Origin of the sequence: Enterobacter sp. J49, from assembly GCF_002148625.1 — a bacterium.
In the GTDB taxonomy this organism is placed as follows: domain Bacteria; phylum Pseudomonadota; class Gammaproteobacteria; order Enterobacterales; family Enterobacteriaceae; genus Enterobacter; species Enterobacter ludwigii.
The window spans coordinates 1-230,686 of sequence record NZ_MWPY01000035.1; the positions used below are offsets into that span (position 1 = coordinate 1).

Below are 230,686 nucleotides of genomic sequence, written 5' to 3' on the forward strand. Positions count from 1 at the left end.
GTCTCCTGAAGGAACGTTGAAGACTACGACGTTGATAGGTCGGGTGTGTAAGCGCAGCGATGCGTTGAGCTAACCGATACTAATGAACCGTGAGGCTTAACCTTACAACGCCGAAGGTGTTTTGGCGATGAGAGACGATTTTCAGCTGATACAGATTACAGAATTTGCCTGGCGGCTTTAGCGCGGTGGTCCCACCTGACCCCATGCCGAACTCAGAAGTGAAACGCCGTAGCGCCGATGGTAGTGTGGGGTCTCCCCATGCGAGAGTAGGGAACTGCCAGGCATCAAATTTAGCGTGCTGATATGGCTCAGTTGGTAGAGCGCACCCTTGGTAAGGGTGAGGTCCCCAGTTCGACTCTGGGTATCAGCACCACTTTATACTTAGGTTAAAGTTCGGCAAGAAGTAAAAGAATTTGTCTGGCGGCTTTAGCGCGGTGGTCCCACCTGACCCCATGCCGAACTCAGAAGTGAAACGCCGTAGCGCCGATGGTAGTGTGGGGTCTCCCCATGTGAGAGTAGGGAACTGCCAGACATCAAACAAGTGAAGAGGCCATCCGAAAGGATGGCCTTTTTGCGTTATGTTTCCCGGAAAAAGTCAGACCCGGTAAGCGAAACGCCACCGGGCTAAGACACGCTTAATGGATCACTTGTGACAGGAAAGCCCGCGTACGTTCAGATTTAGGTTGTGCGAAGAACTCATCCGGCGGTGCCTGCTCAACGATTTCCCCACGATCCATAAAGATCACCCGATCGGCCACGGTTCTGGCAAACCCCATTTCGTGCGTCACACACAGCATGGTCATCCCGGACTGCGCCAGTCCAATCATGGTATCCAGTACCTCTTTCACCATTTCCGGATCCAGGGCGGATGTCGGTTCATCAAAAAGCATAATTTTCGGTTTCATACAGAGCGAACGGGCGATAGCCACGCGCTGCTGCTGACCGCCTGATATCTGGCCGGGAAATTTATTGGCGTGCTCTGCGATTCGTACCCGTTCCAGGTAGTGCATCGCCAGTGCTTCAGCCTCCTTTTTAGGCATCTTTCGTACCCAAATTGGCGCAAGCGTACAGTTCTGCAGAACGGTCAGATGGGGAAACAGGTTAAAGTGCTGGAACACCATTCCCACTTCCTGGCGCACCCGTTCGATGTTACGAATATCTTCATTCAGCTCGATGCCATCAACAACAATACGCCCCTGCTGATGTTCTTCAAGGTGGTTAATACAGCGAATGGTCGTGGATTTTCCGGACCCGGAAGGGCCACAAAGAACGATCCGTTCTCCCTGCTTAACCTTGAGGTTAATGTCTTTCAAAACATGAAACTGCCCGTACCATTTATTCACGTTTTCCAGCGTAATCATCGCGTCGGCAGGTGTCATAGTAATCTGGCTCATAATTTCCTCAGTGCGGTGTACGCCCGGTGTTAAAGCGCTTTTCCAGATGCTGGCTATAGCGCGACATGCTAAAACAAAAGATCCAGTAGATCAGAGCAGCAAAGACATATCCCTCGGTGGACATACCCAGCCAGGCAGGGTCAACGGTCGCCTGTTGCACGCTGCTAAAGAGATCGAACAGCCCGATGATGATCACCAGGCTGGTATCTTTGAAGAGGGCAATGATGGTATTGACCAGGCCCGGGATAACCAGCTTGAGTGCTTGTGGCAATATCACCAGTCCCTGCGTTTTCCAGTAGCCAAGCGCCAGTGATTCCGCCGCTTCGTACTGACCTTTAGGCAGAGCCTGCAGGCCCCCACGCACCACTTCCGCAACGTAAGCGGACTGGAAAAGGATGACCCCGACCAGGGCACGGATCAGTTTGTCTATCGTTGTCCCTTCTGCCATAAACAGCGGCAACATGACCGAAGACATAAACAGAACGGTGATAAGCGGTACGCCACGCCAGAATTCAATGAAAATAACGGAAAGCACACGTACGACAGGCATTTTTGAGCGCCGCCCAAGCGCGAGCAAAATACCCCATGGCAGTGCGCCGGCTATCCCAACGGACGCGATAATCAGCGTCAGCGTTAACCCACCCCACTGACGTGTTTCAACACGTTCCAGCCCCAGGAAGCCGCCATACAACAGCACCCAAACAATAATGGGATACACCACTGCCCAACAGGCAATATAACGCCCCCGATGAGGCAGTTTTTTCCAGAACATTACGGCGATGGAGAGCAGCCCGATGGCCAGTGCCAGATTAATCCGCCAGCGCTGTTCATGCGGATACAATCCATACATGAACTGGCCAAAACGCTCATGGATAAACACCCAGCAGGCCCCTGCTTTTGTACAGTCTGCGCGAGTGGATCCCGACCAGTTAGCCTGTAAAAAAGCCCAGTTCAGCAGCGGTGGAATTAATTCCCACATAAGCCACAAACATACAATTGTCAGCAGGCTGTTACTCCAGCTGGAGAACAGATTCTTACGCGCCCAGAGAATAAAACGGCCGCCTGTCGAACTGGCAGGGCGCGAGGAGTGCGACAGTATCGCTTTTGTCATCATAGATCCTTAGCGCTCGACCAGTGCTATACGACGGTTATAAAGGTTCATCAGCAACGAAATCACCAGGCTGATGATCAGATAAACAGACATTGTGATGGCAATAGTTTCAATGGCCTGTCCGGTCTGGTTAAGCACGGTTCCGGCAAACAGCGACACCATATCGGGGTAACCAATGGCGGCCGCCAGCGATGAGTTTTTGACAATATTGAGGTATTGACTGGTCAGCGGCGGAATGATGACCCGTAACGCTTGCGGAATAATGACCTGACGAAGCGTCACCGTATGGGGTAATCCCAGCGAGCGTGCCGCCTCGTGTTGTCCGTAAGGAACGGCCTGGATCCCCGCACGAATAATCTCGGCGATAAATGCAGAGGTATAAATCGAAAGCGCCAGCGTCAGTGCTGCCAGCTCAGGAATTAAAACCATTCCGCCCTGGAAGTTAAAGCCACGCAGCTGCGGAATATCCCAGTGAAGGGCGGCCCCAAACAGCCAGTGTGTCAGAAGTGGCAGGCCAATGATAAGGATGGCGGCGGTTGGCCAGGTTTTACGAAGCTGCCCGGTTTTGAACTGATGCTTGCGGTTATAGCGGAACATGGCGGCTGAGAGAGCAAGCGCTATTACAAGGGCGGCAATGAAGGCATACAACCCTTCACCCGACTGCGGAGAAGGAATATACAACCCGCGATTACTCAGGAAAAACAGATCAAGAGCATCAATAGCCTGACGTGGCCCCGGCAGGTTGCGCAGCACGGCAAAATACCAGAAAAAGATCTGCAGCAGCGGCGGGATATTACGGAACGTCTCAATATAAAAAGTAGACAGTTTGCGCAGCAGCCAGTTTTCGGACAAACGTGCCAGACCAATAAATAAGCCCAGTATGGAGGCAAAAACAATACAAAGTGCAGAGACCAGCAGCGTATTCAGTAAACCGACCACGAACACGCGTCCATACGTGTCGCCTTCCTGATAATCAATAAGGTGTTGAACAATGCCAAACCCCGCGCTGCGATCCAGAAAAGCAAAGCCGGAGGTAATACCGCGATTATTCAGGTTGGTTATAGTGTTATGGATGAGATACACGGCGATAAGAACAACCGCAATAATCGCAATAACCTGGAATAGCCAGGCGCGGACCGCGGGATGAGAAAAGGATAGCGATCCTTTTACGGCTGAGCGGCGATGGGACATAAAGAAACCTCGGTAACCATGACTCTGGGGCGGGCACTGCCTTAACAGTGCCCGTTACAGCAATGACTTAACGTACTGGTGGCGCGTACTGAATACCGCCGTTGTTCCAGAGATTGTTCTGGCCGCGTTTGATCTTCAGAGGGCTTTCCGATCCCACGTTGCGCTCAAAGATCTCAGCGTAGTTACCCACCTGTTTGATGATGTTGTAAGCCCACTTGTTATCCAGCTTCAGATCCTTCCCGAAATCGCCCTCTGTTCCCAGCAGATGAGCCATATCCGGCGTGGACGGTTTAGCGGCTTTCTCGTCGACGTTTTTCGAGTTGATGCCCATCTCTTCAGCATTCAGCATGGCAAACAGCGTCCAGCGAACAATGGAGAACCAGTCTTCATCGCCACGACGCACAACCGGTCCAAGAGGCTCCTTGGAGATCACTTCAGGCAGGACAATCCACTCCGCCGGGTTGCTCAGCTTAATACGCAAGGCGTACAGCTGTGACTGGTCAGAAGCCAGCGTGTCGCAACGACCGGATTCCAGCGCTTTGGCCGATTCATCGGAGCGATCGAATGTCACAGGGGTATATTTCATGTTATTTGCTTTGAAATAATCCGCGACGTTCAGCTCGGTATCGGTACCGGCCTGGATACAAACGGTCGCGCCATCCAGCTCTTTGGCGCTTTTCAGGCCCGCTTTATTGTGGGTCAGGAAACCGATACCGTCATAATAGGTCACGCCAGTAAATGCCATTCCCATGCCTGCATCACGGGAGGAGGTCCAGGTGGTATTACGGGAAAGCATGTCAACTTCGCCAGACTGTAATGCAGTAAAACGTTCTTTCGCCGTCAGCGGGGTATATTTTACTTTACTGTCGTCACCGAAAACGGCGGCGGCAACACCGCGGCAGACATCAACATCAATACCGGTAAATTTGCCGTTTGCATCGGCATAAGAGAAGCCAGGTAAACCGTCACTGATCCCACATTGAACAAACCCTTTCTTTTTAACGGCATCCAGTGTCGTACCCGCATGGGCCTGACCGGCTACAGCAAACAACATGCCCGCGGCGGCCAGGCTGGCTATCATCGTCTTTTTCATAATGCATCCTGTGTGGCGAAATTTATCGTTATAGAGGCGTTTTAAACGCTTTACCTGTCTGTGGCTTTGGCCAACGTTTATAAAGCAAACGTAATGCCAGGTTTTGCGCTCAACAAAATAAGTGACCAGTGAACGCATAATGCTGAGTGTAGACAGGGTTAAATAAAGAGAGCGCCCCGAAACGGTGCGAAATTACAACCTGTGCCACAAATCGGAGCAAAACTTTCAGCGGCTATACCTTAAAAAGAAGAGATAGTTTCTGGGGTGAATATTGGCAGGGTATTAAATATAATTAATATGTGAAAATCATCACGATAGAATATGTAATTTAACGTTGTGCATTAAAAATATGTGACTGTCCGCAGGATGAAATAAACAAGGTGGGTAAAGACAGGGCTATTTTTTTACTTATCTGAAAACGCTGCACTCTTTAAAAGCAAAAGCGCGGACAGAGCCGCGCTTTCTACACACATGATACGTTCTGATGTTACTTCGTCAGAGCAACGATACCCAGCGTCAAACCTGCCACTGCGGCAGCACCACCGGCGATAGCACCTGCTGTTTCCCAGTTGTCCTGAGTGGTGCCTTTCATACAGGTATTGGTATGAACCAGTCGGCCTTGATCGTCGTATACCGGTACACATGGAGAGTCGTGCGCGCATCCAGCAAGCAGCGCAGCGAGTAGTGCAACGGAAATGAATCTTTTCATGATGTTACCTCAGTATTATTTCTCATTCGCTATACAGCCAGGAGGGCTATTAACGAACTGGAGACTATTTTACCACCGGGATAAGGCAACGTTGCACGGGGAATAATCTCAAATTATGTTGTTTGTAAAAATCGTGGAGAAAAGTCGCTGTCAGGATGAATTAATGGAGAAAATATGAAGACGTAACGCGGCGTTTTTACTTAATGCAAATGGTTAACTATTAATGCTGTGAGTATGACATATCTAATTCATTGTTTATGCTAAAAATAAAAAAGGCACCTGAGGTGCCTTTTTTGAGAAACATTATTCTTTATGTTTCGTAAACCGGCGCCGGACAACCACAAAGAAGACGGGCACGAAGAAAATGGCCAGAAGCGTTGCGGAAAGCATCCCTCCCATAACACCTGTCCCGACAGCATTTTGCGCGCCGCTCCCGGCTCCTCTGCTGATGACCAGTGGCATCACGCCAAGGATAAAGGCCAGCGACGTCATCAGGATCGGTCGAAGGCGCATTCTGGATGCTTCCAGTGTGGCTTCAATGATCCCTTTACCTTCTTTATCCATCAGGTCCTTAGCAAACTCGACGATCAGGATGGCGTTTTTCGCCGACAGACCAATCGTTGTCAGCAGGCCGACCTGGAAATAGACATCATTATTTAACCCGCGAATCGATGCGGCGAGAAGCGCGCCCGTGACACCCAGCGGCACAACCAGCATGACCGAGAAGGGAATAGACCAGCTTTCATAAAGCGCAGCCAGGCACAGGAACACCACTATCAATGAAATGGCGTACAGGGCAGGTGCCTGGTTACCAGACAGTCGTTCCTGATAAGACATTCCCGTCCAGTCATGGCCGATACCGGAAGGCAGTTTTGCGGCGAGGTTCTCCATCAAGGCCATCGCCTCACCGGTACTTTTACCCGGCGCGGACTCACCGAGGATCTCCATCGAAGGCATTCCGTTGTAGCGCTCCAGGCGAGGCGAGCCATACACCCAGTGCGAGCTGCTAAAGGAGGAGAACGGCACCATTTCTCCGTTCGCGCTGCGCACGTAGAGGTTGTTGATGTCCCCTGGCAACATACGGAAGTGAGCGTCGGCCTGGACGTACACTTTTTTCACGCGTCCATGATCGATAAAGTCGTTCACATAGGTTCCCCCCAATGCCGTCGAGATCGTCTGGTTGACGTCAGAGAGGCTGACGCCCAGCGCCTGTGCCTTCTCCTGGTCGACATCCAGTTTGAACTGTGGGGTATCTTCCAGACCGTTAGGACGAACGCGAACCAGCAGATCGGGGTGCGCTTTCACCATGCCGAGCAGTTGATTACGCGCCTGGGTCAGTTGGGTATGCCCCAGGTTAGCTTGATCAATCAACTCAAAGTCAAAGCCCGTTGCGGTACCCAGCTCGATAATCGCAGGCAGGTTAAACGGGAACACGAGACCATCTTTAATCTGACTGAAGGCCTTTGTCGCACGCCTTACGATCGCCTCAACGCTATTTTCTGCTCCGGGACGCGCTTCCCAGGGCTTCAGGCTAACAAATGCAATACCGGAGTTCTGACCCTGACCACTAAAGCTAAAGCCGTTCACGGTAAACACCGATTCAACGTTAGCCTTCTCGTTGTTGAGATAATAATTTTGAACCTGGTCAAGCACCTGCTGGGTACGCATCTGGGTGGCTCCGGCGGGGAGCTGGACCATAGTCATAAATACCCCCTGATCCTCTTCGGGCAGGAAGGAGGTGGGTAAGCGCAGGAACAGTACAGCCATACCACCGACGATGATGACGTATACCACCAGATAGCGCCCGGTCTTACGCAAAATGCCGCTTACGCTGTTGCTGTAATGCTCCACGCTCCGGTCAAAGAGCGCATTAAACCAGCCGAAGAAGCCACCTTTCTTTTCGTGGTGATCGCTGGAAACGGGCTTAAGCAAGGTGGCGCACAGTGCCGGTGTCAGAATCAGAGCGACCAGCACTGACAGCGCCATAGCCGAGACAATGGTCAGCGAGAACTGACGATAGATGGCTCCCGTTGAACCGCCAAAAAAGGCCATGGGGATAAAGACCGCCGAGAGCACCATGGCGATACCCACCAGTGCGCCCTGTATCTGCCCCATCGACTTCTGCGTCGCCTCTTTTGGCGGCAGCTTGTCCTCAACCATGACGCGTTCGACGTTCTCAACCACCACGATGGCGTCATCAACCAGCAGGCCAATCGCCAGCACCATACCGAACATGGTCAGGGTGTTGATGGAGAAACCGAACGCCGCCAGAATCGCAAACGTACCCAACAGCACGACCGGCACCGCAATTGTCGGGATAAGCGTCGCCCGCAGGTTTTGCAGGAAAAGATACATCACCAGGAAGACGAGAATGATCGCTTCGAACAGCGTTTTCACCACTTCGTGGATAGAGATCTTCACAAAAGGCGTGGTGTCATAGGGGTAGACAACCTTCAGCCCCTGCGGGAAGAACTGCTGGAGCTGGGCCAGTTTGCTCTTGATGGCGGCGGCCGTGTCCAGTGCGTTTGCACCGGTAGCCAGCTTAATCCCCAGGCCGGTTGCCGCTTGCCCGTTGATTTTGGTGACCATATTGTAGTTTTCGCCACCCAGCTCAATGCGGGCCACATCTTTCAGATGAACCATGGATCCGTCCTGGTTCACCTTGAGCGTCACGCGGCCAAACTCTTCCGGAGATTTCAGACGCGTTTGTGCAATGATCGAGGCGTTCAACTGCTGCCCCGGTACTGACGGCGTTCCGCCTAACTGGCCGGCCGCTATCTGGTCGTTCTGCGTTTTCAGCTGATTAATCACATCCAGTGGCGTCAGCTGGTATTTGTTCATCGCGTTGCTGTCGAGCCAGATGCGCATCGCATACTGGGCACCAAACAGCTGCACATCACCAACTCCCGTGGTGCGGCTAATGGCATCTTTCACGTTAGACGCGACATAGTCAGAGATGTCATCCTGCGTGAGGTCTTTGTTATCGGAGACAAAGCCTGCGACCAGCAGGAAGCTGCTGCTGGACTTCTCAACACCGATCCCTTGCTGCTGGACCTCTTGGGGGAGCAGCGGCATGGCGAGCTGCAGTTTGTTCTGCACCTGTACCTGCGCAATGTCCGGGTCTGTTCCAGATTGGAAGGTCAGCGTGATGGTGACATTACCTGCGGAATCGCTGGTGGATGACATATACATCAGGTTATCGATACCGTTCATGTTCTGTTCGATAACCTGCGTTACGGTATCCTGCACCGTTTGCGCATCAGCACCCGGATACGTTGCGGTGATAGCCACGGCGGGAGGGGCAATGGTCGGATACTGCGCGATGGGCAGTTTGAGAATGGCCAGCCCGCCTGCAATCATCAAAATGATGGCAAGCACCCAGGCGAAAACCGGCCGTTGGATAAAGAAATTAGCCATGTCGTCGTCCCTTAACCGGCTGGAGTCGTGGTGGTATCAGGCGTCGCGACGACGGTAGCGCCCGGTCTGACTTTTTGTAAGCCGCTGACAATGACGCGGTCGCCATTTTTCAGCCCTTCCGTCACCAGCCAGCGATCGCCAATCGCCTGAGGGGCAACGACGGTACGTGACTCAACCTGGTTTTTATCGTTAACCACCAGAACGGATGCATCACCGCGCGGCGTGCGGGTCACGCCTTGTTGTGGGACCAGAATCGCATCAGGCTGTGTACCTTCATCAATGCGGGCCCGGACAAACATGCCAGGCAACAGCAGGTGCTGTGGGTTTGGGAAAATCGCGCGCAAGGTGATAGAGCCGGTACTTTCGTCGACCGTGACATCCGAGAACTGCAGCGTACCTTTCAACGGGTAGGGCTGACCATTCTCCATCACCAGCTCAACGGTGCTGGTGGCCTCTCCTTTTTGCAGGCTCGTCTGCTTCAGACGCATAAAATCACTGCTGGACTGGGTGACGTCGACATACATCGGATCAAGCTGCTGAACCGTTGCCAGGGCTGCGGCTTGCCCGTTGGTCACCAGCGCGCCTTCGGTGACGCTGGATTTACCGATGCGACCCTCGACGGGAGACGTCACTTTGGTATAGGCAAGATTAATGCGCGCGCTTTCAACGCCTGCCTGTGCGGCAACGACGCTGGCATCTGCTTGCTGCGCTGTCGCCACGGCCTGGTCGTATTCCTGCTTGCTGACATACTGCGTGCCAACCAGCGTGAGATAGCGTTTTACCGTCAGGTGCGCAATGTTAGCCGCCGCCTGGGCCTTCGCGAGTTCACCTTTCGCGTTGTCATACGCGGCCTGATAGGTGGCAGGATCGATCTGATAAAGTGACTCGCCGGCTTTTACATCACTTCCCTCTGTGAAGTTACGACGCAATATGATGCCGCTCACCTGAGGACGAACCTCCGCAACGCGAAAGGCATCTGTTCTGCCCGGGAGTTCGGTGGTGACAGCCAGAGGGGCGCTTTTCACTATATGCACGCTGACCTGAGGCGCCTGCGGATGTGGTGGTTGGTTTTCCTGACCATCGCATCCAGTGAGCAGTACCGCGCAGACAATAAAACCGGATAAGGGCAAACGTCTGAAATAATTCGTCATTACTGTTCCTTTAAAAACCCATGAACCGATATTTGCCGTGAATCGGTAGCAGGGCAGAGGGATAAAAATAAAATGTAGGGCGTATAATAATGAGGGTAATTAATGTTTTTTAATTTATAAGTGCGAATGAACAGGCCTTAAGCCAAAAATCAGAATCAACCCTGGTGTTAGCGGGGATATACTTCTGGCTGGTTAATCAGATAAATGGCATTTAACGTGGTTGAATTATTCATCTCATGAATTTAATTATATCTATGCATTTGTCTGAATTATTAATTAAGCGATTTGACTTTTTTTGTGCAAAATTAAAACGCAAAGTAGTGAATACTTTCGTGTACCTGACCCGTGTAAATATAAACCTTGTGAGTAACGAGTAGTCGTCTATGGCGCGTAAAAAGAAAGAAGAGGCTCAACAAACCCGTCAGCAGCTGATTGAAGCGGCTATCGGGCAGTTTGCGACGCGGGGCGTGGCGAACACGACGCTGACGGATATCGCGGATGCAGCAAATGTTACACGGGGTGCCATCTATTGGCATTTTACCAGTAAATCAGAAATATTTAATGCCATCTGGGAACAGCAATTACCGTTTCGTGACATCATTCGTGACAGACTTTCTCTTTCTGCGGGCAGCGATCCCTTGTTAATGCTTCGTGAGCAATTTATTGCTGCGTTGCAATATATTGCACATGAGCCTCGGCAATGCGCTCTTTTGCAAATTTTGTATCATAAGTGTGAATTTAATAGCGATATGATTTCAGAGTGTGAAATCAGAAAACGTATTGGTTTTAATTATGAGTCTTTACGTGCCACGTTGCAGGACTGTATTTCGCGGAACCTCATTTCGTCACAGGTAAATGTTGATCTGACCCTGATTGTTTTCCACGGTTTTTTCAGCGGAATCATCAAAAACTGGTTAATGAATAACAGCAGTTTTAATCTTTACCAGCAGGCTCCTGCGCTGGTCGATAGCATTCTGGCGACACTTCCTGTCGTGCGGGTGTCGCCTCATGAGGATGATTTTAGCTCAGCGCCAGGTAACATTTCCCCTTGCGCGCAGAGCGTTTCGATGGTCTGTGCACTGACCGGTTTGCCCAACAGATAGCCCTGAAGCGTGTTGCAGCCCAGCGCCGTCAAAAAGGTTTGCTGTGCTTCGGTTTCCACCCCTTCCGCCACGACTTTCAGATTTAGCGTTTTTGCCAGGGCCACAATCGCTGAGACAATGGTGGCGTCTTCGCTTTCACCGCTTAACTCTTTCACGAACGCTCTGTCGATTTTCAACTCACAGGCCGGCAGGCGCTTGAGATAAAGCAGGCTGGAATAACCGGTACCAAAATCATCAATGGACGCTTTCACGCCCGCGTCCGTCAGCTCTGTCAGCACGCGCACACTCTCATCCGGGTTGCTCATCGCCGTGGTTTCCGTCACTTCAAGGATCAGCATCTCCGGCGGTACGTTGTGACGCGTCAGGCAGTCGAGCACCGTTTTAACCAGTGAAGGTTGCTCAAACTGCAGTGTCGACAGGTTCACCGCCATCGACCAGTTTTGATGCCCCTGAAGGTGCCACTCCCGCAACTGACGGCAGGCCTCATTAAGCACCCAGTTGCCAATCGGGATGATCAGCCCCGTTTTTTCCGCCAGCGGCAGGAACAGGTCTGGCGTCAGCAATCCCTGCTTCGGGTGTTGCCAGCGCAATAGCGCCTCGAACCCAAGGACAGGACCCGCCGGTGCGTGGAATTTTGGCTGATAAAGCAGGCGCAGTTCATTACGATCGATAGCCAGCCACAGATCGTTCATCAACTGGAGATGGGTCTGCGCCAGGGTGTTCATGGAGGGCTGGAAAAAGTGATAACCGTTTCGTCCCATGTGCTTCGTGTGGTACATCGCCGCATCGGCGTTAAACATCAGCTCACGTTCGGTTTTACCGTCGTGGGGATAGAGCGCGATACCAATGCTAAGGGTTACCACCAGTTCATAGGGATCCAGATTGAATGGGCTATCGATAGCGCGAACCAGCGAGTTGGCCAGCGAGGCCGCATCATCCGGACCTTCTCCTTCAGCCAGCAGAACAAACTCATCACCACCGATACGGGCAAGGGTGAACTGACCCTTCAGGGGCGTGAGCAGGCGCTGCGTCACGGCGACAAGCAGTCTGTCACCGACATCATGGCCGTACGCATCGTTGATGGTTTTAAACCCGTCGAGATCCATGAACATCAGTGCAAAATGGGTGCCTTCACGGTCAGCTTTGCTGATGGCCTGATCGAGTCGGTCCTCCAGCAAAACACGGTTCGGCAGACGCGTAAGCGTATCCTGCAAAGCCAGTTGAGCGAGTTCGCGGTTCGCTTCTGCAAGGGATGAGGCCAGAAGAGAGGTCCGTGCCTGAAGGCGGGCATCCAGCATCGAGACCAGCAGCGTGATCCCCAGTATGGCGAGTGCGACGACGCTGACCAGTACTGCCAGCCAGCTGCCGTTAATACCTTCATGGTGTGTCATGGTCGACATGGGGAACTGAGCGGCTTTCATCCCGGCATAGTGCATACCGGCAATGGCGATCCCCATCGTAACGGCGGCGGCAAGACGCATCAGCGACACCTGAGATGCTTCATGCCGCAAGCGGAACGTCAGCCATAATGCGGCGAGCGAAGCCGCAAGCGCAATGACAACCGAAATGGCCACCCATGTTTTGTCCCAGATAATACCGGGAGAGACTTCCAGCGCCGCCATGCCGGTGTAATGCATCGCCACAATGCCACAGCCCATCACTAACGCACCGGGCAGCAGACGGCGCAAACGTAACTGCTCACAGCTAACGAGCCACAGCGCAAACAGTGACGAGCCCACGGCGATAACCATGGATAGCACCGTCAGGGTCGCGTTGTAGCGCATGCTCATGGAGAGGTCCATCGCCAGCATGCCGATAAAATGCATGGCCCACACGCCAATCCCCATGGCAATACCGCCGCCGGCCAGCCAGACGCGCGCAGCCACGCCCTGACTCCCGGCAACACGTGCAGCCATATTCAGCGCGGTATAGGCAGCAAGGATAGCAACAACAAAGGAGAGGACGACGAGGATATGGTTGTATTGGCTAACCAGCATGATCGGTTCTACTCGAGTGTGAAGTTACGCAGGCGCGGTTGAGAAGGGCGAGACATTATCATCGTAAGGTAACGGCTCAAAGGGATTTAAATCCCCGTTTTTAGTGGGTCTTAACAGTGAGTTTAGCGACGTCAGGCGGTTAGTCGAGTTCTGAGCAGTTCACTAATTTTAGCGGATTTACGGAATTCATATTGCGACACTTATCGGCTTCAGTGCTCATCAGTTCAATCCACTGCATCAGGAGCGCGTCGAAGAGGAAAACCGAGACAGCAAATACAACCAGCCACCAGTATTTACGAATCATACGTATCGTTCCGGGCGAAGAGGTTCAGTGAGGTGGTGGAAATATACACGAAAAGTTGCGGTTTAAAAGGGGGATAAACGAAGGTTTACACAGCCTTGACGGTGACAGGCGCGGGCAATAAAAAAGGCGCATCCCCATGCCAGGTAGCGCCTTTTTAAACAAGCATTTCGCTAACCGAAATTAGTTCATGCCGTATTTTTTCAGTTTCTTACGCAGTGTACCACGGTTGATACCCATCATCAGGGCAGCGCGGGTTTGGTTACCGCGGGTGTATTGCATCACCATGTCCAACAGTGGCTGTTCAACTTCAGCCAGTACCAGCTCATACAGGTCATTAACATCCTGACCGTTCAGTTGAGCAAAATAGTTCTTCAGTGCCTGTTTAACCGAGTCACGCAGGGGCTTTTGAGTTACCTGATCCTGAGAGTTAACGGTAGAAACGGTCAGTACGTCAGAATTTACGCGTTGTTCGAACATAGTTCTGTCAGCTCTTTATTTCATTACGCAAGATTTTCGAAGTATGCCTCCAACGCCTCCAGCTGTACGCTGGCATCCTCTATGGCGTTGAATGTGCGCCGAAACTGGTCATTTGGAGCGTGCTCCTGGAGATACCAGGATACGTGTTTACGCGCAATTCGGTACCCTTTTGCCTGACCATAAAAGTCATGCAATTCCCGAACATGCGAACAAAGCAAGCGCTTTACCTCTGCCAGTGGCAGTGGGGCAAGCAACTCCCCAGTGTCCAGATAATGCTGGATTTCCCGAAAGATCCAGGGTCTTCCCTGAGCGGCACGTCCTATCATCAGAGCATCAGCTCCCGTATAGTCGAGCACAGCTCTGGCTTTAAGCGGGTCAGTAATGTCACCATTCGCGATAACCGGAATGGAAACTTTCTGCTTAACTGCCCGAATGCTGTCGTATTCAGCTTCACCATTGAACAAACAGGCGCGAGTGCGTCCATGGATGGTCAGGGCCTGAATGCCACAGTCTTCGGCCAGTTGGGCAATCTCTACACAGTTACGGTGTTCCGGCGACCAACCCGTGCGAATCTTCAACGTAACAGGAACGTCCACTGCGCTGACAACCGCGGTCAGGATAGACTTCACCTGGTCGGGGTATTGCAGAAGGGCTGAACCTGCAAGCTTGCGATTCACTTTCTTGGCCGGGCAACCCATATTGATATCAATAATCTGGGCGCCACTTTCCACGTTAATCCGCGCGGCATCTGCCATCTCTTCAGGCACGCTTCCGGCAATTTGCACGGTGCGAATACCTGGTTCATCAACGTGCACCATCCGAAGGCGGGACTTATCGCTTTCCCACACTTGTGGGTTAGACGACATCATCTCGGAAACGGTTAAACCTGCCCCCATCTCATAGCACAGCGTCCTGAACGGCCGGTCGGTAATACCTGCCATTGGGGCTGCGATCAGGCGATTTCTGAGCTGGTAGTGTCCGATGCGCATGAGTTAAGAAATGACCATACTGTGACTGCAAGGCGGCGTATATTACGCATTTTTTGCACGAGATGAAAGGCCAAACTTTGAACAATCCACTGTTGTAGATCAAGGAATCGCAGCTCTGTCCTTCAGGTGAAAATTATAAACCTGTTAAATCATAAAGTTATGATGGAATGATTATTTTATAGCCGCTTACAATTTCCCGTAACTTCTCATCATTTCTGAATAAATGCATCACTTGAGCGGGATAATCTGCTGTTTTTAGCAGCAGATTATCCCGCTTGTTTGCGATCTGAGTCGCATTTTAGAACATGATCTGCATGCGAAAAATGCGCATTATTCGACGACTACGCGACCATGAAGGGGTTGTACCGGGCGGTTATTTTCGTGGTGCATCGTATGGGAGAATTTCTCAAGCTGCTCTGCAGAGACGGTCAGCGGGTGCTTCAGTACAATCCAGGTTACCCCCTCTGAGCACGGCGGCGTGGTCAGCGAGCCGCTAAAGCGCCAGTATGTTTTATCTTTTGGAATCAGCTTGTTCAGATTGAGATCTTGCTTAATCGAGACGTTCTGTTCGGCCTGCTCAGGCATGACGCTCCACAGCTTATCCAGCTCCGGGTTCGCGGCCCCTTTATCGAACATGACCGCCACCACCGCCAGCTCTCCGGCCGCGTTTTTGTGCACCAGATGCATTTCCATCGCAAATTTCTTGCCATGTACGGTGTTTTCGCTCGGGGCGTGGAAATGGAACTGTTGCAGGGTCCAGGTTTGCTTATCGAGGGTAAGGGTATCGCGGGTTTCCGGCTTTTCACTTGCCTGAATGGTGTGGCCGTTGTTCGTCAGCGTCACAGGGCCATCAATGTAATGCGTTTGCAGCGGGGAGAGGTGCGCGTTCGCGGTGGATTCAATGTTGATGGGGGACTGGTTCATCCCGCTTTGACAGGTTTTGTAAGCCTCGTCCAGTTCGCCCCAGTGTTCCGGTGCGCCTTCGCCTTCGTAGCTCCAGTGTGATGCGCAGGCTGAAGCCGAGATAATGCTCAGCGCAAAGAGCGCTGCCTTGCCAGTAAAGTGGGTCATAGTATTCTTCCGGTGAATTATTGTGGTTCAAACCATTGTTATCAATATGATTTGTGTGGGTATTTTACCGGAGAAGGGCACGGGAAGAGAGGATTATCGGAGGAAGAGAGGCGTGGTCAGATGACCACGCCAATGGCTTACTTTTTACGGCCCGTAATACGACACCACTCTTCTTTTTCGACCACCGGGTCGAGGGCGAAAAGATCGGCGTAGGCTTCGCAAACGCTGTCAGCCTGGCTTGCCAGGATCCCGGAAAGCCCCAGCAGACCGCCGTCAACGGGCAGCACGCTGATTAACGGGGCCAGTTCGCGTAATGGGCCGGCCAGAATGTTCGCCACCACCACATCGGCTTTCATGGCTTCTGGCTGCGCATCCGGCAGATACAGTTCAAGGCGGTCAGAAACGCCGTTGCGCTCAGCGTTATCACGGCTGGCCTGAATAGCTTGTGGATCGATATCGATCCCAATGGCTTTGGCCGCGCCCAGTTTCAGCGCCGCGATAGCGAGGATCCCGGATCCGCATCCGAAGTCGATCACCGTCTTGCCGTCCAGATCCAGACTGTCCAGCCACTGCAGGCACAGAGAAGTCGTCGGGTGAGTACCGGTCCCAAATGCCAGGCCCGGATCCAGCATCACGTTTACCGCGTTTTCATCCGGAACGTCACGCCAGCTCGGGCAGATCCACAGACGTTTACCGAACTGCATTGGGTGGAAGTTATCCATCCACTCGCGTTCCCAGTCTTTGTCTTCCAGCTGTTCGATTTTGTGTGCAAAACCCGCACCCAGCAGCGGATGATTTTCCAGGATCGCGACAACCTCTTTCATGTCAGTTTCTGCATCAAACAGGCCAATAACGTCGGTATCACCCCACAGGCGGGTTTCGCCCGGCAGTGGCTCAAACACCGGCGTGTCATGCGTGTCCTGGAAGGTGATGGAGACCGAACCGGCTTCCATCAGCGCATCGCTTAGCTCTTCGGCGTTAGCGCCGGTTGTATTCAGTTTTAGTTGGATCCACGGCATGGCAAAACTCTTTATTTATCAGTAGAAATCGTAGCGGGCTGTGGGACAGGCTGACCGAAACGGTTCCCGACCACAAACGCCAGTAAACTTAACAGTAACGAAGGCACAATAGGATGGAAGCCCAGGTACTGAATTTTAAATGTAGCTAGCACGGCATACAGCACACCGCCGACAATCATGCCGCTCAGGGCGCCGGCAGCGTTGGCGCGCTCCCAGTAGAGGCCCAATACCAGCGGCCACAGGAAGACGGCTTCAAGGCCGCCAAACGCCAGCAGGTTCAGCCAGATAATCATCTCCGGCGGACGCCATGCGGCTAACAGCAGCAGCGCGCCTAAAACGAGCGTAATCACCGCCGACATACGCTTCAGGCGTCGTTCATTTTGCACCTGCTCAGGACGCAGGTTCAGATAGAGATCTTTAATGATCGTAGCGGAACTCTGCAGTAGCTGGGCGTTAATGGTCGACATTATGGCGGCCATTGGCGCGGCGAGGAATATCCCCGCGGCAAAAGGCGGAAGCACTTTGACCATCAGGGTTGGGATCACCAAATCGGGAACCGTAAGGTCGGGGATCACCGCACGTCCTAACGCACCCGCCAGATGCATGCCGAACATCAGGATTGCAACAACGATCGTCCCGATAATAATACCCCGGTGAACGGCTTTGCTGTCTTTATATGAAATACAACGCACGGCGGTATGCGGCAGGCCAATAACACCAAAGCACACCAGCACCCAGAACGACGTCATAAATGTTGGCGAAAGGATATCATCCGCACCCTGCGGGGAAATCAGTTTCGGGTCAATCGCTTCCAGAGTTTCCACGGCATGGCTCAGACCACCTGCAGCGTGGACAATTCCCACCAGCAGAACGATTGTGCCAACGAGCATCACCATCCCCTGCAGCGTATCGTTCAGCACGCTGGCGCGAAATCCGCCAAACGCGGTATACAGCGCAATGCTCACCCCAAAGATGATAAGGCCCGTCTCATAGGGGATCCCTGCAGCGGTTTCCAGCAGACGTGCCCCGCCGATGAACTGCACCGTCATTGCACCAATAAACGCGACCAGCAGGCTTAAGCTTGCCAGCCACACCAGCAGACGGCTCTGGTAGCGCGCAAACAGCATATCGTTGAGCGTCACGGCGTTATAACGGCGTGCCAGAATGGCAAACTTTTTACCCAGTATACCCAGCGAGAGCCAGACGGCAGGCAGTTGAATCATTGCCAGCAGCACCCAACCTAACCCGTATTTATAGGCTGCACCGGGGCCACCGATAAACGAGCTGGCGCTGATATAGGTGGCGGTAAGCGTCATGGCCAGCACGACACCGCCCATCGAGCGACTGCCGAGGAAATACTCATTCAGGAAAGTGCCGGTGGTTCTCTTACGCATTGCATAAACGGACAAACCAAACACGACCACCAGATACGCGACCAGCGGCAGAATGACTTCAAGCTGCATCATCATCCTCCAGCGGGATATCCCGGTAGATAAATTTCACCATTGCCCAGCACAGCAGGATAAAGACCAGCGGCACCAGCAGGCAGGCCATTTCGAACCAGTGAGGCAGGCCGGTAATGCCGATAGCCGAGTCAGGTAAGTAAGCGGTCACCAACCATGCGGCAAGATAGAGAAGGGTCAGCCACAGCGCCCATCGCGCTTCTTTATGGGCCTGAACAAAACGCTTGTCCATTTTTTGTCCCTTGTGGATGAATAAAGCGGGGATTGTACATGATGGGGCTTTCCGATCCCCAGAAATAAAAAAAGGCCGGATTATCCGGCCTTTTTGGCGTGACTGCGCGCTTACTTCTCTTGCAGACCGAGTTTTTTCTCCAGATAGTGGATGTTAGTCCCACCATTCTGGAAGTGCTCGTCGCTCATGATACGCATCTGCAGTTCAACGTTGGTTTTGATACCGTCGATGATCAGCTCCTGCAGGGCGTTCTTCATGCGGGCAATTGCCACGTCACGGTTTTCGCCGTAGCAGATAAGCTTACCGATCATGGAGTCATAGTACGGCGGTACGGTGTAACCCGCGTAGATATGAGACTCCCAACGCACACCAAAGCCACCCGGCGCGTGGAAACGCGTGATTTTACCCGGGCTTGGCAGGAAGGTATTCGGGTCTTCGGCGTTGATACGGCATTCCACCGCATGGCCTTTGACCACAACTTCTTCCTGTTTGATGGACAGAGGCTGACCCGCAGCGATACGCAGCTGTTCTTTGATCAGGTCAACGCCGGTAATCATTTCGGTAACCGGGTGTTCTACCTGAATACGGGTGTTCATCTCAATGAAGTAGAACTCGCCGTTTTCGAACAGGAACTCGAAAGTACCCGCACCGCGATAGCCGATATCGACACAGGCTTTAGCACAACGCTCGCCGATGTAGCGACGCAGTTCCGGCGTAATGCCCGGTGCTGGCGCTTCTTCAACCACTTTCTGGTGACGACGCTGCATGGAGCAGTCACGTTCTGCCAGATAGATAGCGTTACCCTGACCGTCAGCCAGCACCTGAATTTCGATGTGGCGTGGGTTTTCCAGGTATTTTTCCATGTACACCATGTCATTGCTGAAAGCTGCTTTCGCTTCCGCTTTGGTCATGGAGATGGACTGAGCCAGTTCAGCATCGCTACGCACAACGCGCATACCGCGACCGCCGCCGCCGCCGGACGCCTTGATGATAACCGGATAGCCAATGCGTTTCGCATGAGCACGGTTAGCATCCATGTCATCGGTCAGAGGACCGTCAGAGCCCGGTACGGTTGGAACACCGGCTTTTTTCATCGCGGTGATTGCGGACACTTTGTCGCCCATCAGGCGGATAGTGTCAGCTTTCGGGCCGATGAAGATAAAGCCAGAGCGCTCAACCTGCTCAGCAAAGTTGGCGTTCTCAGAGAGGAAGCCATAACCCGGATGAATTGCCACCGCGCCGGTGATTTCAGCGGCGCTGATGATAGCCGGGATGTTCAGATAGCTTTTTACGGACGGAGCCGGGCCAATACAGACCGTCTCATCCGCCAGCAATACGTGTTTTAAATCGCGATCCGCGCTTGAGTGCACAGCGACGGTCTTGATGCCCAGTTCTTTACAGGCACGAAGAATACGCAGTGCAATCTCGCCGCGGTTGGCGATAACAATTTTATCCAGCATGTTCGCCTCGTTACTCGATGACGACCAGCGGCTCGTCAAATTCAACCGGCTGACCACTTTCGACCAGAATCGCTTTCACAGTGCCTGATTTGTCTGCTTCGATCTGGTTCATCATTTTCATCGCTTCAACGATGCACAGGGTATCGCCTGCGTTGACTTTCTGACCCACTTCGATGAACGCTTTCGCGTCCGGGCTCGGGGTGCGGTAGAAAGTACCAACCATTGGGGAACGTACGATGTGACCACTGATTTCTGCTGCAGCGGCAGGTGCGGCTTCAGCTGCTGGTGCAACGGCTGCGGAAAGCGCAGGCTGCTGCACTGGCGCAGCATAAGCCTGCTGCATTACCGGGAAGCTAGCGGCTGGGGCTGCACGGCTGATGCGTACAGACTCTTCGCCTTCAGAAATTTCCAGTTCGGAGATGCCTGATTCTTCAACCAGCTCGATCAGTTTTTTAATCTTACGAATATCCATGAGTGGGTTCCGTACTCTTGTTTAGTGTGATTGTGACAAGCGTTTTACCGCTGTCTGTAAAGCGTATGAATAGCCGTCAGTGCCCAGTCCGCAAATAACGCCAGCGGCGATATCTGATAGATAGGAATGGTGGCGGAACGGCTCTCGGGCGTGCACGTTGCTCAGGTGGATCTCGATAAACGGGATACTCACTGCGAGCAGTGCGTCGCGAATAGCAACACTGGTGTGCGTAAACGCGGCCGGATTGATCAGGATATAGTCCACAGTGTCTTTAGCCTGATGAATACGGTCGATGATTGCGTACTCCGCGTTCGACTGAAAATGATCCAAATCCACATTCAGCGACGTTGCTTCCGTGCTCAGACGGTTAACAATTTCACTCAATGTTAGCGAGCCGTACTTCTCTGGCTCGCGGGTGCCGAGCATGTTCAGGTTCGGTCCGTTTAAAACTAAGATATGGAACTTATCAGCCATTGTGCCGCTATCTCCTGCGATTCTCCGGTAAAAAACAAAATATACCTTCGAAGCATGATTGTCACCTTTTCAGAGGCCTAAAACCGCTGTCGGGTAAACCAAAGTCGCACATTATAACGATTTCGTAGCATTTGGCAGCTAAATACTGGTCTTATCAGGGAAGATTATCAACCGCTATCCGAAAAAGATTCGCGGTTGACAGGGATTCTGCGGGAAAACGCACAGTTTCGCGAATTATCGCAACCACTGACGGAACTTCTTGTAACGCCATGCTAAAAGCGCCACAGCCAGCAGCGCGTAGAGTATGGGCTGCGGGGAGAGGATCTTCACCGACCACAGATAATGGATGGGGGCGAGGATCGCGACAAGATAGACGAAGTTGTGCAGCAGTTGCCAGCGCCTGCCCAATGTACGTTGTGCATATTGCGTTGATGTCAGTGCTAATGCCAGTAACACCAGCCAGCTCACGATACCTAACGTCAGGTACGGACGGGTGACCAGTTCGCGGCCCAGCAGTGCCAGGTTGTTAATGCCCAGTTCCAGCAAGGCGTAGCTGGTCAAATGGAGCGTCGCCCAGGCAAAACACCATAGTCCCAAAAGCCGGCGGGTGCGAATCAATAATGGCTGTTTAGCGTAGCGCGCTAACGGTGACACCAGCAAGGTCGCCAGTAAAAATTTCAGAGCCATCCGACCGGTAAAGTGCTGGATATCCTTTGCCGGATCAGCGCTAAAAAGCCCCTGGCTGGCGGCCCAGAATAACCAGATAAAAGGAAGCAACCCGGCTAAGTGCAACAGCACTTTCAGCCAGGTTATCTGTTTTGCCGTTAAACGCACTCAGAAGTTCTCCCGTAAATTAAGGCCACGGTAAAGCGACGCCACTTCATCAGCGTAGCCGTTAAACAGCAGTGTCGGCTGACGCTTCACATCCAGCGCGCCGCCGGAACCGATAAATCGCTCGGTGGCCTGTGACCAGCGGGGATGATCGACGTGCGGGTTCACATTGGCAAAAAAGCCATATTCGTCGGGCGCCGCCAGGTTCCAGGTCGTGGGTGGATGTTCGCGGGTGAGCTTAATGCTGACGATAGATTTAATCCCTTTAAAACCATACTTCCACGGCACCGTTAAGCGAACAGGCGCGCCGTTCTGCGGCGGGAGTGCTTTGCCGTAAACACCGACGGTCAGTAGCGTAAGAGGATGCATCGCTTCGTCGAGCCGTAACCCTTCGACATACGGAGACGCAACCCCACCGCCGATAAACCGATCTTTCTGGCCCGGCATCTCGTCCGGGGCGTAGCGCGTCTGGAAAGAGACATATTTTGCGTTGCTGGTGGGTTCAACCATCGCCAGCAGTTTATGCAGCGGGAAGCCTACCCAGGGCACAACCATCGACCAGGCTTCCACGCAGCGCATGCGGTAGATACGCTCTTCCAGTGGAAAACGGGTGGTGAGATCGTGATGGTCCAGCGTCAGCGGTTTTGCCACTTCACCGTCGATTTTCAGCGTCCACGGATCGGTTTTCATACTCCCCGCGTTGGCCGCAGGATCGGCCTTATCGAGACCAAATTCGTAGAAATTGTTATAGCCGGTCACTTTGTCTTCCGGCGTGAGCGTCAGTGTGTTTTGCCACTGCGCGGGCTTCGTAAAGGTGAGTGGGGCGCCGGAAGGGGCTTTGGGGCGATCGTTACCTTTAAACCAGTCGAGCAGGTCGGCATGAGCCGCAGGGGAAAGCGTCAGTGCGGTGGCGCTGATGCCAAGCATTTTCAGGATCTGGCGGCGCTGTAACATAAAGACAGATTCAGACGTTACGTCGGCTTCCGTCAGTTTTCGGGTTTTCATGGCATCCTCCGTCATGCGTTTTTCTAAGCATGACGGAGGAGAGGGATTAGCGCGAATATGTCACGAAAATTTGAAGATTAGGCAATTTTCACCAGCGCGCGGCCGTGGAACTGGTTGTCCATGATCTTGCTGGCATATTCAGGCGCCTGGCTAAGCGTGATTTCGGTTGCGCTCTGAGTAAAGAACGTGTCCGGCAAATCGCGCTGCAGACGTTCCCAGGCTGCAATGCGGCGCGCCGCCGGGGTCATCACGGAATCAACACCCTGCAGGCGAACGTTACGCAGAATAAAGGGCATCACGGTGGTGGGCAGGGCAAAACCACCCGCCAGACCACAGGCTGCCACGCAGCCGCCGTAGTTCATCTGCGCCAGCACTTTTGCCAGCACTTTGTCACCGACGGTATCTACCGCACCTGCCCAGAGCTGTTTTTCCAGTGGACGTGTTTCGGCAAACTCGTCGCGGCTCAGGATGCGATTAGCGCCGAGCTGACGCAAGTATGCATGGGTGCTCTCGCGCCCGGAAACTGCCGCAACCTGGTAACCCAGTTTGTGCAGCAATGTCACCGCCGTGCTGCCCACACCACCGCTGGCACCGGTCACGACGATCTCACCCGATTCAGGGCGAATACCTGCATCTTCCAGCGCCATCACGCACAGCATGGCGGTAAAGCCTGCGGTACCGATGATCATCGCTTTACGACCATCCAGGCCTTGTGGCATCGGCACCAGCCAGTCGCCTTTCACGCGCGCCTGTGTCGCCAGCCCACCCCAGTGATTTTCACCCACGCCCCAGCCCGTGAGCAGCACCTGCTGGCCGGCATGGAAGCGCGGATCTTCGCTCGCATGAACCCGGCCCGCAAAATCGATACCTGGCACCATAGGGAAATTTCGGATGATTTTACCCTTCCCGGTAATAGCCAGCGCATCTTTATAATTTAAACTGGACCAGTCGATGTCGACGGTCACTTCGCCTGCCGGCAGTCGGCTCTCTTCAACGGCCTGCACCGAGGCAAGCGTTTTGCCGTCCTGCTGTTCTAAGATCAAAGCCTGCATACAGGGTCCTCACGACTCAGATGATTGGAAAATAGCTCCTGAAGACTATACTCCCTCAGGGAAAAGCAATGCCGATTTAACGCAATAAATTGCCAGATACGCCAGGTTTGATAGTATGCCGCATTTGAAATGCAAGTTAGCGCTTACTCGCTACCCCCTCAACCCACGGAGTTATCTCAAGGATGCGATTAACGACGAAGTTCTCGGCTTTTATCACCTTACTGACGGGGCTAACCATTTTTGTCACGCTCCTTGGCTGTTCTCTGAGCTTTTATAACGCCATTCAGGACAAGCTGGTTAATCGGGTGCAGTCTGTCGCGTCGGTGATTGATAATCGTCTCCTCACCACCCCGCTGCCGGCGCTGTCCCGCGAGCTGGATGAGTTGATGGTGCCTGTCGATATTGTCCAAATCGACATTCTGCAGGGAAAGCATAACGTTTTAAGCCATTCCCGGCAGGACAGCTATCGGCCTGCGGGCGTGGTAAGCCAGTACCGGGAAGTGACGGTGCACTCCCTTAAAAACCCGGGCATGACCATAAACATGGTCTACCTCGATCCGATGGCCAGCTACTTCCGCTCGATGATGACCACCGCGCCGCTCACCGTCGCCGTCGCGTTTATTGTCCTGCTGATTTTTCTCGCGGTTCGCTGGCTGCGCCGTCAGCTCTCTGGTCAGGAACTGCTGGAGATGCGTTCCGTGCGAATACTGAACGGTGAACGCGGCCCGCAGGTGCGTGGCTCGATCCATGAATGGCCTGCGCGTGCCAGCAGTGCGCTGGATACGCTGCTCTCAGAAATTCAGTTCGCCAGCGACCAGCGCAGCCGTATGGACACGCTCATCCGCTCTTACGCTGCGCAGGATAATAAAACCGGGCTCAATAACCGTCTTTTCTTTGATAATCAACTGGCCACGTTGCTGGACGATCCGGAAAAAGTCGGGACGCACGGTGTTGTCATGATGATTCGCCTGCCCGATTTCGATCTGCTGCGCGACACCTGGGGACAGCGCGTGGCGGAAGAGAATCTCTTTACGCTGATCAACCTGCTCTCCACCTTTATTATGCGTTATCCGGGTGCGCTGCTGGCCCGTTATCACCGCAGCGACTTTGCCGTGCTGCTGCCTCACCGTACGCTGAAAGAGTCAGAAAGCATCGCCAGCCAGCTGCTGAAAGCGGTGGATGCGCTGCCGCAGAGCAAAATGCTCGACAGGGACGATATGGTTCATATGGGCATCTGTGCATGGCGCGGCGGCCAGTCGACGGAACAGGTGATGGAACATGCTGAAGCGGCAACCCGCAACGCCGTGTTGCAGGGCGCTAACGGCTGGGCAGTATACGACGATTCGTTACCGGAAAAAGGGCGCGGCAATGTGCGCTGGAGAACGTTAATAGAGCAAATGCTCAGCCGCGGCGGGCCGCGCATTTATCAAAAACCGGCGGTGATGAAAAACGGGAACGTTCATCACCGTGAGCTGATGTGCCGTATTTTTGACGGTACGGAAGAGGTCATCTCCGCGGAATATTTGCCGATGGTGCTACAGTTTGGGCTTTCTGAAGAGTACGACCGCCAGCAGATCACCCGACTCATGCCGTTTTTATCCTTCTGGCCCGAAGAAAACCTGGCGCTACAGGTTACCGTGGAGTCGTTAATTCGCCCGCGTTTTCAGCGCTGGTTGCGTGATACATTAATGCAATGCGAAAAATCGCAACGCAAACACATTATTTTTGAACTTGCTGAGGCGGATGTGGGTCAACACATCAGCCGGTTACGTCCGGTAGTACGGTTGATTAATGCGCTAGGTGCCCGTGTCGCGGTCACGCAGGCGGGTTTAACGCTGGTCAGTACTAACTGGATTAAGGAACTGGATGTGGAGTTATTAAAGCTGCATCCAGGGCTGGTAAGGAACATTGAAAAGCGCACGGAAAACCAGCTGCTGGTACAGAGTCTGGTGGAAGCGTGCAAGGGAACGCGAACACAAGTCTTTGCCACGGGCGTGCGCTCCAGAAGCGAATGGCAGATGTTGACAGAGCGCGGTGTGACGGGCGGTCAGGGGGATTTTTTTGCCTCCTCTCAGCCGCTTGACACCAATGTGAAAAAATATTTGCAAAGATACTCTGTTTGACCTGCCGTTTAATCCGTTTTCACGTAGAATATCGCGCCTGTAGCTTTGAGTATGACGAGCAAAAAGCCAGTGAACGACCTTTAGCGGGTTACAAATGTCAGTGAGGGACGCTACTGTGTACTCAGCCCTGAGGGAATCAGGGAAAGATTTGTAACATCAGGATACGTACTGCACAAATTTTCACCGCTGCAGATGATTTTTGCGCCTTGTCGCTGCTGCGTGTGGTTGGTAAAGTAAGCGGATTTTGTTTTCCGCCCCAGCTTTCAGGATTATCCCTTAGTATGTTGAAAAAATTTCGTGGCATGTTTTCCAATGACCTGTCCATTGACCTGGGTACCGCGAATACCCTTATTTACGTTAAAGGACAAGGCATCGTATTGAATGAGCCTTCCGTTGTGGCCATTCGTCAGGATCGTGCCGGCTCGCCGAAAAGCGTAGCCGCGGTGGGTCATGACGCGAAGCAGATGCTGGGACGTACCCCTGGCAACATCGCCGCAATCCGCCCAATGAAAGACGGCGTTATCGCTGACTTCTTCGTGACTGAAAAAATGCTTCAGCACTTCATCAAGCAGGTTCACAGCAACAGCTTCATGCGCCCAAGCCCGCGTGTTCTGGTGTGTGTGCCGGTTGGCGCCACCCAGGTTGAACGTCGTGCAATCCGTGAATCAGCCCAGGGTGCAGGCGCGCGTGAAGTGTTCCTGATTGAAGAGCCAATGGCGGCGGCAATCGGTGCGGGTCTGCCTGTTTCTGAAGCGACCGGTTCTATGGTGGTGGATATCGGTGGTGGTACCACTGAAGTGGCCGTTATCTCCCTGAACGGCGTGGTGTACTCCTCTTCCGTGCGTATCGGTGGCGATCGTTTCGACGAAGCCATCATTAATTATGTGCGTCGTAACTACGGTTCCCTGATCGGCGAAGCGACCGCTGAGCGTATCAAGCATGAAATCGGTTCCGCTTACCCGGGCGATGAAGTGCGTGAAATCGAAGTTCGCGGCCGTAACCTGGCTGAAGGTGTTCCACGCGGCTTTACCCTGAACTCCAACGAAATTCTGGAAGCGCTGCAGGAACCTCTGACCGGTATCGTGAGCGCAGTGATGGTTGCCCTGGAACAGTGCCCACCAGAACTGGCGTCTGACATCTCCGAGCGCGGTATGGTTCTGACCGGTGGTGGTGCGCTGCTGCGTAACCTCGACCGCCTGTTAATGGAAGAGACAGGTATTCCTGTCGTAGTTGCAGAAGATCCACTGACTTGCGTCGCCCGTGGTGGTGGCAAGGCGCTGGAAATGATCGACATGCACGGCGGCGACTTGTTCAGCGAAGAGTAGTCATTGTGAAAGGGTAGCGTATCGCTACCCTTTCTCTCTGACACGAGAATACGCATAGCCTATGAAGCCAATTTTTAGCCGTGGCCCATCGCTACAGTTTCGCCTCATTCTGGCGGTCCTGGTTGCGCTTGGGGTCATTATTGCCGATAGCCGCCTCGGTACGTTCAGTCAGATCAGAACGTACATGGATACCGCCGTCAGTCCTTTCTACTTTATTTCAAATGGTCCCCGTGAGTTGCTCGACTCCGTTTCTCAAACGTTGTCTTCACGTGACCAACTCGAACTCGAAAACCGGGCATTACGTCAGGAACTGCTGTTGAAAAACAGCGAGCTGCTGATGCTGGGACAATATAAGCAGGAAAACGCGCGTCTGCGCGAGCTGCTTGGCTCGCCGCTGCGTCAGGATGAGCAGAAGATGGTGACGCAGGTGATCTCCACCGTCAACGATCCTTACAGCGATCAGGTGGTGATCGACAAAGGAAGCGTGAACGGTGTGTATGAAGGTCAGCCTGTTATCAGTGATAAAGGCGTTGTAGGCCAGGTTGTTGCTGTGGCCAAACTGACCAGCCGCGTTCTGCTGATCTGCGATGCCACGCATGCGCTGCCGATTCAGGTACTGCGTAATGACATTCGCGTCATCGCGGCCGGTAACGGGTGTACCGACGATCTCCAGCTGGAACATCTGCCGGCTAACACGGACATTCGTGTGGGCGACGTTCTGGTGACGTCGGGTCTGGGTGGACGTTTCCCTGAAGGGTATCCGGTTGCGGTTGTCTCTTCGGTGAAGCTTGATACGCAGCGTGCCTATACCGTGATTCAGGCGCGTCCAACCGCAGGTTTACAGCGTCTTCGCTACCTGCTGCTGCTGTGGGGCGCCGACCGCAATGGTGCTAACCCCATGACGCCTGAAGATGTTCATCGCGTCGCGAATGAACGCCTGATGCAAATGATGCCGCAGGTTCTGCCGGCACCGGATGCCATGGGACCCCCTGCGCCAGTACCGGCCCCTGCTACGGGGCTAACGCAACCGCTGCCGGATGCACCGCCACCGCCTAAACTCTCCTCGGGAGGGCAGTAGTGGCAAGTTACCGTAGCCAGGGACGCTGGGTTATCTGGCTCTCATTTCTCATTGCGCTGTTACTGCAAATCATGCCCTGGCCGGACGACATTCTCGTTTTCCGGCCAAACTGGGTATTGCTCATTTTGCTCTACTGGATCCTTGCCCTGCCGCACCGCGTAAATGTCGGCACAGGTTTTGTGATGGGTGCCATACTGGATCTCATTAGTGGCTCTACGCTTGGCGTGCGCGCCTTGTCCATGAGTATTATTGCGTACCTCGTCGCACTTAAATTCCAGCTCTTTCGTAACCTCGCGCTCTGGCAACAGGCGCTGGTGGTGATGTTGTTGTCGCTTGCTGCGGATATCGTTGTTTTCTGGGCAGAGTTTTTAGTGATCAACGTCTCTTTCCGACCGGAAGTGTTCTGGAGTAGTGTAGTAAACGGTGTGCTCTGGCCGTGGCTGTTCCTGCTGATGCGTAAGGTTCGCCAGCAGTTTGCTGTGCAATAAAAGGTTTCTATGACGTCTCTATATCTTGCTTCTGGTTCTCCGCGTCGTCAGGAGTTGCTCACTCAACTGGGCGTCTCCTTTGAACGCATCGTTACGGGCATCGAAGAGAAACGCGCTGAAGGCGAAAGTGCTCAGCAGTACGTTTCTCGGCTGGCGCGTGAGAAAGCGAAGGCAGGCGTGGCGCAAACGCCGCGTGACTTGCCGGTGCTGGGGGCAGATACCATCGTTATTCTTAACGGTGAAGTGCTTGAGAAACCGCACGACGCTGAACATGCGGCGCGCATGCTGCGCAAAATGTCCGGACAAACACATCAGGTAATGACCGCCGTCGCGCTGGCGGACAGCCAGCACGTGCTGGATTGCCTGGTGGTGACGGACGTGACATTCAGAGTGCTTACCGACGACGAGATCGCCGCTTATATCACCAGCGGTGAACCGATGGATAAGGCAGGTGCATACGGTATTCAGGGGCTGGGTGGCTGTTTTGTCAGGAAGATTAATGGCAGCTATCACGCCGTAGTCGGCTTACCGCTGGTGGAAACGTATGAGTTGCTGAGCAATTTTAACTCACTGCGTGAGGGAAGGGATAATTATGACGGCTGAATTGTTGGTAAACGTAACGCCATCGGAAACCCGTGTGGCCTATATTGATGGTGGCATTCTTCAGGAAATTCATATTGAGCGTGAAGCGCGGCGCGGAATAGTAGGCAATATCTACAAAGGTCGTGTCAGTCGTGTACTACCGGGTATGCAGGCGGCTTTTGTAGATATTGGACTGGATAAGGCGGCATTTTTACATGCCTCCGACATTATGCCGCATACCGAGTGCGTCGCGGGCGAAGAGCAAAAGCAGTTTGCCGTGCGCGATATCTCCGAACTGGTGCGTCAGGGTCAGGATCTGATGGTCCAGGTCGTCAAAGATCCGCTGGGCACAAAAGGCGCCCGTCTGACTACCGACATTACCTTGCCTTCCCGTTATCTGGTCTTTATGCCTGGCGCGTCCCACGTGGGCGTTTCGCAGCGCATTGAGAGCGAAAGCGAGCGCGAGCGTCTTAAGAAAGTGGTCAGCGCTTACTGCGATGAACAGGGCGGGTTTATCATCCGTACCGCCGCAGAAGGGATCAGTGAAGACGATCTGGCGTCTGATGCGGCCTACCTCAAGCGCGTCTGGACCAAAGTCATGGAGCGTAAAAAACGCAACCAGACCCGCTACCAGCTTTACGGCGAACTGGCGCTGGCTCAGCGCGTCCTGCGTGATTTTGCCGATGCACAGCTCGACAGAATTCGCGTGGATTCCCGCCTGACCTATGAAGCACTGCTGGAATTTACCGCCGAATACATTCCCGAAATGCCTGGCCTGCTGGAGCATTACACGGGGCGTCAGCCTATCTTCGATCTCTATGACGTCGAAAATGAGATCCAGCGAGCGCTGGAACGCAAGGTTGAACTGAAGTCCGGCGGCTATCTGATCATCGATCAGACCGAAGCGATGACGACGGTGGATATCAACACCGGCGCGTTTGTCGGTCATCGCAACCTGGATGACACCATCTTTAATACCAACATCGAAGCCACGCAGGCCATCGCCCGCCAGCTTCGCCTGCGCAATCTGGGTGGCATTATCATCATCGACTTTATCGATATGAGTAATGAAGACCATCGCCGTCGTGTGCTGCACTCGCTGGAGCAGGCGCTGAGTAAAGATCGCGTGAAAACCAGCATCAACGGCTTCTCACAGCTGGGGCTGGTGGAAATGACGCGTAAGCGTACCCGCGAAAGCGTGGAGCACGTGCTGTGCAATGAATGCCCAACCTGCCACGGACGTGGCACAGTAAAGACGGTTGAGACCGTCTGCTACGAGATCATGCGTGAAATCGTTCGCGTTCATCATGCCTACGACTCCGATCGTTTTCTGGTCTATGCTTCCCCTGCGGTGGCTGAAGCGCTGAAAGGCGAAGAGTCGCACGCGCTGGCGGAAGTGGAAATCTTTGTCGGCAAACAGGTAAAAGTTCAAATCGAACCGCTCTATAACCAGGAGCAGTTTGACGTCGTGATGATGTAAGACGCGGTACGCCGCGTGACCAAAGCTGACAAGGAGAGATGAGTGAGGCGATTGCCGGGGATTTTATTGCTTACAGGGGCAACGCTGGTCGTGATTGTCGCGTTGCTCGTGAGCGGGCTGCGCCTCGTTTTACCGCATCTGGACAGCTGGCGTCCGCAGCTGCTGGCAAAAATCGAATCCACCACCGGTGTCCCGGTGGACGTGAGCCAGATAAGCGCCAGCTGGCAGAATTTTGGCCCGACGCTTGATGTCCGGGATATCAATGCCAGCCTGAAAGATGGCGGCTATCTGAAAATCAAACGCGTCACCCTGGCGCTGGATGTCTGGCAAAGCCTGCTCCATTTTCGCTGGCAGTTCCGCGATCTCACCTTTTATCAGCTTCAGTTTCTGACCAATACCCCGCTGTCCGGCGGCGACAGCAATCAGAGCCTTGAAACCAACCGCTTCAGCGATCTCTTCCTGCGTCAGTTCGATCATTTCGATCTGCGCGACAGCGAAGTGAGCTTTATTACCCTCTCCGGGCAGCGCGCTGAACTGGCGATCCCACAGCTGACCTGGCTCAACGGCAAAGAACGCCATCGCGCGGAAGGACAGGTGAATCTCTCCAGCCTGAACGGCCAGCACGGCGTGATGCAGGTTCGTATGGATCTGCGCGACGACGACGGTTTGTTAAATAACGGCAAGGTATGGCTGCAGGCCGACGACGTGGATGTTAAGCCGTGGCTCGGCGACTGGTTACAGCAAAATATGCAGCTGGAAACCGCCCGTTTTAGCCTTGAAGGCTGGATGACCCTGACGAAAGGGGTATTTGCCAGCGGCGATATCTGGCTTAAGCAGGGTGGCGCAAGCTGGAAGGGCGAAAAACAGCAGCATCAACTTTCGGTCGATAACCTCACCGCGCACGTGACGAAAGAGAAAGAGGGCTGGCAGTTTGCCATTCCGGACACACGCATCACCATGGATAACAAACCCTGGCCGCGCGGTGCTCTGACGCTGGCCTGGATGCCGGAGCAGGATGTCGGTGGGGCGACCAGCAAACGCAGTGACGAGCTGCGTATTCGCGCCAGCAACCTTGATCTGGCCGCAATAGAAGGTCTGCGCTCGATGGCCGCCAAGCTCTCTCCGGACCTGGGTGAGATCTGGCTGGCAACGCAGCCAAGCGGAAAGATAGATTCGCTGGCGCTGGATATCCCGCTTCAGGCCACGGAAAAGACCCGTTTTCAGGCCGCATGGAAAGGTCTGGCCTGGAAGCAGTGGAAGATGTTACCGGGGGCGGAAAACTTCAGCGGTAAGCTGGAAGGGAGCGTTGAGAACGGCAGGCTAACGGTCGATATGCATGACGCCAAAATGCCTTACGAAACGGTCTTCCGTGCGCCGCTGGAAATTGAACAAGGCAATGCGGTGCTCAACTGGCTGCGTAACGATAAAGGTTTCCAGCTGGATGGGCGCCATATCGATGTGAAAGCCAAAGCGGTGCATGCGCGTGGCGATTTCCGCTATCTGCAGCCTGAAGGTGAAGAGCCGTGGCTGGGTATTCTGGCCGGGATCAGCACTAACGACGGTTCTCAGGCCTGGCGCTACTTCCCCGAGAACCTGATGGGCAAAGCGCTGGTGGACTATCTGAGCGGCGCGATCCAGGGCGGTCAGGCGGATAATGCCACCCTGGTCTACGGCGGTAATCCGCATCTTTTCCCGTACAAGCACAATGAAGGTCAATTCCAGGTGCTGGTGCCGCTGCATAACGCCACCTTCGCCTTCCAGCCGGGCTGGCCTGCGCTGAAAAATCTCGACATTGAACTTAATTTTATCAATGACGGATTATGGATGAAGGCAGACAACGTGGCGCTGGGCGGCGTAACGGCCAGTAACCTGACGGCAAACATTCCGGATTACTCAAAAGAGAAGCTTTTGATTGATGCCGACATTAACGGCCCCGGGAAAGCAGTCGGCCCCTATTTTGAAGACACGCCGCTGAAAGAGTCACTGGCAGCCACCCTTCAGCAGCTGCAGCTGGATGGCGATGTGAGTGCTCGCTTACATCTTGATATCCCGCTCGACGGTGAAATGACCACCGCCAAAGGCGACGTCCGTCTCAATAACAACAGCCTGTATATTAAGCCGCTTGAAAGCACCCTGAAGAACCTCAGCGGGCAGTTTAGCTTTGAGAACGGTAACCTGAAGAGCGAGCCGCTCACGGCCAGCTGGTTTAATCAGCCTGTGAATATTGATTTCTCGACCACCGAGGGCGAGAAAGCTTATCAGGTAGCCGTCAACCTGGACGGCAACTGGCAGCCATCGCGCATGGATGTTCTGCCAAAGCCGATTGAGGAGTCCGTTAACGGTGCAGTCTCCTGGAATGGCAAGGTGGCAATTGAACTGCCTTATCACGCCGGTGCGCGCTATAAAGTTGATATCACCGGCGATCTGAAAAACATTCAGAGCCAGTTGCCTGCACCGCTGGATAAATCGTCCGGTCAACCGCTGCCAATAAAGGTTAACGTCGATGGCAATCTTAACAGCTTCGCGCTGACCGGCAGTGCGGGTGAGAAAAACCATTTCAACAGCCGCTGGCTGCTTAACCGTAAGCTCACGCTCGACAGAGCCATCTGGACGACGGACAGCCGCACCACGCCGCCGCTGCCCGATCACACCGGCATTGAGCTTAATCTGCCGCCAATGGACGGGGCCGAGTGGCTGGCCCTGTTCCAGAAGGGCGTGGGCCAAAACGTTGATGAGGCTGCCCAGTTCCCGCAGAGCATTACTGTTCGTACGCCGTCGCTGATGCTGGGTGGACAGCAGTGGAATAACCTGAGCATTGTTTCGCAGCCAACGGCGAACGGGTCAAAAGTCGAAGCCCAGGGCCGCGAGATCAATGGCACGCTGACCATGCGCGACAATGCGCCGTGGCAGGCGGCGATTCGCTATCTCTACTACAACCCGGCCACCGCGAGCGGAAAAGATCATCCGTCAAATACGGCGCCGTTGAATAACCCAACCCGTATCGACTTCAGCGGCTGGCCCGATCTCCAGCTACGCTGTGCTGAGTGCTGGCTTTGGGGTCAAAAGTATGGCCGTATTGACGGCGATTTCGCCATTAAGGGGAATACGCTGAGCCTTGCGGGCGGACTTATCGACACCGGCTTTGGCCGTCTGAGGGCCGCCGGGGAGTGGGTTAATAACCCGGGCGAGCAGCGAACCTCTTTGAAGGGTGACATCAAGGGCAATAAACTGGATTCCGTGGCTAACTTCTTTGGCATCAGCACGCCGCTGCGGGGGTCATCATTTGACGTGAATTACGATCTCCACTGGCGTGCGGCACCGTGGACGCCGGATGAAGCCTCGCTGAACGGCATTCTGAAAACCCGCTTTGGCAAGGGTGAGATTGCCGATGTGAGTACCGGGCATGCGGGCCAGATACTGCGTCTGTTGAGCTTTGATGCCCTGCTGCGTAAGCTGCGTTTCGACTTTAGCGATACCTTCAGCGAAGGTTTCTATTACGACTCTATCCGCAGTACGGCATGGATCAAAGACGGGGTGCTGCATACCGACGATACGCTGGTGGACGGCCTGGAAGCGGATATTGCGATGAAAGGCTCGGTCAACCTCGTGCGCCGCGAACTGGATATGGAAGCGGTGGTGGCACCTGAAATTTCTGCCACCGTCGGCGTGGCGGCGGCTTTTGTGGTGAACCCGATTGTCGGTGCGGCGGTGTTTGCCGCCAGTAAAGTGTTGGGGCCGCTGTGGAGCAAAGTCTCTATTCTGCGCTATCGCATCACCGGGCCGGTGGATAAACCGCAGATTAATGAAGTGCTGCGCCAGCCGCGCAAAGATGCACAGCAATGATTTGACGTGGGCAGGTAATTGCCTCACTCTCAATAAATACGATTTATATACCGCCACGGGCGGCAACGAACGAGTAGCAATACGATGAGTCTGAACCTGGTAAGTGAACATTTGCTCGCAGCGAACGGCCTGAGCCATCAGGACCTGTTCTCCATTCTTGGTCAACTGACCGAACGCCGTCTCGACTACGGCGATCTCTATTTCCAGTCGAGCTATCACGAATCCTGGGTTTTAGAAGACAGCATCATTAAAGATGGCTCTTATAACATTGACCAGGGTGTCGGTGTACGTGCCGTCAGCGGCGAGAAAACCGGTTTTGCTTATGCCGACCAGATTAGCCTGGCCGCACTGGAGCAGAGCGCGCTGGCTGCGCGGACTATCGTGCGCGAAACCGGTGACGGTCGCGTGAAGACGCTGGGTGAAGTGCAGCACTCTGCGCTCTATACCAGTATCGATCCCCTGCAGAGCATGAGCCGTGAAGAGAAACTGGATATCCTGCGTCGCGTGGATAAAGTCGCACGCGCTGCGGATAAACGCGTGCAGGAAGTTTCTGCCAGCCTGAGCGGTGTCTATGAACTGATCCTGGTCGCGGCGACAGACGGCACGCTGGCAGCGGATGTGCGTCCGCTGGTACGTCTTTCTGTCAGCGTGCAGGTTGAAGACGACGGTAAACGTGAGCGCGGTTCAAGCGGTGGCGGCGGTCGTTTTGGTTATGACTGGTTCCTGGGCGATGTTGACGGTGAAGCACGCGCTGACGCGTGGGCAAAAGAAGCCGTGCGCATGGCGCTGGTGAACCTGTCTGCCGTGGCGGCACCCGCCGGTACATTGCCGGTGGTACTTGGCGCAGGCTGGCCTGGTGTGCTGCTGCACGAAGCGGTGGGCCACGGTCTGGAAGGCGATTTTAACCGTCGCGGCACCTCCGTATTCAGCGGCCAGATGGGACAACGCGTCTCATCTGAACTCTGTACCGTGGTTGATGACGGCACGATGCAGGATCGCCGTGGCTCGATTTCAATCGACGATGAAGGTACGCCCGGGCAGTACAACGTGCTGATCGAAAATGGCGTCCTGAAAGGCTACATGCAGGACAAACTCAACGCGCGTCTGATGGGCGTTGCGCCAACGGGCAACGGCCGTCGTGAATCCTACGCGCATCTGCCGATGCCGCGTATGACAAACACCTACATGTTGCCGGGTAAATCCACACCGCAGGAGATCATCGAGTCCGTTGATTACGGCATCTTCGCGCCAAACTTTGGTGGCGGTCAGGTGGATATCACCTCTGGTAAGTTCGTCTTCTCCACTTCAGAAGCGTATCTGATTGAGAAAGGCAAAGTGACCAAAGCGGTGAAGGGGGCGACCCTGATTGGCTCCGGTATTGAAGCCATGCAGCAGATCTCCATGGTCGGTAACGATCTGAAACTGGATAACGGCGTTGGTGTTTGCGGTAAAGAGGGCCAGAGCCTGCCGGTTGGCGTCGGTCAGCCAACGCTGAAAGTGGATAACCTGACGGTGGGCGGCACCGCCTGACCTGAATCAATCTGAAAAAATGGCGCGACTGTAAAAGTCGCGCCATTTTTTTTAACGTGCGTTACCCAGCGGGATCTCCGGGTCGGGCTCGTGCGTGATGCGGTTGCGTAGGTCACGACGAATGATTTCAATCGACCAGAACCAGATCAAATGCCCCACGATCTCTGAGACGTGTTCGTACCAGGGCAGTTCGAACAGCGGGGGTGTCAGCCCCATCAGCGGGAAGGAGATCATGTGAACAAAAAGCTGTGCTAACGCACCCGCCAGTAAACCTTGCCAGAGTTTAATTTTCGGGAAGACTTCAGCAACTACACAATACCCTACAGCAAAGACGATAGAGAAAATAATATGTGTTACGCCGACCGCGTTAAATATATGGCCGGCAAAGGTATAAACCGCGGCGTTAGGGTCAGCAATGCCCAGCCAGTCGCGTAAAAATACATAAGGAGGATTTAAAAAATTGCGGGAGCAATCAATCTGACCTGCGGCTCTTATTAATTGCTCCGGTCCGCATGCGCTGGTGAATAAATCGGTAGGGCTTCGCGGCGGAAGCGGCACCTCTGCTCCCCATTTTACGAAGGCGGAGACAATCCCTGCAATCAAACCAATGAACGCGGCGAGTCCATAGCGCCTGCGTGAAGGCGGTGTTTGTTCAAATATATTCATTTCTTTTCCTTGTTTAACGTCATCCTGAGAAATACATTTTATTATTCATATCGGTAACAAATTAATAACAGCCTGACTGTCAGACTGTTTATAAGGTAAGGCGCAGATGGCGGCAGTGTCAATTCGCTATTCCTGGCAGGGGCGAAGGAATATTCCTGAATGACGGTCTGTATCATCCTGGAATATTCATCACAAATATACATTTCGGAAATTAAAGGTTATTCCTTTCGTCTTTCGCGCATTCCCTGAAACAACTCCGCCACGTCCACAAAATACTCGGTCAGATAGTTTATGCACACCTGAACCTTGAGCGGCAGTTTGTCTTTCTCGGTATACAACGCGTACACCGGACGCGGATCGGATTGATAGCGCGGGAAGAGGATCTCCAGTACACCGCTGTTGATCTCGTTGATCACCCACATTAACGGCACATACGCGATCCCGGCACCGGCCACCAGCCAGCGCGAAATAGTCATCGGATCGTTGGTGACGAACCGTCCTTCCGGCAGCAGTCTGGTGGAAATCCCTTCCGGGGCAATCAGCTCAAATTCATTGTCGGGGCGAACGCTGTACTCCAGCCAGGAGTGGTTGGTGAGATCGGCGGGTTTCTCCGGTACCCCGTACTGAGCCAGATAGCTTTTCGAGGCGCAGACCACCATTGGCATACTGCCTAGCCGCCGGGAGAAGAGGCTGGAGTCCTGTAATGCCCCCACGCGGATCACCACGTCCAGCCCGTCGGCAATCAGGTCCGGGGCGGGAATGCCCGTGACCAGATTGACGGTTAATCCCGGGTACTCTTTCAGCATGTCAGCGGTCATGGCGGCGAGAACATTTTGTGCCATAGTTGAAGAACAACCGATGCGCAGCGTACCGATAGGCGTGTTGTTGAAGGCGTAAAGTTGTTCGTGCACATCCTGCACTTCGAGCAGCATGCGGCGACAACCCTGATAGTAAATCTTACCCGCTTCCGTCAGCCCAATGCTGCGGGTGCTGCGGTTGAGTAGCTTGACCTGCAGCTCATCTTCCAGTTTGGACACGGTCTGGCTGATGGAAGAGACGCTCATCTGAAGCTGACGTGCAGCGGCGGTAAAAGAGCCAAGTTCAACCACTTTGGCAAAGACCGACATCCGTTTTAGACGTTCCATTGTTAACTCTGACTTAAAAGTGATTTAGATCACATATTATAGATAACAGCATAACAGTTACGTTAATATATTATTAATTACATAACGGCTGCGCCATTCTCGCCCGGCGTTTCTTGCTCTCCTGCGGTGGCGTGCGCTAAAAAAGTCTGAAGCCTGCACTCTCTCTAATCAAGGTCAACATGAGTCTGTTTCCCGTTATCGTGGTGTTCGGTTTGTCGTTCCCACCGATATTTTTCGAGCTTCTTTTATCACTGGCGATTTTCTGGCTGGTGCGCAAGGTGCTGGTCCCCACCGGGATCTACGATTTTGTCTGGCATCCTGCATTGTTCAATACCGCGCTGTATTGCTGCCTGTTTTACCTGATATCGCGCATGTTTGTCTGAGGTTGATGTGAAAACGCTAACAAGAAAAATCTCCCGCACTGCCATCACCATGGCGCTCGTTATCCTCGCGTTCATCGCTATTTTCCGCGCCTGGGTCTATTACACTGAATCACCGTGGACGCGAGATGCGCGCTTTAGCGCCGATGTCGTGGCAATCGCCCCCGACGTGGCGGGTCTCATCACTGCGGTCAATGTCCACGATAACCAGCTGGTGAAAAAAGATCAGGTACTCTTCACCATCGACCAGCCGCGTTATCAGAAAGCGTTAGAAGAAGCTGAAGCGGATGTGGCCTATTATCAGGCGCTGGCTTCCGAGAAACGCCGTGAGGCAGGTCGCCGTAACCAACTGGGTGTTCAGGCGATGTCCCGCGAAGAGATTGACCAGTCCAATAACGTCCTGCAAACCGTGCTGCATCAGCTGGCCAAAGCGCAAGCGACGCGCGATCTTGCCCGGCTCGATCTTGAGCGCACCGTGATCCGCGCACCAGCCGATGGCTGGATCACCAACCTGAATGTTTATGCCGGGGAGTTTATCACCCGCGGCTCAACCGCCGTGGCGCTGGTTAAACAGAACTCCTTCTACGTGCTCGCCTATATGGAAGAGACCAAACTGGAAGGCGTGCGTCCGGGGTTCCGGGCTGAAATTACGCCGCTTGGCAGCAATCGTGTGCTGAAAGGCACCGTCGACAGCGTAGCCGCGGGGGTCACTAACTCCAGCAGCTCTAACGATACTAAAGGGATGGCGACGGTGGATTCCAACCTGGAATGGGTACGTCTGGCCCAGCGTGTGCCGGTGCGTATCCATCTGGATGAACAGCAGGGCAATCTGTGGCCTGCCGGGACCACGGCGACGGTGGTGATCACCGGTGAAAAAGACCGTGACGCCAGCCAGGACTCTATCTTCCGTAAAATTGCCCATCGCCTGCGCGAGTTTGGTTAATCGTTATGGGTATCTTTTCCATCGCCAGCCAGCACATTCGCTTCGCCGTTAAGCTGGCGTGTGCCATTGTGCTGGCGCTGTTTGTCGGCTTCCACTTTCAGCTGGAAACCCCCCGCTGGGCCGTACTGACGGCGGCGATTGTCGCGGCAGGGCCTGCCTTTGCTGCGGGCGGGGAACCTTACTCCGGAGCGATCCGCTACCGTGGGATGCTGCGCATCATTGGGACATTTATCGGTTGTTTCGCCGCACTGACCATCATCATATTGATGATCCGCACGCCGCTGCTGATGCTGATGGTGTGCTGTATCTGGGCGGGCTTCTGCACCTGGCTCTCGTCGCTGGTGAAAGTGGAGAACTCCTACGCCTGGGGGCTGGCCGGTTATACCGCGCTGATTATTATCATCACCATTCAAAGCGAACCGCTGCTTGCCCCACAGTTTGCCGTTGAACGCTGCAGTGAAATTGTCATCGGTATTGTCAGTGCCATTGTCGCTGACCTGCTTTTCTCTCCTCGCTCCATTAAGCAGGAAGTGGATCGTGAACTGGATGCGCTGATTGTTGCCCAGTATCAGTTGATGCAGCTCTGCATTAAGCATGGTGACAGCGAAGAGGTGGATAAAGCCTGGAGCGCGCTGGTGCGCCGCACCACGGCGCTGGAAGGGATGCGCAGCAATCTGAACATGGAGTCTTCGCGCTGGGCCCGTGCCAACCGCCGCCTTAAAGCCATCAACACCGTCTCCTTAACGCTGATTACCCAGGCGTGTGAAACCTATCTGATCCAAAACACCCGCCCGGACGCGGTAACCGATACCTTCCGCGAGCTGTTTGCGGAGCCGGTGGAAACCGTGCAGGACGTACACAAACAGCTTAAACGCATGCGCCGGGTCATTGCCTGGACCGGGGATCGTGATACGCCAGTGACGATCTATACCTGGGTCGGGGCCGCGACGCGCTACCTGTTGCTGAAACGCGGTGTGATCAGTAACACCAAAATCAGCGCGGTAGAAGAAGAGGTGCTGCAGGGTGAAGTGGTGATCAAGGCAGAATCCGCCGAACGCCATCACGCAATGGTTAACTTCTGGCGTACAACGCTTGCCTGTATGCTCGGCACGCTGTTCTGGCTGTGGACCGGCTGGACCTCCGGCAGCGGCGCGATGGTGATGATCGCCGTTGTTACCGCGCTGGCGATGCGTCTTCCGAATCCGCGCATGGTGGCCATTGATTTCCTGTTCGGCACAATTGCTGCACTGCCGATTGGCGCGTTCTATTTTCTGGTGATCATTCCCTCGACCCAGCAGAGCATGTTACTGCTCTGTATTAGCCTCGCGGTGATGGCGTTCTTTATCGGAATCGAAGTGCAAAAACGTCGGCTGGGTTCATTGGGTGCCCTGGCCAGTACGATTAACATCATTGTGCTGGATAACCCGATGACCTTCCATTTCAGCCAGTTCTTAGACAGCGCCTTAGGTCAGCTGGTGGGTTGTTTCCTGGCGATGATGGTCATTCTGCTGGTGCGGGATAACTCTCAGGCACGGACGGGCCGCGTGCTGTTGAATCAGTTTGTCTCGGCTGCCGTGTCGTCCATGACCACCAATACCGCGCGTCGCAAAGAGAACCACCTGCCGGCGCTCTATCAGCAGCTGTTTTTACTGCTGAACAAGTTCCCGGGTGACATCGCCAAGTTCCGTCTGGCGTTGACCATGATTATCGCGCACCAGCGTTTACGTAATGCCCCCGTGCCCATCAATGACGATCTGTCGGCTTTCCATCGCCAGCTGCGTCGGACGGCCGACCACGTGCTTTCTGCCTCCAGCGATGACAAACGACGTCGTTACTTTAAGCAACTGCTTGAAGAGCTGGATATCTACCAGGAGAAGCTGAAAGTCTGGGAAGCACCGCCTCAGGTGACAGAGCCGGTAGGACGGCTGGTGTTTATGCTGCATCGCTATCAGAACGCCCTTACGGATAACTGACTGAAGTAAAAAAGCCGACGCCAAAAGCGTCGGTTTTTTTGTGGCTATACTTATTCCAGCATGCTCTTACATTCAGGAAGGGAGGACACATGACAACCCAGGCGCTTCAGGATAATCACCTTTTTCAGACCGGTTATCTGGTCAACGGCATATGGAAAACGCTGGACACGACGTTTGATGTGCTGAACCCGGCTACCGGTGAGGTCATCGCCAGAGTAGCCAAAGCCGGCAAAGCAGAAACCGAAGACGCCATTGCCGCGGCGGCCAAAGCTTTCCCGGCATGGCGCGCCAAAACCGCGAAAGCGCGTTCGGCAATTCTCTACCGCTGGTACGAACTGATCATTGAGAACAAAAGCTGGCTCGGGCGTTTAATGACCACCGAACAGGGCAAGCCCCTGAAAGAAGCGGAAGGCGAGGTGGAATACGCCGCGAGTTTTATCCAGTGGTTCGCCGAAGAGGCCAAGCGCGCGAACGGCGAAATTATTCCACCGATCAAACCGGGTTCCCGCATCCTGGCGACCCGCGAGCCCATCGGCGTGGTTGCGGCGATTACGCCGTGGAACTTCCCGATGGCCATGCTCACCCGTAAATTGGGTCCGGCGCTGGCGGCAGGGTGTACCGGGGTAATCAAACCGGCAAATAACACACCTCTCAGCGCCTTCGCGCTGCTTACGCTGGCAAAACAGGCCGGCGTACCGGATGGGGTACTCAACGCCGTAGCCGGGAATACGCATGAAATCAGTGACGCGATTATGGCGAGCCATGAGGTGCGGAAAATCTCCTTTACCGGCTCGACTTCCGTCGGCAAAACGCTGGTGCGTAACGCCGCAGAAACCATGAAGAAAGTGTCGATGGAGCTGGGAGGCAATGCGCCGTATATCGTCTTTGAAGATGCGGATATCGAGGCTGCCGTTAAAGGGGCTATCGCCAATAAATTTCGCAATGCCGGCCAGGTCTGCGTCAGCGTTAACCGTTTCTATATCCAGGAAACCGTCTACGACAAATTTGTGAATAAGCTTGCCGATGCGGTGAAGGCCCTGAAGGTCGGGAATGGTCTGGAAGAGGGCGTCATCGTGGGGCCGCTGATCGAATCCTCCGCCGTCGATAAGGTACGTGAACACGTTGAAGATGCCGTGGCCCGGGGTGCGACAGTTCTGGCGGGCGGTAAACCCCATTCGCTTGGCGGCAATTTCTGGATGCCAACTGTCCTGGGCGATTGCCATGAAGGCATGAAACTGGCTGAAGAAGAGACGTTTGGCCCGGTTGCGGCCTGCTTCCGTTTTACCTCGGAAGATGAAGTTATCCAGCGTGCCAACAACACGCCATATGGCCTGGCGGCTTACTTCTATACCCAAAATCTGACACGTGTCTTCCGCGTGTCGCAGGCCATCGAAAGCGGGATGATAGGAATTAACGAATGTGCCGTCTCCACAGAGCTGGGGCCGTTTGGTGGGGTAAAAGAGTCTGGCCTTGGGCGTGAAGGGTCCGTGCTGGGACTGGAAGAGTATCTGGAAGTCAAAACCCTGCATATTGGGGGATTATAATAATCAGGGCGGCGCAGGCCGCTCGCCTGGACTGGGTGACTGGCAATGAAAACCTATACCTTTGATTTTGACGAGATCGACAGTCAGGATGACTTCTATCGTGAATTTATCCGGGTGTTTGATCTTGAACGGGAAAGCGTCACCAATCTGGACACGCTGTGGGACGTGGTGACCGGCAGCCTGCTGCCGTTACCGCTGGAAATTGAGTTTATCCATCTGCCTGAAAAGTTGCGCAGACGGTTTGGCGCACTCATTTTGCTGTTTGATGAAGCGGAAGAAGAGCTGGAAGGGCAGCTACGTTTCAACGCGCGCCATTGATCAAGCCATAAAAAAGCCCCTGACCAGAAGGCCAGGGGCAAGTCGTATGATGAGATACGACGAGGGTTTATTTATACAGTTGAGCCGTTGCATGCCAGTGGTCACCCTGGTTCAGCTCGGTGACGCGATAGCTGCTGGCGCCTGCTTTTTCAGCTTTAGCGGCCAGTGCCTGACGGATATCCATTGGAGAGCCGGTAACGGACGTCACAGACACACTCCCCATAGACTGCAGATTCTGCGCCTGGTCAGCGTTCACTTGCTGTACGGCGGCACTTGCGCCGAAAGAGAGAACGGATGCCAGACCGAGGGTTGCGATGATGAATTTGGTTTTCATAGTCTTTGCTCCTGAATAGGGTTTTTGCTCAACGGCGAGAAGGGTTGAACTGCTATTTTTATGCCTGGTGCCGTTGAGTAGAGATTTTGGTCTTCAGTTATTACTAAAACTTATTTGTACAGCTCAGCGGTTGCGTGCCAGTGGTCACCTGAACGCGCTTCAATGATGCGATAAGATGACGCACCTTGTTCTTCCGCTTTTTTGTTCAGCATCTCATGCATGTCCATTGGAGACGTGCCGATTGCGCCGACGGAAACCGTACCGATTGCCTGGCGGGATTGTGCCTGCTCGGCATTGATAGCGTCAGCGGCGAAAGCACCGAATGACAAGACAGACAGGACGCTGAGCGCCGCTACAGTAGTTTTGATTTTCATGATTCTTTACCTCGTCGAATTTTTAGTGGGGTCTTTGTTTCGTGACCCTCATCACAAAATCAAGTATACACTAATAACGGTAAAAATTAATACCAGACTAATTGTTTCTGTTGTTATTACGTATTAACTAGCCTGTTTTTTATAACCTAATGGCATAAAATTGTGCGTTTATTGTTCAATGTGTGGCTGTATATCTAAGAAAATCATATGGATATCAGCTTTTGATTTTTTGTGCGATTTTTTGATTTATCATTCACCAAGTGAATGTTAATGGGCGGTAAAAAGCACTATTTGTTAAAGTAAAGGGCGGGATAAAACAGGGGGAAACGCGGCAGAAGCAGAATGATCCCCGAAGCAGGACGCCACGGGGAGGGTAATCAGAGTTCCTGCTCGAACAGGTCCAGAATCGCTTCGTAGAGATCTTTCACTGAGAAGCCATTGGCGGGGGTAGTGAAGATGGTATCGTCACCCGCAATCGTCCCAAGGATGCCTTTGGGCTTACCCAGCGAGTCCAGCATACGTGCAATCAACTGTGCAGCACCTGGGCTGGTATGGATCACGACAACGGCATCGTTGTAATCGATATCGAGAACCAGATTCTTTAACGGGCTGGAGGTGGTTGGCACGCCAAGTTCTGCAGGCAGGCAGTAGACCATCTCCATTTTGGCGTTACGCGTACGTACCGCACCAAATTTGGTTAACATGCGGGAGACTTTCGACTGGTTGATGTTATCGAAGCCTTGTTCCTGTAAAGCCTGAACAATTTCTCCCTGAGAACTGAATATCTCTTCTTTGAGTAGCGCTTTAAACGCCTTCACTAAATCTTCTTGCTTAGACGAGCTTCGCATAAGTCACCCGGAATATGACGAAAGAAACAACATTATTATGCATGTGGATGAATTTTTATGCAAATTATCTGCCAGCGGTTAGGCTGAAATAATGTTATGAAAGGGAGTGATTTTATCAGATTTCGTTATCAGAAAACATGCCTGGGTCACGGCAAGCAAATAAGCTTAAAAGTAAATTAAATGTTATCAAAATGATGTTGTTTTGGTGGCGTGGCAGGGTGTATTGTAACCCCCTCTTAATTCGTTGTCGTCTGTCGTCAGATAGCCTTCTGGTGAGAGATAAAGTCGCGCGACCTCAAATTATTTAGTGACGAAAATTGTAATTAATTACCTGCTGAATTATGGTCGCCGCAACGGAGTTACAGATACTTAAGTTAACCATAATAAGGAGTTTAGGATGAAAGTCGCAGTCCTCGGCGCTGCTGGTGGTATCGGCCAGGCGCTTGCCCTACTACTGAAAACCCAACTGCCTTCAGGCTCAGAACTCTCCCTGTACGATATTGCTCCGGTAACCCCAGGTGTGGCGGTTGACCTGAGCCACATCCCGACAGCTGTGAAAATCAAAGGCTTCTCCGGTGAAGATGCTCGTCCTGCCCTGCAGGGCGCGGACGTGGTGCTGATCTCCGCTGGTGTGGCGCGTAAGCCAGGCATGGATCGTTCAGACCTGTTCAACGTCAACGCGGGTATTGTGAAAAACCTGGTGCAGCAGATTGCTGAAACCTGCCCGAAAGCGTGCATTGGTATCATCACCAACCCGGTGAACACCACGGTTGCTATCGCGGCAGAAGTGCTGAAAAAAGCCGGTGTTTACGACAAGAACAAACTGTTCGGCGTGACCACGCTGGACATCATCCGTTCCAACACCTTTGTGGCTGAACTGAAAGGCAAACAGCCTTCAGAAGTTGAAGTGCCGGTTATCGGCGGTCACTCTGGTGTCACCATTCTGCCTCTGCTGTCGCAGATCCCTGGTGTTAGCTTCACCGAGCAGGAAGTGGCTGACCTGACCAAACGCATCCAGAACGCGGGCACCGAAGTGGTGGAAGCGAAGGCGGGTGGCGGTTCTGCAACCCTGTCTATGGGTCAGGCGGCGGCACGTTTTGGTCTGTCACTGGTTCGTGCACTGCAGGGCGAGAAAGGCGTTGTTGAATGCGCGTATGTTGAAGGCGACGGAGAACACGCTCGTTTCTTCTCTCAGCCGCTGCTGCTGGGTAAAAACGGTATCGAAGAACATCAGCCGATTGGCAAGCTGAGCGCGTTTGAACAGAACGCGATGGAAGGCATGCTGGATACGCTGAAGAAAGATATCACTCTGGGCGAAGAGTTCGTTAACAAGTAAAACGGATGTCCCCACAGGCCGGGTAAGCAGTCATGCCGCCCGGCAAAAAAAACGGAGCAATGCGCTCCGTTTTTTTATGCCTGTCAGTTGGTGGCCGGGTATTCCTGAATCGTCACCTGCAGCGTCAGCTTCTTATCGTTACGCATGACTTCAACCGGGATGATAGAGCCAGGACGGATCTCCGCAACCTGATCCATGGTCTCCAGCGCCGATACCGCTGGTATGCCGTTGACCGACACGATGACATCATTAACCTGAATTCCCGCGTTAGCCGCCGGGCCGCCAGGCGACACTTCGTTGACCACGATGCCCTGAATCTGATCGATGCCACCGCCCTGCGAATGCATAGGCGCAATTTCACGACCGCCAATACCAATATAACCGCGGATCACACGGCCATCGCGGATCAGCTTATCCATGATCTTGGTCGCCAGCTGGAATGGAATGGCGAACCCAATCCCTTCCGGCGTCTCACCGTCATTGCTCTTATCGAACGAGAGGGTATTGATACCCATCAGTTCGCCCAGCGAGTTGACCAGCGCACCGCCGGAGTTACCGTGGTTGATGGACGCATCGGTTTGCAGGAAGTTCTGCCGTCCCGACGGGTTGAGGCCAATGCGACCAGTGGCGCTGATAATCCCCTGCGTGATCGTCTGACCCAGGTTATAAGGGTTACCGATAGCCAGCACGACGTCGCCAATATGAGGGGTTCGTTTACGGTTAATAGGAATAACCGGTAAACCGCCCGTGGCGTTGATCTTCAGCACGGCCAGGTCGGTCAGGCTATCCGAGCCCACCAGCAGGGCCTCAAACACGCGGCCATCCTGCAGGGCAACGATGATCTGGTCGGCATCGTTAATCACGTGTTTGTTGGTAATGATGTAGCCGCGCTCGTCCATAATTACCCCGGAGCCGAGAGTGCGGATCTCCAGCTGGTTATGGGCTGAGCTATTGAGGCCACGGTTATAAACGTTAACCACGGCAGGCGCGGCACGGCGAACGGCCTGGTTGTAGGTCGCAGGCGTTTCATCCGCACTGTCGAACTGAGGCACCGACAGCTTATTGAACTGGCGTAAAGACGGCATGACGACCAGCAGCAGGCCGGCAACAATCAAACCGATGACAATTGAACGAAAGAGCTTTAAAAGCATGATGCGCGTGTCGTTAATAAAGGAACGATTTGCAGCATAACATGAGTTATCCGGACATCACACGCAGCGGTGATGTCCGGAATCGCAAATGCTTAGCGCAACAGAATATAGATAGACTCGTTGCCGCGCATAACCTGCAGGGCAATGACCGCCGGTTTGCTTTCCAGCACCTTGCGCAGTTCTGCGATGGATTGCACGCGATTGCGGTTCACTCCGATGATCACATCATCCTGATGCAATCCGGCCTGCGCGGCAGGGCTGCTCTTCTCGACGGTATCGACGCTAATCCCTTTCGTCCCGTCTTTCAGCTGCCCATCGCTCAGCGTTGCCCCTTGCAGCGCCGGGGCGATAAGCTCCGCGCTGGCAGAGGATGAGGTGCTCTTATCAAGCGTCACTTCGACATCCAGCGGCTTACCATCACGAATCAGGCCTAACTTCACTTTGGCACCCGGTTCGGTGGTGGCAATACGCGAGCGCAGTTCCGCAAAGCTGCTCAGCGGTTTATCGTTCAGGCTGACAATCACATCGCCCGACTTCACGCCAGCTTTTGCCGAGCCGGAGTTTGGCAGCACTTCACTGACAAACGCACCGCGCTGCACATTGATGTTGAACGCTTTCGCGATGTCAGCGCTCATCTCCATCCCTTTGATGCCCAACAGCCCGCGTTTGACCTCACCGAACTGAATGAGCTGCTGCGCCAGCGTTTTGGCCATATTGCTGGGGATAGCAAAACCGATGCCGATACTGCCGCCGCCCGGCGCCAGGATAGCGGTGTTAATCCCAATCAGCTCGCCGTTGAGATTGAGCAATGCCCCGCCGGAGTTCCCTCGGTTGATTGAGGCATCGGTCTGGATAAAGTTTTCCAGACCTTCCAGATTCAGACCGCTGCGACCCAGCGCCGAGATTATCCCGGAGGTGGCGGTTTGCCCTAAACCAAACGGATTTCCCACGGCGACAGCAAAATCACCGACACGCAGTTTATCGGAGTCCGCAATGGCAATTTGAGTCAGATTGCTCGGGTTTTGCACCTGCAGCAGTGCGATGTCGCTCTGGTCATCGCCGCCAATCAGTTTGGCCTCAAACTCACGTCCATCGTTCAGCTGTACGCTGATTTTATCGGCCTGACTGATAACATGATTGTTGGTCAGAATATAACCTTTGGCCGCATCAATAATGACGCCAGAACCCAGACCTTCAAAAGGCTGCGCCTGCTGGTCGGGCGACTCATCGCCAAAATATTTTTTCAGTTCTTCAGGTACGCGTTGATTTTGTAATGCCGTGCCTTCTACCTGCACGCTCACTACCGCAGGCAGAACTTTTTCCAGCATTGGTGCAAGGCTTGGAATTGCCGCCTGGCCGGGTACCTGGGAAGGCAGGGCGGCAGATGCAGGGAAGGACGCCGAGAGAGATAACCCGACACTTAACGCTATAGCGCTCAACAGCTGGTTTTTTTTCTTCATCGATGCTGACTCTCGTAACCTGGAATAAAGGAAAAACGGCCCTAAAACACGTTGATGTTATTGAATTTTAAACCGCTGAACAATGAAGTGCTTACTCAATAATAGCTGGGGTCATGAAGAAAGGACGGGCGCAATAGCAGCGCCCGTAAAATAAATTCAGGTTGTGCGATTAATCGCGTTTTGCACCGCCGCGCAGCAGGCCAGACGCGCCATCTGAATAGTCGCGTGGCATCTGAACAGGGGCCTGATCGTTACCGGCTTCAGAGTCGGCCAGACGGTTACGGAATGGATTGGATTCCGCGGTCATTTCTGGCAGCAGGCTGCTGGAGCTTTTTGCCATATGTTGATAGAGCTGACGATAGTCGGTCGCCATGTTGTCCAGCAGCTCGGCGCTACGGGCAAAGTGGCTGACCAGCTCTTCACGATACTCTTCCAGTTCGGCTTTGTTCTTTTCCAGTTCGTACTGCAGTGACTGCTGCTGACGCAATTTGCGATTACCGAAACGCATGGCCACAGCACCAATGACGATGCCGACGACTAAACCGATTAGCGCATATTCCCAGGTCATGAACTTCTCCCGTTGTCTTGTTGTTCCGTAGGGTGTTGGCTCGGCTCCTGCCTGTGCCTGATATTGCCACTATAACCGCTATTTCCGCAGAAGTGGAATCCTGACGTATCATCGCGTAGTGTAGAACGGCCTTTTTTTCATCAGTCACGTCTGCTGGTGAGTATTATTTGAAGGAATAACAATACGTTTATGCAAAACCTGTCCCCTGCATCGCGATACCAACTTGCCCTTAATGAGGGTACACATCAGCCGGATGACGTTCAGCGTGAAGCGGTGAATCGTCTGGATACGATTTATCAGGAGCTCACGGCAAAACCTGCAGAGGGTGAACAGAGCGGTGGGTTGAAGGCGGCTCTGGGGCGGTTGCTCGGAAAAAAAGAGCCGCAGACTCATGCGCCGGTGCGCGGTTTGTATATGTGGGGCGGCGTCGGGCGCGGGAAAACCTGGCTGATGGATCTCTTTTATCTGAGCCTGCCGGGTACCCGTAAGCAGCGCCTGCATTTCCACCGCTTCATGCTGCGTGTTCACGAAGAGCTGACGGCACTGCAGGGCAAAAGCGATCCGCTGGAGATTGTGGCCGACAGGTTTAAGGCGGAAACGGACGTACTCTGTTTTGACGAGTTTTTTGTCTCCGATATTACCGACGCCATGCTGCTGGGTGGCCTGATGAAAGCGCTGTTCGCGCGCGGGATAACGCTGGTGGCGACCTCGAATATCCCGCCGGATGAGCTTTACCGCAATGGCCTGCAGCGCGCGCGTTTCCTGCCCGCTATTGATGCCATCAAACAGCACTGCGACATCATGAATGTTGATGCCGGGGTGGATTACCGCCTGCGTACCTTAACTCAGGCGCATCTGTGGCTCTCTCCCTTAAACGATGAGACCACGCAACAGATGGATAAACTGTGGCTGGCGCTGGCGGGGGCAAAACGGGCTCATGCCCCTGAGCTCGAGATTAACCATCGCCCGCTGCAAACCCTGGGTGTCGAAAATCAAACCCTGGCCGTCTCCTTTGCAACGCTCTGTGTGGATGCCCGCAGTCAGCATGACTACATCGCGCTCTCGCGCCTGTTCCATACCGTGATGCTGCACAACGTGCCGGTCATGACGCCGCTGATGGAAAGCGAAGCGCGCCGCTTCATTGCGCTGGTCGATGAGTTCTATGAGCGTCACGTGAAGCTTGTGGTCAGCGCCGAGGTACCTTTATATGAGGTGTATAAAGGCGAGCGGCTGAAGTTTGAGTTCCAGCGCTGTCTGTCGCGCCTGCAGGAGATGCAAAGCGAGGAGTATCTTAAGCTTCAGCATATGCCATAAATGCGACCTTCTCCCTGTGGGAGAGGGGCTGGGGGTGAGGGCGGCAGACCGCAAAAACCTTACCCCCGAAAAACCCGCCTCGAATCACATTTAAGGGTCGATCTTTGACCTCAACTTCTCTATAATCTTGCGACCCCACGTTACGAGAAGGTTTTTTTCCCGAAACTTTCTATGTGTCGGCATTAGCTATTCGAAGGGGTAGGTTTGCCGGACTTTGTCGTGTGAACCTCAACTGACTAAACGTTTGGGTGTTCACCAACGTGTAACTTATTATTTGGGTAAGCTTTTAATGAAAACTTTTACAGCTAAACCAGAAACCGTACAGCGCGACTGGTATGTTGTTGACGCGACCGGTAAAACTCTGGGCCGTCTGGCTACTGAACTGGCTCGTCGCCTGCGCGGTAAGCATAAAGCGGAATACACTCCGCACGTTGATACGGGTGATTACATCATCGTTCTGAACGCAGATAAAGTTGCTGTAACCGGCAACAAGCGTACAGACAAAATGTACTACCATCACACTGGCCACATCGGTGGTATCAAAGAAGCGACCTTTGAAGAGATGATTGCTCGCCGTCCTGAGCGTGTGATTGAAATCGCGGTTAAAGGCATGCTGCCAAAAGGCCCGCTGGGTCGTGCTATGTTCCGTAAACTGAAAGTTTACGCAGGTAACGAGCACAACCACGCGGCACAGCAACCGCAAGTTCTTGACATCTAATCGGGATTATAGGCAATGGCTGAAAATCAATACTACGGCACTGGTCGCCGCAAAAGTTCCGCAGCTCGCGTGTTCATCAAACCGGGCAGTGGTAAAATCGTAATCAACCAACGTTCTCTGGAACAGTACTTCGGTCGTGAAACTGCCCGCATGGTAGTTCGCCAGCCGCTGGAACTGGTTGATATGGTAGAAAAACTGGATCTGTACATCACCGTTAAAGGTGGTGGTATCTCCGGTCAGGCAGGTGCGATCCGTCACGGTATCACCCGCGCTCTGATGGAGTACGACGAATCCCTGCGTTCTGAACTGCGTAAAGCTGGCTTCGTTACTCGTGACGCTCGTCAGGTTGAACGTAAGAAAGTGGGTCTGCGTAAAGCACGTCGTCGTCCACAGTTCTCCAAACGTTAATCCTTTTCTGCTTACGCAGAAACGATTGGCGAAAAACCCGCTTCGGCGGGTTTTTTTTTATGGATAATGTGCAGGTTATCCACAGCATCACTGCATATATCTTCTCTTTTTCCACATTTCCAGAATCCCCTCACCACAAAGCCATCAAAATCTGGTAAACTATCATCCAATTTTCTGCCCAAATATCGGTGAATACTCGTTTTTTGTTCGATTCTTGAACAATGTGTTTTCTCTGGGATGGGCGATACAACATCTGGCTGGCCCTGTTTGGGCTGGTAGCAGTAAAAATTCTGAATATACCTGGAGGTTTTCATGGCTGTCGCTGCCAACAAACGTTCGGTAATGACGCTGTTTTCTGGTCCTACTGACATTTATAGCCATCAGGTTCGTATCGTGCTGGCCGAGAAAGGTGTCAGTTTTGAGATCGAGCATGTGGAAAAGGATAACCCGCCTCAGGATCTGATCGATCTCAACCCGAGCCAAAGCGTACCGACGCTGGTGGATCGCGAGCTGACCCTGTGGGAATCCCGTATCATTATGGAATATCTGGATGAGCGTTTCCCGCATCCACCACTGATGCCTGTTTACCCTGTTGCACGTGGTGAAAGCCGCCTGTACATGCAGCGTATCGAAAAAGACTGGTACACGCTGATGAACGTTATCGTCAACGGTTCCTCTTCTGAAGCAGACGCTGCACGTAAGCAACTGCGTGAAGAGCTGCTGGCGATTGCCCCTGTGTTTGGTCAGAAACCATTCTTCCTGAGCGATGAGTTCAGCCTGGTAGATTGCTACCTGGCGCCGTTGCTCTGGCGTCTGCCAACCCTGGGCGTAGAGTTCAGCGGTCCGGGCGCGAAAGAGCTGAAGGGCTACATGACTCGCGTATTTGAACGCGATTCTTTCCTGGCATCTTTAACTGAACCGGAACGTGAAATGCGTCTCGGCCGAGGCTAATGACTGTGGAAATGTCACAACTTACCCCACGCCGTCCGTATCTGCTGCGCGCCTTCTATGAATGGCTGCTGGATAACCAGCTCACGCCGCACCTGGTTGTGGATGTGACGTTGCCGGGCGTGCAGGTTCCTATGGAATATGCACGTGACGGGCAGATCGTACTGAACATCGCGCCGCGCGCGGTGGGTAACCTTGAACTGGCCAACGACGAAGTGCGCTTTAACGCGCGTTTCGGCGGTGTGCCGCGTCAGGTTTCTGTACCGCTGGCTGCGGTGCTGGCGATTTATGCGCGTGAAAACGGTGCAGGCACCATGTTTGAGCCGGAAGCGGCTTATGACGAGGATGTTGTCGGCCTGAATGACGAAAACGGCGCTTCGGAAAACGAAAGCGAAACGCTGATGTCGGTCATTGAGGGTGACAAGCCCGATCACAATGACGATCCTGATGACGATCCGCCGCCGCGCGGAGGCCGTCCGGCACTGCGCGTTGTGAAGTAGTAAAAGCATTTTTATCGACTATCCAGTTAGTTATTCAGACTAGCTGGATTTTTTTATGTCTTTTTATGTCAAAACGTTTAATAAAGTAAATTATATACATCCCTTCTTTTTTGCTTGCCCCCACCGTTCGGATAATTTCAAGCTATATCTCCGCTGAATATAATATGTCGTTTTAAAGCTATATACACTTTTATAAATAAATATCACTTATTGATAACGTTATTCTAAATCCATAAATTAATTTTTCTAAATTGCTTGTATTTATAAAGATTATATTATCTACGCATGCTCTCAAGCATGACGATAAACAGTATGGGGTAAATTTATTTATCCCTACTGTATTTAATATTGCAATTACTCATATGTTAAGGAATAACAAGTGAAAAAGGTTTTACTCGCTACTGCGCTCTCTCTCTGTGTGACATCCGCTTTTGCGGCTAACCCGACTGCCGTTCTGAAAGTCAAAGGTACGCTGACTAATTCAGCCTGTACGCCTCAGTTAAGCAACGGCGGAACGGTTGACTACGGCACAATTAGTTTGGGTGGTTTAAGCTCAACGGCAGTTAACCAGCTGGGCCAGAAAGACATCGATCTGACTATTACCTGCACCGCAGCAACAAAAGTGTCCTGGAATATGATTGACGATCGCGCTGATTCTAACGCGAAACTCACCGTTGAGAATGGCATGTTTGGTGGTGGTTCTAATTCGTCTGAAAGCCAGACTTACGGTGTAGGTAAAACAACAGGTACAACACCAGTGAACATCGGAACATACTCGCTGTTCGTTAAAACTGACAGCGTAATGGCTGACGGCGCTAAAGTTGACCCAATTTACCAGCAGAATGCTACCGGTAACTGGTCGAAGAGCACCAACGGTACAACTCAGGGCGATAACTATCGTGATTTCACCGTTGCGACTGTTGGCACCCTGGCTCCACTGGCGTTCCAGACCGCAACCTTCCCACTGGTGACCTCTCTGGCGATCCAGGATACCACCACGCTGGCGATCACTGATGACACCCAGCTTGATGGTCAGGTGACTATCAGCCTGCGTTATCTGTAAGACTTTTAATCGAGTAAACGTAATTTAATTAACCGGAGAGTAAATGCGCTGCATTTACTCTCTTTTTAACGGCGCGATAAACATGGACTGTTCTGTTGTTGCTTTCAAGGAGATATTATTATGCATTGTTTAAAATCCACTTTATTTAACACGCTTATTACTGCCGCGTTATTATCTGCCAGTGTTGCTGTACATGCAGAAGGCATGGTGCCTGAAACCAGTCTGTTAATCATTGATGAAGCGACGCACAGTGGAACGATTAACGTCAAGAATACCGATTCGCATCCTTCACTTTTATATACAAATGTCGTTGACCTGCCGGACGATACCGGTCTTAAGCTTATTGCAACGCAGCCGGTGGTACGTCTTGAGCCAGGTCAGACGCAGCAGCTGCGCTTTATTCTTCAGAACAAACAGCCATTGGATGTAGAGCATTATAAACGCGTCACATTCGACGGTATTCCGCCTAAAAACGATGATAAAAAAATAAAGATTGGCATTAACATTCGCCAGGATATCCCCGTGCTTATTCGTCCGGCATCCCTGGGAGTGGTCACTGATGCCTGGAAGTTCCTGAAGTGGTCCTCAAACGGCACGTCCGTCACCGTGAACAATCCCAGCAAATATGTGGTCCGTCTTGGGCAGAACGTGATGCTGCTGCCTTCAGGTGTGAGTGCCTCTCTGTCCAAAACCTACATTCTTCCTGGCGAAACGCTAACGGCTGATATGAGTAAGAAAGTCAGCGGTGACAGCAGCGTTAAGTTTTTCCCGGCCAGCCGCTATGGCGTTGAGGTACCGAGCTTTACGTCGGAATTAAATAAATAAAATAGGGATATGACGGTGAGTAAACAAAGCCGCCTTGCACTTTGTGTCCGCGCCATTCTTTGCGGCACATTACCTCTGGTGTTACTTGATTCAACATCCGTTCTGGCGAGGGAGGTCACCTTCGACACGGGGATAATGCAAACGCTGGGGTTGAATAAAGATCTCAACCATTACTTCGCAGAAGCACCACGCTTTTTACCCGGAACCCACTCCGTTTCGGTGAAGGTCAACGGGAAAGAGCGAGGAATGGCTGCAGTTCGTTTCAACAAAGATGGCATGCTTTGCTTTGATAACGATCTCATGGAGTTTGCTGGGCTGATGCCTGTGTCAATAAAGTCCGGTGAGGAGTGTCATGATATTCGGGATAACTATCCTAAAGCCGTCATCAACGCCTTGCCTAACCAGGAGGCCGTTGAACTCTATCTGCCAGCTGAAGCGGTGAACAGTCTGTCGTCGGATATCAAAAACTTCCAGCATGGCGGAACGGCGGCGCTGCTGAACTATTCATTGTTCAGCACCCATAACGACTATGGTGACAATGACAGCAGCCGCTACTCTCAGGCCAGCCTGGAGGCCGGATTCAACACAATGGACTGGGCGCTGCGCAGCCGTTATATCCTGACGGATGACGACGGTAGCCGAAATGCCGAAAGCATTTACACCTATGCAGAGCATGTCTTTACCGCGCAAAAAATGACGATGCAGGTGGGTGAAATCAACGCCATGTCTAACGTGTTGAGCGGGGTGCCGATTACCGGCGTTCAGTTTATGCCGACCAGCGGTCTGGCGAGAGCAAGCTCTGGCGTGAGCGTGTCCGGTATTGCCCAGTCTTCCCAGGCACGTGTCGAAATCCGCCAGAACGGTCAACTGGTCTTCAGTACCCTTGTGCCAGCCGGCCCCTTCACGCTGGATGACGTGCCCGTGGTTCGCAACAATGTGGATCTGGACGTCTCGGTGGTGGAATCCGACGGCGCAACTAACCGTTTCATCGTCCCGGCGTCTCAGGTAAGGGCGCGCAACCTTTCACGCCCGCAGGGGCTAACCCTTTCTGTAGGTCAGGTGCGCAGCATCGACAGCGACTATAACGATCCGCTGGTGATGAACATCTCTGACGGCTGGCGTGTCTCTCCGTGGATGAATCTCCTGGCTTCAGGTGCCGCTGCGGAAAACTATCAGGCGGCAGGCGGCAGGACAGAGTTCCTGATAAGCGATGACTTGACCCTTTCAACGGGTGCGGCAGTCAGCAATGCGAGCTTTGGTGACAGCAGCAGCGGGGTAAAAACCGAGCTGCAAAGTGATTACATCCTGAACGAGTACGTCGGTCTTTCAGGCAGTGCGACGCATTACAGCGGAGAGTATCGCGAACTGGCTGATGCGATGGACGATGATTATCAGGGATATGACAACACCTATTCCGGCAACGTTCGTTTCTCCTCCCCTCTGGCGGGGGTGTTTAGCGCAGGGTTCAACTACAACCAGACCAGCGGTGACGGTGAAGATTCACGTTACCTCTTGCTGTCATGGGGCAAGACCTTTACGTACGCGTCAGTATCCATGAACTGGCAAAGTGCGGTCGGTAATGTCGATGACGATCAGGACAATGAGATGTTCTACGTCAACGTGAGCATCCCGCTCGGCGGCAGTCAGTCCATCAGTACCTATATGCGTAAACAGGGTGATAGCACCTCCTATGGCGCGTCTAACAGCGGCTCGCTGGGAGACAATACGAACTATTACATCTCAGCCGATCGCGATCAGGATTCGAAAGACAACAGCTTCAACGGCAACATCAACACTAACCTGCGCTATACGCAACTGAGCGTGGGGGGCGGAACCAGTGGGGATAATCAGCGGAACTACAATGCGACATTGTCGGGTGGCGTGGCCATGCATAAAGAGGGTGTGACTTTCTCGCCGTATACGATTCAGGACACCTTCGCGATTGCCAGACTGAGCGAGAAGAAGAGCGGCGTTGAAATCTCCACTCCGCAAGGTACCGTCTGGACCGATCCATGGGGCCAGGCCGTGGTACCTTCACTCAACGAATGGCATAACTCCCGCATAGAAATTGATGCTAATAAGCTGCCGCAGAGTATGACGCTGGCTAACGGCACGAAATATATTGCCGCAGGCCATGCCTCGGTCAGCGAGATTGATTTCAAAGTACTCAACAGCCGCCGCGTCATGCTAAGCGTTAAGCAGGCTGACGGTCAGCCCCTGAGTAAAGGGATCTCGATTGTTGATGAGAAAGGTAACTATATCGTGACCACGGTTGATGATGGCCACGTCTTTATTAACGATGCCGATCAGCTGAGTGCGCTGTACGCGCTAGACGGTGACAATAACCGACTGTGTAAGATTGATTACACCCTGGCTGATAAGCGTGACGAAAATGCCTTCTATGAAGAAGTGAACGGAGTCTGCCGATGAACAGTCGACACTTATCGGGCTTAGTGGCCTTGCTGATGCTCGGTGTGACAGGAATAACCCATGCTGAAGAGTGCCAGCTCAGTCTCTCACAGCCGGTGGTGGATTATCATGAGATGCGCCGGGATACGATCGAAACGACGCAGCAGGACTGGCATAAAATGGCCGATCGCGACATCACGGTAAATGTTTTTTGCCCTCAGTCTCAGCAGATGGCGGTGATACTGCGCGGTACAGCGGGAGATAAGGGGCGGTTTCTTTTTGGGCAGTCCGGCGGTGTCGCAGTCAAAATTGACAACATGACCGTCGATGGCAAAAGTTACAGCGTGGGTAAAACGGTCGATCAGCTGAATTTCACGCCGGAAAACGGTACGCCGACGCCGTTTTATCTGCGTAATAACGAGGCGGTGATTGCGCTTGAGAATAACCAGGTCCCTTCCGGCCAGCAGATGAGTTTCAAAGTAACGCTCTCTCCGGTACTCAACGAAAGCGCGTTCAGCCATCTGACAGATCAAACTACGCTGGAAAGTGATTTGACCTGGAGCTTATTGACGAAGTAACCCTTCTTTTCGCGGCACCACAGAAAAGCGGAGCTGCAGGGGGAGAATCAACGGCGGTTAACCGCATAAAAAAAGCCGGATGGTATTTGCCATCCGGCTTTTTTCTTACACTTCCAGGTAGTTCAGAATACCGTCAGCGGCTTTACGGCCTTCGGCAATCGCGGTAACGACCAGGTCGGAACCGCGAACGATATCACCGCCAGCAAAGATTTTCGGGTTGCTGGTCTGGAACGCGTTTTCGTTGCCTTCCGGCGCAATAACACGACCCTGAGAGTCCAGCTCTACGCTGTGCTTCGCCAGCCACTCCATGCTGTGAGGACGGAAACCGAACGCCATTACTACGGCATCGGCCGGGATAACATGCTCGGAGCCTGCCACGATCTCTGCGCGACGACGACCTTTCGCATCCGGCGCACCCATCTCAGTGCGCGCCATTTTCACGCCGCTCACTTTGCCGTTGGCATTCACTTCAATACCCAGAGGCTGGATGTTGAACTGGAATTCCACGCCCTCTTCACGCGCGTTTTTCACTTCGCGTTTAGAGCCCGGCATGTTTTCTTCGTCACGACGATAGGCGCAGATCACGTGTGCCGCATTCTGGCGAATGGAGGTACGCACGCAGTCCATCGCGGTATCACCCCCACCCAGCACCACCACGCGTTTGCCTTCCATGCTGACATACGGCTCATCGGCGGTTTCGCCATAGCCCATGATCTGTTTGGTATTGGCAATCAGGAACGGCAGTGCGTCGAATACGCCCGGCGCATCTTCATTTTCCAGACCACCGCGCATGGACTGATAGGTTCCCACGCCCAGGAAGACGGCGTCGTAATCCTTCAGCAGGTCGTCGAGTTGCACGTCGCGACCGACTTCAACGTTCAGTTTGAACTCTATGCCCATACCGGTGAAGATTTCACGGCGGCGGGTCATGACCTCTTTTTCCAGCTTAAAGGCCGGAATACCGAAGGTCAGCAGACCGCCGATTTCCGGATGGCGGTCAAAGACCACCGCCTTCACGCCGTTACGGGTCAGAACGTCCGCACAGGCCAGGCCCGCCGGGCCTGCACCGATGATCGCCACACGCTTGTCGGTTTGCTTCACGCCGGTCATATCCGGACGCCAGCCCATTTCGAAGGCTTTATCGTTGATATAGCGTTCGATATTACCGATGGTCACCGCGCCAAATTCGTCGTTCAGCGTACAGGAACCTTCACACAGACGGTCCTGAGGACACACGCGGCCGCACACTTCCGGCAGGGTGTTTGTCTGGTGAGACAGCTCGGCAGCTTCAAAAATACGTCCTTCGTTGGCCAGTTTCAGCCAGTTCGGGATGTAGTTATGGACCGGACATTTCCATTCGCAGTAAGGGTTACCGCAGGACAGGCAGCGGTCTGCCTGTGCTTTGGCCTGGCCTTCTGAAAACGGCTCATAGATTTCTACAAATTCAATTTTACGGATCTTCAGCGGTTTTTTTGGCGGATCAACACGCTGCAGGTCGATAAACTGGTATACGTTCTGGCTCATCTGAATTCCTTACTGCGCCTGCACACGCAGCTCTGCTGCGCTACGACTACGGTGACCCAACAGGGCTTTAACATCGCTGGACTTCGGTTTAACCAGCGCGAATTTCGCAGAGAACGCCGGCCAGTTGGCCAGGATCTCTTCGCCGCGCGAAGAACCGGTATGCTGCACGTGTTCGGTAATCAAACCGCGCAGGTGTTCTTCGTGGATAGCCAGCGTTTCAACGTCCAGCACTTCCACCAGTTCAGGGTTCACGCGTTTGCGGAACTCACCGTCTTCATCCAGGACGTAAGCAAAACCGCCCGTCATGCCTGCGCCAAAGTTCACGCCGGTTTTACCCAGGACGCACACAATCCCGCCCGTCATGTATTCACAACCGTTATCACCGATACCTTCAACTACGGTGATGGCACCGGAGTTACGTACGGCAAAACGTTCACCTGCACGACCCGCTGCAAACAGACGACCACCGGTCGCGCCGTACAGACAGGTGTTACCGATGATGCTGGCATCGCAGCTACGGAAGGCTGAACCGACCGGCGGACGCACCGCCAGCAGACCACCCGCCATGCCTTTACCGACATAGTCGTTGGCATCACCGGTCAGATACAGTTCAACGCCGCCGGCGTTCCACACGCCGAAGCTCTGACCCGCGGTACCGCTGAAGTGCGCGGTAATCGGGTCGGCCGCCAGGCCCTGGTCACCGTGCGTTTGCGCGATGTAACCGGAAAGCGATGCACCGACAGAACGATCAGTGTTGCGAATATCAAACCAGAACGTTTTGCTCTGCTTGTCATCCACGTACGGCTTCGCTTGCTGCAGCAGCTGCGCGTTCAGCACGCCATTGTCGAACGGCGGGTTGTTCTCGGTGCAGTAGACTGCTTTGCCAGGATGTGGCTCGGCAGTTTCCAGCAACTTAGACAGCTCCAGCTTCTGCTGTTTGGCTGTGAAACCTTCCAGCTCTTTGAGCAGGTCGGTACGGCCAATCAGATCCACCAGGCGTTTCACGCCCAGCTGTGCCATCAGCTCACGGGTTTCGCGGGCAATGAAATCAAAGTAGTTCGTCACTTTGAACGGCAGGCCGTGGTAATGGTTCTTACGCAGCTTCTCGTCCTGGGTTGCAACACCGGTAGCACAGTTGTTCAGGTGGCAAATACGCAGGTATTTACAGCCGAGCGCGACCATAGGGCCCGTGCCGAAACCAAAGCTTTCCGCACCCAGAATCGCCGCCTTGATGATGTCGAGGCCGGTTTTCAGGCCGCCATCCACCTGCAGACGGATCTTATGACGCAGACCGTTAGCCACCAGCGCCTGCTGGGTTTCCACCAGGCCAAGCTCCCACGGACAGCCCGCGTATTTCACGGAGGAGAGTGGGCTTGCCCCGGTACCACCGTCATAACCGGCGATGGTGATCAGGTCCGCATAGGCTTTTGCCACACCGGTCGCGATGGTGCCAACGCCCGGTTCGGAAACCAGCTTCACGGAGATCATCGCTTTCGGGTTGACCTGTTTCAGGTCGAAAATCAGCTGAGCCAGATCCTCGATAGAATAAATATCGTGATGCGGTGGCGGCGAAATCAGCGTCACACCCGGTACGGAGTAGCGTAATTTGGCGATATACGGCGTGACTTTATCACCCGGTAACTGGCCGCCTTCGCCCGGTTTTGCACCCTGAGCGACTTTAATCTGAATCACGTCGGCGTTAACCAGATACGCTGGCGTGACGCCAAAGCGACCGGATGCAACCTGCTTGATACGTGAGACTTTGTTGGTGCCATAACGGGCAGGGTCTTCACCACCTTCACCGGAGTTTGAATTGCCGCCGATGCTGTTCATCGCTTCAGCCAGCGCTTCGTGAGCTTCCGGGCTGAGCGCACCGATGGACATTGCCGCGGTGTCAAAGCGTTTAAACAGTTCAGTGGCAGGCTCAACGTCGTCAATGCTGACGGCTTCATCACCCGGGTTCAGCGCCAGCAGGTCGCGCAGCGTCGCCGCCGGACGGCTGTTCACCAGTTCAGCATACTGCTGGTAATCGCTGTACTCGCCGCTCTGAACGGCCTGTTGCAGCGTACGCACCACGTCCGGGTTATAAGCGTGATATTCACCGCCGTGGACATACTTCAGCAGACCACCTTGATCCAGCGGCTTACGTGCCAGCCAGGCGCGTTTCGACAGGTTCATCAGATCCTGCTGGAAGTCAGCGAATCCGGCACCGCCGATACGGCTAATAACGCCCTGGAAGCAAAGTGTCGCCACGTCGTCATGCAGACCGACCGCTTCAAACAGCTTCGAGCAGCGGTAGGAGGCGATGGTCGAGATGCCCATTTTGGACATGATTTTGTACAGGCCTTTGTTGATGCCGTTACGGTAGTTCAGCATCACCGTGCGGTAATCTTTGTCGATAGCACGGGTATCCACGAGACGCGCCAGCGTTTCGTAGGCCAGGTACGGGTAAATAGCCGTCGCACCAAAGCCTAACAGCACGGCAAAGTGGTGCGGATCGCGGGCGCTGGCGGTTTCAACAATGATGTTGGCGTCGCAGCGCAGGCTCTTATCGACCAGACGCGTCTGGATAGCACCTACCGCCATTGGGGCCGGTACCGGCAGACGGTTTTTCGCAATATTGCGGTCAGAGAGCACCAGCAGAACGGTACCGTTACGCACCATCTGTTCCGCTTTGTCACACAGCGCATTCACCGTCTCTTCGAGGGTCGCTTCGGTCACGTCGAAAGTGATATCGAGCGTGTCGGCGCGGTAGTGATCCTCTTTCAGGGTGGTGAGCTGTTTGAAATCAGAGTACAGCAGGATCGGCGATTTAAAGGTCAGGCGGTGCGCCTGGCCTTCAGCTTCGCAGAAGACGTTCATCTCGCGACCGATGCTGGTGGCCAGTGACATCACGTGTGCTTCACGCAGCGGATCGATTGGCGGGTTGGTCACCTGCGCAAACTGCTGACGGAAGTAATCATAAATGATGCGTGGCTGGCTGGAGAGCACGGCAAACGGGGTATCGTCACCCATGGAGCCGACCGCTTCCTGGCCATTTTCACCGAGTACGCGGATCACGGAATCCAGCTCTTCGGCGCTGTAGTTAAACTGTTTCTGGAAGCTGGCGAGCGTATCGTCGTCCAGCTCACGACTGCCCACTTCTTCATCCGGCAGATCTTCGAATGGCACCAGGCGACGAACGTTTTTCTCCATCCACTCTTTGTACGGATGGCGGCTCTTCAGATCGTTATCGGTTTCAGCAGAGTGCAGAATGCGCCCACCGCGGGTGTCGATAACCATCAGCTCGCCCGGGCCAACGCGGCCTTTCTCAACCACTTCGTCAGGCTGGTAATCCCAGATACCGACTTCAGAGGCGCAGGTGATGAGCTTATCTTTGGTGATGACGTAGCGTGCCGGACGCAGACCGTTACGGTCCAGGTTACAGGCAGCAAAGCGACCGTCGGACATAACGATGCCCGCCGGGCCATCCCACGGCTCCATGTGCATGGAGTTAAAGTCGAAGAATGCGCGCAGCTCTGGATCCATATCCGGGTTGTTCTGCCATGCCGGTGGCACGAGCAGACGCATGGCGCGCACGATATCCATACCGCCTGCCAGCAGCAGCTCCAGCATGTTATCCATGGAGCTGGAGTCAGAGCCGGTTTCGTTAACGAACGGCGCGGCATCGTGCAGGTCTGGGATCAGTGGCGTCTGGAACTTATAGGTACGAGCACGCGCCCACTGGCGGTTACCGGTAATGGTATTGATCTCGCCGTTGTGCGCCAGGTAGCGGAACGGCTGTGCCAGCGGCCAGCGAGGGACGGTGTTGGTGGAGAAGCGCTGGTGGAAGAGGCAGATGGCCGATTCCAGACGCAGGTCCGCCAGGTCCAGGTAGAAGCGCGGCAGGTCAGCCGGCATACACAGACCTTTATAGATGTTCACCAGGTTAGAGAGGCTACAGACGTAGAACTCCTTGTCGTCCTGGAGACGTTTTTCAATGCGACGACGGGCGATAAACAGACGGCGTTCCATATCACGCGGACGCCAGCCCGCAGGGGCATTAACAAAAATCTGTTCAATTCGAGGCAGCGAGGAGAGGGCGATTTCGCCGAGTACCCCTTCGTTGGTTGGCACATCGCGCCAGCCAACAATAGACAGGGTTTCACGTTGAAGTTCTTCTTCGACGATGCGGCGTGAGGCGGCAGCTTTTTCAGGATCCTGATTCAGGAACAGCATACCGACAGCGTAGTTTTTGGCTAAACGCCAGCCGCGCTCTTCCGCAACGATACGGAAGAAACGATCCGGTTTTTGCAGCAGCAGACCGCAACCGTCGCCGGTTTTACCATCAGCAAGGATGGCACCACGGTGCTGCATGCGGGCCAGTGCGTGAATAGCAGTACGCACTACCTTGTGGCTAGGTTCGCCTTCTATGTGGGCGATCAGGCCGAAACCACAGTTATCCTTCTCAAGGGATTTATCGTACAACATATCAGTGAACCTCCCCAGGCTCGTCGGGCTTCCCACTGAACCGTGGCGCACAGGCACAGAAAGAGCATGGCGACGGGGTTTGCGTTTCATACGCGTACCTCGCATTCGCCCTCTTTTTCATCCTTTCGCGCAGGTAAACAAGTTTGAGGACTTGCTTCAGAGGGAATCTCAATTACTGCATAAATATGATGAGCAGGCTGCTCATCCAGAAAGCTTCCAGCGGATTTCCAACTTATCGGGAATTGGTACACAGGTCAAATGGCAATCTTATTTATACAAAAATGTGCTAAAGAGCTATTAACTATTTGTATATAAAAGAAATTCAACTCTATTTACAACGTTTGTAAGCTGTGGTGAGACGCAGCGGAGTGTGATCTGACTCACTATATGAAAGCGGTATTATCGATGTAGCGTGCTGAATAGCCGTTTTTTAGCAGAATAATTCTCTACGATGAAATGCAAACCCGCATAAAGTCACTGTTTTTCAGTGCTGGCGCTATAAGTGAAAAAAACAATCAGAACATAAGGAAAAGTAATCACAACTGGCGTGAATGAAATTGCAGTAATCCTGAGTATTTATTCATAGAGATAAAGGCCGTCCAGGGCGATTGATCCAGGTCATCGCCGACAGAGGCTAAAAATGGCAGGCTTGTCCCCTTTCTTTGGGACGGTCTATCAGATTATGCAGTTACAGAAATTAGTCAATATGTTTGGTGGGGATCTTTTGCAGCGTTATGGGCAAAAGGTTCACAAGCTGACGCTGCATGGCGGTTTTAGCTGCCCGAACCGTGACGGGACGATCGGGCGCGGGGGCTGTACTTTCTGTAATGTGGCGTCTTTTGCTGACGAAGCGCAGCAGCATCATTCCATCGTCGAACAGCTGTCCCATCAGGCGAGTCTGGTCAACCGTGCGAAACAGTATCTGGCCTATTTCCAGGCCTACACCAGCACATGGGCGGAAGTACAGGTCTTGCGTTCCATGTATCAGCAGGCGGTAAGTCAGGCCAGTATCGTAGGGCTGTGTGTGGGCACCCGCCCGGACTGCGTGCCGGAAGCGGTACTGGACCTGCTCAGCGAGTACAAGGAGCAGGGGTATGAGATCTGGCTGGAGCTGGGCCTGCAAAGTGCGCACGACAAAACTCTGCACCGCATCAACCGTGGACATGATTTCGCCTGTTACCAGCGCACCACACGTCTCGCGCGTGAGCGTGGGCTAAAGGTGTGCTCGCACCTGATTGTCGGCCTGCCAGGCGAAGGGCAGCAGCACGGTCTTGAGACACTGGAAAAGGTGGTCGAGACCGGTGTGGACGGAATTAAGCTGCATCCACTGCATATCGTAAAGGGCAGTATCATGGCCAAAGCCTGGGAAGCCGGGCGCTTAACCGGTATTGAGCTTGATGCGTATACGATGACGGCGGGGGAGATGATTCGGCACACCCCGCCGGAGATTGTCTACCACCGCATCTCCGCCAGCGCCCGTCGTCCAACGCTTCTTGCACCGCTCTGGTGTGAGAACCGCTGGACGGGGATGGTTGAAATCGACCGTTATCTGCAAGAGCACGGCGTACAGGGATCGGCGCTTGGTCGCCCCTGGGTTCCCCGCTTACCGGCGACGACCCCCTAACAGGCTCCCCAGCATGCCGCGTACAATCTGATTCGTGACCTGACGCGCTGCACTTTTCGCCATGGTCTGCACGACGCCATCGCGTTTGCCGCCGCGTGGTCCGGTCGTACCAAACAGGATATCCTTAAGCCCGCCCAGGATGCCATCGTCCACGGCAACAGACTGGCCTTTGGCGGCAGGCGCGTCCTGGGATTCGGTGGTGGCCTGAACCCCTTTTTGCAGCATCTCGAATGCCGACTCGCGATCCACGTCGTCCTCATACTTACCATACAGCGGGGAGCGGTTAATCAGGCCGTTGCGTTCATCGTCCGTCACGGGCCCCATCCGGGAGCAAGGGGCAATCACCATTGCGCGCTCCACAACGGACGGGCTGCCTTTTGCATCCAGGAAAGAGATAAGCGCTTCACCGGTGCCCAACGCCTGGATGGCCGCTTCGGTATCAAATGCCGGGTTCGCTCGCATGGTTTGTGCGGCGGCTTTAACGGCCTTCTGATCTTTCGGCGTAAAGGCGCGCAGGGCATGCTGTACGCGGTTGCCAAGCTGTCCCAGCACGTTGTCAGGAATATCGGACGGGTTTTGCGAAACAAACCAGACGCCGACGCCTTTAGAGCGGATCAGGCGGATCACCTGTTCAATTTTATCCAACAGAACCTGAGGCGCATCGTTAAACAGCAGGTGCGCCTCGTCGAAGAAGAAGACCAGCTTGGGTTTGTCGAGATCGCCGGCTTCAGGTAACTGCTCGTACAGTTCAGAGAGCATCCACAGCAGGCTGGCGGCGTAGAGCTTCGGCATCTGGTAAAGCTTCTCTGAGCTCAGAATATTGATGATGCCTTTCCCGTTGCTGTCGATGCGCATCCAGTCCTTGATATCCAGCATCGGCTCGCCAAAGAAATGTTCGGCACCCTGTTGCTCCAGGGTCAGTAACCCGCGCTGGATGGCACCGACTGAGGCGCTGCTGATATTACCGTACTGGTTCTGGAACGATTTGGCGTTATCACCGATGTACTGGGTAATGGCCCGCAGATCTTTGAAATCAAGCAGCAGCAGACCCTGGTCGTCGGCAATACGGAAGATGATGTTCAGCACACCGGACTGCACGTCGTTGAGGTTGAGCAGACGAGCCAGCAGCAGCGGACCGAGATCGGAGACGGTTGCACGTACCGGGTGACCTTTCTCACCAAAGATATCCCATAACACGACCGGATTGTTGTGCGGTGTCCAGTCCGTGATGCCGATATTTTTGAGTCGGTAGAGCAGTTTTTCGGACGGAGTGCCTTCCTGAGCCACACCGGTTAAATCGCCTTTTACATCGGCCATAAAGACCGGTACGCCGATCTCTGAAAGCGACTCTGCCAGCTTCTGCAGGGTCACGGTTTTCCCCGTCCCGGTGGCCCCGGTGATGAGACCGTGGCGGTTGGCCATCGCGGACAGTAAAAACAGCTCTTTGTCCAGCGTGCGGGCAATTAACAATGGTGTACTCATAATGCGCTTCCTCTCTTAGTCCTCGGTCGAGTATAGGCAACCTGACGGCAAAATGGCTGAGTAAATTGCTGACTTTGCGGCGCATTATCCAGCGCGGACTATGCTTTTGCATACGGTTCACAAAATTTTGGAAAACTATGTCCAGATTCTTCTTTAACGATCGCAAACAGCTGGTCAACGACGCCATCGAAGGCATACTGATTTCGGCACCACACGCTAATCTCGTCAAACTTGATATCGACCCGGCCATTCGGGTGGTGGCGCGCAGCGACTGGGATAAAAGCCGGGTGGCGGTCATTTCAGGCGGTGGCTCTGGTCACGAACCTGCACACGCCGGGTTTGTCGGCAAAGGGATGCTCACGGCAGCGGTGTGCGGGGATCTTTTTGCTTCGCCGAGTGTTGATGCGGTGCTGAACGCCATTGTGGCGGTAACGGGCGATCGGGGTTGTCTGCTGATCGTGAAAAATTACACCGGCGACCGGCTTAATTTCGGCCTGGCGGCAGAAAAAGCCAAGCGCTATGGCCTGAAGGTCGAGATGGTCATTGTCGCCGATGATATTGCCCTGCCGGATAACAAGCAGCCGCGCGGTATCGCCGGTACGGCACTGGTACATAAAATCGCGGGCTATGCGGCAGAGCACGGCAAATCACTGACCGAGGTGCGCGATATCGCGCAACAGGCTTGCGATAATCTCTGGAGCCTGGGCGTGGCAATGCAAACCTGTAACCTGCCGGGCAGTGATGATGAAGAGGGGCGGATCAAGCAGGGGCACGTGGAGCTGGGGCTCGGGATCCACGGCGAGCCTGGTGCCTCGGTTGTCGATACGCAAAACAGCAAAGCCATTATCGACACGCTGGTCGAGCCGCTCAAAGCGCAGGCCGGTAACGGGCGTTTTGCGGTGCTTATCAATAACCTCGGCGGCGTGTCGGCGCTGGAGATGGCGTTGCTCACCAAAGAGCTGGCCCATTCAGCGCTGAAAGAGAATATCGCTTATCTGATTGGTCCGGCACCGCTGGTGAGTGCCCTGGATATGAAAGGCTTTTCGCTGACGTTGCTGAAGCTTAACGATCTGTTCGAAAAAGCTCTCCATGAAGAGGTGGAGACGTTGGGCTGGCAGAAGCCGGTGGCGTTTGCGCCGCTGCGCGTGCAGGAACATAGCGCGATCCATGACCGCGTGGAATATACCGCCTCGGACAATCCACGGGTCGCAGAGATCGTCTCCACGGTCACGCAGACGCTGATCCAGCTGGAAAACCGCCTCAATGCGCTGGATGCCAAAGTGGGTGATGGCGATACGGGCTCTACCTTTGCGCAAGGGGCGCGGGATATTGCGCAGCGTCTGGAGAAGAAACAGCTTCCGCTAAATGATGTGTCGACGCTGTTGCTGCTGGTTGGCGAGCGGCTGGCAACGGTTATGGGGGGCTCAAGCGGTGTTCTGATGTCGATCTTCTTTACCGCTGCCGGGCAGACGTTGCACGACGGTCAGCCGTTGCCGGAAGCGCTCTTAAGCGGGCTGGCGCAGATGAAGCAGTATGGTGGGGCAGATCTTGGCGATCGCACCTTGATCGATGCCCTGCAACCGGCGCTGGAGGCATTGCAGAAAGGCGACCTTCAGGCTGCTGCGCAGGCTGCGAGCGCGGGCGCTGAGGCGACAGCGAATATGGTGAAAGCGGGGGCCGGACGTTCGTCGTATGTCAACAAAGAGAACCTGGAGGGTGTGACCGACCCGGGGGCCGTGGCGGTGGCAGAGGTGTTCAAGGCAATGACCGCAGCAAAACGGTAGCGTTTTGAGGATTACACCCTCTCCCGACGGGAGAGGGTGGAGATGCGTGCAATCAGGCCGAACGCACCCCGCGCGTTCACATCAAAAATCCGCTTTCAACACCACGCGATAACGGGCTTTACCGTCACGCACATGCTGGATAGCTTCGTTGATTTTAGACATCGGATACAGTTCGGTGGTGGGCGCCACTTTAGTGCGTCCGGCAAACTTCATCAGTTTGCGCAATTCGAACGGCGTACCGGTTGCGGAACCGGAGACGCTGCGATCCCCCCCGATCAGCGTAAACGCAGGCACCGGCAGCGGCTTCATCACCGCACCGACGGTGTGGAAGTTACCGCCGTGGGCCAGCGCTTCAAAGTACGGTTGCCAGTCGAGATCGACGTTAACGGTATTGATGATCAGATCAAACTGACCTGCCAGCGATTTGAGCGCTTGCGGATCGCGGCTGTTGACTACCTTATCCGCCCCCATCGCCAGCACTTCTTTCTCTTTGGCCGGGTTCGAGCTAAACGCCGTGACTTCACAGCCCATCGCGTGCAGCAGTTTGATTGCGATATGGCCCAGACCACCAATCCCGATGACACCCACACGGCTGGTGGCGGTGACATGATGCATCAGCAGCGGTTTGAATACGGTGATACCGCCGCACAGCAGCGGACCGGCAGATTCGATATCAATGCTGTCCGGCAGGGGAATAACCCATTGCCAGTCGGCACGCAGTTTATCGGCGAAACCGCCTTTGTTCAGAATGGTAGGGACTGCGCCTTCGAGGCAGTTAATTTGGTTACCGCTGATACAGGCATCGCAGTGACCACAGCTGCGCGCCGTCCAGCCAATACCCACGCGCTGGCCGACCTTCAGCCCTTTGTCCTGTGCGGCGCTACCGAGCGCCACAACGCGGCCAATGACTTCGTGGCCAGCAATCAGTGGATACTGTGAGAAGCCCCATTCATTGTCGATCATGGAGAGATCGGAGTGGCAGATCCCGCAGTAATCAACCTGCACTTCGACGTCTTCTGCTTTTAGGTCGCCCGCATCGTATTCGTACAGCTCAAGTTCTGCACCCGCCTGCGGTGCGGCGTAGCTTTTTATCTTCGACATCGTGTTTCCCCCGTTATGGTGTGAACTGAGAGTGTAGAGCATTCAGTTTACAGTCGCTTAACAGAAGAGGGCAGGAATGCCCTTTACAGAGTTTTCAGCATCCTGACTTCGCAATCGACGTGGCCGGTACAGCCCAGCGGCGCATCAATATGCGTAAAGCCCAGATGTTCATACAGGCCAATGGCCTCTTTGAGGAAGGCGGTTGTTTCCAGGTAACAGCGTTTAAAACCCTGAGTACGCGCATGTTCAAGGGCGATAAGCGCCAGCTTTTTCGCCAGCCCTTGCCCGCGTACCGACGGCAGGAAATACATTTTTTGCAGTTCGCAGATATCCGGCTCGCTGCAGCTTAAAGGTGCCACGCCACCGCCGCCCACCACCTGACCGTTCTGCTCAATAACCCAATAGGCGTAGCCCGGCTGGCTGTACAGCTGAAACAGCTCATCCAGATTCGGGTCGGCAACGGTATAGCCTTTGTCGGCGGTCAGGCCATACTCTGCGGAAACCGTTCGGATAACGGCGGCAATAGCCGGGTTGTCCTGCTCAGTGATCCGACGCATCGTCGTCGCGACGGGGGTAATCACGCTCATAGTCTTACTCATTACAAAAATTGACACACAACTGCTGTTAATAGCACCGCAGTAAAGGGAGCGCAAGCGAGGAGTTTTCAGGAAGGATACCCCTTACGCCCTGAAGCGTAAGGGGTAAAAGCATTACAGGGCTGCAATAACCGCCTGCTGCTCGATCAGTTTGGTCTTGGCATCGGCGAAGGCAACCAGACGCTCACGCTCTTTCGCGATAACCGCTTCCGGCGCGCGGGCAACAAAGCCTTCGTTCGCCAGTTTGCTTTCGATTTTGCCAATTTCCACATCGACCTTAGCCACTTCTTTTGCCAGACGAGCCAACTCAGCGTCTTTGTCGATAAGACCTGCCATCGGGATCAGCAGTTCGGCGCCGTCGATGATTTTGGTCACGGATACCGGACCTTTGTCATCCGCAGGCAGCACGGTGATGCTTTCCAGACGCGCCATGGTTTTCAGGAAGGTGTTGTTCTCGGTGACACGGCGAACAGCAGCCTCACTGCAACCGCGCAGCAGCAGCTCCAGAGGTTTACCTGGGGCGATATTCATTTCGGCACGGATATTACGTACCGCCACGATCGCCTGTTTCAGCCATTCGGTATCGGCTGACGCCGCTTCATCGACCTTCGCTGCATCGAATTCCGGGAACGGCTGCAGCATGATGGTGTCGGCGTTGATGCCGGCAATCACTTTCACACGCTGCCAGATGGTTTCGGTGATGAATGGAATAATCGGGTGCGCCAGACGCAGCAGACCTTCCAGAACGGTAATCAGCGTGTTGCGCGTACCGCGCAGTTCCGCGTCAGAACCGCCGTTCATTACCGGTTTTGCCAGCTCAAGGTACCAGTCACAGAACTGGTTCCAGGTGAATTCATACAGAATGCCCGCCGCGATATCGAAGCGGTAGCTGTCCAGCGCTTCGCGGAAGGCTTTTACCGTCTGGTTGAACTCTGCCAGGATCCAGCGATCGGCCAGAGACAGGGTCATCTCGCCGCCGTTGAAGCCGCAATCCTGATCTTCGGTGTTCATCAGCACGAAGCGGCTGGCGTTCCACAGCTTGTTACAGAAGTTACGGTAACCTTCCAGGCGCTTCATGTCCCAGTTGATGTCACGACCGGTTGAAGCCAGTGCCGCCAGAGTGAAACGCAGGGCGTCAGTACCGTGAGGTTCGATCCCATTCGGGAACTGTTTCTCAGTACGCTTGCGGATCTTCTCTGCCAGCTGCGGTTGCATCATGTTGCCGGTACGTTTTTCCAGCAGCTCTTCGAGGGAGATACCGTCAACCATGTCCAGCGGGTCGATAACGTTACCCTTGGACTTGGACATCTTCTGGCCTTCGTCGTCACGAATCAGACCGGTCATGTAGACGGTATGGAACGGAACCTGTGGCTTGCCGTTTTCATCTTTGATGAAGTGCATGGTCATCATGATCATGCGGGCGATCCAGAAGAAGATGATGTCGAAGCCGGACACCATCACGCTGGTTGGGTGGAACTGACGCAGCGCGTCGGTGTTCTCCGGCCAGCCCAGCGTGGAGAAGGTCCACAGTGCGGAGGAGAACCAGGTGTCCAGTACATCTTCGTCCTGACGCAGGGCGACATCGGCACTCAGGTTGTTTTCCTGACGAACTTCATCTTCGCTGCGGCCAACATAGACGTTGCCTTCACTGTCGTACCAGGCAGGGATACGGTGGCCCCACCACAGCTGACGGGAGATACACCAGTCCTGAATATCACGCATCCAGGAGAAGTACATGTTTTCATACTGCTTCGGCACGAACTGGATGTCGCCGTTCTCGACCGCTTCAACAGCCGGTTTCGCCAGCACGTCGGCGCGCACGTACCACTGGTCGGTCAGCATTGGCTCGATAACAACACCACCACGGTCACCGTACGGCACGGTCAGATCGTGAGGTTTGATCTCTTCCAGAAGGCCGAGTGCATCCACTGCAGCGACAATCGCTTTACGCGCGGCAAAACGTTCCATTTTCTGGAATTCAGCCGGAATGTCGCTGGAGTAAACGTCGGATTCGTTACCTTTGGTGTCATACACTTCCGCGCTTTCACGGATATCACCGTCGAACGTCAGAATGTTGATCATTGGCAGGGCGTGACGACGACCCACTTCGTAGTCGTTGAAGTCGTGTGCCGGGGTGATTTTCACACAGCCGGTGCCTTTTTCCATGTCGGCGTGTTCATCGCCCACAACGGGAATGCGGCGGTTAACCAGCGGCAGCACCACGAATTTGCCAATCAGATCTTTATAACGCGGATCTTCCGGGTTAACGGCCACGCCGGTATCGCCCAGCAGGGTTTCCGGACGGGTGGTCGCTACCACCAGGTAATCTTTACCATCTGCCGTTTTAGCGCCGTCGGCCAGCGGATAGCGGATATGCCACATGGAGCCTTTAGACTCACGGTTTTCCACTTCCAGGTCGGAGATAGCGGTGCGCAGTTTAGGGTCCCAGTTTACCAGGCGCTTGCCACGGTAAATCAGATCTTCTTTGTACAGACGGACAAACACTTCTTTAACGGCGTTGGAAAGGCCTTCGTCCATGGTGAAGCGCTCGCGCTCCCAGTCCACGGAGTTGCCAAGACGGCGCATCTGACGGGTGATGGTACCGCCGGATTCTGCTTTCCACTGCCAGATTTTATCGATGAACGCGTCGCGACCGTAGTCGTGGCGGGTTTTACCTTCTTCAGCGGCAATTTTACGCTCAACCACCATCTGGGTCGCGATACCCGCGTGGTCAGTCCCCGCCTGCCACAGGGTGTTTTTGCCCTGCATGCGCTGGTAGCGGATCATGGTATCCATGATGGTCTGCTGGAAGGCATGACCCATATGCAAACTGCCGGTGACGTTCGGCGGTGGGATCATGATGCAGAAGGACTCTTTGCTTTCATCGCCGTTAGGCTTGAAATAGCCCTGCTGTTCCCAGTGCTCGTAAAGCGGCTGTTCGATATCGCGTGGGTTATATGTCTTTTCCATTATTTCCAGGTTGCCGTATTCAGGTTAAAACCAGCCAGGCGGTACGCTTTATAGCGTTCGCGCGCCAGTTGTTTCAAAGATTCTTCGTAAGGGACAAAGTCTACCACTTCTGTGAAAGCGGTGGCAAAATCTGCAAAATCTATCCGCAGGCTAATCAGAATATCGCGCGCGCTGCTGTTGCGCTTTTGCGGCCAGGCAATCTCTACCGGTGCGCCGCCACGAGGGCCTTCGCCAGACAGATTATGCGGAACAAAACTCTCCGGCGGGCGTGCCCAGAGTGCTTCGTCAAGGCGGATGGCCTGCTGCTCATCTTCGCAGGCAATCAGAACGCGTTTACCTGCGCGCCAACGTTCTGCGGCAATTTCACACACCAGTTGTTCAACTGCGCTGAGGCCGTCCTGATGGGTGTCGTTGTCCAGAAGGTAGAACGTTGCATTCTTCATATATGGGGCTTCTTGTTGTGGATTTAAATGCAAGGCCGGGCTGACCCGGCCTACAAACGGCATCTTTCCGTAGGCCCGGTAAGCGTAGCGCTACCGGGCATCTGACGGCAATTACTCTTCGCCGTTAAAACCCGCACGATTGAGCAGGAACTGCGACAGTAACGCGACCGGACGACCGGTTGCGCCTTTGGCCTTACCGGAACGCCAGGCGGTACCTGCGATATCCAGATGCGCCCAGTTGTACTTACGGGTAAAGCGCGCAAGGAAGCAGCCCGCAGTGATTGCCCCGCCAGGACGACCGCCGATGTTCGCCATATCGGCGAAATTAGACTCCAGCTGTTCCTGGTACTCGTCACCCAGCGGCAGACGCCATGCGCGGTCGCCGGCCTGTTCGGACGCGCCAATCAGCTCGTGCGCCAGAGGATTGTGGTTCGACATCAGCCCTGTGATGTGATGGCCCAGCGCAATCACACAGGCACCGGTCAGCGTGGCCACGTCAATGACCGCTTCAGGCTCGAAGCGCTCAACGTAGGTCAGCACGTCGCACAGCACCAGACGGCCTTCGGCGTCGGTGTTCAGCACTTCAACGGTCTGGCCGGACATGGTCGTCAGAACGTCACCCGGACGGTACGCACGACCGCCAGGCATGTTTTCACAGCCCGCCAGCACGCCAATGACGTTTATCGGCAGCTGAAGTTCCGCCACCATACGCATCACGCCATACACTGCTGCTGCACCACACATGTCGTACTTCATCTCGTCCATGCCTTCGGCAGGCTTGATGGAGATACCGCCGGAATCGAAGGTCAGACCCTTACCAACCAGCACAATCGGACGCGCATCTTCAGACGGGTTACCTTTGTACTCGATAACCGACATCAGCGACTCATTCTGGGAGCCGTTGCCGACTGCCAGATAGGAGTGCATTCCCAGCTCTTTCATCTGCTGTTCGCCGATGACGCGGGTGATGACATTCTTACTGTAGGCGTCAGCCAGCTGACGTGCCTGAGAGGCCAGATAGGCTGCGTTACAGATGTTAGGCGGCATATTGCCCAGATCTTTTGCGGCTTTAATCCCGGCAGCAATCGCCAGACCGTGCTGGATAGCGCGTTCACCGCTGGTCAGCTCGCGACGGGTCGGTACGTTAAAGACCATCTTACGCAGCGGACGACGTGGCTCGCTTTTGTTGGTTTTCAGCTGATCGAAGCTGTACAGGCTCTCTTTTGCCGTTTCGACCGCCTGACGCACTTTCCAGTAGGTGTTACGGCCTTTGACGTGCAGCTCAGTCAGGAAGCAAACGGCTTCCATTGAGCCGGTATCATTCAGCGTATTAATCGTTTTCTGAATAACCTGCTTATACTGACGTTCATCCAGCTCGCGCTCTTTACCGCAGCCAATCAGCAGAATACGTTCGGACAATACGTTTGGAACATGGTGCAGTAACAGCGTCTGCCCAGGTTTGCCTTCCAGTTCGCCACGGCGCAGCAGGGCGCTGATGTAGCCATCACTGATCTTATCGAGTTGCTCGGCGATCGGGGAGAGTCGGCGTGGTTCAAAGACGCCCACAACGATGCAGGCACTCCGCTGTTTCTCCGGGCTACCGCTTTTTACACTGAACTCCATGCACTACGCTCCTGAATCTTAAAGACAACAGCGGCTGCTACAGATAGAATTGAAACCTTTCGTAACTCATGTCCGCTGTTGTGGTGACTTCGTGTTAATCTTACGTTACTACGGTTTCGACACGTCAGAAAAAGTCCTGAAGCGTGAATCCGCCGGATGTTTTAATCTTAGCGATGATTTCGACGACTCAAGAGAATAAATGACGTTTAAGCCATGAAACAAGCGATTTTCCAGCAAAGAGACGGGTTTTTACGGGCGTATTTAAAGTGATAATCATAAGATATCTGGTGCGGGAGACGCTCAAAAGCCAGCTGGCGATCCTCTTCATCCTGCTGCTGATTTTTTTCTGTCAGAAGCTGGTCAGGATCCTCGGTGCGGCCGTTGACGGCGAAATTCCTACGAATCTGGTGCTTTCCCTGCTTGGTTTAGGGATCCCGGAAATGGCGCAGCTTATCCTGCCGCTAAGTCTTTTCCTCGGTCTGCTCATGACGCTCGGCAAGCTTTATACCGAGAGTGAAATCACCGTGATGCACGCCTGCGGCTTGAGTAAAGCCGTACTGGTGAAAGCCGCTATGGTTCTGGCGCTTTTCACAGGTATCGTTGCGGCGGTGAATGTGATGTGGGCGGGCCCAACGTCTTCCCGTCACCAGGATGAAGTGCTGGCAGAAGCCAAAGCAAACCCGGGTATGGCCGCACTGGCGCAGGGCCAGTTCCAGCAGGCGACGGACGGGAATTCTGTTCTCTTTATCGAAAGCGTGGATGGTAGCCGCTTTAACGATGTGTTCCTTGCGCAGCTCCGCACCAAAGGGAATGCCCGTCCTTCCGTCGTGGTGGCCGATTCGGGTCAACTGTCACAGCGTAAAGATGGCTCTCAGGTGGTGACGCTCAATAAAGGCACGCGCTTCGAAGGCACTGCGATGCTGCGCGATTTCCGCATCACCGATTTCCAGAACTACCAGGCCATTATTGGTCACCAGACCGTGGCGCTCGATCCAAGTGATACCGAGCAAATGGATATGCGTACCCTGTTCAATACGGACAACAACCGTGCGCGTGCCGAACTGCACTGGCGTATCACGCTAGTATTCGCCGTATTTATGATGGCTCTGATGGTCGTTCCGCTGAGTGTGGTTAACCCACGTCAGGGACGCGTGCTGTCAATGTTGCCAGCCATGCTGCTGTACCTGGTGTTCTTCCTGTTGCAGACCTCAATTAAGTCTAACGGTGGTAAGGGTAAAATTGACCCGTTCGTCTGGACCTGGGTGGTCAATGGTCTGTATCTGCTGCTGGCGGTGGGACTCAACCTGTGGGATACGGTGCCTGTGCGCCGCATTCGTGCCCGCTTCTCGCGTAAAGGAGCCCTCTAATGCAGGCGTTTGGCGTTCTTGACCGCTATATCGGTAAAACTATTTTTTCCACCATCATGATGACGTTGTTCATGCTGGTGTCGCTCTCCGGCATTATCAAATTTGTCGATCAGTTGAAAAAAGCCGGGCAGGGGAGCTATGACGCGCTGGGTGCGGGCATGTATACCCTGCTCAGCGTGCCAAAAGATGTGCAGATCTTCTTCCCGATGGCGGCCCTGCTGGGTGCGTTGTTGGGCTTAGGGATGCTGGCACAGCGCAGTGAACTGGTTGTTATGCAGGCTTCGGGCTTCACCCGTATGCAGGTTGCGCTGTCGGTGATGAAAACCGCGATCCCGCTGGTGCTGTTGACCATGGCAATTGGCGAGTGGGTGGCACCGCAGGGTGAGCAGATGGCGCGTAACTATCGTGCGCAGGCGATGTACGGTGGCTCATTGCTCTCAACGCAGCAAGGGTTGTGGGCAAAAGATGGTGACAGCTTCGTCTATATCGAACGTGTGAAGGGCGATGACGAACTGGGGGGCGTGAGTATTTACACCTTCAATAACGATCGTCGTTTGCTCTCCGTGCGTCACGCCTCTTCGGCCAAGTTTGACGCCGAGCATAAGCAGTGGCGGTTGTCGCAGGTGGATGAGTCAGACCTGACCGATCCAAAACAGATCTCCGGCTCTCAGACGGTGTCGGGCATGTGGAAAACCAAACTCACGCCGGACAAACTCGGCGTGGTGGCGCTGGATCCTGACGCTCTCTCCATCAGTGGTTTGCACAACTACGTGAAATACCTGAAGTCGAGCGGACAGGACGCCGGACGTTATCAGCTCAACATGTGGAGCAAAATCTTCCAGCCGTTGTCCGTGGCGGTGATGATGCTGATGGCACTGTCGTTTATCTTTGGCCCGTTGCGTAGCGTGCCGATGGGCGTGCGCGTGGTGACCGGGATCAGCTTCGGCTTTGTATTCTACGTTCTCGATCAGATCTTCGGCCCGCTGACGCTGGTTTATGGCATTCCGCCTGTTATCGGCGCACTGCTGCCAAGTGCCAGCTTCTTCCTGATCAGCCTCTGGCTGATGCTGAAACGCTCCTGACAGACCTCTCCTCGCTTCCGGAGAACCGGAAGCGAGGCTAATCTCCTGTTTCACCCCGCACTTTTTCTCACAACCTTCAACGCCCCGCCGCGAATTTGAGTATTATTGAGCGATAAAGTCGTGAAGGGATCCTCTATGAAGCAAATTCGAATGCTGGCCCAGTACTACGTCGATCTGATGATGAAGCTTGGGCTGGTGCGTTTCTCCATGCTGCTGGCACTGGCGCTGGTCGTTCTGGCCATTGTCGTGCAGATGGCCGTAACCATGGTTCTGCACGGTCAGGTCGAGAGTATCGACGTGATCCGCTCCATCTTCTTTGGCTTGCTGATTACACCCTGGGCGGTCTATTTCCTCTCCGTGGTGGTTGAACAACTAGAGGAGTCCCGTCAGCGCCTGTCAAAACTGGTCGATAAACTGGAAGAGATGCGCGATCGCGATCTGAAGCTCAACGTTCAGCTAAAGGATAATATCGCCCAACTGAACCAGGAGATTTCGGATCGTGAGAAGGCGGAGGCTGAGCGCCAGGCGACGCTGGAGCAGCTGAAAATCGAAATGAAAGAGCGTGAGGTGACGCAGATCCAGCTTGAGCAGCAATCCTCTTTCCTGCGCTCGTTCCTTGATGCATCACCGGATCTGGTTTTCTACCGTAATGAAGATAAAGAGTTTTCCGGCTGTAACCGGGCGATGGAACTGCTGACCGGGAAGAGCGAGAAGCAGCTGATTCACCTGAAGCCGCAGGACGTATACTCCGAAGAGGCGGCCGCCAAAGTGATGGAGACGGACGAAAAAGTGTTCCGTCATAACGTTTCGCTGACCTATGAACAGTGGCTGGATTACCCCGACGGGCGCAAAGCCTGCTTTGAGATCCGGAAGGTGCCGTACTACGACCGCGTGGGGAAACGCCACGGTCTGATGGGGTTTGGCCGCGATATCACCGAGCGTAAGCGCTATCAGGATGCCCTTGAACGTGCCAGCCGCGATAAAACCACCTTCATCTCCACCATCAGCCATGAACTGCGTACGCCACTTAACGGAATTGTCGGCCTGAGCCGCATTCTGCTGGACACCGATCTCACCGCAGAACAGGAAAAATACCTCAAAACCATCCATGTCTCAGCGGTCACGCTGGGGAATATCTTCAACGATATTATCGATATGGATAAGATGGAACGCCGCAAAGTGCAGCTTGATAACCAGCCGGTTGATTTCACCGGTTTCCTTGCCGATCTGGAAAACCTGTCGGGTTTGCAGGCGCAGCAGAAGGGGCTGAGCTTTGTCATGGATCCCACGCTGCCGCTGCCGCACAAGGTGGTTACCGACGGCACGCGTCTGCGCCAGATCCTGTGGAACCTTATCAGCAATGCGGTCAAATTTACCCAGAAGGGGCAGGTCTCGGTACGTATCCGCTATGACCAGGGCGACATGCTGCACTTTGAGGTGGAAGACTCCGGCATTGGTATTCCGCAGGAAGAGCAGGACAAAATCTTTGCGATGTACTATCAGGTGAAGGACAGCAACGGTGGCAAGCCCGCTACCGGCACGGGAATTGGTCTGGCGGTGTCTAAACGCCTTGCGAAGAGCATGGGCGGTGATATTACCGTCGCCAGCCATCCGGGCAAAGGCTCAACCTTCACGCTGACGGTGCACGCGCCGGCGGTGGCGGAAGAGGTGGAAGATACCTTCGAAAACGACGATATGCCGCTGCCTGCGCTGCATGTCCTGCTGGTGGAAGATATTGAGCTTAACGTAATTGTCGCACGCTCTGTCCTGGAAAAACTGGGCAACAGTGTAGATGTGGCGATGACCGGTAAAGCCGCGCTGGAGATGTTTAAGCCGAGTGAATATGATCTCGTTCTGCTGGATATTCAGTTGCCGGACATGACCGGGCTGGATATTTCCCGTGAACTGACGAGTCAGTACGCTGCCGACGAACTGCCGCCGCTGGTGGCGTTGACGGCGAACGTGCTGAAAGATAAAAAAGAGTACCTCGATGCCGGTATGGATGATGTACTTAGCAAGCCGCTGGCGGTGCCTGCCCTGACCGCCATGATCAAGAAGTTCTGGGATACCCATGATGAAGAGGAGAACACCATGACGTCTGTGGATAGCGCGAAAGCCCAAACGATACTCGATACCGCGATGCTGGAGCAGTACATCGATCTGGTTGGCCCAAAACTGATTACCGACGGTCTGGCAGTATTTGAAAAAATGATGCCGGGCTATCTGAGCGTGCTGGAGTCAAATCTGACAGCGCGGGATCAGAAAGGCATTGTGGAAGAAGGGCATAAAATCAAAGGTGCGGCCGGCTCGGTCGGCTTACGTCACCTGCAGCAGCTGGGACAACAGATTCAGTCACCTGATTTACCTGCCTGGGAAGATAACGTAGGTGATTGGGTTGAAGAGATGAAACAAGAGTGGCAGAACGATGTGGCGGTGCTTAAAGCCTGGGTGGACGCCAGAAAAAAATGACCCCGGCTTAACCGGGGTGCGCGAATACTGCGCCAACACCAGGGAAATTGTGGCTGCGCCTGTTTTTTTGTGTTGTTTTCGTATGGGCGCCGCCTGAAAATTTAGGCCGCACGCAAATAAGATAGCAAATCTTAAATGGTTTGTTACAGGAATCAGTGAAATGTGTGAAGCATAGCGTTTTAATCAAAATTAATTATGTGCTTCAGCGAGTTGCAGAGAAGGATCGTCATGATGAAAAAGATTGGTGTCGTACTGAGCGGATGTGGCGTTTACGATGGTTCTGAGATACACGAAGCCGTCATCACATTGCTGGCCCTGGCAAGAGAGGGGGCTGAAGTCATTTGCTTCGCGCCAGACAAAAATCAGGCTGATGTCATTAATCATCTGACCGGGGAGCCGATGGCGGAAACCCGTAACGTCCTGATTGAAGCCGCGCGTATTGCGCGTGGCGAAATTCATCCTCTGATTCAGGCGGACGCCGCAGAGCTTGATGCGTTAATTGTGCCGGGCGGGTTTGGGGCGGCTAAAAACCTCAGCACGTTTGCCACGCAAGGCGCCGGGTGTCAGGTTGATCCGCATTTAAAAGCATTATCACAGGCCATGCATGCGGCGGGTAAACCGCAGGGCTTTATCTGCATCGCTCCGGCCATGCTTCCGACAATTTTTGATTTCCCGCTGCGCCTGACCATCGGGACCGATATTGATACAGCGGAAATCATCGAGGAGATGGGGGGCGAGCATATCCCTTGTCCGGTGGATGACATTGTGGTGGATGAAGACAATAAAATCGTCACCACACCCGCGTATATGCTGGCGCAGACTATCGCGGAAGCCGCTTCAGGCATTGAAAAGCTGGTGGCCAGAGTGCTGGTGCTGACTGAATGAGGCGTCAATTCGCCGCAGGCGCCTGGGTAAAACGTATTCTTTGGCGTGCCGTGCTGGTGCTGGCGGTGTTCTGGGGCGGCGGACTGGCATTATTCAGCATTCTGCCGGTTCCGTTTTCTGCCGTGATGGTTGAGCGTCAGCTGAGCGCGTGGTTCACCGGTGACTTCAGCTATGTTGCCCACTCTGACTGGGTGAGCACAGATGAAATCTCCCCTTGGATGGGGCTGGCGGTGATAGCGGCGGAGGATCAGAAATTCCCGGAGCACTGGGGGTTTGACGTGGCGGCAATCGAGAAAGCGCTCGCCCATAATGAACGCCATGAAAACCGCGTGCGCGGCGCATCGACGCTGTCACAACAGACGGCCAAAAACCTGTTTTTGTGGGATGGCCGCAGCTGGGTGCGAAAAGGGCTGGAAGCCGGATTGACCCTGGGGATGGAAACGGTCTGGAGCAAGAAACGTATTCTGACGGTGTATCTGAACATTGCCGAGTTTGGTGATGGCGTGTTTGGTGTCGAAGCCGCGTCGCAGCGATATTTCAATAAACCTGCCAGCCGGCTGAGCCTCTCTGAAGCTGCGCTGTTGGCCGCGGTCTTGCCTAACCCAATTCGCTTTAAAGCTGATGCCCCCTCAGGCTATGTGCGAAACCGACAGGCGTGGATCATGCGCCAGATGCGGCAGCTGGGAGGAGAAGGGTTTATGGCGAGAAATAAATTGATGTAAGGCGGGTAAGCGTAGCGCTACCCGCCATGAAAGAGGCGTTAGTCTTCGTCAAACCCGGCGTTAAACAGCGCTATCACCGCCGCCAGCGCTTCCTCTTCCTGTGGACCGGTAGCTTCTACTTCAATCTGGCGGCCTTTGGCGGAGTCCAGCATCAGCAGCGCAATCACGCTGTTCGCTTCCGCCTCGGTACCTTCATCGTTACGCAGCAGAACTTCTGCATCGAAATCCTGCATCAGCTCAAACAGTTTCATCGCCGGACGTGCATGCATGCCCAGCTTATTGGTGATCTCAACGGTTTGTTTTACGGTCATGTTTTACGTTTTTCCAGCGTGCGATGACGGGACTGAACGTTCTTCCCGCGTGAGCGGAAATAGTCGGCCAGCTGTTCGGCGATATAGACCGAACGATGTTTACCACCGGTACAGCCAATCGCCACGGTCAGGTAGCTACGATTGTTTGTCTCCAGCATAGGTAACCATAGCTCAAGGTAGCTTCGCGTCTGGTAGATAAAATTGTGAACTTCTGTGTGTCTGTCGAGGAAGGCCGCGACGGGCTTATCGAGACCGGTCATTGGACGCAGCTTCGGATCCCAGTGCGGGTTCGGCAGGAAGCGCACGTCGAAAACATAATCCGCATCGATAGGAATACCGTGCTTAAAGCCGAATGACTCGAACACCATCGTCAGTTCACGCTCGCGTTTGCCCAGTAAACGGGTACGCAGCATTTCCGCCAGCTCATGCACGGACATTTCGGACGTATCGACAATCAGGTCAGCACGGGAACGCAGCGGTTCCAGCAGATCGCTCTCTTCGTCGATAGCACTTTCCAGCGAGAGGTTCTTGCTGGAAAGCGGATGCAAACGACGGGTATCGCTGTAGCGACGGATCAGAGTATTGCGGTCTGCATCGAGGAACAGCAGCTGAGGCGAGAATGAATCAGGCAGGTTGCTCATTGCCTGTTCAAAAATTTCTGGCGATTCAGGCATGTTACGAACGTCGATGCTGACGGCGGCAGAGATTTGCCTCTCCGCAAGCGTGCGTGCCAGGTCGGGCAACAGCACGACCGGCAGGTTATCTACGCAGTAAAACCCCATGTCTTCCAGCGCGCGCAGGGCCACGGATTTCCCGGACCCTGAACGGCCACTGACAATCATCAGCACCATGTTCCGTTTCTCCTCAGGACAACAGATGTGAAGGCCATCTCCTGGTTATGCATCATCCTGATTGCCTTCTGCTTCAGTGATAATTTGATATAGCTCTTCATCACTTTGGGCTGCGCGCAGTCGACGGCAAATGGTTTTATCGGCCAGGCGTTTTGCGACCAGCGAAAGCGTATGCAAATGGGTTTTCGTCTGGTCGGCAGGCACCAGCAGCGCGAAGAGGAGATCGACGGGCTGATTATCGATGGCATCGAAGGCGATAGGCGTCTCCAGCTGCACAAACACACCGACGGCACGCAGGGTGTCCTCTTCCAGTTTGCCGTGCGGGATCGCGATGCCGTTGCCGATGCCGGTACTGCCCATTTTTTCACGGGTCAGGATCGCTTCGAACACGACCTGCGGCGGCAGGCCCAGCTGTTTTGCGGCCAGTTCACTGATGATCTCCAGCGCACGCTTTTTGCTCTGGCAGTGAACAGCACTGCGCGTACATTCCTGGTTAAGGACATTGCTCAGTTGAAGAGCGGAATCGTTGTTCATCATAATTTCACCTAAGCGCTAACTGTACAAACGGCCTGTTGTGTTTCACAACAGGCCTTCCTGCACCCGTTAACTGCCCGGACAATTAGTGTTGTTTCAGTTTGTCTTTATGTTTATTGAGCTGTCGTGCAAGCTTATCAATCAAGCCGTCGATAGCAGCGTACATGTCTTGCCCTTCCGCACTGGCATGGAGCTCACCCCCGTTGACATGCAGGGTCGCATCCGAGATATGAGTCACTTTCTCCACTTTCAATACAACATAGACCTGGTTGATCCTTTCGAAATACTGCTCGAGTTTCGCGAATTTAGCATTCACAAAATCACGTAAAGCCTCAGTAATCTCGACGTTATGTCCTGTGATATTGAGCTGCATAGTGTCTTCCTTATCGGTTGTGTCAGACCAGCTGTTTACGCTGGTTAGACGGCGGAATGGATAAAGACTCTCGATACTTCGCAACAGTTCGGCGTGCCACCATAATACCCTGGTCGGACAGTATGGTGGTTAACTTACTGTCGCTCAGTGGCTTCGCGGGGTTCTCCGCGGCGATCAACTTCTTCACCAGGGCGCGAATGGCCGTTGACGACGCTTCACCGCCGCCCTCGGTATTCACATGGCTGGAGAAGAAATACTTAAGCTCAAAAATACCGCGTGGACTGTGCAGATACTTCTGCGTGGTCACGCGGGAAATGGTTGATTCATGCATCTCGACGGCCTGGGCGATATCCGCCAGCACCATCGGTTTCATATACTCTTCGCCCTGCTCAAAGAACGCCTGCTGCTGTTCGACAATACAGCGGCTTACGCGGAGCAGCGTATCATTTCGGCTCTCCAGACTTTTGATCAACCATCGCGCTTCCTGCAAATTGCTACGAATGTATTGATTATCGGAGTCGTTACGCACGCTGGTGCACATGGAGGCATACTGCTGGTTGATTTGCAGGCGAGGGATGCTGTCTGAGTTCAGTTCAACGACCCAGCGGTCATTGTGTTTTCTGACCAGCACATCCGGGATGACGTACTCGGGTTCGCTGGTCTGAATGGACTGACCGGGGCGCGGATCGAGGGACTGAATCAGATTGACCGCCTCTTTCAGCACCTCTTCTTTCAGGCGCGTGACGCGCATCAGGCTGCGGAAATCGTGATTGGCCAGAAGATCCAGATGGTCGCTGATGATCAAGCGGGCTTCATCAAGCCATGGCGTCTCTTTACTGAACTGAGAAAGTTGGATAAGCAGGCAGTCGCGCAGATCTTTTGCGGCCACCCCAACCGGATCGAAACGCTGAATGCGCTTCAGAACGGCTTCTATCTCCTCGAGTTCAATCTCTTCGTCACCCATGCTTTCCAGAATTTCGTCCAGCGTGACGGTCAGATAACCGGTGTCATCCACGGCATCGACAATGGATGTCGCAATCGCGCGGTCAGTATCGGAGAAAGGGGTAAGTTCTACCTGCCACATCAGGTAATCCTGCAGTGACTGGGTAGTTTCACCCTGATAAACCGGTAGCTCATCGTCCTGGTAGTCTGCACGCGTACCGGAAGGGGTTCCGGCGGTGTAGATTTCATCCCAGCTGGCATCCAGCGGAAGCTCGTCCGGCATCTCTTTTTGTTCGAGCGCATCAGCGGTGTCGAGTGCTTCAGTATCCTGCGACTGCTGGGTATCTACCTCTTCATGAAGATCGGCTTGCTCCAGCAACGGATTGCTATCCAGCGCTTGCTGGAGCTCCTGCTGGAGTTCTAAGGTGGACAGTTGCAACAGGCGAATCGCCTGCTGTAGCTGCGGCGTCATCGCCAGTTGTTGGCTGAGCCGTAATTGCAAACCTTGCTTCATGTTCAGAGCATTTTTCTCCGGTTCGGCGTTACATTACCTCTACCCTATCAGAGTCTGAAGTCTTCCCCAAGGTAGACACGCTTAACATGATCATCTTCGAGGATCTGCTGCGGCGTACCGTGGGCGATCAGATTGCCCTGGCTCACGATGTATGCGCGTTCGCACACGGCCAGCGTTTCACGGACGTTATGGTCAGTGATCAGTACGCCAAGCCCGCTGTCGCGCAGATGCTCAATGATACGTTTAATGTCGATAACGGAGATGGGGTCAACGCCTGCAAACGGTTCATCCAGAAGAATAAATTTCGGGTTTGCAGCCAGCGCACGCGCAATCTCAACGCGACGGCGTTCACCGCCGGACAGCGCCTGACCGAGGCTGTCGCGCAGATGTTCGATATGGAACTCTTCCATCAGCTCGTTAGCCCGGTCCTGACGCTGTTCGCTGGTCAGATCGTCACGAATTTGCAGGACGGCCATCAGGTTATCAAAGACGCTCAGGCGGCGGAAAATGGAGGCTTCCTGCGGCAGATAGCCGATACCGCGACGCGCACGCGCATGCAGCGGCAGAAGACTGATATCTTCATCATCAATGACGATGTTGCCCGCATCGCGCGACACAATGCCAACGACCATGTAGAAAGTTGTGGTTTTGCCCGCACCGTTAGGGCCAAGCAGGCCTACAATTTCGCCGGAGTTGACGGTCAGACTGACATCTTCTACGACACGGCGGCCCTTATAGGCCTTCGCGAGATTTTTTGCAGTTAATGTTGCCATAACGAATTAGTTACTCTTCTTCTGTGCCGGGGCCTGACCCTTACCTTTGTCCTGCAGCTGCGACGGAACCAGCACGGTGGTTACGCGTTTGCCTTTCTCGCTGGAGGCCTGCATTTTTTGCTCTTTCACCAGATAGGTGATCTGGTCGCCGGTGATGTTGCTGTCCAGCTGTTCCAGATAGGCGTTACCGGTCAGGATGACCAGGTCCTTCGCCAGCTCATAGTGCATATGTGTGGCGCGGCCTTTCACGGGTTTGCCGTTATCCTGCATCTGGTAGAAGGTTGCCGGGTTGCCATAGCCATCAATGATCTCTTTGCCTTGCTCGCCACCGGGACGGGTAACGACCACTTTGTCGGCGTTGATTTTGATGGTGCCCTGGGTCATGACGACGTTACCGGTAAAGGTAACGACATTGCCTTGCATATCAAGCGACTGCGTGTCGGACTCGATATGGATAGGCTGGTCAGTATCGCCCGTTACAGCAAGCGCGGGAAGACTGGTCGCCAGCATCGCACTGGCGATAATTACTTTAAGGCTGAGTTTGTTTGTTTTGAATTTCATAGGAGGTTCTAACCTTTTCAATCAGCTCGGCGTTTTTGCTGCGTAAGTTCCCGCGCATTCTTAAACCGCTGGAATTAAATGTTGTGCCATACAGTGTGACCAGATCCTGCGACGTCACGTCCTGGGTCACGAGGTTGATCTGTGCATTATCCGTCGTGATTTTGCGCAGTTGTGAGTCAGCGGTCAGGGCGTTGACTTCAACGTGGCCATACAGATAAAGCATACGGTCATTCGTCAGTTTTGCCCGGTCAGATTTAATCGACCACGTCGGCACTTTGTCTTTATCAAACGTGGTCATGACAGGCTGGGTAAACCACGAAATACCGTCATCTGAAAAATATTCAACATGCTGGGCAATCAGGCGATAGTTCAGCGCACCTTCCGGGCTGTAGACCACGGTGTCACTGTGATCGCTTTTATAAGTTGGCTCGCTCGTATTGACCACTTCCGTCTGCGTATCGTCGCGATCGGCAAGGTTCACGCCAATCAATACCAGTGCGACAAGCGAAAGCAGAATGATAACCCAACGTCTGGTTTTACTCATATCGATTGCCCTTTGGCCTCATCAAGCTTGCCCTGCGCCAGCAAAAGCAGATCGCAGACTTCACGTACGGCACCACGGCCACCGTTGATATGGGTGACATAGTCAGCGCGCGGGATCAGCAGCGGATGCGCATCGGCCACGGCGATACTCAGACCGACTTCAGCCATCACCGGCCAGTCAATCAGATCGTCCCCGACATAGGCCACGTTTTCCGGCGCGACGGCCAGTTTACCCAGTAAATCGTTGAACGCCGCCATCTTATCGGACTGACCCTGATACAGATGGGTAATGCCTAACGTTTCACAACGGTCTTCAACCAGTTTAGCTTTCCGACCGGTGATGATGGCAACGTCGATGCCTGATGTGAGCGCACAACGAATACCGTAGCCATCGCGAACGTTAAACGCTTTCAGCTCTTCACCATTATTGCCCATGTAAATCAGGCCATCAGAGAGTACCCCATCCACATCCAGGATGAGCAGGCGAATATTTTCCGCCTTTGCCATCATACGGGTACTGACCGGACCATAACAGGTTGCAAGGGATGCACCCGCATTACTCATTGTCTTATCCTTCATTACACTACGCCTGCGCGCAGCAGATCATGCATATGTACCACACCCAGCAACTGGTCGCCATCGGCAACCATCACTGAGGTGATATGACGGGACTGCATCAGGTTCAGCACATCCACCGCCAGCGTGCCCGGACGAACACGGATACCGCCGGACGTCATCACATCAGCGATGCCCAGCGTGCGAACATCAACACCCATGTCGAACACGCGGCGCAGGTCGCCATCGGTGAAGATCCCCTGGATCTTCATCAGGTCGTCGCACACAACCGTCATACCCAGATTCTTGCGGGTGATCTCCAGTAGCGCATCGCGCAGGGAGGCCTCTTTACTGACGTGAGGGATCTCATCGCCAGTGTGCATAATATCGTTAACCCGAAGCAGAAGCTTACGCCCGAGCGCGCCACCTGGGTGGGAAAGCGCGAAATCTTCCGGGGTAAAACCGCGGGCTTCCAGCAACGCAACGGCAAGCGCATCGCCCATGACCAGCGCAGCGGTCGTGCTGGACGTTGGAGCAAGACCCAGCGGGCAGGCTTCTTTAGGCACTTTCACGCACAGGTGAATATCCGCCGCGCGCGCCATGCTACTTTCCGGGCGGCTGGTCATGCAAATAAGCGGAACCCGCAGCCGCTTCAGCACGGGGATCAGCGCCAGGATCTCATTAGACTCACCGGAGTTCGATAGCGCGATGACGATATCCTGCGGCGTTACCATGCCCAGATCGCCGTGCGCGGCTTCCCCCGGGTGTACAAAGAAGGAAGAGGTTCCGGTGCTGGCAAACGTTGCCGCCATTTTGCGCCCAATGTGACCGGACTTGCCCATGCCCATCACCACGACTTTACCGGCACAGTAGAACATCTTCTCACATGCCAGACTAAAATCCTGATTAATGTACTGATCTAACTGCGCCAGACCTTCACGTTCAATCTCCAGAACCTCTTTGCCTGCTTTCTGAAAGTCAAAACCCGGCTGCAATTCTATTTGCGACATAATGCGTTTCCGTTTACCCAGAGAGAAGAGGCGAAAGCCAGTACAGCATCGCCATCCATACGATAAATCCACCCGTCAGCAGCACCCCTGCGCCTTTGCCAATCTGTCGTTGCCGCCGCCAGCAGAGCAGGGCAAAAATGACGCTGACCAGCAACATCACCCCGTAATCGCGTGAGAATGCCAGGGGGTTAAAAGGCCCGGGCGTTATCAGGGCCGGCAGGCCCATCACGATGGCGATATTAAAAATGTTTGAACCGATAATATTGCCTATGGCAATGTCATCTTCACCTTTACGTGCCCCTGCGATAGCGGTGGCCAGTTCTGGCAGACTGGTGCCAATGGCAATGACCGTCAGGCCAATGGTGAGCTCACTCATGGCGAAATAGTTCGCCAGCACCGTGGCGTTATCGACGACCATGCGCGTGGCCATCGGCATGATGATCAGCGCGACGCCGAGCCACAGCAGCGCTACAGGCAGCGTGCCTTCACGCGGGAGTTCGGCGACCTGCTCTCGCGTCAGGCTATCTTGGCCCTGTTTTTCTGCCAGACGGGCGATTTTAACACTATACAGCAGCCAGATAACGGCCAGCGCCAGCAAGAAAATGCCGTCACCGTAGCTCAGTACGCCATCATAAAATACGCACCCTGCCAGCAGGCTTACGATTAACATTAGCGGCAATTCACGGCGCAGAACATCAGAATGCACGCGAAATGGATGGAGCAGGGCCGCCAGGCCAAGGATCAGTAAGATATTGACGATGTTGGAACCAATCGCGGTGCCGACGGCAAGGTCTAACTGACCGTGCAGTGATGCCGTGACAGAGACGATGATTTCAGGAAGCGAGGTGCCGACACTGACCACGGTCATCCCGATGACGACAGGCGGTACGCCAGTCAGGCGGCACAGGATAGATGCAGCAAATACCAAACGGTCAGCACTGTAGACCACCAAAAGTAAACCAATTATTAACAGTGCTGTTGCTAAAAGCATCAAAAGTCCTTTCTTCAGGTATACTCGTCGGTCCATCGCGCAGGAATGGAATGGCAGGACTGCATACAGTCTGAGGCGTAACGAATTCCTAATTTTGACTTTATGCGCCGGAAAAGTAAAACAAATGCCAGCTTTCGCTAACCTCAACGGCTAATATTCTGTAAAAATGCTGAGTTTAGGGCTGATTCAGTCTGCATGCTTAACGTGAGCAGGGTAAGAAAGGAACCATAAATGAGCCAAACTATGGCGAATTTAGTTGATGTCCGGGGTGTGAGTTTTTCTCGCGCCAACAGATTGATATTCGATGATATTTCGTTGACCGTACCGCGTGGCAAGATCACTGCCATCATGGGGCCGTCCGGGATCGGTAAAACGACCTTGCTGCGCCTTATTGGTGGCCAGATCCCACCCGATAGCGGTGAAATCCTCTTTGACGGCGAAAACATCCCCGAGATGTCACGATCGCGCCTGTATACTGTTCGTAAACGCATGAGTATGCTTTTCCAGTCGGGAGCGTTGTTCACTGACATGAACGTCTTTGATAACGTGGCCTATCCGCTGCGCGAACACACCCGTCTGCCGCCAGAGCTGCTGAAAAGTACGGTGATGATGAAGCTTGAGGCCGTGGGGCTGCGAGGGGCTGCAAAACTGATGCCCTCAGAGTTGTCCGGCGGTATGGCACGCCGCGCCGCGCTGGCACGCGCCATCGCCTTAGAACCCGATTTAATCATGTTCGACGAACCGTTCGTCGGGCAGGACCCTATCACGATGGGCGTGCTGGTGAAGCTCATCTCTGAACTGAACAGCGCGCTCGGCGTAACCTGCATTGTGGTTTCTCACGATGTACCGGAAGTGTTGAGCATCGCCGACTATGCCTACATTGTGGCAGACAAAAGGATCGTCGCGCATGGCAGCGCTCAGGCGTTGCAGGAAAACTGCGATCCGCGTGTACGGCAGTTCCTCGACGGCATTGCGGATGGGCCTGTGCCGTTCCGCTACCCGGCGGGCGACTATCGTGACGATTTACTGGGAATAGGGAGTTAAGCCACTGATGCTGTTAAATGCATTGGCCGCTCTTGGACACCGTGGCATAAAAACCATCAGGACGTTCGGGCGTGCCGGATTGATGTTGTTCAACGCGCTGGTCGGCAAGCCGGAATTTCGTAAGCATGCACCGCTACTGGTGCGGCAGCTCTATAATGTCGGCGTGCTGTCGATGCTCATCATCATTGTCTCCGGTCTGTTTATCGGTATGGTGCTGGGGCTGCAGGGCTACCTCGTTCTGACGACCTACAGCGCCGAAACCAGCCTCGGCATGCTGGTGGCGCTGTCGCTGCTGCGTGAACTGGGGCCGGTGGTGGCGGCGCTGTTGTTCGCCGGGCGTGCAGGGTCGGCATTGACCGCTGAAATTGGCCTGATGCGTGCGACCGAGCAGCTTTCCAGCATGGAGATGATGGCGGTCGACCCGCTGCGTCGTGTGATCTCGCCACGCTTCTGGGCGGGGGTGATTTCCTTACCGCTCCTGACGATCCTCTTTGTCGCCGTGGGTATCTGGGGCGGCTCGCTGGTTGGCGTTCACTGGAAGGGCATCGATGCGGGCTTCTTCTGGTCGGCCATGCAGGACGCCATCGATCTGCGAATGGATCTGGTTAACTGTCTGATTAAAAGCGTGGTATTTGCCATTACGGTCACCTGGATCGCCTTGTTCAATGGCTATGATGCGATCCCGACCTCGGCGGGCATCAGCCGTGCAACTACACGTACTGTCGTACATTCGTCGCTGGCCGTACTGGGTCTGGATTTTGTGCTCACCGCACTGATGTTTGGGAATTGAGTTCATGCAAACGAGAAAAAATGAAATTTGGGTCGGCGTGTTCCTGTTACTGGCGTTGCTGGCCGCGCTGTTTATCTGCCTGAGAGCGGCGGATATCACGTCTGTGCGCACCGAGCCGACTTATCGCATTTATGCGACCTTTGATAACATCGGCGGGCTGAAGGCGCGCTCGCCGGTACGTATAGGCGGGGTGGTCATCGGGCGCGTCTCTGACATTACGCTTGATGAGAAAACCTATCTGCCGCGCGTGTCGATGGATATTGAAGAGCGTTACAACCATATCCCGGACACCAGCTCGCTTTCTATCCGCACGTCCGGCCTCCTGGGTGAGCAATATCTGGCGCTTAACGTCGGTTTTGAAGACCCGGAGCTGGGAACGACTATCCTTAAAGACGGTAGCGTAATCCAGGATACGAAGTCCGCGATGGTACTGGAGGATATGATTGGTCAGTTCCTTTATAACAGTAAAGGAGATGATAAGAAGTCCGACGCTGCCCCTGCGCAGAGCGAAGATCCTGCCAGTGTCGCACCGACACCAGGCACGACGAATTAATTTCAGGAGAAGTCATTCATGTTTAAACGACTGTTAATGGTTGCCATGCTGGTCATTGCCCCTCTCACCGCGGCGCATGCTGCGGATCAGAGTAACCCGTACAAACTGATGGATGAGGCTGCGAAGAAGACCTTCGACCGGCTTAAAAACGAACAGCCGAAAATTCGTTCCAATCCTGATTATCTGCGCGACGTGGTTGATCAAGAGCTGCTGCCGTACGTGCAGATCAAATATGCGGGTGCGCTGGTTCTGGGCCGTTATTACAAAGACGCGACCCCGGCGCAGCGCGACGCCTATTTTGCCGCGTTCCGTGAATACCTGAAACAGGCTTACGGTCAGGCACTGGCAATGTATCACGGTCAGACCTATCAGATTGCGCCAGAGCAGCCGCTGGGCGACGCGACTATCATTCCTATCCGCGTCACGATTATCGATCCTAACGGCCGTCCGCCAGTACGCCTGGACTTCCAGTGGCGTAAAAACAGCCAGACCGGTCACTGGCAGGCCTATGACATGATTGCGGAAGGGGTGAGCATGATCACCACTAAACAGAACGAGTGGAGTGACCTGCTGCGCACCAAAGGCATTGATGGCCTGACCGCACAGCTGCAGTCTATCTCGCGTCAGAAAATCTCTCTGGACGAGAAGAAGTAATGTCGGATCAACTGAGCTGGTCGCGTGAGGGTGAGACGTTGAAGCTGACGGGTGAACTCGACCAGGATCTGCTGAACCCGCTCTGGGACAAACGTTTTGAAGCGATGCAGGGCGTGACGGTTATCGATCTGAGCGGCATTTCACGGGTGGACACGGCAGGCGTCGCGCTGCTGGCCCATCTTGTTGCCGTGGGGAAAAAGCAGGGGACAAGCGTTACGCTGCACGCGGCGAGCGATAATGTGGTCACCCTGGCCCAGCTCTATAATCTCCCTCAGGACGTACTGCCTCGTTAATATTTTCAGTGCGTTACTTCTGAAAGCCCTGACAGATTCATCGTCGGGGCTTTTTGCTTGTTTAAGACGACGCCACTTTGCTCTAAGATGTTGGGCTTGTTTTCACTATCAGATGATTAAGAACCCATGGAAAATCATGAAATCCAGACAGTGCTGATGAATGCACTCTCCCTTCAGGAAGCCCACGTCACTGGCGATGGCAGTCACTTCCAGGTTATTGCTGTGGGTGAGATGTTCGACGGTATGAGCCGTGTGAAGAAACAGCAGGCTGTATACGCGCCGCTGATGGAATACATTGCGGATAACCGCATCCACGCCCTGTCGATTAAAGCGTTCACCCCTCAAGAGTGGGCACGCGATCGCAAACTAAACGGTTTTTGAGTTGTGGGCGACACGCCCGCAGCACGGTTGAATTTATAAGAGAGCACACAATGGATAAATTTCGTGTACAGGGGCCAACGCGTCTCCAGGGCGAAGTCACAATTTCTGGCGCAAAAAATGCCGCGCTGCCCATCCTCTTTGCTGCGCTGCTCGCGGAAGAGCCGGTAGAAATTCAGAACGTACCGAAGCTGAAAGATATCGACACCACCATGAAGTTGCTCAGCCAGCTGGGCACCAAAGTTGAGCGTAACGGTTCTGTCTGGATCGACGCCAGCAACGTAAACAACTTCTCTGCACCTTACGATCTGGTGAAAACCATGCGTGCATCCATCTGGGCGCTTGGCCCGCTGGTGGCACGTTTTGGTCAGGGTCAGGTTTCCCTGCCGGGTGGCTGCGCAATCGGTGCACGTCCGGTTGACCTGCACATCTTTGGCCTGGAGAAACTGGGCGCCGAGATCAAACTCGAAGAAGGTTATGTTAAAGCGTCTGTGAATGGCCGCCTGAAAGGCGCGCACATTGTCATGGACAAAGTGAGCGTTGGTGCCACCGTCACCATCATGTCTGCGGCAACGCTGGCAGAAGGTACTACCATCATCGAAAACGCCGCGCGTGAACCGGAGATTGTGGATACCGCGAACTTCCTCGTGGCGCTGGGTGCGAAGATCACCGGCCAGGGCACCGACCGTATCACCATCGAAGGCGTTGAGCGTCTGGGCGGCGGCGTGTACCGCGTCCTGCCAGACCGTATCGAAACCGGTACGTTCCTGGTTGCTGCCGCGATTTCAGGCGGGAAAATTACCTGCCGCAACGCGCAGCCAGATACCCTGGATGCGGTGCTGGCGAAACTGCGTGACGCAGGCGCTGATATCGAAATCGGTGAAGACTGGATCAGCCTGGACATGCACGGCAACCGTCCAAAAGCGGTAAACGTGCGTACAGCTCCGCATCCTGCTTTCCCGACCGATATGCAGGCGCAGTTCACCCTGTTAAACCTGGTGGCGGAAGGGACGGGGTTCATTACCGAGACCATCTTTGAAAACCGCTTTATGCACGTACCGGAACTGATCCGTATGGGCGCACATGCTGAGATCGAGAGTAATACCGTGATTTGCCACGGCGTTGAGAAACTGTCTGGTGCTCAGGTGATGGCAACCGATCTGCGTGCATCTGCAAGCCTGGTGCTGGCGGGTTGTATTGCGGAAGGGACGACGGTCGTTGATCGTATTTATCACATCGATCGTGGCTATGAACGTATCGAAGATAAACTGCGCGCGCTGGGTGCGAATATCGAGCGTGTGAAGGGCGAGTAATCGTTCCGGCAGCCCCCTGCCAGAAATGACCGGGGGGTTGCTGTTCCTGTCAAAAAAACCGCTATTCCTGCGGGTCTTTCTTCACTTTCCTCTGGCGCATCATGCGCGATCTGTCGATAAATTCATGGGTAATGGGATCGTGGTAACGCGAAGGCCAGATCACCCACGGATGCGTATCCAGCGCCGTCGCAATGATCAATTCTCCCTTCGGCCAGGGGCGCGTCAGGGCATTTGCCAGGGTTGAAGAACTCAGGCCATGGCGGCGAGATTCCGCAGCCAGTGATGTGCCTTTTTTGCGCAGTGCCGCAATGATATCTGCTGTGTGCCAGTCGATAAATTTCGTGTCCATAACGCTGTCCTTAAGTTTGGATTCACTTACGCCATTTCGTCTGAAACGACTGGCCTTACTATACCCATTTCAATTTCTTGTTCTAAAAAGTTCGCGTTACTGGTAGGGATATTCAGAATAAGGCATGGCTTTATTCATGCGGTCTGTAAACCGGTGCGTTTACGTGAAAGAGGAATATACAGGTGTGTACTGGAATCTCCCCGCGAGGGCCGCGGGGAGGGGAGAGCAGGATTAACGGTCGCGCTGAACGGCGATATGGGCAAGACCAATGAGCGCATCGCGCCATGGGCTGTCCGGGATAACCTGAAGTGCGGCGATGGCTTTATCCGCCTCTTCTTCGGCACGCTGACGCGTCCAGTCCAGCGATCCGCAAATGGCCATTGTTTCCAGCACGGGTTCCAGAAGATGACGACCATTTCCCTGCTCGATCGCTTCACGGATCATTTTCGCCTGGTCGGCTGACCCGTTGCGCATCGCATGGAGTAGCGGCAGCGTCGGTTTGCCTTCGTTCAGGTCATCACCCACGTTTTTGCCGAGCGTTTCGCCGTCTGCACTGTAATCCAGCAAATCATCAATCAGCTGGAATGCGGTACCCAGATAACGGCCATAGTCCTGCAGCCCTTTTTCCTGGGCTTCGCTACAGCCAGCCAGAATGCCGGAACACTGTGCAGCCGCTTCAAACAGGCGCGCAGTTTTGCTGTAAATCACGCGCATGTAGTTTTCTTCGGTGATGTCAGGGTCGTTGACGTTCATCAGCTGAAGCACTTCGCCCTCAGCAATCACGTTAACGGCTTCAGACATGACCTCCAGCACTTTCAGCGAACCCAGGCTGGTCATCATCTGGAAGGCACGGGTATAGATAAAATCCCCCACCAGGACGCTGGCAGCATTGCCAAAGGCGGCGTTGGCGGTGGCTTTACCCCGGCGCATGTCTGATTCATCCACAACATCATCATGAAGAAGCGTCGCAGTGTGAATAAATTCGATCAGTGCCGCGATCGTGACGTGAGCATTTCCCTGATAGCCGACGGCTCGGGCAGCCAGGATGGCAATCATCGGGCGAATGCGTTTACCGCCGCCGCTGACGATGTAATAGCCCAACTGATTGATCAGCTGAACGTCAGAATTGAGTTGCTCCAGGATTGCTGCATTCACACCCGCCATATCTTGCGCGGTTAACTCGTTGATTTTTTCTAAATTCATCGCAAAAGCCGGGCTTTTTATCCTGTTTATCCCATCTTCAATGGGGTAACGAAGGGTTAGGTTTATCAATAGTAGTGCTGATTGTACTGAAAAAACGGCTCAGATAAACGTTACCTTACGCGTTGTGTTTTTTTTCTTCATGTATTGATGGTAGCACTTGTCAAAGGCTCGCGTTTTGCGTAATATTCGCGCCCTATTGTGAATATTTATAGCGCACTCTGATTCATACGAGGATGTGCGCGGAAGCGGAGTTTATATGTACGCGGTTTTCCAAAGTGGTGGTAAACAACACCGAGTAAGCGAAGGTCAGACCGTTCGCCTGGAAAAGCTGGACATCGCAACTGGCGAATCTGTTGAGTTCGCAGAAGTTCTGATGATCGCAAACGGTGAAGAAGTCAAAATCGGCGTTCCTTTCGTTGATGGCGGCGTTATCAAAGCTGAAGTTGTTGCTCACGGTCGTGGCGAGAAAGTTAAAATCGTTAAGTTTCGTCGTCGTAAACACTACCGTAAGCAGCAGGGCCACCGTCAGTGGTTCACTGATGTGAAAATTACTGGCATCAGCGCCTAAGACCTGAGGAGAGATTTAAATGGCACATAAAAAGGCTGGCGGCTCCACACGTAACGGTCGCGATTCAGAAGCTAAACGCCTGGGCGTTAAGCGTTTCGGTGGCGAATCCGTTCTGGCGGGTAGCATCATTGTTCGTCAACGTGGCACCAAATTCCACGCTGGCAACAACGTAGGTTGCGGTCGTGACCACACTCTGTTTGCTAAAGCAGACGGTAAAGTGAAATTTGAAGTTAAAGGCCCGAACAACCGTAAATACATCAGCATCGTTGCTGAGTAAGGTTTTCTCGGTCCGGTAACGGATTAAAGCCCCGCAACCTGTTGCGGGGCTTTTTACATTGGAAACCCGGTAATTTTTTCTGTAGGGAAAACGGGCATGAAGCAGCAGGCCGGCATTGGTATTCTTTTGGCGCTCACGACCGCAATGTGCTGGGGTGCGCTGCCAATTGCAATGAAGCAGGTACTGGAAGTGATGGAGCCGCCAACGGTGGTGTTTTATCGCTTTCTGATGGCAAGTATCGGCCTTGGGGCCATCCTCGCGATCAAAGGTAAGCTTCCGCCGTTGCGTATCTTCCGTAAACCGCGCTGGCTGGTGTTGCTGGCTATCGCGACGGGCGGCCTGTTCGGTAACTTCATACTGTTCAGTTCTTCCCTGCAGTATCTTAGCCCCACGGCGTCGCAGGTGATTGGTCAGCTTTCACCGGTCGGCATGATGGTCGCCAGCGTCTTTATCCTCAAGGAGAAGATGCGTGGCACGCAAATTATCGGGGCGAGCATGTTGCTCTGTGGTCTGGTGATGTTCTTCAACACCAGCCTGATAGAGATTTTTACCCGACTGACGGATTACACCTGGGGTGTGATCTTCGGAGTGGGAGCAGCAACGGTTTGGGTGAGTTATGGCGTCGCGCAAAAGGTGTTATTGCGTCGTTTGGCCTCACAGCAGATCCTCTTTTTGCTGTACACTTTGTGTACAATAGCATTATTGCCGTTAGCAAAACCGGGTGTGATTACCCAGCTTAGCGACTGGCAACTGGCGTGCCTCATTTTTTGTGGGCTGAACACGCTGGTCGGTTATGGCGCGCTGGCCGAAGCGATGGCGCGCTGGCAGGCAGCACAGGTGAGCGCACTCATTACGCTTACCCCGCTGTTTACGCTGTTATTTTCAGATTTGTTATCAATGGCCTGGCCCGATGTCTTCGTCAGACCGATGCTCAACATGTTGGGCTATCTCGGTGCGTTTGTCGTGGTTGCGGGCGCGATGTATTCCGCCATTGGTCATCGTCTTTGGGGGCGTTGGCGCAAAAATGAAGCGGTCGTAGTAGTCCCCCGCTCAGGCGAATGAGTTACGGAGAGTAAAATGAAGTTTGTTGATGAAGCGACAATCCTGGTCGTGGCAGGTGATGGCGGCAATGGTTGCGTGAGCTTCCGCCGTGAGAAATATATTCCACGTGGCGGTCCTGACGGCGGTGACGGCGGGGACGGCGGTGACGTGTGGCTGGAGGCGGATGAGAACCTCAACACGCTGATCGACTACCGTTTCGAAAAATCCTTCCGCGCTGAGCGTGGTCAGAACGGTCAAAGCCGTGACTGTACGGGCAAACGCGGTAAAGACGTGACCATTAAGGTTCCGGTCGGTACGCGTGTGATTGACCAGGGGACGGGCGAAACCATGGGCGATATGACCAAACACGGTCAGCGTCTGATGGTGGCGAAAGGCGGCTGGCACGGTCTGGGTAACAGCCGTTTCAAATCGTCCGTAAACCGTACCCCGCGTCAGAAAACGATGGGTACGCCGGGCGACAAGCGCGATCTGCAGCTGGAGCTGATGCTTCTGGCCGATGTCGGGATGCTGGGTATGCCAAACGCCGGTAAATCGACGTTTATTCGTGCGGTCTCTGCAGCCAAGCCAAAAGTGGCGGATTATCCGTTTACCACGCTGGTACCAAGCCTGGGCGTTGTCCGTATGGATAACGAGAAGAGCTTTGTGGTTGCTGATATCCCGGGTCTGATTGAAGGTGCTGCAGAAGGTGCCGGTCTGGGTATCCGCTTCCTGAAACACCTTGAGCGCTGCCGCGTACTGCTGCATCTCATCGATATCGATCCAATCGACGGTTCCGATCCGGTAGAAAATGCCCGCATCATTATCGGCGAGCTGGAAAAATACAGCGAAAAACTGGCGAACAAGCCGCGCTGGCTGGTCTTTAACAAGATCGATCTGATGGATAAAGCCGAAGCGGAAGCGAAAGCGAAAGCCATTGCTGAAGCGATGGGCTGGGAAGATAAATACTACCTGATCTCCGCGGCAAGCCAGGTTGGCGTGAAAGATCTGTGCTGGGATGTGATGACCTTTATCATCGAGAACCCGGTTGTTCAGGCTGAAGAAGCGAAACAGCCAGAAAAAGTCGAATTCATGTGGGATGATTACCACCGCCAACAGCTCGAAGAGCTGGAAGTGGAAGAGGAAGAAGACTGGGACGACGACTGGGATGAAGACGACGAAGAAGGTGTCGAGTTCATCTACAAGCACTAATCGCAGTTTAAAGCCCCCGGAAGGGGGCTTTTTTATTGCAGGCTGGACGGCAACCAGCAGCTGGCGATTAAGCCGCCCTCAGCACCATTCTCCAGCATCAGCTTGCCGTGGTGGAGCTGCACGATACGTTGCACAATACTCAGCCCCAGGCCGCTGCCACCGTAGCGCTGGTCAAGACGACGGAACGGTTCAGTAATCGACTGGCGGTGCGCTTCATCTATCCCCGGCCCCTGATCGATAACGCTGACCTGTGTCCCCCCGTCAACGTCGGCCAGAGTCACGCGAATCGTTGTGCCTGACGGACTGTAGCGCCCGGCGTTCTCAAGCAGATTGCGCAGCATCAAACGCAGAAGTACCGCATCACCCTGCACCGTGAGCGGACTTTTGTCCGGCCATATCACCGTATGCTCTTTGGCTTCATGTCCAAGACCGAGCGGCATGATGATATCGTCTGTCCAGTTGACGGTTTCATAGTGACCGCTCGCCATCGCCTGTCCGGCACGGGACAACATCAGCAGTTGCTCAACCGTGTGCATCAGCTGATCGATACGGGTAATTAACGTCGTGGCCTGTGGAGAGCCAGACTGTGCCATCAGTTCCAGATGCAGTCTGATCCCCGCAAGCGGCGTTCGCAGCTCGTGAGCGGCGTCCGCGGTGAAGAGACGTTCCTGTTGAATGGTGTGATCCAAACGGGCGAGGAGCTGGTTGAGCGAGGTTGTGACGGCACCAATTTCTTCCATGTCGGAATAGACAGGGAGCGGGGTTAAGTTATCCGCCGAGCGGTTCGCCAGGCTGACGCGCAGTTGATTCAGGGGCCGGGTTATCCAGGTGACCGCCCAGAATGAGAAGCACAGCGTAAAACCGACCATCACCAGAGAGGGGACCAGCAGCGAGGCAATCGCTTCACGGATCTCTTTCTCGACATGATTATTGCGCGATTTCGCCGAGAGCGTTTCGTTGACCAGAAAACCAATCTGTTCACGGCTTTCATGCCAGAGCCAGATCACGCTTATCAGCTGGAAAAATAACAGAATGACCGCCAGCAGAACCATTAATCGCCGACGCATGCTGTTCATTTCTGGCTCTCCAGACGATAGCCTACGCCACGGACAGTTTTAATCCGGTCTTTACCCAGTTTGCGACGCAGATTGTGAATATGCACTTCGAGGGTATTTGAGCCCGGATCGTCCTGCCAGGAGTAAATATCCTGCTGCAGGGTTTCGCGGTGTACCGTTTGTCCGCTGCGCATAATCAGGCGCGTCAGCAGCGCGAACTCTTTAGGGGTTACTTCAACCGGCAGGGACTGGCACAGCACCTGCTGGGTTTGCAGATTCAGCGTAATATCGCCGTCGGTCAGTAAGTTATCGCTGTGTCCCTGATAACGACGAATCAACGCCCGTACCCGCGCCTGAAGCTCCGCAAGGGCAAACGGTTTCACCAGGTAATCATCAGCGCCAGAATCGAGGCCGTTGATACGATCTTCAATGGCATCACGTGCCGTCAGGATCAATACTGGATTGGCGATACCCCGGCGGCGCCACTGGCTTAGCTGCGTAGCGCCGTCTTTATCCGGTAAGCCTAAATCGAGGATCACCAGACTGTATTCGCCGCTCTGGATCAGGGCATCCGCCTCAGCCGCCGTGGCGGCGCAGTCGAGGGCATATCCTTCATTGGCCAGCGCCAGAGCCAGCCCTTCCTGCAATAACAGATCGTCTTCAACTATGAGTAGTTTCATCGCTAGTTATTCTGGTAGATGTCCTTATAAAGCCTGCTTTCGAAGCGAACCAGTGGAATACGACGATTACGCTGGTCGGTCGGTTCGACGGCATAGCCGGAAAGATACTGCACGAATGCCATGCGTTGCCCGCTGGCGGTAGTGATGAAGCCTGCAAGGTTATAAACCCCCTGCAGTGAACCTGTCTTGGCTGAAACTTTTCCATCCACCCCGGCCGCATGAAGGCCGGCACGGTACTGAAGCGAACCGTCATGCCCGGCAAGTGGCAGCATCGAAATAAAGTTTAGCTCAGTGTCATGTTGTGCAATGTACTGAAGTACTTGCATCATCGTTGCCGGGGAGATCAAATTATGCCGCGATAACCCGGAGCCATCGACGGCAATGGTGTTGCCAAGATCGATCCCCGCCTGTTGGCGCAGGATCTGACGTACGGCGTCGGAACCCGCACGCCAGGTTCCTGGCACGCCGAAACGCGCGTGACCAATCATGCGGAACACCGTGTCAGCAATCATGTTGTCAGACTTTTTCAGCATAATCCGTAGCAAATCGTGCAGCGGCGCAGATTGTTTGCTGGCGATGACCGTACCGGGTTGATTAACCTGCGTCTGGCGCAGCAGGGTACCGGAATAGGTTATTCCCGCCTGCTTCAGTTCATCCTTGAGAATGGCACCCGCATAGCTTGCGCCATCCTGTATCGCAAAGGCCAGCGGCAATGGATCGGCGCGTTGTGTCAGGCACCCGGTCAGCGTAAAGCGGTTGAGATCGCCTGGCACCACGTCCAGCTCGCAATACTGCGCATCCGGGGAGCCTTTTGCGAGGGTACGAACCTGGCTAAACATCGTCACCGGGTAGTAAGACGCCACGCGAATAAACGCTAAGTCATCCGGTTTTGGCGCGCTGTAAAGTGAAATGGAGAAGCAGTTACGATCCACAATCGCGGCGGCTGGCGGAGCGCTAAAGCACTGCGTCATGTCGTTCCACGGCCATCCTGGTGCTTTATCGTGGCTGGCAAAAATAGAGGTGTCGATTAACACATTGCCATCAATCTTCTGCACGCCAGATTTTTTCAGCGACGCGACCATGTTGCGGATATCCTGGCGTTTAAACGTAGGATCTCCCCCGAAACGAGCGATAAGATCGCCTTTCAGTTCGCCACCCTCGATGTTGCCTTTAGTCTCGAGCGTGGTGGTAAAACGGAAGTCAGGCCCAAGCTGAAGCAGGGCGGCGAGTGCGGTGATCACCTTCTGGGTACTGGCAGGCAGCGCCATCTGTTGACTGTGATAGTCAATCTCTGGCGACTGCGCCCCGACCTTCTGCACCATCAAGGCAAGGTTGGCACCTGCGGGTAGCTGATTAATGTACTCATCAACATTCGCGGCCTGAACGCTGAACGCTATACTGGTAGTCAATCCGATGATAAATCTGGAAAATCGCATAATCTCGCGCTAACAACCCGAAAACAAACCGTCATACTACGGTGCATAGCACTGCAAAGTAAACGATGACCCATAGTGAACTTCGCGGTAAAATGCGTATCAAATTGAAAATTGTTGCTGACCTGGGGCTTCGCTCCCGGGTCGGTTTTCTTTTTGCTTCTGGCCCGCTCATGGGGGCCGGGGCAGGGAACACTGCTCCCAACAGGAATGTTTAAGAGGTATAACAAATGCAAGCTATTCCGATGACCTTACGTGGTGCCGAAAAACTGCGCGAAGAGCTGGATTTTCTGAAATCCGTTCGTCGCCCTGAAATCATCGCCGCTATCGCGGATGCGCGTGAGCATGGCGACCTGAAAGAGAATGCTGAATACCACGCGGCGCGTGAGCAGCAGGGCTTCTGTGAAGGGCGTATTAAAGATATCGAAGCAAAACTGTCCAATGCGCAGGTTATCGATATCACCAAAATGCCTAACAATGGCCGCGTCATTTTTGGTTCAACCGTTACCGTGCTGAACCTGGACAATGACGAAGAGCAGACTTATCGCATCGTGGGTGATGATGAAGCGGACTTTAAACAGAATCTGATTTCGGTGAACTCCCCGATTGCTCGCGGCCTGATTGGCAAAGAGCAGGATGATGTTGTCACTATCCGCACCCCGGGTGGCGAAGTGGAATACGAAATTATTAAGGTTGAATACCTGTAATTCGCATCTCGACTAAGATGTTGATACATTGTAAAGAAAAGAAAAAGGCCGCATAGCGGCCTTTTATCAACTCAAGGAGCGTGGCATTTTGCTCACCTGCTGACAGAAATCCCTCGTTTTACACAGAAAATGTGTTCGATTCAGGATATCCTTAGCGTGGCAGCGAGATTTTACGCTCGTTAGATGGGCGATAGAGCACCAGCGTTTTACCGATGACCTGTACATTACAGGCACCCGTTTCACGCACGATGGCTTCCACGATCAGGTTTTTAGTGTCTCGGTCTTCAGAGGCGATTTTCACCTTGATCAGCTCGTGGTGTTCCAGCGCTTGTTCAATCTCGGCAAGCACCCCTTCGGTCAAACCATTGTTGCCAAGCATGACTACAGGCTTGAGCGGATGTGCCAGACCTTTAAGGTGCTGTTTTTGTTTAGTACTCAGATTCATCGTATATTTTTGCTTACGTTGGGATTGAAAACGGTTCATTCTACCGCCATCTCCCTTATATCGCCAAATAGCTGCGTAGAAATTTACGTCACAGGCAAGTAACGATGAACCAGGACGGAAATGTTAAATGACAGGTAAAAAGCGTTCTGCCAGCTCCAGCCGCTGGCTTCAGGAACACTTTAGCGATAAATATGTTCAACAGGCACAGAAAAAGGGGTTGCGTTCCCGTGCCTGGTTTAAACTTGATGAAATACAGCAAAGTGACAAACTTTTTAAGCCGGGAATGACGGTTGTCGATCTCGGTGCAGCACCTGGCGGATGGTCCCAGTATGCGGTTACGCAGATCGGCGGAACGGGCCGAATCATCGCATGCGACCTTTTACCAATGGATCCCATCGTCGGTGTCGACTTCCTTCAGGGCGACTTTCGTGATGAATTAGTGCTGAAAGCGCTACTTGAGCGTGTAGGTGATAGTAAGGTCCAGGTTGTCATGTCAGATATGGCACCAAATATGTGTGGAACACCGGCGGTGGATATCCCCCGCGCCATGTATTTGGTGGAGCTAGCGTTAGAAATGTGTCGTGATGTACTAGCGCCTGGTGGTAGTTTTGTTGTGAAGGTGTTTCAGGGCGAAGGTTTCGAGGAGTATCTTAAGGAAATTCGCTCCCTGTTTGCGAAGGTTAAAGTTCGTAAGCCGGACTCTTCCCGGGCCCGTTCCCGAGAAGTGTATATTGTAGCGACCGGGCGAAAATGATAACCCGCGTCTTTCAGACGAAAGTTTGAATGACACGGGATATAGAGTATCCTGACGCTGTTTTTAACACAGTTGTAATATGAGGTTAATCCCTTGAGTGACATGGCGAAAAACCTAATACTCTGGCTGGTCATTGCCGTTGTGCTGATGTCAGTATTCCAGAGCTTTGGGCCCAGCGAGTCGAATGGCCGCAAGGTGGATTATTCTACCTTCCTGCAGGAGGTCAATCAGGACCAGGTTCGCGAAGCGCGTATCAACGGACGTGAGATCAACGTTACCAAGAAAGATAGTAACCGTTACACGACTTACATCCCGGTGAACGATCCTAAGCTGCTTGATAACCTTCTGACCAAAAACGTCAAGGTGGTAGGCGAGCCGCCAGAAGAACCAAGCCTGCTGGCTTCTATCTTCATCTCCTGGTTCCCGATGCTGCTTCTTATTGGCGTCTGGATCTTCTTTATGCGCCAGATGCAGGGCGGCGGTGGCAAAGGTGCCATGTCGTTCGGTAAGAGCAAGGCGCGTATGCTAACGGAAGATCAGATCAAGACCACATTTGCCGACGTTGCAGGTTGCGACGAAGCAAAAGAAGAAGTGGGCGAACTGGTTGAATACCTGCGCGAGCCGAGCCGTTTCCAGAAACTGGGCGGTAAGATCCCGAAAGGCGTTCTGATGGTAGGGCCTCCGGGTACCGGTAAAACCCTGCTGGCGAAAGCCATCGCGGGTGAAGCGAAGGTGCCGTTCTTTACTATTTCAGGTTCTGACTTCGTTGAAATGTTCGTGGGTGTTGGTGCATCTCGTGTGCGTGACATGTTCGAGCAGGCCAAAAAGGCAGCACCGTGCATTATCTTCATCGATGAAATCGACGCCGTAGGCCGCCAGCGTGGCGCAGGCCTGGGCGGTGGTCACGATGAACGTGAACAGACGCTGAACCAGATGCTGGTTGAGATGGATGGCTTCGAAGGTAACGAAGGTATTATCGTTATCGCGGCGACTAACCGTCCGGACGTTCTTGACCCTGCGCTGCTGCGTCCAGGCCGTTTTGACCGTCAGGTTGTGGTTGGTCTGCCGGATGTACGTGGTCGTGAACAGATTCTGAAAGTTCACATGCGTCGCGTACCGCTGGCACCTGATGTCGACGCGGCGATCATCGCGCGTGGTACGCCGGGCTTCTCCGGTGCTGACCTGGCAAACCTGGTCAACGAAGCTGCACTGTTTGCTGCTCGCGGTAACAAACGCGTTGTGTCGATGGTGGAGTTCGAGAAAGCGAAAGACAAAATCATGATGGGTGCGGAACGTCGCTCCATGGTGATGACGGAAGCGCAGAAAGAGTCCACGGCTTACCACGAAGCCGGTCACGCGATTATCGGTCGCCTGGTGCCGGAACACGATCCGGTGCATAAAGTGACGATTATTCCGCGTGGTCGTGCGCTGGGTGTGACGTTCTTCCTGCCGGAAGGCGATGCCATCAGCGCCAGTCGTCAGAAGCTGGAAAGTCAGATTTCAACCCTTTACGGCGGTCGTCTGGCAGAAGAGATTATTTACGGTGCGGAACATGTTTCGACCGGTGCGTCCAACGACATTAAAGTCGCGACCAACCTGGCGCGTAACATGGTGACCCAATGGGGCTTCTCCGAGAAGCTGGGTCCCCTGCTGTATGCGGAAGAAGAAGGCGAAGTGTTCCTGGGCCGCTCCGTGGCGAAAGCGAAACACATGTCCGATGAAACCGCACGTATCATTGACCAGGAAGTGAAGCTGCTGATCGAGCGTAACTACAATCGCGCCCGTCAGATCCTGAACGATAACCTGGACATTCTGCATTCGATGAAAGATGCGCTCATGAAATATGAAACCATTGATGCTCCGCAGATTGACGACTTGATGGCTCGCCGCGAAGTGCGTCCGCCAGCGGGTTGGGAAGACCCAGGCGCTTCCAACAATTCTGACAACAATGGCACACCGCGTGCGCCGCGTCCGGTCGATGAACCGCGTACGCCGAACCCGGGCAACACCATGTCAGAACAGTTGGGCGACAAGTAAGTCACTGCTGTTGAAGTCTATGTTTGCACCTCAAACCCTGGAGCTTGCTCCGGGGTTTTTCTTTTCTGTAAAACCATATTGATACCAGGGATTTGACCATGAAACTATTCGCCCAGGACTCGCATCTCGATCTCTCACATCCGCATGTGATGGGTATCCTGAATGTCACGCCTGACTCCTTCTCTGACGGCGGCACGCATAACACGCTTATCGAGGCTGTGAAGCACGCAAATTTGATGATTAACGCGGGCGCCACCATCATTGACGTAGGTGGGGAATCGACGCGCCCGGGGGCGGCAGACGTTTCGGTGGAAGAAGAACTGGCGCGCGTGGTGCCTGTGGTTGAAGCTATCGCACAGCGGTTCGAAGTGTGGATCTCCGTCGATACGTCTAAACCTGAAGTGATCCGTGAAGTCGCGAGAGTGGGTGCTCACATCATCAATGATATTCGCTCGCTGACGGAGCCTGGCGCACTGGAGGCGGCCGCGGAGACCGGGCTACCGGTTTGCCTGATGCACATGCAAGGACAGCCGAAAACCATGCAGGAAGCGCCAAAGTATGACGATGTTTATGCCGACGTAAATCGCTTCTTTATTGAGCATATTGCACGTTGTGAACGTGCGGGTATCGCAAAAGAGAAATTGCTGCTCGACCCGGGGTTCGGTTTCGGTAAAAATCTCTCTCACAATTATGAGCTGCTTGCGCGCTTATCGGAATTCCATCATTTCGACCTGCCATTGCTGGTTGGTATGTCGAGAAAGTCGATGATTGGTCAGTTACTGAATGTAGGGCCGAGCGAACGTCTGAGCGGAAGTCTGGCCTGCGCTGTAATTGCGGCGATGCAGGGCGCGCACATTATTCGTGTCCATGACGTTAAAGAAACAGTAGAAGCCATGCGTGTAGTGGAAGCTACACTGGCAGCGAAGGAAAACAAACGCTATGAGTAATCGTAAATATTTTGGTACCGATGGTATTCGTGGGCGCGTGGGTGATGCGCCAATCACCCCTGATTTTGTCCTGAAACTGGGCTGGGCAGCGGGTAAAGTCCTTGCACGTCATGGCTCCCGTAAAATCATCATTGGTAAAGATACCCGTATCTCCGGGTATATGCTGGAGTCAGCGCTGGAGGCCGGTCTGGCTGCCGCGGGGCTTTCCGCTTCCTTCACTGGCCCAATGCCAACGCCTGCTGTGGCATATCTGACGCGTACTTTCCGTGCTGAAGCAGGGATTGTGATTTCGGCCTCGCATAACCCGTTTTATGACAACGGCATTAAATTCTTCTCCATCGATGGCACCAAGCTGCCGGATGAAGTGGAAGAGGCGATCGAAGCGGAGATGGAAAAAGAGATCACCTGTGTCGACTCCGCCGAGCTGGGTAAAGCGAACCGCATTGTCGATGCCGCGGGTCGTTACATCGAATTCTGCAAAGGTACTTTCCCGAACGAACTGAGCCTGGCCCATCTTAAAATTGTGGTGGACTGCGCCAACGGTGCGACCTATCACATTGCGCCGAATGTTTTCCGCGAACTGGGTGCGAACGTGATTACCATCGGGTGCGAGCCTGATGGCCTGAATATTAACGAACAGGTGGGTGCGACTGACGTTCGTGCTCTGCAGGCGCGCGTTCTGGCGGAAAAAGCCGATCTGGGCATCGCACTGGATGGCGACGGCGATCGCGTGATCATGGTCGATCACGAAGGTAATAAGGTCGACGGCGACCAGATCCTCTATATCATTGCGCGTGAAGGTCTGCGTCAGGGCCAGTTGCGCGGCGGTGCAGTAGGCACGCTGATGAGCAACATGGGTCTGGAGCTGGCGCTGAAACAGCTGGGTATTCCGTTTGTCCGTGCAAAAGTGGGCGACCGCTATGTGCTGGAAAAACTGCAGGAAAAAGGCTGGCGCATCGGGGCTGAAAACTCAGGCCACGTGATCCTGCTGGATAAAACCACCACCGGAGACGGTATCGTCGCTGCGCTGCAGGTTGTTGCCGCCATGGCGCGCAACCATATGAGCCTGCACGATCTCTGCAGCGGCATGAAAATGTTCCCGCAGATCCTGGTGAATGTGCGTTTCACCGCCGGTAAAGGCGACCCGCTGGAAAATGAAAATGTGAAAGCGGTGATGGCTGACGTTGAAGCCGCGCTGGGCAACCGTGGGCGTGTGCTGCTGCGTAAGTCTGGAACTGAACCGCTGATCCGCGTAATGGTGGAAGGCGAAGACGAGGCGCAGGTGAATGAATTTGCGCACCGTATTGCGGATGCCGTAAAAGCTGCATAGTTTTTCACGTTAAGTGATTAAAAAGGCGGCGTTTGCCGCCTTTGTTTTGAGCAATTGATGGCTTTTTGCTGTTTTTTTCCGCAGTTGATACAATGCGTCAAAATTGCCCTTGCGAAGCACATTCGCTTTGGTTAGTATTCACACCCGCTTCAGTGGGAAACAAAAATCCTGCTAATTGGTCGAAGCATTGGTATGCGGCAAATCCGCAAGGAACAGGTTGATTATGTACGAAGCTCTTTTAGTTATTTTCCTTATTGTAGCCATCGCTCTCGTAGCGCTGATCATGCTGCAGCAAGGTAAAGGCGCTGATATGGGAGCCTCCTTCGGAGCAGGCGCTTCCGGTACGCTGTTCGGTTCAAGTGGTTCTGCGAACTTCATGACCCGCACAACGGCGATTCTGGCTACGCTGTTCTTCATCATCAGTCTGGCGCTTGGCAATATCAACAGCAACAAGACCAGCAAAGGAAGCGAGTGGGAAAATCTGAGCGCGCCAGCGAAAACTGAGCAGACTCAGCCAGCTGCACCGGCTAAGCCGACCAGCGATATCCCGCACTAAGTATTCAGTACCGAGGTGGTGGAATTGGTAGACACGCTACCTTGAGGTGGTAGTGCCCTAACGGGCTTGTGGGTTCGAGTCCCATCCTCGGTACCAATATTCCAGAAGAAAGACGTCGAAAGACGTCTTTTTTTTCGTCTGTAGATTTCGTCTGTAGAAGGAGCGTTTTCGTCGGCAGGTACGTTCGTGCCAGCGGGACCGGTTCTGCAGCGATCGTAAAAAAGGCGCCCACTGGGCGCCTTTTGCATTTCTGCGTAAGCCTTACTTCTTAACGCTGTGCTCCAGGTTTTCAACCTGCGGCAGGCCATTACCGGCGCTTGCGGAGAGCAGGCCATTCTCAACGTAGTTGAACAGCTTCTCACGGGTATCGGTGATGTCCAGGTTACGCATGGTCAGCTGGCCAATACGATCGTCCGGAGAGAACACGGATTCACCTTTCTCCATGGTCAGACGTTCTGCTTTATAAGTCAGGTTGTCGGACATGGTGTTCAGAATAGAGTAGTCATTCCCGCGACGCAGCTCCAGCGTCACTTCACCGGTGATCGCGCTTGCCACCCAACGTTGCAGTGCATCACGCAGCATCAGGGCCTGTGGGTCGAACCAACGGCCCTGGTACAGCAGTTTACCCAGCTGACGACCATGAGAGTGATACTGCTCGATGGTGTCTTCGTTGTGAATACCGGTCAGCAGACGCTCATAAGCGATGTGCAGCAGCGCCATCCCAGGGGCTTCATAGATGCCACGGCTTTTTGCTTCGATAATACGGTTTTCAATTTGATCGCTCATGCCCAGACCGTGACGGCCACCGATACGGTTAGCTTCCAGCATCAGTTCCACATCGTCAGAGAAGGTCTTGCCGTTCAGGGCAACCGGATGGCCGCGCTCGAAACGCACGGTAACTTCTTCCGCCTGGATTTTGACGTTTTCGTCCCAGAACTTCACACCCATGATCGGGTTAACGATCTTCACGCTGGAGTTCAGGAATTCCAGGTCCTTCGCTTCGTGCGTCGCACCCAGCATATTGGAATCGGTAGAGTAGGCTTTCTCAACGGACATCTTATAGTCGAAGCCACAGGCGATCATAAACTCGGACATTTCATGACGGCCGCCCAGCTCGTCGATAAAGTCGGTATCGAGCCACGGTTTATAAATCTGCAGCTCGGCGTTGGTCAGCAGGCCATAACGATAGAAACGTTCGATATCGTTTCCTTTATACGTACTGCCATCACCCCAGATGTTTACGCCATCTTCTTTCATGGCGGCAACCAGCATGGTACCGGTCACTGCACGGCCCAGCGGGGTGGTATTGAAATAGGTCAGGCCGCCGGTGGTATTATGGAAAGCACCACACTGAATAGCAGCAATACCTTCAGCGACCAGTTGCTTACGGCAGTCAATCAGGCGCGCGTTCTCTGCGCCATACTCTTTAGCGCGACGAGGGATTGCATCATAATCGTCCTCATCCGGCTGACCCAGGTTCGCAGTATATGCATACGGAACCGCTCCCTTCTGGCGCATCCACAGCAGTGCAGCGCTGGTATCCAGGCCGCCTGAAAAAGCGATGCCAATACGTTGTCCTACCGGAAGATGCTTGAGAATCGTCGTCATAAAATAAAACCCTGCTTGATTGACTGATTAAGAGACCGCTTTCGCTCTCGATGCATGTTTATGCAAAATAAGTGAGTATTCATTTAATCATCTTTTGTCGATGACCGGAAGAGACTCGTGCGTTTTTTGTAAAATTTTCCCTTTGTTTGACCTGGCGGAAACTGGCTTGACAGGTGGGGTTCACTATCAATATACTAAACGCCGATTTTACGTCCCGTCTTCGGTACCAAATCCCAGCATTATTTGCAAATTCTCTCCAAAACGCGTAGAATTTGCCACGTTTCAGGCGCGGGGTGGAGCAGCCTGGTAGCTCGTCGGGCTCATAACCCGAAGGTCGTCGGTTCAAATCCGGCCCCCGCAACCACTTTCCCATAAAGTTCTTTTTCAAATATACTGTGAAGACTTAGAGCCTTCGTAGCTGGATTTGAAAAAATTCTTTCGGAGAGTGCTCCAGGCCGCAGTTGCGGCTATAGGGTTCAGTTATCTAAAGCCCCGATTTATCGGGGTTTTTTGTTATCTGACTACAGAATAACTGGGCTTTACGCCCTTTTTTTATGTCTTGGGGGTGGGCTTGTCCACATTAGAGCAAAAATTAACAGAGATGATTACTGCACCGGTCGAAGCACTGGGCTACGAACTGGTCGGCATCGAATTCGTTCGCGGCCGTACATCGACGCTGCGCATCTATATTGATAGTGAAGATGGCATCAATGTTGATGATTGTGCTGATGTTAGCCACCAGGTGAGTGCGGTTCTTGATGTTGAAGACCCGATTACCGTTGCGTACAACCTGGAAGTTTCCTCACCCGGCCTCGATCGCCCGATGTTCACGGCCGAGCACTATGTGCGCTTTACCGGTGAAGAAGTGGCTCTCGTTCTGCGTATGGCCGTACAGAACCGCCGTAAATGGCAGGGAATTATCAAAGCCGTTGATGGTGAAATGATCACGGTTACAGTCGAAGGCAAAGATGAAGTGTTCGCGCTGAGTAATATCCAGAAGGCGAACCTGGTTCCCCACTTTTAACAGTCTGGATTGAGGTGAAAAGCCCGCGATGAACAAAGAAATTTTGGCTGTTGTTGAAGCCGTCTCCAACGAGAAATCACTGCCGCGTGAGAAGATTTTCGAAGCGCTGGAAAGTGCACTGGCTACAGCAACCAAGAAAAAATACGAACAAGAGATCGATGTTCGCGTAGAAATCGATCGTAAAAGCGGTGACTTCGATACATTCCGTCGTTGGGTAATCGTTGAAGAGGTGACCCAGCCGACGAAAGAGATCACCCTGGAAGCGGCGCGTTTTGAAGACGAAAGCCTGAACGTGGGTGACTATGTTGAAGATCAGATTGAATCTGTCACCTTCGACCGTATCACCACGCAAACCGCAAAACAGGTTATCGTCCAGAAAGTCCGTGAAGCTGAGCGCGCGCTGGTTGTCGATCAGTTCCGCGATCAGGAAGGTGAGATCATTACCGGCGTGGTGAAGAAAGTAAACCGCGACAACATCTCTCTGGAAATCAAATCTGAAGGGCTGCCAGGTAACGCTGAAGCCGTTATCCTGCGTGAAGACATGCTGCCGCGTGAAAACTTCCGCCCGGGTGACCGTATTCGTGGCGTTCTGTATGCCGTACGCCCTGAAGCGCGTGGTGCACAGCTGTTTGTGACCCGTTCCAAGCCAGAGATGCTGATTGAACTGTTCCGTATCGAAGTACCGGAAATCGGCGAAGAAGTTATCGAGATTAAAGCGGCTGCCCGCGATCCGGGTTCACGCGCGAAAATCGCGGTGAAAACCAACGACAAGCGTATCGACCCGGTCGGTGCTTGCGTAGGTATGCGCGGTGCGCGTGTTCAGGCGGTTTCTACCGAACTGGGCGGCGAGCGTATCGATATCGTCCTGTGGGACGACAACCCGGCGCAATTCGTGATTAACGCAATGGCTCCGGCGGATGTGGCGTCTATCGTTGTTGACGAAGACAAACACACCATGGATATCGCTGTTGAAGCGGGCAACCTGGCGCAGGCAATCGGCCGTAACGGTCAGAACGTACGCCTGGCGTCACAGCTGAGCGGCTGGGAACTCAACGTAATGACCGTTGATGACCTGCAGGCTAAGCATCAGGCTGAAGCCCATGCGGCGATCGATACCTTCACGAAATACCTGGATATTGACGAAGATTTCGCCACTGTTCTGGTTGAAGAAGGTTTCTCTACCCTTGAAGAACTGGCCTATGTGCCAATGAAAGAGCTGCTGGAAATCGACGGTCTTGATGAAGCCACCGTTGAAGCCCTGCGTGAACGCGCTAAAAACGCACTGACCACCCTGGCACTGGCTCAGGAAGAAAGCCTTGGCGATAAGAAGCCGGCTGATGACCTGCTGAATCTGGAAGGTCTTGATCGTGCGATTGCGTTCAAGCTGGCTGCCCGTGGTGTTTGTACGCTGGAAGATCTCGCTGAGCAAGGCGTTGATGACCTGGCCGATATCGAAGGTTTAACCGACGAGAAAGCCGGCGAACTCATCATGGCCGCACGTAATATTTGCTGGTTCGGCGACGAAGCGTAATAAACTGTAGCAGGAAGGAACAGCATGACTGATGTAACTGTAAAATCGCTGGCTGCCGAGATTCAGACCTCCGTGGACCGCCTGGTACAGCAATTTGCTGATGCAGGGATCCCGAAGTCCGCTGATGACTCGGTGAACGCGCAAGAAAAACAAACCTTGTTAGCGCACCTGAACCGTGAACACGGTTCGACGCCTGACAAGCTGACGCTGCAGCGCAAAACGCGTAGCACGTTGAATATCCCTGGTACCGGTGGTAAAAGCAAATCGGTACAAATTGAAGTCCGCAAGACACGCACCTTTGTAAAACGTGATCCGCAAGAGGCAGAACGCCTTGCTGCGGAAGAGCAGGCACAGCGTGAAGCGGAAGAACAAGCTCAGCGTGAGGCAGAAGCGACTGCCAAACGTGAAGCAGAATTAAAAGCTGAACGTGAGGCCGCAGAAAAAGCGAAACGCGACGCAAGTGATAAAGTGAAGCGTGAAGCTGCGGAAAAAGACAAAGTGAGCAATCAACAGACCGACGAAATGACAAAAACCGCCCAGGCTGAAAAAGCCCGCCGTGAAAATGAAGCTGCCGAGCTGAAGCGTAAAGCGGAAGAAGAAGCCCGCCGCAAGCTTGAAGAAGAAGCTCGCCGTGTAGCTGAAGAAGCGCGCCGTATGGCTGAAGAAAACGAGAAGAACGGTGTGAACCCTGCTGAAGCGTCTGAAGACACCAGCGATTATCACGTCACCACTTCTCAGCATGCGCGCCAGGCAGAAGACGATAACGACCGTGAAGTTGAAGGTGGTCGTGGCCGTACTCGCAGCACCAAAGCTGCTCGCCCAGCCAAAAAAGGCAACAAGCACGCTGAATCTAAAGCTGACCGTGAAGAAGCACGTGCAGCGATCCGCGGTGGTAAAGGCGGCAAGCGTAAAGGTTCCGCACTGCAGCAGGGCTTCCAGAAGCCAGCTCAGGCTGTTAACCGTGACGTAGTGATTGGTGAAACCATCACCGTTGGCGATCTGGCCAACAAAATGGCGGTTAAAGGCTCTCAGGTCATCAAAGCGATGATGAAACTGGGCGCAATGGCCACCATCAACCAGGTTATCGACCAGGAAACTGCGCAACTGGTAGCCGAAGAGATGGGCCACAAAGTTATCCTGCGTCGTGAAAACGAGCTGGAAGAAGCAGTAATGAGCGACCGTGACACCGGTGCAGCGGCAGAACCGCGCGCGCCTGTAGTGACCATCATGGGTCACGTTGACCACGGTAAAACCTCTCTGCTCGACTACATTCGTTCGACGAAAGTGGCCTCCGGTGAAGCGGGTGGTATTACCCAGCACATCGGTGCGTACCATGTAGAAACCGACAACGGCATGATCACCTTCCTGGATACCCCGGGCCACGCAGCGTTTACCTCTATGCGTGCTCGTGGTGCTCAGGCAACGGATATCGTTGTACTGGTTGTTGCTGCAGATGACGGCGTGATGCCACAGACCATTGAAGCTATCCAGCACGCGAAAGCGGCGCAGGTGCCTCTGGTGGTTGCAGTGAACAAGATCGATAAGCCAGAAGCTGACATGGATCGCGTTAAAAACGAACTCTCCCAGTACGGTGTTATGCCGGAAGAGTGGGGCGGTGAAGCGCAGTTCATCCCTGTATCTGCGAAAGCCGGTACCGGTATCGACGACCTGCTGAACGCTATCCTGCTGCAGGCTGAAGTTCTGGAGCTGAAAGCGGTTCGTAAAGGTATGGCGAGCGGCGCGGTTATCGAATCCTTCCTGGATAAAGGTCGTGGTCCGGTTGCAACCGTTCTGGTTCGTGAAGGTACGCTGCATAAAGGCGATATCGTTCTGTGTGGTTTCGAATACGGTCGTGTTCGTGCGATGCGTAACGAACTGGGTCAGGAAGTTCTGGAAGCAGGTCCGTCCATTCCAGTGGAAATCCTGGGCCTGTCCGGTGTGCCGGCTGCGGGCGATGAAGTGACCGTCGTACGTGACGAGAAGAAAGCGCGTGAAGTTGCACTGTATCGTCAGGGCAAATTCCGTGAAGTTAAACTGGCTCGTCAGCAGAAATCTAAACTCGAGAACATGTTTGCGAACATGACCGAAGGCGAAGTTCACGAAGTGAACATCGTTCTGAAAGCCGACGTTCAGGGTTCTGTGGAAGCGATCTCCGACTCCTTGCTGAAACTGTCTACTGACGAAGTGAAAGTGAAGATCATCGGTTCTGGCGTAGGGGGTATCACCGAAACCGACGCCACCCTGGCTGCTGCATCGAATGCAATCCTGGTCGGCTTCAACGTACGTGCTGACGCGTCTGCACGTAAAGTGATTGATGCTGAAAGTCTGGATCTGCGTTACTACTCCGTCATCTATAACCTGATCGACGAAGTGAAAGCTGCGATGAGCGGCATGCTGTCTCCAGAGCTGAAACAGCAGATCATCGGTCTGGCTGAAGTGCGTGACGTGTTCAAATCACCGAAATTTGGTGCGATCGCGGGCTGTATGGTTACCGAAGGTATCATCAAACGTCACAACCCAATCCGCGTACTGCGTGACAACGTGGTTATCTACGAAGGCGAGCTGGAATCCCTGCGCCGCTTCAAAGATGACGTTAACGAAGTCCGTAACGGCATGGAATGTGGTATCGGCGTGAAGAACTACAACGACGTTCGCGTTGGCGACATGATCGAAGTGTTCGAGATCATCGAAATTCAGCGTACGATTGCTTAATCATCGATGCAGGCCGGGTAAGCAAAGCGCCACCCGGTAATAATTTTAAAAGGGGCTTTTTGCCCCTTTTTTGTCTGGAGAATTTATTATGGCGAAAGAATTTGGTCGCCCGCAGCGCGTAGCGCAAGAAATGCAGAAAGAGATCGCCCTCATCCTGCAACGTGAAATTAAAGATCCACGCGTGGGTGTGATGACCACCGTGTCCGGCGTGGAAATGTCCCGCGACCTGGCGTATGCCAAAGTGTTCGTGACCTTCCTGAACGATCAGGACGAAGCCGCGGTTAAAAACGGCATTAAAGCGCTGCAGGAAGCCTCTGGTTACATCCGCTCTCTGCTCGGCAAAGCGATGCGTCTGCGTATCGTGCCTGAGCTGACCTTCTTCTACGACAACTCTCTGGTCGAAGGTATGCGCATGTCTAACCTGGTGACCAGCGTGGTGAAACATGACGACGAACGTCGTGTTAACCCAACGGACGACAGCAAGGAGGACTAATGAGTCGTCCTCGTCGTCGCGGTCGCGACGTGCATGGTGTGCTGCTGCTGGATAAACCCCAGGGCGCTTCCAGCAACGACGTGCTGCAAAAAGTTAAGCGTATTTTTAACGCCAACCGTGCGGGCCACACGGGCGCGCTCGATCCGCTGGCGACCGGCATGCTGCCGATCTGCCTGGGGGAAGCGACAAAGTTTTCCCAGTACCTGCTGGACTCCGATAAGCGCTATCGGGTCATCGCCCGATTAGGCCAGCGCACGGACACCTCCGATGCCGATGGTCAGGTGGTAGAAGAGCGTCCGGTGACCTTCAGCGCAGAGCAACTTGATGCTGCGCTGGAAAGTTTCCGTGGCGACACGCTGCAGGTACCGTCAATGTATTCGGCGCTGAAGTACCAGGGTAAGAAACTGTACGAATATGCGCGCCAGGGCATTGACGTTCCTCGTGAACCCCGTCCGATTACCGTGTACGAACTGCTCTTTATTCGTCACGAAGGCGATGAGCTGGAGCTGGAAGTTCACTGTTCGAAAGGCACCTATATTCGTACCATCATTGACGACCTGGGTGAAAAGTTGGGTTGCGGTGCGCACGTGATTTACCTGCGTCGCCTGGCTGTCAGCACGTACCCGGTTGAGCGAATGGTGACCCTTGAACATCTGCGCGAGTTGGTTGAGCAGGCGGAAGCGCAGGAGATTGCGCCGGCCGATTTGCTCGATCCGCTGCTGATGCCAATGGACAGCCCGGCGGCCGATTTCCCGGTTGTTAATCTTCCTTTAACATCCTCCGTTTACTTTAAGAACGGAAACCCGGTTCGTACCACCAGTGCTCCTTCTGAAGGTCTGGTGCGCGTGACCGAGGGGGATGAAGGTAAGTTTATCGGCATGGGTGAAATGGATAGCGAAGGGCGCGTCGCGCCGCGTCGCCTGGTCGTTGAGTATCCGGTTGAAGCCTGATAGCGATAACGGCTCGCCTTGCGATAAGCAGGGGAGACGAGTAGAATATCGCGGCTTAACGTTCGGCAAATTGTTTAACATATTGCGGGACGTATACTGGGATTGCTGAATTAGAGATCGGCATCCTTACATTCTTTATATTCTGGAGTTTGAAAATGTCTCTAAGCGTTGAAGCTAAAGCTAAAATCGTTTCTGAGTTTGGTCGTGGTACTAACGACAGCGGTTCTACCGAAGTTCAGGTTGCACTGCTGACTGCACAGATTAACCACCTGCAGGGTCACTTTGCAGAGCACAAAAAAGATCACCACAGCCGTCGTGGTCTGCTGCGTATGGTTTCTCAGCGTCGTAAACTGCTCGACTACCTGAAACGTAAAGATGTTGCACGTTACTCCGCGCTGATCGAGCGTCTGGGTCTGCGTCGCTAAGTCTTGCGAGTTTCAGAAAAGGGGGCCTGATGGCCCCTTTTTTCAACCAGACGGCAGCAATTCACTGGAAACTATTGTATTGTTGCTATAAATGATCTTCATTGCAGAGGTTCGCGCGGCTAATGAGAGGCTTCACCCATGGGGGTGTTGGTTGTCATTAGTCGCGAGGATGCGAAGAAGGTCGGGTTAAAACGTCAGCACACCGGTGGTGTGCTGTCATACATTTAAGAAAGGACAGAACTTTGCTGAATCCGATCGTTCGTAAATTCCAGTATGGTCAACACACCGTCACGCTGGAAACCGGCATGATGGCACGTCAGGCTACTGCTGCCGTTATGGTAAGCATGGATGACACTGCGGTATTCGTAACCGTAGTTGGCCAGAAAAAAGCAAAACCAGGTCAGGACTTCTTCCCGCTGACCGTTAACTACCAGGAGCGTACCTACGCTGCCGGTAAAATTCCGGGTGGCTTCTTCCGTCGTGAAGGCCGTCCAAGCGAAGGCGAAACCCTGATTGCGCGTCTGATTGACCGCCCGGTTCGTCCGCTGTTCCCGGAAGGCTTCGTGAACGAAGTGCAGGTTATCGCGACCGTTGTTTCCGTTAACCCACAGGTTAACCCGGATATCGTTGCGATGATCGGTGCTTCCGCGGCCCTGTCACTGTCTGGTATTCCATTCAATGGCCCAATCGGTGCTGCACGCGTTGGTTACATCAACGACCAGTACGTGCTGAACCCAACGCAGGAAGAGCTGAAAGAAAGTAAGCTGGACCTGGTTGTTGCTGGTACTGAAGCGGCTGTGCTGATGGTTGAATCCGAAGCGGAACTGCTGAGTGAAGACCAGATGCTGGGCGCGGTGGTCTTTGGCCACGATCAGCAGCAGATCGTTATTCAGAACATCAACGATCTGGTTAAAGAAGCGGGCAAACCACGTTGGGACTGGCAGCCTGAAGCCATCAACGACGCGCTGAATGCACGCGTTGCTGCGCTGGCTGAATCTCGTCTGAGCGATGCTTATCGCATCACCGACAAACAGGAGCGTTATGCTCAGGTTGACGTGATCAAAGACGAAACTATCGCAACGCTGATTGCTGAAGACGAAACGCTGGATGCTAACGAGCTGAGCGAAATTCTGCACGCTATCGAGAAAAACGTGGTTCGTAGCCGCGTCCTGGCGGGTGAGCCGCGTATCGATGGCCGCGAAAAAGACATGATCCGTGGTCTGGACGTGCGTACTGGCGTTCTGCCACGTACTCACGGTTCTGCACTGTTCACCCGTGGCGAAACGCAGGCGCTGGTTACCGCGACCCTGGGGACAGCACGTGACGCGCAGAACATCGACGAACTGATGGGCGAGCGTACTGACAGCTTCCTGTTCCACTACAACTTCCCTCCATACTCTGTAGGTGAAACCGGTATGGTGGGTTCGCCTAAGCGTCGTGAAATTGGTCACGGTCGTCTGGCGAAGCGTGGTGTGCTGGCAGTGATGCCGGATGCTGACAAATTCCCGTACACCGTTCGTGTGGTTTCTGAAATCACCGAATCTAACGGTTCTTCTTCCATGGCTTCCGTGTGTGGCGCATCTCTGGCGCTGATGGATGCAGGCGTGCCAATCAAAGCCGCCGTTGCGGGTATCGCAATGGGCCTGGTGAAAGAAGGCGAGAACTTTGTTGTTCTGTCTGACATTCTGGGCGACGAAGACCACCTGGGCGATATGGACTTCAAAGTTGCGGGTTCCCGCGACGGTATCTCTGCGCTGCAGATGGATATCAAAATTGAAGGCATCACCAAAGAGATCATGCAGGTTGCGCTGAACCAGGCTAAAGGTGCTCGTCTGCACATCCTGGGCGTGATGGAACAGGCGATCAACGCACCACGCGGCGATATTTCTCAGTTCGCTCCGCGTATCCACACCATCAAGATCAATCCAGACAAGATCAAAGATGTTATCGGTAAGGGCGGTTCCGTTATCCGTGCTCTGACCGAAGAGACTGGCACCACTATCGAAATCGAAGATGACGGTACGGTGAAAATTGCAGCGACCGACGGCGAGAAAGCGAAATTCGCTATTCGTCGCATCGAAGAAATTACTGCAGAAATCGAAGTGGGCCGTATCTACAATGGTAAAGTGACCCGTATCGTTGACTTTGGCGCGTTTGTTGCCATCGGTGGCGGTAAAGAAGGTCTGGTTCACATCTCTCAAATCGCTGACAAGCGCGTTGAGAAAGTGACCGATTACCTGCAGATGGGTCAGGAAGTCCCGGTTAAAGTTCTGGAAGTTGACCGCCAGGGCCGTATCCGTCTGAGCATTAAAGAAGCAACCGAGCAGTCTCAGCCGGCTGCTGCGCCAGAAGCATCGGCAGCAGAACAGCAAGGCGAGTAAGTTGCATTTGCCCTCCGCTTCGGCGGAGGGCCTATTATCAGGCAGGACGCCTTGTTAAGCCGCCGGGGGACAGGACGTTCATCCAATAGTTGTCTTCGGGAGTGGGAAATGAAGCCTTTTTTGCGCTGGTGTTTCGTTGCGACAGCTTTAACGCTGGCAGGATGCAGCAACTCTGCCTGGCGTAAGAGCGAAGTCCTCGCAGTGCCATTGCAACCGACTTTGCAGCAGGAAGTGATTCTGGCACGCATGGAACAAATTCTTGCCAGTCGGGCTTTAACCGATGACGAACGCGCACAGCTTTTATATGAGCGCGGAGTGTTGTATGATAGTCTCGGTCTGAGGGCATTAGCGCGGAATGATTTCTCACAAGCGCTGGCAATCCGACCTGATATGCCTGAAGTATTCAATTACTTAGGCATTTATTTAACGCAGGCAGGCAATTTTGATGCTGCCTATGAAGCGTTTGATTCTGTACTTGAGCTTGATCCAACTTACAACTACGCGCACTTGAATCGCGGTATCGCCCTGTATTACGGCGGTCGTGATAAGTTAGCGCAAGATGATCTGCTGGCGTTTTATCAAGACGATCCTAATGATCCTTTCCGCAGTCTGTGGTTATACATCGTTGAGCAGAAGCTCGATGAGAAGCAGGCAAAAGAAGCACTGAAACAGCGCTTCGATAAATCGGACAAGGAACAGTGGGGATGGAACATTGTCGAGTTCTACCTGGGCAACATTAGCGAAGCAACGCTGATGGAACGCCTCAAGGCGGACGCAACGGATAACACCTCGCTCGCTGAGCATCTCAGTGAAACCAACTTCTATTTAGGTAAGTACTACCTAAGTCTGGGGGATAAGGACAGCGCTACGGCACTGTTCAAATTAGCGGTTGCTAACAACGTACACAACTTCGTTGAGCACCGTTATGCATTGTTGGAATTATCGCTCTTGGGCCAGGAGCAAGACGACCTGGCAGAATCGGACCAGCAATAGCTGACGACATAAACATCAGCCCGTAATCTTTTGATTGCCATCACCTTAACTGGTGAGGGCGTTGTTGTTCGTCAATACATCTACTTTGAGCCGGTTCACACTTTTCAATGAAAATTGCTAATCATTTTCACGATGAGCTAAGTAGACTGGCCGCCATTGACATTGAGGCACTCGTACTACATGGCTGAATTCGAAACCACTTTTGCAGATCTGGGCCTGAAGGCTCCTATCCTTGAAGCCCTTACCGATCTGGGTTACGAAAAACCATCTCCGATCCAGGCAGAATGTATCCCACATCTGTTGTCTGGTCGTGACGTGCTGGGCATGGCCCAGACTGGTAGCGGCAAAACCGCAGCGTTCTCGCTGCCGCTGCTGCACAACATCGATCCGGAACTGCGTGCACCGCAGATCCTCGTCCTGGCTCCAACCCGTGAACTGGCTGTTCAGGTTGCAGAAGCTATGACTGATTTCTCTAAACATATGCGCGGCGTAAACGTGGTGGCCCTTTACGGTGGCCAGCGTTATGACGTGCAGTTACGTGCCCTGCGCCAGGGTCCACAGATTGTTGTCGGTACGCCGGGCCGTCTGCTGGATCACCTGAAGCGCGGTACTCTTGACCTCTCTAAACTGAGCGGTCTGGTACTGGATGAAGCAGATGAAATGCTGCGTATGGGCTTCATCGAAGACGTAGAAACGATTATGGCGCAGATCCCGGAAGGTCATCAGACCGCTCTGTTCTCTGCAACCATGCCAGAAGCGATTCGTCGCATTACCCGCCGCTTCATGAAAGAGCCGCAGGAAGTGCGCATTCAGTCCAGCGTGACCACTCGCCCGGACATCAGCCAGAGCTACTGGTCTGTATACGGTATGCGTAAAAACGAAGCGCTGGTTCGTTTCCTGGAAGCGGAAGATTTTGATGCGGCGATTATCTTCGTTCGTACCAAAAACGCGACCCTGGAAGTGGCTGAAGCGCTGGAGCGTAGCGGCTACAACAGCGCAGCGCTGAACGGTGACATGAACCAGGCTCTGCGTGAGCAGACGCTGGAGCGCCTGAAAGACGGTCGTCTGGATATCCTGATTGCAACCGACGTGGCAGCACGTGGTCTGGACGTTGAGCGTATCAGCCTGGTTGTTAACTACGATATTCCAATGGACTCCGAATCCTACGTTCACCGTATCGGTCGTACCGGTCGTGCGGGTCGTGCAGGTCGTGCGCTGCTGTTCGTTGAGAACCGCGAGCGTCGTCTGCTGCGTAACATTGAACGCACCATGAAGCTGACCATTCCAGAAGCGGAACTGCCAAATGCAGAACTGCTGGGCAAGCGCCGTCTGGAAAAATTCGCCGCGAAAGTACAGCAGCAGCTGGAAAGCAGCGACCTGGACCAGTATCGTGCGCTGCTGGCACAGATTCAGCCTACCGCTGAAGGCGAAGAGCTGGATATGGAAACACTGGCCGCAGCACTGCTGAAAATGGCACAGGGCGAACGTACCCTGATCGTGCCACCAGATGCACCGATGCGTCCTAAGCGTGAGTTCCGTGATCGTGACGAGCGTTTCGAACGTCGTGGCGACCGTAACGATCGTGGTCCACGTGCTGACCGTCCAGAGCGCAGTGGCGAAGAGCGTCCACGTCGTGAGCGTCGTGACGCTGGCGAAATGGAACTGTACCGCATTGAAGTGGGCCGTGATGATGGTGTTGAAGTTCGTCATATCGTTGGCGCGATCGCTAACGAAGGCGACATCAGCAGCCGTTACATCGGTAACATCAAGCTGTTCGCATCTCACTCTACCATCGAGCTGCCAAAAGGCATGCCGGGCGAAGTACTGCAGCACTTTACTCGCACCCGCATCCTGAACAAGCCGATGAACATGCAGCTGATGGGCGATGCCCAGCCACGTACTGACCGTGGTGGCGAACGTCGTGGCGGTGGTCGTGGTTTCGGTGGCGAACGTCGTGAAGGCGGTCGTAGCGAAGGCAACCGCGCTGGCGCAGGCGAAGGTCGTCGTTTCTCTGGCGAGCGTCGCGAAAGCCGTGGCCCACGTCGTGAAGAAGGTACCGCTCGTCGTCGTTTCGGTGACGCGTAAGTCTTTCGTTTCTGACGTAAAGTAATCTATACAGCCCCGATAAACACTGTCGGGGCTTTTTTTATTCCTTTTGTACTCTTGTACTGGTACAGTGCTGCACATTAACATGCATAACCGCATTATTGACTGGAGAAAAGGCTGTATGGCGACACTTACCACCACCCAAACGTCACCTTCGCTGCTTGGCGGCGTGGTGATCATCGGCGGAACCATCATTGGTGCCGGGATGTTCTCCCTGCCTGTGGTTATGTCCGGTGCGTGGTTCTTCTGGTCGCTGGCGGCACTGGTGTTTACCTGGTTCTGTATGCTTCATTCCGGGCTGATGATCCTCGAAGCCAACCTGAACTACCGCATTGGCTCCAGCTTCGACACCATCACTAAAGACCTGTTAGGCAAAGGCTGGAACCTGATAAACGGCCTCTCCATTGCCTTTGTGCTCTACATCCTGACTTACGCGTACATCTCAGCGAGCGGCTCCATTCTGCATCACACATTCTCGGAGTTGTCGCTGAACGTGCCGGCAAGAGTGGCGGGCTTGTGCTTCGCGCTGGGCGTCGCGTTTATCGTCTGGATGAGCACCAAAGCGGTGAGTCGCATGACGGCGATTGTGCTGGGCGCGAAGGTGATCACCTTCTTCCTGACCTTCGGCAGCCTGCTTGGGCACGTTACGCCGGCCACGCTGTTCAACGTGGCGGAGACGAATACCGCTTACACGCCGTACCTGCTGATGACCCTGCCGTTCTGTCTGGCATCATTTGGTTACCACGGTAATGTGCCGAGCCTGATGAAGTATTACGGTAAAGATCCACGCACGATTGTGAAGTGCCTGATCTACGGCACGCTGCTGGCACTGGCGCTGTACGTGATTTGGCTGCTGGGGACGATGGGCAATATCCCGCGTCCTGAATTTATCGGCATTGCGCAGAAGGGCGGTAACATTGATGTGCTGGTACAGGCGTTGAGCGGCGTACTGAACAGCCGCAGTCTGGATCTGCTGCTGGTGGTGTTCTCTAACTTTGCCGTCGCGAGCTCTTTCCTCGGCGTGACGCTGGGCCTGTTTGACTACCTGGCCGATCTGTTTGGTTTTGATGATTCTGCTATGGGGCGCTTTAAAACCGCGCTGCTGACTTTCCTGCCACCGATTGTTGGCGGTCTGCTGTGGCCGAATGGTTTCCTCTATGCCATCGGCTATGCCGGGCTGGCGGCGACCATCTGGGCGGCGATTGTGCCTGCGCTGCTGGCACGCAAATCACGTAAACGCTTCGGCAGCCCGAAATTCCGCGTCTGGGGCGGAAAGCCGATGATTGCGCTGATTCTGGTGTTCGGTATTGGCAACGCGCTGGTGCATGTCCTGTCGAGTTTTAACCTGCTGCCGGTGTATCAGTAACACCACCTGTCACCCTCTCCCGACGGGAGAGGGGAACAAACCGCGCTAACCTGACACTTCCTCTTTCACCTGCATCGCCAGGTCAAACGAATGCAAGCGTGCCTGATGATCGAAAATCTGGCCGTTAACCATAATTTCATCCGCCTGCGTCTCACGCAGCACCGCCTCCAGCCCGTGACGCACTTTTGCCTTATCCCCCACCAGCGACATGCTCAGCGCCTGTTGAACGCCATACTGTTCGGATGCCGACCACAGCTGATGCATATTCTCCACCGGCGGCGGCAGCTGGCCGGTCTCACCGCGACGCAGCTTCACAAAAGCCTGTTGCATGGAGGTGAACAGGAATTCCGCATCGCGATTGCTGTCGGCGGCAACGATGTTGATGCACACCATCGCATACGGTTTTTCCAGACGCTCTGAAGGTTTGAAGTTTGTGCGATAGAGGTGAAGCGCCTGGTGGAGCATATCTGGCGCGAAGTGTGAGGCAAAGGCGAACGGCAGCCCCAGCTGCGCGGCAAGCTGCGCGCTGTACAGGCTTGAGCCCAACAGCCACACCGGGATCTTCTCACCGTAGCCTGGCACCGGGCGCACGTGCGGGTTAGGGTCACGCGCGTCAAACCAGTCCACCAGTTCAGCCACATCGCGCGGGAAGTTATCGATGTCGCCGCTCATATGGCGACGCAGGGCGCGCATGGTCGGCTGGTCGCTGCCCGGCGCACGCCCAAGACCCAGGTCGATACGGCCAGGATAGAGGGTATTCAGCGTACCAAACTGCTCGGCAATCACCAGCGGGGCATGGTTCGGCAACATCACGCCACCGGAGCCAAGATGCAGCGTGGTGGTGTTCGCCGCCAGGTAACCAATCAGCACGGAGGTCGCGGCACTGGCGATACCAACCATATTGTGGTGCTCAGCCAGCCAGTAACGGTGATAACCGCGTTTTTCTGCCAGGCGAGCGAGATCGAGAGAGTGGGTAAAGGCTTCTCGTGCTGAGGCCCCTTGAGGGATCGGCGCCAGATCCAGCACCGAAAACGGAATGGTTTTATCAGTCATAACAGCTCACTTTGTCGACGGTGAATCTTTTAATAGTGCATTAAAATTTAATAACCGTTGTTAACAAAGTGAGCTTTTACATTTCTTCTTCAGCCCTGTAGCACCAGCCCGGGGAGGCGTTTCCAGTAGCCGTTACAGTCGCTGTTAGCGGTTAACGGCAGCGGAGCATCACCGTTTTCATTGGCGCGGAAGGCATCCAGCATGGCGAATACGCCCGTATCCACCGGTGACAGGCGCACCATGTCGACCAGACCGTTCATCGACGCCAGTTCATTGCCGAGGTTATACACATAGCCGCTCATGGTCTGGATACCGTTCAGGACGAACACCTGCTGATTTTCCTGCGACAGCATGCTGCGCCCGTTCGGGTACTTGATGCAGCAGGTTTCACACTCGTCTTTCGGGCGGTCTTCAGAGCGGGCGGTGAAACAGCGGGCAGAATAGGCCAGCGGCAGATGACCATAGCTCAGCACTTCCACCTCGAACTGATTGCGAATGCCCAGCGTTTCGCACTGGTTGAGCAGGTTAGCCAGCCAGTCGCGCGAGAGTTCGACCGGCATGCACCAGCGCGTCATCCCCTGTTTAAGCAGCAGGCGCAGCGTCACGGCGTTATAGCAGTTCAGCGCATGGCCTGCGACAAACGGCAGTCTGCGTTCGGCGCACATGTTCACTACGCCCAGATCGCTGGCTTCCAGCAGGAATTCACCGTTCTCTACGTAGCGTTTGAGTTCACCCAGTTCGGAGGAGGCCTGGACGAGTGCGAGCGTTGAGAGCACCACCTGTTTACCGCTTCCGGCGAGGCTTTTCGCCATATCCAGCCAGTCGCCCGCTTTGGTGGCGCGGCGCTTGCTGCATACCGCTTCACCGAGGTAAATCACATCTGCGCTGCTGGTTGCGGCCTGGTGGTAAAAATCTTCCAGCGTCTCTTTTGGCCAGTAGTAGAGCACCGGCCCTAATGAATATTTCATGATTATCTCACTGCCATTTACGGTGATACGCGCCAAGCGTGGTTTGTGTACCCTCGGACATCGCACCGAGTGTCTCCATCCACGCCGGTTGCGGTGCGTAGTTCTGCGGGTCTGCCATGCAGCGATCGATAGCCTGGCGCCAGACTTTCGCCACCTGGCTTACGTACGCCGGGCTGCGCTGGCGGCCCTCAATTTTCACCGAGGCGATATTGGCGGCCAGCAGTTCTGGCAGCAGTTCCAGCGTATTAAGGCTGGTTGGCTCTTCCAGCGCGTGGTAACGCTCGCCGTCTACCAGATAGCGGCCTTTGCACAGCGTCGGATAACCGGCATTTTCGCCGTCCTGATAGCGGTCAATCAGCACGTCGTTCAGGCGCGATTCCAGCCCCTGCGGTGTCTGTTGCCAGCGAACAAAGCGGGCGGGTGAGCAGGCCCCAACGGTATTGGGGGATTCGCCGGTTAAATAGGAGGAGAGATAGCAACGGCCTTCGGCCATGATACACAGGCTGCCAAAGGCAAAAACTTCCAGTGGTACTGGCGTGACGCGCGCGAGTTGCTTAACCTGATGAATAGAGAGCACGCGTGGCAGCACCACGCGGGCAACATCAAAGTGACGATGATAAAAACGCACCGCCTCTTCGTTAGTGGCAGATGCCTGAACGGAGACGTGACGCTCAATATGGGGATAGCGTTCTGCCGCATACTCAAGCATAGCGAGGTCGGCGAGGATCAGCGCATCGGCGCCCAGCTGTGCTGCCATATCCACCGCGCGTTGCCAGCGGGCGTAGCCATCAGGATGGGCGAAGGTATTGATGGCGATATGCAGTTTGCGGCGGTGCTGGTGGACGAAGGTAACGGCTTCCTGAAGCTTTTTCTCCGTAAAGTTGAGGCCAGCAAAATGGCGGGCGTTGGTATCATCTTTCAGCCCGATATAGACCGCATCGGCCCCATTTTCGATGGCCGCCTTAAGCGCCGGAAGATTTCCGGCTGGGCAGAGCAGCTCCATAATTTATCCTGATGTAGTCGATCGCAAATTTGTTAACGAGCTGGGATTTTAATTAACCCATACGCGACAATTTTTGATTTAAGGCAGCTAATGGCGTATTGATGGCACCAATAATGAGATACACCTGACGACAGTTTGTTGATTTACGCCGCTATGTTGTGCTTCGGATATGGCAAAATAGCAGGACTATAGCTATCAGGGAGTAAAGCTCGTGCTGGATAAACTGCGTTCACGTCTCGTACAATTTGGTCCATCAATGCTGAGCGTGCCGGTAAAACTGGCCCCGTTCGCGCTTAAACGCCAGGTGCTGGAGCAGGTGCTGAGCTGGCAATTCCGCCAGGCACTGCAGGACGGTGAGCTGGAGTTCCTGGAAGGGCGCTGGTTAAGCATTGACGTCCACGATATCGGGCTGCGCTGGTTTACCTCTGTTGAGAATGACCAACTGATCGTCCGTGAGTCCGCCGACGCGGATGTGAGCTTTAGCGCCAGCGCCAGCGATCTGCTGATGATCGCCGCGCGTAAGCAGGATCCGGACACACTCTTCTTCCAGCGCCGCCTGGTTATCGAAGGCGATACGGAACTTGGTCTGTACGTAAAGAATTTAATGGATGCCATTGAGCTGGAGCAGATGCCGAAAGCGCTGCGTGTGATGTTGATGCAAATGGCAGATTTCGTTGAGGCGGGGCTGAAAACCCCGCCGGAAAGTAAACACACTTCAGTAGGTGAGCCATGCTGATTCGAGTCGAAATTGGGATTGATGCACCGGGTATCGATGCGTTGTTACGCCGCTCTTTTGCGCGGGATGACGAAGCGCAACTGGTCCACGATCTCCGCGAAGACGGCCTGATTACGCTGGGGCTGGTTGCCACCGATGACGAAGGTCAGGTGGTGGGCTACGTTGCCTTCAGCCCGGTTACCGTTCAGGGCGAAGAGCTACAGTGGGTAGGAATGGCACCGCTAGCGGTTGATGAACACTACCGCGGCCAGGGGCTGGCGCGCCAGCTGGTTTACGAAGGGCTGGACTCGCTCAACGAATTTGGCTATGCCGCCGTGGTGACTCTGGGAGATGCTACGTTCTATGGCCGTTTAGGCTTCGAACCGGCAGCGCATTACGATCTCCGCTGCCGCTGGCCGGGAACGGAATCCGCCTTCCAGGTGCACCGTCTGGCGGATGACGCGTTTAACGGCGTGAACGGTCTGGTTGAGTACCACGACCATTTCAATCGCTTTTAATCAGGCTCTCGCGAAGCGCCTCAAAGGAGCCGTCTCCGGTGACGAGGCGCTCTTTCTGACGCTTCGTCAGTTGCTTAATGCGGTATTCCATTCTGAGCGCCAGCGATCTGTCGCCAACGGGCGCCGAAAAGGCGAGCTGTAATTCCCCTTTCCCCCGCAGTGCTTTGGCACCTTTCCCCGTTTGATGTTGCAGAAAACGCCGCGCCACATCGGTAGTGATCCCGGTGTACAGGGCGTTATCGGCGGTACGAACAAGATAGAGAAACCAGCACACGGTAAACAGATTCAGTATGTTAAGGTGAACGCACCTTAGCATGAGAGAGAGCGAAAATGGAAACTCTGACCACCATTAACCGCTGGCTGGCAAAACAGCATGTCGTCACCTGGTGCGTGTATGACGAAGGTGAAATGTGGTGTGCAAACGCGTTTTATTACTACGATCCTGAGCGTGTCGCCTTTTATGTCCTGAGCGAGGATAAAACCCGTCATGCGCAAATGTCGGGTCCCCAGGCGAAGGTGGCGGGCACGGTGAACGGCCAGCCTAAAACGGTCGCGCTGATTCGTGGCCTGCAGTTTAAAGGGGAGATCCGCCGCCTGGACGGAGAAGAGAGCGACGCGCAGCGAAAACGCTACACGCGCCGCTTTCCGGTTGCCATTGCGCTAAAAGCTCCGGTGTGGGAAATCCGCCTTGATGAGCTGAAATTTACCGACAACACCCTGGGCTTTGGCACAAAGCTTCACTGGCTACGCGCCGAGCAGGCGTAGCGCTTCACGGTTAAACGCGGGCAGATCGTCCGGGGTCCTGCTGGTGATCAGCTGATCTTTGTCGTTCACAACTTCCTGATCGTAAAACTCAGCCCCCGCATTTTTCAAATCGATAACGATCGGTTTTACGGCCGTGAGTTTACGCCCGCGCACGACATCTGCGCTGATGAGCAGCTGCGGACCGTGGCAGATGGCAAAGACCGGTTTGCCCGTCGAGACAAAGTCTCGCGTGAAGGTCACGAACCGTTCATCCCCACGCAGGGAATCCGGTGAATGACCGCCGGGTAACAGCAGGGCATCGAAATCTGACGGGCTGACGTTATCGATGGTTTCATCGATGGTCACGCTGGCTTCGCCCTTATGGCCTTTCACCGTTTTACCCGCCTCTTTCTCAATGGTGATGACCTCATGTCCTGCCTTGCGAAATGCCTCGGCTGGCGAGGTGAATTCTGAATCTTCAAACTCGTCGGTGATCAAGACTGCGATTTTCTTGCCCATGCTTCCTCCGTTGTTTTGGCTTCAGACAGATTTTTCTCCGCTTGTGGTAAATACTTACCTGTAACAGACTTCTAAGTGTGGTCGACGACGCTGAGTTCGCAAACGGACAATTCTGTAAAGGGGAGATGAGATGAGTCAGGTACTGATTACCGGCGCGACCGGGCTGGTGGGCGGACATCTGCTGCGGCTGCTGCTTCAGGAGCACCGGGTTAACTATATTGCCGCCCCGACGCGTCGGCCTCTCGCGGATATCTCCGGCGTCTTTAACCCCCACGACCCGCAGCTTACCGATGCACTGGCGCAGGTACAGGATCCTGTTGATATCGCCTTTTGCTGCCTCGGTACAACGCTGCGTGAAGCGGGCAGTAAAGAGGCGTTTGTGCATGCGGACTACACGCTGGTGGTCGATACGGCGCTGACGGCTAAAAAGCTGGGGGCAACACATTTTGTGGTGGTCAGTTCGCTCGGTGCCAATGCCGGGTCACCTTTTTTCTACAACAAGGTGAAGGGCAAAATGGAAGAGGCGCTGATTGCCCAGAAGTGGGAGCAACTGACCATTGTTCGCCCCTCCATGCTGCTCGGGCACCGGGATGAACGTCGTTTTAACGAATCGTTTTTCGCGCCTCTGTTCCGCATCCTGCCGGGTAACTGGAAATCCATTGAGGCAGCGGACGTGGCGCGTGCGATGCTAAAAGAAGGGCTCTCGCCATCGCAGGAGGGCGTGAATATCATCCCGTCGGCAAAACTGCGTGAAATCGCACAGGGCGAGGCGTAAACTCCCCCGGCTAATAACCTACTACTCTCCGGGGAATGCTATGACTGGTCAGTCTTCATCTCAGGCGGCTTCACCTGTTCAATGGTGGAAGCCCGCGCTCTTCTTTCTCGTGGTCATCATCGGCCTCTGGTATGTGAAATGGCAGCCGTACTACGGTAAAGCCTTCACGGCCGCCGAAACGCACAGTATCGGAAAATCTATTCTCGCTCAGGCTGATTCCAGCCCGCTTCAGGCGGCGTGGGATTACGCCATGGTCTATTTCCTTGCCGTCTGGAAAGCCGCGGTACTGGGCGTCCTGCTGGGCTCGCTGATTCAGGTGCTTATCCCGCGTCACTGGCTGGTGAAAACCCTCGGTCAGCCCCGCTTTCAGGGTACGCTGCTGGGGACGATTTTCTCCCTGCCGGGCATGATGTGCTCGTGCTGTGCGGCGCCTGTGGCCGCCGGGATGCGTCGTCAGCGCGTCTCGATGGGCGGTGCGCTTGCTTTCTGGATGGGGAACCCGTTGTTAAACCCGGCGACGCTTGTGTTTATGGGCTTTGTGCTGGGCTGGCATTTCGCCATTATTCGTCTGGTGGCCGGGCTGCTGACGGTTCTGGTCGTGGCGACCCTGGTGCAACATCTGGTGAAAGACAAAACCGTAGCGCCTGCGTCAGTTGACGTGGATATCAGCGAACCACAGGGCGGCTTCTTCGCGCGCTGGGGCAGGGCGCTGTGGCAACTTTTCTGGAGCACCATCCCGGTCTATATCCTGGCGGTTCTGGTGCTGGGCGCGGCGCGCGTCTGGCTGTTCCCGCATGCGGACGGGGCTATCGACAACACGCTGCTGTGGGTCGTTGCAATGGCGGTTGCCGGTTGCCTGTTCGTGATCCCAACGGCCGCTGAAATTCCCATTGTTCAGACCATGATGCTGGCCGGGATGGGCACCGCGCCTGCACTGGCGCTGCTCATTACCCTGCCTGCAATCAGCCTGCCGTCGCTTGTCATGTTGCGTAAGTCATTCCCGGCGAAAGCGCTGTGGCTGACCGCGGGGCTGGTGGCGCTGAGCGGGGTGATGGTAGGAAGTATTGCACTGGTATAAAAAAAGCCCGGTAGCGTTACCGCTTACCGGGCTTTCTGTCAGACGTTCTGGTTACTTGATGTAGGTGAAGGCGGTGGTGACGTGTTTCACGCCGCTCACCCGGCTGGCGATATCGGCCGCCGCTTTTCCTTCACGGTCAGTGACCAGACCCAGCAGGAACACTTCGCCGTTTTCCGTTGTCACTTTCACGTTTGAGGATTTCACCTGGTCCGAGCCCAGCAGCTGGGAGCGAACTTTGGTGGTGATCCAGGTATCAGACGACGCGGTACCCAGGCTGATTGGCTGCCCCTGACGGATTTCATTGAAGACTTCCGTGGTGCCCTCAACGCCCATTGCGATCTGTTTTGCGCGGCTGGAGAGTTCGGTATTCGGCGACTGGCCCGTCAGCAACACTTTGCCCTGATAGGCCGTGACGTTGATACGCGCTTCTTTCTTGATTTGTTCGTCTTTCGACAGCGCACTGTTGACGCGCAGCTCCAGCGTACCGTCATCGACCTGTGTCCCTACGGAACGCGGGTCGGTTGCCGCTTTAGTACCAACCGCGGCGGTACCCACGACAGCCGCAGCGATACATCCCTGAAGCAGTAATGCAGACATAAGGACTGCGAGGGTCGATAAAGCCTTCATAAGAACTCCTTAATCATCCTGGTGAGGGAAAAGCGTGTTATCGATCAAATCGCATAAGCAGTTCACCGTGAGCATATGCATCTCCTGAATGCGCGCGCTACGGTGAGAGGGAATGCGGATTTCCACATCCTGCGGCCCAAGCAAACCCGCCAGCTCACCACCGTCATAGCCTGTTAAGGCAACGATAGTCATGTCGCGGGTGACGGCGGCTTCAACGGCTTTGACAATGTCCCGGCTGTTGCCGCGCGTGGAGATTGCCAGCAGAACATCTCCGGCATGACCCAGGGCTCGCACCTGCTTTGCGTAAATCTCATCATGCAGACGATCGTTAGCAATCGCTGTTAAGACCACATTATCGGTATTAAGTGCAATGGCGGGTAAACTCGGTCGTTCTGTTTCAAAACGATTGATCATGCTGGCAGCAAAATGCTGTGCGTTGGCGGCTGAAGTGCCATTGCCACAACAGAGGATTTTGTTGCCATTGAGCAGGGATTGCACCAGCGTCATGGCGGCACGAGAGATAGCGTCCGGAAGGGCTTCCGCCGCTGCAATCTGAGTCTGGATGCTTTCAGTGAAGCACACTTTAATTCTTTCGAGCACGTTATCCCTTTTAAATCTTAATTATGCGTCTTCGCCAAAAGCGTTTTTCAGCCATTCGATCGCATTGCCGGTGAAGGCTACCACATCGAACCGGCAATCCACAGTATCAAAACTCCCATTATGGCGGGCAAGCCACAAGTGGGCAGTCTGTAATAATTTATGTTGTTTGGCGAACGTCACGCTGGCGGCAGCGCCGCCAAAACGGGAAGACTGTCGGTAGCGAACTTCTACAAACACGATGACCTCACCGTCTTTCATGATGAGGTCGATTTCGCCGCCACGTCCGCGAACGTTAGCGGCGATAAAGTGCAGTCCTTTGCCTTCAAGCCAGCGACGCGCTTTTAATTCCCACGCGTCACCGGTCTCTTTACGGCTTAACTGGCCGGGACGATTTGTCCCTGCTGGTATTTGAGCCATGATAACTTCCTGTTAATCACACAATCTTGAGTGGCCGTCAGATCGCCGGTATTGCCGTTAAGCTCAAAGCCCGGCACCTGACGCATCTGGGTAAAGTGGTTCGCCAGCGCCCAGGCATCGACACCCATGGCATACAGACGTGCCAGAGAGTAGTCGTTGCGGACGGTGCTCAGCGCCTGCTGCATCAGTGCCGGGTTGCTGCCTGCGAGCATGGGAATCTCGCTGTACTGCAGGCCGTCCATCTCCAGACGGAAATCCGGGCCGGCGGTACCTTGCGCGCTGCGTGAACTGGCGTACAGCGTTGCGCCGCTCTGGCTACCGTTACGCATTGCAATCATCGGTTTGATGAAGGCGATTTCCTGCGGGGTGGCAACGATATACGCTGCATCCACTTTACCGCCACCGCTGATCTGCGCGTCGGTAGGTGGCGCAGGGATCGACAGACCGCCAATGGTCACACTCTGCTGCTGCGGCAGGCTTGCGCTGACCGGGCTGCCGTTGAGGGCAATGCCCGCTCCGCCATTGACGCCCGCGCGCAGTTCAGACGCGGAGCCGAATTTCTGCTGCAGCACAATACCGCCGCCCAACTTCTGCCACTCATCGGCAAAAGCATTAGCAACGCGATCCCCCAGCGTACTGCGTGGGATGAGCAACAGCGGAGCCTGTTTACCCTGCTCGTGAATATGACGCGCCGCATCGCGGGCTTCATCTTCCGGCGACAGCGCGAAGTAGCAAATATTGGCACGGTTCTGAACCTGCTCTGGCTGGTTGAGTGCCAGCACGTTCAGCGTGGTATTGCTCTTCATCAACTCTTCGACATTGTTTTTCAGCAGCGGGCCGACAACGATGCTCGCACCATCCTGTTGAACCTGCGCCAGTACCTGGTCAAGTGGCTTCGAACTGGTGTCGTAGATTTTCAGCTCAGCACCCGGGTTCGCGCTGGTGGTGGCCACCGACGGTGTTTGCGCGACAGGTTGTGCCGTTTGTTCTGCGGGCGGTGCAGGCTGAACGTTCTGCGGTTGAGGTTGTTCAGACGCGGTGTCAGTCGCCGGGGCTGCTTGAGTTTCAGCCGGCGCCGGCGTGGCGGGCGGTGCAGGCTGAACGTTCTGCGGTTGAGGTTGTTCAGACGCGGCGTCAGTCGCCGGAGCTGCTTGAGTTTCAGCCGGCGCTGGCGTTGCCGTCGTAGGGGCCGTTACCGGGTTCTGCATCGTTCCCTGTGCCGGCGTCTGCGCGGTGGTCAGGTCACTGGTTTCAGCGGCGGAAGGGCTGACCACGTCGTTCACGTTTGCCGCCTGTGCTGCCTGGGTCGGTACTGCGCTGCCCGTCACTGGCGTCGTGCCGTTTTTCGCGGCTTCAAAACCCTGTTGAATAGTGCGACCGAATACCGCAGCCTGACCGTTTAAGGGCAGAAGGAGTGCAATCTTGCTGGTCGAGGCCGGCTTAAAGTTCTGCACGTTTACCAGCTGCGTCGGCAGCATTTTCGCGCCCGGATTCTGCGGGTAGCGGGTCTGCCAGTCAGTGATACCGGCTTTCAGCATCTTAGGATCGTTGCGGTTGTTAAACCACATCTGCTGCAGATCCAGCCAGCCCTGCAGGACGTTTTCATCTGCATTGATCACCAGTGCACGCGCCTGTTCCTGCGTCATAGAGGCCAGCGCCTGCCACGTGGCATCGATATTTTTCTGCTTATCAGCCCCGCCGAGCAGAGGCTCCTGGGCGATCAGCGCACGGAGCAGCGTCAGGGAAGGGCGGCCCTGTTCAGCGGTAATGCCCGCCTGCCAGAAGCGAGCCTGCTGATTTTTGTCCAGCGCGCTCACGTCGATATCCCCGAGGATCTTTTTCGCGGCATCGTAATCTTTCAGCGCGACTTTCAGCTCGGCAGAGAGCAGGCTCTGCTCACGACGCTGAACATCATTCAGATCTTTTGGCAACCGGTTGAACAATTCGGCAGCCTGCTGGGTTTTCCCCTCTTTCAGCAGTGCACGAATGGCGAGTAATTGCCAGTTGGTCTTGGTATCATTTGAACTCTGCGACATTTGTTGCAGATAAAAGCCAGAGTCAGCCTGAGCAGAACCCTGCAAATGGGCGGTGCTCTGGTCGGGTGCCTGGGTGCCACAGCCTGCAAAGATCAGGGCTGCCAGCAGGAGCGGCACGCTGCGCGTGGCTTTTTTTCGAAGAAACGTTAACGGTACCATACTGTATCCAGTGATTTTTTTTACGCAATGCTCAATATTAAATCGGCAATACGGACGAAACAATGAAACAACACGAAACGGCAGATAATTCTCAAGGCCAGCTCTATATTGTACCTACTCCTATCGGGAATTTATCTGATATTACCCAACGTGCGCTTACCGTATTGCAGGCTGTTGATTTAATTGCCGCTGAAGATACCCGACACACAGGCTTACTGCTCCAGCACTTCGCCATTAGCGCGCGTTTGTTCGCGTTACACGATCACAATGAGCAACAAAAAGCCGAAACGCTGGTGGCGAAGCTGAAAGAGGGGCAGAACATTGCCCTGGTCTCCGATGCGGGTACGCCGCTGATTAACGATCCCGGCTACCATCTGGTGCGTACCTGCCGTGAAGCCGGGATCCGCGTGGTGCCGCTGCCTGGCCCATGTGCGGCTATCGCGGCGCTGAGCGCTGCGGGTCTGCCTTCCGACCGCTTCTGCTATGAAGGTTTCCTGCCTGCCAAATCCAAAGGCCGACGCGACGTGTTAAAAGCGCTGGAAGCTGAACCGCGCACCCTGATTTTCTACGAATCTACGCATCGCCTGCTGGAAAGCCTGGAAGATATGGTGACCGTCTGGGGGGAAGCCCGCTACGTGGTGCTGGCACGCGAGCTGACCAAAACCTGGGAAACTATTCACGGCGCACCGGTAGGAGAACTGCTGGCGTGGGTGAAGGAAGACGAAAACCGCCGCAAGGGCGAGATGGTGCTGATTGTCGAAGGACATAAGGCGCAGGAGGACGCATTGCCTGCCGATGCGCTTCGTACACTTGCGCTGCTGCAGGCTGAACTGCCGCTCAAGAAAGCGGCTGCGCTGGCGGCAGAGATCCACGGCGTGAAGAAAAACGCACTGTATAAGTATGCGCTGGAGCAGCAGGGGTAATATATCGGCCCGGCAATCACGCCGGGCCAGTTTATTTTACTTCGCGCGAATGGCCTCGTACACCAGCGTTTCCAGCGGCTGCAGCGTAATCACCACGGCCTTTTGATACTCTCTTGGTACGCTTGTGTTACTGCCGTACACGGCGTTCAGACTGAACTGCGCCATGCCCCCTGTCGGGATTTCAAAGTCTTTTGCCAAATCCAGATAATAGGTTTGCGGCTTGTCTGACGGGTTTCGCAAGCCCAGAATGGCTTTTTCTTTGCTCCAGGAGGCCCAGCCGTAAACCTCAAGCGCCGTCGGGTCGCCACCGATCCAATGCGTATCCACCAGCACGCTGGCGTTATTTCGCGCCCATTTTGCTGCCTGCGCCAGGGTGTCCCATTTCACCTTATTCAGCATTGATGGCGTGATATATAACTCCTGCAGTTGCGTCCCTGTGGCGAAGTAGCTCCAGACCTGATCGGCAAAATCGCTGTCCGTTTGCACCTTCTCCAGTCCGTAATAGGCATTTTCCGCGCTGACTATCCCGTGGTACATCAGCGAGTTCAGCGGGAACAGTGGGCCTTTACGCACAATAGAGCGGTATGTTTCAGCATCGCGGTAGGTCATCCACTGCTGTACCGGCGTGCCGGGGCCGTAAAGGTTGATGTCATCCCCCTGACGCCAGATGGAGTCGGCATAGAACAGCCAGGACGGGCTGGCGTCGGTACCGGTTGTCAGGTTGATAAACAGATTGGGGTTTGCGCTGCGCATGTTATGCAGCAGGGCGATAGACGCATCAAAATCGGACGCGAACTGGCTGCCAGTAATATGCGAATTGGCGTTGCCCATCCCGTCGAGCTTAAACGAGGTGATATGTTCGTTTTTAATCAGCTTGATGATCTGCTCGTTGAAGTTTTTAAAGTAGCGCGGGCCCGAGAGAGCCAGCTTCCCGTCTACCGTTTCAAAGCCGTATTCTTTGGCATGGGAGACGCGAATATCGCGCGGCTTATTATAACCTCCCCACGGTGAGAGCCACAGCCCGACGGAGCTGTGCAGACTGTCTGCTTTTTCCCTGACCTTACCAAAGCCGTGGCTGAAGGCCGGGCCAAACAGCCAGCGTCCGGTACGATCGTCCCAGCCATCGTCCAGCAGGAATGCATCCAGCGCCACGCCGCGTCCGGTGATAAATTCTTTATTCCACTCATCCATCCGCCCCAGCACATCCTGTTCGGTGTAGGGGTTAAAGAAGCCGATATCCATCCAGCTGTTATAGTGCAGATAGGGTTTGTACGCCCGTGGGCGCACGGCGTCGATAAACTGGTTTACGCTACGGCGCAGCTGACTGGTTTCCGGGAACGTACCAAAGTAGGTGGTAAAGCTGACCGGCGCGTCAGGCTGAACCGGCGTTTTCAGCTCCACGTTCAGATTGGTCGTCGCTTCATAGGCATACGTATTAACGATTGGCTTATCCGGCAGGATAAAGAACGAATCAGCAATAATGGGCGAGCTGTTGATGGCGCCATCAACGTACGGCGCCTGAGACTGCTTTTTCGTCGGGAAGAAGGTGATTTTCGCCACCTCTCGCGGCTGGCCGACGGCCGCAATGGTGTAATCAATACTGGCATATTTTCCCTTCACCAGATTCAGCTTCACCGCCACGTTAAAATCCGGACGGGTGAAATCAATGACAATCGCGTTGTCCTGTTTTTCTACATGCTTAATTGTAAAGTCTGCAGTATGAATTTTGGTCTCATCCGGCAGGGTCAGAAAGAACAGCTCCTGCGGCGTAAGCGGATGGTTAGCCGTTTTGTCTTTCACTACCACCGTTGAACTGGCGTCATCAAACGAGAGGGCAATAGAGTCGTTATCGAGCGCGTATTGCGCTGCCGCCGCGCCATGAGAAACACACAAGGCAAGCATCGAGAGTGTGAGCACTTTTTTCATCAGGTAAGATCCTTATTAGTAATGCTTCAGCATTCGGGTGATGGACTGCTCCAGCCAGTAGCGCTGGGTGCCGAAATTAATGCGCAGGTAGTGTTCGCCGTTTTGGACGTAGTGGCTGCCATCTTCGAGGACGACGCCAGCCTGATGGGCGAAATGTCGGGTCAATTCAGTGGCGCTACGTTCATCTGCGCTGACGTCAACCCACGCCAGATACGATGATTCCGGGTTCATCATTTTCCAGGCCGGGAAGTGGGTCTGGATGGCCTCTGCCAGATAGCCAGCGTTACGGCGCAGATAGCCGTTCAGCGCGTCGAGCCACGGCAAACCATGCTGGTAGGCAAGAATAATTCCCCATATCCCGAATATATTGGGTGAGGTGATGGCATTCTTCTCAAGCTGGTGGCGAAAGCGCTGGCGCAGGGTGGCATCCGGAATGATGGCGTAGGAGGTTTTCAGCCCGCCAAGGTTGAACGCTTTATTCGGGGAGGTCAGCAGGATCAGATTGTCCTGCGCCGCGCAGCCGGATGCCAGACAGCTGACGAAATGACCGTCCAGAATATGTTCGGCGTGGACTTCATCAACCACCAGAAGGGTGCCGTAGCGTTGACAGAGGTCTGAAACCTGGCGTATCTCATCGGCGTGCCAGATCCTGCCGGAAGGGTTATGCGGCGAGCAGAAGAACCACAGTTTTGGACGGTACGTTCTGAGCTGTTCTTCCACCAGATTAAAATCAAGCTGGTAGCGATTTTCTTTCACGCACAGTGGGTTTGCCAGTATCGCTACCCCCTGACGCTGGGCGGCCATGGCAAACGGATCGTACACCGGTGTGTTCATCATCACCGTGTCGCCAGGTTTACAAAACGCCTGAACCGTATAATGCAGCGTGGAGACGGTACCGTACGTCAGCGTGATCCACGATTTATCGACGTCAACCTGATGTCGTTCGCGCTGAAAGGCGATAACCGCATCGTAAAATTCGTCAAAGCACCAGGTGTAGCCGAAGGTGCCATGCTCCACGATGCGCTGGAAACCTTCTGTCACGGCAGGTGGGGAGGTGAAATCCATATCGGCAATCCACAGCGGGATAAAACCTTCAGGCACATCACCAAAGCGCGAGCGGACAAAGGCGTGATCCCATTTTCGACACCGGTCGCTTTTACGCTCAATGATTTCGTCAAAATTAAACACCACAACCCCCTGTTAAATTAAGGCTTCAATGCCGGTTTTTACGCTTTGCACCTGCGGGCCGATGATCACCTGGACGCTGTGCGCATCCAGCACCACGACGGACAATGCACCGGCCTCTTTTAACGCCTGCTGGTCGATGAGACTCATGTCTTTCACCACCAGACGCAGCCGGGTAATGCAATTATCAAGCGACTCGATGTTCTCTTTACCGCCGAGCGCACGCAGGATAAGCCCATGATCGTATTTCGATTTTCCGCGTGCCCGGGTATTGGCCTCGACGGCCTGCTGTGCACCCTGGGTGTCCACTTCACGGCCCGGCGTTTTAATATCGTGTTTGAGGATGTACCAGCGGAAGACGAAGAAGTAGAGGGCAAACCAGGCAATGCCTACCGGGAATACCAGATACCATTTGGTCGACATCCCTTGCATGACCCCGAAGATAAGCAGGTCCAGAATGCCGCCGTCGGTGTTGCCGATGGTCACCCCCAGCAGAGCCATGACCATCAGGGCCAGGCCCGACATCACAATATGGAAGGCGTAAAGGGCAGGGGCGATAAACAAGAACAGGAATTCAATTGGCTCGGAGATCCCGGTGACGACGGAGACCAGCACGCCGGAGAGCAGCAGGCCTTTAATCACCGGGCGGTTTTCCGGCCGGGCCGTGCGATAGATGGCGTATGCCACCGCCGGTAAGCCGAAGATAAAGGTCGGCATAAAGCCCTGCGACAGGAACGCGGTAACGTGCGGGCTGAACGGCAGACCCGCTTTCAGTTCGGCGTAGAAAATGTTCAGCGCCCCGGCGACTTCATGACCATTGACCATCTCAATACCGCCCGCGGGCGTGAAGCGCACCATCGCCAGCAAAATATGGTGCAGGCCAAAGGGTTTGAGCAGTAGTACCCCCACGCCGTAGAGGAACGGGCCGAACACGCTGGTGCTCTGGATAATATGGCCAATCCCGGTAATGCCCAGCGCAACGTACTCCCACAGCAGGGGAATAAACAGCCCCACCAGTGAGAGGGTGAGGGCGGTGATAATCGGCACAAAACGAATGCCGCTAAAGAAGGCGAACGCGTCGTGTAAAACGGTGTCCTGAAAACGTTCGTGCAGGAAAAAGGTAATGACCCCAACCACGATACCGCCCAGCACACCCATCTCCAGGGTTTGAATGCCCAGCACCATCGATTGCCCGACTTGTCTCATGGAGGCGGCATCGGCAAGCTGGTGGGTCGCAATCAGGTAATAATTGATGCTCATGTTCATCAGCATATAGCCAACAAACCCGGCAAAAGCGCCCACTGCTTTGTTGCGTCTGGCCAGCCCCATTGGGATCGCCATGGCAAACATGAGGGGAAGATAGGTAAAGGCGAAGCCGCCAACCATGGCAATAAAGCCAAAGGTGAGCTGAGTTAATTCGCCGCCCAGAAAGGGGAAACTTTTGAGGGTGGAGGGGCTGGTAACAGAACTACCGATACCCAGCAATAACCCCATAAAGGCCAGAAGGGAGACCGGGAACATAAAGGTCTTTCCCAGGCTCTGAAAAAACTCCCACGCTTTCGATTTAAACGACTTTTCCTGTGTCATGTAGGGACTCCTCGGAATTATTTATCGTAATGGAAGGCGCTGTCTGGCTTAAGGACGCGCCTTCATATTTGCGAGGCTTATAGTTATTTTTGAGTTATTGATGTTCTATGCGATGAGATCAGGCTTCCGCCGGGAGCAGCAATCGGTTCGCCGAGCCGCACACGGTGATTTTGCTTCTGACCACGTCTTTCATGGCATCCATGCCAACCCGCATGTAGAAACGCGGATCGTTGCCCTGCGGGTTCTCAGCAAACCAGGCCTTAACGGCGCCAGAGAACGCAATTTTTAGCTCGGTTGCCACGTTCACTTTGCAGACGCCCAGCTCTATGGTGCGGCGAACATCGTCATCCGGCACATCACTCGCCCCGTGCAGCACCAGCGGTACGCTCATCACGTCGCGGATTTCAGCCAGCCGTCGAAAGTCGATTTTTGGCCGTTTGGTATAGAGACCGTGAGCGGTTCCGATGGCCACGGCCAGGCTGTCGACGCCGGTCAGCGCAACGAAGCGTTTCGCTTCCTGCGGGTCGGTCAGAAACGCGCTTTCAGCGTCCACGCTCATGTCATCTTCCACGCCGCCCAGGCGGCCCAGTTCGGCCTCAACGCTGCAATCGTTGAGGTGGCAGAAGTCGACCACTGATTTCACCAGCTTTACGTTTTGCTCAAACGGATAGTGGCTGCCGTCGATCATCGCGCTGCGCACACCCGCGTTAACTTTGCGACGAATGTCGTCGAGCGATTCGTGATGATCGAGGTGCAGCGCCAGCGGCATGTCGTAAGTGGTGGAGTACGCGCTGCACAGGGCGTAGATCTCTTCCAGGGCAATGTGCTTAAAGGTGCCCGGCGTGCCCGCGAGTATCACCGGCGATCGCATTTCACTACACACTTCGAGGATCGCCTGGATCGTCTCCGCGTTATGGATGTTGAACGCCGGTACGGCGTAGCCTTTCGCCTGGGCGTCCAGCAGAAGATATTTTGTCGAAATAATACTCATGATCGGATCCTCTTAAGCCTGCCACGGATGAATAACGACGCCCTGCACGACACGGTTAACCGTGCCGCTGGCGGACGGTGTATCCGGGGTATTGCCCACACGAAGTGACTGAGACAGGGCAAAGACCTGGGCGTACATCAGGAAGCAGAAAGCCTGCTCCATATCGATAAACGTGCGGGCAGGGGGCAGCAGGATATGCGGGCCAGCCTCAATGACCGGATCGGTTTCGGCGGCAATGGCCACCACGCGCATGGCCTGACGATCGCGGCGCAGCTCAGCAAGCAGATCCAGATCGTACTGCCGCGTATAGGGGTGGCTGGAGACAAACACCACCACCAGCGTTTCGCGATCCACCAGCGATTTGGGGCCATGACGGAAACCGGTTGGGGAATCGTAGAACGCCGCCAGCTTGCCTGCCGTCAGCTCCAGCACCTTCAGCGCCGATTCACGAGCGGCCCCCTGCAGACCCCCGCTTCCCAGATAGACGATCCTTTTCCACGGATCGTTGCCAAAGACGCTCTGGCTGAAATCGCCCAGTGACGTGAGGATCGTCTGGCAGCGATCGGCCACATCGCGGAAGGTATGGCTGTTGATCGTCTCCGGGGCGAAGACTGCCAGGCAGCTTGCCATCATGGTGGTAATGCTGCTGGTCATCGCGAACCCGCGATCGTGTGTTTCGGCAGGCATCAGCAGCGCATACGCGTTATCGCTGTTTACCGCGGTCTGATAAAGGCTTCCCGCCTCATTACAGGTGATCGACAGGTGGTAGCACTCCGGCACACACTGGTTTGCCAGTTCAACGGCGGCTACGCTTTCCGGACTATTGCCGGAACGGGCAAACGACACCAGCAGCAGCGGGTGTGCGGCGCTCAGGTAGTCCATCGGATTCGTGACCAGATCGGTCGTCGGTACGGCGGTAATGTTTTTCCCGGTGTGGCTGGCGAGCCAGGGCGAAATGATGTCGCCGATAAAGGCCGAGGTGCCTGCCCCTGTCAACACGATCCGCAGCTCGTGCTTGCGCAGCAGCGGCGTCAGGAAGTTATCGATCGACGCGCGCAGGTTATCGATATTGTTGAGTGAGCGGATCCAGCTGGCAGGTTGCTGGCGGATCTCTTCTTCGGTCCATGTGCCGGTGGTGGCGGTAGTGTTGGTTTCTGACATAACTCAGTCCTTAGTCGTGTGAATTCCACATCAGACGCTGGCAAACGTGTCGCTATCTTTCGTTTCGTTTCACTTGTTCACTTAAGCAGTTAAATAAAATCTATAGAAAAGAAATCGAAAGTTCAATGAAAGAAAAGAAATAAAACGAAAAGTGTGATCGGCAAAGAAAAGGCAATGATTAAGGAAAGGAAAAGAAAGACCTTGCGATCGCTTGCCGCAAGGCCCAATAACGGGACAATGAAAGGTCTAAAGGGGGAGAGCCAAACCCTGGATCCAGATCTGCTGAAGGTGGAAACCTTCATCCAGCGCAATCATATTGGCACGCTTGCCCGGTTTTAATGAACCGAGCTGGTGATCAATACCCAGCAATCGGGCAGGGTGCAGCGAGGCCATATGGATCGCATCCGCTGGCGTTATTCCCGCCTGCGCCACCATATTGCGCACGGCGGCATCGAGAGACAGCGTGCTGCCTGCAAGCCCACCGGAAGCGGTGCGTACCACCCCACCGTGCATGTTGACCTCGTCGCCACACAGCCTGTAACGTCCGTCGGGCATCCCTGCGGCCTGCATGGCATCGGTAATCAGAACGATCCGCTCTTTGGCGCAGCAGGCGCACAGCCGCAAAGCGCCCGGGTGAACGTGATGCCCGTCGGCAATCAGTTCCAGCCATGCCCGCGGGTCCGTCAAGCCTGCACCGACCATACCGGGTTCACGATGATGGAGCCCGGTCATGCCGTTATAACAGTGCACCAGCCCATCAGCGCCCGCCTCAAAAGCGGCAAGCGTTTGATCGTACGTCGCGGCGCTGTGGCCGAGCATGACCCGTATCCCACGCTGCTTAAGGTGGCGAATGGCCTGCAACGCACCGGGTTTCTCCGGTGCCAGAGCGACAACCCTGAGGGTGTGTTGCGATACTTCAATCAGCGAGTCCAGTTCGCTGACATCCAGCTCACGAAACAGCGCAGGCGGATGTGCCCCTTTGTTCTGTGGCGTAAAATAGGGACCTTCAAGATAGCTGCCCAGTATCTGCGCGCCGGGACCCCCGGACATACAGCGCCGGGCGATGCGTGCGAGCGCCCGGTGGACAGTCTCCAGCGGTGCGGTGACGGTCGTCGGTAAAAAAGCCCCTGTGCCTTCACGCGCTTTATGCATCGCCAGCGTGTCCAGCACCTCTGGGGCATCATCCATCACATCCACACCCGCGCCACCGTGAACATGGGTATCGATATACGCCGGGCAAAGCTGGTCGGCATCCCGGGCATGCACGCCAGCTGGGATCGGCTCGATGGCGGTGATAATTCCGCTCTCCATGCGTAGCTGGTGATCCTCAAGCCAGCCCTGCTCGGTCAGCAGACGACGCGCGCGCAGCACCTGACTCATATCCCTTCCTCAGCGGGGGCTTCCTCACGACAGCGCCCCAGCTCATCCACCAGGCTGGTCAGGCCGCGATGCCCGCATTCCAGGGCCTGCAGACGAAAGGCTTCGCTGCTTAACCCGTCGCGCTCCAGCACCATCTCAAGCAACAGCTGCAGGTTTGTACCGGTAATCACCTCGCTGCCGGGTCTTTTCATGGCGAGCGTTGATGCCACCCGGAACGGCGTCCCCCCGAGCAGATCGGTGAGAAACACAATATCGTGCTGCCCGTCCAGTTCACTGACTGCCTGTTCAAGCTGCGCGGTCAGCCGCGCGGTGGTGGAGCTTTCAGGAAAATCGATGGCGATAAACTGCGGCTGCTCGCCGAGGATTTGTTTCATCGCCTGTTCAAGCCCGCTGGCAAACCCGCCGTGACCCGTCAAAATAATGCCTAACATTGCGACCTCTTTGCTTTACAGGAAGTGACAGAACTTACCGACAACCCCCAGCACCACGGTGATACCGATCAGGCGCAGTGGGGTCCAGCCGCGACGAACCAGCCAGAACATGGTCAGGGTATAGACCAGCGGCAGGAAAGCGGGCATCAGTTTATCGATAACGTCGGCTTGCAGCTTGACCACCGCATCCCCGGCCTTGATTTCAAGCGTGGTGTTGAGACGTACGTAGGTTGCCACCAGCGCGCCAATGACCGTCATCCCCACGATGGAAGCCGCGTGACCGACCTTTTTGGTATTGGCTTTAATCAGCGGGATGGCTGCCACACCCATCCGGTAGGCGTAATGTGCCAGGCCAAAACGCAGGCCAAGATGCACTACGTTAAACAGCACAATAAAGACCACCGCACCCAGTATGGAGCCTTGCAGGGCAAGGCTTGCGCCGATCCCGCCGCAAATTGGCAATAGCGTAAGCCAGAACATGGCATCGCCAATGCCGCCAAGCGGTGCCCCCACGGCGATCTTGGTGCTCTGGATACTGTTGACATCCTGCTTGGAGCGCTCCATCGCCAGGATGATGCCAATGACAAATGTCACCAGAAATGGATGCGTATTGAAGAAGCCCATATGGCCTTTCATGGCGCGGGCCAGATCCCGCTTGTTGGTATGGATCTTTTTCAGCGCGGGCAGGAGGCCATACAGCCAGCCGGAAGCCTGCATACGTTCATAGTTAAACGAGGCCTGCAGCAGCATCGAACGCCAGGCGACACGGTTAATATCCTTTTTCGTCAGCTCGGCACCAATATGTTGATCTTCATAGACGTTTTCATTCACGCCCGTGAGCAGCGTCTCTTCGTGTTCAGAAACGCCAGGCAGCGTAGTTTGATTAGATGCCATCTTCGAATTCCTCTTTCTGGGCTGCAGGTGTCGCCGGTTCAGGCGATTTACGCATCAGGTCAATCAGCGCCATTGCCAGCGCAGCCGCGGCAATCGCCAGCACCGGCAGTTTCAACCAGGCTGCGGCAACAAAGCCGATGATAAAGTAAGGGATATAGACGTTTTTCATCATGATTTTCAGCAATACGGCGAAGCCAATCGCGGGCATGATGCCGCCGGCGACGCCGAGGCCGTCAATCAGACGTTCCGGCAGCACATCAATGGCGGTTTTCGCGTGTTCAGCGCCAAAGTAGATCGGCAGGAAGGCACACAGAAAATAGAAGATACCGAGCGCCAGCAGTGCCAGATAGTTGACCCTTTCGATGCCGTTCGTGTCCGCATTGGCTGCCATGCGGTCACAGCGAGACATCACTCCGGACATGACGGAGAACAGGAAAGTGATCCCCATCTGTACCGCAACCGCAAACGGGACGGCGACCCCAACGGCGACATCCGGCTTCACACCGGTGCTGATCGCGAACGTGGTGCCGACAATCGTGCCGATAATGACGTTTGGCGGTTGCGCGCCGGCCAGCGGAGCCAGCCCCATCCAGACCAGCTCCAGCGTACCGCCCGTTAAAATACCGGTGTGCAGATCGCCCAGAATGAGGCCAACCAGCGGCCCGAGCACCACCGGGCGGTGCATGTGTGTTAACCCGTTAAACATATCCAGGCCCGCGATAAAGGCGAGAATGCCCAGCGCGAATGCCTGCAAGAGACTAATTTCCATTGTGAATCCCTCAGAGCAGTTTAAAGAGATCCAAAGCAGTCTCAGTCGGAACACCCTGAACGAAGCATTCCACTCCGGCGGCTTTCAGGCCGTTAAATGCGGCGATATCGTTCGCATCGACAGAGACCGTTTTGGCAATTTGTTTTTTGCCACTGGCGTAATGCAGGTTTCCTACGTTGATACGGGTGATGGGCACGCCGCCTTCGACCAGCGTCAGAAAATCCGCGGGTGATTTGCAGACCAGCAGAATTTTCTGGCGCTCGGCAGCGCGATGAATGTTGTCGATCACTTTTTGCAGCGACCAGAAACGCACGGCGATCCCTTCTGCGAGCACCATCTCCATCAGGTTTTGTTGAACCGGATCCTCAGCGACTTCATCATTAGCGACCAGCACCAGGTTGGCCCCCGCAAACCCAACCCATTGCACACCTACCTGACCGTGGATCAGGCGTTCATCGATGCGGCATAAGACAATGTTTGGCATAGCGCTTTCCTCTTTTTAATTATGCGTTTTGAGTCGTTACGCCTTCGCAGGCGGCGTGGTACTGCTGGAGTATGTCCTGAATGTGGTCGAGGATGAGGTCCCGTGGTGTCGACTTGAGAGCACCCTCGCGAACTTTGCTGTACTGCAACGGCAGGTACTGGCTGATCAGCGGCAGCGGGATCGGTTCGTCTGCCAGGTTGCGTACCAGTCGCGCAAAGGCTTCGTCGATCTGGCTGTCCGGCCAGTAATAGCGCACCCGATCGGAGTAGCTATACCCGCGTGCCAGGCGTCGCGCATTGCCATCACCGTGATAATGGCTTTGCCAGTATTCGGGGCGATCGAGCATCACGTTTTCCAGGACATGACGCAGGCCCGAACAGGCTTTTGCAGGCAGCAACTCTTCTTCAATGGCGGCCAGCGAGAACAACGCTTCACGCAGGGCAAAGGTTAGTGCCGGGCCAACTTTGAGGATGGCGAAGTGATCTTTCACCAGCTGGCGCAGCGCCTGCGGTGTCTGGTAGTCGGTAGAGTGCGCTTCAAATATCAGCGTGTCGTAAGCTTCAACCATATGGCTCAGGGCGACGGCGTTTTGCGGTTGATAGTCACACACGTGTGCGTGGTCAAACTCAACGCCAGGCTGAACCACCAGGCCAATAATGCGTGGCCAGATGTCGCTTAACCCTTCTTTCTCGAACGCGTGGCGGTGAGCTTCAAGGGTGGCACGCGCGGCTTCTGGGGTCGTGACGGCAAGCTCGGTGAGCGTTTCATGCGCGCCGCCCGGAACCGGCACTTCCGTACCGATGACATAGACCAGGTCAGCGACATCAGCGTGCGCCAGGCTGGTTTTCTCCGCAATTTTCGCCAGGCGCGCCGCGCGCTCGGCAACGATGGCGTCGGTTAACGGAACCGGATCGTCTTCGCAGGACATGCTGCAGTCGAGGTGGATCTTTTTAAACCCGGCAGCGACATAGCTTCTGATCAGATCCTCGGCATTCGCCATCGCCTGCCGGGCAGGCAGGTTTTGCCAGCGGTTTGGCCCTAAATGATCGCCGCCGAGGATCAGTTGCGATGTCGGGAAACCAAGGGATTCCGCCAGCTTACAGACGAACCCGTGAAAATCGGCGGGTGTCATACCGGTGTAACCGCCAAATTGATCCACCTGATTAGAGGTGGCTTCAATCAGCAGCGGCGTGTGATGCAGTTGGGCGTAACGAATTGCGGCTTCAAGTACCAGTGGATGTGCGGAACAAACGGCATAAATCCCGTTCGCATTCCCCCGTTTATGTTGTTCCACCATTTCTGTCAGATGTTTCACTTTCCTCTCCATTTCGGATGGTGATGGTTTTCATCTTTCGTTTTGTTTCATTTAATCCTGCATCATGGTGGTATAAAAATAAAACGAAAGATAATAGTTTTCCGATCTGTTTCACAAAAGAAACATAATGAAAGGTTTCAGCGACGAGAGAGTGCGCTGACTGGAAGCAGGCAGGGCTTGCATTCCCATAAAAGAAAGGCGTTAATAGACAAAACGAAATGAAACGAAAGACCATTTATTAAGGAGCTCGCATGAGCAGCACCGATTCATCCGCGGAGAAGCGCGTCACCGGCACCAGTGAAAGGCGAGAGCAGATCATTCAGCGGTTGCGGGCACAGGGAAGCGTGCAGGTTAACGATCTTTCTCATTTATATGGCGTTTCCACGGTGACGATCCGTAACGACCTGGCGTTTCTTGAGAAGCAGGGCATTGCCGTTCGTGCTTATGGCGGAGCGCTGATTTGTGAAGGCAATGCGCCTGGCACTGAACCCTCCGTGGAGGACAAAAGTTCGCTCAATATTGCAGTTAAGCGCAGTATCGCGCAGGCGGCCGCCGCGCTGGTGAAGCCGGGTCATCGCATCATTCTGGATTCCGGAACCACGACGTTTGAAATCGCCCGTATGCTGCGTCAGCACACGGATGTGATTGCCATGACCAACGGAATGAACGTGGCGAATGCATTACTGGAAGCGGAAGGGGTGGAGCTGCTGATGACCGGTGGGCACTTGCGCCGCCAGTCGCAATCCTTTTACGGCGATCAGGCTGAGCAGTCCTTACAGAATTACCACTTTGATCTGCTTTTTCTGGGGGTCGACGCCATCGACCTCGATCGCGGCGTCAGTACCCACAATGAAGATGAAGCCCGACTGAACCGGCGGATGTGCGAGGTGGCAGAGCGTATTATCGTGGTCACTGACTCCAGCAAATTTAACCGTTCGAGCCTGCATAAAATCATCGATACCCAGAGAATCGATATGATTATCGTCGATGAAGGAATTCCGCCTGAGAGCCTGGAAGGGTTGCGTAAGAGCGGAATAGATGTGGTGTTGGTGAAGGGCTAAGTTGCCCCCCTCTCTTTGGGAGAGGGGGAAAACGATCACGTCACCGGTGCCGGGTTAAACACCGCCAGCTGGTTATGTAATCCCCATTGATCGGAGAATGTCTTCTTACGGCCGCTTGCCACGTCCAGAATGAAGTGGAACAGCTTCCAGCCGACATCCTCGATACTCTCTTCGCCAGTGGCAATGGTGCCCGCGTTGATGTCCATTAGGTCATACCAGCGGTTTGCCAGCTCGGTACGGGTGGCCATTTTAATCACCGGTACCGCCATCAGCCCGTACGGTGTGCCGCGCCCGGTGGTAAAGACCTGCACCGTAATGCCGGATGCCACCTGCTGTGTGCCACAGACAAAGTCGCTGGCAGGGGTCGCGGCGTAAATCAGGCCGCGTCTGGTGGGGCGCTGGCCCGGGGAGAGCACTTCAACTATGGCGCTCTGGCCGGATTTGGCAATCGAGCCGAGGGCTTTTTCCACCACGTTCGCCAGACCGCCTTTTTTATTGCCTGGAGAGGGGTTGGCGCTGCGATCGGTTTGTCCCATGTCGAGATAGTTATCGTACCAGGCCATCTCCTCAAGCAGGCGTTTGCCCACCTCTTCATTAATGGCGCGTGGGGTGAGCAAATGGATGGCATCACGCACTTCGGTCACTTCGGAGAACATCACCGTGGCGCCACAGCGGACAAACAGATCCGAGGCATAGCCCACCGCCGGGTTCGCCGTGACGCCTGAAAACGCATCGCTGCCGCCGCACTGGGTGCCTATCACCAGCTCTGATGCCGGGCAGGTCTCGCGCTGGCGCTGGTTCAGTTTTTCCAGATGGCGCTCCGCCACCTGAAGGATATCGTCAACCATTGAACGGAATCCGACGTGATGCGCATCCTGTAAACGAACAATGCTGGCCTCGTCGACCGGAATGGCATTCACATCTTCGGTGCCCTGCAACAGACGCTCTGGCTGCAGCTTTTCGCAACCGAGACCAATGACCATCACTTCGCCACCGAAATTCGGGTTCAGGGCGATATTATGGATGGTACGAATCGGTACCACGGCCGCCGGAGCATTGATGGCCACGCCGCAGCCGTACAGATGGTTCAGACCTACCACGCCGTCGACATTCGGGTATTTCGGTAGCAGGTCGCGCTCAATGATTTTCACCACGTAATCCACCACGCCTGCCACACAGTGCACGCTGGTGGTGATACCGAGCAGATTCTTGGTGCCTACGCTGCCGTCCGCATTCCTGTACCCTTCGAATGTGTACCCTTCCAGTGGGGGCAGTGGCTCAGGAACCCGGGTGGCCAGGGGGAGCGTGTTCAGCGGCGGCGCTTCGGGTAGCTCAACCAGCGACTCCTCAATCCAGCTCCCCTGAGGAATAGCGCGAACCGCATACCCGATAACTTCGCCATACCGCACGATTTCACCGTGGGCCGGGATATCCACCAGAGCGACTTTATGCCCCTGCGGAATATGTTCAGTCAGCTCCAGCCCATCCGGGAAACGAGTGCCCGCTTTTAGACCGTTGTCGTTAACAATTATCGCCACATTATCCGTGTCGTGAACTTTGATATAGAACGCCGTCGGCGACGCTTGTCGAATTTCAATGTCGGCCATTGTTCAATATTCTCCAGCAAAATGTCTGATAGTAAATGCAGCCAGGGGATGTTTATTTTCTTATCGCAGAAATAAAGATGCGGCTTGAGTCAATAAAGAATGTCAGGAGACGAGATATCAAAATGTGATCCCGATCGCTCCTTAAACCCGGCGCAGATGCCACCCGGCCAGCAATGCCTGATTCTGTGCATCAGCGCCCATCGCGTTGTGCATATGCTCAAAATATTATCAAAACACGCCGCAATGCTTGAGCATTAAAACAATGTGCTGTCATGACGTGAGGATTATACTGAATGACGATTTTATAACGCCTAAATTATGTCAGGAAATAAATATAACGCTGACGCTGCGTCTGAAAATATAAATATGAACCTGAATAAGACTGCGGAATTAAAAAGGTAAACGTGATGAATAATGATATCTTCCCGAATAAGTTTAAAGCGGCCCTCGCGGCGCACCAGATCCAGATTGGCTGCTGGTCCGCGCTGGCAAGCCCCATCAGCACCGAAGTACTGGGCCTGGCCGGTTTCGACTGGCTGGTGCTGGACGGCGAACATGCGCCGAACGATATCAGCACCTTTATTCCGCAGTTAATGGCGCTCAAAGGGAGCCATAGCGCGCCAGTGGTTCGCGTCCCGACCAACGAGCCGGTAATCATCAAACGTCTGCTGGATATTGGGTTCTACAACTTCCTGATCCCGTTTGTGGAAACGGAAGAGGAGGCGGTGCAGGCCGTGGCGTCAACACGTTATCCGCCGGAAGGGATCCGCGGGGTCTCCGTTTCCCATCGCGCCAACATGTTTGGCACCGTCCCGGACTACTTCACACAGTCCAACAGCAACATCACCATCCTGGTACAGATTGAGAGCCAGCAGGGGGTCGATAACGTCGACGCTATCGCTGCCACCGACGGTGTGGATGGCATCTTCGTTGGTCCAAGCGATCTTGCTGCGGCATTCGGCCATCTGGGCAATGCGGGTCATTCTGAGGTGCAGCGCGCTATTCAGCACATCTTTGCCCGTGCCAACGCGCACGGCAAACCGTGCGGCATTCTGGCGCCGGTTGAGGCTGATGCCCGCCGCTATCTGGAGTGGGGCGCGACCTTCGTTGCCGTCGGTAGCGACCTCGGCGTATTCCGCTCGGCCACGCAGAAGTTAGCGGACGCCTTTAAAAAATAACCATCATTGAGGAAACGAATTATGACGCTGAAAGTGGGTTTTATTGGCCTTGGGATCATGGGTAAACCCATGAGTAAAAACCTCATCAAAGCAGGTTACTCCCTGGTGGTTGCAGACCATAATCCGCAAGCCGTGGCCGAGGTGATTGCCGCAGGCGCAGAAACCGCAGCAAACGCCAAAGCGATTGCTGAGCAGTGCGATGTCATTATCACCATGCTGCCAAACTCCCCGCATGTGAAAGAGGTGGCCCTGGGGGAGAACGGCATCATTGACGGTGCCAAACCCGGCCTGGTGGTAATTGACATGAGTTCTATCGCGCCGCTGGCAAGCCGTGAAATCAGTGAGGCGCTAAACGCGAAGGGCGTCGATATGCTGGATGCCCCGGTCAGCGGCGGAGAGCCCAAAGCCATCGACGGCACCCTGTCGGTGATGGTTGGCGGCGACAAAGCTGTTTTCGACAAATACTACGACCTGATGAAAGCCATGGCGGGATCCGTGGTGCATACCGGCGATATCGGGGCGGGTAACGTCACCAAGCTGGCAAACCAGGTGATTGTGGCGCTGAACATTGCCGCAATGTCGGAAGCGCTGACGCTGGCCACCAAAGCGGGCGTTAACCCTGATCTGGTGTATCAGGCGATCCGTGGCGGCCTGGCGGGCAGCACCGTGCTGGATGCCAAAGCGCCCATGGTGATGGATCGTAACTTCAAGCCCGGTTTCAGAATCGACCTGCACATTAAAGATCTGGCGAATGCCCTGGATACCTCTCACGGCGTGGGCGCGCAGCTGCCGCTGACCGCCGCCGTCATGGAGATGATGCAGGCCCTGCGAGCGGATGGTCTGGGCACTGCCGACCACAGCGCGATTGCGTGCTACTACGAAAAACTGGCGAAGGTGGAAGTCTCTCGCTAATAAAAACGGACGCGGGAACGCGTCCGCTATTTTTGCCGAGTGCGGTAACAGGCGACAACTATGAAAATCGTAATCGCGCCAGATTCCTGGAAAGAAAGCCTTTCTGCCTCCGGGGTTGCTCAGGCGATTGAAAAAGGATTTCGGGAAATTTTCCCCGACGCACTTTATGTTTCGGTGCCGGTTGCTGACGGCGGGGAAGGTACGGTTGACGCGATGATCGCCGCCACCCAGGGGACAGAACAGTATGCCAGGGTCACGGGCCCGTTGGGTGAACAGGTAAACGCCCGCTGGGGCATGTCCGGCGATGGCCGCACGGCATTTATTGAGATGGCCGCCGCCAGCGGTCTGGCACTGGTCCCGGCCACCCAACGTAACCCACTCGTCACCACGTCCCGGGGTACCGGGGAGCTTATTCTCAGCGCGCTGGATACAGGTGCCCGACATATTATTATCGGCATTGGCGGCAGTGCCACCAACGACGGCGGCGCCGGAATGATGCAGGCGCTGGGGGCCACGCTCTGCGACGCCAACGGTACTGAAATGGGTTATGGCGGCGGCAGCCTGATGGCGCTCAACAGCGTCGATCTCTCCGGCCTCGACGCCAGGCTAAAAGATTGCACAATCCACGTCGCGTGCGACGTCACGAATCCGCTGGTTGGCGAGAGAGGTGCTTCCCGTATCTTTGGCCCGCAAAAAGGGGCGACAGAGGAGATGATCCTCACTCTCGACGCTAACCTCAGCCACTATGCCGATGTGATAAAAAAATCTCTGCGAATTGACGTGAAACAGGTTCCCGGTGCGGGTGCCGCGGGGGGCATGGGGGCTGCCCTGATGGCCTTCCTCGGCGCGGAACTGAAGAGCGGTATTGAGATTGTCACCCAGGCACTTAACCTCGAAGAACATATTCACGACTGCACGCTGGTACTGACGGGCGAAGGGCGCATTGACAGCCAGAGCATTCAGGGCAAAGTGCCCGTCGGTATCGCCCGTATCGCCAAAAAATACCATAAGCCGGTGATCGGCATTGCCGGCAGTCTGACCCGGGATGTGGGGGTCGTGCATCAGTATGGCATCGATGCGGTATTCAGCGTGCTGAGCCGCGTCGAGTCGCTGGAAGAGGCTTACCGTGGGGCGTTTGACAATATTTACCGCGCCTCGCGCAATATCGCCGCCACTTTGCAGATAGGGATGCACGCCCAAGGGTGACAGCGGGGCACAAACCCTCTATACTGCGCGCCGAAGCTGACCAGACAGTCGCCGCTTCGTCGTCGTCCCCTTTCGGGGGGAGACGGGCGGAGGGGAGGAAAGTCCGGGCTCCATAGGGCAGGGTGCCAGGTAACGCCTGGGGGGGAAACCCACGACCAGTGCAACAGAGAGCAAACCGCCGATGGCCCGCGCAAGCGGGATCAGGTAAGGGTGAAAGGGTGCGGTAAGAGCGCACCGCGCGGCTGGCAACAGTCCGTGGCACGGTAAACTCCACCCGGAGCAAGGCCAAATAGGGGTTCACATGGTACGGCCCGTACTGAACCCGGGTAGGCTGCTTGAGCCAGTGAGCGATTGCTGGCCTAGATGAATGACTGTCCACGACAGAACCCGGCTTATCGGTCAGCTTCAACTTCTTACAAAACCCCGCTTCGGCGGGGTTTTTGCTATCTGCGCTAAATGAGATGAATGACTGTCCACTCCGCTTTCTAAGAAAGAACGCGGCTTATCGGTCAGCTTCAACTTCTTACAAAACCCCGCTTCGGCGGGGTTTTTGCTATCTGCGCTAAATGAGATGAATGACTGTCCACTCCGATTTCTAAGAAAGAACGCGGCTTATCGGCCAGCTTCAATTTTTTACACAACCCCGCTTCGGCGGGGTTTTTCTTTTATCGGCCTTAGAAATTGCAAGCAAGTGCCACCCGATGCATCGCTCACACGACATCAATTCTCATATTTGCGACATTAAGCACATTTCACTGCTTTCACCCCTTCAGTCTCTTTTTCACATCTGCTGGCGATCGTAATCACAAAATTTCGCGCTAAATAATCCTGATTCTGCAGTATTGTTAATTTGTTATGAATGTTGCTTTTATGATCGTGAATGTTTTCTTATTTGATATATGTATATTGAATTCAAAAACATTTAGCTCATGAATGTGTGATGCATTCCACTGTTTCCCGAAAGTCAGCAAAATCACCCCTGACAAATTTGATAAATTGAAAGAATGTTTTAAACGAATTACGGTTATTTATTAATCTTTAATTGCCTGAAAGATAGTCTTTATCGATTTTTTTAACGCCGAAAAATTTACCTGTGTTATCGCCATAAAATAAATTTATTACTGCTCTTTTTGTTGATCAATATCAGCGTTATGGCGTATTTATTTTAATGTAACTCATTGATAATAAGGTGTTTTAAAGGGTTGCCGTTATGCTGGTTAAGGGTGTGAAAAAGCAAATTGTGAGTAACAGCACATACCCCCGTCAGCCATATTGAGTAGAATCCACCCCGTCATAGGGAAATAAGCGCAGAATATTATGAACACTATTATTCTACCGAAAACACAGCACCTCGTGGTATTTCAGGAAGTCATTAAAAGTGGCTCCATTGGTTCTGCTGCAAGACAACTGGGCCTGACGCAACCTGCCGTCAGCAAAATTATCAGCGATATCGAATCTTACTTTGGCGTTGAAGTCATGGTGCGCAAAAACACCGGCGTTAAACTGACTGCGGCAGGCCAGGTATTACTCTCGTACTCTGAGTCGATCACCCGTGAGATGAAAAACATGGTGAGCGAGATTAACAGCCTCAGTTTCAGTACCGTCATGGATGTCTCATTTGGTTACCCGTCGCTCATTGGCTTCACCTTCCTGTCCGAAATGATCAAAAAATTCAAGGAAGTGTTCCCGAAAGCGCGCGTCTCGATGTACGAAGCTCAGCTGTCCTCTTTCCTGCCGGCCATTCGCGACGGCCGGCTGGATTTTGCCATAGGCACCTTAAGTGATGAAATGCTGCTGCAGGATCTTCACGTCGAGCCGCTGTTTGAGTCTGAGTTTGTCCTGGTAGCCAACAAATCACGAACGTGCACCGGCTCGACTACACTGGCATCACTCACGGATGAACAGTGGGTGATGCCGCAAACCGATATGGGCTACTACAAAGAACTTCTGACCACCCTGCAAGACAATCACATCAGCATTGAAAACATCGTCCAGACCGATTCCGTCGTGACCATTTACAACCTTGTCCTGAATGCCGATTACCTGACGGTTATTCCCCGCGACATGATTGCGCCATTCGGTTCCGACCAGTTTATTGTACTGCCGGTGGAAGATGAATTACCCATAGCGCGTTATGCCGCCGTGTGGTCAAAAAATTACAGAATTAAGAAATCGGCGTCAGTGTTAGTCGAACTGGCAAAACAATACGCGTCACTGACCAGTGAAAGACGACGATGATTAAATAACCCTCTGATAACGCGTTAACCTTTTTAAAAACACCCAGAGCTTATTTTATCCGTGCTCTGATACCCTGACTTTGCCTGAAGAAAATGAATTATTATAACGAGGATATTATGCATATTACCTACGATCTCCCGGTGACCATTGAAGATATTCAGGACGCCAGAAAACGACTGGCAGGCAAAATATATAAAACCGGCATGCCGCGCTCAAATTATCTCAGCGAACGCTGTAAAGGTGAGATATTCCTGAAGTTTGAAAATATGCAGCGTACTGGCTCCTTCAAGATCCGCGGTGCGTTTAATAAATTAAGTTCGCTGACCGAAGCTGAAAAACGTAAAGGCGTGGTCGCCTGTTCTGCAGGCAACCACGCGCAGGGCGTGTCGCTCTCCTGTGCAATGCTCGGTATCGACGGCAAAGTGGTCATGCCGATGGGCGCGCCGAAATCTAAAGTCGCCGCCACCCGTGACTACTCGGCTGAAGTGGTGCTGCACGGCGAAAACTTCAACGACACCATCGCCAAAGTCAGCGAAATCGTGGAGCTGGAAGGACGCATTTTTATCCCACCGTATGACGATCCGAAAGTGATTGCCGGCCAGGGCACCATTGGTCTGGAAATTCTCGAAGATTTGTATGATGTGGATAACGTGATTGTACCCATCGGCGGTGGCGGTTTAATTGCCGGAATTGCAACGGCCATTAAATCCATCAACCCGACCATTAATATTATCGGCGTGCAGTCTGAAAACGTACATGGAATGGCCACATCGTATCAGGCAGGAGAAATCATTAACCACCGCGTTACCGGGACATTAGCCGACGGATGTGATGTGTCTCGCCCGGGTAAATTAACCTTCGAGATTGTTCGTGAATTAGTCGATGACATTGTGCTGGTCAGCGAAGACGATATTCGTAACAGCATGATTGCCCTCATTCAGCGAAATAAAGTGGTTACAGAAGGTGCTGGCGCACTGGCCTGTGCGGCGTTATTAAGCGGCAAGCTTGATCACTATATTCAGGGTCGTAAAACCGTCTGCATTATTTCCGGCGGCAATATCGATCTCTCCCGCGTATCCCAAATTACCGGCTTCGTTGACGCATAAAGGATGAACTATGAGCAACACAGAAAGCATTATCGTTGGCCAGACAAAAACGTCCTCCTGGCGTAAGTCTGATACCACCTGGACGCTTGGCCTGTTTGGAACCGCCATTGGCGCAGGTGTGCTGTTCTTCCCGATTCGCGCAGGCTTCGGCGGCTTGATTCCTATCCTGCTGATGCTGGTTCTCGCTTTCCCGATTGCGTTTTATTGCCACCGGGCGCTGGCACGCCTGTGTCTGTCCGGCAGTAACGTGTCTGGCAACATCACCGAAACGGTGGAAGAGCATTTTGGTAAGACCGGTGGGGTGGTGATCACGTTCCTCTACTTCTTCGCCATTTGCCCGCTGCTGTGGATTTACGGCGTCACCATTACGAACACCTTTATGACCTTCTGGGAAAACCAGCTCCAGCTGCCCGCGCTTAACCGCGGCGTGGTGGCGCTGTTCCTGCTGCTGCTGATGGCCTTTGTTATCTGGTTTGGTAAAGACCTGATGGTGAAGGTGATGAGCTTCCTGGTGTTCCCGTTTATCGCCAGCCTGGTGCTGATTTCCCTGTCGCTGATCCCTTACTGGAACTCGTCGGTGATTGACCAGGTCAATCTGAGCGATATCGCGTTTACCGGGCATGACGGCATTCTGGTGACGGTCTGGCTGGGGATCTCCATCATGGTCTTCTCCTTCAACTTCTCGCCCATCGTCTCCTCGTTTGTGGTCTCGAAACGTGAAGAGTACGAACCCGAGTTCGGTAAAGCGTTTACCGAGCAGAAATGTTCCAAAATCATCGGTCGCGCCAGCTTGCTGATGGTCGCGGTGGTGATGTTCTTCGCCTTTAGCTGCCTGTTCACGCTCTCGCCGCAGAACATGGCCGATGCCAAAGCGCAGAATATTCCCGTGCTCTCTTACCTGGCGAACCACTTTGCGACCATGTCAGGCACTAAATCAACGTTTGCTACGGTGCTGGAATACGGTGCCTCCATCATTGCGCTGGTCGCTATCTTCAAATCCTTCTTCGGCCACTATCTGGGCACGCTGGAAGGGCTGAACGGCCTGATCCTGAAGTTCGGTTATAAGGGCGATAAGAAGAAAGTCTCCGTAGGCAAACTGAACACCATCAGCATGGTATTCATCATGGGGTCGACCTGGGTCGTTGCCTATGCCAACCCGAACATTCTCGACCTTATCGAAGCCATGGGGGCGCCAATCATCGCCTCTCTGCTGTGCCTGTTGCCGATGTATGCCATTCGTAAAGCGCCGGCAATGGCGAAATATAAGGGCAGACCCGAGAACATCTTCGTCACGGTTGTGGGCCTGCTGACCATCCTGAACATCGTCTACAAACTGTTCTAAACCCTGGCTCAGGAAGAGCGGAGTAACACCATGATTGAGTTTCCGGTTGTATTGGTTATTAACTGCGGATCGTCCTCTGTTAAGTTTTCAGTACTCGATGCCAGCAGTTGTGATGCCCTGATGACGGGCATTGCAGACGGGATTAACACTGAAAAAACCTTTATTTCCGTGAACGGGGGTGAGCCAGCCAGACTGGCTCACCATGACTACGAAGGGGCGCTGGCAGCCATCGCCCTGGAGCTGGAGAAGCGTGACCTGATGAGCAGCGTGGCCCTGATTGGCCATCGTATTGCGCACGGCGGCGACCTCTTCAGCGAGTCGACCCTTATCACGGAACAGGTTATTGAGCAGATCCGTCAGGTTTCCTCGCTGGCACCGCTGCATAACTACGCCAACTTAAGCGGCGTCGAGGCAGCCGAACGCCTGTTTCCGGGCATACAGCAGGTGGCGGTGTTTGACACCAGCTTCCACCAGACGCTGGCCCCGCAGGCCTATCTGTACGGGCTGCCGTACCGCTATTTTGAAGAGCTTGGCGTGCGGCGCTATGGCTTCCACGGTACGTCCCACCGCTACGTTGCCGGGCAGGCGCATGCCCTGCTCGGGATTTCGCCTGAGGACAGCGGGCTGGTGATTGCCCATCTCGGCAACGGGGCATCCATCTGCGCGGTACGCAATGGTGAGAGCGTGGATACCTCCATGGGCATGACGCCGCTGGAAGGGCTGATCATGGGAACCCGCTGTGGCGACGTTGATTTCGGCGCCATGGCCTGGATAGCCCAACAGACCGGACAGTCATTTGAGGATCTGGAACGCGTCGTCAATAAAGAGTCCGGCCTGCTGGGGATCTCGGGAATATCCTCCGATCTGCGAGCCCTCGAAAAGGCCTGGCATGAGGGACATCAGCGGGCACAGCTGGCGATCCAGACCTTTGTTCACCGTATCGCACGGCATATTGCCGGGCACGCGGCGTCGTTACACCGCCTGGACGGTGTGGTGTTCACCGGCGGGATTGGTGAGAACTCCAGACTGATCCGCACGCTGGTGGCGGAACACCTGGCCGTCTTTGGCATCACCCTCGATGAAGCCAAAAATGCCCTGCCGGGCAGCGCAGGTGAGCGTGTGATCACTACCGATTCGTCCCGCGTGGCCTGCGCGGTGATCCCAACCAACGAAGAAAAAATGATCGCGCTGGATGCCCTCCGTCTTGGGAAGGTCACTCCGGCTGCGGCTTATGCCTGACAGAGCGAGAAATTCATGAAAGTAGCAATCGATACGCGCGTTGCCCCTTACAGCGACGCATGGGCCGGGTTTCGCGGTGAAGAGTGGAAAGACACCGTCAACGTGCGCGATTTTATTCAGCATAACTATACCCCTTATGAAGGCGACGAAACTTTCCTCGCGCAGGCGACGCCAGCAACGACGGCGCTCTGGGAGAAGGTAATGGTGGGCATTCGTCAGGAGAATGCCACCCATGCGCCGGTGGATTTTGACACCAACATTGCCACTACCATCACGGCCCACGGACCGGGCTATATTGACCAGCAGCTGGAGACGATCGTCGGCCTGCAAACCGATAAGCCGCTCAAACGTGCGCTGCATCCGTACGGCGGGATCAATATGATCCGCAGTTCATTCGAAGCCTATGGCCGCGAGATGGATCCGCAGTTCGAATATCTTTTTACCGAACTGCGCAAAACCCATAATCAGGGTGTCTTTGACGTTTACTCCCCCGAGATGATGCGCTGTCGTAAATCAGGCGTGCTGACCGGGCTACCGGACGGCTACGGACGCGGGCGCATCATCGGCGATTACCGCCGCGTGGCGCTGTACGGCATCCGCTATCTGGTGCACGAGCGTGAGCGCCAGTTCGCGGATCTGCAGGGCAAACTCGAACGGGGTGAAGATCTGGAGGCGACGATCCGCCTGCGTGAAGAGCTGGCGGAACACAAACGCGCACTGCTGCAGATCCAGCAGATGGCAGCGAACTATGGCTTCGATATTTCTCGCCCGGCGATGAATGCGCAGGAAGCGGTACAGTGGGTTTACTTTGCCTATCTGGCCGCGGTGAAATCCCAGAACGGCGGGGCGATGTCGCTGGGACGCACGGCCTCGTTCCTGGATATTTATATCGAACGCGATATGCAGGCGGGTCGCCTGAGTGAGATCCAGGCGCAGGAACTGATCGATCATTTCATCATGAAGATCCGCATGGTGCGCTTCCTGCGTACTCCGGAGTTCGACACGCTCTTCTCCGGCGATCCTGTCTGGGCCACCGAAGTGATTGGCGGAATGGGGCTGGATGGCCGCACGCTGGTCACCAAAAACAGCTTCCGTTACCTGCATACCCTGCACACGATGGGACCTGCACCGGAGCCAAACCTGACGATCCTGTGGTCCGAACAACTGCCCGTCGCATTCAAGAAGTACGCTGCACAAATGTCGATCGACACCTCGTCGCTGCAGTATGAGAACGACGACCTGATGCGCGTGGATTTCAACAGCGACGACTACGCCATTGCCTGCTGCGTCAGTCCGATGGTGATCGGCAAGCAAATGCAGTTCTTTGGCGCCCGCGCTAACCTGGCGAAAACGCTGCTGTACGCGATCAACGGCGGGGTGGATGAGAAGCTGAAGATCCAGGTCGGGCCGAAAACCGCGCCGCTGCTGGATGAGGTGCTGGATTACGACACCGTGATGGCGAGCCTGGATCACTTTATGGACTGGCTGGCGGTGCAGTACATTAGCGCGCTGAATCTCATTCATTACATGCACGATAAGTACAGCTACGAAGCCTCACTGATGGCGCTGCACGACCGGGACGTTTACCGCACCATGGCCTGCGGTATCGCCGGGTTGTCGGTGGCGGCGGACTCGCTGTCCGCCATCAAATACGCCACGGTAAAACCCGTACGCGACCATACCGGCCTGGCGGTCGATTTTGTGATTGAAGGGGACTACCCGCAGTACGGTAACAATGATGACCGCGTGGACAGCATTGCCTGTGACCTGGTGGAACGCTTTATGAAGAAAATTCAGGCGCTGCCGACCTACCGCAACGCGGTGCCGACCCAGTCGATCCTGACCATTACGTCGAATGTGGTCTACGGCCAGAAAACCGGCAATACGCCGGACGGACGCCGCGGCGGTACGCCATTCGCACCGGGCGCGAACCCGATGCACGGACGAGACAGGAAAGGGGCGGTGGCCTCGTTAACCTCCGTCGCTAAGCTGCCGTTTACCTATGCGAAAGACGGGATCTCTTACACCTTCTCCATCGTGCCTCAGGCGCTGGGCAAGGATGAGAGGGTGCGCAAAACCAACCTTGTCGGGTTGCTGGACGGGTATTTCCACCACGAAGCGGCCATTGAGGGGGGACAGCACCTCAACGTTAACGTCATGAACCGGGAGATGCTGATGGAGGCGATTGAGCACCCGGAGAACTATCCCAACCTGACCATTCGTGTCTCAGGGTATGCGGTGCGCTTTAATGCGCTGACGCGCGAGCAGCAGCAGGACGTGATCTCAAGGACGTTTACCCAGGCACTGTGATCGTCGTCTGAAACAGGCCCCCTTTGGTTAAGGGGGCTTTTTTGTCCGCGGAACATACAAAAATGTTTATATAATTACTCACACATCTTCATCCGCTTCTGAAAAACAATGCGCCTGCTTTTCCCCTGAAACAGTATGTAAGGACAGTAAGATGATGAAAATGACCCGTATCACCCTGGTTACTGCCTCGCTGGTGGCGTGCAGTTTTGCCGCACAGGCCGCTGACGTTGAAGCTGCCCCCTCTCCGGCGCAGGATCCGCTGGTGCAACACCTCAAGCTGAGCAACGATCAGATTAAGAAGATCGACGCGCTGCATCAGACGCTGGAACAAAATGTCAGCAAGATCCCGATGACCGGCGTGAAAGACGGTGCGCTGATCGAGATGTTCCAGACCGGAAAATGGGATGAAAGCACGGTGAAAAACCAGCTTGCCGCGTTCAGTAAAATTGAAGAGCAGACCCGCTATTACCGCGTCAAATACTACTTTGATGTCAGCCAGGTTCTGACCGCGGAGCAGCGTAAACAGGTGAAAACCGATATGGCGAACGCGCTGGCTAACTGATGACACACCCGCGCATGTCGCGGGTTTTTTATTTCTTGATCGGCATCACTTTTAGAAAAACACATCGATTATTCATCATATCAGAGTATTTATTTCTCTCGCTTGCGAAAAGCCTTATAAATATTGTGACTTTTTTCTCCCGCTCTCCACGTATGATTTGTCCATTCCAATAACACACACCTGCAGCAGTCTGGCTCATTATCGCTGGTGGTCAGAATCCCATAAAAACAACTGGTTACCCTACAAAATAAGCGAGTGCCTTATGGATACGGCAACAAACAGCAGTGTGATTGTGAACGATTCACCCGCGGCAAAGCGGGCAGGGATGAGTGAAAGCGAGTGGCAGGAGGCCATTAAATTCGACAGCACCGATACGGGCTGGGTCATCATGAGTATCGGAATGGCCATCGGCGCGGGGATTGTTTTTCTCCCGGTACAGGTGGGGCTGATGGGACTGTGGGTGTTTCTGCTTTCGTCAGTGATTGGCTATCCGGCCATGTACCTGTTTCAGCGGCTGTTTATTAACACGCTGGCAGAATCGCCGGAGTGCAAAGATTATCCAAGCGTCATCAGCGGCTACCTCGGTAAGAACTGGGGCATTTTATTAGGTGCGCTCTATTTCGTGATGCTGGTTATCTGGATGTTCGTCTACTCCACCGCCATCACCAACGACAGCGCCTCCTATTTACACACCTTCGGCGTGACGGAGGGGCTGCTCTCTGAAAATCCGTTCTACGGTCTGTTCCTGATCTGCATCCTGGTGGCGATCTCCTCCCGTGGCGAGAAACTGCTGTTTAAAGTCTCCAGCCTGATGGTGCTGACCAAGTTATTTGTGGTGGCGGCGCTCGGGTTGTCGATGATTGGACTCTGGCATTTAGCCAACGTGGGCATGCTGCCACCCGTGGGGCTACTCATTAAAAACGCGATTATCACGTTGCCGTTTACCTTAACGTCGATTCTGTTTATTCAGACATTAAGCCCGATGGTGATCTCCTATCGTTCACGCGAAAAATCGGTTGAAGTGGCGCGCCATAAAGCGCTGCGGGCGATGAACATCGCCTTCGCGATCCTCTTCGTGACGGTCTTTTTCTACGCGGTCTCGTTCACCCTGGCAATGGGGCATGATGAGGCGGTCAAAGCCTACGAACAGAATATTTCCGCACTGGCAATTGCCGCGCAGTTTATCAGTGGCGACGGTGCCGGCTGGGTCAAAATTGTCAGCGTTATCCTGAATATTTTTGCCGTCATGACCGCGTTCTTCGGCGTGTACCTGGGCTTTCGTGAAGCGACGCAGGGCATTGTAATGAACATTCTGCGCCGCAAAATGCCGGCAGAGAAAATCAACGAAAACACCGTACAGCGCGGCATCATGCTGTTTGCCATTCTGCTGGCATGGAGCGCGATTGTGTTAAACGCGCCGGTACTGAGCTTCACCTCTATTTGCAGCCCAATCTTCGGTATGGTGGGGTGTTTGATTCCGGCGTGGCTGGTCTACAAAGTGCCGGCGCTGCACAAATATAAAGGCGTGTCGCTAGTGATCATTATCATCACCGGTCTGCTGCTGTGTGTTTCTCCTTTCCTCGCGTTTTCTTAAGGGCAAACAAGGTCGTAACGATGTCAGAGCAAACTCAATCTTTATGGAATCAATTTATTCGGGCGGTGCAGGAGGAAGTTAAACCTGCACTGGGGTGTACCGAGCCGATCTCTCTGGCGCTGGCTTGTGCGATGGCCGCGGAGCTTCTGCCGGGTGACGTCACACAGATTGAGGCGTGGGTTTCACCGAATCTGATGAAAAATGGCCTTGGCGTGACGGTACCTGGCACTGGGATGGTCGGGTTGCCGATTGCGGCGGCACTAGGGGCCATTGGCGGCAACGCGCACGCCGGACTGGAGGTACTGAAGGATGCCACTGCCGATGCGCTGGTGCGTGCCAAAGCGCTGCTGGACGCCGGCCAGGTGCAGGTCAAGTTGCAGGAGCCGTGCGATGACATCCTCTACTCCCGCGCCTGCGTTCACGCCGGACAGGCCTCGGCGATGGTGACCATCGCCGGTGGGCATACGCGGGTGGTGGAGATTGTCTGTCAGGGCGAAACCCGCTTTACGCTTGATTCTCAACCCGACGAGAGGAATGACGACCCGCTGGCGGTACTTTCAAACGCCACGCTATCGCAGATCCTTGAGTTTGTGGAGCAGGTGCCGTTTGACGCGATCCGCTTTATCCTGGCTGCCGGACAATTAAATGATGCGCTCTCCCGTGAAGGTTTAAGCGGAAAATGGGGGCTGCACATTGGCGCGACGCTCAATAAGCAGCGCGCTCGCGGATGGATAGCGCAGGATCTGGGCTCGGATATTGTCATTCGCACCAGCGCGGCCTCGGACGCCCGAATGGGCGGGGCGACGCTGCCGGCAATGAGCAATTCCGGATCGGGCAACCAGGGGATCACGGCCACCATGCCGGTTGTGGTGGTGGCGGAACATGTCCAGGCGGATGATGAACGTCTTGCCCGGGCGCTGATGCTTTCACACCTTTCGGCTATTTATATCCACGCCCAGCTTCCGCGCCTGTCGGCGCTGTGTGCGGCTACCACGGCGGCGATGGGGGCGGCGGCAGGCATGGCCTGGCTGATGGGCGGAAGCTATCAGACGCTCTCAATGGCAATCAGCAGCATGATTGGCGATGTCAGCGGGATGATCTGCGATGGCGCGTCCAACAGTTGTGCCATGAAGGTCTCAACCAGCGTTGGTAGTGCCTGGAAAGCGGTGATGATGGCGCTGGATGATTCGGCTGTAACGGGCAATGAAGGGATTGTGGCGCACGATGTGGAGCAGTCGATCGCGAACCTGTGTTCGCTGGCGTGCCGCTCCATGCAGGCGACGGACCGGCAGATTATTGAGATTATGGCACGTAAAGTGTAACGGTTTCCTCTCTCCCCGCCGGGGAGAGAGGATTATCGGGTGTTAAACCGGTAAATCAATTAACAGCGCGCGCAGCGGCGAATCAGCAACCAGCGTGATATTCGCTTCGTCGCGAATAAACGCCCCGTCACCGCAGGTGAGCGCTTCTTTCTCTTCCGTATGCGTCACCGCATGCACCGTACCGTGAATCGATTGCAGATAGGCGCGCGGACCATGAAGCTGGAAGCTCACCTGTTCCCCTTTCTTCAGTTCGATATGGTGCAACCACACCTGCTGGCGCAACTGCAGGCTGCCTTGACTGCCGTCCGGGGAGGCTATCAGCTGCTGCCTGTCGCCCGTCAAATCTAACTTCTGTACCAGCGGGTTTTCCCGCTCAGGGCAGGCATCCAGCCACAGCTGCATACGGGTCAGCGTTTTATCTTTGCTGAGGTTATGCTCGCTGTAACTGATGCCCGGCTGCGTGGAGATTAATAATGCTTCGCCGGCCTTCGCCTGGACATGATTGCCCTCGCTGTCGCGGTATTCTGCTTCGCCTTCCAGGATCAGGTTCAGGATATCGACTTTCGGGTACGTACGCGGCTGGAAGGACGCGCCTGGGGCGAGCACTTCCTGATTCAATACGCGCAATGAAGCGTAACCGAGCAGTTTAGGGTCAAAGTAGTGTCCAAAGGAAAAGGTGTAGCGGGCCTGCAGCCAACCGAAATCGGCTTGTCCGCACTGTTTAGCTGTTCTTGTCGTAATCATAAACTTGACCTCTCTTTACACTAAACAATGGTAAAGGTATGGACGCTTCATTGTTAGCCAGATATTCTGCCCGGTATGTTCAAATTTCCTGAATGAGAACGAGATGGCTAAAGAGAGAGCATTGACGCTTGAGGCGCTTCGCGTCATGGACGCAATTGATCGGCGTGGCAGTTTTGCCGCGGCGGCAGATGAACTGGGGCGCGTTCCGTCTGCGCTCAGCTATACCATGCAGAAGCTGGAGGAAGAGCTGGACGTGGTGCTCTTTGACCGCTCCGGTCATCGAACAAAATTCACTAACGTCGGACGGATGCTGCTGGAGCGTGGTCGCGTCCTGCTGGAAGCGGCGGACAAGCTGACGACGGACGCCGAAGCGCTGGCGCGCGGCTGGGAAACCCATCTGACGCTGGTGACGGAAGCGCTGGTGCCCACCGAGGCGCTGTTCCCGCTGGTGAACCGGCTGGCCGACAAAGCAAACACCCAGTTATCGATCATCACCGAGGTGCTGGCCGGGGCCTGGGAGCGACTGGAGACGGGCAGGGCGGATATCGTCATTGCCCCGGATATGCACTTCCGTTCCTCATCTGAAATCAACTCCCGCAAGCTCTACAGCGTGATGAACGTCTATGTCGCCGCACCGGATCATCCGATTCACCAGGAGCCGGAGCCGCTCTCGGAAGTGACGCGGGTGAAATACCGCGGGGTCGCGGTCGCAGACACAGCCCGCGAGCGTCCGGTGTTAACGGTGCAGTTGCTGGATAAACAACCGCGTCTGACCGTCACGTCGCTTGAAGACAAACGTCAGGCGTTGCTGGCAGGCCTGGGCGTGGCAACGATGCCGTATCCGTTTGTCGAAAAAGATATTGCAGAAGGGCGGCTACGCGTGGTCAGCCCGGAGTACACCAGCGAAGTGGACATCATTATGGCGTGGCGGCGCGACAGCATGGGTGAGGCCAAATCGTGGTGCCTGCGCGAAATACCCAAGCTCTTTGCCCATCACAACAAATAAAAAATCGAGCCCGGTACGCGAAACGCCACCGGGCTTTGTTTTATGCGTTGAGTTTTGGATCGGGCCCGAAGCGGTTTTCGCCCGGTGTGCCGGCCTGACAGTTGAAGACCAGAATGACCAGCCAGCCCACAATCGGGATCAGCAGCAGCAGTAACCACCAGGCTGAACGATCGGTATCGTGTAGCCGTCGGAACAGTACGGCCCATGAGGGAAGCAGGACCAGCAGGCCGTAAATCGTGGTGAGAACACCTTCACCGCCGGCTCGTTCCCAGCCGAGAATTTTATCGATAATACCCAGCACCATGATGAGGATGAAGTTCACCAGAACGAACATCCAGTACTCTTTACGGCGAGCGCGGCCACCAAATCCAATGTAGTTGCGCAGTACTTTTAAATACCAGTCCATTTTCCTTGCCTCATTAGTCAGTCAATCACTTGTTTTTTAAGCGATCGAGGTAAGGATAGATGGAGATTGTGAATTAAAAAAGGGCATCAATTGATGCCCTTGATATTTATCCGAAACGCACGTCGCGACCGTGCGGTTCATCCAGGTCCTGCCACGGACCCACAGAGATAATACCCGTCGGGTTGATGGTCTTATGGCTGCGGAAATAGTGGGTGCGGATATGGTTGAAATCGACCGTTTCAGCAATGCCCGGCATCTGATAAATATCGCGCAGGAAACCGTACAGGTTCAGGTAATCGCTGATGCGGTGTTTATCACACTTGAAGTGGGTGACATACACAGGATCAAAGCGAACCAGCGTTGTCCACAGACGAATGTCTGCTTCCGTCAGGCGGTCGCCCGTCAGGTAGCGATGCTGGCCGAGGATCTGCTCAAGACGCTCCAGCGATTCAAACACTTTTCCCACTGCGTCGTCATACGCTTCCTGGCTGGTGGCAAAGCCGGCCTTGTAGACACCGTTATTCACGTTGTCGTAAATCCAGCTGTTCAGCTCATCAATCTTATCGCGCAGCTCAACCGGATAGTAATCCCCGGCGCGGGCCCCGTGGGCATCAAACGCGGTGTTGAACATGCGGATGATCTCTGCGGACTCATTGCTGACAATGGTCTGGTTTTTCTTGTCCCACAGCACGGGTACGGTCACGCGTCCGGTGTAGTGCGGATCGGCGCGCAGATAGAGCTGGTAGAGAAAATCGTGGTGGTAGAGGTCATCACCGGTAGCGGCCGGGAAATCACTGTCAAACGTCCAGCCGTTTTCCAGCATCAGGGGGTTGACCACCGAAACCGGAATTAAGGATTCGAGTCCTTTCAGCTTGCGCACAATCAGCGTGCGGTGCGCCCACGGGCAGGCCAGAGAAACATAGAGATGATAACGGTCTTTCTCAGCCGCAAAGCCGCCTTCGCCGCTTGGGCCCGGTGCGCCATCGGCGGTTAGCCAGTTACGGAAGGCCGAAACAGAGCGCTTGAAGCGTCCCCCGGTGGATTTGGTGTCATACCAGACATCCTGCCAGACGCCGTCTACGAGTTGTCCCATTTTTTTCTCCTCCGTCAATAAGCAAAAGCGAGGAGATATCTCCTCGCTTTGTGTTCATTCAGTATAGCGTGCTTACCACTTCTTATTCAGAACGCGGTCGATGCTGTATGCGCCTGGGCCAGTGATGGCCAGCAGCAGGAAGCCACCCGCGATGGTCAGGTTTTTCATGAACATCAGGGAGTTCACGCCTTCCGCAAAGTTACTGTGGAAGATGAACGCCGTCAGCAGGGTGAAGCCTGCGGTAAACAGTGCCGTGGTGCGGGTCAGGAAGCCGAACAGTACCGCCAGGCCGCCGCCGAACTCAAGGAGAATAGTCAGTGGCAGCAGGAAACCTGGAACACCCATGGCTTCCATGTATTGCTGCGTGCCCGCATAACCGGTGATTTTGCCCCAGCCTGCGGTGATAAACAGAACCGGCATCAGAATACGCGCTACCAGAACACCAACATCTTCTAATTTTTTCATTTTACTCTCCAGGAAACCACATCAGCGGCTGAACTTTATTTGTGTGCAAATTCGGGTAGATACCGCGTCTTTGCTGTCGATGGAGAGGAGTGTAAACGGGGCAGATGGGAATTGTTAGCAAGGAAAACTGTCAATCTTCTTCAAAGATATTGAGTAACGGGGAAGGGGGAAAGTGTGCCGGGTAAGCGAAACGCTACCCGGCATAAGAACTAACGCAGCTGTTGTTGACGAATCGTCGCTTTCACCAGACGCCAGGCGCTCCAGGCACCAAAGCCGCGGCGGGCCCAGCGGATCAGCATATTTGGATGACGAACCGTCCAGATAGCCATCACGCTGCTTCCGACCAGCGCCCATGAGCGCAGGCTCAGGAAGGTATTCCAGCCACGATCAAAACGACGCGTCGCGTCAACCCAGTCGCGACGACTGGCAGACAAATCCAGCCGTTGCTGCTGGATCTGACTGAGCAGGAATGCTTTTCGCTTCTGACGTTCGGCTTTATCGCTCACGGCTTGTCATCCTCCAGCAGGGCGCGATCGTTGGCCAGTTCCTGGCGCGTATGGCGCAGGAAAGTGGATTTGCGTGCTTTACGCATCGTCCATATGCCGCCAATCAATGCCGCAACCAGCAGAACAACGGTGGTGGCAATCATCGCGTTGAGTCGATATTGCGGGTCAATGGCCCAGATGATTAACACCATCAGGCTCATCAGACCAAACGCGGCGAAGAGCATGGTAAGCCCGAGCATCAGCAGCATCTGGAAAAGGTTCGCTTTCTCCTCTTCCAGTTCAACCACTGCCAGTCGGACGCGCGTTTCGGCAATCCCGACCAGCGTCGTCAGAATACGCTGGCCGATGCCGAGGACGTTATTAGCAGGCCCTTGTGCGTGACGAGGATCTTCCATATTAACGACGCGTCAGCAGGACACCCAGTACCACACCTACCGCGGCACCAATCCCTACACCCGTCCACGGATTATCGCGAACATATTCGTCCGCGCGAGCTGCCGCTTCGCGGGTCTGTTTCGCCAGTGCATCACCGGTTTCACCCAGGCGATAACGGCTCTCTTTCAGCGCCTGCTCAGCTTTGCTGCGCAGTTTGCTGACCTCTTCTTTTGACTTATCTGCAGAGGAGTTCAGCACCTCTTCCAGGGTATCGGCCAGGGATTTCAGTTCAGCGCGCAGATTTTCAGACGTCGTATCTTTTGACATGATTCTCTCCTGTTGAGATTTCCGTTAACTCAATAATCGCGAGCTTCCAGCGCTTTCAGGTCGTCCTGCGCTTCTTTCAACTTCTTCTCGCGCTTAGCAATTTTTTCCGCATCCCCTTTCTCTTTCGCTTCCTGCAGGTCGTGACGGCGCTCGGCTATCTCGTCCTTCTGTTCAGCGATTTTTTTCTGGTGATCGGCACGTAGCTTGCTGTCAGAACAGTTCGCTTTCACTTCGCTCAGCGCTTTTTTGAGACCCTCAACACGATGCTGATTGTTATGCTTTTCGGCATAACTGATCTCACGCTGAATATCCTGTTCTTTCTCCTGACAGAGAGAGTTGGCGAAGGACGCTGTGCTTAAAGAAAAAAGGGCCAGAGCCAGAGTAATGCGGAATTTCATTATCGAAACCTTCCATTGTGTTGCGGCGTGAGCCGCTATCCAGAGTCAAGCGGAGTACATACATGGGGTGCTCCGCGTACTTAAGCATAGTAAGTAAACGGGGGATTCACCAAAGTGAGTGAAAAGATTCGGAATCCTGGTAATTATCCAAATCTATGCGACGAATCGCGAATCAGTGACAGCCAGGCTGCAGGCTGGTTGTCATCTTCCTGCTGGGCAATGATATAACCGTGCGGCAGCGTACGGTCGAGCACCACTTTCGCGGCGGCACTCTGCGCGCGGGAATCAAACTTAATCAGTAAAACATCGTCCTGCGGGGTGATGCTCTTAAAGCGGATGCCGTTGGCATCAAGATGATGCCACACCGAAAAACCGTCAGGCACGCTGACACCCTGACTCACCGGGCGAATGGCCAGCGTCGATTCCTGATGCGAAAGCGTCGTCCAGGCCAGGAACATGAGGCTGAGCAACCCCAGGGCAATCATGGCCACGGCAAAACGGCGCACGGCAAGCGGTGAGATAACCATCGTTAACCTCTGGTCCCGTATTTCTTCTTCCACAGCACCACCAGCGAACCGACCAGACCAAAGACCAGCAGAACCACCGGTAACAGCATCAGGCAGGACATGAGCTGATCTTCATATTTCATGAAGACCGGCGTTTTGCCCAGCGCATAGCCCAGCGTGGTCAGGATCAGAACCCACAGCAGGCCGCTCATCCAGTTGAAGAACTGGAAGCGGGTGCTGCTTAATCCGGAAAGACCCGCAATGGTAGGCAGCAGGGTGCGTACAAAGGCGATGAAACGGCCAATCAGGAGCGCGGAAAGCCCGTGCTTATGGAAAAGATGGTGCGCCCGCTGGTGATAATGCGCAGGAAGGTGGGAGAGCCAGTTCTGCACCAGACGCGTATTGCCCAGCCATCGTCCCTGGATATAGCTCACCCAGCAGCCAAGGCTGGCGGCGATGGTCAGTAATAAAATGGTTTGCGGAAAGGCCATTGCCCCTTTGGCACACAGCACGCCGACGAGCACCAGTAAGCTGTCGCCAGGTAAAAAGGCGGCAGGCAGTAAACCGTTCTCAAGGAACAGAATCATAAATAAGACGAAGTAGAGCATGCCAATCATGGAAGGGTTGGCCAGCGTTTCAAAATCCTGCGCCCAGAGGGCATGCAGTAGTTGGGTCAAAAGTTCCATTCAGTGTTCCTGGAAATCGGTTAACGTCACGCCTGTTATCCGGGACAAACAGCACGGCGACATTGTTGTGATTTCATTATGGTCGCTCGCGGACACATTGAGGTGTGGCCAACACTGTTCCCTGTTAATTGGCTGGTTAGCAAGCACTAACTTACAAAATAACGAATTGAATCCAATTGTAACAAAGCCCAAGGTTCTGCGTCACAGAATTTGCAGGGGTGAGATGATTTTGGCGTAAGCCATGGAGGGGAGCGAGGGGATTTACAAAGGCTGACACTATATATGTTTTGCTTACCCACCTCTGCCAGAAGGCGCAGCGAAGCGCCTGCCAGCGAAAAGGTAAACTATTTTGCCGCACTGGCTGCCGTATCGAGATGAACGACAGGATTATCGGCAAAAAGATAGCGGTCAGCGTTAAATTCGAAGTCATCGCTGGTTTCATTGAACAGCATCTGCTTGGTGTTTTCCAGGTGCTGCCACATGGCCAGTTTTGCCGCATGGGGATCTTTGCGAATCAGCGCTTTAAGGATCTGATCGTGATCGTCGCACCAGTTATCCACGGTGCGGGAATCGATGTGATCGTGCAGTTTTTTCCAGTACGGGTTGTGAACGCGCTGAGTCCACATTTTTTCCACGATTGCCGCCAGCGCCGTGTTTTGCGTTGCCAGCGCGACCTGAACGTGGAACTGCAGATCCCACTCTGAATCACGGAAACATTTTTCCTTGCGCGCGTTTTCCTGGATTTCCATCAGCTTCATGATGTCCTGCTTGGTCACCTGGGTCGCTGCAAATTCCGCAATATTGCTTTCGATAAGCTGGCGCGCCTGGAGCAGTTCAAACGGACCGTAGCTGGCGAATTCGAGACTTTCGTCGGCGACCGGGGAGTGTTTCGGCTGATTAGAAATCACGTGAATGCCGGAGCCTTTGCGAACTTCAACGTAGCCTTCCACTTCCAGCATGATAATCGCTTCACGCACCACGGTGCGGCTTACGCTTTTTTCATCAGCGATAAAGCGCTCAGCGGGGAGTTTATCACCGACAAGGTAGACACCTTGCTCGATGCGATCTTTCAGCTCGGCAGCAAGTTGTTGATATAAACGACGTGGTTCGGTGATTTCCATATGCGCTCCAGGCAGGGTACGGCGGATTATTTGTTATACCACTTTTGCGTGCCAGTCTCCAGATTTTGCCATGAAAAAAGCCGCCCGGAGGCGGCTTCTGTGACATCAGGAGGGGCGCTAACTTTGCGTTGCCGGTCCCCCCAGGGACTCTTTTAGCACCTCTTCTGCCGACTTACTTTTCAGCACCGTCCAGATAACCACTGCACCCATCAGGTCGAAGATAGCCAGTACGGCAAACAGCGGGCTGAAGCCGATGGTGTCCGCCAGCGCACCGACCACCAGAGCAAACAGGGTGCTCGCCGTCCAGGCAGCCATACCGGTCAGGCCGTTAGCGGTAGCCACTTCGTTACGCCCGAAGACGTCAGAAGAGAGTGTAATCAGCGCGCCGGACAGTGACTGGTGAGCAAAACCACCGACGCACAGCAGGGCGATTGCCACATACGGGCTGGTGAAAAGGCCGATCATGCCCGGGCCAATCATCAGCACTGCGCCCATCGTCACGACCATTTTACGGGAAACGATCAGGTTCACGCCAAACCAGCGCTGGAACAGCGGTGGCAGATAACCGCCCACGATACAGCCCAGATCGGCAAACAGCATTGGCATCCACGCGAACATCGCAATCTCTTTCAGGTTAAAGCCGTAGACCTTAAACATGAACAGCGGGATCCAGGCGTTGAAGGTCCCCCAGGCGGGTTCGGCGAGGAAGCGCGGCAGGGCGATACCCCAGAACTGACGGGTACCCAGAATCTGCCAGACCGTCATTTTTTTGCCGTTGTTGGTCTGATGCTGAGCTTCCTGACCCCCAATGATGTATTCGCGTTCGTCTTCAGACAGTTTTTTCTGATCGCGCGGGTGTTTATAGAAAATCAGCCACGCCATGGCCCACGCAAAGCTCAGTACACCAGAGATAATGAACGCCATCTGCCAGCTGTGCATCACGATAGCCCACACCACCAGCGGTGGTGCAATCATCGCACCGATGGAAGAACCGACGTTGAAATAGCCGACGGCAATAGAACGCTCTTTCGCCGGGAACCACTCAGAGCTGGCTTTCAGCCCGGCCGGGATCATTGCCGCTTCCGCCGCACCTACCGCACCACGTGCCAGCGCCAGACCGCCCCAGCTGCCCGCCAGCGCCGTGGCGCCGCAGAAAATAGCCCAGGCGATGGCGAAGAAGGCGTAGCCGATTTTGGTCCCGAGAATATCCAGAACATAGCCTGCGACAGGCTGCATGATGGTGTAAGCCGCGGAATAAGCAGCAATGATGTAGGAATATTGCTGAGTGGAGATATGCAGCTCTTCCATCAACGTCGGGGCTGCGGCTGCCACGGTGTTACGTGTCAGGTAGCCCAGCACGGTGCCTAACGTCACCAGTGCGATCATATACCAACGTAACCCTTTAATTTTACGCATCTAAAACCTCATCGTTATGTTAATTCCGTGCCTTGCACGGCAACCTCTCGACCGTGTCCGGGAGCGGTTGTGTAACGGGAGGGGCTTAACCGGGAGATGTCCCGGAACGGCCCGAACCTTGCCATAAGTAAGCGTGCATAAGTCGGTATCCGTACCGTTAAAACCGATGTTTTCACACCGGGAATGCATTCCGTCGGCTTAGTGTTTGCGACGGCGAAAAGATAACTTGTCATACAACTTTAAAAGGTGAGTGACATCACAAATGCATGATTATTTGTAGGGACATTATGTGTTACGGATAAAGCCAGTTCTGGCGCGGCCTGGCGAAGGGTTTACCTCATTTGAGGTAATTAATTTGTCTGCGTTTATTGATCTAACTCACGAAAAAATGTTCTGTCTCTGGAAATTGGTGTGATAACTTTGCAGCATCTGAGCATAAGCTTTCTGACGCTCTCGTTACGAGGAAGACGATAATGACACCGTTTATGACCGAAGATTTTCTGTTAGATACCGAATTTGCTCGCCGCCTGTACCACGACTACGCCAAAGACCAGCCAATTTTCGACTACCACTGCCATTTACCGCCGCAGCAGGTTGCCGAAAATTACCGTTTCAAAAACCTGTATGACATCTGGCTGAAAGGTGACCACTACAAATGGCGTGCGATGCGCACCAACGGCGTGGCGGAGCGCCTGTGTACCGGTGATGCAAGCGACCGCGAGAAGTTTGACGCCTGGGCGGCGACCGTTCCGCACACCATCGGCAACCCGTTATATCACTGGACGCACCTTGAGCTGCGCCGTCCGTTCGGCATCACCGGAAAGCTGCTCTCCCCGGCTACCGCCGATGAAATCTGGGATCGATGCAATGAATTACTGGCGCAGGATACCTTCTCCGCCCGCGGCATCATGAAGCAGATGAACGTGAAGATGGTGGGGACCACTGACGATCCGATTGACTCCCTGGAACATCACGCGGTGGTCGCCCGCGATACCTCGTTTGATATTAAAGTGCTGCCAAGCTGGCGTCCGGATAAAGCCTTTAATATCGAACAGGCGACGTTCAATGATTACATGGCGAAGCTCGCGGAAGTGTCTGACACCGACATTCGTCGTTTTGCAGACCTGCAGAGCGCGCTGACCAAACGTCTGGACCACTTCGCGGCACACGGCTGTAAAGTCTCTGACCACGCGCTGGATGTGGTGATGTTTGCGGAATCGAACGAAGCCGAACTTGATAGCATTCTGGCACGTCGCCTGTCCGGTGAATCCCTGAGCGAGCACGAAGTGGCACAGTTCAAAACGGCGGTGCTGGTCTTCCTCGGTGCGGAATATGCTCGTCGCGGTTGGGTGCAGCAATACCACATTGGTGCCCTGCGCAATAACAACCAGCGTCAGTTTAAACTGCTGGGCGCGGACGTGGGCTTCGACTCCATCAACGATCGCCCGCTTGCGGAAGAGCTCTCTAAGCTGCTGAGCAAACAGAACGAGCAAAATCTGCTGCCAAAAACCATCCTCTACTGCCTGAACCCGCGCGATAACGAAGTGCTGGGTACCATGATCGGTAACTTCCAGGGTGAAGGTATGCCAGGCAAGATGCAGTTCGGTTCCGGCTGGTGGTTCAATGACCAGAAAGACGGGATGGAGCGTCAAATGATGCAGCTGGCGCAGCTGGGTCTGTTAAGCCGCTTTGTGGGCATGCTGACCGACAGCCGTAGCTTCCTTTCTTACACGCGCCACGAATATTTCCGCCGCATTCTGTGCCAGATGATTGGCCGCTGGGTAACCGCGGGTGAGGCCCCTGCCGATATTCAGCTGCTGGGCGAAATGGTGAGAAACATCTGCTTTAACAATGCGCGCGACTACTTCGCCATTGAACTGAACTAAGGCCGTTTGAGGTTGATATGCAATACATCAAAATCCATTCGCTGGATAACGTTGCCGTCGCGCTGGCGGATCTGGCCGAAGGTGAAGTTGTCACCGTTGATAACCAGACGGTAACCCTGCGTCAGGCGGTGACTCGCGGGCATAAGTTTGCCGTGAAGCCGATCGCCCAAGGAGACAACGTTGTTAAATACGGTCTCCCGATTGGTCATGCGCTGGCGGATATTGCGCCGGGTGAGCATATTCATTCCCACAACACCCGCACCAATCTGAGCGATCTGGACGAGTACAGCTATCAACCTGATTTAGCGGCGGAAGAAGCGCAGGCGGCGGATCGCGAGGTACAGATCTACCGCCGGGCGAACGGTGAGGTGGGGATCCGCAACGAGCTGTGGATCCTTCCCACCGTCGGCTGCGTGAATGGGATCGCGCGTCAAATCCAGACGCGTTTCCTGAAAGAGACCCACGACGCCGAAGGTACGGACGGTGTGCACCTGTTCAGCCACACCTACGGCTGTTCTCAGCTTGGCGACGACCACATCAACACCCGCACCATGCTGCAAAACATGGTCCGCCACCCGAACGCGGGCGCGGTGCTGGTGATTGGCCTGGGCTGCGAGAACAATCAGGTGGATGCGTTTCGCGACACGCTGGGTGAGTTTGACCCCGAGCGCGTGCACTTTATGGTGTGTCAGCACCAGGATGATGAAGTGGAAGCGGGCATTGAGCACCTTCACCAGCTGTATGAGGTGATGCGTCACGACAGGCGTGAGCCGGGCAAGCTGAGTGAGCTGAAGTTTGGCCTGGAGTGCGGCGGGTCTGATGGCCTGTCCGGGATCACCGCGAACCCGATGCTGGGCCGCTTCTCAGATTATGTGATCGCCAACGGCGGTACGACGGTGCTGACAGAAGTGCCGGAAATGTTCGGCGCTGAACGTATTCTGATGAGCCACTGTCGCGACGAAGAGACGTTTGAGAAGACCGTCACGATGGTGAACGACTTCAAACAGTACTTTATCGCCCACAACCAGCCGATTTATGAAAACCCGTCTCCGGGTAACAAAGCGGGCGGGATCACCACGCTTGAAGAGAAGTCTCTCGGTTGCACGCAAAAAGCGGGCGCCAGCCCGGTGGTTGATGTCCTGCGCTACGGTGAACGTCTTAAAACGCACGGTCTGAATTTGCTCAGCGCACCGGGTAACGATGCGGTTGCGACCAGCGCGCTGGCCGGCGCCGGCTGTCACATGGTGCTGTTCAGCACCGGGCGCGGGACACCGTACGGTGGCTTTGTGCCGACGGTCAAAATCGCGACCAACAGCGAGCTGGCAGCGAAGAAAAAACACTGGATCGACTTTGATGCAGGCCAGTTGATCCACGGTAAAGGGATGCCGCAGTTGCTGACGGAATTCGTGGATACCATTGTGGAGTTTGCCAACGGCAGACAGACCTGTAACGAGAAGAATGACTTCCGCGAACTGGCGATCTTCAAGAGTGGCGTGACGCTGTAAGTGTAGTGCGGTTGATGCCCTCACCCCTGTGGAGAGGGTCAAATACTAAAACGGCAACCTTCGGTTGCCGTTTTGCTTTACGTTTTGTCACCGGGCTTTTGTTTACCCGCGTAACGCGTTTTTCGCTAAACGCGCGTCTTCCGCCTGGCATGCCGCTGCGGTGAACAGCACGTCCGTTGAGGAGTTCAGCGCGGTTTCGCAGGAGTCCTGCAATACACCGATGATAAAGCCGACGGCCACTACCTGCATGGCAATCTCATTCGGGATACCGAACATATTGCACGCCAGTGGGATCAGCAGCAGCGAACCACCCGCCACACCCGATGCACCACACGCACACAGCGACGCCACCACGCTCAACAACAGCGCCGTGGGCAGATCGACCGGAATGCCCAGCGTATGCACAGCCGCCAGCGTCAGCACGGTAATGGTAATTGCCGCACCCGCCATATTCACGGTCGCACCCAGCGGGATGGAAACCGAGTAGGTGTCGCGATCCAGATTCAGCTTCTCCGCCAGCGCCATGTTAACCGGAATGTTTGCCGCAGAGCTGCGGGTGAAGAATGCATACACACCGCTCTCGCGCAGGCAGGTTAACACCAGCGGATACGGGTTACGGCGGATCTGCCAGAACACCAGCAGCGGGTTAATCACCAGCGCAACCAGCAGCATGCAACCAATCAGTACCACCAGCAACTGCGCATAGCCCAGCAGTGCGCCAAAGCCGGTGGTCGCCAGTGTGGAAGAGACCAGACCGAAGATGCCGATTGGCGCAAAGCGAATCACAATTTTGACCATAAAGGTCACGGCGTTCGACACGTCGTTGACCAGGTTTTTCGTTGTTTCGTTGCCGTGACGCAGGGCAAAACCAAGACCGATCGCCCAGACCAGGATGCCGATGTAGTTAGCGTTCATCAGTGCCGTAATCGGGTTAGAGACCATGCTCATCAGCAGGCCGCGCAGCACTTCCACAATACCGGATGGCGGGGTGATATCACCCGCAGCGCTGGTCAGGTGCAGCGAGGACGGGAACAGGAAGCTGAAAACTACGGCTGTTAAGGCTGCAGAGAAGGTGCCCAGCAGATACAGGAACAAGATAGGGCGAATGTTGGTTTTTTGTCCGTGTTGATGATTGGCAATTGACGCCATGACCAGCATCAGCACCAGCACCGGTGCGACAGCTTTCAGTGCGCCAACGAAAAGGGTGCCAAGCAGCCCCGTCGCTTCCGCAGCCGGTTTTGACACCATTGCCAGCAGAATCCCCAGTACCAGCCCTACCAGAATTTGTTTAACGAGACTGCCTTGCGCCAGGCGCGCAAAGAGACCAGTTGATTGTGTGCTCATAAAAATTCCTAAGTGAAATTGCGTTCCATCCTTTATGTGCTCTAAGTCACATTTATGTCCGGATGTAAGAAAATGTTTGCCTGGTTGAGTATAGGGAAACCGGATGCGGAGGGAAGCGTAAAATGCTGCATTTTACGTGTTGCGTCATAGTTTTTAACTATTCATTTACAAAAGTGTGCTGGCCCTCTCCCTGGGGGGAAGAGGGCCAGCGTAAAGGCAGCAGGAAGGACCGTAATTACTCCACCTGTTGCTTCTTATCGTGCTGACGATTAACCCAGGTATTGATAAGCAACGTCACGATCAGAATGCCAAACACCACACCGAGCGAGATAGCGATAGGGATGTGGTAGAAATCGACAATCAGCATCTTGATACCGATAAACACCAGGATCACCGACAGACCATATTTCAGCATTGAGAAGCGCTCAGCCGCGCCTGCCAGCAGGAAGTACATGGCACGCAGACCGAGGATGGCGAACAGGTTAGATGTCAGCACAATGAACGGGTCAGTGGTGACCGCGAAGATAGCCGGAATGCTGTCTACCGCGAAAATCACATCGCTCAGCTCAACCAGAATCAGCACCAGCAGCAGCGGCGTGGCAAAAAGCAGGCCATTCTTACGCACGAAGAAGTGCTCGCTCTCGATCTTGTCGGTCATGCGCAGATGACCACGGATCCACTTCACCAGCGGACGGTCGCCAATGGCGGAGCCATCTTCTTTTGCCAGGGCCATTTTGATCCCGGTGAACAGCAGGAATGCGCCAAAGACATACAGCAGCCATTCGAACTGCGTAATCAGCCAGCTTCCGGCGAAGATCATAATCGTACGCAGGATAATCGCACCCAGCACGCCGTACACCAGCACGCGACGCTGCAGGGCCGCAGGCACGGCAAAGTAGCTGAACAGCATCAGCCAGACGAAGACGTTATCGACCGCCAGGGCTTTTTCAATCAGATAGCCGGTGAGGAACGCGAGCGCCTGAGGATCGGCAACCGCGCGGCCTTCCGTTGAGGCCAGGTACCACCAGAAGGCAGCACAGAAGAGCAGGGAGAGGGTAACCCACACCAGTGACCAGGCCGCAGCCTGTTTCATCGTCATGCCATGTGCGCCGCGACGCCCCTGCAAAAAGAGGTCGATCGCCAGCATGATGAGCACGACAACCGCGAATCCGCCCCACAACATGGGAGTGCCGACAGAATGCATACTATTTTCCTTACACATAAAAAACAAAAACGGCCATGGTCAGAAGACGATAGCCGTTAGCTTTTTATGCATAGACCTCGCCTTCCGGCAAGGTCTCACTTACAACCAAAAAGACGGGCTTTTTGATTGCCCGGCGACCGGATGCGGTTTTGCACGCATCGTAATGACGATCCACCGGCAAGGAAGTTACTCCCCTTTGCAGGTAACAAAATATGTCAGACCAGTGATTTCGTCAATGGTCTGCACCGTTTCATTACACAGCTTTACGCGATAGCTTCTGCGCCCACGCCATCTGCAGGGAAGACCACGCCGGTTTGACGGCGGATCTCGGTTTGCAGTTTCGCCGTGGTGCGGCTGACCGCCAGCCCAGGGTGATTCACTTCGTTGTCTTCCACCAGACGGGCGAAGACCTCTGCCTCATAGAGCATAGTGTTAATATGCTGAGGCTGCGTCAGCTCCTGCGCTTTGCCGCCGCGTGGGACAATGCTCAGCTTCTGACACTCGGAAATCTTCTCGATAACCAGTGAGCCCGCTTCGCCCTGAATTTCGCTGGGCAGAACGGAATCGCTCACCTTAGAGTGCTGCAGCGTAACGCTGAAATCACCGTAATCCAGCACCACGATGCCGTGCGCATCCACACCGCTTTCCAGCAGGCTGGCCGTGGCGGTGACGCTGTGCGGCTCGCCCCACAGCGCCACGGCAGAGGCCAGACAGTAAAAACCGATGTCCATAATCGAGCCGTTAGAGAAGGCCGGGTTAAAGGTGTTCGGGTTTTCACCGTCCAGATAACGCTGATAGCGCGACGAGTACTGGCAGTAATTAATAAACGCTTTACGCACTTTGCCAATCTTCGGCAGAGACTGCTGTAACAGCAGGAAGTTTGGCAGGCTGGCGGTTTTGAACGCTTCGAACAGCACCACCTGATTGTCGCGGGCAAGCTGAATCGCGGCTTCCACTTCCTGAATGTTCGAGGCCAGCGGCTTCTCGCAAATCACATGTTTTTTATGGCTAAGAAACAGCGACGTTTGCGCAAAGTGCAGGGAGTTTGGGCTGGCGATGTAGACCGCGTCAATGGCGTCACTTTGCGCCATCTCATCGAGCGACGTGAACAGATGTTCAACCAGATAGTCGTTCGCGAAACTCTGCGCCTGCTCCAGGCTGCGGGAATAGACTGCGGTGAGCTTAAATTTGCCGGTTTCATGGGCGGCGTCGACGAACTGGCGGGTGATCCAGTTCGTGCCAATAACTGCGAAACGTATCATAAACGTTTACGTACTCCGTAGCAGGGAACCTTTAGCCACTGTAGCACGTGATTATTGCAAAACCAGTGCGCTACTGCGCATTACTCTTTAACGATAAATGCGTAAGCCATAAACGGGTATCGAACTCCAGCTGGTGGTACTGCGGCTCCATATGGCAGCACAGGGAGTAGAAGGCCTTGTCGTGCTCTTTTTCCTTCAGGTGTGCCAGCTCATGCACCACGATCATCCGCAAGAACGCTTCCGGCGCGTGACGAAACACGGTGGCAACGCGGATCTCCGCTTTCGCTTTGAGCTTGCCGCCCTGAACACGGGAAACGGCAGTGTGCAGGCCGAGCGCGTTTTTCAGCACATGGATCTTGTTGTCGTACATCACCTTATTGATGGGTGGCGCGCTCTTCAGATAGGTGTTTTTCAGATCCTGGGTATACTGCCAGAGCGCCTTATCGGTCGCGAAGTCATGCGTCCCCGGATAGCGTTTTTCCAGCACCGCGCCCAGCTTTTGCTCGGCAATTAAGCTGCGAACCTGAGAAAGTAAGTTCTCCGGGTAGCCCTGGAGATAAGTTAGTTGGTTCATCAACGCCCCAATTTGACAATAAAACGGGTATACTCACGCACCCTTTTCAGGGATAACGCCGAAATTTTACCATTCAGGAGGGCCGATGAGCCACTTAGACAACGGTTTCCGTTCACTCAACCTAAAACGTTTCCCGGAAACGGACGACGTTAACCCGCTTCAGGCGTGGGAAGCGGCGGATGAATATCTGCTGCAACAGTTGGATGACACTGAAATCAGCGGCCCGGTTTTGATCCTGAATGACGCGTTTGGCGCGCTGGGCTGTGCTCTGGCAGAACACACGCCTTACAGCATCGGTGATTCCTACTTGAGCGAGCTGGCGACGCGGGAAAACCTGCGCCACAACGACATCGACGAATCCAGCGTTAAGTTCCTCGACAGCACCGCGGACTACCCGCAGGCGCCGGGCGTGGTGCTGATCAAAGTGCCGAAAACAATGGCGCTGCTGGAACAACAATTGCGCGCACTGCGCAACGTCGTTACCCCTCAAACGCGTATTATCGCGGGGGCCAAGGCGCGTGATATCCATACCTCAACGCTGGAACTGTTCGAGAAAGTGCTCGGCCCAACCACCACGACGCTGGCCTGGAAAAAAGCGCGCCTCATTAACTGTACTTTCAGTGCCCCCGAACTGGCCGACGCGCCAGAAACCCTGAGCTGGACGCTGGAAGGCACTGACTGGACAATCCACAACCACGCGAACGTCTTCTCCCGCACCGGCCTTGATATCGGGGCGCGTTTCTTTATTGAAAATCTGCCGGATAACCTGGAAGGCGAAATCGTCGATCTGGGCTGTGGTAACGGTGTGATTGGCCTGACGCTGCTGGCGAAGAACCCTGACGCGAGCGTTGTATTTAGTGATGAGTCGCCGATGGCGGTGGCCTCCAGTCGTCTGAACGTTGAAACCAACATGCCGGACGCGCTGGATCGCTGCGAGTTTATGATTAACAACGCGCTGTCGGGCGTTGAGCCGTTCCGCTTTAATGCCGTGTTCTGTAATCCCCCGTTCCACCAGAAACACGCCCTGACGGATAACGTCGCCTGGGAGATGTTCCACCATGCACGCCGCTGCCTGAAAATTAACGGCGAGCTGTATATCGTGGCGAACCGTCACCTGGACTACTTCCACAAGCTGAAGAAGATCTTCGGTAACTGCACCACGGTTGCCACCAACAACAAGTTCGTGGTGCTGAAATCCGTCAAGCTGGGTCGCCGCCGCTAACGCGGGGCGCTGAGTTTACACCGGCCTGCCTCGCGTGCAGGCCCGGTGAGCGTTGCGTCACTCAGAGACTCAATGCCAGCGTTGTGCCCTGCGCAATGGCGCGTCGCGCATCCAGCTCCATCGCCACGTCGCATCCGCCGATCAGGTGCACTGTTTTTCCCGCCTCACGCAGCGGATCCACCAGATCGCGCTTCGGCTCCTGACCCGCACACAAAATCACATGATCCACCTGCAGCAGCTGCGGCTCACCGCCGATCAGCACGTGCAGCCCCGCGTCATCGATCTTCTGATAGCTCACCGACGGTATCATCTTCACCCCGCGAGAGAGCAGGGTTGCGCGATGGATCCAGCCCGTGGTTTTGCCCAGTCCTTCACCGGGTTTGCTGGCTTTACGCTGCAGCATGACGATCTGACGCGGGCTTTTCGGCAGCTGTGGTCCTTCCGGCCGCAAGCCGCCGGACTGGTTAAGGCTGGTGTCGATACCCCATTCCACGCAGAAGTCGGCAATGTTCTGGCTGGTGGGTTCGCCGGGCTGACTTAAGTACATCGCGGTATCGAACCCGATCCCGCCGCAGCCGATGATCGCCACTTTTGCCCCCACCAGCGCTTTGTCACGCAAAACGTCCAGATAGCTCAGGACTTTCGGATGATCGATGCCCTCGATCGCAGGCCTGCGTGGTGCGATCCCGCTTGCCAGGATCACCTCATCGTACTCCATTACATCCGCCGGGTTTACAAACTGGTTGAGGCGCAGATCCACGCCCGTCAGGTCGATCATTCGGCGGTAATAGCGCAGGGTTTCGTAAAATTCTTCTTTGCCCGGGATCTGTTTGGCGATATTGAACTGCCCGCCAATCTCAGCGGTGGCATCGAACAACGTCACGCTGTGGCCGCGCGAGGCGGCATTCACCGCAAACGCCAGACCCGCCGGGCCGGCACCGACCACGGCCAGGCGTTTTTTATTCACCGCCGGGAAAATCGGCATTTTGGTTTCGTGGCAGGCGCGGGGGTTGACCAGACACGAAGTGACCTTGCCAACAAAAATCTGATCCAGACAGGCCTGATTACAGCCGATACAGGTGTTAATCTCATCTGCACGCCCGCTCTGCGCTTTGGAAAGCAGTTCGGCATCCGCAAGGAACGGACGTGCCATGGAGACCATGTCGGCATCCCCGGCGGCGATCACATTTTCCGCCACCTGCGGGTCGTTAATGCGGTTAGTGGTCACCAGCGGGACAGACACTTTCCCTTTCAGCTTGCGCGTGACCCAGCTGAACGCCGCGCGTGGCACCGGCGTGGCGATGGTCGGAATACGCGCCTCGTGCCAGCCGATGCCGGTATTGATGATGGTCGCGCCGGCCGCTTCAATAGCCTGCGCCAGCTGTACGGTTTCGTCGAACGTCCCGCCGCCTTCCACCAGGTCGAGCATCGACAGGCGGTAGATAATAATAAAATCCGCCCCGGCACGTTCACGCACGGCGCGCACCACTTCCACTGCAAAGCGCATACGGCGCGCGTAGTCGCCACCCCACTCATCGTCGCGCTGGTTTGTGCGGGCCGCGAGGAATTCGTTGATCAGGTAGCCTTCCGAGCCCATCACCTCAACACCGTCATAGCCCGCTTCACGCGCCAGTGCCGCACAGCGGGCGAAGTCGTCAATCAGCGTCAGGATCTCATCGTGGCTGAGGGCATGGGGCGTAAAGCGGTTAATCGGGGCCTGAATGGCCGATGGTGCGACCAGATTCGGTTGATAGCTGTAACGCCCGGTGTGCAGGATCTGCAGGGCAATTTTCCCGCCCTCCCGGTGAACGGCGTCAGTGACCACGCGATGATGCGGCAGCTGGCTGGCGTCGTTCAGCACCGCACCGCCTTCCATCCCCACGCCAGAAGGCGCAGGGGCCCCCCCGCCGGTAACAATCAGCGCCACCCCGTGACGTGCGCGCTCGGCATAGAAGGCCGCCAGACGTTCGGCCCCGTCCGGATGTTCTTCAAGCCCGGTATGCATTGAGCCCATCAGCACGCGGTTTTTAAGGGTGGTGAACCCCAGATCGAGGGGGGCAAATAACGACGGGTAGTGGCTCATAGTCTCTTCCAGTGTAAAATTATTGTTATGTGGTCGGATGAGTTACTAATTTAGCCAGCGATGAGTAAAAGGGAAAAGGGGAATGCGGCGATTGTGATGGGATTCAAATATTGGTGTGGCCTGATGCCCTCTCCCTGAGGGAGAGGGGGCGTTATAGCTCTCAGGGAGAGGGGGCACGTACTAAGCCCGGTGCCTGCCACATCGATGTCGTCAGTCCGCTGTCCACCAGCCCAAGCTGGTCGGCATAAACGGCCTGCCACTTCTGCATCATACCGTCATACAGCTCCCGGTGCGCCGGGTTCGGCGTGAACTCGCGGCTCCATTTCACCAGCCGTTCGCCTGTCGCCGCCATATCCGAAAACAGCCCGGCTCCCGTTCCGGCAGCAATCGCACAGCCCAGCGCTGTCGCCTCTTTCACTTGCGGGACGCGCACCGGCAGACCGGTCACGTCGCTTAAAATCTGGCTCCACAACGCACCTTTCGAGCCACCGCCTGCAAACACCAGACCGTCGAACGTTACCCCTGAGAACCGTGAGATCTGCGTCAGGTTACACGCCGAGACAATCGCCGCGTTCTCTTCCAGCGCACGGAACAGCGTGGCTTTGTTGCATTTTTCCGGGTCGATGGAGAGGTTAATAAACGACGGCGCGGCGTGATACCACTGCTTGAAGTGCATAGCATCTGAGAAGATCGGCATAACACCGTGTGAACCGGCAGGCACGCGGCTGGCCATCTCCTCAAGCAGGGAGTAAGTGTCCATTCCCATCCGCTCCGCGATGAGTTTCTCTTCCGCGCAGAAGGCGTCACGGAACCAGCGCATGGTCAGGCCGGTAAAGAAGCTGATCGACTCCGCCTGCGCCATGCCGGGGATCACATGCGGATTCACGCGGATGTTCATCTCCGGGTCGGTGCGTACCTGCGGCAGGTTGACCACCTGCTGCCAGAAGGTACCGCCCAGCACGGCCGTTTGCCCGGCCCGCACGACGCCTAACCCAAGACAGCCAAGCTGCACGTCGCCACCGCCCATCACCACCGGCGTGCCTTCGCGCAGGCCGCTCTGCTGTGCGGCATCTTTGGTGATCGTACCGAGCACGGTACCGGTCTCCTTCACCGGAGAGAGGATATCGGCACGCAGCCCGGCCATGTCGAGCAGCGCCGGACGCCAGTCGCGGGAGAAGAGATCCAGCATACCGGTAGTCCCGGCATTGGACGGGTCAACGGCCAGCTCGCCGGACAGTTTTGCCGCCAGCCAGTCGCTTATCATGGTGATCGTGGCGGCTTTGCGATAGATGTCCGGACGATGGTGCGCCAGCCACAGCAGGCGCGGCATGGCGCTCAGGGCCAGGGTCTGGCCGGAGACGTCATACACTTCGGATTCAAAACGGTAGTCGTGGATCTCTTTGAGTTCGGCTACCTCGCGGCTGGCGCGGGCATCGACGTTGGCGCACGCCCAGATGGCGTCGCCGTTGCGGTCATACAGCACGATCCCCTCGCGCATTGAGCAGCAGGCCACGGACTGGATATCCGCTGCGCTCAGGCGGGCGCGCTCCAGCGCCTGATGAATACACTGGCAGGTGAGCCGCCAGTTAATGTCGAGATCAAACTCCATCGAGCCCGGCACATTCTCCACGCTCAGGTGTTTCCACTCGGCCTGGCCAACGGCAACCTGGTTGCCCTGCAAATCGAAAATTACGGCGCGAACGCTGCCTGTCCCTGCATCTAACGCTAAAAGGTAACTCATGAGCATGCCTCGTGTCAGGCGCAGGACAGGCTCTTAGCTCGCCAGAGCCAGCACCGCGCGGGCTGTCGTCTCCTCCGTCACCAGGCCATTAATACGGCGGCCTTTGAGTGCGGCATAAATCGCATCGGCTTTCTCTTCACCTCCGGCCACGCCAACGATGGTGGGCAACTGCGCCAGTTCATCGAGCGTGACGCCCAGTAATTCCCGGTGGATCTCCAGCTCGTGCACGCATTCCCCTTCGGCGTTCAGGAAATAGCCGAGGATATCACCCACCGCCCCTTTGCGGGCGTACATCAGCTGTTCACCTTCGCTGATATAGCCGGAGCGCAATATGGTGGCGTCCCGGCGCTGGTTTACTGAACCAATGCCTACCACCGCCACATCGGCCGCGGCGGCGGCGAGGATCACGTCCCGCACGCTGGATTCGCGTTTTAAGATCCCGGCCACTTCGGCGGAGGAAACGCGAAGCGGGGCGGGGATCATGCTGACGCTGCAGGCGGCATCAAGCTGACCGATGCCCGTCATATACGGCCCAACGCCGCCGGAGAGCGTCACCAGGCGGATCTGCTGCGAGCTGATAAAACCACTTAAGTGCTGCAGGCTGCTCATGGTGGTTTCACCAAATCCCACCGCCAGCAGCTGGCCGGGCTCCAGCACGCCCATCAGCGATTGCGCCGCGCCAATGCCCAGCCGGACATTCATGGGCGGGGTATTCAGGGCCGGCAACACTCGAACCAGCTTGAGCCCGAAGCGTTGCTGCAGCTCGGTTTCCAGCGCCAGACACCCCTCATAGCGGGAGTTGATCTGCACGCGGATCACCCCGGACTGGCGTCCTTTCTCCAGCAGACGCGAGATCTTCAGGCGCGGCAGTCCGAGCCGCTCGCCGATGTCGTTCTGGGTTAATCCGTCGTGGTAGTAGCACCAGGCGACGCGGGCAACCAGCTCTTCTTCCGCCAGCGCCAGCCCGGCAAAACGACCTTCTTCCGCAGTGCGTTTATCGCTCATAATTGAACTCTTATAAAAATTTAGATCATATGTTCGTGATCGCGCAGAAAGAAAGTGTGAACCACGCGACAAAACAGATCTTTTAGATTGATTTGTGTCTGTGTGGATCTTAATCGATAAATTTGTGATCCCTGCACGGTTCTAAATATAGTTCACCGTCTACGCTTTTGAACATTATTAAATCTAAAAATCATTTGTTCAATAGCGGAGCGATAATGACGCCACTTATCGAAGCACGTGATATCAGCAAGCAGTTCTCCGGCGTACCGGTCCTGAAAGGTATTCATTTCACGCTGCTTGCGGGTCAGGTGCATGCGCTGATGGGCGGTAACGGCGCGGGAAAATCAACGCTGATGAAAATCATCGCCGGGGTGGAAACGCCGGACAGCGGTGAACTTTCGGTTGACGGCCACGCGTTTGCGCGGCTTTCGCCCGCGCAGGCCCACAGGCTGGGGATTTATCTGGTGCCGCAGGAACCCCTGCTTTTCCCCAACCTGACGGTGCGGGAAAACATCCTTTTCCGCCTGCCGCGTGAGGCCGGTATGGGGGAACGGCTGGCGGAGAAACTCCAGCAGCTGCAGTGTCAGCTCAATCTTGATGCCACCGCCAGCACCCTTGAAGTGGCGGATCAACAGATGGTGGAGATCCTGCGCGGCCTGATGCGTAACGCGAAGATCCTGATCCTTGATGAACCCACGGCGTCGCTCACCCCGGGGGAAACCGAACGGCTGTTCCGCCAGATCCGCGCGTTGCAGGCGCTGGGCGTCGGCATTGTTTTTATCTCGCACAAATTACCGGAGATCCGCCAGCTGGCGAGCCACGTCTCGGTAATGCGCGACGGCGCGATCGTGCTCAGCGGTGAAACTGCACAGTTTGACGATAACGCCCTGATTGCGGCCATGACGCCGGTGAGCCGCGAAAAAGGATTAAGTGATGCACAAAAACTGTGGCTGGCGCTGCCGGGCAATCGCCGCACGCAGCCGCAGGATTTCCCGGTGCTGCGGGTGGAAGAGCTTACCGGTGAGGGATTTATCGATCTCAGCATGGAAATCTATGCCGGGGAAATAGTTGGCCTCGCCGGGCTGGTCGGCTCCGGGCGCACCGAATTTGCGGAAACGCTGTATGGGCTGCGCCCGGTGCGCGGTGGACGAGTCTGGCTGGAAAATCAGGAAATAACCGGCGAACCCGTGGCGGCACGGCTGGAGAAAGGGCTGGTCTACCTGCCAGAGGACCGACAGGTTTCCGGCTTGTTCCTGGATGCGCCGATTCGCTGGAACACCGTGGCGCTGAATGAGCCCTCGGTCTGGCAGCAGCGCAAACGGGAGTCGGCGGTGGTGGAGCGCTATCACCGGGCGCTGGGGATCAAGCTTAACCATGCGGATCAAACCGTGCGCACGCTTTCCGGCGGCAACCAGCAGAAGGTGTTGCTGGCGCGCTGTCTGGAGGCGAATCCGCTGCTGTTGATCGTCGATGAACCGACACGCGGAGTGGATGTGTCGGCGCGGGCCGATATCTATCAGCTCATCAAAAGCGTGGCGGCGCAGAACGTGGCGGTGCTGATGATCTCAAGCGATCTGGATGAGTTCCCCGGGCTTGCCGATCGCGTGCTGGTGATGCACCAGGGCGTACTCAGCGGCGAGTTGTCCCGGCACGCGGTCAGTCTCGACAGAATGATGGCGCTGGCATTCGGAGGGCAGTCATGAAGACCTTACTGAAAAATCGCGAACTGAGCGCGTTCATCGCCATTCTGGCGTTGTTCGCGGTGCTGGTGGGGCTCAATCCGGCCTATTTCAGCCTGCAAACGCTGGGGATGATCTTCGCCAGTTCGCAAATCCTGATTCTGCTGGCGCTCGGCGCCGCGCTGGTGATGTTGACCCGCAATATTGATGTTTCCGTCGGCTCTACCGTCGGGCTGTCTGCCATTGCCGTGGGGGTGGCTCTGAACAGCGGCTACACCCTGCCGGTATCGATACTCTTTGCGCTGTCGATTGGCGCACTGGCGGGAGCATTTAACGGTTTTCTGGTGGTGGGGCTGCGTATTCCGGCAATTGTGGCCACCCTCGGCACGCTGGGTCTCTATCGCGGAGCGATGCTGCTGTGGACGGGAGGAAAGTGGATTGAAGGGCTACCGCCGAGCCTGAAATCGCTCTCTGAACCTGCCGCTATGGGGATTTCACCGCTCGGAATGGGCGTGGTGTTTTTAGCCGCGGTCGGCGCATGGACATTGTCGCGCACCGCCTTCGGACGCGATTTCTACGCCGTGGGCGATAACCTTACCGCCGCACGCCAGCTGGGCGTGGCGGTGAACCGGACGCGAATGATCGCTTTTACGCTGAACGGCACGCTGGCCGCGTGTGCGGGGATTGTCTTCGCTTCGCAGATTGGCTTTGTACCTAACCAGACCGGCAGCGGGCTGGAGATGAAAGCCATTGCCGCCTGCGTACTCGGGGGGATCTCTCTGCTGGGCGGTACCGGGACGCTTATTGGCGCCTTACTGGGGGCTTTTTTCCTGACTCAAATCGACACCGTGCTGGTGCTGTTCAGGCTGCCCGCGTGGTGGAATGACTTTATCGCCGGGCTGGTGCTGCTCGGTGTGCTGGTGCTCGACGGGCGTTTACGCCAGGCGCTGGCCCGGCATCAGCGCGCACTTAAGTACAGCCGCTTCCAGCCCGGTAACAAAGGGGGGAAGCATGTCACCCCGTTTACGAAACACAAAAAAGAGGTGGCGTAAATGAAGCTTAACTGGGAAAGCGCGCTGCTGATATTACTGGTGCTGGAAATCCTGCTCTTTGGGGCCATCAATCCGCGCATGCTCGATATCAACATGCTGCTGTTCAGCACCAGCGATTTTATCTGCATTGGCATTGTAGCGCTGCCGCTCACCCTGGTGATCATCAGCGGCGGCATTGATATTTCCCTCGGTTCGACCATCGGCCTGTGTGCCATCGCGCTGGGGGTGATGATGCAGGCGGGTTGGCCGATGGCGCTGGCGATACCGTTGACGCTGCTGCTCGGCCTGCTGTGCGGTCTGGTCAACGCTGCGCTGATCCACTACACCGGCATCAGCCCACTGGTTATCACCCTCGGCACGCTCTATCTCTACGGCGGTGGCGCACTGCTGCTCTCCGGCATGGCGGGGGCGACCGGTTACGAAGGCATCGGTGGCTTCCCGGACAGCTTTACCGCGTTCGCTAACCTCACGTTCCTGGGGTTGCCAATCCCGCTGGTGCTGTTCGCCGTGATTACCGTCTTCTTCTGGCTGATTACCCATCGCGGACGCTTTGGCCGCCATCTGTTTTTGATTGGGCAGAACCCGCGCGCGGCGCGCTATGCGGCGCTCTCGGTCAACGGGATGCCCTACGCCCTGTATGGCCTGGTGGGCGTCGCTTCGGCCATTGCTGCGCTGGTGATGGTCTCCTATTTCGGTTCGGCGCGTTCGGATTTGGGACGCGATTTACTGATGCCTGCACTGACCGCAGCGGTCCTCGGCGGCGCCAATATCTATGGCGGTTCGGGGTCGGTAATCGGTACGGCCCTGGCGGCGTTGCTGGTGGGGTATCTGCAGCAGGGTTTACAGATGGTCGGCATCCCCAACCAGGTGTCGAGCGCGCTGTCAGGGGCGCTGTTGGTTGTGGTGGTGATGGGACGTTCACTGAGTTTGCACCGTGAATGGGTGCGCTCTCTCCTCACAAAACATACCCGGAGCGTAAGATGAAAACAAAACTGATAGTCCTGGCGATGGCACTCAGCTTCGCGTCGGCACAGGCCGCGGACCGCATCGCCTTTATCCCCAAGCTGGTGGGCGTTGGCTTCTTTACCAGCGGCGGCAATGGCGCGAAAGAGGCGGGTAAAGATCTCGGCGTGGACGTCACCTACGACGGCCCGACCGAGCCCAGCGTCTCAGGCCAGGTGCAGCTCATCAATAACTTCGTTAACCAGGGCTATAACGCCATTATCGTTTCGGCGGTGTCGCCGGATGGCCTCTGCCCGGCGCTGAAGCGCGCGATGCAGCGTGGCGTCAAAGTACTAACCTGGGACTCCGACACCAAACCGGAATGCCGCAGCATCTACATCAACCAGGGCACCCCGGCGCAGCTCGGCGGCCTGCTGGTCGACATGGCCGGTAAACAGGTCACCAAACCGAATGCCAAAGTGGCGTTCTTTTACTCCAGCCCGACCGTTACCGACCAGAACCAGTGGGTGAAAGAGGCGAAGGCCAAAATCGAGAAAGATCATCCGCAGTGGCAGGTCGTGACCACGCAGTTTGGCTATAACGATGCCACCAAATCGCTACAAACCGCCGAGGGGATCTTAAAAGCGTATCCGGATCTGGATGCGATCATCGCCCCGGATGCCAACGCCCTGCCGGCGGCGGCGCAGGCGGCGGAAAACCTGAAGCGAGAAGGGGTGGCGATTGTCGGCTTCAGCACGCCTAACGTGATGCGTCCGTACGTAGAGCGCGGCACGGTGAAAGCCTTCGGCCTGTGGGATGTGGTGCAACAGGGCAAAATTGCGGTCAATGTCGCCGATCGGTTGTTGAAAAAAGGCGATCTTAACGTTGGCGACAGCGTGGACGTGAAAGATATCGGTACGCTGAAGGTCGAGCCGAACAGCGTGCAGGGCTACCAGTATGAAGCGAAGGGCAACGGCATTGTGCTGCTGCCGGAGCGGGTGGTGTTTACCAAAGAGAACATCAACAAATACGATTTCTGACGGGGGAGCAAATGGCTGATTTAGACGACATCAAAGACGGCAAAGATTTTGGCATCGGCACACCGCAGCAGAACGTGCCGTTTACCCTGAAGGGATGCGGCTCGCTGGACTGGGGAATGCAGTCCAGGCTGGCGCGCATCTTCAACCCAAAAAGCAACCGCACGGTGATGCTGGCCTTTGATCACGGCTATTTCCAGGGACCGACGACCGGCCTTGAGCGTATCGATCTCTCTATCGCCCCGCTGTTTGGGGAAACCGACGTGCTGATGTGCACCCGCGGTATTTTGCGCAGCCAGGTGCCTGTCGCCACCAATAAACCCGTCGTGTTGCGCGCCTCCGGCGGCAATTCGATTTTAGGGGAACTTTCCAACGAGTGCGTGGCGGTGGCGATGGAAGATGCGCTGCGCCTGAACGTCTGCGCGGTGGCGGCGCAGGTGTACATCGGCAGTGAGTTTGAACATCAGTCGATCAACAACATCATCAAACTGGTGGATGCCGGTGCGCGCTATGGCATGCCGACCCTGGCGGTAACGGGCGTTGGCAAAGAGATGGCGCGCGACGCGCGGTATTTCTCGCTTGCCAGCCGTATCGCGGCCGAGATGGGGGCGCAGTTCGTCAAAACCTATTATGTCGACGAAGGGTTTGAAAAAGTAACCGCCAGCTGCCCGGTGCCGATCGTGATTGCAGGAGGCAAAAAGCTGCCGGAGCACGACGCGCTGGAGATGTGCTGGCGGGCGATTGACCAGGGGGCGTCCGGGGTGGACATGGGCCGCAATATCTTCCAGTCCAGCGCCCCGCTGGCCATGCTGAAAGCGGTGAAAAAAGTGGTACATGAGAACATGAGCGCGCGGGACGCGTTCCAGTTCTGGCAGGAAGAGAAACAGGGAGAAGCAAAATGAACGTGACATTAGTGGAAATCAACATCAAACCCGAGCGGGTCGATGAGTTTCTGGAGGTGTTTCGCGCTAACCACGAAGGGGCGATTCAGGAGCCGGGCAATCTGCGCTTTGATGTTTTACAGGATCCGCGCGTGAAAACCCGGTTCTTTATCTACGAGGCCTACAAGGATGAAGAGGCGGTGCTGGCGCACAAGAAAACCCCGCACTATCTGGCCTGCGTGGATAAGCTTGAGGACCTGATGTCAGAGCCGCGCAAAAAACGCAGTTTTGTCGGGTTGTTGCCGGCGTAACAGACCGCCGGGTAGCGCTTACGCTAGCCCGGCGATGCTCAGGCGAGGGCCAGTTCCGCCAGGATCGCCGCCAGCGTTTCGCGCGGTTTCCCGCTCAGCGACGCAAGCGGGAACGGCAGTGCAGGCGCGGCCACTTTCCCTGACATTTCCGCCGCTGCGGCCATCACCCGCAAACTGCCGTACTGGCGGAACAGCGCCCACAGCGGTGCCAGCCGGTCAGAGGGGGTGGTGTCTTTGGCTCGGGCAATTGCCAGCGCCGTCTGCGGATAGAGCCCTGCGATAACCGAATACCAGACATCAAACCCGGCCTGCAGGGCTGACGCCGCCCGCCAGTCGCCACTGATGCCCAGGGTGACGTTTTCAGGAAGACGGGCGCGCATGTGGGCGATATCGTCCGGTATGCGCCCGAGCTTGACGGATTTGACGTTCGGTAGCGCCGCCACGGCATACAGCAAATCGTCGTTAAACTCGAACCCGGTGGTGGCCGGGTTGTCGTAAATGCACAGCGGAACAGAGATCCGGTGGGTCACCGTCTCATACAGGGTAAACACTTCCTCTGCCGTCAGGCGCTGGTACGACACGGGGGCCAGTAACACCCCACGGGCGCCGGCACTTTGCGCCTCATCCGCCAGACGGAGAATATCGTCGAGGCGAAGCGCACCAATACTTACGCTCACCGGAATGTTGTCGGCATGCGCCACGGCACAGCGGGTGATATGCGTGCGCTCTTCAGGCGTCAGATACGCGTAACTGCCCGTCGAACCGAGGATCCCCAGCGAATCGACACCGGCATCCACCAGCGGGCGCAGCAACTGCACAAACGCCTGCTCATCAAATTTCCCCTCTCGCAATGGCGTCAGAGGGAATGCGCTTAACCCGTGAAACATCCGCTTATCCTTTTATAGTCCAATCAGTTGAAGGTGAGCAGTGGAGCCCGGCATCAGCCGCTGCAGGTTGCTGACTAACTCATCGCCAGCCTCCTGCAACGCCGATAACGGCATCGACGGCAGACTTTCGAGAATAAACCACATGTGTTGCGCCTGGCTATCGAGACGTGTACGCACGCCCTGGCGCCAGTTCCAGCGACGGCAGGTGACGCCAATATCATCGCGCCAGATAACTTCGCCCGCATCCGGGTATTCGATAACCGGCTGGCCCTCTTTCAGGGTATCAAACGGTTCATTACCTTCGGCAAGCGTCAGACGCGGAGCGCCTGCATAAGCGGCAAGGTTCTCACCCCCGACGGGAATGGCGTAACGAATGCTGATGGCATTGTAAATATCGACCACTGGATCAAGCGGGGGCAGTGCGCCCTCTTTCAGCACTCGCTTACGCAGGGCCGATGCTGAGCAGGGCGTGCGTTTCGGTTTCGCACCAAATGCCCTGAACACGTCATCCCAGGCGCTGAGGTGCGCTTCCGCCCAGGCGACATCATCATTGAGGACCTGCTGGCAGGCCTGTGCCAGCGCGGCAGAGGCCACGTCCGGCTGGGTTATCGGGGCGGCTTCAACCAGAATGCTCAGCGCCCGAAAGCCGGGGGCAATCCCGGTAAGACGCGGGTCTATTGACGGCGTAACGAGAGACATAAATAATCCTGTATTGACTGTTTTATACTATGGTAGTGACCAATGACTGATAAAGTCAATATAATGACCGATTCGGGTGCCGATATCGCCCAGGTAAGCCTGGCCGTCGCCACCCGCATTCGCAACTGGCGCAAAGAGAAAAAACTGTCGCTGGATGAGCTTTCACGCCGCGCCAGCGTCAGCAAAGGCATGCTGGTGGAGATTGAAAAAGGGGCGGCGAATCCCAGCATTGCCATTCTCTGCAAGCTGGCTGCCGCGCTGGGCGTTTCGGTGGCGGATATCGTTAACGTCTCCAGCGAGCCGCGGGTGCACGTCATAGAAGAAGCGGCGATCCCGGTTCTGTGGCAGGGCCCACAGGGCGGATATGCCCGGCTGCTCGCGGGCACGTCTGGCCCGGATATGATTGAACTCTGGCAGTGGGTGATGCATCCGGGGGAGCGTTTTACCTCGCCGGGGCATCCGGCGGGAACGTTTGAGCTGCTGCATGTCACTGAGGGAGGATTGACCCTGACGGTGGAAGAGACGGTGACGCAGGTGGCGGCAGGCGCTTCGGCGGTGGCGAAAACGGAAGCGGCACACGGCTACGCGAATGAGGGCGAGAATGTGTTGCGGTTTACCATGACGGTGGCGGAGTTTCACCGCTAAAAACGCCCCCTCCGTCAGGAGGGGGAGGGGATATCACGCTTCTTCCACGCTTACCCGCAGGGCTGCCAGCGCTTTACGCGCCGCTTTCAGCACCTGCTCACACTGTTCAACCGTCAGCGTCAGCGGCGGTTCAATGCGAATGGTCTTCGAGTTGTTGAGCGTTCCGGCAACCAGGACCCGCTGGCGGAACATCTCGCTCGCGAAGCTGTAGCCGATTTCGTTGTCGACAAACTCAATGGCCATCAGCAACCCTTTACCCCGCGCATCCTGCACCAGATCCGGATATTCCCGGCCCAGCTGGCGGAAACCGTCCAGCAGCATATCGCCTTTCTGTTCCGCCTGTGCAGGCAGGTTTTGATCCAGCAGCACGTTGATGGTCGCCAGCGCGGCCGCGCAGGCCAGCGGGTTACCGCCAAACGTAGTGGTGTGCAGGAACGGGTTGTCGAACAGCACCGAGAAGACCTCTTCGGTCGCCACCGTCGCGCCAATCGGCATCACGCCGCCGCCCAGCGCTTTTGCCAGACAGAGAATGTCCGGCTGGACGTTCTCATGCTCGCAGGCAAACATCTTGCCCGTACGCCCCATCCCGGTTTGGACTTCGTCGAGGATCAGCAGTGCGCCAAACTCATCGCACAACTGACGCACGGCAGGCAGATAGCCCTGCGGGGGCAGGATCACGCCGCCCTCACCCTGAATAGGCTCCAGGATCACCGCTGCCACGTCGTCGCCGGTTTTACGGCATTCGCTCAGCATGGTGCGCATAGCGCTAATGTCACCAAACGGCACGTGGCGGAAGCCCGGCAGCAGCGGCATAAACGGTTTGCGGAAGGTGGATTTGGCGGTAGCCGACAGTGCGCCCAGGGATTTTCCGTGGAACGCGCCGCTGGTGGCGATAAACGTGAATTTGCCGCGCGGCGACTGGTACGCTTTGGCGAGTTTAATCGCCGCTTCGACCGATTCCGTGCCGCTGTTGCTAAAGAAGCTGTACTTCAGTTTGCCGGGCGTTAAGGCCGCGAGCGTTTTCGCGAGCATAGCGCGAAGCGGATCGAGCAGTTCCTGGCTATGGAGAGGTTGTTTCGCAAGTTGATTCTGTACGGCGGAAACCACAACTGGATTACGGTGCCCCACGTTGAAAATTCCAAAACCACCCAGGCAATCTATAAACTCCTGTCCCTGGGTGTCGACAAGCGTATTAAGACTTCCCGCTTGCCACTCTACGGCTCCGTAATCCCCGCCGGCGGTAACAGATTTGCGATACTCCAAAAACCCTGGATTGACATGCTCTTTAAAGTAATCGATGACCTCTCGGTTAAGTTGTTTCATCTCCTCATGATCAAGCGTTCGCTTCTCAATGAGATTCAGTGCGTGCGCGGTACAGGCAAGAGCCGAGGCGCTGGAAGGTAACCTGTTCAAAATGTGCTCCCGGGGATCGCGTATCACATGATACTGGATTAAGTATTGCAGGGATTACGCCACTTCAGATGCCTTAACGAAAATCAGGATAAACACCAGGTTAACATTATGTTGCGCAAAATTTAATCATGCCGATATAACCGATACGGGATTTAGCGGTACGGCGGAAAAGGCCTGGGGAGGTGCGATTAAAAGGCCATTGCACTTATAGAGTGCAGACGCTGCGACTTAAGTGGGCGTTAACGCGTCATACTCTGCAGGTAATTTCTCTACGAAAGTATTTGAAATCAATGAATTATAAAATCTCACAAAAAGTGCGGTTTAAGTGAAATCTGCGATCTCTATCAACTTTAACAACTAAAGATAAATTCTTTACCGCCGAAAAAACATTAATCCACAAAATTAACATTCAAATAACCTGCAAGGGATGCTCACGATGTCCGCTCCAACCTTTGTCACCCAGAATGAATATCCTCTGGACGATGACACCACCTTAATGTCGACCACCGATATCCACAGTTACCTGACCCACGCCAACGACACCTTTGTGCAGGTGAGTGGCTATCAGCTTGATGAGCTGATGGGCCAGCCGCACAATCTGGTGCGCCACCCCGATATGCCAAAAGCGGCGTTTGCCGATATGTGGTACACCCTGCAAAAGGGCGAGCCGTGGAGCGGCATTGTCAAAAACCGACGTAAAAATGGCGACCACTACTGGGTGCGCGCCAACGCGGTGCCGATGGTGCGTCACGGGCAGGTGACGGGCTATATGTCGATTCGCACCAAAGCCACGGCAGAAGAGATTGCTGGCGTGGAGCCGCTCTATCGGGCTCTGAATGACGGGCGCTGCAAGAAACGTATTCATAAAGGACTGGTGGTAAGGAAAGGCTGGCTGGGGAAACTTCCAGAAATGCCGCTGCGCTGGCGCGTGCGAAGCGTGATGGCGGGGCTGTTTGCGGTGCTGGCTGCCACGCTGGTGGCCACCTCAGCGGGTGCGTACCCGCTGGCTGCCGCCGCGGTAGTTATGCTGCTGGGCACGCTGCTGTTTGAGCAGCAGATTGTTCGTCCGATCGAAAACGTGGCGCGTCAGGCGCTGAAAGTCGCCACCGGCGAGCGCAACAGCGTGCAGCACCTGAACCGCAGTGACGAGCTGGGGTTGACCCTGCGTGCGGTCGGGCAGCTGGGGCTGATGTGCCGCTGGTTGATTAACGATGTGTCAAGCCAGGTGGTGAGCGTGCGTGATGGCAGCGACAGGCTGGCAAAGGGGAATGAAGATCTGAACGATCGGACGCGTCAGACCGTGGCCAATGTGCAGCAGACCGTGGCGACAATGAACCAGATGGCCGCCTCCGTGCAGAGTAATTCAGAAACCGCCGCCGAAGTGGATAAGCTGTCAGTGGCCGCCAGCAGCGCGGCGACCAAAGGCGGAAACGCGATGCAGACGGTGGTGAAAACCATGGATGACATCGCGGATAGCACGCAGCGGATTGGCTCAATTACCTCCCTTATTAACGACATCGCGTTTCAGACCAATATTCTGGCGCTGAATGCGGCGGTGGAGGCGGCAAGAGCCGGTGAGCAGGGGAAAGGCTTTGCGGTTGTCGCCGGCGAAGTGCGCCATCTCGCCAGCCGTAGCGCCAGTGCAGCCAACGATATTCGCAAGCTGATTGATGCCAGCGCCAGTAAGGTGCAGTCCGGCTCTGATCAGGTTCATGCCGCCGGTCGTACAATGGATGATATCGTCGAGCAGGTGAAAAACGTGACGCAGCTTATCGCGCAGATCAGCCATTCGACCTCTGAACAGGCTACCGGCTTGTCAGAGCTCACCCGTGCGGTGGCCGAGCTGGACAGCATCACGCAGAAAAATGCCGATCTGGTTGAGGAAAGTGCCCACATATCCGCAATGGTGAAGCATCGCGCCGGGCGTCTTAAGGATGCGGTCACCGTGCTCCATTGAGCCAGTAAGGTTCCAGAAAGCCGTTTATTTCATCAGGAATAAGCGGCTTTATTTTTTCTGAATGTAATTATTAATGTCTTTTATTGTTAACTTTATATTAAGTAACTAAAGAAATCACATCAAATATTTACCCCAGCCTAAGTCCGTTTTTCCCGATGCTATTTTGAAAATGCCTCATCAGAGGGTGACGTAACGATCGATTTACGGATATTAATAGCCTGCACCTATCCATTGTCGTGGTTATGAAATAAAAAAACGATCAAAGTCATAAAGTTAGCGGTTTCGTTACCGATAACGGTGATCGTCTGAGAAATAATCACATCGATGGAGAAAATATGTTCTTACATGACGTAAAGATCGGCACGAAATTATTTCTGGCGTTTGGATTCTTTATTGTCCTGATGGTGGTCAGTGCGAGTTTATCCTTGCTAAGCCTGAACCGGGCGAACAACGGAATGCAATCCATCATTACCCGTGATTATCCGACCACGGTAAAAGCGAACCAGTTAATCGACAACTTCCAGGAATTTATTGGCACTCAGCAGCTGATGTTACTGGATGAACAGGGAACGTATACAGCGCAGTCACAGCAGCGTCTTAAAGCGATCAGCGAACAGATTACGGTGATCCTCGGCGAGCTGAATACTGCGCTGCAGGATCCTGAATCACAGCGGGTTCTTGCTGAGATACGCGGCGTGCGTCAGCAGTATCTGGACTCGCGTTATCGCATTTTGCAGGCGGTGCAGAATAACGATCGGGCGGGCGCTATTCAGGAGATGATGACCAACACCCTGAAGCTACAGCAGGCCTATAAAGCCAACGTGCAGGCGCTGATCGCGATTCAGAACCAGGAAATGCAAAGCGCAGGAGTGCAGGTCGAGGGCGATTTCAAATCGAACCGCCTGCTGCTGATCCTGATCACGCTCTTTAGCGTCGCGACCGGCAGCCTGATTGGCTGGTTTATCGTGCGCTCAATCACGCGTCCGCTGGACGAGGCGGTGGATTTTGCAAAAGCCATTGCTGAAGGCGATCTGACCGGCAGCATCACGCCGCACGGTAAAGACGAAACCGGCCTGCTGCTGCATGCGCTGATGGAGATGAAAACGCGTCTGCTGGACATTGTGCAGCAGGTTCAGACCGGTTCGGAGAATATCTCGAGTGCCGCCGCGCAGATTGTCGCGGGGAACCAGGATCTTGCCGCGCGCACCGAAGAGCAGGCCAGCTCTGTTGAACAGACCGCTGCCTCGATGGAGCAGATCACGGCGACGGTAAAAAACACCGCCTCACACACCGGAGAAGCAACTCACCTCTCGGCGGACGCCGCCATGGTGGTCAAAAACAACGGCGAGATGATGAAGCAGGTCACCAGCAAAATGCGCCTGATTAACGAGACTTCTAACCGGATGTCCGACATCATCGACCTGATCGATGCCATCGCTTTCCAGACCAACATTCTGGCGCTAAACGCGGCGGTGGAAGCGGCACGAGCGGGCGAGCACGGTCGTGGTTTTGCGGTGGTGGCGGGCGAAGTGCGTCAGCTTGCGCAGAAGAGTGCGTCATCTGCCAGTGAAATTCGTCAGCTGATCGAAAGTTCTACCAGCCAGACGCAGGACGGGATGAACCTGGTCGAGAAAGCGAGCGAGTTGATTAACGGTATGGTCGGCAACGTGGAAGAGATGGACGTTATTCTGCGTGAGATCCGCCAGGCCAGCCATGAGCAGACGGAAGGGATCTCGCAGATTAACAGCGCGATTGGCCTGATTGATGCCACCACGCAGCAGAACTCCGCCCTGGTGGAGGAGTCTGTCGCGGCGGCAGCGTCCCTGAACGAACAGGCGATGCACCTGAAAGATCTTGTTCGCGTCTTCCGCGTGAGCGATCGCGTACTGGCTTAATCCAGCTGGGAGATCTCCAGCGCTGCGCGGTCGATCACGCCGATGATCTGCTTAAGCTGCGCATCGCTGAGTTCGCCCTGGTTCACCTTCAGGTCTAACACCGCTTTGAAGTTATCCAGAGCCCGCTTCATTTGCGGGTTTTTTCTCAGCTGGAAGCCGACGGAGCGCGCTTTAATACGCGCCTGAATTTGCGCCAGCTGCTCCTGATTTTCATCCAGCCACTGCTGACCGGCCACGGTAATCGCAATTCTCTTGCGGCCATTCTCTTCTTCGGTGATGGTGATATAGGTCTGATCCTGAAGGTAATCGAGGGTCGGGTAGATAACGCCAGGGCTTGGGGTGTAATTCCCCTGCGTCATGTTCTCGATCGCCTTGATCAACTCGTAGCCATGGCTCGCGTTGTGGGTCAGGATATCCAGTATCACCAGACGCAGATCGCCGTGACCAAAAAAGCGTGGTCGGCGTCCGCCGCCGTCGTGTTCGTTTCGCATACTCACCCCTTCAAATTGATATATCTAAACTATATCTTAGATATATTCAGATGCAATCTAAAAGATCTTGCATTCTTGCTGACTAGCAATCATTATCATTTAAAATTGATTTAGATATATCGTATTCACCTGAGAAGGGTCTCACCATGACATCCACCCGTTACCCACAACGTGTTCGTAATGATCTCCGTTTTCGCAAGCTGGACGTGCTTCGCGTTGAGCGTGTCAGCGCAGGTTTCCAGCGCATTGTTTTAGGCGGCGAGGCGCTGGAGGGCTTTAGCTCTCGCGGTTTCGACGACCACACAAAAGTGTTTTTCCCGGCCCCGGGGGCGACCTTTGTACCACCGGTTGTTACCGATGAAGGTATCGACTGGGGCGACGGTGTGCGTCCGCAGGCGCGAGACTATACGCCCCTGTACGATGCCGAACGGCATGAGCTGGTGCTCGATTTCTTCATACACGATGGCGGCGTTGCCAGTCACTGGGCGACAGAGGCAAAAGTGGGTGACACGCTCACGATTGGCGGCCCGCGCGGTTCGCTGGTTGTGCCGGAAGATTATGCCTGGCAACTGTACGTGTGCGATGAATCCGGCATGCCCGCGCTGCGCCGTCGCCTGGAAAGCATCGCAACACTGCCGGTTCGCCCGGACATCCATGCGGTGGTGACGGTCGGTGATGCGTCGTATCAGGACTATCTGGCCCATCTGAGCGCGTTCAACATCACCTGGGTTGTCGGCCACAGCGAACAGGCGGTGGCCGAGCGTCTGGCGGCGTTGACGGTGCCTGCGGAAGATTATTTTATCTGGCTGACCGGGGAAGGGAAGGTGGTGAAAAACCTGAGCCGTCAGTTTGAAACCGACGCAATCGACCAGCAGCTGGTGCGTGCCAGTGCATACTGGCACGCTAAATAATCAGGCTGCGGACTCCAGCTGCGCTTCGCTCACCTGATGTTCGAGCGAGGCGCGAACGTCGTGCAGCGCCTTCTCCTGCTGGGCAAAGTAGGTTTCCATATTGCTTAGCGACGAGACCAGCAGCCAGGACTCCTCTTTCTCCAGCTCCGCCAGCTCGTTCACTAACGTGTCAATCTGCTCGCGAACCTGCGCCATTTTTTTGCGGATACGTTCCAGATCGTTCAGCCTGTCGCTGGCCATCAGCGGCTCAAAGCCCTGCTGCAGACGTGCCACCAGCGAACGAATGGCTTTAACGTCACCACGCTGTTTGGCCTGGTTGAGTTGCACCATCATCGCGTTGGCTTCTTCTTTCAGATCGTCAGCGACTAGGTCCGGATGGCAGAGCTTGCTCGCCTGACGCCAGAGACGCTTCAGTTCGTTCTGATCTTCCTCGGAGAGGTTCTTGCCTTTACGCAGACGCATTTCGGCATCGTGATGCTGCTCGCGGTATTTCTCGTACTCTTCATTGGCCTCGTCGCGCGCCTGACGTGCAGGCTCTTCTTCGCGCGTTAAGCCACTCTCCAGCTCCAGCGCTTCGGCCAGCAGGTTAGCAATCAGATTGCTTTGCTGCTGCAGTTGCTTACGCGCCTCGGCGGCCTGTACGGAATCCGCAGGCAGATCGCGCCAGCGCTGGGTCAGCATCGCCAGCACCTCCACCGCCTGCGCCATATAGCGCTGGCAGCGACGGTAATCTTCCTCACGTCGACGCGCCTCTGCCTGCTGACGTCGCAGGTTCAGCTCCGCCAGCGTTTTACGCAGGGCGAGGATCTGCTGCATCAGCGGTCCGAGGCGTGAGAAATAGAGATCGTTGAATTCATCGAGCTGTTGCACGCGGGCATTGCGACGGTCAATCAAATCCCTGAGGCGCTCTTCCAGCGCTTTTAGCTCCATCTTGCTGGCCGCCACCTGCGGGTCACGCCATTGCGTCATGGCGCGCTGGCCCTGTAGCCAGGCAGCGATCGCCGCCATGGCAACGGTATAGTTTTTCTGCTCAAGCGCCGCGACGATTGCCTGTAGCTCATCGTCAAACGCTTCATTTTTCAGCCGTGTCAGCTGGCTCTGGATGATGTCGTCGTCTTCCAGTTCAATCGCATTTTTTATGATTTCTAGCCGTTTGATCGGTGTGCTCATGATGCCTTTCGCTTTGGCGCTTAAGTATTTGAGTTAAGGTTAATTGTTGTAAACGCTACAGGAAATAATACACACGGATGATGATCGGCGCGATGGGGGATTTCTTTAGTTTTGTAGTTTGTGAAAGAGTCTGAGGCATGTTTCGGCCATTATGGAAGGAGGATCGCAGAGGCAAAATGTGGTCAGGGAATTCGCTTTTTGAAAATGTATACGAATGGGCTGGAAAATTGCGGAATGCGAATTTGGCTAAAGGCGGCTTTCAGTTTGCTGCTGCGGATCGTATCCTTGGGTTATGAAGCGAATTTTAAGATCGATTTCTTACCCAAATTACTTTTCATAACGTTCTTCCACGATCCGAGCTTGTTGCTTTCCTTGCTGAATGCCACGTTGAATTTATCCTGATCCATCTGTTTCGTGACGGAAATGGGCGCTTGTCGCGATTGTTGTTTGACGTTTTATCGTACGAGCAGGATAAGGGATACTGGATTACTGGACTGATCCCACGACAGTAGACCTTTCCTGTCCTCACGACGAGGCCTGTTCGAAGGCCTCCGGGCAGACACCGCCGAGGTGTCTGTTAAACCGTGGCGACTCAGAATTCTTTGTAATGCGGTTGCAACGAAGACTCTAAAGCTGTGGCGAGATATCGTCAGGAAATACAGGGAACATCAGGTTTAAAATCTGAGCCGCAGGTCAGCGGTTTTCCGCCATGAGGCGTTAAAAAGACAACAGCCCAGGGACGTGATCCTGCACGTATTCTGGCATCAGAGCAGTATCGGCCAATTTGTTCCTGCTGTTCACATGAATCAATTTTCACTTCGACAAGCAGGAAAAAATTATCCGCATTGATTTCTATATCAACACGATTGGTATTATCGCCAGTAGGATTAGTTTCAACCAGCACCCGACAATAGTGAAGGTAATCTTCAGGGATATCATTTCTACTGTGTCGTATTGCCTGCAGGAATGCCTGTAAAGGTAGTCTCCCGAAACCATGAGTCCCCTCGGGATCAAGAAGTCAGGCAAGAACAGCTGTGTTATGAACTTCTTTACGTTCAAGTCCAGCGACTTCCCAAGGATCAAAAGATAAAGATCGACGCTGGACAACTTTTAGTGGCTCAGTGAATTGGCTTAAAAATTCAGTTGGCCCGGCAACAGTGATATTGATTTTTTTTATTTTTTTCTGCGGCCCATTGTATATTTATTGGTCATTTCTGAAAAAACTCCGGTAGCCACTCAGCTAGTGACGAATCGTTATGTTCCATTCGATTACTCATTCAGAAGAAGTCGTAATGTTTATACTGGTGGTAATTCAAAACACTTCACCGGTTTCCCGTCCTGCATTTCTACCAGTAACCGTGCAGATTGCGGCTGCTCAGCCAACAATCCTTGTTGGAATTTCCCGAACGACGAATGGGCCTCTTCAATAGCCATCTTTTGCTGCATTAACGTCGTTGTCGTCCATTTCCGCAGTAATACTTTATTGGCATTGGTGGTATTGCTCTGTTCCGTCAATGCGCTGATACCTTGTATCCGCTGGTGAACCTGACGCTCAACTTTGTCAACAACGCTTTCGAACTCCTGATAGTTATGAACAATGGTTCGTTGGCGGTGCCTGACGAGTGTTGTGTTACCTTCGGCATGTGTCAGAAGATGAAACGCTTGCGCACGAACCTTCATTGCCAGGTCCCATTCATGAATTCGCTCATCAAGAATATTTTGTTGGGTCTGGATCTTATTCGTAATCTCCGTACTGCCAAAGAGCCCACGATCTTTAAGTGCAGCCACTTTGTCACCAGCAGCAGTAATATCATTCAGTAAGTGTGACTGCAGGGCGGAGAACTGGACTTCAATATCCTCCAGTTTTTGGCGTATTGCTGGCGAACATTGCTCCTCAATAACCACGGGAGTAATTTGCTGCAAATACTGTATGGCTCCAATGATCTCTGACTTACGTGCATTGTTCTGGAATGCAGAAACCTCACGCACCGCCTCAACAATTTCCGTCAATTTTTTACTGATATCAGCCAGGTGCTTTTGCGCTAGCACGGCAGAAGCAACATTCAACAACATCCCGGCGTTAACAAGCTGGCTGAGTTTGTCAGGGTTCAGCAGAACGGCATGTTCTTTGATGCCTTTTTCTCCCAGGCTAAATCCACGGAAACCAGGGCTATCTTTTACACTCGCCAGAGGGCCATTAATAATGACCTCCATATATTGATGGCTGGCAACATGTGCAGAGGTCGCCAAAGAGGGTAATGTTTGCAACAGCGGGCTCAGACGTGAAATACCGATAATATCCTGCTCCTGCATCGCACCGGTGTTGATACTTTCCGAAGGTGGAATTGTCGCAACCGTAAGTGCAGGTTGGTGAATATCATGACCAAAACCCCAGCGTTGATCGTATGTGAGAGCAGGCATCGAGGCTGGTGAAGGCTGGGTGGCAAGCCGGAACTGGCGGGAATTTTTTAAGCGAATCCAGGCAATTTGCACCACGCAAGGCAGTGTCACTCGAAACGCGGGGTTTGAGATGTCATAGGCGGTATAAAGGCCCGTAATAGCCAGGCCAACCGGCCCGGTTAATACGCCCAAAACACGCCCGATACCTAGCCCTGCAATTAAAGGCAGTACTTTGCCTGCTGTCGTTTGTGCAAGACTATTAGCAACGAGTGCCGCTCTCTGCCAGACAGGAATATCCATACTGGCAGAGCCGTTTATGCCCATATCACGCAGAATCTGGCTGCGCTCATCATCCGACATTTTTTTCCATGACGAGGTAAATACACAGTCAATAATCAGCGCTTCTTTTTCTTCTACTGATGCAGTGGCCGGGACTTTCATCTTCAGATGGCTGGCTACGTCATCGACAATTTCGCTGTAGCTCACACCATTGCGACGAAAGAGATTCACGAACGTATTACCGCCGAAATGCTGTAACTCCCGTACAAGCAGACGCAGAGTTTCGTCATCAGGTATTTCCTGGCGTTTGGCATCCTGTAATACAGCCTTCACGCTGTCTGACATGGAAAAACCAAACTTACCGGTGTTAGTGACGTAATCGATCAGCAGGTCTATATCGCCTTTATCTGCGTTCAATAGCAGTTGAACCAACGCGTCATCACCCTGGATATCTATCTCACTCATGAAAATACCTCTGCCATATTCATCACCAAAATCTATTAAAACCCGCGCATCCCATTGATAAACGTTTCAATCACATCGCGCACACGGTCGTAGACACGTGCCCGTACGCTCTTGCGTTCCAGAATCTTCGGCGTCCAGGTCAGCGTTTCCGCCACCTCATCCTCTCGCGGCATCACGTCGGTAAAGAGGTAGTTATCCAGCAAGCCAGCCAGTTTCATGGAATCGAGTCGCTCTTCGCTGCACAAGGTTGCCAGCGCCTTACCTTTTTCCTGTTCGACATAGGCTTCAAACACCTGAGTGATATCTTCGTCATGCGGGGCATGCAGCAGACTTTTTTCAATAAAGTTATCGATAAGCTCACGTTTGCTACGCAGCGTCACGTCGCTGTCGACAATATCCATGATCTTTTTCTTCTGCTCCTGCTGCTCTTTTGGCGGCATCGCCTGTATGCCCGCCAGCAAGCGCAGAATGTAGCCAACGTTAATTTCGTCGCGATGAATCAACGAGACTTCAAAATCCACGTCTTCAAGAATTGAGACTTTCTCTTTACTGGAGTGCTTTTTCACCTTGTCGTGAATATCGAGGTACTTACTGGTGAAATCCGCCAGCGTCTGGTCCGACAGCGGTTTCGCCGCATCGTCAAAATCGGCAAAGCTTTCGAGGATGTTTTTTAAACGCATCACATCACGAAACGCCGTTACGAATGCCAGTTGCGCTTCTTCATCCGGTAAATCGTCCACGCTTTCCACCGTTGGCGTCAACGTTAACAAGCGATCGACAGCGTCCTGATAATCCACGAAGTACTCGTCAAAGGGTTTGACCAGCACCGTAGAAGAGGCATCTTTATTCGAGAACAAGGCAATAGCATCGTCGGTGGCTTTCTTCAGATTACGGAAGCAGACGATATTCCCGTGGCTTTTCTTCTCGTTGAGAATGCGGTTGGTGCGGGAAAACGCCTGTACCAGGCCGTGAAAACGCAGGTTTTTATCGACGTACAGCGTGTTCAGCGCCGGGCTGTCGAAACCGGTGAGGAACATATTCACCACCAGCAGAATATCGATGCCTTTCTCTTTGGTGCGCTGGGCAATATTTTTGTAGTAATTGTAAAAGCTTTTTGAATCATTGGCAGAGTAACTGGTGCCATACAGCTCGTTATAATCCTTGATAAAACTATCCAGATGATCGCGACTCGAGGTATCAACTTTCGCGCCCTGCGGCAGGCTAATATCCTCTTCATCCAGCAGACCGTTTACCGCCTCTTTATCACCTTTGTCCGCTTCATTGGCGGCATAAGTGAAGATGGTGGCAATCTTTAACGGCTTGTAACTGGCATCTGCCGCCTGCAATGCAGCCTGCTTTTCTTTAAAGAGTTTGTAGTAGGTGATCAGCATATCGACTGACCCGACGCAGAACATCGCGGTGAACTCGCGATTGCGGGTCTTGGCGTTATGGTGGGCAAGGATATAGTCGGTCACTTTGCTCAACCGGATGTCGCTTTCCATCACCTCTTTGGTATCGATATCCTCCACATCGATATCGATCTCATTGCTGCTTTCTTTGCGCTTGTATGTACCGACATATTCCACGGCAAAGCGCAGAACGTTTTCATCCCGGATGGCGTCGACAATCACGTATTTATGCAGGCATTTATCGAACAACAGTTCGGTGGTCTGTTTGACACCATTGGTGATATTGACGTTATCGGCAAAGATTGGCGTCCCGGTAAAACCAAACAGCTGTGCGTTCTCGAAGAAGTTCACAATCGCTTTATGCGTATCACCGAACTGGCTGCGGTGGCATTCATCGAAGATAAAGACGATGCGCTCTTTGCGCAGGTGTGCGAGCTGCGCTTTATACCCTTCATGGGTGATGGCGTTATTCAGCTTCTGAATGGTGGTCAGGGTCAGTTTGGTGCTGCTTTGCTTGAGATGTTTTATCAGCGTGCTGGTGTTGTTGGTGGTGTCCACGCTGTCTTTAGCAAAGCCATTGAACTCTTTTGCCGTCTGATAATCCAGATCCCGGCGATCGACCACAAAAATGACCCGATCCACTTCCGGCATCTCCATGATTACCTGGCTGGCTTTAAACGAGGTCAGCGTTTTACCGGAGCCGGTGGTGTGCCAGATATAACCGTTCTCAGGGCGGCCCTGCTTGTGCAGATTCTCTTTCACATGGCGGATCATCGCCTCACAGGCATAAAACTGATAGGGGCGCATCACCATCAGGCATTTACGGGTTTCGTTCAGCACCGTGTAGTGGGTGATCATTTTGGCGATGTGACAAACCTTCAGAAATGCGTCGGTGAATTTCTCCAGCGCTTTGAGCGGATTATTCTTTTCATCGGTCCAGAAGAAGGTCTGCTCGAAATGGTTGGCGCGGTTGTTAGCGTAGTATTTGGTGTCCACGCCGTTGCTGATAATAAAGATCTGCACATACTGGAACAGACCGCTGCCGACCCAGAAGGCATCCCGGTGGTAACGATCGATCTGGTTAAAAGCCTCTTTCAGCCCCAGGCCGCGACGCTTGAGCTCGATCTGCACCAGCGGCAGGCCGTTGATTAGCAGCGTGACATCGAAGCGGGTTTTACGTGTGTTTTGTTCGGCATTGAACTGCTTCACCTGGCTCGTCACCTGAAATTCGTTCTGGCACCACTCTTCTTTGTTGATAAAGCTGAGCCACTTCTCGGTGCCGTCATCACGCAATAACTGGTAGCGATCGCGCAGGATCTTAGCGCGATCGATGACTTCATTACCTTTTGTCAGGTGCAAGAAAATACGGTTAAATTCGCCGTCCGTGAGTGGCGCAGATTCCAGTCGGTTATGGATTTCAATCTGCTTTCTCAGATTGGCTTTCATACTGGTTTCGTCGGTGACATTCACCCGTTCGTAGTGCATGCCCACCAGTTGTTCCACCAGCTGCGCTTCTAACTCGTATTCGCTTTGCGTTGCCATGAGTGTGTAGTGCCTTTCGTTATTGTGCTGGCCCGGAGTAGGTCGGGCCGGATGATTATTATATAAACATTTGCTGGAGCAGGCCTTGCTTCCAGGTTTTCAATTTGTCTAGTTCGGCTTTTTTGACGGCGATTTTATCGTCCATTGCAGAGAGAAGATTGGCAATTTTAGTTTGCTCTTCTAAGGACGGGCACATAAATTTTGTTTTCTTAGCATTCTCAATTGTATAGGTCCCAACAGTTGTAATTGCAGCATGATCAACGATCTGTCTGAGAACTTTTGGGCTATTAAACACATGGTAGAAAAAATCCGAACTTATTTCATTATTTTTCTTGAACCATAAGACATTTCCATCCTTAAAATAGAATGGGTTATCATTTTTAACTTGATAAATCACACCTAATGTTCCAACCCCGCTAACCAGAAAATCACCGACAGCGGGAACCCCATATTTATCTTTTAAGTAAGTATAATTATCTTCAGTTATGAATATTTCACTTTTAAACTTCTTTTTCTTAGAAAGGCTTACGAGCTCTCTTGTTCTATAAAATGGAACCCCTTCATTTACCCAATCATCCTGTAAAACGCGTTTACTAGATCCAATAGTGAAGAAGTCGGAAAATATCCTCATAGTCCATTTTGGAAAACCCCTTCCATTTTTATCCTTAAACCGCACTTCCTGACTAAAAATCTTCTGCATCATGCCTTTTTTGTACTGGCATAGCAGTTCGTACTGCTTATTTAGTAGCGCGATTTTTTCGTCAACGGAGCAAAGGAAATTAGCGATTTTGGTTTGTTCAGTCAAGTTAGGGAAAAAGATTTTCATCTTCCGAAAATCTTTAGTCGTAAAACTTGCCTGGTTGACTGCAGGTTTAGTTATACTTTGAATATAATCATTATATTTTTTTGTTTGAAAGAAAAAAAATATAAACTCAGGAGAGTACTCCTTATTTATGCGAAGGGATAGTATATTGGTTGTATATATACAATCCCTATTCAGAGCATTATAATATATCGCAGATTTTCCAATCTGTGCTTGGCTGTTAATGAAGTTAACTAAAATATCCCCATCTCGTAAGTGATAATTAGAAGTTGTTGCACCTTGAGTGTCTTCCTCGAACCAATATTTTAACTCATTAAAATCTAAAGAATAATCTTTAATGTTATTTGAGCGTATAACGGGCAAGCCAATGTCGGAGTCACTGAACATTCGAGAAAGGCCGCTTTTCAATTCGAGCACTGCGTCGTTTAAGGATTTTTCAGTGTAGTATCCACTGAAAGAAGGAAAGCGAATTCTTGGAAGCATTATTTACCACCTTCCATCATTCCATACGGTGCTTCAATCCCTAGTTCTTTGCAGAACCCAGCAATAGTTGTATTGATTTCTACAACTTTCCCTTCCAGATCGCGGATTTCCTGTGCCACAGCGTTAAGGTCAATCTCTTCTTCCGCTTCAAAAGTATCGACATAGCGCGGGATATTGAGGTTGTAATCGTTGTTACGGATCTCTTCCAGCGTTGCGATATGACTGTACTTCTCGAGCGCTTTCCAGTCGTTATAAGTATCGGCAATCTTATCGATATGCTCCGGCAGCAGGCGGTTCTGTGTTTTCACCTTCTCAAAGTCATTGCTGGCGTCGATAAACAGAATAGTGTCGTTGCGTTTGCGGCACTTGCGCAATACCAGCACGCAGGTCGGAATACTGGTGCCGTAGAAGATATTGGCTGGCAGGCCGATCACCGCATCAATGCAGTTCAGTTTCTCAATCATAAACTGACGAATATGGCCTTCCGCTGCGCCACGGAACAGCACGCCGTGCGGCAGAACCACCGCCATGGTGCCGTCATCTTCCAGGTGATGGAACATATGCTGTACAAACGCCATGTCTGCTTTGCTGGACGGTGCCAGTTTGCCGTACTGGGCAAAGCGATCATCGTTCATAAACAGCGGGCTGGCGCTCCATTTGGCGGAGAACGGTGGGTTGGCGACAATGGCATCAAATTTCAGATGCGTGTGCTGCGGGTGCTCCAGCGTGTCTTCCTGAATGATTTCAAAATCTGCATAGTGAACCCCGTGCAGGATCATGTTCATACGCGCTAGGTTATAGGTGGTACGGTTCATCTCCTGACCGTAGATTTTACCTACCGACGATGCTTCACGTTTCACGCGCAGTAACAAAGAGCCAGAGCCACAGGTCGGGTCATACACGTTTTTGAGCTTCAGCTTGTGGGTGGTGACGATTTTAGCCAGCAGAGTGGAAACCGGCTGCGGGGTATAGAACTCACCCGCTTTCTTACCTGCGCCTGAGGCGAACTGGCCGATCAGGTACTCGTAAGCATCACCCAGAATATCGGAACTTGCTTCGCTCAGGTTAAAGCTCAGCTTGTCGAGCTCGGTGATCACTTTGCCGATCAGTTCATTTTTCGCTTTCGCTGTGCTGCCGAGCTTGCTGGAGCCTAAGTCCAGATCTTCAAACAGATTGCTGAAGTCATCTGCGGAGTCGGTGCCCAGCGTGCTCTGCTCAATGTTGCGCAGGGTAGTAGCAAGATCTTGCAGAATAAAACCGGGGCCTGCGCCTTTGGGGTCTTTAGCCACACGTTCCGCCATGGTGTGGAACAGAGCGGTTGGCGGCAGGAAGTAGCCCAGCGTCTGAATGCTGTCCTCTTTTACGGCATCAACGATGTCCTGATACGCCGGATGCTCTGCGGTCAGTTCATTGTACTGAATGCCGTCTTCCGCGAGAATCTTGTTAGCGTACGCGACAAATTTTTCTGAGAGATATTTGTAAAAAATGAAGCCGAGACAGTAGTCCTGGAATTCGCCCGCGTTCATCTTACCGCGCAGGGTATCCGCGATATTCCACAGGCGGCCTTGCAGTTCACTTAAATTTTGCGCTTCAATCTGGGGAGACATAGTTCTTCCTGTTGTTTTTCTTCGCCACAAACGGGTGACGCAATAAGTCAAATCATACCACTGAGCAGGCTCAGGATCTGTTGTTCGCTCAGAGCGGCAATCCGCTGCTGATAAAAGCGTTTTTCTCGCGCCGCCAGATAGAGCCCACCCATCGCTTTTTGCTGCGCGAGTGGCGGGAGGGTGACGGTAAAATTTTTTAGTTCATTAACCGCGATACGCTGTACGACGGTAGAACCCTGGGTAGTCTGAATCCGTTGGCGTCTCCCCTCTGGGCTTTCATTGAAATGCCAGAGAAACCACGCTGCATTAATCTGGCTGTCATCAACATCCACTTTGACGTAGTTATTACCCAAAATGCGCCCGGCATTATCGGCGCTCACGCGAGCCGCCTTACCATGGATCAGGCTGATGACAACATCTCCTTTCTGCGTAAGCACAACCTCCTGATGCGTTTTAACCCACTGCTCTTTCTCGGCTGACACAAGAGCTGAGTGCCAGTCATCGACCAGAAACTGTTCGGTCGCATAGAAACGAAATGCGGGCCCATCTGCACTTTGCTGGATACGGCTGATGTGCGAGCCTGCCGTAAATTGGGCGATATCTTTATAGCTTCGCGTCATCCTGTAATCCGAATAAATTTAAATTACATTTTAATTGTGTTGACAATCATAAACCTGATGAATGATTTTTATCAAGGAATTTAAATTTATTACTCATGCGGGCGATCAATGTTTTTGCGACTCAGATAACGTTTTATAGAAGCTAAAGCTCAGATTTTTCCTATAATGAGCGGGCGGTTTTTCGTTGCTGGTGATTTTCCCCCTGCAAATGTCTTTTTCTCCACTCAAGGTGTGTAGATGTTTTCGCTGACCTCGTTCCTCGACACGTTAACCTCTGTTAATCCAGAAAATGTGCCGAAATATGTTGCTCTTGTTGTCGCGGTGCTCCTGGTATGCTTCATTGCCCGCTATGCCATTCCTTCTTTTGTGATTTCAGCCCGCTTTAAACAGAAAGCGAGAGCGATTCAACTGATTGCAAAAGATAAACCGGCTCAGCAACTTGAAAAACTGGATGCTTTATTTTCAGGAAAATTTTTCGTGCATCCCTGGAGCGAGTTTAAAGAGTCCCTGCATCGTCAGTTTGAGTTAGACGAAAATAGTGGGCAGAAACGGATCAACAGCATTCGTTCTACTGCCCCAGCTTCCGCCTGGTTCTCTGAACCTTTACTGGTGGAGATTCCACTCTATACGGAAGCATTTAAGCATTTGCCTGGCATCCTGACTGGGATTGGGATAATCGGGACCTTCTCAGGCCTAATGATCGGCTTGCACCACTTTGACCCCAGCACGCCAGAACAAGTGAGCGCCAGCGTAGCTAACCTCTTGCGTGATGTTCTTTACGCATTTTTAGGCTCCGCCTTCGCTATTGCGTTCTCCATCCTGGTCACCATGTTTGAAAAATGGCGTCTGGCGAGATGCTATAAAAACCTTGAGTTTCTGACTGCCAGCATCGACCAGCTTTTTGAAGGCGGTGTCGGTGAAGATTATCTTTCTCAGCTTCTCTCCAGCACCAAAGAAAACACTACTCATGCCAAACAACTAAAAGATGGTCTGGTCAGCGATTTAAGAGAGATGCTGCAGAACCTGGTGGACAGTCAGGTGCGAGAAAATCAGAAACTGGCAGAGACGTTGTCTTCTACTTATCGGGAATCAGGCCAGCAGATTGCGGAGCAGGTAAGCGGCGCTATCGAAAACAGTCTGAAAAACCCGCTGGACAAAATTGCGGGCGTGGTGCAAACCGCCACCGGCGATCAGAGCCATCAAGTGCAGTCGATGCTTGAGAACGTCCTTACTGCTTTTATGAACAAAATGGATAACACGTTTGGTCAGCAGTTCACCACGATGCAGGAGATGATGGGCCGTTCCGTGGAGGCGATCCAGAGCATGCAAAGCGGTTTCTCTACCCTGTTGCAGGATATGCGTCAGGCTGGGGATGATTCGCGTCAGGGCAGTGCCCAACTGATCTCTCAGTTACTCAGCGAAATGAAAAGCGGCCAGCAAGAAATGCAGGCGGGTATGAATGACATGCTGCGAAGCCTGCATGAATCTGTAGCCCGCATTGGCGCAGAAGGCGAAGGCGCTGGCGAACGCATGGCCCGACAGCTGGAAAAAATCTTTGCCGACAGTGAAGCGCGTGAAAAAGCGATGGCGGAACAGATGCGTGCCTTTATTGAAGCCATTCAGGCCAATGTTCAGCAGGGACAAAATGAAACTATGGAGAAAATGGCGGCCTCTGTGGATACGCTTGGCAGCCATATGGCAACCTTGTTCGCACAACTGGAAAATGGTCAGCAACAACTTAATCAGCAGCAAAATCAGGCACAAAATCTGTTGATGAGCAATATGAGCAAAGGTGTTGAAGATCTGACTCAAAACCTGGCAGGTGTATTTAGTCAGCTTGAGTCCGGACAAAAACAGATGAGCCAGACCCAGGAACAAGGTCAGCGTGCTCTGCATGAAGAGACCCAACAACTATTAGCCCGTAGCGAAGCTCGTGAACAGGCGGCCGCCGAGCAACAACACGCTTTTATGGCTGCTCTGCAACAAACCATGCACTCCGGTCAGGATGCCCTGCGTGAGAAAATGACTAGCGGTATCGATCAATTGGGTAGCCAATTGGGCACCCTGTTTGGGCAACTGGAAGAAGGTCAGAAATCCCTTAGCCAGCAACAGCAATCTGCTCAGAATGCTCTGCAACAGGAAGCTCAGAGAATCATCGGCCAGCTTGAGAGTCAGGTTCAGGCGTTAATGCAGATGCTGCGTGAGCAGCAATCCGCATCAGGTGATTTACTGCAACGGATGGCGCAAAACACGACGCGTCACCTGGAAGAAATTCAGACTGGAGCCGATAAAATGCGGGTGGCTGCCGATCGCTTTGAAACAGCGGGGAATCGTGTCGCCGAAGCTAATAATCTGACTGCAGAAGTTCTGAATGGCACTCAGCAAGCAGGTAGAACCCTTTCCAGTGCCAGCGCTGAGCTGGGCGCATTAATCGCCGATTATCGCAACACCCGTGAGGTTGTGGCGAACGCCATCAGCGCACTAGAAACGCTGATCAATAGCAGCCACGATGAGCAAACATCCCGCAGCCGGTTTGTTGAGGATCTGAAGTCGTATTCCGAGCGCCTGCAACAATATAACCGTGAAGCTCAGGAATTCCTCCACAACGTCGCTGATGTGATGGGCACCAGCTTTGAGTCCTTCACCACCGGGGTGGAAAGCGGCCTGAACCGTTCGCTCCAGGAGATGGATACGCAACTGACAAAAGCGGCAGGCGCCTTAAGTTCTTCTGTTGAAATTATCGGTGAAAGCGTTGATACGCTGGAAACCGTGCTCCGTAGTCGTCGCGCGTAAGGAACAAGCTGATGTTTAACCGGGCATTCAATGGCAGGCAGCGTCGTAGTGATGAAGCGGAAAAACCATTCTGGATTTCCTATGCCGACCTGATGACAGCCATGATGGTGCTATTTTTGGTCGTCATGGTGGCATCGCTTAGTTCCGTCACACAGAGGATCCAGCAGGCAGAAGCAGGCGAAAAGTCCAGAGGACATGATATCGCCCGTCTGTGTGAAAAACTTGAACTACAGGCAAAGAACCTGAATAAAACGATACATGTCGACTGCCACGATAATCGTATTAGTTTTGGTGAGGCAGGCCGCTTTGAGCATAACCGCTTTTCGCTCACCCCTGAAGGGCTGAAAGCTCTACAGGATGTGGTGCCGTTGGTCCTGGATGCGGCAAATAGCGACGAAGGTAAGAAATGGTTTAAACAGATCGTTATTGAAGGGTTTACTGACACGGATGGCTCGTATCTCTACAATTTGCATCTCTCTCTTCAGCGCTCGGAATGGGTGATGTGCAGTCTGCTGGATAGCAGAAGCGCGTTACAGCAAAGAATTACCGCGGATCAACAATTACAGATTCGGAAATTATTTCTGGCGGGTGGCGTGTCGTTCAACAATGCGAAAGAGAGTAAAGAAGCCAGCCGTCGTGTCGAATTACGCATGCAGTTCTTTGGCCTGAAAGATAAAAAACAGGACGAGGGTATGGATGTCGTCCCCGGTATTAGTCAGGAAACCTGCCAGCTGGGTGTAGTGCAATGACGTCCGCGATTGAGAAGCTAAAATCACGCCTTCTTCCTTACCGGGAAAAGAGTGTGGATCCGGTTGTGGGTCACCCATTTACCTATCTACAACGCGTCGTCAGCCAACTTGAGAGAAAGGTAGACGCTCGCGCAGTACAAATGGTGCCCCCTACGGAGAAACGCAGGCAGGCAATTTCCCGATTGCGCTCGGGAGAAACGCCACAACCATCTGAATGGAAGATGATCTTTTTTGGCCTCAATGACGTTGCAGAAGGTGATCTTTTTGATACAGCACTCATTGATGATGCGGCAAACTTTGCCAAAATCTCGGCTGAAATTCAGAGCAAAATTGCACAACAACGATTAACGCGTAGGGAATGGCTGGCGTTGTGTACCAGCTACTTTGGACATGTCAGCGATACCCCTGAAGAAAATCCGCAGTGGCTTCAGTTACGTATGCAGATTGCCGCCGGGTTTGAACAGCTAAAAGAGAGTTCGCCTCGCCCGTTGTCATGGATGGCGGTCATCGATACCTATGGGGATATTTTTACCGACAATGCGGGATTTCTTCTTGGGCAACAGCTCGGCCGTGGAGAAATAACCGATATCTCCGTGCTGGAAAAAGTGGCACAGATCCCCCAGACCAGTTGGCTATGGCGCAAAATTGTTAACCATCTGGTAAGCGAAATTTTTCGTCAGACTGATGATGAGTTTGAACATAAAATTAATGAACTGATCGCGTTGAGCCGTCAGCTTTCTCGTTTTAAAGATAATATTCTGGCCGCTACACTTACCCGTTATTACCAGTCAATTTTTAAACACCGGACTCACCTTGAACTTAAGCTGTTAGCCCTGGAGTATTGGGGAAACCCTCAGTTAACTAGCCGCAATAAGGGTTGGCAGGTTCATGTCGATAACGCGGTGCTGCTTATGGTACAGGGGTGGTTCGCTAAAGATGACCTGAAACTGTTCTTTGAGTTGCTCAAAGGTAACCGGGATGTCGATCAGGCACGTCTGTTCTACTGGCTAAGATTTGCTAATCAGATGAGTTATACGCGAATTGTGTTGGGTGAAGATGCTCTGCGTTCGAAAAATACCGATTATGTTGAGTTCCGGGCAAAAAATGCCGGGCGGTTGAGCCATCTACAAGGCTCCGGTTCTCGCGACAACAATGCCATGATCATGAGGATTGGGAATTATCTTTTTGTCGAGTTTTCGAAAGTGGGAGCCATGTACTCTTACCATGTCGATAATGCGCCGTTTAATCCGGAAACAGGCATTCTCGACATTGATTATGATCTTAAAGATAAGCGTAATAACCGGCGTAAAGTACGTCTGCGTTTACCGCATTTGTCTCCAGTAACGCACTATTCGCTTAATCGTATTGAAGGGTGGATGAGCCGCTATGATGAAGAACTTCGTAGACTAGGCATTAGCTACGTTGCGGAAGATTCCAATCAGCCATCAGCCACTATCGATATCTCCCGTTTTAATGCTGATCAAAGCGGAGGAGGGTCCATATCTTCTCCGGCTAAATCAGAAGCCAATGAATCAAGGTCAAACAGAGAAGAACAGATCAAAATTATTGCAGCTTCTTTAAAAGCCAAAAAAGAAGAGCAAAACTTTACGACTCGAGAACAGCAAATCAGGGAAGTGATTCGGTCTGTCGATTGTAAAGTGATGGATAAACGTGGCATGGGTGGCGCAATTCATATCCAGTTCAACGAACCAGATCATGAGGCTGCCAAAAAGTTGTTAAGCCTCGGGTTTAAGCCTGTGCTGGGTAAATTTACTTACTGGAGCAAATAGTGTTCAAAAAATTGTTAGGTAAATTTATTAATGATAATAAAGCAGTTCCTGCTTCACTTGTGCCGCTTTATGCAATTAAGGCGGAGGGCTTCGCTTTCCCTTTTAGTCTTGCCGACACGCAGGATAACTGGCTTATCACTTCATGCCTGGAACAACTCCATGAAGAGGATTATGTATCACACTGGTCGGATTGCTGGTTTATCAGTTGGGATGACTTCTATCGCATTCTGAATAATGAAGATTATGCCAGCAGTCTGGCAATTTTCAGCTTCCCCCAACAGCGTAATCTGACCGCCCATCTTGCTGCGACAGGGAGCATCAGCGATGACACCTTTCGAGTTTTCATTGATAAATGGATCCAGCCTGACGATTATCGCCCCGTTGAGATCACTATCCAGGGGGCCAGCTTTTCCTCCCCGGAAGGCACTTTTGTGCTCAGCGAAGAAAACTGGCAGCTTCTGGACTCACTACAGCAGCTCAGATTACAGCAGCGACAGACGCCGGGTGAAACGGTAAACCAAACCGGGTGGGCAAAAATACGTCGACAGGCAAAAAAGGCAGGGGCAAAACTTGATGATTACCTGGCTAAAACGATAGTTATCAGGCCCGAGTCACTGCAGTTAAAGTTGCGGAAATCACTGGTGGCGGATACCCGGGTTCTGGAAATTGAGCCGGTTTTTGACGAACAGCCTGCAAAGTGGCTGCAGAGTTTCGATCGCACGCAACAGGTACAAGATCGGTATCGCGTTTTGGGTGATGACGGTGAATTAAGCCACGTCATTCTTTCACCTGAAGTCAAAGATGTGCTGACCTCTGTACATGCCATCACTGGCCGTCGAGTTGCTGGTGATGATGCGCTCTCGTTTGTTCGCAATCCGTATACCTGGATTGGCGAAGAAGCTAGCCAGGTACTTGATCCCGATGTATATGAGCAGAATCTACAGGACGCAGGGATCTATTTTTATGATTTCCGTCTGGAGCCTCGGGTTGATGAAAACATGCAGGTTGAGTCTGTTTCGCTGATCCTGATCCCCAGGACTGAACAGCCTGTGCCAGATGAAACATACGTGTTTCATCGGCCGATTGAATTGGCTGCGTTGATTACTGAGTTGGAACAAAAATTAGCGGCGCATCTTCCTGCTGGTGTCTGGCAGGGCTATGACCTCGAGCTGTCCAGACTCACTCCGAATGAATTGCAAGAGTATCAGGCATTGCTGGAAGGCTGGCAGCAACAGGCTGCGGGATTGAATTTTTCTCACGTACTCGATCTCAACAAGTACAGCGACAGAGTTATAGGGATAGGTGAGTTCGAGAAAATCAGTTCACCGTATCTGGTCAAAAGTGAAAGTGAAAATTGGCTTCCTGACAACCTCGCTAAAGATATGTGTGAAGCCATGTTCTCGGGCTGGGACCTGGATAATCATCAGCATTTTCATGAGTTAGAAACGCGTCTGGAAGATGCAAAAGCCTCTAATGCTCCTGAAGTCACCATGCCCTGGAACGACAACCTTCTGCCACGGGAAGAAGCAGAGATTTTCCATGAAAAGTGGAAAAAGAAAATCGATGCTGAAACAAGTGACCCCGTGAAGGGGGAACCAATAAGTCGGGCTGTCCTGCTGATCGAACAAAATATTGAGCAGGCACTGTATGTCAAACAGCGGCAAACCTCCTTGTTGGGAGCGCATTCGGCTGAAGCCGAGCTTCCGATGATTCTCAAGGACTCGATTCAACTGCGTGAGCATCAATGTAAAGGGGTTGCCTGGCTCCAGCAGTTGTACCTTAAATCCCCCACCGAGACGGCAGGATGTTTGCTGGCAGACGATATGGGGCTGGGGAAAACCTTACAGATTCTAACCTTTCTCATCTGGCACCGTGAGCGTTTCCCGGATGCGCCTCCCTCTCTGATTGTTGCCCCGGTGTCGCTACTCGATAACTGGGAGCGTGAGGTCGGTAATTTTTTCCTGCGCGAGCAGGTGTCGATTTTAAAGCTATACGGCAATGAACTCAGAGAGAAAAAGTGCGCTAAGGAGAGCATTCCTTTCGAACTAAAGAGTAAGGGGATTAAAAACCTGCTGCAAAATGACTGGGTTGGAGAGGCTCAGATCGTACTGACCACATACGAAACATTACGCGATCAGGAATTTTCATTGGCGCGCCAGCCCTGGTCCATAATGGTTTGCGATGAGGCACAGAAAATTAAAAACCCGGCAGCCCTGATTACCCAGTCCGCTAAGGCCATTCAGGCGCAATTCAAAGTCGCGTGTACCGGAACGCCTGTTGAAAATACGCTTGTCGATCTCTGGTGCTTGTTTGACTTTGTTCAGCCAGGTCTCCTGGGGGCACTGAATAATTTTGGCAAAGATTACCTGCGGCCGATCGAGCAACAGAGTAATGATAAGGTGCTTGAATCTCTGAGAAAATTGATTGAACCACAGACACTGCGTCGAACTAAGGAAGAAGTGGCGAAAGATCTTCCGGAAAAAATTGAAGATAAATCCTGTAAGCAGCTCAGCATGTTGCCGTTGCAACGGGATCTCTATACACATTCGGTGGTGAGCTGGCAGAACCAACAGGAAATCAGCGAAGGTCTGGATCAACGTGGTTCAGGGATGCTCGGATTACTCCACCGCCTGAAACTGATATGCGCCTGGCCCTATTCCGTGAGCGCTGATTTACGCTTACGTAACGATGCCCCGAAAGTGAAGTGGTTGCTGGAGACATTAACTAATATTCGTCAGTCGTCAGATGATAAAGTCATTATCTTTACTGAACTGCGCGATATTCAACGTGAATTGCAGCATCTGATCTCGCAGCATTTTGGGTTTAAGCCGTTTATCATTAATGGTGACACCAGCACCAAATCCGGAAGTGACCAAAGCCGTCAGAGTTTGATCGATAACTTTCAGTCATCACCGGGATTTAACGTCATCATCCTGTCGACGATAGCCGTCGGATTTGGTGTCAATGTACAAAAAGCAAATCATGTCATCCACTTTACTCGCTGTTGGAACCCTGCCAAAGAAGATCAGGCAACTGACCGGGCTTACCGCATAGGGCAGCAAAAAGATGTCTACGTTTACTATCCAACTGTGCGTGATAGTCAGCTAATGACCTTCGAAGAGACCCTGGATGAATTACTGAACCGGCGCAGAGCGCTGGCAAGAGACATGCTCAAAGCGTCAACTGACCTTACCGCTGCTGATTTCGAAGCGGTACTGACACGAGCTAACACTCATTAATTGCCAATAAGGCTGATTTAAATGATGAGAAACTCCGCGATTGTAATTGTTACTTTGCTGTTCAGCGTCAGTGCAACTGCGGCTACTTATCGCACTGATAGCTTCGGCACGACTCGCGATGATAAAGGTAATAGCTGGCGCACAGATAGTTTTGGAACTACCCGTGGCAGTAATGGAAGCGTATCACGTACTGACTCCTTTGGAACAACGAGGGTAACTAACGCTAACGGCGAGAATACAACCTACCGTACCGATTCATTTGGTACCACTCGAGGAAGCGATGGGACGGTATCACGCACTGATAGCTTTGGGACTACGCGAATAACGGATGTTCAAGGGGGTACTATGACATGCCGGACTGATACGTTTGGCTCGACCTGGTGTAATTAGGTTGCTGAATCATTCTGGCATGATGGCAACAAGCGGTAATTCAGATGAGCGGGAGTTTTCCATGTTAACTGTACGAGTGATTGTATGACACAAGCGAATGATGTTCTGTCCAAACAGATCAGTGAATTAGCATACAAGGGCCAATGGGAGCCTTTGTTAAACGTACTGGAAAGATACCCCTCTCTCATCAATACTGCCTCGGAAAAAGGCTATACACCTTTGCATCAGGCGGCGTGGCATGGTGCTAAACGTCCGGTTATTGGCAAACTTCTCAGGATGGGGGCTGACAAAACTCTCGCAACGTATAACAAACTGCAGACCCCCTTAGATATTACTCTCGAAAAAAATCCGTCCCGAAAAGATCTCCTTTATTTACTGCACCCTCAACCCAGAACTCTTTCACAGTTGATGCGAAAAATGATTGAGGACCAGCTTATTCATTTTCAATCTTATGATGAAAATATGGTGCTTTATGAGCGACTACTTTTCTTATTCAATGAATATGATGTATTTGAGCAGGGGCAAGACGATAGAAATCGATTCCTGTTTGCATTTTCGGCGCTGACAGGTATTCAGTTAGGTGAAGTTATTGCTGATAATAATCAAGAAGTACAAAGGTCTGGGCTGGATTTAAGATTTTGGTTCAATCAATTTATGCCTGTTCTTCAAAAACTTTCTGTACAAAAAAACACTATCCCACTGGAGAAAAGTTGGAGCACTGTTGCTGACTTAATGTTTCCTGATTTGGATAGCTGGGGTTATCGGGGGGATCCTTCACTGTGGCGTGAAATGCGTCAGTCTTTATCGCGAGTTCCCGTTCCAGAAAACCGAATTGAGCTCGAAACGATTTTACGCAACTCAGCCCAGGCTATAATGAATGCGACTTTTTCAACCGAGCATGGTGTTTTTGTAAAACGCTTTAGCCATGGTGGAATGAGTAGTGGCTGGGTATCGTTTGAATTCTGGACTACAAATGCAATTCCGGGCATTTTACAACGTGCTGAATGGCTTAGAGAGTCATGGCGATATTAGTTTTACGCCAAAATTTTTAGGTTAGTTACTGGTCTAAATCGTTTGCTAATCTGTGTTGGCAAATTATAAAAATTTTCAGGCATATATCATTCTCCTGAACATACCTAATTTAACGCGGCAGTAGTGATATTTGCCCATAACCACCCCTCAGGGGAGGTTGCTCCGAGCCAGGCAGACAAAGCCATCACCCAACGACTGGAACAGGCGTTGATGCTGGTGGAGATCCGGGTCCCCGACCACCTGATTGTCGGCGGTAGGCAAATATTCTCATTCGCCGAACATGGTCTTCTTTAACAGGAATAAAATTATGAACAAAGACGCCACCCAAACCTGGGCTTAAACGAGATATCACACCGTGTTTTGGAGCACGGCTGGTGCAGGAAGGTCATCGTCTGTATTTTCTGGCTGACCGTGCTGGTTCCACCGGCTCATTCAGCGAGATGCAGGCCCGACATCTGGATGAAGCCTTCCCACATTTTGTCGCACATCTGGAGCTGATGTTGCTCTCCTGTGAGCTGAATCCCCGGTACGCACACTGTGTCACACTGTACCGTAACGGACGATACGCTGGGCAGTAATGGGTATGTGTATATCGCAATTTATCCCTCAAATCAGGTTAAAGACTGAACCTCCGCATCGTCTTAGCTTTGTAAGCAATCAAATCTTCCGTTCCTTTATTTAAGAGACTCAACATATGCAAATCTCAACTGTACCGGCCACGATGCCGGTTTCGTCACGTCTGTCGCCCGTGCAGGTCTGGCAGCAATTGTTAACGTATCTGCTGGAGCATCATTACGGCCTGACACTTAACGACACGCCATTCTACAATGAGTCAGCTATTCGTGAGCACATCGAAGCGGGAATAATGCTTGCTGATGCGTGAATTTCCTTGTGGAACGTTATGAACTGATACGGACTGACTGCAAAGGGTTTACATGGCAGGAGCAGACACCATTCCTGACCGCCACCGACATTCTCAGAGCAAAGCGCGCTACCGGATTAATGAATACGTAAATTCTTCGAGCCTCCTTCCTGATTTTTACCTCTGCACTTTCCTCCCTTTTTATTTCTCGCATAATGCGCCTGCCACTTCCGGCAGGCGTGTTTGCTTTTATGGACGATTGACGATGCAAACAGAATCCTACGTATCAACAGATCACAACGAACTTATCCTTTCGACCAATATCCAACGTGTGGTCACTGGCCGCGATGCCGCACTGAAACAGATAGAACAACTCATTGAGGAGCTTGATGCCATTTCACGGTTAACCTCAGAAATAGGCGGTGGTATAGCGCAAGACTGGGCGATGAAAGCCGGGCACCGTTACGATAGCTGGATGACCGAAAAGGTCGATAAAGCGCTGCCTGCCGTTACCCGCAATATTGACCGTAGTATCTGGCAGGATTTGATGCTGAAGTCTGGCATGATGGCATTGATGGATGCTCAGGCTCGCGACCAGTGGCATAAGAACCTGGAAGAAGGCGAGTTTCCTGCAATCAGTGTGGCGAATATTCTCACTACGTTTGAGCATCTACATCTGAACAAAATGGATGTATTTGAGCGTGGCATTATCAATGTCTTCAAAGGGCTGTCGTGGGATTACAAAACCAATAGTCCTTGCAGCTTTGGTAAAAAGATCATCGTCAACAATCTGGTGACGCATCACCGTTGGGGATTTAGTTTGAACTGGGGTTTGCGTAGGGATCAACTAGCGGATCTGGAGCGAATGCTATTTCTGCTGGATGGTAAACCGATACCCGACAACCGTGGCGATATTACTACTCGATTAATGGAGCATATTCGGGACAACCCTTCGAAGGATGTTTACGAAGATGAGTTCTTCAGTATCCGTTACTTTCAGAAAGGAACCGCGCACATCACTTTTAAGCGGTACGATCTGACAGAAAAGATGAATGATATCGTGGCGAAGCACTATCCGGGGATGCTGGCAGCGAGATAAAGAAGGCTGGGAGGTAATTCCTTACCTGACCCGATTCGTATAAAACGAAAAAGGAGTCAGACGATTTATCATCTAACTCCTTGTTTTATCTGGTGGCCCCTGCTGGACTTGAACCAGCGACCAAGCGATTATGAGTCGCCTGCTCTAACCACTGAGCTAAGGGGCCGTGGCGGTGAATTATAGAGGAACTCCCTTCAGCAATCCAGCCATTCACACCTGCCTGCTGTTTTTATAAACAATGCATAATCAATCCTTTATACTTCCATAAAGATGTATCAATGGGAGTAGAGATGATCAACGATATTCTGGCCCCGGGCTTGCGGGTGGTGTTTTGCGGGATTAACCCGGGGAAGTCCTCGGCGCACACCGGTTTTCACTTTGCCCATCCGGGGAATCGCTTCTGGAAGGTTATCTACCAGGCCGGGTTTACCGACAGGCTACTGAAGCCTGAAGAGGAGCAACACCTGCTGGATACGCGCTGCGGGATTACCATGCTGGTCGAGCGGCCCACGGTACAGGCGAGTGAAGTGAACCTGCATGAACTGCGCAGCGGTGGGCGGGAGCTGATTAAGAAGATTGAAGATTATCAGCCGGCAGCGCTGGCCATCCTGGGCAAGCAGGCTTACGAGCAGGCGTTTAGTCAGCGCGGTGCGCAGTGGGGCAAACAGGCCATCACTATTGGCGTCACGCAGGTGTGGGTGCTACCGAACCCGAGCGGGCTTAACAGGGCAACGCTGGATAAGCTGGTGGAGGCGTATCGGGAACTGGATGAGGCCCTGGTTGTGCGTGGGCTCTAGGGCGGTGTTTCCTTGTCCCTGAGGGGCGGAGAAAATGCAAAAAAAAAGCTCCCAAAAGGGAGCTTTTTCACTGACAGGATCGATTAATCGTCCAGGAAGCTACGCAGTACTTCAGAGCGGCTTGGATGGCGCAGTTTACGCAGCGCCTTCGCTTCAATCTGACGGATACGTTCGCGGGTAACGTCGAACTGTTTACCCACTTCTTCCAGCGTGTGGTCGGTGTTCATATCGATACCGAAACGCATACGCAGCACTTTTGCTTCACGGGCGGTCAGGCCAGCCAGAACGTCGTGTGTTGCAGCACGCAGGCTCTCGGTCGTCGCAGAGTCCAGCGGCAGCTCGAGGGTGGTATCCTCAATGAAATCACCCAGATGCGAATCTTCATCATCACCGATTGGTGTTTCCATGGAGATTGGCTCTTTGGCGATCTTCAGCACTTTACGGATCTTGTCTTCCGGCATCAGCATGCGCTCAGCCAGCTCTTCCGGCGTTGGCTCGCGGCCCATCTCCTGCAGCATCTGGCGGGAGATACGGTTGAGCTTGTTGATGGTCTCAATCATATGCACCGGAATACGGATGGTGCGCGCCTGATCCGCGATAGAGCGGGTGATAGCCTGACGGATCCACCAGGTAGCATAGGTGGAGAACTTATAACCACGACGGTATTCAAACTTATCAACCGCTTTCATCAGACCGATGTTGCCTTCCTGAATCAGATCCAGGAACTGCAGGCCACGGTTGGTGTACTTCTTGGCGATAGAGATAACCAGACGCAGGTTCGCTTCAACCATCTCTTTCTTCGCACGGCGGGCTTTCGCTTCACCGATGGACATACGACGGTTGATGTCTTTAACCTGCTCAATGGTCAGGCCGGTCTCTTCTTCAATCTGATGCAGTTTCTGCAGGCCGCGGAACACGTCTTCTTTCACGTCATGCAGTTTTTCAGACCACGGCTTGTTCATCGCGATAGCCGCGTTGAACCAGGTTTCGCTGGTTTCGTTGCCGGTGAAGAGGGTGATGAAGTTCTTCTTCGGCATTTTGCACTGCTCAACGCACAGTTTCATGATGATGCGTTCCTGGGTACGTACGCGATCCATCATCACGCGCATGCTGTTAACCAGGTAGTCGAACTGTTTAGGCACCAGACGGAACTGTTTGAAGACTTCAGACAGTTTCAGGATCTCTTCCTGTGCGGCTGCGTGGCTGCGACCTTTTGCTTTGATGGTGTCACGCGTGACTTCGTACTGGGTACGCAGCTCAGCAAACTTCTCGCGCGCCAGTTCCGGGTCGATGCTGTTGTCATCATCGGCGGTGTCGTCGTCGGCATCTTCCTCATCTTCGTCTTCGTCATCATCCATCTCTTCCTGAGACAGTTCAGAACCCACGTGAGTGGCGGTCGGTGCCATATCTTCTTCAGCGTTCGGGTCGACAAAACCGGTGATCAGGTCAGACAGGCGCGCTTCTTCCGCTTCAACACGATCGTACTGCTCCAGCAGATAGGTGATCGCTTCAGGGTATTCGGCAACAGAGCACTGAACCTGGTTGATCCCGTCTTCGATGCGTTTCGCGATGTCAATTTCGCCTTCGCGGGTCAACAGTTCAACGGTACCCATTTCGCGCATGTACATGCGGACCGGGTCAGTGGTACGCCCGATTTCAGATTCCACGCTGGACAGGACCTGTGCAGCAGCTTCTTCCGCATCTTCGTCAGTGTTGTTGGAGGTTTCAGCCAGCAACAGATCATCGGCATCAGGTGCTTCTTCCATCACCTGAATACCCATGTCATTGATCATTTGGATGATGTCTTCGATTTGATCTGAATCGACGATATCTTCCGGCAGATGGTCATTGACCTCGGCATAGGTCAGATAGCCTTGCTCCTTACCGCGTTGGACAAGAAGTTTCAGCTGTGACTGCGGGTTTTGCTCCATAAGACGGTATCCACACTTAATTCG

At 54.1% G+C, this 230,686-nt stretch carries 207 protein-coding genes, 4 tRNA genes, 3 rRNA genes, 1 other RNA gene and 3 pseudogenes; 109 read left to right on the forward strand and 109 right to left on the reverse strand.

The window, feature by feature from the left end; genetic code table 11:
• From BJP35_RS16220 to rrf (BJP35_RS16235), 4 genes are all read left to right on the forward strand, one after another.
• Window positions 1-104, forward strand: a 23S ribosomal RNA gene (locus BJP35_RS16220); the annotation flags it as partial.
• A 63-nt stretch (window positions 105-167) separates the two neighbouring features.
• Window positions 168-283: ribosomal RNA gene (rrf, locus tag BJP35_RS16225) — 5S ribosomal RNA — on the forward strand.
• A 14-nt stretch (window positions 284-297) separates the two neighbouring features.
• Window positions 298-373: transfer RNA gene (locus BJP35_RS16230), tRNA-Thr, on the forward strand.
• 43 nt (window positions 374-416) lie between these two features.
• A 5S ribosomal RNA gene (rrf, locus tag BJP35_RS16235) occupies window positions 417-532 on the forward strand.
• A 103-nt stretch (window positions 533-635) separates the two neighbouring features.
• Here the strand turns inward: rrf (BJP35_RS16235) and BJP35_RS16240 are convergent.
• From BJP35_RS16240 to BJP35_RS16270, 7 genes are all read right to left on the reverse strand, one after another.
• On the reverse strand, window positions 636-1,394 hold the full coding sequence (locus BJP35_RS16240) for an amino acid ABC transporter ATP-binding protein (RefSeq protein WP_047743810.1): 759 nt from the start codon (window positions 1,392-1,394) through the stop codon (window positions 636-638).
• 7 nt (window positions 1,395-1,401) lie between these two features.
• Window positions 1,402-2,505 (reverse strand): amino acid ABC transporter permease, encoded by a 1,104-nt coding sequence (locus BJP35_RS16245; protein ID WP_047743809.1) that lies wholly within the window; start codon window positions 2,503-2,505, stop codon window positions 1,402-1,404.
• A gap of 9 nt (window positions 2,506-2,514) precedes the next feature.
• Window positions 2,515-3,696 carry an amino acid ABC transporter permease gene (locus BJP35_RS16250; protein WP_047743807.1) on the reverse strand — a complete coding sequence of 394 codons (1,182 nt, stop codon included), beginning with the start codon at window positions 3,694-3,696 and terminating at the stop codon, window positions 2,515-2,517.
• 67 nt (window positions 3,697-3,763) lie between these two features.
• Window positions 3,764-4,789: an amino acid ABC transporter substrate-binding protein gene (locus BJP35_RS16255; RefSeq protein ID WP_014171877.1), complete on the reverse strand. Its 1,026-nt coding sequence runs from the start codon at window positions 4,787-4,789 to the stop codon at window positions 3,764-3,766.
• Window positions 4,790-5,276: 487 nt separating this feature from the next.
• Window positions 5,277-5,498 carry a lipoprotein gene (locus BJP35_RS16260; RefSeq protein WP_008502867.1) on the reverse strand — a complete coding sequence of 74 codons (222 nt, stop codon included), beginning with the start codon at window positions 5,496-5,498 and terminating at the stop codon, window positions 5,277-5,279.
• A gap of 303 nt (window positions 5,499-5,801) precedes the next feature.
• Window positions 5,802-8,915 (reverse strand): efflux RND transporter permease subunit, encoded by a 3,114-nt coding sequence (locus BJP35_RS16265; RefSeq protein WP_032680175.1) that lies wholly within the window; start codon window positions 8,913-8,915, stop codon window positions 5,802-5,804.
• Between the two features lie 11 nt (window positions 8,916-8,926).
• Entirely contained in the window at window positions 8,927-10,066 is a 1,140-nt protein-coding gene (locus BJP35_RS16270) for an efflux RND transporter periplasmic adaptor subunit (protein WP_025202897.1), read from the reverse strand.
• Between the two features lie 383 nt (window positions 10,067-10,449).
• On the opposite strand from BJP35_RS16270, the gene envR reads away from it, so the two are divergent.
• The gene (envR, locus tag BJP35_RS16275; protein ID WP_020883496.1) at window positions 10,450-11,169 is read left to right on the forward strand and encodes an acrEF/envCD operon transcriptional regulator; all 720 of its coding nucleotides are present in this window, start codon (window positions 10,450-10,452) and stop codon (window positions 11,167-11,169) included.
• Here envR and BJP35_RS16280 read toward each other — a convergent pair.
• The 14 genes from BJP35_RS16280 to BJP35_RS16345 all read right to left on the reverse strand — a co-directional run bounded on the left by BJP35_RS16280 (window position 11,073) and on the right by BJP35_RS16345 (window position 24,015).
• The gene (locus BJP35_RS16280; RefSeq protein ID WP_020883497.1) at window positions 11,073-13,166 is read right to left on the reverse strand and encodes a bifunctional diguanylate cyclase/phosphodiesterase; all 2,094 of its coding nucleotides are present in this window, start codon (window positions 13,164-13,166) and stop codon (window positions 11,073-11,075) included. The two genes, envR and BJP35_RS16280, sit on opposite strands and share 97 nt — an antisense overlap.
• Window positions 13,167-13,305: 139 nt before the next feature.
• Window positions 13,306-13,470 (reverse strand): DUF2556 family protein, encoded by a 165-nt coding sequence (locus BJP35_RS16285; RefSeq protein ID WP_020883498.1) that lies wholly within the window; start codon window positions 13,468-13,470, stop codon window positions 13,306-13,308.
• 180 nt (window positions 13,471-13,650) lie between these two features.
• On the reverse strand, window positions 13,651-13,947 hold the full coding sequence (gene fis / locus BJP35_RS16290; RefSeq protein WP_000462905.1) for a DNA-binding transcriptional regulator Fis: 297 nt from the start codon (window positions 13,945-13,947) through the stop codon (window positions 13,651-13,653).
• Window positions 13,948-13,970: 23 nt separating this feature from the next.
• A complete protein-coding gene (gene dusB, locus BJP35_RS16295; protein ID WP_014171871.1) occupies window positions 13,971-14,936 on the reverse strand; it encodes a tRNA dihydrouridine synthase DusB in 966 nt (321 codons plus the stop codon).
• 330 nt (window positions 14,937-15,266) lie between these two features.
• Window positions 15,267-16,007, reverse strand: a complete 741-nt coding sequence (locus BJP35_RS16300) for a carbonic anhydrase (RefSeq protein WP_040018719.1) — start codon at window positions 16,005-16,007, stop codon at window positions 15,267-15,269.
• Between the two features lie 137 nt (window positions 16,008-16,144).
• On the reverse strand, window positions 16,145-17,026 hold the full coding sequence (gene prmA / locus BJP35_RS16305; protein WP_014171869.1) for a 50S ribosomal protein L11 methyltransferase: 882 nt from the start codon (window positions 17,024-17,026) through the stop codon (window positions 16,145-16,147).
• Window positions 17,027-17,037: 11 nt separating this feature from the next.
• Window positions 17,038-18,489, reverse strand: a complete 1,452-nt coding sequence (panF, locus tag BJP35_RS16310; RefSeq protein ID WP_040018722.1) for a sodium/pantothenate symporter — start codon at window positions 18,487-18,489, stop codon at window positions 17,038-17,040.
• A complete protein-coding gene (locus BJP35_RS16315) occupies window positions 18,479-18,721 on the reverse strand; it encodes a YhdT family protein (RefSeq protein WP_006178860.1) in 243 nt (80 codons plus the stop codon). The genes panF and BJP35_RS16315 overlap by 11 nt, the downstream gene beginning before the upstream one ends.
• A 110-nt stretch (window positions 18,722-18,831) precedes the next feature.
• The gene (gene accC, locus BJP35_RS16320) at window positions 18,832-20,181 is read right to left on the reverse strand and encodes an acetyl-CoA carboxylase biotin carboxylase subunit (protein ID WP_020883502.1); all 1,350 of its coding nucleotides are present in this window, start codon (window positions 20,179-20,181) and stop codon (window positions 18,832-18,834) included.
• 10 nt (window positions 20,182-20,191) lie between these two features.
• Window positions 20,192-20,653, reverse strand: a complete 462-nt coding sequence (gene accB / locus BJP35_RS16325; RefSeq protein ID WP_014171866.1) for an acetyl-CoA carboxylase biotin carboxyl carrier protein — start codon at window positions 20,651-20,653, stop codon at window positions 20,192-20,194.
• Between the two features lie 21 nt (window positions 20,654-20,674).
• Window positions 20,675-21,127 (reverse strand): type II 3-dehydroquinate dehydratase, encoded by a 453-nt coding sequence (aroQ, locus tag BJP35_RS16330; protein WP_047743801.1) that lies wholly within the window; start codon window positions 21,125-21,127, stop codon window positions 20,675-20,677.
• A 234-nt stretch (window positions 21,128-21,361) separates the two neighbouring features.
• Window positions 21,362-21,961 carry a protein-methionine-sulfoxide reductase heme-binding subunit MsrQ gene (msrQ, locus tag BJP35_RS16335; protein WP_014171864.1) on the reverse strand — a complete coding sequence of 200 codons (600 nt, stop codon included), beginning with the start codon at window positions 21,959-21,961 and terminating at the stop codon, window positions 21,362-21,364.
• A complete protein-coding gene (gene msrP, locus BJP35_RS16340) occupies window positions 21,962-22,963 on the reverse strand; it encodes a protein-methionine-sulfoxide reductase catalytic subunit MsrP (protein WP_086463430.1) in 1,002 nt (333 codons plus the stop codon).
• A gap of 77 nt (window positions 22,964-23,040) precedes the next feature.
• Entirely contained in the window at window positions 23,041-24,015 is a 975-nt protein-coding gene (locus BJP35_RS16345; protein ID WP_020883505.1) for an MDR family oxidoreductase, read from the reverse strand.
• 182 nt (window positions 24,016-24,197) lie between these two features.
• Here BJP35_RS16345 and csrD point away from each other — a divergent pair, with 182 nt between their 5' ends.
• From csrD to tldD, 8 genes are all read left to right on the forward strand, one after another.
• Window positions 24,198-26,138, forward strand: coding sequence for an RNase E specificity factor CsrD (gene csrD, locus BJP35_RS16350; protein WP_047743797.1), 1,941 nt, complete (start codon window positions 24,198-24,200; stop codon window positions 26,136-26,138).
• Window positions 26,139-26,419: 281 nt separating this feature from the next.
• A complete protein-coding gene (gene mreB, locus BJP35_RS16355) occupies window positions 26,420-27,463 on the forward strand; it encodes a rod shape-determining protein MreB (RefSeq protein ID WP_000913396.1) in 1,044 nt (347 codons plus the stop codon).
• 61 nt (window positions 27,464-27,524) lie between these two features.
• Window positions 27,525-28,541, forward strand: coding sequence for a rod shape-determining protein MreC (mreC, locus tag BJP35_RS16360; protein WP_014171860.1), 1,017 nt, complete (start codon window positions 27,525-27,527; stop codon window positions 28,539-28,541).
• On the forward strand, window positions 28,541-29,029 hold the full coding sequence (gene mreD, locus BJP35_RS16365; RefSeq protein ID WP_014071997.1) for a rod shape-determining protein MreD: 489 nt from the start codon (window positions 28,541-28,543) through the stop codon (window positions 29,027-29,029). The genes mreC and mreD overlap by 1 nt, the downstream gene beginning before the upstream one ends.
• A 9-nt stretch (window positions 29,030-29,038) precedes the next feature.
• On the forward strand, window positions 29,039-29,632 hold the full coding sequence (locus tag BJP35_RS16370) for a nucleoside triphosphate pyrophosphatase (protein WP_086463431.1): 594 nt from the start codon (window positions 29,039-29,041) through the stop codon (window positions 29,630-29,632).
• Window positions 29,622-31,091: a ribonuclease G gene (rng, locus tag BJP35_RS16375; protein WP_014885432.1), complete on the forward strand. Its 1,470-nt coding sequence runs from the start codon at window positions 29,622-29,624 to the stop codon at window positions 31,089-31,091. Before BJP35_RS16370 ends, rng begins: the two co-directional genes overlap by 11 nt.
• Window positions 31,092-31,133: 42 nt before the next feature.
• Window positions 31,134-34,934 carry an AsmA2 domain-containing protein YhdP gene (gene yhdP / locus BJP35_RS16380; RefSeq protein ID WP_047743794.1) on the forward strand — a complete coding sequence of 1,267 codons (3,801 nt, stop codon included), beginning with the start codon at window positions 31,134-31,136 and terminating at the stop codon, window positions 34,932-34,934.
• An 84-nt stretch (window positions 34,935-35,018) separates the two neighbouring features.
• Window positions 35,019-36,464, forward strand: coding sequence for a metalloprotease TldD (tldD, locus tag BJP35_RS16385; RefSeq protein ID WP_014171856.1), 1,446 nt, complete (start codon window positions 35,019-35,021; stop codon window positions 36,462-36,464).
• Window positions 36,465-36,515: 51 nt separating this feature from the next.
• On the opposite strand, the gene BJP35_RS16390 is transcribed toward tldD, so the two are convergent.
• On the reverse strand, window positions 36,516-37,130 hold the full coding sequence (locus tag BJP35_RS16390; protein ID WP_020883508.1) for a YagU family protein: 615 nt from the start codon (window positions 37,128-37,130) through the stop codon (window positions 36,516-36,518).
• A 218-nt stretch (window positions 37,131-37,348) separates the two neighbouring features.
• Window positions 37,349-38,275 carry an HTH-type transcriptional activator AaeR gene (aaeR, locus tag BJP35_RS16395; RefSeq protein WP_014171854.1) on the reverse strand — a complete coding sequence of 309 codons (927 nt, stop codon included), beginning with the start codon at window positions 38,273-38,275 and terminating at the stop codon, window positions 37,349-37,351.
• 179 nt (window positions 38,276-38,454) lie between these two features.
• Between aaeR and aaeX the strand changes: the two genes are divergently transcribed.
• The 5 genes from aaeX to BJP35_RS16420 all read left to right on the forward strand — a co-directional run bounded on the left by aaeX (window position 38,455) and on the right by BJP35_RS16420 (window position 43,433).
• The gene (gene aaeX / locus BJP35_RS16400) at window positions 38,455-38,658 is read left to right on the forward strand and encodes a p-hydroxybenzoic acid efflux pump operon protein AaeX (RefSeq protein WP_003860416.1); all 204 of its coding nucleotides are present in this window, start codon (window positions 38,455-38,457) and stop codon (window positions 38,656-38,658) included.
• A 7-nt stretch (window positions 38,659-38,665) separates the two neighbouring features.
• On the forward strand, window positions 38,666-39,598 hold the full coding sequence (gene aaeA, locus BJP35_RS16405; protein WP_020883509.1) for a p-hydroxybenzoic acid efflux pump subunit AaeA: 933 nt from the start codon (window positions 38,666-38,668) through the stop codon (window positions 39,596-39,598).
• Window positions 39,599-39,603: 5 nt separating this feature from the next.
• Window positions 39,604-41,571 (forward strand): p-hydroxybenzoic acid efflux pump subunit AaeB, encoded by a 1,968-nt coding sequence (aaeB, locus tag BJP35_RS16410; protein WP_014171852.1) that lies wholly within the window; start codon window positions 39,604-39,606, stop codon window positions 41,569-41,571.
• An 89-nt stretch (window positions 41,572-41,660) separates the two neighbouring features.
• Window positions 41,661-43,115: an NAD-dependent succinate-semialdehyde dehydrogenase gene (locus tag BJP35_RS16415; RefSeq protein ID WP_047743793.1), complete on the forward strand. Its 1,455-nt coding sequence runs from the start codon at window positions 41,661-41,663 to the stop codon at window positions 43,113-43,115.
• Window positions 43,116-43,160: 45 nt separating this feature from the next.
• Window positions 43,161-43,433, forward strand: coding sequence for a barstar family protein (locus tag BJP35_RS16420; RefSeq protein WP_014171850.1), 273 nt, complete (start codon window positions 43,161-43,163; stop codon window positions 43,431-43,433).
• Window positions 43,434-43,500: 67 nt separating this feature from the next.
• Here the strand turns inward: BJP35_RS16420 and yhcN (BJP35_RS16425) are convergent, their stop codons facing one another.
• From yhcN (BJP35_RS16425) to argR, 3 genes are all read right to left on the reverse strand, one after another.
• Window positions 43,501-43,767, reverse strand: a complete 267-nt coding sequence (gene yhcN / locus BJP35_RS16425; protein WP_014171849.1) for a peroxide/acid stress response protein YhcN — start codon at window positions 43,765-43,767, stop codon at window positions 43,501-43,503.
• Between the two features lie 110 nt (window positions 43,768-43,877).
• The gene (gene yhcN / locus BJP35_RS16430) at window positions 43,878-44,141 is read right to left on the reverse strand and encodes a peroxide/acid stress response protein YhcN (protein ID WP_014171848.1); all 264 of its coding nucleotides are present in this window, start codon (window positions 44,139-44,141) and stop codon (window positions 43,878-43,880) included.
• Between the two features lie 377 nt (window positions 44,142-44,518).
• Window positions 44,519-44,989: a transcriptional regulator ArgR gene (gene argR / locus BJP35_RS16435; protein WP_014171847.1), complete on the reverse strand. Its 471-nt coding sequence runs from the start codon at window positions 44,987-44,989 to the stop codon at window positions 44,519-44,521.
• A 397-nt stretch (window positions 44,990-45,386) separates the two neighbouring features.
• On the opposite strand from argR, the gene mdh reads away from it, so the two are divergent.
• The gene (gene mdh / locus BJP35_RS16440; RefSeq protein WP_014171846.1) at window positions 45,387-46,325 is read left to right on the forward strand and encodes a malate dehydrogenase; all 939 of its coding nucleotides are present in this window, start codon (window positions 45,387-45,389) and stop codon (window positions 46,323-46,325) included.
• An 83-nt stretch (window positions 46,326-46,408) separates the two neighbouring features.
• Here the strand turns inward: mdh and degS are convergent, their stop codons facing one another.
• The 3 genes from degS to zapG all read right to left on the reverse strand — a co-directional run bounded on the left by degS (window position 46,409) and on the right by zapG (window position 49,504).
• A complete protein-coding gene (gene degS / locus BJP35_RS16445) occupies window positions 46,409-47,476 on the reverse strand; it encodes an outer membrane-stress sensor serine endopeptidase DegS (protein ID WP_025202907.1) in 1,068 nt (355 codons plus the stop codon).
• Window positions 47,477-47,568: 92 nt separating this feature from the next.
• Window positions 47,569-48,936: a serine endoprotease DegQ gene (gene degQ / locus BJP35_RS16450; protein ID WP_014171844.1), complete on the reverse strand. Its 1,368-nt coding sequence runs from the start codon at window positions 48,934-48,936 to the stop codon at window positions 47,569-47,571.
• Window positions 48,937-49,105: 169 nt separating this feature from the next.
• The gene (zapG, locus tag BJP35_RS16455; RefSeq protein ID WP_014171843.1) at window positions 49,106-49,504 is read right to left on the reverse strand and encodes a Z-ring associated protein ZapG; all 399 of its coding nucleotides are present in this window, start codon (window positions 49,502-49,504) and stop codon (window positions 49,106-49,108) included.
• Between the two features lie 189 nt (window positions 49,505-49,693).
• Between zapG and zapE the strand changes: the two genes are divergently transcribed.
• The 3 genes from zapE (at window position 49,694) to rpsI (ending at window position 51,944) form a co-directional block, all read left to right on the forward strand.
• Window positions 49,694-50,818 (forward strand): cell division protein ZapE, encoded by a 1,125-nt coding sequence (gene zapE, locus BJP35_RS16460; protein WP_025202908.1) that lies wholly within the window; start codon window positions 49,694-49,696, stop codon window positions 50,816-50,818.
• A 289-nt stretch (window positions 50,819-51,107) separates the two neighbouring features.
• Window positions 51,108-51,536, forward strand: coding sequence for a 50S ribosomal protein L13 (rplM, locus tag BJP35_RS16470; RefSeq protein WP_003860434.1), 429 nt, complete (start codon window positions 51,108-51,110; stop codon window positions 51,534-51,536).
• Between the two features lie 15 nt (window positions 51,537-51,551).
• Complete coding sequence (rpsI, locus tag BJP35_RS16475) at window positions 51,552-51,944, forward strand: 30S ribosomal protein S9 (protein ID WP_003860436.1); 393 nt, start codon at window positions 51,552-51,554, stop codon at window positions 51,942-51,944.
• An 11-nt stretch (window positions 51,945-51,955) separates the two neighbouring features.
• Here the strand turns inward: rpsI and BJP35_RS24310 are convergent, their stop codons facing one another.
• Complete coding sequence (locus BJP35_RS24310; RefSeq protein ID WP_136342246.1) at window positions 51,956-52,258, reverse strand: hypothetical protein; 303 nt, start codon at window positions 52,256-52,258, stop codon at window positions 51,956-51,958.
• Here BJP35_RS24310 and sspA point away from each other — a divergent pair.
• From sspA to BJP35_RS16510, 6 genes are all read left to right on the forward strand, one after another.
• Entirely contained in the window at window positions 52,257-52,895 is a 639-nt protein-coding gene (gene sspA / locus BJP35_RS16485) for a stringent starvation protein SspA (protein ID WP_014071978.1), read from the forward strand. The two genes, BJP35_RS24310 and sspA, sit on opposite strands and share 2 nt — an antisense overlap.
• A 5-nt stretch (window positions 52,896-52,900) precedes the next feature.
• On the forward strand, window positions 52,901-53,392 hold the full coding sequence (sspB, locus tag BJP35_RS16490) for a ClpXP protease specificity-enhancing factor (protein ID WP_025202910.1): 492 nt from the start codon (window positions 52,901-52,903) through the stop codon (window positions 53,390-53,392).
• A gap of 379 nt (window positions 53,393-53,771) precedes the next feature.
• Window positions 53,772-54,455, forward strand: coding sequence for a DUF1120 domain-containing protein (locus tag BJP35_RS16495; protein WP_047743792.1), 684 nt, complete (start codon window positions 53,772-53,774; stop codon window positions 54,453-54,455).
• Between the two features lie 120 nt (window positions 54,456-54,575).
• Window positions 54,576-55,280, forward strand: a complete 705-nt coding sequence (locus BJP35_RS16500) for a fimbria/pilus chaperone family protein (RefSeq protein WP_014171838.1) — start codon at window positions 54,576-54,578, stop codon at window positions 55,278-55,280.
• A gap of 9 nt (window positions 55,281-55,289) precedes the next feature.
• Window positions 55,290-57,710 carry a fimbrial biogenesis usher protein gene (locus tag BJP35_RS16505; RefSeq protein ID WP_047743791.1) on the forward strand — a complete coding sequence of 807 codons (2,421 nt, stop codon included), beginning with the start codon at window positions 55,290-55,292 and terminating at the stop codon, window positions 57,708-57,710.
• The gene (locus BJP35_RS16510; RefSeq protein ID WP_047743789.1) at window positions 57,707-58,267 is read left to right on the forward strand and encodes a hypothetical protein; all 561 of its coding nucleotides are present in this window, start codon (window positions 57,707-57,709) and stop codon (window positions 58,265-58,267) included. Before BJP35_RS16505 ends, BJP35_RS16510 begins: the two co-directional genes overlap by 4 nt.
• Before the next feature lie 105 nt (window positions 58,268-58,372).
• Here BJP35_RS16510 and BJP35_RS16515 read toward each other — a convergent pair whose 3' ends face one another.
• Together BJP35_RS16515 and gltB are read right to left on the reverse strand one after the other, a co-directional pair.
• The gene (locus BJP35_RS16515; RefSeq protein ID WP_014171835.1) at window positions 58,373-59,791 is read right to left on the reverse strand and encodes a glutamate synthase small subunit; all 1,419 of its coding nucleotides are present in this window, start codon (window positions 59,789-59,791) and stop codon (window positions 58,373-58,375) included.
• Window positions 59,792-59,800: 9 nt separating this feature from the next.
• The gene (gene gltB, locus BJP35_RS16520) at window positions 59,801-64,261 is read right to left on the reverse strand and encodes a glutamate synthase large subunit (protein ID WP_032679060.1); all 4,461 of its coding nucleotides are present in this window, start codon (window positions 64,259-64,261) and stop codon (window positions 59,801-59,803) included.
• 682 nt (window positions 64,262-64,943) lie between these two features.
• Here gltB and BJP35_RS16525 point away from each other — a divergent pair.
• Window positions 64,944-65,885: a TIGR01212 family radical SAM protein gene (locus BJP35_RS16525; protein WP_121335019.1), complete on the forward strand. Its 942-nt coding sequence runs from the start codon at window positions 64,944-64,946 to the stop codon at window positions 65,883-65,885.
• Here the strand turns inward: BJP35_RS16525 and BJP35_RS16530 are convergent.
• Complete coding sequence (locus BJP35_RS16530) at window positions 65,865-67,367, reverse strand: helicase HerA-like C-terminal domain-containing protein (protein WP_047743787.1); 1,503 nt, start codon at window positions 67,365-67,367, stop codon at window positions 65,865-65,867. The genes BJP35_RS16525 and BJP35_RS16530 overlap by 21 nt on opposite strands.
• A gap of 137 nt (window positions 67,368-67,504) precedes the next feature.
• Here BJP35_RS16530 and BJP35_RS16535 point away from each other — a divergent pair, with 137 nt between their 5' ends.
• The gene (locus BJP35_RS16535; RefSeq protein ID WP_047743785.1) at window positions 67,505-69,151 is read left to right on the forward strand and encodes a glycerone kinase; all 1,647 of its coding nucleotides are present in this window, start codon (window positions 67,505-67,507) and stop codon (window positions 69,149-69,151) included.
• 81 nt (window positions 69,152-69,232) lie between these two features.
• On the opposite strand, the gene BJP35_RS16540 is transcribed toward BJP35_RS16535, so the two are convergent.
• The 5 genes from BJP35_RS16540 to pepA all read right to left on the reverse strand — a co-directional run bounded on the left by BJP35_RS16540 (window position 69,233) and on the right by pepA (window position 75,884).
• Entirely contained in the window at window positions 69,233-70,252 is a 1,020-nt protein-coding gene (locus BJP35_RS16540) for an NAD(P)-dependent alcohol dehydrogenase (protein WP_020883520.1), read from the reverse strand.
• An 83-nt stretch (window positions 70,253-70,335) separates the two neighbouring features.
• Window positions 70,336-70,839, reverse strand: a complete 504-nt coding sequence (locus tag BJP35_RS16545; protein ID WP_020883521.1) for a GNAT family N-acetyltransferase — start codon at window positions 70,837-70,839, stop codon at window positions 70,336-70,338.
• 123 nt (window positions 70,840-70,962) lie between these two features.
• On the reverse strand, window positions 70,963-73,818 hold the full coding sequence (locus tag BJP35_RS16550) for a valine--tRNA ligase (protein ID WP_047743782.1): 2,856 nt from the start codon (window positions 73,816-73,818) through the stop codon (window positions 70,963-70,965).
• On the reverse strand, window positions 73,818-74,261 hold the full coding sequence (holC, locus tag BJP35_RS16555; RefSeq protein ID WP_008502815.1) for a DNA polymerase III subunit chi: 444 nt from the start codon (window positions 74,259-74,261) through the stop codon (window positions 73,818-73,820). The genes BJP35_RS16550 and holC overlap by 1 nt, the downstream gene beginning before the upstream one ends.
• A gap of 111 nt (window positions 74,262-74,372) precedes the next feature.
• Complete coding sequence (pepA, locus tag BJP35_RS16560) at window positions 74,373-75,884, reverse strand: leucyl aminopeptidase (protein WP_014171826.1); 1,512 nt, start codon at window positions 75,882-75,884, stop codon at window positions 74,373-74,375.
• Window positions 75,885-76,150: 266 nt separating this feature from the next.
• On the opposite strand from pepA, the gene lptF reads away from it, so the two are divergent.
• The 5 genes from lptF (at window position 76,151) to mtgA (ending at window position 82,409) form a co-directional block, all read left to right on the forward strand.
• Complete coding sequence (gene lptF, locus BJP35_RS16570) at window positions 76,151-77,251, forward strand: LPS export ABC transporter permease LptF (RefSeq protein WP_014171825.1); 1,101 nt, start codon at window positions 76,151-76,153, stop codon at window positions 77,249-77,251.
• On the forward strand, window positions 77,251-78,333 hold the full coding sequence (gene lptG, locus BJP35_RS16575; RefSeq protein WP_014171824.1) for an LPS export ABC transporter permease LptG: 1,083 nt from the start codon (window positions 77,251-77,253) through the stop codon (window positions 78,331-78,333). Before lptF ends, lptG begins: the two co-directional genes overlap by 1 nt.
• Window positions 78,334-78,468: 135 nt before the next feature.
• The gene (gene arcB, locus BJP35_RS16580; RefSeq protein ID WP_047743780.1) at window positions 78,469-80,802 is read left to right on the forward strand and encodes an aerobic respiration two-component sensor histidine kinase ArcB; all 2,334 of its coding nucleotides are present in this window, start codon (window positions 78,469-78,471) and stop codon (window positions 80,800-80,802) included.
• Between the two features lie 231 nt (window positions 80,803-81,033).
• Window positions 81,034-81,687: an isoprenoid biosynthesis glyoxalase ElbB gene (gene elbB, locus BJP35_RS16585; RefSeq protein ID WP_032670144.1), complete on the forward strand. Its 654-nt coding sequence runs from the start codon at window positions 81,034-81,036 to the stop codon at window positions 81,685-81,687.
• On the forward strand, window positions 81,684-82,409 hold the full coding sequence (mtgA, locus tag BJP35_RS16590; RefSeq protein WP_014171821.1) for a monofunctional biosynthetic peptidoglycan transglycosylase: 726 nt from the start codon (window positions 81,684-81,686) through the stop codon (window positions 82,407-82,409). Before elbB ends, mtgA begins: the two co-directional genes overlap by 4 nt.
• Before the next feature lie 38 nt (window positions 82,410-82,447).
• Here mtgA and npr read toward each other — a convergent pair whose 3' ends face one another.
• From npr to BJP35_RS16645, 11 genes are all read right to left on the reverse strand, one after another.
• Window positions 82,448-82,720, reverse strand: coding sequence for a PTS phosphocarrier protein NPr (gene npr, locus BJP35_RS16595; protein ID WP_086463432.1), 273 nt, complete (start codon window positions 82,718-82,720; stop codon window positions 82,448-82,450).
• Window positions 82,717-83,571: an RNase adapter RapZ gene (gene rapZ, locus BJP35_RS16600; protein ID WP_014171820.1), complete on the reverse strand. Its 855-nt coding sequence runs from the start codon at window positions 83,569-83,571 to the stop codon at window positions 82,717-82,719. Before rapZ ends, npr begins: the two co-directional genes overlap by 4 nt.
• A gap of 45 nt (window positions 83,572-83,616) precedes the next feature.
• Window positions 83,617-84,108, reverse strand: coding sequence for a PTS IIA-like nitrogen regulatory protein PtsN (gene ptsN / locus BJP35_RS16605; RefSeq protein ID WP_014171819.1), 492 nt, complete (start codon window positions 84,106-84,108; stop codon window positions 83,617-83,619).
• An 82-nt stretch (window positions 84,109-84,190) separates the two neighbouring features.
• On the reverse strand, window positions 84,191-84,478 hold the full coding sequence (gene hpf, locus BJP35_RS16610; RefSeq protein ID WP_014171818.1) for a ribosome hibernation promoting factor: 288 nt from the start codon (window positions 84,476-84,478) through the stop codon (window positions 84,191-84,193).
• Between the two features lie 22 nt (window positions 84,479-84,500).
• The gene (gene rpoN / locus BJP35_RS16615) at window positions 84,501-85,934 is read right to left on the reverse strand and encodes an RNA polymerase factor sigma-54 (RefSeq protein ID WP_014171817.1); all 1,434 of its coding nucleotides are present in this window, start codon (window positions 85,932-85,934) and stop codon (window positions 84,501-84,503) included.
• 47 nt (window positions 85,935-85,981) lie between these two features.
• Entirely contained in the window at window positions 85,982-86,707 is a 726-nt protein-coding gene (gene lptB / locus BJP35_RS16620) for an LPS export ABC transporter ATP-binding protein (RefSeq protein WP_014171816.1), read from the reverse strand.
• Window positions 86,708-86,713: 6 nt separating this feature from the next.
• Window positions 86,714-87,268 (reverse strand): lipopolysaccharide ABC transporter substrate-binding protein LptA, encoded by a 555-nt coding sequence (gene lptA, locus BJP35_RS16625; RefSeq protein WP_020883526.1) that lies wholly within the window; start codon window positions 87,266-87,268, stop codon window positions 86,714-86,716.
• A complete protein-coding gene (gene lptC, locus BJP35_RS16630; RefSeq protein ID WP_014171814.1) occupies window positions 87,237-87,812 on the reverse strand; it encodes an LPS export ABC transporter periplasmic protein LptC in 576 nt (191 codons plus the stop codon). Before lptC ends, lptA begins: the two co-directional genes overlap by 32 nt.
• Window positions 87,809-88,375 carry a 3-deoxy-manno-octulosonate-8-phosphatase KdsC gene (gene kdsC / locus BJP35_RS16635; protein WP_047743779.1) on the reverse strand — a complete coding sequence of 189 codons (567 nt, stop codon included), beginning with the start codon at window positions 88,373-88,375 and terminating at the stop codon, window positions 87,809-87,811. Before kdsC ends, lptC begins: the two co-directional genes overlap by 4 nt.
• Before the next feature lie 14 nt (window positions 88,376-88,389).
• Complete coding sequence (gene kdsD / locus BJP35_RS16640; RefSeq protein WP_020883527.1) at window positions 88,390-89,376, reverse strand: arabinose-5-phosphate isomerase KdsD; 987 nt, start codon at window positions 89,374-89,376, stop codon at window positions 88,390-88,392.
• A gap of 13 nt (window positions 89,377-89,389) precedes the next feature.
• Window positions 89,390-90,367, reverse strand: coding sequence for a calcium/sodium antiporter (locus BJP35_RS16645; RefSeq protein WP_047743778.1), 978 nt, complete (start codon window positions 90,365-90,367; stop codon window positions 89,390-89,392).
• Window positions 90,368-90,598: 231 nt separating this feature from the next.
• On the opposite strand from BJP35_RS16645, the gene mlaF reads away from it, so the two are divergent.
• The 7 genes from mlaF to murA all read left to right on the forward strand — a co-directional run bounded on the left by mlaF (window position 90,599) and on the right by murA (window position 95,392).
• Entirely contained in the window at window positions 90,599-91,411 is an 813-nt protein-coding gene (gene mlaF / locus BJP35_RS16650) for a phospholipid ABC transporter ATP-binding protein MlaF (RefSeq protein WP_014171809.1), read from the forward strand.
• A 7-nt stretch (window positions 91,412-91,418) separates the two neighbouring features.
• Window positions 91,419-92,201 (forward strand): lipid asymmetry maintenance ABC transporter permease subunit MlaE, encoded by a 783-nt coding sequence (gene mlaE, locus BJP35_RS16655; protein ID WP_010436044.1) that lies wholly within the window; start codon window positions 91,419-91,421, stop codon window positions 92,199-92,201.
• A 4-nt stretch (window positions 92,202-92,205) separates the two neighbouring features.
• The gene (mlaD, locus tag BJP35_RS16660; protein WP_025202923.1) at window positions 92,206-92,754 is read left to right on the forward strand and encodes an outer membrane lipid asymmetry maintenance protein MlaD; all 549 of its coding nucleotides are present in this window, start codon (window positions 92,206-92,208) and stop codon (window positions 92,752-92,754) included.
• Between the two features lie 18 nt (window positions 92,755-92,772).
• Window positions 92,773-93,408 (forward strand): phospholipid-binding protein MlaC, encoded by a 636-nt coding sequence (gene mlaC / locus BJP35_RS16665; RefSeq protein WP_014171807.1) that lies wholly within the window; start codon window positions 92,773-92,775, stop codon window positions 93,406-93,408.
• Complete coding sequence (gene mlaB, locus BJP35_RS16670) at window positions 93,408-93,701, forward strand: lipid asymmetry maintenance protein MlaB (protein ID WP_014171806.1); 294 nt, start codon at window positions 93,408-93,410, stop codon at window positions 93,699-93,701. Before mlaC ends, mlaB begins: the two co-directional genes overlap by 1 nt.
• Window positions 93,702-93,827: 126 nt before the next feature.
• Window positions 93,828-94,082 carry a BolA family iron metabolism protein IbaG gene (gene ibaG, locus BJP35_RS16675; RefSeq protein WP_008501458.1) on the forward strand — a complete coding sequence of 85 codons (255 nt, stop codon included), beginning with the start codon at window positions 93,828-93,830 and terminating at the stop codon, window positions 94,080-94,082.
• Window positions 94,083-94,132: 50 nt separating this feature from the next.
• Entirely contained in the window at window positions 94,133-95,392 is a 1,260-nt protein-coding gene (gene murA / locus BJP35_RS16680; protein ID WP_020883531.1) for a UDP-N-acetylglucosamine 1-carboxyvinyltransferase, read from the forward strand.
• A 61-nt stretch (window positions 95,393-95,453) separates the two neighbouring features.
• Here murA and sfsB read toward each other — a convergent pair whose 3' ends face one another.
• Window positions 95,454-95,741, reverse strand: a complete 288-nt coding sequence (gene sfsB, locus BJP35_RS16685; protein WP_047743777.1) for a DNA-binding transcriptional regulator SfsB — start codon at window positions 95,739-95,741, stop codon at window positions 95,454-95,456.
• A gap of 231 nt (window positions 95,742-95,972) precedes the next feature.
• Complete coding sequence (ispB, locus tag BJP35_RS16690; protein WP_020883532.1) at window positions 95,973-96,944, reverse strand: octaprenyl diphosphate synthase; 972 nt, start codon at window positions 96,942-96,944, stop codon at window positions 95,973-95,975.
• A gap of 256 nt (window positions 96,945-97,200) precedes the next feature.
• Between ispB and rplU the strand changes: the two genes are divergently transcribed.
• The 4 genes from rplU to cgtA all read left to right on the forward strand — a co-directional run bounded on the left by rplU (window position 97,201) and on the right by cgtA (window position 100,039).
• Window positions 97,201-97,512 (forward strand): 50S ribosomal protein L21, encoded by a 312-nt coding sequence (gene rplU, locus BJP35_RS16695; protein ID WP_003025032.1) that lies wholly within the window; start codon window positions 97,201-97,203, stop codon window positions 97,510-97,512.
• A 19-nt stretch (window positions 97,513-97,531) separates the two neighbouring features.
• Complete coding sequence (gene rpmA / locus BJP35_RS16700) at window positions 97,532-97,789, forward strand: 50S ribosomal protein L27 (protein ID WP_004385076.1); 258 nt, start codon at window positions 97,532-97,534, stop codon at window positions 97,787-97,789.
• Window positions 97,790-97,885: 96 nt separating this feature from the next.
• Complete coding sequence (locus BJP35_RS16705; protein ID WP_014171799.1) at window positions 97,886-98,851, forward strand: DMT family transporter; 966 nt, start codon at window positions 97,886-97,888, stop codon at window positions 98,849-98,851.
• Window positions 98,852-98,866: 15 nt separating this feature from the next.
• Window positions 98,867-100,039, forward strand: a complete 1,173-nt coding sequence (cgtA, locus tag BJP35_RS16710) for an Obg family GTPase CgtA (RefSeq protein ID WP_014171797.1) — start codon at window positions 98,867-98,869, stop codon at window positions 100,037-100,039.
• Between the two features lie 32 nt (window positions 100,040-100,071).
• Here cgtA and pmrB read toward each other — a convergent pair whose 3' ends face one another.
• The 3 genes from pmrB to dacB are packed head-to-tail and all read right to left on the reverse strand — an operon-like array spanning window position 100,072 to window position 103,210.
• Complete coding sequence (gene pmrB / locus BJP35_RS16715) at window positions 100,072-101,115, reverse strand: two-component system sensor histidine kinase PmrB (RefSeq protein WP_047743774.1); 1,044 nt, start codon at window positions 101,113-101,115, stop codon at window positions 100,072-100,074.
• On the reverse strand, window positions 101,112-101,774 hold the full coding sequence (gene pmrA / locus BJP35_RS16720; protein WP_014171795.1) for a two-component system response regulator PmrA: 663 nt from the start codon (window positions 101,772-101,774) through the stop codon (window positions 101,112-101,114). The genes pmrB and pmrA overlap by 4 nt, the downstream gene beginning before the upstream one ends.
• Window positions 101,775-101,776: 2 nt before the next feature.
• The gene (dacB, locus tag BJP35_RS16725) at window positions 101,777-103,210 is read right to left on the reverse strand and encodes a serine-type D-Ala-D-Ala carboxypeptidase (protein ID WP_025202924.1); all 1,434 of its coding nucleotides are present in this window, start codon (window positions 103,208-103,210) and stop codon (window positions 101,777-101,779) included.
• A 227-nt stretch (window positions 103,211-103,437) separates the two neighbouring features.
• Between dacB and greA the strand changes: the two genes are divergently transcribed.
• Complete coding sequence (gene greA / locus BJP35_RS16730; protein ID WP_014171793.1) at window positions 103,438-103,914, forward strand: transcription elongation factor GreA; 477 nt, start codon at window positions 103,438-103,440, stop codon at window positions 103,912-103,914.
• Between the two features lie 151 nt (window positions 103,915-104,065).
• Here the strand turns inward: greA and yhbY are convergent, their stop codons facing one another.
• Entirely contained in the window at window positions 104,066-104,359 is a 294-nt protein-coding gene (gene yhbY / locus BJP35_RS16735) for a ribosome assembly RNA-binding protein YhbY (protein ID WP_086463433.1), read from the reverse strand.
• Between the two features lie 127 nt (window positions 104,360-104,486).
• On the opposite strand from yhbY, the gene rlmE reads away from it, so the two are divergent.
• From rlmE to BJP35_RS16765, 6 genes are all read left to right on the forward strand, one after another.
• Window positions 104,487-105,113 (forward strand): 23S rRNA (uridine(2552)-2'-O)-methyltransferase RlmE, encoded by a 627-nt coding sequence (gene rlmE, locus BJP35_RS16740; RefSeq protein WP_014171792.1) that lies wholly within the window; start codon window positions 104,487-104,489, stop codon window positions 105,111-105,113.
• Between the two features lie 102 nt (window positions 105,114-105,215).
• Window positions 105,216-107,150, forward strand: coding sequence for an ATP-dependent zinc metalloprotease FtsH (gene ftsH, locus BJP35_RS16745; RefSeq protein WP_025202925.1), 1,935 nt, complete (start codon window positions 105,216-105,218; stop codon window positions 107,148-107,150).
• 98 nt (window positions 107,151-107,248) lie between these two features.
• Window positions 107,249-108,097 (forward strand): dihydropteroate synthase, encoded by an 849-nt coding sequence (folP, locus tag BJP35_RS16750; RefSeq protein ID WP_020883535.1) that lies wholly within the window; start codon window positions 107,249-107,251, stop codon window positions 108,095-108,097.
• Entirely contained in the window at window positions 108,090-109,427 is a 1,338-nt protein-coding gene (gene glmM, locus BJP35_RS16755) for a phosphoglucosamine mutase (protein WP_014171789.1), read from the forward strand. The genes folP and glmM overlap by 8 nt, the downstream gene beginning before the upstream one ends.
• A 223-nt stretch (window positions 109,428-109,650) precedes the next feature.
• Complete coding sequence (gene secG / locus BJP35_RS16760; protein ID WP_020883537.1) at window positions 109,651-109,983, forward strand: preprotein translocase subunit SecG; 333 nt, start codon at window positions 109,651-109,653, stop codon at window positions 109,981-109,983.
• 9 nt (window positions 109,984-109,992) lie between these two features.
• Window positions 109,993-110,079 (forward strand) — tRNA-Leu (locus BJP35_RS16765).
• A gap of 165 nt (window positions 110,080-110,244) precedes the next feature.
• Here BJP35_RS16765 and argG read toward each other — a convergent pair.
• Complete coding sequence (gene argG / locus BJP35_RS16770; protein ID WP_047743771.1) at window positions 110,245-111,591, reverse strand: argininosuccinate synthase; 1,347 nt, start codon at window positions 111,589-111,591, stop codon at window positions 110,245-110,247.
• A 287-nt stretch (window positions 111,592-111,878) separates the two neighbouring features.
• On the opposite strand from argG, the gene BJP35_RS16775 reads away from it, so the two are divergent.
• The 12 genes from BJP35_RS16775 to mtr all read left to right on the forward strand — a co-directional run bounded on the left by BJP35_RS16775 (window position 111,879) and on the right by mtr (window position 125,572).
• Window positions 111,879-111,955, forward strand: a tRNA-Met gene (locus BJP35_RS16775).
• Between the two features lie 207 nt (window positions 111,956-112,162).
• The gene (rimP, locus tag BJP35_RS16780; RefSeq protein WP_014833432.1) at window positions 112,163-112,615 is read left to right on the forward strand and encodes a ribosome maturation factor RimP; all 453 of its coding nucleotides are present in this window, start codon (window positions 112,163-112,165) and stop codon (window positions 112,613-112,615) included.
• A 28-nt stretch (window positions 112,616-112,643) separates the two neighbouring features.
• Window positions 112,644-114,146, forward strand: coding sequence for a transcription termination factor NusA (gene nusA / locus BJP35_RS16785; RefSeq protein ID WP_014171785.1), 1,503 nt, complete (start codon window positions 112,644-112,646; stop codon window positions 114,144-114,146).
• A 24-nt stretch (window positions 114,147-114,170) separates the two neighbouring features.
• Window positions 114,171-116,858, forward strand: coding sequence for a translation initiation factor IF-2 (infB, locus tag BJP35_RS16790; RefSeq protein WP_014171784.1), 2,688 nt, complete (start codon window positions 114,171-114,173; stop codon window positions 116,856-116,858).
• Window positions 116,859-116,946: 88 nt separating this feature from the next.
• Window positions 116,947-117,351, forward strand: coding sequence for a 30S ribosome-binding factor RbfA (gene rbfA / locus BJP35_RS16795; RefSeq protein WP_014171783.1), 405 nt, complete (start codon window positions 116,947-116,949; stop codon window positions 117,349-117,351).
• Window positions 117,351-118,301, forward strand: coding sequence for a tRNA pseudouridine(55) synthase TruB (gene truB / locus BJP35_RS16800; protein WP_040018749.1), 951 nt, complete (start codon window positions 117,351-117,353; stop codon window positions 118,299-118,301). The genes rbfA and truB overlap by 1 nt, the downstream gene beginning before the upstream one ends.
• A gap of 155 nt (window positions 118,302-118,456) precedes the next feature.
• The gene (rpsO, locus tag BJP35_RS16805) at window positions 118,457-118,726 is read left to right on the forward strand and encodes a 30S ribosomal protein S15 (protein ID WP_013098914.1); all 270 of its coding nucleotides are present in this window, start codon (window positions 118,457-118,459) and stop codon (window positions 118,724-118,726) included.
• A 242-nt stretch (window positions 118,727-118,968) separates the two neighbouring features.
• Window positions 118,969-121,107 carry a polyribonucleotide nucleotidyltransferase gene (gene pnp / locus BJP35_RS16810; protein ID WP_047743769.1) on the forward strand — a complete coding sequence of 713 codons (2,139 nt, stop codon included), beginning with the start codon at window positions 118,969-118,971 and terminating at the stop codon, window positions 121,105-121,107.
• 108 nt (window positions 121,108-121,215) lie between these two features.
• Window positions 121,216-122,100 carry a lipoprotein NlpI gene (nlpI, locus tag BJP35_RS16815; protein WP_013098912.1) on the forward strand — a complete coding sequence of 295 codons (885 nt, stop codon included), beginning with the start codon at window positions 121,216-121,218 and terminating at the stop codon, window positions 122,098-122,100.
• 107 nt (window positions 122,101-122,207) lie between these two features.
• Complete coding sequence (gene yrbN, locus BJP35_RS24850) at window positions 122,208-122,288, forward strand: protein YrbN (protein ID WP_100122156.1); 81 nt, start codon at window positions 122,208-122,210, stop codon at window positions 122,286-122,288.
• Window positions 122,281-124,185 carry a DEAD/DEAH family ATP-dependent RNA helicase gene (locus BJP35_RS16820; RefSeq protein WP_020883539.1) on the forward strand — a complete coding sequence of 635 codons (1,905 nt, stop codon included), beginning with the start codon at window positions 122,281-122,283 and terminating at the stop codon, window positions 124,183-124,185. Before yrbN ends, BJP35_RS16820 begins: the two co-directional genes overlap by 8 nt.
• A gap of 142 nt (window positions 124,186-124,327) precedes the next feature.
• On the forward strand, window positions 124,328-125,572 hold the full coding sequence (mtr, locus tag BJP35_RS16825) for a tryptophan permease (RefSeq protein WP_025202927.1): 1,245 nt from the start codon (window positions 124,328-124,330) through the stop codon (window positions 125,570-125,572).
• Window positions 125,573-125,617: 45 nt separating this feature from the next.
• Here the strand turns inward: mtr and BJP35_RS16830 are convergent, their stop codons facing one another.
• The 3 genes from BJP35_RS16830 to BJP35_RS16840 form a co-directional block, all read right to left on the reverse strand.
• Window positions 125,618-126,625 carry an LLM class flavin-dependent oxidoreductase gene (locus tag BJP35_RS16830; RefSeq protein ID WP_047743767.1) on the reverse strand — a complete coding sequence of 336 codons (1,008 nt, stop codon included), beginning with the start codon at window positions 126,623-126,625 and terminating at the stop codon, window positions 125,618-125,620.
• An 89-nt stretch (window positions 126,626-126,714) separates the two neighbouring features.
• Window positions 126,715-127,593 (reverse strand): U32 family peptidase, encoded by an 879-nt coding sequence (locus BJP35_RS16835; protein ID WP_047743765.1) that lies wholly within the window; start codon window positions 127,591-127,593, stop codon window positions 126,715-126,717.
• 7 nt (window positions 127,594-127,600) lie between these two features.
• Window positions 127,601-128,596 carry a peptidase U32 family protein gene (locus BJP35_RS16840; RefSeq protein WP_020883543.1) on the reverse strand — a complete coding sequence of 332 codons (996 nt, stop codon included), beginning with the start codon at window positions 128,594-128,596 and terminating at the stop codon, window positions 127,601-127,603.
• 211 nt (window positions 128,597-128,807) lie between these two features.
• Between BJP35_RS16840 and BJP35_RS16845 the strand changes: the two genes are divergently transcribed.
• Window positions 128,808-129,332, forward strand: coding sequence for an SCP2 domain-containing protein (locus BJP35_RS16845; protein WP_014171771.1), 525 nt, complete (start codon window positions 128,808-128,810; stop codon window positions 129,330-129,332).
• On the forward strand, window positions 129,326-129,829 hold the full coding sequence (locus BJP35_RS16850) for a GNAT family N-acetyltransferase (RefSeq protein ID WP_014171770.1): 504 nt from the start codon (window positions 129,326-129,328) through the stop codon (window positions 129,827-129,829). Before BJP35_RS16845 ends, BJP35_RS16850 begins: the two co-directional genes overlap by 7 nt.
• On the opposite strand, the gene BJP35_RS16855 is transcribed toward BJP35_RS16850, so the two are convergent.
• Complete coding sequence (locus tag BJP35_RS16855) at window positions 129,816-130,145, reverse strand: GIY-YIG nuclease family protein (RefSeq protein WP_014171769.1); 330 nt, start codon at window positions 130,143-130,145, stop codon at window positions 129,816-129,818. The genes BJP35_RS16850 and BJP35_RS16855 overlap by 14 nt on opposite strands.
• A 14-nt stretch (window positions 130,146-130,159) precedes the next feature.
• On the opposite strand from BJP35_RS16855, the gene BJP35_RS16860 reads away from it, so the two are divergent.
• Window positions 130,160-130,594 carry a YhbP family protein gene (locus BJP35_RS16860; protein WP_020883546.1) on the forward strand — a complete coding sequence of 145 codons (435 nt, stop codon included), beginning with the start codon at window positions 130,160-130,162 and terminating at the stop codon, window positions 130,592-130,594.
• On the opposite strand, the gene BJP35_RS16865 is transcribed toward BJP35_RS16860, so the two are convergent.
• Window positions 130,574-131,092 carry a type 1 glutamine amidotransferase domain-containing protein gene (locus tag BJP35_RS16865; protein WP_014171767.1) on the reverse strand — a complete coding sequence of 173 codons (519 nt, stop codon included), beginning with the start codon at window positions 131,090-131,092 and terminating at the stop codon, window positions 130,574-130,576. The two genes, BJP35_RS16860 and BJP35_RS16865, sit on opposite strands and share 21 nt — an antisense overlap.
• A gap of 130 nt (window positions 131,093-131,222) precedes the next feature.
• On the opposite strand from BJP35_RS16865, the gene BJP35_RS16870 reads away from it, so the two are divergent.
• Both BJP35_RS16870 and BJP35_RS16875 read left to right on the forward strand, forming a co-directional pair.
• Window positions 131,223-131,867, forward strand: a complete 645-nt coding sequence (locus BJP35_RS16870; RefSeq protein WP_025202931.1) for an NAD(P)H-binding protein — start codon at window positions 131,223-131,225, stop codon at window positions 131,865-131,867.
• A 40-nt stretch (window positions 131,868-131,907) separates the two neighbouring features.
• The gene (locus BJP35_RS16875; protein ID WP_020883548.1) at window positions 131,908-132,945 is read left to right on the forward strand and encodes a permease; all 1,038 of its coding nucleotides are present in this window, start codon (window positions 131,908-131,910) and stop codon (window positions 132,943-132,945) included.
• A 51-nt stretch (window positions 132,946-132,996) separates the two neighbouring features.
• Here BJP35_RS16875 and dolP read toward each other — a convergent pair whose 3' ends face one another.
• Genes dolP through BJP35_RS16895 form a run of 4 tightly spaced genes read right to left on the reverse strand, consistent with a single transcriptional unit; the run spans window position 132,997 to window position 136,784 of the window.
• Window positions 132,997-133,572 carry a division/outer membrane stress-associated lipid-binding lipoprotein gene (dolP, locus tag BJP35_RS16880; RefSeq protein ID WP_014171764.1) on the reverse strand — a complete coding sequence of 192 codons (576 nt, stop codon included), beginning with the start codon at window positions 133,570-133,572 and terminating at the stop codon, window positions 132,997-132,999.
• Window positions 133,573-133,581: 9 nt separating this feature from the next.
• Window positions 133,582-134,172, reverse strand: coding sequence for a DnaA initiator-associating protein DiaA (diaA, locus tag BJP35_RS16885; RefSeq protein WP_003861754.1), 591 nt, complete (start codon window positions 134,170-134,172; stop codon window positions 133,582-133,584).
• A 21-nt stretch (window positions 134,173-134,193) separates the two neighbouring features.
• A complete protein-coding gene (locus BJP35_RS16890) occupies window positions 134,194-134,589 on the reverse strand; it encodes a YraN family protein (RefSeq protein WP_047743762.1) in 396 nt (131 codons plus the stop codon).
• On the reverse strand, window positions 134,547-136,784 hold the full coding sequence (locus tag BJP35_RS16895) for a penicillin-binding protein activator (RefSeq protein WP_086463434.1): 2,238 nt from the start codon (window positions 136,782-136,784) through the stop codon (window positions 134,547-134,549). The genes BJP35_RS16890 and BJP35_RS16895 overlap by 43 nt, the downstream gene beginning before the upstream one ends.
• A gap of 62 nt (window positions 136,785-136,846) precedes the next feature.
• Between BJP35_RS16895 and rsmI the strand changes: the two genes are divergently transcribed.
• Window positions 136,847-137,707 carry a 16S rRNA (cytidine(1402)-2'-O)-methyltransferase gene (gene rsmI, locus BJP35_RS16900; protein WP_014171761.1) on the forward strand — a complete coding sequence of 287 codons (861 nt, stop codon included), beginning with the start codon at window positions 136,847-136,849 and terminating at the stop codon, window positions 137,705-137,707.
• 36 nt (window positions 137,708-137,743) lie between these two features.
• Here the strand turns inward: rsmI and BJP35_RS16905 are convergent, their stop codons facing one another.
• From BJP35_RS16905 to kbaZ, 11 genes are all read right to left on the reverse strand, one after another.
• A complete protein-coding gene (locus tag BJP35_RS16905; RefSeq protein ID WP_086463435.1) occupies window positions 137,744-139,633 on the reverse strand; it encodes an enterotoxin in 1,890 nt (629 codons plus the stop codon).
• Window positions 139,634-139,648: 15 nt separating this feature from the next.
• Entirely contained in the window at window positions 139,649-140,821 is a 1,173-nt protein-coding gene (locus BJP35_RS16910) for a MalY/PatB family protein (RefSeq protein ID WP_086463436.1), read from the reverse strand.
• Window positions 140,822-140,833: 12 nt separating this feature from the next.
• Window positions 140,834-142,405 carry a maltose/glucose-specific PTS transporter subunit IIBC gene (gene malX, locus BJP35_RS16915; protein WP_020883553.1) on the reverse strand — a complete coding sequence of 524 codons (1,572 nt, stop codon included), beginning with the start codon at window positions 142,403-142,405 and terminating at the stop codon, window positions 140,834-140,836.
• Between the two features lie 118 nt (window positions 142,406-142,523).
• Complete coding sequence (kbaY, locus tag BJP35_RS16920) at window positions 142,524-143,396, reverse strand: tagatose-bisphosphate aldolase subunit KbaY (RefSeq protein ID WP_086463437.1); 873 nt, start codon at window positions 143,394-143,396, stop codon at window positions 142,524-142,526.
• Window positions 143,397-143,408: 12 nt separating this feature from the next.
• Window positions 143,409-144,557, reverse strand: coding sequence for an SIS domain-containing protein (locus BJP35_RS16925; protein ID WP_047743755.1), 1,149 nt, complete (start codon window positions 144,555-144,557; stop codon window positions 143,409-143,411).
• A 246-nt stretch (window positions 144,558-144,803) separates the two neighbouring features.
• Window positions 144,804-145,937 (reverse strand): N-acetylglucosamine-6-phosphate deacetylase, encoded by a 1,134-nt coding sequence (gene nagA, locus BJP35_RS16930; RefSeq protein WP_014171755.1) that lies wholly within the window; start codon window positions 145,935-145,937, stop codon window positions 144,804-144,806.
• Window positions 145,934-146,368: a PTS galactosamine/N-acetylgalactosamine transporter subunit IIA gene (gene agaF / locus BJP35_RS16935; protein ID WP_020883557.1), complete on the reverse strand. Its 435-nt coding sequence runs from the start codon at window positions 146,366-146,368 to the stop codon at window positions 145,934-145,936. Before agaF ends, nagA begins: the two co-directional genes overlap by 4 nt.
• A 15-nt stretch (window positions 146,369-146,383) precedes the next feature.
• Window positions 146,384-147,262 carry a PTS N-acetylgalactosamine transporter subunit IID gene (agaE, locus tag BJP35_RS16940; protein ID WP_020883558.1) on the reverse strand — a complete coding sequence of 293 codons (879 nt, stop codon included), beginning with the start codon at window positions 147,260-147,262 and terminating at the stop codon, window positions 146,384-146,386.
• The gene (gene agaW, locus BJP35_RS16945; protein WP_020883559.1) at window positions 147,252-148,031 is read right to left on the reverse strand and encodes a PTS N-acetylgalactosamine transporter subunit IIC; all 780 of its coding nucleotides are present in this window, start codon (window positions 148,029-148,031) and stop codon (window positions 147,252-147,254) included. The genes agaE and agaW overlap by 11 nt, the downstream gene beginning before the upstream one ends.
• Window positions 148,032-148,041: 10 nt before the next feature.
• Entirely contained in the window at window positions 148,042-148,515 is a 474-nt protein-coding gene (gene agaV, locus BJP35_RS16950; RefSeq protein ID WP_014171751.1) for a PTS N-acetylgalactosamine transporter subunit IIB, read from the reverse strand.
• 19 nt (window positions 148,516-148,534) lie between these two features.
• Window positions 148,535-149,830, reverse strand: coding sequence for a tagatose-bisphosphate aldolase subunit KbaZ (gene kbaZ / locus BJP35_RS16955; RefSeq protein WP_020883560.1), 1,296 nt, complete (start codon window positions 149,828-149,830; stop codon window positions 148,535-148,537).
• Window positions 149,831-150,081: 251 nt separating this feature from the next.
• On the opposite strand from kbaZ, the gene BJP35_RS16965 reads away from it, so the two are divergent.
• Window positions 150,082-150,891 (forward strand): DeoR family transcriptional regulator, encoded by an 810-nt coding sequence (locus tag BJP35_RS16965; RefSeq protein WP_086463438.1) that lies wholly within the window; start codon window positions 150,082-150,084, stop codon window positions 150,889-150,891.
• Between the two features lie 35 nt (window positions 150,892-150,926).
• On the opposite strand, the gene garD is transcribed toward BJP35_RS16965, so the two are convergent.
• Entirely contained in the window at window positions 150,927-152,498 is a 1,572-nt protein-coding gene (gene garD / locus BJP35_RS16970; protein WP_014171748.1) for a galactarate dehydratase, read from the reverse strand.
• A 407-nt stretch (window positions 152,499-152,905) separates the two neighbouring features.
• Here garD and garL point away from each other — a divergent pair, with 407 nt between their 5' ends.
• The 12 genes from garL to BJP35_RS17030 all read left to right on the forward strand — a co-directional run bounded on the left by garL (window position 152,906) and on the right by BJP35_RS17030 (window position 167,507).
• Window positions 152,906-153,676, forward strand: a complete 771-nt coding sequence (garL, locus tag BJP35_RS16975) for a 2-dehydro-3-deoxyglucarate aldolase (RefSeq protein ID WP_047956146.1) — start codon at window positions 152,906-152,908, stop codon at window positions 153,674-153,676.
• Window positions 153,677-153,697: 21 nt separating this feature from the next.
• Entirely contained in the window at window positions 153,698-154,588 is an 891-nt protein-coding gene (gene garR / locus BJP35_RS16980; RefSeq protein WP_020883565.1) for a 2-hydroxy-3-oxopropionate reductase, read from the forward strand.
• A 60-nt stretch (window positions 154,589-154,648) separates the two neighbouring features.
• Complete coding sequence (garK, locus tag BJP35_RS16985) at window positions 154,649-155,794, forward strand: glycerate 2-kinase (protein ID WP_086463439.1); 1,146 nt, start codon at window positions 154,649-154,651, stop codon at window positions 155,792-155,794.
• A gap of 32 nt (window positions 155,795-155,826) precedes the next feature.
• An RNA gene (gene rnpB / locus BJP35_RS16990) (RNase P RNA component class A) lies at window positions 155,827-156,205 on the forward strand.
• A 906-nt stretch (window positions 156,206-157,111) separates the two neighbouring features.
• Entirely contained in the window at window positions 157,112-158,032 is a 921-nt protein-coding gene (gene tdcA / locus BJP35_RS16995) for a transcriptional regulator TdcA (protein ID WP_014171743.1), read from the forward strand.
• A 116-nt stretch (window positions 158,033-158,148) separates the two neighbouring features.
• The gene (gene tdcB / locus BJP35_RS17000) at window positions 158,149-159,138 is read left to right on the forward strand and encodes a bifunctional threonine ammonia-lyase/L-serine ammonia-lyase TdcB (RefSeq protein WP_047743829.1); all 990 of its coding nucleotides are present in this window, start codon (window positions 158,149-158,151) and stop codon (window positions 159,136-159,138) included.
• A gap of 10 nt (window positions 159,139-159,148) precedes the next feature.
• Window positions 159,149-160,480 (forward strand): threonine/serine transporter TdcC, encoded by a 1,332-nt coding sequence (gene tdcC / locus BJP35_RS17005; RefSeq protein WP_014171741.1) that lies wholly within the window; start codon window positions 159,149-159,151, stop codon window positions 160,478-160,480.
• A gap of 30 nt (window positions 160,481-160,510) precedes the next feature.
• Window positions 160,511-161,719, forward strand: coding sequence for a propionate kinase (tdcD, locus tag BJP35_RS17010; protein ID WP_086463440.1), 1,209 nt, complete (start codon window positions 160,511-160,513; stop codon window positions 161,717-161,719).
• Between the two features lie 15 nt (window positions 161,720-161,734).
• A complete protein-coding gene (pflB, locus tag BJP35_RS17015) occupies window positions 161,735-164,029 on the forward strand; it encodes a formate C-acetyltransferase (RefSeq protein ID WP_014171739.1) in 2,295 nt (764 codons plus the stop codon).
• Between the two features lie 151 nt (window positions 164,030-164,180).
• A complete protein-coding gene (locus tag BJP35_RS17020) occupies window positions 164,181-164,591 on the forward strand; it encodes a Spy/CpxP family protein refolding chaperone (protein WP_047743743.1) in 411 nt (136 codons plus the stop codon).
• 262 nt (window positions 164,592-164,853) lie between these two features.
• Window positions 164,854-166,185 (forward strand): amino acid permease, encoded by a 1,332-nt coding sequence (locus tag BJP35_RS17025; RefSeq protein ID WP_025202948.1) that lies wholly within the window; start codon window positions 164,854-164,856, stop codon window positions 166,183-166,185.
• A gap of 20 nt (window positions 166,186-166,205) precedes the next feature.
• Window positions 166,206-167,507, forward strand: a complete 1,302-nt coding sequence (locus BJP35_RS17030; RefSeq protein ID WP_032679024.1) for a serine dehydratase subunit alpha family protein — start codon at window positions 166,206-166,208, stop codon at window positions 167,505-167,507.
• A 42-nt stretch (window positions 167,508-167,549) separates the two neighbouring features.
• Here BJP35_RS17030 and BJP35_RS17035 read toward each other — a convergent pair whose 3' ends face one another.
• On the reverse strand, window positions 167,550-168,251 hold the full coding sequence (locus tag BJP35_RS17035; RefSeq protein WP_047743741.1) for a pirin family protein: 702 nt from the start codon (window positions 168,249-168,251) through the stop codon (window positions 167,550-167,552).
• A gap of 103 nt (window positions 168,252-168,354) precedes the next feature.
• On the opposite strand from BJP35_RS17035, the gene BJP35_RS17040 reads away from it, so the two are divergent.
• Entirely contained in the window at window positions 168,355-169,257 is a 903-nt protein-coding gene (locus BJP35_RS17040; protein WP_014171734.1) for a LysR family transcriptional regulator, read from the forward strand.
• A 40-nt stretch (window positions 169,258-169,297) separates the two neighbouring features.
• Here the strand turns inward: BJP35_RS17040 and BJP35_RS17045 are convergent, their stop codons facing one another.
• The 11 genes from BJP35_RS17045 to BJP35_RS17095 form a co-directional block, all read right to left on the reverse strand.
• Entirely contained in the window at window positions 169,298-169,663 is a 366-nt protein-coding gene (locus BJP35_RS17045) for a DUF805 domain-containing protein (RefSeq protein WP_014171733.1), read from the reverse strand.
• Between the two features lie 106 nt (window positions 169,664-169,769).
• Entirely contained in the window at window positions 169,770-170,756 is a 987-nt protein-coding gene (locus tag BJP35_RS17050; RefSeq protein ID WP_020883573.1) for a glutathione S-transferase family protein, read from the reverse strand.
• A 72-nt stretch (window positions 170,757-170,828) separates the two neighbouring features.
• The gene (locus BJP35_RS17055) at window positions 170,829-171,221 is read right to left on the reverse strand and encodes a DoxX family protein (RefSeq protein WP_006178691.1); all 393 of its coding nucleotides are present in this window, start codon (window positions 171,219-171,221) and stop codon (window positions 170,829-170,831) included.
• Window positions 171,222-171,430: 209 nt separating this feature from the next.
• Window positions 171,431-171,727, reverse strand: a complete 297-nt coding sequence (locus BJP35_RS17060) for a YqjK-like family protein (protein ID WP_020883574.1) — start codon at window positions 171,725-171,727, stop codon at window positions 171,431-171,433.
• Window positions 171,724-172,122 carry a phage holin family protein gene (locus tag BJP35_RS17065; RefSeq protein WP_013098867.1) on the reverse strand — a complete coding sequence of 133 codons (399 nt, stop codon included), beginning with the start codon at window positions 172,120-172,122 and terminating at the stop codon, window positions 171,724-171,726. Before BJP35_RS17065 ends, BJP35_RS17060 begins: the two co-directional genes overlap by 4 nt.
• Before the next feature lies 1 nt (window position 172,123).
• Window positions 172,124-172,429 carry a YqjD family protein gene (locus tag BJP35_RS17070; protein WP_003862645.1) on the reverse strand — a complete coding sequence of 102 codons (306 nt, stop codon included), beginning with the start codon at window positions 172,427-172,429 and terminating at the stop codon, window positions 172,124-172,126.
• A 29-nt stretch (window positions 172,430-172,458) separates the two neighbouring features.
• Entirely contained in the window at window positions 172,459-172,827 is a 369-nt protein-coding gene (locus BJP35_RS17075) for a DUF1090 domain-containing protein (RefSeq protein WP_014171729.1), read from the reverse strand.
• A 143-nt stretch (window positions 172,828-172,970) separates the two neighbouring features.
• Entirely contained in the window at window positions 172,971-173,354 is a 384-nt protein-coding gene (gene mzrA, locus BJP35_RS17080) for an EnvZ/OmpR regulon moderator MzrA (protein ID WP_020883575.1), read from the reverse strand.
• 2 nt (window positions 173,355-173,356) lie between these two features.
• Complete coding sequence (yqjA, locus tag BJP35_RS17085; RefSeq protein WP_047743727.1) at window positions 173,357-174,019, reverse strand: DedA family general envelope maintenance protein YqjA; 663 nt, start codon at window positions 174,017-174,019, stop codon at window positions 173,357-173,359.
• Between the two features lie 344 nt (window positions 174,020-174,363).
• Complete coding sequence (gene exuR, locus BJP35_RS17090) at window positions 174,364-175,140, reverse strand: transcriptional regulator ExuR (protein WP_014171726.1); 777 nt, start codon at window positions 175,138-175,140, stop codon at window positions 174,364-174,366.
• A gap of 117 nt (window positions 175,141-175,257) precedes the next feature.
• The gene (locus BJP35_RS17095) at window positions 175,258-176,556 is read right to left on the reverse strand and encodes an MFS transporter (RefSeq protein ID WP_014171725.1); all 1,299 of its coding nucleotides are present in this window, start codon (window positions 176,554-176,556) and stop codon (window positions 175,258-175,260) included.
• Window positions 176,557-177,029: 473 nt separating this feature from the next.
• Here BJP35_RS17095 and uxaC point away from each other — a divergent pair, with 473 nt between their 5' ends.
• Both uxaC and BJP35_RS17105 read left to right on the forward strand, forming a co-directional pair.
• A complete protein-coding gene (gene uxaC, locus BJP35_RS17100) occupies window positions 177,030-178,442 on the forward strand; it encodes a glucuronate isomerase (protein ID WP_047743724.1) in 1,413 nt (470 codons plus the stop codon).
• 17 nt (window positions 178,443-178,459) lie between these two features.
• Window positions 178,460-179,947, forward strand: coding sequence for a UxaA family hydrolase (locus tag BJP35_RS17105; RefSeq protein ID WP_014171723.1), 1,488 nt, complete (start codon window positions 178,460-178,462; stop codon window positions 179,945-179,947).
• Between the two features lie 102 nt (window positions 179,948-180,049).
• On the opposite strand, the gene sstT is transcribed toward BJP35_RS17105, so the two are convergent.
• From sstT to BJP35_RS17125, 4 genes are all read right to left on the reverse strand, one after another.
• Window positions 180,050-181,291, reverse strand: coding sequence for a serine/threonine transporter SstT (sstT, locus tag BJP35_RS17110; protein WP_047355842.1), 1,242 nt, complete (start codon window positions 181,289-181,291; stop codon window positions 180,050-180,052).
• A gap of 235 nt (window positions 181,292-181,526) precedes the next feature.
• The gene (locus BJP35_RS17115) at window positions 181,527-182,495 is read right to left on the reverse strand and encodes a TerC family protein (protein WP_025202952.1); all 969 of its coding nucleotides are present in this window, start codon (window positions 182,493-182,495) and stop codon (window positions 181,527-181,529) included.
• 263 nt (window positions 182,496-182,758) lie between these two features.
• Window positions 182,759-183,757, reverse strand: a complete 999-nt coding sequence (locus BJP35_RS17120; protein ID WP_047743721.1) for a Gfo/Idh/MocA family protein — start codon at window positions 183,755-183,757, stop codon at window positions 182,759-182,761.
• A gap of 70 nt (window positions 183,758-183,827) precedes the next feature.
• Entirely contained in the window at window positions 183,828-184,331 is a 504-nt protein-coding gene (locus BJP35_RS17125) for a YgjP-like metallopeptidase domain-containing protein (protein ID WP_025202954.1), read from the reverse strand.
• 85 nt (window positions 184,332-184,416) lie between these two features.
• On the opposite strand from BJP35_RS17125, the gene rlmG reads away from it, so the two are divergent.
• A complete protein-coding gene (rlmG, locus tag BJP35_RS17130) occupies window positions 184,417-185,553 on the forward strand; it encodes a 23S rRNA (guanine(1835)-N(2))-methyltransferase RlmG (RefSeq protein WP_014171718.1) in 1,137 nt (378 codons plus the stop codon).
• Window positions 185,554-185,614: 61 nt separating this feature from the next.
• On the opposite strand, the gene BJP35_RS17135 is transcribed toward rlmG, so the two are convergent.
• From BJP35_RS17135 to lsrR, 3 genes are all read right to left on the reverse strand, one after another.
• Window positions 185,615-187,636 (reverse strand): NADPH-dependent 2,4-dienoyl-CoA reductase, encoded by a 2,022-nt coding sequence (locus tag BJP35_RS17135; protein WP_086463441.1) that lies wholly within the window; start codon window positions 187,634-187,636, stop codon window positions 185,615-185,617.
• A gap of 160 nt (window positions 187,637-187,796) precedes the next feature.
• On the reverse strand, window positions 187,797-189,377 hold the full coding sequence (lsrK, locus tag BJP35_RS17140) for an autoinducer-2 kinase (protein WP_047743717.1): 1,581 nt from the start codon (window positions 189,375-189,377) through the stop codon (window positions 187,797-187,799).
• Window positions 189,378-189,410: 33 nt separating this feature from the next.
• Window positions 189,411-190,382, reverse strand: a complete 972-nt coding sequence (lsrR, locus tag BJP35_RS17145) for a transcriptional regulator LsrR (RefSeq protein WP_020883581.1) — start codon at window positions 190,380-190,382, stop codon at window positions 189,411-189,413.
• 215 nt (window positions 190,383-190,597) lie between these two features.
• Here lsrR and lsrA point away from each other — a divergent pair, with 215 nt between their 5' ends.
• Genes lsrA through lsrG form a run of 6 tightly spaced genes read left to right on the forward strand, consistent with a single transcriptional unit; the run spans window position 190,598 to window position 196,284 of the window.
• Window positions 190,598-192,085, forward strand: a complete 1,488-nt coding sequence (gene lsrA / locus BJP35_RS17150; RefSeq protein WP_020883582.1) for an autoinducer 2 ABC transporter ATP-binding protein LsrA — start codon at window positions 190,598-190,600, stop codon at window positions 192,083-192,085.
• Window positions 192,082-193,113 carry an autoinducer 2 ABC transporter permease LsrC gene (lsrC, locus tag BJP35_RS17155; RefSeq protein ID WP_047743714.1) on the forward strand — a complete coding sequence of 344 codons (1,032 nt, stop codon included), beginning with the start codon at window positions 192,082-192,084 and terminating at the stop codon, window positions 193,111-193,113. The genes lsrA and lsrC overlap by 4 nt, the downstream gene beginning before the upstream one ends.
• Entirely contained in the window at window positions 193,114-194,097 is a 984-nt protein-coding gene (lsrD, locus tag BJP35_RS17160; RefSeq protein ID WP_014171712.1) for an autoinducer 2 ABC transporter permease LsrD, read from the forward strand.
• Window positions 194,094-195,095 carry an autoinducer 2 ABC transporter substrate-binding protein LsrB gene (gene lsrB / locus BJP35_RS17165; protein ID WP_025202959.1) on the forward strand — a complete coding sequence of 334 codons (1,002 nt, stop codon included), beginning with the start codon at window positions 194,094-194,096 and terminating at the stop codon, window positions 195,093-195,095. The genes lsrD and lsrB overlap by 4 nt, the downstream gene beginning before the upstream one ends.
• A gap of 11 nt (window positions 195,096-195,106) precedes the next feature.
• Window positions 195,107-195,994, forward strand: a complete 888-nt coding sequence (gene lsrF, locus BJP35_RS17170) for a 3-hydroxy-5-phosphonooxypentane-2,4-dione thiolase (protein WP_014171710.1) — start codon at window positions 195,107-195,109, stop codon at window positions 195,992-195,994.
• Window positions 195,991-196,284, forward strand: coding sequence for a (4S)-4-hydroxy-5-phosphonooxypentane-2,3-dione isomerase (lsrG, locus tag BJP35_RS17175; protein ID WP_020883586.1), 294 nt, complete (start codon window positions 195,991-195,993; stop codon window positions 196,282-196,284). Before lsrF ends, lsrG begins: the two co-directional genes overlap by 4 nt.
• Window positions 196,285-196,322: 38 nt before the next feature.
• Here the strand turns inward: lsrG and BJP35_RS17180 are convergent, their stop codons facing one another.
• Window positions 196,323-197,171 carry a dihydrodipicolinate synthase family protein gene (locus tag BJP35_RS17180; RefSeq protein ID WP_047743712.1) on the reverse strand — a complete coding sequence of 283 codons (849 nt, stop codon included), beginning with the start codon at window positions 197,169-197,171 and terminating at the stop codon, window positions 196,323-196,325.
• A gap of 12 nt (window positions 197,172-197,183) precedes the next feature.
• A complete protein-coding gene (locus BJP35_RS17185; RefSeq protein ID WP_047743710.1) occupies window positions 197,184-197,870 on the reverse strand; it encodes a B3/4 domain-containing protein in 687 nt (228 codons plus the stop codon).
• A gap of 42 nt (window positions 197,871-197,912) precedes the next feature.
• On the opposite strand from BJP35_RS17185, the gene BJP35_RS17190 reads away from it, so the two are divergent.
• Window positions 197,913-198,515 (forward strand): helix-turn-helix domain-containing protein, encoded by a 603-nt coding sequence (locus tag BJP35_RS17190; protein WP_020883589.1) that lies wholly within the window; start codon window positions 197,913-197,915, stop codon window positions 198,513-198,515.
• Between the two features lie 33 nt (window positions 198,516-198,548).
• On the opposite strand, the gene ygjG is transcribed toward BJP35_RS17190, so the two are convergent.
• Window positions 198,549-199,928, reverse strand: coding sequence for a putrescine aminotransferase (ygjG, locus tag BJP35_RS17195; RefSeq protein ID WP_020883590.1), 1,380 nt, complete (start codon window positions 199,926-199,928; stop codon window positions 198,549-198,551).
• Window positions 199,929-200,364: 436 nt separating this feature from the next.
• Between ygjG and BJP35_RS17200 the strand changes: the two genes are divergently transcribed.
• Together BJP35_RS17200 and BJP35_RS17205 are read left to right on the forward strand one after the other, a co-directional pair.
• Window positions 200,365-201,885: a PAS domain-containing methyl-accepting chemotaxis protein gene (locus BJP35_RS17200; protein WP_047743708.1), complete on the forward strand. Its 1,521-nt coding sequence runs from the start codon at window positions 200,365-200,367 to the stop codon at window positions 201,883-201,885.
• 335 nt (window positions 201,886-202,220) lie between these two features.
• Complete coding sequence (locus BJP35_RS17205; protein ID WP_047743705.1) at window positions 202,221-203,780, forward strand: methyl-accepting chemotaxis protein; 1,560 nt, start codon at window positions 202,221-202,223, stop codon at window positions 203,778-203,780.
• On the opposite strand, the gene BJP35_RS17210 is transcribed toward BJP35_RS17205, so the two are convergent.
• Entirely contained in the window at window positions 203,777-204,271 is a 495-nt protein-coding gene (locus BJP35_RS17210; protein ID WP_032679005.1) for a PadR family transcriptional regulator, read from the reverse strand. The genes BJP35_RS17205 and BJP35_RS17210 overlap by 4 nt on opposite strands.
• Window positions 204,272-204,417: 146 nt before the next feature.
• Here BJP35_RS17210 and BJP35_RS17215 point away from each other — a divergent pair, with 146 nt between their 5' ends.
• Window positions 204,418-205,182 carry a siderophore-interacting protein gene (locus BJP35_RS17215; RefSeq protein ID WP_032680231.1) on the forward strand — a complete coding sequence of 255 codons (765 nt, stop codon included), beginning with the start codon at window positions 204,418-204,420 and terminating at the stop codon, window positions 205,180-205,182.
• Here BJP35_RS17215 and BJP35_RS17220 read toward each other — a convergent pair whose 3' ends face one another.
• Window positions 205,183-206,352: a DNA repair protein gene (locus BJP35_RS17220; protein ID WP_032680232.1), complete on the reverse strand. Its 1,170-nt coding sequence runs from the start codon at window positions 206,350-206,352 to the stop codon at window positions 205,183-205,185.
• A 326-nt stretch (window positions 206,353-206,678) separates the two neighbouring features.
• Here BJP35_RS17220 and BJP35_RS24855 point away from each other — a divergent pair, with 326 nt between their 5' ends.
• Window positions 206,679-206,864, forward strand: a complete 186-nt coding sequence (locus BJP35_RS24855; RefSeq protein ID WP_373419697.1) for a Fic family protein — start codon at window positions 206,679-206,681, stop codon at window positions 206,862-206,864.
• Between the two features lie 137 nt (window positions 206,865-207,001).
• Here the strand turns inward: BJP35_RS24855 and BJP35_RS24665 are convergent, their stop codons facing one another.
• The 6 genes from BJP35_RS24665 to BJP35_RS17255 all read right to left on the reverse strand — a co-directional run bounded on the left by BJP35_RS24665 (window position 207,002) and on the right by BJP35_RS17255 (window position 215,980).
• On the reverse strand, window positions 207,002-207,316 hold the full coding sequence (locus BJP35_RS24665; RefSeq protein WP_250898724.1) for a PD-(D/E)XK nuclease family protein: 315 nt from the start codon (window positions 207,314-207,316) through the stop codon (window positions 207,002-207,004).
• 332 nt (window positions 207,317-207,648) lie between these two features.
• Window positions 207,649-209,496 carry a YaaW family protein gene (locus tag BJP35_RS17235; protein WP_086463442.1) on the reverse strand — a complete coding sequence of 616 codons (1,848 nt, stop codon included), beginning with the start codon at window positions 209,494-209,496 and terminating at the stop codon, window positions 207,649-207,651.
• A gap of 35 nt (window positions 209,497-209,531) precedes the next feature.
• The gene (locus BJP35_RS17240; RefSeq protein ID WP_047743696.1) at window positions 209,532-212,447 is read right to left on the reverse strand and encodes a type I restriction endonuclease subunit R; all 2,916 of its coding nucleotides are present in this window, start codon (window positions 212,445-212,447) and stop codon (window positions 209,532-209,534) included.
• A gap of 58 nt (window positions 212,448-212,505) precedes the next feature.
• Window positions 212,506-213,753, reverse strand: a complete 1,248-nt coding sequence (locus BJP35_RS17245) for a restriction endonuclease subunit S (protein WP_086463443.1) — start codon at window positions 213,751-213,753, stop codon at window positions 212,506-212,508.
• Window positions 213,753-215,360 (reverse strand): type I restriction-modification system subunit M, encoded by a 1,608-nt coding sequence (locus tag BJP35_RS17250; RefSeq protein ID WP_047743695.1) that lies wholly within the window; start codon window positions 215,358-215,360, stop codon window positions 213,753-213,755. The genes BJP35_RS17245 and BJP35_RS17250 overlap by 1 nt, the downstream gene beginning before the upstream one ends.
• 47 nt (window positions 215,361-215,407) lie before the next feature.
• Window positions 215,408-215,980 (reverse strand): restriction endonuclease subunit S, encoded by a 573-nt coding sequence (locus BJP35_RS17255; RefSeq protein WP_047743694.1) that lies wholly within the window; start codon window positions 215,978-215,980, stop codon window positions 215,408-215,410.
• A 237-nt stretch (window positions 215,981-216,217) separates the two neighbouring features.
• Between BJP35_RS17255 and zorA1 the strand changes: the two genes are divergently transcribed.
• From zorA1 to BJP35_RS17305, 9 genes and pseudogenes are all read left to right on the forward strand, one after another.
• The gene (gene zorA1 / locus BJP35_RS17260; RefSeq protein ID WP_047743693.1) at window positions 216,218-218,773 is read left to right on the forward strand and encodes a type I Zorya anti-phage system protein ZorA1; all 2,556 of its coding nucleotides are present in this window, start codon (window positions 216,218-216,220) and stop codon (window positions 218,771-218,773) included.
• An 11-nt stretch (window positions 218,774-218,784) separates the two neighbouring features.
• Window positions 218,785-219,522 carry a type I Zorya anti-phage system protein ZorB1 gene (gene zorB1, locus BJP35_RS17265; RefSeq protein WP_047743692.1) on the forward strand — a complete coding sequence of 246 codons (738 nt, stop codon included), beginning with the start codon at window positions 218,785-218,787 and terminating at the stop codon, window positions 219,520-219,522.
• Window positions 219,519-221,312, forward strand: coding sequence for a type I Zorya anti-phage system protein ZorC (zorC, locus tag BJP35_RS17270; protein ID WP_047743691.1), 1,794 nt, complete (start codon window positions 219,519-219,521; stop codon window positions 221,310-221,312). The genes zorB1 and zorC overlap by 4 nt, the downstream gene beginning before the upstream one ends.
• Window positions 221,312-224,551: a type I Zorya anti-phage system protein ZorD gene (gene zorD / locus BJP35_RS17275; protein ID WP_047743690.1), complete on the forward strand. Its 3,240-nt coding sequence runs from the start codon at window positions 221,312-221,314 to the stop codon at window positions 224,549-224,551. The genes zorC and zorD overlap by 1 nt, the downstream gene beginning before the upstream one ends.
• 474 nt (window positions 224,552-225,025) lie before the next feature.
• Window positions 225,026-225,973 (forward strand): ankyrin repeat domain-containing protein, encoded by a 948-nt coding sequence (locus BJP35_RS17285; RefSeq protein WP_052951151.1) that lies wholly within the window; start codon window positions 225,026-225,028, stop codon window positions 225,971-225,973.
• A gap of 108 nt (window positions 225,974-226,081) precedes the next feature.
• A pseudogene (locus tag BJP35_RS17290) lies at window positions 226,082-226,267 on the forward strand (JAB domain-containing protein); the annotation flags it as partial.
• 98 nt (window positions 226,268-226,365) lie between these two features.
• A pseudogene (locus tag BJP35_RS17295) lies at window positions 226,366-226,600 on the forward strand (type IV toxin-antitoxin system YeeU family antitoxin).
• Window positions 226,601-226,667: 67 nt separating this feature from the next.
• Window positions 226,668-226,987 (forward strand): annotated as a pseudogene (locus BJP35_RS17300) (TA system toxin CbtA family protein).
• Between the two features lie 113 nt (window positions 226,988-227,100).
• On the forward strand, window positions 227,101-227,934 hold the full coding sequence (locus BJP35_RS17305) for a DUF4942 domain-containing protein (protein ID WP_047743688.1): 834 nt from the start codon (window positions 227,101-227,103) through the stop codon (window positions 227,932-227,934).
• Window positions 227,935-228,024: 90 nt separating this feature from the next.
• Here BJP35_RS17305 and BJP35_RS17310 read toward each other — a convergent pair.
• Window positions 228,025-228,100 (reverse strand) — tRNA-Ile (locus BJP35_RS17310).
• A gap of 124 nt (window positions 228,101-228,224) precedes the next feature.
• On the opposite strand from BJP35_RS17310, the gene mug reads away from it, so the two are divergent.
• A complete protein-coding gene (gene mug, locus BJP35_RS17315; protein WP_025202984.1) occupies window positions 228,225-228,731 on the forward strand; it encodes a G/U mismatch-specific DNA glycosylase in 507 nt (168 codons plus the stop codon).
• A gap of 83 nt (window positions 228,732-228,814) precedes the next feature.
• Here the strand turns inward: mug and rpoD are convergent, their stop codons facing one another.
• Window positions 228,815-230,662 carry an RNA polymerase sigma factor RpoD gene (gene rpoD / locus BJP35_RS17320; protein ID WP_020883616.1) on the reverse strand — a complete coding sequence of 616 codons (1,848 nt, stop codon included), beginning with the start codon at window positions 230,660-230,662 and terminating at the stop codon, window positions 228,815-228,817.
• Between the last annotated feature and the right edge of the window lie 24 nt (window positions 230,663-230,686).

Bases quoted from the DNA above. Each gene is read 5' to 3' on its own strand.
- pmrA (WP_014171795.1), bottom strand. From the start codon at position 101,774: ATGAAACTACTCATAGTTGAAGACGATCTGTTATTGCAGGAAGGGCTG.
- hpf (WP_014171818.1), bottom strand. From the start codon at position 84,478: ATGCAGCTCAATATCACAGGACATAACGTCGAGATTACTGAGGCTTTA.
- BJP35_RS17220 (WP_032680232.1), bottom strand. From the start codon at position 206,352: ATGAGCACACCGATCAAACGGCTAGAAATCATAAAAAATGCGATTGAA.
- lsrK (WP_047743717.1), bottom strand. From the start codon at position 189,377: ATGAGTTACCTTTTAGCGTTAGATGCAGGGACAGGCAGCGTTCGCGCC.
- aaeR (WP_014171854.1), bottom strand. From the start codon at position 38,275: ATGGAACGTCTAAAACGGATGTCGGTCTTTGCCAAAGTGGTTGAACTT.
- folP (WP_020883535.1), top strand. From the start codon at position 107,249: ATGAAACTATTCGCCCAGGACTCGCATCTCGATCTCTCACATCCGCAT.
- arcB (WP_047743780.1), top strand. From the start codon at position 78,469: ATGAAGCAAATTCGAATGCTGGCCCAGTACTACGTCGATCTGATGATG.
- BJP35_RS17070 (WP_003862645.1), bottom strand. From the start codon at position 172,429: ATGTCAAAAGATACGACGTCTGAAAATCTGCGCGCTGAACTGAAATCC.
- mlaE (WP_010436044.1), top strand. From the start codon at position 91,419: ATGCTGTTAAATGCATTGGCCGCTCTTGGACACCGTGGCATAAAAACC.
- yhcN (WP_014171848.1), bottom strand. From the start codon at position 44,141: ATGAAAATCAAAACTACTGTAGCGGCGCTCAGCGTCCTGTCTGTCTTG.
- lsrA (WP_020883582.1), top strand. From the start codon at position 190,598: ATGACGCCACTTATCGAAGCACGTGATATCAGCAAGCAGTTCTCCGGC.
- BJP35_RS16535 (WP_047743785.1), top strand. From the start codon at position 67,505: ATGTCCAGATTCTTCTTTAACGATCGCAAACAGCTGGTCAACGACGCC.
- pflB (WP_014171739.1), top strand. From the start codon at position 161,735: ATGAAAGTAGCAATCGATACGCGCGTTGCCCCTTACAGCGACGCATGG.
- BJP35_RS17120 (WP_047743721.1), bottom strand. From the start codon at position 183,757: ATGATACGTTTCGCAGTTATTGGCACGAACTGGATCACCCGCCAGTTC.
- BJP35_RS17040 (WP_014171734.1), top strand. From the start codon at position 168,355: ATGGCTAAAGAGAGAGCATTGACGCTTGAGGCGCTTCGCGTCATGGAC.
- BJP35_RS16645 (WP_047743778.1), bottom strand. From the start codon at position 90,367: ATGCTTTTAGCAACAGCACTGTTAATAATTGGTTTACTTTTGGTGGTC.
- lsrB (WP_025202959.1), top strand. From the start codon at position 194,094: ATGAAAACAAAACTGATAGTCCTGGCGATGGCACTCAGCTTCGCGTCG.
- BJP35_RS16820 (WP_020883539.1), top strand. From the start codon at position 122,281: ATGGCTGAATTCGAAACCACTTTTGCAGATCTGGGCCTGAAGGCTCCT.
- tdcB (WP_047743829.1), top strand. From the start codon at position 158,149: ATGCATATTACCTACGATCTCCCGGTGACCATTGAAGATATTCAGGAC.
- BJP35_RS16525 (WP_121335019.1), top strand. From the start codon at position 64,944: ATGCAGTTACAGAAATTAGTCAATATGTTTGGTGGGGATCTTTTGCAG.
- BJP35_RS16280 (WP_020883497.1), bottom strand. From the start codon at position 13,166: ATGCTGGTTAGCCAATACAACCATATCCTCGTCGTCCTCTCCTTTGTT.
- BJP35_RS16260 (WP_008502867.1), bottom strand. From the start codon at position 5,498: ATGAAAAGATTCATTTCCGTTGCACTACTCGCTGCGCTGCTTGCTGGA.
- BJP35_RS17035 (WP_047743741.1), bottom strand. From the start codon at position 168,251: ATGATTACGACAAGAACAGCTAAACAGTGCGGACAAGCCGATTTCGGT.
- BJP35_RS16905 (WP_086463435.1), bottom strand. From the start codon at position 139,633: ATGAAAAAAGTGCTCACACTCTCGATGCTTGCCTTGTGTGTTTCTCAT.
- BJP35_RS16345 (WP_020883505.1), bottom strand. From the start codon at position 24,015: ATGCAGGCTTTGATCTTAGAACAGCAGGACGGCAAAACGCTTGCCTCG.
- BJP35_RS17210 (WP_032679005.1), bottom strand. From the start codon at position 204,271: ATGCGAAACGAACACGACGGCGGCGGACGCCGACCACGCTTTTTTGGT.
- csrD (WP_047743797.1), top strand. From the start codon at position 24,198: ATGCGATTAACGACGAAGTTCTCGGCTTTTATCACCTTACTGACGGGG.
- zapG (WP_014171843.1), bottom strand. From the start codon at position 49,504: ATGACCTGGGAATATGCGCTAATCGGTTTAGTCGTCGGCATCGTCATT.
- npr (WP_086463432.1), bottom strand. From the start codon at position 82,720: ATGACCGTAAAACAAACCGTTGAGATCACCAATAAGCTGGGCATGCAT.
- infB (WP_014171784.1), top strand. From the start codon at position 114,171: ATGACTGATGTAACTGTAAAATCGCTGGCTGCCGAGATTCAGACCTCC.
- BJP35_RS17285 (WP_052951151.1), top strand. From the start codon at position 225,026: ATGACACAAGCGAATGATGTTCTGTCCAAACAGATCAGTGAATTAGCA.
- BJP35_RS16830 (WP_047743767.1), bottom strand. From the start codon at position 126,625: ATGACTGATAAAACCATTCCGTTTTCGGTGCTGGATCTGGCGCCGATC.
- agaF (WP_020883557.1), bottom strand. From the start codon at position 146,368: ATGTTAGGCATTATTTTGACGGGTCACGGCGGGTTTGCCAGCGGGCTT.
- BJP35_RS17205 (WP_047743705.1), top strand. From the start codon at position 202,221: ATGTTCTTACATGACGTAAAGATCGGCACGAAATTATTTCTGGCGTTT.
- holC (WP_008502815.1), bottom strand. From the start codon at position 74,261: ATGAAGAATGCAACGTTCTACCTTCTGGACAACGACACCCATCAGGAC.
- kbaY (WP_086463437.1), bottom strand. From the start codon at position 143,396: ATGAGTATTATTTCGACAAAATATCTTCTGCTGGACGCCCAGGCGAAA.
- BJP35_RS16890 (WP_047743762.1), bottom strand. From the start codon at position 134,589: ATGGCTCAAATACCAGCAGGGACAAATCGTCCCGGCCAGTTAAGCCGT.
- mdh (WP_014171846.1), top strand. From the start codon at position 45,387: ATGAAAGTCGCAGTCCTCGGCGCTGCTGGTGGTATCGGCCAGGCGCTT.
- BJP35_RS16860 (WP_020883546.1), top strand. From the start codon at position 130,160: ATGGAAACTCTGACCACCATTAACCGCTGGCTGGCAAAACAGCATGTC.
- elbB (WP_032670144.1), top strand. From the start codon at position 81,034: ATGAAAAAGATTGGTGTCGTACTGAGCGGATGTGGCGTTTACGATGGT.
- dusB (WP_014171871.1), bottom strand. From the start codon at position 14,936: ATGCGCATCGGACACTACCAGCTCAGAAATCGCCTGATCGCAGCCCCA.
- tldD (WP_014171856.1), top strand. From the start codon at position 35,019: ATGAGTCTGAACCTGGTAAGTGAACATTTGCTCGCAGCGAACGGCCTG.
- rplM (WP_003860434.1), top strand. From the start codon at position 51,108: ATGAAAACTTTTACAGCTAAACCAGAAACCGTACAGCGCGACTGGTAT.
- BJP35_RS17135 (WP_086463441.1), bottom strand. From the start codon at position 187,636: ATGAGCCACTACCCGTCGTTATTTGCCCCCCTCGATCTGGGGTTCACC.
- malX (WP_020883553.1), bottom strand. From the start codon at position 142,405: ATGACACAGGAAAAGTCGTTTAAATCGAAAGCGTGGGAGTTTTTTCAG.
- kdsC (WP_047743779.1), bottom strand. From the start codon at position 88,375: ATGAGTAATGCGGGTGCATCCCTTGCAACCTGTTATGGTCCGGTCAGT.
- rpoN (WP_014171817.1), bottom strand. From the start codon at position 85,934: ATGAAGCAAGGTTTGCAATTACGGCTCAGCCAACAACTGGCGATGACG.
- zorC (WP_047743691.1), top strand. From the start codon at position 219,519: ATGACGTCCGCGATTGAGAAGCTAAAATCACGCCTTCTTCCTTACCGG.
- sfsB (WP_047743777.1), bottom strand. From the start codon at position 95,741: ATGGACACGAAATTTATCGACTGGCACACAGCAGATATCATTGCGGCA.
- lsrC (WP_047743714.1), top strand. From the start codon at position 192,082: ATGAAGACCTTACTGAAAAATCGCGAACTGAGCGCGTTCATCGCCATT.
- BJP35_RS16420 (WP_014171850.1), top strand. From the start codon at position 43,161: ATGAAAACCTATACCTTTGATTTTGACGAGATCGACAGTCAGGATGAC.
- BJP35_RS16285 (WP_020883498.1), bottom strand. From the start codon at position 13,470: ATGATTCGTAAATACTGGTGGCTGGTTGTATTTGCTGTCTCGGTTTTC.
- msrP (WP_086463430.1), bottom strand. From the start codon at position 22,963: ATGAAAACCCGAAAACTGACGGAAGCCGACGTAACGTCTGAATCTGTC.
- BJP35_RS17030 (WP_032679024.1), top strand. From the start codon at position 166,206: ATGTCAGAGCAAACTCAATCTTTATGGAATCAATTTATTCGGGCGGTG.
- BJP35_RS17020 (WP_047743743.1), top strand. From the start codon at position 164,181: ATGATGAAAATGACCCGTATCACCCTGGTTACTGCCTCGCTGGTGGCG.
- mtr (WP_025202927.1), top strand. From the start codon at position 124,328: ATGGCGACACTTACCACCACCCAAACGTCACCTTCGCTGCTTGGCGGC.
- rlmG (WP_014171718.1), top strand. From the start codon at position 184,417: ATGAGCCACTTAGACAACGGTTTCCGTTCACTCAACCTAAAACGTTTC.
- ptsN (WP_014171819.1), bottom strand. From the start codon at position 84,108: ATGATGAACAACGATTCCGCTCTTCAACTGAGCAATGTCCTTAACCAG.
- mtgA (WP_014171821.1), top strand. From the start codon at position 81,684: ATGAGGCGTCAATTCGCCGCAGGCGCCTGGGTAAAACGTATTCTTTGG.
- greA (WP_014171793.1), top strand. From the start codon at position 103,438: ATGCAAGCTATTCCGATGACCTTACGTGGTGCCGAAAAACTGCGCGAA.
- lsrG (WP_020883586.1), top strand. From the start codon at position 195,991: ATGAACGTGACATTAGTGGAAATCAACATCAAACCCGAGCGGGTCGAT.
- aroQ (WP_047743801.1), bottom strand. From the start codon at position 21,127: ATGGCTGATAAGTTCCATATCTTAGTTTTAAACGGACCGAACCTGAAC.
- lptB (WP_014171816.1), bottom strand. From the start codon at position 86,707: ATGGCAACATTAACTGCAAAAAATCTCGCGAAGGCCTATAAGGGCCGC.
- BJP35_RS24310 (WP_136342246.1), bottom strand. From the start codon at position 52,258: ATGAAAACCTCCAGGTATATTCAGAATTTTTACTGCTACCAGCCCAAA.
- sspA (WP_014071978.1), top strand. From the start codon at position 52,257: ATGGCTGTCGCTGCCAACAAACGTTCGGTAATGACGCTGTTTTCTGGT.
- yqjA (WP_047743727.1), bottom strand. From the start codon at position 174,019: ATGGAACTTTTGACCCAACTACTGCATGCCCTCTGGGCGCAGGATTTT.
- agaW (WP_020883559.1), bottom strand. From the start codon at position 148,031: ATGGAAATTAGTCTCTTGCAGGCATTCGCGCTGGGCATTCTCGCCTTT.
- garD (WP_014171748.1), bottom strand. From the start codon at position 152,498: ATGGCCGACATTGAAATTCGACAAGCGTCGCCGACGGCGTTCTATATC.
- rplU (WP_003025032.1), top strand. From the start codon at position 97,201: ATGTACGCGGTTTTCCAAAGTGGTGGTAAACAACACCGAGTAAGCGAA.
- mreC (WP_014171860.1), top strand. From the start codon at position 27,525: ATGAAGCCAATTTTTAGCCGTGGCCCATCGCTACAGTTTCGCCTCATT.
- BJP35_RS16270 (WP_025202897.1), bottom strand. From the start codon at position 10,066: ATGACGAATTATTTCAGACGTTTGCCCTTATCCGGTTTTATTGTCTGC.
- aaeB (WP_014171852.1), top strand. From the start codon at position 39,604: ATGGGTATCTTTTCCATCGCCAGCCAGCACATTCGCTTCGCCGTTAAG.
- BJP35_RS16550 (WP_047743782.1), bottom strand. From the start codon at position 73,818: ATGGAAAAGACATATAACCCACGCGATATCGAACAGCCGCTTTACGAG.
- gltB (WP_032679060.1), bottom strand. From the start codon at position 64,261: ATGTTGTACGATAAATCCCTTGAGAAGGATAACTGTGGTTTCGGCCTG.
- BJP35_RS17105 (WP_014171723.1), top strand. From the start codon at position 178,460: ATGCAATACATCAAAATCCATTCGCTGGATAACGTTGCCGTCGCGCTG.
- fis (WP_000462905.1), bottom strand. From the start codon at position 13,947: ATGTTCGAACAACGCGTAAATTCTGACGTACTGACCGTTTCTACCGTT.
- BJP35_RS16875 (WP_020883548.1), top strand. From the start codon at position 131,908: ATGACTGGTCAGTCTTCATCTCAGGCGGCTTCACCTGTTCAATGGTGG.
- BJP35_RS17095 (WP_014171725.1), bottom strand. From the start codon at position 176,556: ATGCGTAAAATTAAAGGGTTACGTTGGTATATGATCGCACTGGTGACG.
- aaeX (WP_003860416.1), top strand. From the start codon at position 38,455: ATGAGTCTGTTTCCCGTTATCGTGGTGTTCGGTTTGTCGTTCCCACCG.
- panF (WP_040018722.1), bottom strand. From the start codon at position 18,489: ATGCAGCTTGAAGTCATTCTGCCGCTGGTCGCGTATCTGGTGGTCGTG.
- degS (WP_025202907.1), bottom strand. From the start codon at position 47,476: ATGCTTTTAAAGCTCTTTCGTTCAATTGTCATCGGTTTGATTGTTGCC.
- rpsO (WP_013098914.1), top strand. From the start codon at position 118,457: ATGTCTCTAAGCGTTGAAGCTAAAGCTAAAATCGTTTCTGAGTTTGGT.
- BJP35_RS16370 (WP_086463431.1), top strand. From the start codon at position 29,039: ATGACGTCTCTATATCTTGCTTCTGGTTCTCCGCGTCGTCAGGAGTTG.
- BJP35_RS17235 (WP_086463442.1), bottom strand. From the start codon at position 209,496: ATGAGTGAGATAGATATCCAGGGTGATGACGCGTTGGTTCAACTGCTA.
- mlaB (WP_014171806.1), top strand. From the start codon at position 93,408: ATGTCGGATCAACTGAGCTGGTCGCGTGAGGGTGAGACGTTGAAGCTG.
- BJP35_RS17075 (WP_014171729.1), bottom strand. From the start codon at position 172,827: ATGAAATTCCGCATTACTCTGGCTCTGGCCCTTTTTTCTTTAAGCACA.
- BJP35_RS16255 (WP_014171877.1), bottom strand. From the start codon at position 4,789: ATGAAAAAGACGATGATAGCCAGCCTGGCCGCCGCGGGCATGTTGTTT.
- ispB (WP_020883532.1), bottom strand. From the start codon at position 96,944: ATGAATTTAGAAAAAATCAACGAGTTAACCGCGCAAGATATGGCGGGT.
- exuR (WP_014171726.1), bottom strand. From the start codon at position 175,140: ATGGAAATCACCGAACCACGTCGTTTATATCAACAACTTGCTGCCGAG.
- zorB1 (WP_047743692.1), top strand. From the start codon at position 218,785: ATGTTTAACCGGGCATTCAATGGCAGGCAGCGTCGTAGTGATGAAGCG.
- dolP (WP_014171764.1), bottom strand. From the start codon at position 133,572: ATGAAGGCTTTATCGACCCTCGCAGTCCTTATGTCTGCATTACTGCTT.
- mlaD (WP_025202923.1), top strand. From the start codon at position 92,206: ATGCAAACGAGAAAAAATGAAATTTGGGTCGGCGTGTTCCTGTTACTG.
- lsrD (WP_014171712.1), top strand. From the start codon at position 193,114: ATGAAGCTTAACTGGGAAAGCGCGCTGCTGATATTACTGGTGCTGGAA.
- BJP35_RS16855 (WP_014171769.1), bottom strand. From the start codon at position 130,145: ATGCTAAGGTGCGTTCACCTTAACATACTGAATCTGTTTACCGTGTGC.
- envR (WP_020883496.1), top strand. From the start codon at position 10,450: ATGGCGCGTAAAAAGAAAGAAGAGGCTCAACAAACCCGTCAGCAGCTG.
- glmM (WP_014171789.1), top strand. From the start codon at position 108,090: ATGAGTAATCGTAAATATTTTGGTACCGATGGTATTCGTGGGCGCGTG.
- BJP35_RS16870 (WP_025202931.1), top strand. From the start codon at position 131,223: ATGAGTCAGGTACTGATTACCGGCGCGACCGGGCTGGTGGGCGGACAT.
- BJP35_RS17180 (WP_047743712.1), bottom strand. From the start codon at position 197,171: ATGTTTCACGGGTTAAGCGCATTCCCTCTGACGCCATTGCGAGAGGGG.
- BJP35_RS16250 (WP_047743807.1), bottom strand. From the start codon at position 3,696: ATGTCCCATCGCCGCTCAGCCGTAAAAGGATCGCTATCCTTTTCTCAT.
- dacB (WP_025202924.1), bottom strand. From the start codon at position 103,210: ATGCGATTTTCCAGATTTATCATCGGATTGACTACCAGTATAGCGTTC.
- BJP35_RS17115 (WP_025202952.1), bottom strand. From the start codon at position 182,495: ATGCATTCTGTCGGCACTCCCATGTTGTGGGGCGGATTCGCGGTTGTC.
- tdcD (WP_086463440.1), top strand. From the start codon at position 160,511: ATGATTGAGTTTCCGGTTGTATTGGTTATTAACTGCGGATCGTCCTCT.
- BJP35_RS16835 (WP_047743765.1), bottom strand. From the start codon at position 127,593: ATGAAATATTCATTAGGGCCGGTGCTCTACTACTGGCCAAAAGAGACG.
- BJP35_RS17255 (WP_047743694.1), bottom strand. From the start codon at position 215,980: ATGACGCGAAGCTATAAAGATATCGCCCAATTTACGGCAGGCTCGCAC.
- BJP35_RS16240 (WP_047743810.1), bottom strand. From the start codon at position 1,394: ATGAGCCAGATTACTATGACACCTGCCGACGCGATGATTACGCTGGAA.
- yhbY (WP_086463433.1), bottom strand. From the start codon at position 104,359: ATGAATCTGAGTACTAAACAAAAACAGCACCTTAAAGGTCTGGCACAT.
- ibaG (WP_008501458.1), top strand. From the start codon at position 93,828: ATGGAAAATCATGAAATCCAGACAGTGCTGATGAATGCACTCTCCCTT.
- cgtA (WP_014171797.1), top strand. From the start codon at position 98,867: ATGAAGTTTGTTGATGAAGCGACAATCCTGGTCGTGGCAGGTGATGGC.
- BJP35_RS16415 (WP_047743793.1), top strand. From the start codon at position 41,661: ATGACAACCCAGGCGCTTCAGGATAATCACCTTTTTCAGACCGGTTAT.
- lsrR (WP_020883581.1), bottom strand. From the start codon at position 190,382: ATGAGCGATAAACGCACTGCGGAAGAAGGTCGTTTTGCCGGGCTGGCG.
- argG (WP_047743771.1), bottom strand. From the start codon at position 111,591: ATGACGACGATTCTCAAGCATCTTCCGGTAGGACAACGTATTGGCATC.
- mug (WP_025202984.1), top strand. From the start codon at position 228,225: ATGATCAACGATATTCTGGCCCCGGGCTTGCGGGTGGTGTTTTGCGGG.
- prmA (WP_014171869.1), bottom strand. From the start codon at position 17,026: ATGCCGTGGATCCAACTAAAACTGAATACAACCGGCGCTAACGCCGAA.
- lptC (WP_014171814.1), bottom strand. From the start codon at position 87,812: ATGAGTAAAACCAGACGTTGGGTTATCATTCTGCTTTCGCTTGTCGCA.
- lptG (WP_014171824.1), top strand. From the start codon at position 77,251: ATGCAGGCGTTTGGCGTTCTTGACCGCTATATCGGTAAAACTATTTTT.
- murA (WP_020883531.1), top strand. From the start codon at position 94,133: ATGGATAAATTTCGTGTACAGGGGCCAACGCGTCTCCAGGGCGAAGTC.
- BJP35_RS16515 (WP_014171835.1), bottom strand. From the start codon at position 59,791: ATGAGCCAGAACGTATACCAGTTTATCGACCTGCAGCGTGTTGATCCG.
- mlaF (WP_014171809.1), top strand. From the start codon at position 90,599: ATGAGCCAAACTATGGCGAATTTAGTTGATGTCCGGGGTGTGAGTTTT.
- BJP35_RS17200 (WP_047743708.1), top strand. From the start codon at position 200,365: ATGTCCGCTCCAACCTTTGTCACCCAGAATGAATATCCTCTGGACGAT.
- BJP35_RS16545 (WP_020883521.1), bottom strand. From the start codon at position 70,839: ATGAGCGTGATTACCCCCGTCGCGACGACGATGCGTCGGATCACTGAG.
- yrbN (WP_100122156.1), top strand. From the start codon at position 122,208: ATGAAAATTGCTAATCATTTTCACGATGAGCTAAGTAGACTGGCCGCC.
- BJP35_RS16530 (WP_047743787.1), bottom strand. From the start codon at position 67,367: ATGAGTACACCATTGTTAATTGCCCGCACGCTGGACAAAGAGCTGTTT.
- BJP35_RS17025 (WP_025202948.1), top strand. From the start codon at position 164,854: ATGGATACGGCAACAAACAGCAGTGTGATTGTGAACGATTCACCCGCG.
- accC (WP_020883502.1), bottom strand. From the start codon at position 20,181: ATGCTGGATAAAATTGTTATCGCCAACCGCGGCGAGATTGCACTGCGT.
- truB (WP_040018749.1), top strand. From the start codon at position 117,351: ATGAGTCGTCCTCGTCGTCGCGGTCGCGACGTGCATGGTGTGCTGCTG.
- accB (WP_014171866.1), bottom strand. From the start codon at position 20,653: ATGGATATTCGTAAGATTAAAAAACTGATCGAGCTGGTTGAAGAATCA.
- lsrF (WP_014171710.1), top strand. From the start codon at position 195,107: ATGGCTGATTTAGACGACATCAAAGACGGCAAAGATTTTGGCATCGGC.
- rpsI (WP_003860436.1), top strand. From the start codon at position 51,552: ATGGCTGAAAATCAATACTACGGCACTGGTCGCCGCAAAAGTTCCGCA.
- ftsH (WP_025202925.1), top strand. From the start codon at position 105,216: ATGGCGAAAAACCTAATACTCTGGCTGGTCATTGCCGTTGTGCTGATG.
- rsmI (WP_014171761.1), top strand. From the start codon at position 136,847: ATGAAACAACACGAAACGGCAGATAATTCTCAAGGCCAGCTCTATATT.
- BJP35_RS16850 (WP_014171770.1), top strand. From the start codon at position 129,326: ATGCTGATTCGAGTCGAAATTGGGATTGATGCACCGGGTATCGATGCG.
- agaV (WP_014171751.1), bottom strand. From the start codon at position 148,515: ATGCCAAACATTGTCTTATGCCGCATCGATGAACGCCTGATCCACGGT.
- BJP35_RS16540 (WP_020883520.1), bottom strand. From the start codon at position 70,252: ATGTCGAAGATAAAAAGCTACGCCGCACCGCAGGCGGGTGCAGAACTT.
- nlpI (WP_013098912.1), top strand. From the start codon at position 121,216: ATGAAGCCTTTTTTGCGCTGGTGTTTCGTTGCGACAGCTTTAACGCTG.
- BJP35_RS16245 (WP_047743809.1), bottom strand. From the start codon at position 2,505: ATGACAAAAGCGATACTGTCGCACTCCTCGCGCCCTGCCAGTTCGACA.
- rpoD (WP_020883616.1), bottom strand. From the start codon at position 230,662: ATGGAGCAAAACCCGCAGTCACAGCTGAAACTTCTTGTCCAACGCGGT.
- lptA (WP_020883526.1), bottom strand. From the start codon at position 87,268: ATGAAATTCAAAACAAACAAACTCAGCCTTAAAGTAATTATCGCCAGT.
- nagA (WP_014171755.1), bottom strand. From the start codon at position 145,937: ATGAGTCAGGTGCTGCGCGCGCGTCGTCTGCTGACCGAGCAGGGCTGG.
- nusA (WP_014171785.1), top strand. From the start codon at position 112,644: ATGAACAAAGAAATTTTGGCTGTTGTTGAAGCCGTCTCCAACGAGAAA.
- degQ (WP_014171844.1), bottom strand. From the start codon at position 48,936: ATGAAGAAAAAAAACCAGCTGTTGAGCGCTATAGCGTTAAGTGTCGGG.
- garK (WP_086463439.1), top strand. From the start codon at position 154,649: ATGAAAATCGTAATCGCGCCAGATTCCTGGAAAGAAAGCCTTTCTGCC.
- BJP35_RS16315 (WP_006178860.1), bottom strand. From the start codon at position 18,721: ATGGACAAGCGTTTTGTTCAGGCCCATAAAGAAGCGCGATGGGCGCTG.
- BJP35_RS16865 (WP_014171767.1), bottom strand. From the start codon at position 131,092: ATGGGCAAGAAAATCGCAGTCTTGATCACCGACGAGTTTGAAGATTCA.
- BJP35_RS16965 (WP_086463438.1), top strand. From the start codon at position 150,082: ATGAGCAGCACCGATTCATCCGCGGAGAAGCGCGTCACCGGCACCAGT.
- BJP35_RS16500 (WP_014171838.1), top strand. From the start codon at position 54,576: ATGCATTGTTTAAAATCCACTTTATTTAACACGCTTATTACTGCCGCG.
- BJP35_RS17215 (WP_032680231.1), top strand. From the start codon at position 204,418: ATGACATCCACCCGTTACCCACAACGTGTTCGTAATGATCTCCGTTTT.
- kdsD (WP_020883527.1), bottom strand. From the start codon at position 89,376: ATGTCGCAAATAGAATTGCAGCCGGGTTTTGACTTTCAGAAAGCAGGC.
- garL (WP_047956146.1), top strand. From the start codon at position 152,906: ATGAATAATGATATCTTCCCGAATAAGTTTAAAGCGGCCCTCGCGGCG.
- rapZ (WP_014171820.1), bottom strand. From the start codon at position 83,571: ATGGTGCTGATGATTGTCAGTGGCCGTTCAGGGTCCGGGAAATCCGTG.
- BJP35_RS16705 (WP_014171799.1), top strand. From the start codon at position 97,886: ATGAAGCAGCAGGCCGGCATTGGTATTCTTTTGGCGCTCACGACCGCA.
- BJP35_RS17250 (WP_047743695.1), bottom strand. From the start codon at position 215,360: ATGTCTCCCCAGATTGAAGCGCAAAATTTAAGTGAACTGCAAGGCCGC.
- BJP35_RS16895 (WP_086463434.1), bottom strand. From the start codon at position 136,784: ATGGTACCGTTAACGTTTCTTCGAAAAAAAGCCACGCGCAGCGTGCCG.
- mlaC (WP_014171807.1), top strand. From the start codon at position 92,773: ATGTTTAAACGACTGTTAATGGTTGCCATGCTGGTCATTGCCCCTCTC.
- BJP35_RS17045 (WP_014171733.1), bottom strand. From the start codon at position 169,663: ATGGACTGGTATTTAAAAGTACTGCGCAACTACATTGGATTTGGTGGC.
- pepA (WP_014171826.1), bottom strand. From the start codon at position 75,884: ATGGAGTTCAGTGTAAAAAGCGGTAGCCCGGAGAAACAGCGGAGTGCC.
- BJP35_RS16390 (WP_020883508.1), bottom strand. From the start codon at position 37,130: ATGAATATATTTGAACAAACACCGCCTTCACGCAGGCGCTATGGACTC.
- rbfA (WP_014171783.1), top strand. From the start codon at position 116,947: ATGGCGAAAGAATTTGGTCGCCCGCAGCGCGTAGCGCAAGAAATGCAG.
- BJP35_RS17185 (WP_047743710.1), bottom strand. From the start codon at position 197,870: ATGTCTCTCGTTACGCCGTCAATAGACCCGCGTCTTACCGGGATTGCC.
- BJP35_RS17055 (WP_006178691.1), bottom strand. From the start codon at position 171,221: ATGAAAAAATTAGAAGATGTTGGTGTTCTGGTAGCGCGTATTCTGATG.
- zorA1 (WP_047743693.1), top strand. From the start codon at position 216,218: ATGTTTTCGCTGACCTCGTTCCTCGACACGTTAACCTCTGTTAATCCA.
- sstT (WP_047355842.1), bottom strand. From the start codon at position 181,291: ATGAGCACACAATCAACTGGTCTCTTTGCGCGCCTGGCGCAAGGCAGT.
- BJP35_RS16300 (WP_040018719.1), bottom strand. From the start codon at position 16,007: ATGACCCACTTTACTGGCAAGGCAGCGCTCTTTGCGCTGAGCATTATC.
- rpmA (WP_004385076.1), top strand. From the start codon at position 97,532: ATGGCACATAAAAAGGCTGGCGGCTCCACACGTAACGGTCGCGATTCA.
- argR (WP_014171847.1), bottom strand. From the start codon at position 44,989: ATGCGAAGCTCGTCTAAGCAAGAAGATTTAGTGAAGGCGTTTAAAGCG.
- agaE (WP_020883558.1), bottom strand. From the start codon at position 147,262: ATGGCATCTAATCAAACTACGCTGCCTGGCGTTTCTGAACACGAAGAG.
- mzrA (WP_020883575.1), bottom strand. From the start codon at position 173,354: ATGGTTATCTCACCGCTTGCCGTGCGCCGTTTTGCCGTGGCCATGATT.
- rng (WP_014885432.1), top strand. From the start codon at position 29,622: ATGACGGCTGAATTGTTGGTAAACGTAACGCCATCGGAAACCCGTGTG.
- BJP35_RS16265 (WP_032680175.1), bottom strand. From the start codon at position 8,915: ATGGCTAATTTCTTTATCCAACGGCCGGTTTTCGCCTGGGTGCTTGCC.
- uxaC (WP_047743724.1), top strand. From the start codon at position 177,030: ATGACACCGTTTATGACCGAAGATTTTCTGTTAGATACCGAATTTGCT.
- BJP35_RS16925 (WP_047743755.1), bottom strand. From the start codon at position 144,557: ATGTCAGAAACCAACACTACCGCCACCACCGGCACATGGACCGAAGAA.
- BJP35_RS17065 (WP_013098867.1), bottom strand. From the start codon at position 172,122: ATGGAAGATCCTCGTCACGCACAAGGGCCTGCTAATAACGTCCTCGGC.
- BJP35_RS16510 (WP_047743789.1), top strand. From the start codon at position 57,707: ATGAACAGTCGACACTTATCGGGCTTAGTGGCCTTGCTGATGCTCGGT.
- BJP35_RS16505 (WP_047743791.1), top strand. From the start codon at position 55,290: ATGACGGTGAGTAAACAAAGCCGCCTTGCACTTTGTGTCCGCGCCATT.
- zapE (WP_025202908.1), top strand. From the start codon at position 49,694: ATGCAAAACCTGTCCCCTGCATCGCGATACCAACTTGCCCTTAATGAG.
- rlmE (WP_014171792.1), top strand. From the start codon at position 104,487: ATGACAGGTAAAAAGCGTTCTGCCAGCTCCAGCCGCTGGCTTCAGGAA.
- BJP35_RS16840 (WP_020883543.1), bottom strand. From the start codon at position 128,596: ATGGAGCTGCTCTGCCCAGCCGGAAATCTTCCGGCGCTTAAGGCGGCC.
- pmrB (WP_047743774.1), bottom strand. From the start codon at position 101,115: ATGAACAGCATGCGTCGGCGATTAATGGTTCTGCTGGCGGTCATTCTG.
- tdcA (WP_014171743.1), top strand. From the start codon at position 157,112: ATGAACACTATTATTCTACCGAAAACACAGCACCTCGTGGTATTTCAG.
- BJP35_RS17245 (WP_086463443.1), bottom strand. From the start codon at position 213,753: ATGCTTCCAAGAATTCGCTTTCCTTCTTTCAGTGGATACTACACTGAA.
- garR (WP_020883565.1), top strand. From the start codon at position 153,698: ATGACGCTGAAAGTGGGTTTTATTGGCCTTGGGATCATGGGTAAACCC.
- BJP35_RS17240 (WP_047743696.1), bottom strand. From the start codon at position 212,447: ATGGCAACGCAAAGCGAATACGAGTTAGAAGCGCAGCTGGTGGAACAA.
- secG (WP_020883537.1), top strand. From the start codon at position 109,651: ATGTACGAAGCTCTTTTAGTTATTTTCCTTATTGTAGCCATCGCTCTC.
- BJP35_RS17190 (WP_020883589.1), top strand. From the start codon at position 197,913: ATGACTGATAAAGTCAATATAATGACCGATTCGGGTGCCGATATCGCC.
- tdcC (WP_014171741.1), top strand. From the start codon at position 159,149: ATGAGCAACACAGAAAGCATTATCGTTGGCCAGACAAAAACGTCCTCC.
- yhcN (WP_014171849.1), bottom strand. From the start codon at position 43,767: ATGAAAACCAAATTCATCATCGCAACCCTCGGTCTGGCATCCGTTCTC.
- BJP35_RS17050 (WP_020883573.1), bottom strand. From the start codon at position 170,756: ATGGGACAACTCGTAGACGGCGTCTGGCAGGATGTCTGGTATGACACC.
- BJP35_RS17305 (WP_047743688.1), top strand. From the start codon at position 227,101: ATGCAAACAGAATCCTACGTATCAACAGATCACAACGAACTTATCCTT.
- BJP35_RS17125 (WP_025202954.1), bottom strand. From the start codon at position 184,331: ATGAACCAACTAACTTATCTCCAGGGCTACCCGGAGAACTTACTTTCT.
- mreB (WP_000913396.1), top strand. From the start codon at position 26,420: ATGTTGAAAAAATTTCGTGGCATGTTTTCCAATGACCTGTCCATTGAC.